At 67.3% G+C, this 225072-nt stretch carries 218 protein-coding genes, 5 tRNA genes and 1 pseudogene (2 of these 224 running past the window's edge); 87 read left to right on the top strand and 137 right to left on the bottom strand.

Annotation, left to right across the window (positions count from 1 at the left end):
- The 6 genes from EAX62_RS06510 to EAX62_RS06485 all read right to left on the bottom strand — a co-directional run.
- Nucleotides 1–923, bottom strand: the 5' portion of a protein-coding gene (locus EAX62_RS06510; RefSeq protein ID WP_199711137.1) for a sulfatase-like hydrolase/transferase. Its footprint begins 592 nt before the window's first position; 923 of the gene's 1515 nt are visible here — the first part of the coding sequence; it begins with the start codon at nt 921–923; its stop codon lies off the left edge, out of view.
- Nucleotides 920–1942: an aliphatic sulfonate ABC transporter substrate-binding protein gene (locus EAX62_RS06505; protein ID WP_121900760.1), complete on the bottom strand. Its 1023-nt coding sequence runs from the start codon at nt 1940–1942 to the stop codon at nt 920–922. The genes EAX62_RS06510 and EAX62_RS06505 overlap by 4 nt, the downstream gene beginning before the upstream one ends.
- Nucleotides 1939–2766 carry an ABC transporter ATP-binding protein gene (locus EAX62_RS06500; RefSeq protein WP_199711136.1) on the bottom strand — a complete coding sequence of 276 codons (828 nt, stop codon included), beginning with the start codon at nt 2764–2766 and terminating at the stop codon, nt 1939–1941. The genes EAX62_RS06505 and EAX62_RS06500 overlap by 4 nt, the downstream gene beginning before the upstream one ends.
- Complete coding sequence (locus EAX62_RS06495) at nt 2763–3569, bottom strand: ABC transporter permease (RefSeq protein WP_121900758.1); 807 nt, start codon at nt 3567–3569, stop codon at nt 2763–2765. The genes EAX62_RS06500 and EAX62_RS06495 overlap by 4 nt, the downstream gene beginning before the upstream one ends.
- A gap of 2 nt (nt 3570–3571) precedes the next feature.
- Nucleotides 3572–4786 carry an ROK family transcriptional regulator gene (locus tag EAX62_RS06490; protein WP_121900757.1) on the bottom strand — a complete coding sequence of 405 codons (1215 nt, stop codon included), beginning with the start codon at nt 4784–4786 and terminating at the stop codon, nt 3572–3574.
- A gap of 159 nt (nt 4787–4945) precedes the next feature.
- Entirely contained in the window at nt 4946–6958 is a 2013-nt protein-coding gene (locus tag EAX62_RS06485) for a thioredoxin domain-containing protein (protein ID WP_121900756.1), read from the bottom strand.
- Between the two features lie 59 nt (nt 6959–7017).
- Here EAX62_RS06485 and EAX62_RS06480 point away from each other — a divergent pair, with 59 nt between their 5' ends.
- Nucleotides 7018–7623, top strand: coding sequence for a rhomboid family intramembrane serine protease (locus EAX62_RS06480; protein ID WP_121900755.1), 606 nt, complete (start codon nt 7018–7020; stop codon nt 7621–7623).
- Here the strand turns inward: EAX62_RS06480 and mca are convergent.
- On the bottom strand, nt 7611–8519 hold the full coding sequence (gene mca / locus EAX62_RS06475; RefSeq protein ID WP_199711135.1) for a mycothiol conjugate amidase Mca: 909 nt from the start codon (nt 8517–8519) through the stop codon (nt 7611–7613). The two genes, EAX62_RS06480 and mca, sit on opposite strands and share 13 nt — an antisense overlap.
- Nucleotides 8520–8596: 77 nt before the next feature.
- Here mca and EAX62_RS06470 point away from each other — a divergent pair, with 77 nt between their 5' ends.
- Together EAX62_RS06470 and greA are read left to right on the top strand one after the other, a co-directional pair.
- Nucleotides 8597–9010 carry a DUF4307 domain-containing protein gene (locus EAX62_RS06470; RefSeq protein WP_158600576.1) on the top strand — a complete coding sequence of 138 codons (414 nt, stop codon included), beginning with the start codon at nt 8597–8599 and terminating at the stop codon, nt 9008–9010.
- A gap of 9 nt (nt 9011–9019) precedes the next feature.
- Nucleotides 9020–9520 carry a transcription elongation factor GreA gene (gene greA / locus EAX62_RS06465; protein WP_121900752.1) on the top strand — a complete coding sequence of 167 codons (501 nt, stop codon included), beginning with the start codon at nt 9020–9022 and terminating at the stop codon, nt 9518–9520.
- Between the two features lie 43 nt (nt 9521–9563).
- Here greA and EAX62_RS06460 read toward each other — a convergent pair whose 3' ends face one another.
- Together EAX62_RS06460 and EAX62_RS06455 are read right to left on the bottom strand one after the other, a co-directional pair.
- Nucleotides 9564–9995, bottom strand: coding sequence for a DUF2089 domain-containing protein (locus tag EAX62_RS06460; RefSeq protein ID WP_121900751.1), 432 nt, complete (start codon nt 9993–9995; stop codon nt 9564–9566).
- A 3-nt stretch (nt 9996–9998) separates the two neighbouring features.
- The gene (locus EAX62_RS06455) at nt 9999–10796 is read right to left on the bottom strand and encodes a hypothetical protein (RefSeq protein ID WP_121900750.1); all 798 of its coding nucleotides are present in this window, start codon (nt 10794–10796) and stop codon (nt 9999–10001) included.
- A gap of 93 nt (nt 10797–10889) precedes the next feature.
- Between EAX62_RS06455 and EAX62_RS06450 the strand changes: the two genes are divergently transcribed.
- Both EAX62_RS06450 and msrA read left to right on the top strand, forming a co-directional pair.
- Nucleotides 10890–11564 (top strand): uracil-DNA glycosylase, encoded by a 675-nt coding sequence (locus EAX62_RS06450; protein WP_121900749.1) that lies wholly within the window; start codon nt 10890–10892, stop codon nt 11562–11564.
- A 39-nt stretch (nt 11565–11603) separates the two neighbouring features.
- Entirely contained in the window at nt 11604–12257 is a 654-nt protein-coding gene (gene msrA / locus EAX62_RS06445; protein ID WP_121900748.1) for a peptide-methionine (S)-S-oxide reductase MsrA, read from the top strand.
- A gap of 19 nt (nt 12258–12276) precedes the next feature.
- Here msrA and EAX62_RS06440 read toward each other — a convergent pair whose 3' ends face one another.
- From EAX62_RS06440 to EAX62_RS06430, 3 genes are all read right to left on the bottom strand, one after another.
- The gene (locus EAX62_RS06440; protein WP_233557826.1) at nt 12277–13689 is read right to left on the bottom strand and encodes a multicopper oxidase family protein; all 1413 of its coding nucleotides are present in this window, start codon (nt 13687–13689) and stop codon (nt 12277–12279) included.
- A 124-nt stretch (nt 13690–13813) separates the two neighbouring features.
- Entirely contained in the window at nt 13814–14293 is a 480-nt protein-coding gene (locus EAX62_RS06435) for a hypothetical protein (RefSeq protein WP_199711134.1), read from the bottom strand.
- A gap of 85 nt (nt 14294–14378) precedes the next feature.
- Nucleotides 14379–17639 carry a BTAD domain-containing putative transcriptional regulator gene (locus EAX62_RS06430; RefSeq protein ID WP_121900747.1) on the bottom strand — a complete coding sequence of 1087 codons (3261 nt, stop codon included), beginning with the start codon at nt 17637–17639 and terminating at the stop codon, nt 14379–14381.
- Nucleotides 17640–17824: 185 nt separating this feature from the next.
- Between EAX62_RS06430 and EAX62_RS06425 the strand changes: the two genes are divergently transcribed.
- The gene (locus tag EAX62_RS06425; RefSeq protein ID WP_121900746.1) at nt 17825–19666 is read left to right on the top strand and encodes a cation:proton antiporter domain-containing protein; all 1842 of its coding nucleotides are present in this window, start codon (nt 17825–17827) and stop codon (nt 19664–19666) included.
- Here the strand turns inward: EAX62_RS06425 and EAX62_RS16675 are convergent.
- Entirely contained in the window at nt 19607–20206 is a 600-nt protein-coding gene (locus tag EAX62_RS16675; protein WP_233557825.1) for a hypothetical protein, read from the bottom strand. The genes EAX62_RS06425 and EAX62_RS16675 overlap by 60 nt on opposite strands.
- On the opposite strand from EAX62_RS16675, the gene EAX62_RS06420 reads away from it, so the two are divergent.
- The gene (locus tag EAX62_RS06420; protein WP_158600574.1) at nt 20205–21020 is read left to right on the top strand and encodes a hypothetical protein; all 816 of its coding nucleotides are present in this window, start codon (nt 20205–20207) and stop codon (nt 21018–21020) included. The genes EAX62_RS16675 and EAX62_RS06420 overlap by 2 nt on opposite strands.
- Nucleotides 21021–21044: 24 nt before the next feature.
- Here the strand turns inward: EAX62_RS06420 and ypfJ are convergent, their stop codons facing one another.
- Nucleotides 21045–21935 carry a KPN_02809 family neutral zinc metallopeptidase gene (gene ypfJ, locus EAX62_RS06415; protein WP_121900744.1) on the bottom strand — a complete coding sequence of 297 codons (891 nt, stop codon included), beginning with the start codon at nt 21933–21935 and terminating at the stop codon, nt 21045–21047.
- Nucleotides 21936–22032: 97 nt separating this feature from the next.
- Between ypfJ and EAX62_RS06410 the strand changes: the two genes are divergently transcribed.
- Nucleotides 22033–22731, top strand: coding sequence for an NUDIX hydrolase (locus EAX62_RS06410; protein WP_121900743.1), 699 nt, complete (start codon nt 22033–22035; stop codon nt 22729–22731).
- Here EAX62_RS06410 and EAX62_RS06405 read toward each other — a convergent pair.
- Entirely contained in the window at nt 22716–23552 is an 837-nt protein-coding gene (locus tag EAX62_RS06405) for a Bax inhibitor-1/YccA family protein (RefSeq protein ID WP_121900742.1), read from the bottom strand. The two genes, EAX62_RS06410 and EAX62_RS06405, sit on opposite strands and share 16 nt — an antisense overlap.
- A gap of 98 nt (nt 23553–23650) precedes the next feature.
- Nucleotides 23651–23725: transfer RNA gene (locus EAX62_RS06400), tRNA-Leu, on the bottom strand.
- 106 nt (nt 23726–23831) lie between these two features.
- Between EAX62_RS06400 and EAX62_RS06395 the strand changes: the two genes are divergently transcribed.
- Nucleotides 23832–24791, top strand: coding sequence for a CAP domain-containing protein (locus tag EAX62_RS06395; protein WP_121900741.1), 960 nt, complete (start codon nt 23832–23834; stop codon nt 24789–24791).
- Between the two features lie 147 nt (nt 24792–24938).
- Here the strand turns inward: EAX62_RS06395 and EAX62_RS06390 are convergent, their stop codons facing one another.
- The 10 genes from EAX62_RS06390 to EAX62_RS06345 all read right to left on the bottom strand — a co-directional run bounded on the left by EAX62_RS06390 (nt 24939) and on the right by EAX62_RS06345 (nt 34745).
- Nucleotides 24939–25850, bottom strand: a complete 912-nt coding sequence (locus EAX62_RS06390) for a Ppx/GppA phosphatase family protein (protein WP_121900740.1) — start codon at nt 25848–25850, stop codon at nt 24939–24941.
- Nucleotides 25847–26359, bottom strand: a complete 513-nt coding sequence (locus EAX62_RS06385; RefSeq protein WP_121900739.1) for a DUF501 domain-containing protein — start codon at nt 26357–26359, stop codon at nt 25847–25849. The genes EAX62_RS06390 and EAX62_RS06385 overlap by 4 nt, the downstream gene beginning before the upstream one ends.
- Nucleotides 26360–26389: 30 nt before the next feature.
- A complete protein-coding gene (locus tag EAX62_RS06380) occupies nt 26390–27019 on the bottom strand; it encodes an FtsB family cell division protein (RefSeq protein ID WP_121900738.1) in 630 nt (209 codons plus the stop codon).
- 30 nt (nt 27020–27049) lie between these two features.
- Entirely contained in the window at nt 27050–28327 is a 1278-nt protein-coding gene (gene eno / locus EAX62_RS06375) for a phosphopyruvate hydratase (RefSeq protein WP_121900737.1), read from the bottom strand.
- A 105-nt stretch (nt 28328–28432) separates the two neighbouring features.
- Nucleotides 28433–29053, bottom strand: coding sequence for a MazG family protein (locus tag EAX62_RS06370; protein ID WP_121900736.1), 621 nt, complete (start codon nt 29051–29053; stop codon nt 28433–28435).
- 12 nt (nt 29054–29065) lie between these two features.
- Entirely contained in the window at nt 29066–29557 is a 492-nt protein-coding gene (locus EAX62_RS06365) for a hypothetical protein (RefSeq protein ID WP_121900735.1), read from the bottom strand.
- 46 nt (nt 29558–29603) lie between these two features.
- Nucleotides 29604–33086: a transcription-repair coupling factor gene (mfd, locus tag EAX62_RS06360; protein ID WP_121900734.1), complete on the bottom strand. Its 3483-nt coding sequence runs from the start codon at nt 33084–33086 to the stop codon at nt 29604–29606.
- Between the two features lie 83 nt (nt 33087–33169).
- Nucleotides 33170–33496: a VIT1/CCC1 transporter family protein gene (locus EAX62_RS17490; RefSeq protein ID WP_121900733.1), complete on the bottom strand. Its 327-nt coding sequence runs from the start codon at nt 33494–33496 to the stop codon at nt 33170–33172.
- A 41-nt stretch (nt 33497–33537) separates the two neighbouring features.
- Nucleotides 33538–34131 (bottom strand): aminoacyl-tRNA hydrolase, encoded by a 594-nt coding sequence (pth, locus tag EAX62_RS06350; protein WP_121900732.1) that lies wholly within the window; start codon nt 34129–34131, stop codon nt 33538–33540.
- Nucleotides 34128–34745: a 50S ribosomal protein L25/general stress protein Ctc gene (locus EAX62_RS06345; protein ID WP_121900731.1), complete on the bottom strand. Its 618-nt coding sequence runs from the start codon at nt 34743–34745 to the stop codon at nt 34128–34130. The genes pth and EAX62_RS06345 overlap by 4 nt, the downstream gene beginning before the upstream one ends.
- A gap of 128 nt (nt 34746–34873) precedes the next feature.
- On the opposite strand from EAX62_RS06345, the gene EAX62_RS06340 reads away from it, so the two are divergent.
- The gene (locus tag EAX62_RS06340) at nt 34874–35983 is read left to right on the top strand and encodes a HEAT repeat domain-containing protein (RefSeq protein ID WP_121900730.1); all 1110 of its coding nucleotides are present in this window, start codon (nt 34874–34876) and stop codon (nt 35981–35983) included.
- Here EAX62_RS06340 and EAX62_RS06335 read toward each other — a convergent pair.
- From EAX62_RS06335 to glmU, 7 genes and pseudogenes are all read right to left on the bottom strand, one after another.
- Nucleotides 35967–36710, bottom strand: a complete 744-nt coding sequence (locus tag EAX62_RS06335; RefSeq protein ID WP_121900729.1) for a HEAT repeat domain-containing protein — start codon at nt 36708–36710, stop codon at nt 35967–35969. The genes EAX62_RS06340 and EAX62_RS06335 overlap by 17 nt on opposite strands.
- A 40-nt stretch (nt 36711–36750) precedes the next feature.
- Nucleotides 36751–37647 (bottom strand): GTP-binding protein LepA, encoded by an 897-nt coding sequence (locus EAX62_RS06330; RefSeq protein WP_233557824.1) that lies wholly within the window; start codon nt 37645–37647, stop codon nt 36751–36753.
- A 27-nt stretch (nt 37648–37674) separates the two neighbouring features.
- A pseudogene (locus tag EAX62_RS06325) lies at nt 37675–40023 on the bottom strand (ABC transporter permease); the annotation flags it as partial.
- Between the two features lie 59 nt (nt 40024–40082).
- Nucleotides 40083–40844 (bottom strand): ABC transporter ATP-binding protein, encoded by a 762-nt coding sequence (locus EAX62_RS06320; protein WP_121900726.1) that lies wholly within the window; start codon nt 40842–40844, stop codon nt 40083–40085.
- 146 nt (nt 40845–40990) lie between these two features.
- Nucleotides 40991–41941 (bottom strand): L-lactate dehydrogenase, encoded by a 951-nt coding sequence (locus EAX62_RS06315; RefSeq protein WP_121900725.1) that lies wholly within the window; start codon nt 41939–41941, stop codon nt 40991–40993.
- Nucleotide 41942: 1 nt separating this feature from the next.
- Nucleotides 41943–42917, bottom strand: a complete 975-nt coding sequence (locus EAX62_RS06310) for a ribose-phosphate diphosphokinase (protein ID WP_121900724.1) — start codon at nt 42915–42917, stop codon at nt 41943–41945.
- Nucleotides 42918–42925: 8 nt separating this feature from the next.
- Nucleotides 42926–44413 (bottom strand): bifunctional UDP-N-acetylglucosamine diphosphorylase/glucosamine-1-phosphate N-acetyltransferase GlmU, encoded by a 1488-nt coding sequence (gene glmU, locus EAX62_RS06305; protein ID WP_121900723.1) that lies wholly within the window; start codon nt 44411–44413, stop codon nt 42926–42928.
- A 117-nt stretch (nt 44414–44530) separates the two neighbouring features.
- Between glmU and ric the strand changes: the two genes are divergently transcribed.
- Nucleotides 44531–45232 carry an iron-sulfur cluster repair di-iron protein gene (ric, locus tag EAX62_RS06300; RefSeq protein ID WP_121900722.1) on the top strand — a complete coding sequence of 234 codons (702 nt, stop codon included), beginning with the start codon at nt 44531–44533 and terminating at the stop codon, nt 45230–45232.
- 33 nt (nt 45233–45265) lie between these two features.
- Here the strand turns inward: ric and udp are convergent, their stop codons facing one another.
- The gene (gene udp / locus EAX62_RS06295; protein ID WP_121900721.1) at nt 45266–46045 is read right to left on the bottom strand and encodes a uridine phosphorylase; all 780 of its coding nucleotides are present in this window, start codon (nt 46043–46045) and stop codon (nt 45266–45268) included.
- Nucleotides 46046–46163: 118 nt separating this feature from the next.
- Complete coding sequence (locus tag EAX62_RS06290; protein WP_121900720.1) at nt 46164–47252, bottom strand: type I restriction enzyme HsdR N-terminal domain-containing protein; 1089 nt, start codon at nt 47250–47252, stop codon at nt 46164–46166.
- A 541-nt stretch (nt 47253–47793) separates the two neighbouring features.
- Here EAX62_RS06290 and EAX62_RS06285 point away from each other — a divergent pair.
- Genes EAX62_RS06285 through EAX62_RS06270 form a run of 4 tightly spaced genes read left to right on the top strand, consistent with a single transcriptional unit; the run spans nt 47794 to nt 52623 of the window.
- A complete protein-coding gene (locus EAX62_RS06285; RefSeq protein WP_121900719.1) occupies nt 47794–48057 on the top strand; it encodes a hypothetical protein in 264 nt (87 codons plus the stop codon).
- Nucleotides 48054–49919: a sensor histidine kinase gene (locus tag EAX62_RS06280; protein ID WP_121900718.1), complete on the top strand. Its 1866-nt coding sequence runs from the start codon at nt 48054–48056 to the stop codon at nt 49917–49919. The genes EAX62_RS06285 and EAX62_RS06280 overlap by 4 nt, the downstream gene beginning before the upstream one ends.
- On the top strand, nt 49916–51544 hold the full coding sequence (locus tag EAX62_RS06275) for a hypothetical protein (RefSeq protein ID WP_121900717.1): 1629 nt from the start codon (nt 49916–49918) through the stop codon (nt 51542–51544). The genes EAX62_RS06280 and EAX62_RS06275 overlap by 4 nt, the downstream gene beginning before the upstream one ends.
- Entirely contained in the window at nt 51541–52623 is a 1083-nt protein-coding gene (locus EAX62_RS06270; protein ID WP_121900716.1) for a response regulator transcription factor, read from the top strand. The genes EAX62_RS06275 and EAX62_RS06270 overlap by 4 nt, the downstream gene beginning before the upstream one ends.
- Before the next feature lie 368 nt (nt 52624–52991).
- Here the strand turns inward: EAX62_RS06270 and EAX62_RS06265 are convergent, their stop codons facing one another.
- Nucleotides 52992–53327 (bottom strand): hypothetical protein, encoded by a 336-nt coding sequence (locus EAX62_RS06265; RefSeq protein ID WP_121900715.1) that lies wholly within the window; start codon nt 53325–53327, stop codon nt 52992–52994.
- A 120-nt stretch (nt 53328–53447) separates the two neighbouring features.
- On the opposite strand from EAX62_RS06265, the gene EAX62_RS06260 reads away from it, so the two are divergent.
- Nucleotides 53448–54383: an aldo/keto reductase gene (locus EAX62_RS06260; protein ID WP_121900714.1), complete on the top strand. Its 936-nt coding sequence runs from the start codon at nt 53448–53450 to the stop codon at nt 54381–54383.
- A gap of 314 nt (nt 54384–54697) precedes the next feature.
- Here the strand turns inward: EAX62_RS06260 and EAX62_RS06255 are convergent, their stop codons facing one another.
- A complete protein-coding gene (locus tag EAX62_RS06255; RefSeq protein ID WP_121900713.1) occupies nt 54698–55345 on the bottom strand; it encodes a response regulator in 648 nt (215 codons plus the stop codon).
- Nucleotides 55342–56487, bottom strand: coding sequence for a sensor histidine kinase (locus EAX62_RS06250; RefSeq protein WP_121901055.1), 1146 nt, complete (start codon nt 56485–56487; stop codon nt 55342–55344). Before EAX62_RS06250 ends, EAX62_RS06255 begins: the two co-directional genes overlap by 4 nt.
- Before the next feature lie 162 nt (nt 56488–56649).
- Here EAX62_RS06250 and EAX62_RS06245 point away from each other — a divergent pair, with 162 nt between their 5' ends.
- On the top strand, nt 56650–57204 hold the full coding sequence (locus tag EAX62_RS06245; protein WP_121900712.1) for a DUF6326 family protein: 555 nt from the start codon (nt 56650–56652) through the stop codon (nt 57202–57204).
- Between the two features lie 57 nt (nt 57205–57261).
- Here the strand turns inward: EAX62_RS06245 and EAX62_RS06240 are convergent, their stop codons facing one another.
- The 3 genes from EAX62_RS06240 to EAX62_RS06230 form a co-directional block, all read right to left on the bottom strand.
- On the bottom strand, nt 57262–58008 hold the full coding sequence (locus EAX62_RS06240) for a phosphotransferase (RefSeq protein WP_121900711.1): 747 nt from the start codon (nt 58006–58008) through the stop codon (nt 57262–57264).
- A 190-nt stretch (nt 58009–58198) separates the two neighbouring features.
- Nucleotides 58199–58435 (bottom strand): hypothetical protein, encoded by a 237-nt coding sequence (locus EAX62_RS06235; RefSeq protein ID WP_121900710.1) that lies wholly within the window; start codon nt 58433–58435, stop codon nt 58199–58201.
- Between the two features lie 378 nt (nt 58436–58813).
- Nucleotides 58814–59683: a class I SAM-dependent methyltransferase gene (locus tag EAX62_RS06230; protein WP_121901054.1), complete on the bottom strand. Its 870-nt coding sequence runs from the start codon at nt 59681–59683 to the stop codon at nt 58814–58816.
- Nucleotides 59684–59911: 228 nt separating this feature from the next.
- On the opposite strand from EAX62_RS06230, the gene EAX62_RS06225 reads away from it, so the two are divergent.
- Nucleotides 59912–60433, top strand: a complete 522-nt coding sequence (locus EAX62_RS06225) for a TIGR03086 family metal-binding protein (RefSeq protein ID WP_158600573.1) — start codon at nt 59912–59914, stop codon at nt 60431–60433.
- 55 nt (nt 60434–60488) lie between these two features.
- Here the strand turns inward: EAX62_RS06225 and EAX62_RS06220 are convergent, their stop codons facing one another.
- Nucleotides 60489–60947 (bottom strand): HIT family protein, encoded by a 459-nt coding sequence (locus EAX62_RS06220; protein WP_121900708.1) that lies wholly within the window; start codon nt 60945–60947, stop codon nt 60489–60491.
- Nucleotides 60948–61237: 290 nt separating this feature from the next.
- Here EAX62_RS06220 and EAX62_RS06215 point away from each other — a divergent pair, with 290 nt between their 5' ends.
- A complete protein-coding gene (locus tag EAX62_RS06215; RefSeq protein WP_121900707.1) occupies nt 61238–61444 on the top strand; it encodes a DUF4177 domain-containing protein in 207 nt (68 codons plus the stop codon).
- A gap of 268 nt (nt 61445–61712) precedes the next feature.
- Complete coding sequence (locus EAX62_RS06210; RefSeq protein WP_199711133.1) at nt 61713–62330, top strand: M23 family metallopeptidase; 618 nt, start codon at nt 61713–61715, stop codon at nt 62328–62330.
- Between the two features lie 62 nt (nt 62331–62392).
- On the opposite strand, the gene EAX62_RS16670 is transcribed toward EAX62_RS06210, so the two are convergent.
- Nucleotides 62393–62539 carry a hypothetical protein gene (locus tag EAX62_RS16670; RefSeq protein WP_158600572.1) on the bottom strand — a complete coding sequence of 49 codons (147 nt, stop codon included), beginning with the start codon at nt 62537–62539 and terminating at the stop codon, nt 62393–62395.
- Nucleotides 62540–62808: 269 nt separating this feature from the next.
- Complete coding sequence (locus EAX62_RS06205; protein WP_121901053.1) at nt 62809–63345, bottom strand: DinB family protein; 537 nt, start codon at nt 63343–63345, stop codon at nt 62809–62811.
- A gap of 252 nt (nt 63346–63597) precedes the next feature.
- Here EAX62_RS06205 and EAX62_RS06200 point away from each other — a divergent pair, with 252 nt between their 5' ends.
- Complete coding sequence (locus EAX62_RS06200) at nt 63598–63843, top strand: hypothetical protein (protein ID WP_121901052.1); 246 nt, start codon at nt 63598–63600, stop codon at nt 63841–63843.
- A gap of 448 nt (nt 63844–64291) precedes the next feature.
- Here EAX62_RS06200 and arr read toward each other — a convergent pair whose 3' ends face one another.
- The 3 genes from arr to EAX62_RS06190 form a co-directional block, all read right to left on the bottom strand.
- Entirely contained in the window at nt 64292–64729 is a 438-nt protein-coding gene (gene arr / locus EAX62_RS06195) for an NAD(+)--rifampin ADP-ribosyltransferase (protein WP_121900705.1), read from the bottom strand.
- Between the two features lie 472 nt (nt 64730–65201).
- Nucleotides 65202–65280: transfer RNA gene (locus tag EAX62_RS16665), tRNA-Gln, on the bottom strand.
- A gap of 100 nt (nt 65281–65380) precedes the next feature.
- On the bottom strand, nt 65381–65944 hold the full coding sequence (locus EAX62_RS06190; RefSeq protein ID WP_158600570.1) for a GNAT family N-acetyltransferase: 564 nt from the start codon (nt 65942–65944) through the stop codon (nt 65381–65383).
- Between the two features lie 180 nt (nt 65945–66124).
- Here EAX62_RS06190 and EAX62_RS06185 point away from each other — a divergent pair, with 180 nt between their 5' ends.
- The gene (locus tag EAX62_RS06185; protein WP_121900704.1) at nt 66125–66691 is read left to right on the top strand and encodes a DNA-3-methyladenine glycosylase I; all 567 of its coding nucleotides are present in this window, start codon (nt 66125–66127) and stop codon (nt 66689–66691) included.
- Nucleotides 66692–66740: 49 nt separating this feature from the next.
- Nucleotides 66741–68150, top strand: coding sequence for a hypothetical protein (locus EAX62_RS06180; protein WP_121900703.1), 1410 nt, complete (start codon nt 66741–66743; stop codon nt 68148–68150).
- A 581-nt stretch (nt 68151–68731) separates the two neighbouring features.
- On the opposite strand, the gene EAX62_RS17375 is transcribed toward EAX62_RS06180, so the two are convergent.
- Entirely contained in the window at nt 68732–69574 is an 843-nt protein-coding gene (locus tag EAX62_RS17375; protein ID WP_121900702.1) for a transglycosylase family protein, read from the bottom strand.
- A gap of 280 nt (nt 69575–69854) precedes the next feature.
- Here EAX62_RS17375 and EAX62_RS06170 point away from each other — a divergent pair, with 280 nt between their 5' ends.
- Nucleotides 69855–70499, top strand: coding sequence for a TetR/AcrR family transcriptional regulator (locus tag EAX62_RS06170; protein ID WP_121901050.1), 645 nt, complete (start codon nt 69855–69857; stop codon nt 70497–70499).
- Nucleotides 70500–70506: 7 nt separating this feature from the next.
- Here EAX62_RS06170 and EAX62_RS06165 read toward each other — a convergent pair whose 3' ends face one another.
- The 5 genes from EAX62_RS06165 to rsmI are packed head-to-tail and all read right to left on the bottom strand — an operon-like array spanning nt 70507 to nt 74511.
- The gene (locus tag EAX62_RS06165) at nt 70507–71016 is read right to left on the bottom strand and encodes a MarR family winged helix-turn-helix transcriptional regulator (RefSeq protein ID WP_121900701.1); all 510 of its coding nucleotides are present in this window, start codon (nt 71014–71016) and stop codon (nt 70507–70509) included.
- A complete protein-coding gene (locus EAX62_RS06160; RefSeq protein WP_121900700.1) occupies nt 71003–71938 on the bottom strand; it encodes a 4-(cytidine 5'-diphospho)-2-C-methyl-D-erythritol kinase in 936 nt (311 codons plus the stop codon). Before EAX62_RS06160 ends, EAX62_RS06165 begins: the two co-directional genes overlap by 14 nt.
- Nucleotides 71938–72801 carry a 16S rRNA (adenine(1518)-N(6)/adenine(1519)-N(6))-dimethyltransferase RsmA gene (gene rsmA / locus EAX62_RS06155; RefSeq protein ID WP_121900699.1) on the bottom strand — a complete coding sequence of 288 codons (864 nt, stop codon included), beginning with the start codon at nt 72799–72801 and terminating at the stop codon, nt 71938–71940. The genes EAX62_RS06160 and rsmA overlap by 1 nt, the downstream gene beginning before the upstream one ends.
- On the bottom strand, nt 72794–73663 hold the full coding sequence (locus EAX62_RS06150; protein WP_121900698.1) for a TatD family hydrolase: 870 nt from the start codon (nt 73661–73663) through the stop codon (nt 72794–72796). Before EAX62_RS06150 ends, rsmA begins: the two co-directional genes overlap by 8 nt.
- A complete protein-coding gene (rsmI, locus tag EAX62_RS06145; RefSeq protein WP_121900697.1) occupies nt 73660–74511 on the bottom strand; it encodes a 16S rRNA (cytidine(1402)-2'-O)-methyltransferase in 852 nt (283 codons plus the stop codon). Before rsmI ends, EAX62_RS06150 begins: the two co-directional genes overlap by 4 nt.
- Before the next feature lie 26 nt (nt 74512–74537).
- Between rsmI and EAX62_RS06140 the strand changes: the two genes are divergently transcribed.
- Nucleotides 74538–76094, top strand: a complete 1557-nt coding sequence (locus EAX62_RS06140; protein WP_121901049.1) for a dolichyl-phosphate-mannose--protein mannosyltransferase — start codon at nt 74538–74540, stop codon at nt 76092–76094.
- A 117-nt stretch (nt 76095–76211) separates the two neighbouring features.
- Entirely contained in the window at nt 76212–78383 is a 2172-nt protein-coding gene (locus tag EAX62_RS06135) for a sensor histidine kinase (RefSeq protein WP_121900696.1), read from the top strand.
- A gap of 19 nt (nt 78384–78402) precedes the next feature.
- Here the strand turns inward: EAX62_RS06135 and EAX62_RS06130 are convergent, their stop codons facing one another.
- Nucleotides 78403–79512: an FAD-dependent oxidoreductase gene (locus tag EAX62_RS06130; protein WP_158600568.1), complete on the bottom strand. Its 1110-nt coding sequence runs from the start codon at nt 79510–79512 to the stop codon at nt 78403–78405.
- A 100-nt stretch (nt 79513–79612) separates the two neighbouring features.
- Between EAX62_RS06130 and EAX62_RS06125 the strand changes: the two genes are divergently transcribed.
- From EAX62_RS06125 to trpB, 3 genes are read left to right on the top strand one after another with little or no spacing between them, the layout of a single operon-like run.
- On the top strand, nt 79613–81055 hold the full coding sequence (locus EAX62_RS06125) for a uracil-xanthine permease family protein (RefSeq protein WP_121900695.1): 1443 nt from the start codon (nt 79613–79615) through the stop codon (nt 81053–81055).
- Between the two features lie 35 nt (nt 81056–81090).
- Complete coding sequence (locus EAX62_RS06120) at nt 81091–81594, top strand: flavin reductase family protein (protein ID WP_199711132.1); 504 nt, start codon at nt 81091–81093, stop codon at nt 81592–81594.
- Nucleotides 81595–81637: 43 nt separating this feature from the next.
- The gene (gene trpB / locus EAX62_RS06115) at nt 81638–82843 is read left to right on the top strand and encodes a tryptophan synthase subunit beta (RefSeq protein ID WP_121900694.1); all 1206 of its coding nucleotides are present in this window, start codon (nt 81638–81640) and stop codon (nt 82841–82843) included.
- Between the two features lie 3 nt (nt 82844–82846).
- Here trpB and EAX62_RS06110 read toward each other — a convergent pair whose 3' ends face one another.
- The 6 genes from EAX62_RS06110 to EAX62_RS06085 all read right to left on the bottom strand — a co-directional run bounded on the left by EAX62_RS06110 (nt 82847) and on the right by EAX62_RS06085 (nt 91785).
- Nucleotides 82847–83563: an SDR family oxidoreductase gene (locus EAX62_RS06110; protein WP_121900693.1), complete on the bottom strand. Its 717-nt coding sequence runs from the start codon at nt 83561–83563 to the stop codon at nt 82847–82849.
- A gap of 137 nt (nt 83564–83700) precedes the next feature.
- The gene (locus EAX62_RS06105; RefSeq protein WP_158600566.1) at nt 83701–85164 is read right to left on the bottom strand and encodes a SpaH/EbpB family LPXTG-anchored major pilin; all 1464 of its coding nucleotides are present in this window, start codon (nt 85162–85164) and stop codon (nt 83701–83703) included.
- 75 nt (nt 85165–85239) lie between these two features.
- The gene (locus EAX62_RS06100) at nt 85240–89112 is read right to left on the bottom strand and encodes a CshA/CshB family fibrillar adhesin-related protein (RefSeq protein ID WP_147454033.1); all 3873 of its coding nucleotides are present in this window, start codon (nt 89110–89112) and stop codon (nt 85240–85242) included.
- A gap of 386 nt (nt 89113–89498) precedes the next feature.
- Nucleotides 89499–89574 (bottom strand) — tRNA-Ala (locus EAX62_RS06095).
- 68 nt (nt 89575–89642) lie between these two features.
- Nucleotides 89643–90404 carry a hypothetical protein gene (locus tag EAX62_RS06090; RefSeq protein ID WP_121900690.1) on the bottom strand — a complete coding sequence of 254 codons (762 nt, stop codon included), beginning with the start codon at nt 90402–90404 and terminating at the stop codon, nt 89643–89645.
- A gap of 88 nt (nt 90405–90492) precedes the next feature.
- Nucleotides 90493–91785 (bottom strand): molybdopterin molybdotransferase MoeA, encoded by a 1293-nt coding sequence (locus tag EAX62_RS06085; protein WP_121900689.1) that lies wholly within the window; start codon nt 91783–91785, stop codon nt 90493–90495.
- An 18-nt stretch (nt 91786–91803) separates the two neighbouring features.
- On the opposite strand from EAX62_RS06085, the gene EAX62_RS06080 reads away from it, so the two are divergent.
- From EAX62_RS06080 to EAX62_RS06070, 3 genes are read left to right on the top strand one after another with little or no spacing between them, the layout of a single operon-like run.
- Nucleotides 91804–92421 carry a 5-formyltetrahydrofolate cyclo-ligase gene (locus tag EAX62_RS06080; protein ID WP_199711131.1) on the top strand — a complete coding sequence of 206 codons (618 nt, stop codon included), beginning with the start codon at nt 91804–91806 and terminating at the stop codon, nt 92419–92421.
- Between the two features lie 31 nt (nt 92422–92452).
- Complete coding sequence (locus tag EAX62_RS06075; protein WP_121900687.1) at nt 92453–92776, top strand: FmdB family zinc ribbon protein; 324 nt, start codon at nt 92453–92455, stop codon at nt 92774–92776.
- A 60-nt stretch (nt 92777–92836) separates the two neighbouring features.
- Nucleotides 92837–93442 carry an SAF domain-containing protein gene (locus tag EAX62_RS06070; protein WP_158600564.1) on the top strand — a complete coding sequence of 202 codons (606 nt, stop codon included), beginning with the start codon at nt 92837–92839 and terminating at the stop codon, nt 93440–93442.
- An 11-nt stretch (nt 93443–93453) separates the two neighbouring features.
- Here EAX62_RS06070 and EAX62_RS06065 read toward each other — a convergent pair whose 3' ends face one another.
- The 10 genes from EAX62_RS06065 to EAX62_RS06020 form a co-directional block, all read right to left on the bottom strand.
- Nucleotides 93454–94566 carry a sugar kinase gene (locus EAX62_RS06065; protein WP_121900685.1) on the bottom strand — a complete coding sequence of 371 codons (1113 nt, stop codon included), beginning with the start codon at nt 94564–94566 and terminating at the stop codon, nt 93454–93456.
- Nucleotides 94567–94595: 29 nt separating this feature from the next.
- Nucleotides 94596–95222 carry a bifunctional 4-hydroxy-2-oxoglutarate aldolase/2-dehydro-3-deoxy-phosphogluconate aldolase gene (gene eda, locus EAX62_RS06060; RefSeq protein ID WP_121900684.1) on the bottom strand — a complete coding sequence of 209 codons (627 nt, stop codon included), beginning with the start codon at nt 95220–95222 and terminating at the stop codon, nt 94596–94598.
- A gap of 74 nt (nt 95223–95296) precedes the next feature.
- Nucleotides 95297–96052 (bottom strand): SDR family oxidoreductase, encoded by a 756-nt coding sequence (locus EAX62_RS06055; RefSeq protein ID WP_121900683.1) that lies wholly within the window; start codon nt 96050–96052, stop codon nt 95297–95299.
- Nucleotides 96049–97083 (bottom strand): zinc-dependent alcohol dehydrogenase, encoded by a 1035-nt coding sequence (locus tag EAX62_RS06050; protein ID WP_121900682.1) that lies wholly within the window; start codon nt 97081–97083, stop codon nt 96049–96051. The genes EAX62_RS06055 and EAX62_RS06050 overlap by 4 nt, the downstream gene beginning before the upstream one ends.
- 1 nt (nt 97084) lies before the next feature.
- Nucleotides 97085–98098, bottom strand: coding sequence for a C-terminal binding protein (locus EAX62_RS06045; RefSeq protein WP_121900681.1), 1014 nt, complete (start codon nt 98096–98098; stop codon nt 97085–97087).
- 39 nt (nt 98099–98137) lie between these two features.
- Nucleotides 98138–98959: an IclR family transcriptional regulator gene (locus EAX62_RS06040; protein ID WP_233557822.1), complete on the bottom strand. Its 822-nt coding sequence runs from the start codon at nt 98957–98959 to the stop codon at nt 98138–98140.
- A gap of 39 nt (nt 98960–98998) precedes the next feature.
- Nucleotides 98999–99838, bottom strand: coding sequence for a 5-dehydro-4-deoxy-D-glucuronate isomerase (kduI, locus tag EAX62_RS06035; RefSeq protein ID WP_121900680.1), 840 nt, complete (start codon nt 99836–99838; stop codon nt 98999–99001).
- A 42-nt stretch (nt 99839–99880) separates the two neighbouring features.
- The gene (locus EAX62_RS06030; RefSeq protein WP_121900679.1) at nt 99881–101191 is read right to left on the bottom strand and encodes a TRAP transporter large permease; all 1311 of its coding nucleotides are present in this window, start codon (nt 101189–101191) and stop codon (nt 99881–99883) included.
- A gap of 14 nt (nt 101192–101205) precedes the next feature.
- Nucleotides 101206–101709, bottom strand: coding sequence for a TRAP transporter small permease (locus EAX62_RS06025; protein WP_121900678.1), 504 nt, complete (start codon nt 101707–101709; stop codon nt 101206–101208).
- Nucleotides 101710–101737: 28 nt separating this feature from the next.
- Nucleotides 101738–102793: a TRAP transporter substrate-binding protein gene (locus EAX62_RS06020; RefSeq protein WP_121900677.1), complete on the bottom strand. Its 1056-nt coding sequence runs from the start codon at nt 102791–102793 to the stop codon at nt 101738–101740.
- Nucleotides 102794–103202: 409 nt separating this feature from the next.
- On the opposite strand from EAX62_RS06020, the gene EAX62_RS06015 reads away from it, so the two are divergent.
- A complete protein-coding gene (locus EAX62_RS06015; RefSeq protein WP_121900676.1) occupies nt 103203–104138 on the top strand; it encodes an NAD(P)-dependent oxidoreductase in 936 nt (311 codons plus the stop codon).
- Between the two features lie 18 nt (nt 104139–104156).
- On the opposite strand, the gene EAX62_RS06010 is transcribed toward EAX62_RS06015, so the two are convergent.
- The 6 genes from EAX62_RS06010 to EAX62_RS05985 all read right to left on the bottom strand — a co-directional run bounded on the left by EAX62_RS06010 (nt 104157) and on the right by EAX62_RS05985 (nt 110670).
- Complete coding sequence (locus EAX62_RS06010) at nt 104157–104501, bottom strand: hypothetical protein (RefSeq protein WP_121900675.1); 345 nt, start codon at nt 104499–104501, stop codon at nt 104157–104159.
- Nucleotides 104491–105870, bottom strand: coding sequence for a UTP--glucose-1-phosphate uridylyltransferase (locus EAX62_RS06005; protein ID WP_121900674.1), 1380 nt, complete (start codon nt 105868–105870; stop codon nt 104491–104493). The genes EAX62_RS06010 and EAX62_RS06005 overlap by 11 nt, the downstream gene beginning before the upstream one ends.
- Before the next feature lie 93 nt (nt 105871–105963).
- Complete coding sequence (locus EAX62_RS06000; RefSeq protein ID WP_121900673.1) at nt 105964–106659, bottom strand: TorD/DmsD family molecular chaperone; 696 nt, start codon at nt 106657–106659, stop codon at nt 105964–105966.
- Nucleotides 106656–107573: a dimethyl sulfoxide reductase anchor subunit family protein gene (locus EAX62_RS05995; RefSeq protein ID WP_121900672.1), complete on the bottom strand. Its 918-nt coding sequence runs from the start codon at nt 107571–107573 to the stop codon at nt 106656–106658. The genes EAX62_RS06000 and EAX62_RS05995 overlap by 4 nt, the downstream gene beginning before the upstream one ends.
- Nucleotide 107574: 1 nt before the next feature.
- Nucleotides 107575–108201 carry a DMSO/selenate family reductase complex B subunit gene (locus EAX62_RS05990; RefSeq protein WP_121900671.1) on the bottom strand — a complete coding sequence of 209 codons (627 nt, stop codon included), beginning with the start codon at nt 108199–108201 and terminating at the stop codon, nt 107575–107577.
- A 3-nt stretch (nt 108202–108204) separates the two neighbouring features.
- Nucleotides 108205–110670: a DMSO/selenate family reductase complex A subunit gene (locus EAX62_RS05985; RefSeq protein ID WP_121900670.1), complete on the bottom strand. Its 2466-nt coding sequence runs from the start codon at nt 110668–110670 to the stop codon at nt 108205–108207.
- 116 nt (nt 110671–110786) lie between these two features.
- Between EAX62_RS05985 and EAX62_RS05980 the strand changes: the two genes are divergently transcribed.
- From EAX62_RS05980 to moaA, 4 genes are read left to right on the top strand one after another with little or no spacing between them, the layout of a single operon-like run.
- Complete coding sequence (locus tag EAX62_RS05980; RefSeq protein ID WP_147454031.1) at nt 110787–111701, top strand: 4Fe-4S dicluster domain-containing protein; 915 nt, start codon at nt 110787–110789, stop codon at nt 111699–111701.
- A gap of 52 nt (nt 111702–111753) precedes the next feature.
- Complete coding sequence (locus tag EAX62_RS05975; RefSeq protein ID WP_199711130.1) at nt 111754–112236, top strand: MogA/MoaB family molybdenum cofactor biosynthesis protein; 483 nt, start codon at nt 111754–111756, stop codon at nt 112234–112236.
- Complete coding sequence (locus tag EAX62_RS05970; protein WP_121900668.1) at nt 112236–112679, top strand: molybdenum cofactor biosynthesis protein MoaE; 444 nt, start codon at nt 112236–112238, stop codon at nt 112677–112679. The genes EAX62_RS05975 and EAX62_RS05970 overlap by 1 nt, the downstream gene beginning before the upstream one ends.
- Nucleotides 112676–113662: a GTP 3',8-cyclase MoaA gene (gene moaA, locus EAX62_RS05965; RefSeq protein ID WP_121900667.1), complete on the top strand. Its 987-nt coding sequence runs from the start codon at nt 112676–112678 to the stop codon at nt 113660–113662. The genes EAX62_RS05970 and moaA overlap by 4 nt, the downstream gene beginning before the upstream one ends.
- A 6-nt stretch (nt 113663–113668) precedes the next feature.
- Here moaA and EAX62_RS05960 read toward each other — a convergent pair whose 3' ends face one another.
- From EAX62_RS05960 to EAX62_RS05945, 5 genes are read right to left on the bottom strand one after another with little or no spacing between them, the layout of a single operon-like run.
- On the bottom strand, nt 113669–114088 hold the full coding sequence (locus tag EAX62_RS05960) for a VOC family protein (protein WP_121900666.1): 420 nt from the start codon (nt 114086–114088) through the stop codon (nt 113669–113671).
- Nucleotides 114085–114273, bottom strand: a complete 189-nt coding sequence (locus EAX62_RS05955; RefSeq protein WP_199711128.1) for a hypothetical protein — start codon at nt 114271–114273, stop codon at nt 114085–114087. The genes EAX62_RS05960 and EAX62_RS05955 overlap by 4 nt, the downstream gene beginning before the upstream one ends.
- Nucleotides 114274–114332: 59 nt before the next feature.
- On the bottom strand, nt 114333–116936 hold the full coding sequence (locus tag EAX62_RS05950; protein WP_233557821.1) for a multicopper oxidase domain-containing protein: 2604 nt from the start codon (nt 116934–116936) through the stop codon (nt 114333–114335).
- Complete coding sequence (locus EAX62_RS16850; protein ID WP_233557820.1) at nt 116933–118039, bottom strand: hypothetical protein; 1107 nt, start codon at nt 118037–118039, stop codon at nt 116933–116935. Before EAX62_RS16850 ends, EAX62_RS05950 begins: the two co-directional genes overlap by 4 nt.
- Nucleotide 118040: 1 nt before the next feature.
- Entirely contained in the window at nt 118041–118325 is a 285-nt protein-coding gene (locus EAX62_RS05945) for a DUF2249 domain-containing protein (protein WP_121900664.1), read from the bottom strand.
- Between the two features lie 52 nt (nt 118326–118377).
- Between EAX62_RS05945 and EAX62_RS05940 the strand changes: the two genes are divergently transcribed.
- Entirely contained in the window at nt 118378–119085 is a 708-nt protein-coding gene (locus EAX62_RS05940) for a helix-turn-helix transcriptional regulator (protein ID WP_147454030.1), read from the top strand.
- A 29-nt stretch (nt 119086–119114) separates the two neighbouring features.
- Here the strand turns inward: EAX62_RS05940 and EAX62_RS05935 are convergent, their stop codons facing one another.
- From EAX62_RS05935 to EAX62_RS05910, 6 genes are read right to left on the bottom strand one after another with little or no spacing between them, the layout of a single operon-like run.
- On the bottom strand, nt 119115–119354 hold the full coding sequence (locus EAX62_RS05935; RefSeq protein ID WP_121900662.1) for a MoaD/ThiS family protein: 240 nt from the start codon (nt 119352–119354) through the stop codon (nt 119115–119117).
- Nucleotides 119351–120205, bottom strand: a complete 855-nt coding sequence (locus EAX62_RS05930; RefSeq protein WP_121900661.1) for an NTP transferase domain-containing protein — start codon at nt 120203–120205, stop codon at nt 119351–119353. Before EAX62_RS05930 ends, EAX62_RS05935 begins: the two co-directional genes overlap by 4 nt.
- Nucleotides 120198–120671 (bottom strand): cyclic pyranopterin monophosphate synthase MoaC, encoded by a 474-nt coding sequence (gene moaC, locus EAX62_RS05925; protein ID WP_121900660.1) that lies wholly within the window; start codon nt 120669–120671, stop codon nt 120198–120200. Before moaC ends, EAX62_RS05930 begins: the two co-directional genes overlap by 8 nt.
- Nucleotides 120668–121900, bottom strand: a complete 1233-nt coding sequence (locus EAX62_RS05920; RefSeq protein WP_199711127.1) for a molybdopterin molybdotransferase MoeA — start codon at nt 121898–121900, stop codon at nt 120668–120670. Before EAX62_RS05920 ends, moaC begins: the two co-directional genes overlap by 4 nt.
- Nucleotides 121897–122661, bottom strand: a complete 765-nt coding sequence (locus EAX62_RS05915) for a HesA/MoeB/ThiF family protein (protein ID WP_199711126.1) — start codon at nt 122659–122661, stop codon at nt 121897–121899. The genes EAX62_RS05920 and EAX62_RS05915 overlap by 4 nt, the downstream gene beginning before the upstream one ends.
- Nucleotides 122658–122909, bottom strand: coding sequence for a DUF6457 domain-containing protein (locus EAX62_RS05910; protein ID WP_121900659.1), 252 nt, complete (start codon nt 122907–122909; stop codon nt 122658–122660). Before EAX62_RS05910 ends, EAX62_RS05915 begins: the two co-directional genes overlap by 4 nt.
- Before the next feature lie 187 nt (nt 122910–123096).
- Here EAX62_RS05910 and EAX62_RS05905 point away from each other — a divergent pair, with 187 nt between their 5' ends.
- From EAX62_RS05905 to EAX62_RS05880, 6 genes are all read left to right on the top strand, one after another.
- The gene (locus tag EAX62_RS05905) at nt 123097–124416 is read left to right on the top strand and encodes an MFS transporter (protein ID WP_121900658.1); all 1320 of its coding nucleotides are present in this window, start codon (nt 123097–123099) and stop codon (nt 124414–124416) included.
- Nucleotides 124417–124425: 9 nt separating this feature from the next.
- Nucleotides 124426–125835, top strand: a complete 1410-nt coding sequence (gene fumC, locus EAX62_RS05900) for a class II fumarate hydratase (RefSeq protein ID WP_121900657.1) — start codon at nt 124426–124428, stop codon at nt 125833–125835.
- 137 nt (nt 125836–125972) lie between these two features.
- Entirely contained in the window at nt 125973–126251 is a 279-nt protein-coding gene (locus EAX62_RS05895) for a DUF7218 family protein (protein WP_121900656.1), read from the top strand.
- 303 nt (nt 126252–126554) lie between these two features.
- Entirely contained in the window at nt 126555–127562 is a 1008-nt protein-coding gene (locus tag EAX62_RS05890; protein WP_121900655.1) for a methionine ABC transporter ATP-binding protein, read from the top strand.
- Nucleotides 127562–128245: a methionine ABC transporter permease gene (locus EAX62_RS05885; RefSeq protein ID WP_121900654.1), complete on the top strand. Its 684-nt coding sequence runs from the start codon at nt 127562–127564 to the stop codon at nt 128243–128245. Before EAX62_RS05890 ends, EAX62_RS05885 begins: the two co-directional genes overlap by 1 nt.
- Nucleotides 128246–128291: 46 nt before the next feature.
- Entirely contained in the window at nt 128292–129125 is an 834-nt protein-coding gene (locus tag EAX62_RS05880) for a MetQ/NlpA family ABC transporter substrate-binding protein (protein WP_121900653.1), read from the top strand.
- Between the two features lie 88 nt (nt 129126–129213).
- Here EAX62_RS05880 and EAX62_RS05875 read toward each other — a convergent pair whose 3' ends face one another.
- Both EAX62_RS05875 and EAX62_RS05870 read right to left on the bottom strand, forming a co-directional pair.
- Nucleotides 129214–129852, bottom strand: a complete 639-nt coding sequence (locus EAX62_RS05875) for a hypothetical protein (protein ID WP_121900652.1) — start codon at nt 129850–129852, stop codon at nt 129214–129216.
- 61 nt (nt 129853–129913) lie between these two features.
- Nucleotides 129914–129989 (bottom strand) — tRNA-Arg (locus EAX62_RS05870).
- Between the two features lie 145 nt (nt 129990–130134).
- Here EAX62_RS05870 and EAX62_RS05865 point away from each other — a divergent pair.
- The gene (locus EAX62_RS05865; RefSeq protein WP_121900651.1) at nt 130135–130578 is read left to right on the top strand and encodes an Hsp20/alpha crystallin family protein; all 444 of its coding nucleotides are present in this window, start codon (nt 130135–130137) and stop codon (nt 130576–130578) included.
- A gap of 52 nt (nt 130579–130630) precedes the next feature.
- Here the strand turns inward: EAX62_RS05865 and EAX62_RS05860 are convergent, their stop codons facing one another.
- Genes EAX62_RS05860 through EAX62_RS05850 form a run of 3 tightly spaced genes read right to left on the bottom strand, consistent with a single transcriptional unit; the run spans nt 130631 to nt 136832 of the window.
- Complete coding sequence (locus EAX62_RS05860) at nt 130631–131647, bottom strand: dihydroorotate dehydrogenase-like protein (protein ID WP_121900650.1); 1017 nt, start codon at nt 131645–131647, stop codon at nt 130631–130633.
- Nucleotides 131644–135219 carry a pyruvate:ferredoxin (flavodoxin) oxidoreductase gene (nifJ, locus tag EAX62_RS05855; protein WP_121900649.1) on the bottom strand — a complete coding sequence of 1192 codons (3576 nt, stop codon included), beginning with the start codon at nt 135217–135219 and terminating at the stop codon, nt 131644–131646. Before nifJ ends, EAX62_RS05860 begins: the two co-directional genes overlap by 4 nt.
- Nucleotides 135216–136832 (bottom strand): NAD(P)-binding protein, encoded by a 1617-nt coding sequence (locus EAX62_RS05850; RefSeq protein ID WP_233557854.1) that lies wholly within the window; start codon nt 136830–136832, stop codon nt 135216–135218. Before EAX62_RS05850 ends, nifJ begins: the two co-directional genes overlap by 4 nt.
- Before the next feature lie 119 nt (nt 136833–136951).
- On the opposite strand from EAX62_RS05850, the gene modA reads away from it, so the two are divergent.
- Complete coding sequence (modA, locus tag EAX62_RS05845; RefSeq protein WP_121900647.1) at nt 136952–137707, top strand: molybdate ABC transporter substrate-binding protein; 756 nt, start codon at nt 136952–136954, stop codon at nt 137705–137707.
- Entirely contained in the window at nt 137700–139652 is a 1953-nt protein-coding gene (locus EAX62_RS05840) for an ABC transporter permease (protein WP_158600562.1), read from the top strand. Before modA ends, EAX62_RS05840 begins: the two co-directional genes overlap by 8 nt.
- Here EAX62_RS05840 and trxA (EAX62_RS05835) read toward each other — a convergent pair.
- The 4 genes from trxA (EAX62_RS05835) to nagA all read right to left on the bottom strand — a co-directional run bounded on the left by trxA (EAX62_RS05835) (nt 139630) and on the right by nagA (nt 142763).
- Entirely contained in the window at nt 139630–139986 is a 357-nt protein-coding gene (gene trxA / locus EAX62_RS05835; protein WP_121901042.1) for a thioredoxin, read from the bottom strand. The genes EAX62_RS05840 and trxA (EAX62_RS05835) overlap by 23 nt on opposite strands.
- A 74-nt stretch (nt 139987–140060) precedes the next feature.
- The gene (locus EAX62_RS05830) at nt 140061–140801 is read right to left on the bottom strand and encodes a class I SAM-dependent methyltransferase (protein ID WP_158600559.1); all 741 of its coding nucleotides are present in this window, start codon (nt 140799–140801) and stop codon (nt 140061–140063) included.
- Nucleotides 140798–141493: a metal-dependent transcriptional regulator gene (locus EAX62_RS05825; RefSeq protein WP_121900645.1), complete on the bottom strand. Its 696-nt coding sequence runs from the start codon at nt 141491–141493 to the stop codon at nt 140798–140800. The genes EAX62_RS05830 and EAX62_RS05825 overlap by 4 nt, the downstream gene beginning before the upstream one ends.
- Nucleotides 141494–141626: 133 nt before the next feature.
- Nucleotides 141627–142763 carry an N-acetylglucosamine-6-phosphate deacetylase gene (gene nagA, locus EAX62_RS05820; protein ID WP_121900644.1) on the bottom strand — a complete coding sequence of 379 codons (1137 nt, stop codon included), beginning with the start codon at nt 142761–142763 and terminating at the stop codon, nt 141627–141629.
- A gap of 35 nt (nt 142764–142798) precedes the next feature.
- Between nagA and serC the strand changes: the two genes are divergently transcribed.
- On the top strand, nt 142799–143902 hold the full coding sequence (serC, locus tag EAX62_RS05815) for a phosphoserine transaminase (protein WP_233557819.1): 1104 nt from the start codon (nt 142799–142801) through the stop codon (nt 143900–143902).
- Nucleotides 143903–143914: 12 nt separating this feature from the next.
- Here the strand turns inward: serC and EAX62_RS05810 are convergent, their stop codons facing one another.
- On the bottom strand, nt 143915–144883 hold the full coding sequence (locus EAX62_RS05810) for a hypothetical protein (protein ID WP_147454028.1): 969 nt from the start codon (nt 144881–144883) through the stop codon (nt 143915–143917).
- Between the two features lie 144 nt (nt 144884–145027).
- On the opposite strand from EAX62_RS05810, the gene EAX62_RS05805 reads away from it, so the two are divergent.
- Nucleotides 145028–145690, top strand: coding sequence for a hypothetical protein (locus tag EAX62_RS05805; protein ID WP_147454027.1), 663 nt, complete (start codon nt 145028–145030; stop codon nt 145688–145690).
- 13 nt (nt 145691–145703) lie between these two features.
- Here EAX62_RS05805 and EAX62_RS05800 read toward each other — a convergent pair whose 3' ends face one another.
- Both EAX62_RS05800 and EAX62_RS05795 read right to left on the bottom strand, forming a co-directional pair.
- Nucleotides 145704–149105: a pyruvate carboxylase gene (locus EAX62_RS05800; protein WP_121900640.1), complete on the bottom strand. Its 3402-nt coding sequence runs from the start codon at nt 149103–149105 to the stop codon at nt 145704–145706.
- Between the two features lie 169 nt (nt 149106–149274).
- On the bottom strand, nt 149275–150819 hold the full coding sequence (locus EAX62_RS05795; RefSeq protein ID WP_407703300.1) for an NCS2 family permease: 1545 nt from the start codon (nt 150817–150819) through the stop codon (nt 149275–149277).
- 131 nt (nt 150820–150950) lie between these two features.
- Here EAX62_RS05795 and EAX62_RS05790 point away from each other — a divergent pair, with 131 nt between their 5' ends.
- From EAX62_RS05790 to EAX62_RS05765, 6 genes are all read left to right on the top strand, one after another.
- Nucleotides 150951–151757 carry a hypothetical protein gene (locus EAX62_RS05790; protein ID WP_121900638.1) on the top strand — a complete coding sequence of 269 codons (807 nt, stop codon included), beginning with the start codon at nt 150951–150953 and terminating at the stop codon, nt 151755–151757.
- A gap of 252 nt (nt 151758–152009) precedes the next feature.
- Nucleotides 152010–152804, top strand: coding sequence for a hypothetical protein (locus EAX62_RS05785; RefSeq protein ID WP_121900637.1), 795 nt, complete (start codon nt 152010–152012; stop codon nt 152802–152804).
- Between the two features lie 9 nt (nt 152805–152813).
- Nucleotides 152814–153569, top strand: coding sequence for a class F sortase (locus EAX62_RS05780; protein ID WP_121900636.1), 756 nt, complete (start codon nt 152814–152816; stop codon nt 153567–153569).
- A gap of 58 nt (nt 153570–153627) precedes the next feature.
- A complete protein-coding gene (locus tag EAX62_RS05775) occupies nt 153628–154191 on the top strand; it encodes a sigma-70 family RNA polymerase sigma factor (protein WP_233557818.1) in 564 nt (187 codons plus the stop codon).
- Nucleotides 154188–154994, top strand: a complete 807-nt coding sequence (locus tag EAX62_RS05770) for an anti-sigma factor (RefSeq protein WP_121900634.1) — start codon at nt 154188–154190, stop codon at nt 154992–154994. The genes EAX62_RS05775 and EAX62_RS05770 overlap by 4 nt, the downstream gene beginning before the upstream one ends.
- A gap of 100 nt (nt 154995–155094) precedes the next feature.
- Complete coding sequence (locus tag EAX62_RS05765) at nt 155095–155622, top strand: lipoprotein LpqH (RefSeq protein WP_121900633.1); 528 nt, start codon at nt 155095–155097, stop codon at nt 155620–155622.
- 87 nt (nt 155623–155709) lie between these two features.
- On the opposite strand, the gene EAX62_RS05760 is transcribed toward EAX62_RS05765, so the two are convergent.
- The 3 genes from EAX62_RS05760 to nagB form a co-directional block, all read right to left on the bottom strand.
- The gene (locus EAX62_RS05760) at nt 155710–156480 is read right to left on the bottom strand and encodes a DUF3027 domain-containing protein (protein WP_121900632.1); all 771 of its coding nucleotides are present in this window, start codon (nt 156478–156480) and stop codon (nt 155710–155712) included.
- Nucleotides 156480–156863, bottom strand: coding sequence for a cold-shock protein (locus EAX62_RS05755; protein WP_121900631.1), 384 nt, complete (start codon nt 156861–156863; stop codon nt 156480–156482). Before EAX62_RS05755 ends, EAX62_RS05760 begins: the two co-directional genes overlap by 1 nt.
- A gap of 74 nt (nt 156864–156937) precedes the next feature.
- Nucleotides 156938–157708, bottom strand: a complete 771-nt coding sequence (gene nagB, locus EAX62_RS05750; protein ID WP_121900630.1) for a glucosamine-6-phosphate deaminase — start codon at nt 157706–157708, stop codon at nt 156938–156940.
- Nucleotides 157709–157890: 182 nt separating this feature from the next.
- On the opposite strand from nagB, the gene EAX62_RS05745 reads away from it, so the two are divergent.
- Nucleotides 157891–158589 carry an FUSC family protein gene (locus tag EAX62_RS05745; RefSeq protein ID WP_121900629.1) on the top strand — a complete coding sequence of 233 codons (699 nt, stop codon included), beginning with the start codon at nt 157891–157893 and terminating at the stop codon, nt 158587–158589.
- A gap of 11 nt (nt 158590–158600) precedes the next feature.
- Here the strand turns inward: EAX62_RS05745 and EAX62_RS05740 are convergent, their stop codons facing one another.
- The 3 genes from EAX62_RS05740 to groL all read right to left on the bottom strand — a co-directional run bounded on the left by EAX62_RS05740 (nt 158601) and on the right by groL (nt 161677).
- Entirely contained in the window at nt 158601–159101 is a 501-nt protein-coding gene (locus EAX62_RS05740; protein ID WP_121900628.1) for an NUDIX hydrolase, read from the bottom strand.
- Entirely contained in the window at nt 159098–159808 is a 711-nt protein-coding gene (locus tag EAX62_RS05735; RefSeq protein ID WP_121900627.1) for a copper homeostasis protein CutC, read from the bottom strand. Before EAX62_RS05735 ends, EAX62_RS05740 begins: the two co-directional genes overlap by 4 nt.
- Before the next feature lie 237 nt (nt 159809–160045).
- The gene (gene groL, locus EAX62_RS05730) at nt 160046–161677 is read right to left on the bottom strand and encodes a chaperonin GroEL (protein ID WP_121900626.1); all 1632 of its coding nucleotides are present in this window, start codon (nt 161675–161677) and stop codon (nt 160046–160048) included.
- A 224-nt stretch (nt 161678–161901) separates the two neighbouring features.
- Between groL and EAX62_RS05725 the strand changes: the two genes are divergently transcribed.
- Nucleotides 161902–162429: a hypothetical protein gene (locus tag EAX62_RS05725; protein WP_199711124.1), complete on the top strand. Its 528-nt coding sequence runs from the start codon at nt 161902–161904 to the stop codon at nt 162427–162429.
- Here EAX62_RS05725 and EAX62_RS05720 read toward each other — a convergent pair.
- Entirely contained in the window at nt 162362–162634 is a 273-nt protein-coding gene (locus tag EAX62_RS05720; protein ID WP_121901040.1) for a DUF3263 domain-containing protein, read from the bottom strand. The genes EAX62_RS05725 and EAX62_RS05720 overlap by 68 nt on opposite strands.
- Nucleotides 162635–162782: 148 nt before the next feature.
- Here EAX62_RS05720 and manA point away from each other — a divergent pair, with 148 nt between their 5' ends.
- From manA to EAX62_RS05705, 3 genes are all read left to right on the top strand, one after another.
- Complete coding sequence (gene manA / locus EAX62_RS05715; protein ID WP_121900625.1) at nt 162783–163961, top strand: mannose-6-phosphate isomerase, class I; 1179 nt, start codon at nt 162783–162785, stop codon at nt 163959–163961.
- Between the two features lie 47 nt (nt 163962–164008).
- Nucleotides 164009–164084 (top strand) — tRNA-Thr (locus EAX62_RS05710).
- A 37-nt stretch (nt 164085–164121) separates the two neighbouring features.
- Nucleotides 164122–164730 carry a class I SAM-dependent methyltransferase gene (locus EAX62_RS05705; protein WP_121901039.1) on the top strand — a complete coding sequence of 203 codons (609 nt, stop codon included), beginning with the start codon at nt 164122–164124 and terminating at the stop codon, nt 164728–164730.
- A 1-nt stretch (nt 164731) separates the two neighbouring features.
- Here the strand turns inward: EAX62_RS05705 and EAX62_RS05700 are convergent, their stop codons facing one another.
- The gene (locus EAX62_RS05700) at nt 164732–165487 is read right to left on the bottom strand and encodes a DedA family protein (protein WP_233557817.1); all 756 of its coding nucleotides are present in this window, start codon (nt 165485–165487) and stop codon (nt 164732–164734) included.
- A gap of 186 nt (nt 165488–165673) precedes the next feature.
- On the opposite strand from EAX62_RS05700, the gene EAX62_RS05695 reads away from it, so the two are divergent.
- The 5 genes from EAX62_RS05695 (at nt 165674) to rlmB (ending at nt 171914) form a co-directional block, all read left to right on the top strand.
- Nucleotides 165674–166780 carry an ABC transporter ATP-binding protein gene (locus EAX62_RS05695; RefSeq protein ID WP_121900624.1) on the top strand — a complete coding sequence of 369 codons (1107 nt, stop codon included), beginning with the start codon at nt 165674–165676 and terminating at the stop codon, nt 166778–166780.
- A gap of 121 nt (nt 166781–166901) precedes the next feature.
- Nucleotides 166902–168059 carry a cystathionine gamma-synthase gene (metB, locus tag EAX62_RS05690; RefSeq protein ID WP_121901037.1) on the top strand — a complete coding sequence of 386 codons (1158 nt, stop codon included), beginning with the start codon at nt 166902–166904 and terminating at the stop codon, nt 168057–168059.
- A 55-nt stretch (nt 168060–168114) separates the two neighbouring features.
- Nucleotides 168115–169491, top strand: a complete 1377-nt coding sequence (locus tag EAX62_RS05685; protein WP_121900623.1) for a DUF4032 domain-containing protein — start codon at nt 168115–168117, stop codon at nt 169489–169491.
- Nucleotides 169492–169509: 18 nt separating this feature from the next.
- Complete coding sequence (gene cysS, locus EAX62_RS05680) at nt 169510–170955, top strand: cysteine--tRNA ligase (RefSeq protein ID WP_121900622.1); 1446 nt, start codon at nt 169510–169512, stop codon at nt 170953–170955.
- Entirely contained in the window at nt 170955–171914 is a 960-nt protein-coding gene (rlmB, locus tag EAX62_RS05675) for a 23S rRNA (guanosine(2251)-2'-O)-methyltransferase RlmB (RefSeq protein WP_121900621.1), read from the top strand. The genes cysS and rlmB overlap by 1 nt, the downstream gene beginning before the upstream one ends.
- Here rlmB and EAX62_RS05670 read toward each other — a convergent pair.
- Nucleotides 171905–173047 (bottom strand): hypothetical protein, encoded by a 1143-nt coding sequence (locus EAX62_RS05670; RefSeq protein ID WP_147454026.1) that lies wholly within the window; start codon nt 173045–173047, stop codon nt 171905–171907. The two genes, rlmB and EAX62_RS05670, sit on opposite strands and share 10 nt — an antisense overlap.
- Before the next feature lie 176 nt (nt 173048–173223).
- Between EAX62_RS05670 and EAX62_RS05665 the strand changes: the two genes are divergently transcribed.
- From EAX62_RS05665 to EAX62_RS05645, 5 genes are all read left to right on the top strand, one after another.
- Complete coding sequence (locus tag EAX62_RS05665; protein WP_121900619.1) at nt 173224–174657, top strand: glycine hydroxymethyltransferase; 1434 nt, start codon at nt 173224–173226, stop codon at nt 174655–174657.
- Between the two features lie 142 nt (nt 174658–174799).
- Nucleotides 174800–175573, top strand: coding sequence for an amino acid ABC transporter ATP-binding protein (locus EAX62_RS05660; protein WP_121900618.1), 774 nt, complete (start codon nt 174800–174802; stop codon nt 175571–175573).
- 26 nt (nt 175574–175599) lie between these two features.
- Complete coding sequence (locus tag EAX62_RS05655) at nt 175600–176514, top strand: glutamate ABC transporter substrate-binding protein (RefSeq protein ID WP_121900617.1); 915 nt, start codon at nt 175600–175602, stop codon at nt 176512–176514.
- Nucleotides 176515–176609: 95 nt separating this feature from the next.
- The gene (locus EAX62_RS05650; RefSeq protein WP_121900616.1) at nt 176610–177260 is read left to right on the top strand and encodes an amino acid ABC transporter permease; all 651 of its coding nucleotides are present in this window, start codon (nt 176610–176612) and stop codon (nt 177258–177260) included.
- Nucleotides 177257–178165, top strand: a complete 909-nt coding sequence (locus EAX62_RS05645) for an amino acid ABC transporter permease (protein ID WP_121900615.1) — start codon at nt 177257–177259, stop codon at nt 178163–178165. Before EAX62_RS05650 ends, EAX62_RS05645 begins: the two co-directional genes overlap by 4 nt.
- A gap of 19 nt (nt 178166–178184) precedes the next feature.
- Here EAX62_RS05645 and EAX62_RS05640 read toward each other — a convergent pair whose 3' ends face one another.
- Nucleotides 178185–178832, bottom strand: coding sequence for a DUF1345 domain-containing protein (locus tag EAX62_RS05640; protein ID WP_158600557.1), 648 nt, complete (start codon nt 178830–178832; stop codon nt 178185–178187).
- An 83-nt stretch (nt 178833–178915) separates the two neighbouring features.
- The gene (locus EAX62_RS05635; RefSeq protein ID WP_121900613.1) at nt 178916–180619 is read right to left on the bottom strand and encodes a DUF2207 family protein; all 1704 of its coding nucleotides are present in this window, start codon (nt 180617–180619) and stop codon (nt 178916–178918) included.
- Nucleotides 180620–180730: 111 nt separating this feature from the next.
- On the opposite strand from EAX62_RS05635, the gene EAX62_RS05630 reads away from it, so the two are divergent.
- Nucleotides 180731–181948, top strand: coding sequence for a neutral zinc metallopeptidase (locus EAX62_RS05630; protein ID WP_121900612.1), 1218 nt, complete (start codon nt 180731–180733; stop codon nt 181946–181948).
- A 3-nt stretch (nt 181949–181951) separates the two neighbouring features.
- Here the strand turns inward: EAX62_RS05630 and ispF are convergent, their stop codons facing one another.
- The 3 genes from ispF to EAX62_RS05615 are packed head-to-tail and all read right to left on the bottom strand — an operon-like array spanning nt 181952 to nt 183611.
- Entirely contained in the window at nt 181952–182422 is a 471-nt protein-coding gene (gene ispF / locus EAX62_RS05625) for a 2-C-methyl-D-erythritol 2,4-cyclodiphosphate synthase (protein WP_121900611.1), read from the bottom strand.
- Complete coding sequence (gene ispD / locus EAX62_RS05620; RefSeq protein ID WP_267897965.1) at nt 182419–183087, bottom strand: 2-C-methyl-D-erythritol 4-phosphate cytidylyltransferase; 669 nt, start codon at nt 183085–183087, stop codon at nt 182419–182421. Before ispD ends, ispF begins: the two co-directional genes overlap by 4 nt.
- Nucleotides 183088–183125: 38 nt before the next feature.
- Nucleotides 183126–183611, bottom strand: coding sequence for a CarD family transcriptional regulator (locus tag EAX62_RS05615; protein ID WP_121900609.1), 486 nt, complete (start codon nt 183609–183611; stop codon nt 183126–183128).
- A gap of 165 nt (nt 183612–183776) precedes the next feature.
- Here EAX62_RS05615 and EAX62_RS05610 point away from each other — a divergent pair, with 165 nt between their 5' ends.
- A complete protein-coding gene (locus tag EAX62_RS05610) occupies nt 183777–184271 on the top strand; it encodes a hypothetical protein (RefSeq protein WP_121900608.1) in 495 nt (164 codons plus the stop codon).
- Nucleotides 184272–184274: 3 nt separating this feature from the next.
- On the opposite strand, the gene EAX62_RS05605 is transcribed toward EAX62_RS05610, so the two are convergent.
- Both EAX62_RS05605 and EAX62_RS05600 read right to left on the bottom strand, forming a co-directional pair.
- On the bottom strand, nt 184275–184952 hold the full coding sequence (locus EAX62_RS05605; protein WP_121900607.1) for a response regulator transcription factor: 678 nt from the start codon (nt 184950–184952) through the stop codon (nt 184275–184277).
- On the bottom strand, nt 184949–186094 hold the full coding sequence (locus EAX62_RS05600) for a sensor histidine kinase (RefSeq protein WP_121900606.1): 1146 nt from the start codon (nt 186092–186094) through the stop codon (nt 184949–184951). The genes EAX62_RS05605 and EAX62_RS05600 overlap by 4 nt, the downstream gene beginning before the upstream one ends.
- 155 nt (nt 186095–186249) lie before the next feature.
- Between EAX62_RS05600 and phoU the strand changes: the two genes are divergently transcribed.
- From phoU to EAX62_RS05575, 4 genes are all read left to right on the top strand, one after another.
- Entirely contained in the window at nt 186250–186915 is a 666-nt protein-coding gene (phoU, locus tag EAX62_RS05595; protein WP_121900605.1) for a phosphate signaling complex protein PhoU, read from the top strand.
- A gap of 18 nt (nt 186916–186933) precedes the next feature.
- Nucleotides 186934–187911, top strand: a complete 978-nt coding sequence (locus EAX62_RS05585; RefSeq protein ID WP_147454025.1) for a polysaccharide deacetylase family protein — start codon at nt 186934–186936, stop codon at nt 187909–187911.
- 32 nt (nt 187912–187943) lie between these two features.
- A complete protein-coding gene (locus tag EAX62_RS05580) occupies nt 187944–188693 on the top strand; it encodes a phosphoglyceromutase (protein ID WP_121900602.1) in 750 nt (249 codons plus the stop codon).
- 82 nt (nt 188694–188775) lie between these two features.
- Complete coding sequence (locus EAX62_RS05575; RefSeq protein WP_121900601.1) at nt 188776–189519, top strand: SDR family NAD(P)-dependent oxidoreductase; 744 nt, start codon at nt 188776–188778, stop codon at nt 189517–189519.
- Nucleotides 189520–189542: 23 nt separating this feature from the next.
- Here EAX62_RS05575 and EAX62_RS05570 read toward each other — a convergent pair whose 3' ends face one another.
- From EAX62_RS05570 to EAX62_RS05540, 7 genes are all read right to left on the bottom strand, one after another.
- The gene (locus EAX62_RS05570) at nt 189543–190682 is read right to left on the bottom strand and encodes an iron-containing alcohol dehydrogenase (protein ID WP_121900600.1); all 1140 of its coding nucleotides are present in this window, start codon (nt 190680–190682) and stop codon (nt 189543–189545) included.
- Nucleotides 190683–190777: 95 nt separating this feature from the next.
- The gene (locus EAX62_RS05565; protein ID WP_121900599.1) at nt 190778–191134 is read right to left on the bottom strand and encodes a biotin/lipoyl-containing protein; all 357 of its coding nucleotides are present in this window, start codon (nt 191132–191134) and stop codon (nt 190778–190780) included.
- Between the two features lie 19 nt (nt 191135–191153).
- A complete protein-coding gene (locus EAX62_RS05560) occupies nt 191154–191414 on the bottom strand; it encodes a hypothetical protein (RefSeq protein WP_121900598.1) in 261 nt (86 codons plus the stop codon).
- A gap of 17 nt (nt 191415–191431) precedes the next feature.
- Nucleotides 191432–192988 (bottom strand): acyl-CoA carboxylase subunit beta, encoded by a 1557-nt coding sequence (locus EAX62_RS05555; RefSeq protein WP_121900597.1) that lies wholly within the window; start codon nt 192986–192988, stop codon nt 191432–191434.
- Nucleotides 192989–193001: 13 nt separating this feature from the next.
- Complete coding sequence (locus EAX62_RS05550) at nt 193002–194495, bottom strand: methylmalonyl-CoA carboxytransferase subunit 5S (protein ID WP_121901036.1); 1494 nt, start codon at nt 194493–194495, stop codon at nt 193002–193004.
- A 113-nt stretch (nt 194496–194608) separates the two neighbouring features.
- A complete protein-coding gene (locus EAX62_RS05545; RefSeq protein ID WP_121900596.1) occupies nt 194609–195769 on the bottom strand; it encodes a hypothetical protein in 1161 nt (386 codons plus the stop codon).
- 28 nt (nt 195770–195797) lie between these two features.
- On the bottom strand, nt 195798–197210 hold the full coding sequence (locus EAX62_RS05540) for a nitronate monooxygenase (protein ID WP_233557816.1): 1413 nt from the start codon (nt 197208–197210) through the stop codon (nt 195798–195800).
- Nucleotides 197211–197605: 395 nt separating this feature from the next.
- Here EAX62_RS05540 and EAX62_RS05535 point away from each other — a divergent pair, with 395 nt between their 5' ends.
- Nucleotides 197606–198274, top strand: coding sequence for a TetR/AcrR family transcriptional regulator (locus tag EAX62_RS05535; RefSeq protein ID WP_121900595.1), 669 nt, complete (start codon nt 197606–197608; stop codon nt 198272–198274).
- Nucleotides 198275–198459: 185 nt separating this feature from the next.
- Here EAX62_RS05535 and EAX62_RS05530 read toward each other — a convergent pair whose 3' ends face one another.
- Together EAX62_RS05530 and trxA (EAX62_RS05525) are read right to left on the bottom strand one after the other, a co-directional pair.
- Nucleotides 198460–200124, bottom strand: a complete 1665-nt coding sequence (locus EAX62_RS05530; protein ID WP_121900594.1) for an FAD-dependent oxidoreductase — start codon at nt 200122–200124, stop codon at nt 198460–198462.
- On the bottom strand, nt 200121–200495 hold the full coding sequence (gene trxA, locus EAX62_RS05525) for a thioredoxin (protein WP_121900593.1): 375 nt from the start codon (nt 200493–200495) through the stop codon (nt 200121–200123). Before trxA (EAX62_RS05525) ends, EAX62_RS05530 begins: the two co-directional genes overlap by 4 nt.
- Before the next feature lie 72 nt (nt 200496–200567).
- Between trxA (EAX62_RS05525) and EAX62_RS05520 the strand changes: the two genes are divergently transcribed.
- Both EAX62_RS05520 and EAX62_RS05515 read left to right on the top strand, forming a co-directional pair.
- The gene (locus EAX62_RS05520; RefSeq protein WP_121901034.1) at nt 200568–200843 is read left to right on the top strand and encodes a metal-sensitive transcriptional regulator; all 276 of its coding nucleotides are present in this window, start codon (nt 200568–200570) and stop codon (nt 200841–200843) included.
- On the top strand, nt 200840–201397 hold the full coding sequence (locus EAX62_RS05515; protein WP_121900592.1) for a nucleoside/nucleotide kinase family protein: 558 nt from the start codon (nt 200840–200842) through the stop codon (nt 201395–201397). The genes EAX62_RS05520 and EAX62_RS05515 overlap by 4 nt, the downstream gene beginning before the upstream one ends.
- A gap of 64 nt (nt 201398–201461) precedes the next feature.
- On the opposite strand, the gene EAX62_RS05510 is transcribed toward EAX62_RS05515, so the two are convergent.
- From EAX62_RS05510 to EAX62_RS05475, 8 genes are all read right to left on the bottom strand, one after another.
- A complete protein-coding gene (locus EAX62_RS05510; RefSeq protein ID WP_121900591.1) occupies nt 201462–203435 on the bottom strand; it encodes a hypothetical protein in 1974 nt (657 codons plus the stop codon).
- Nucleotides 203432–203944: a SigE family RNA polymerase sigma factor gene (locus tag EAX62_RS05505; RefSeq protein ID WP_121900590.1), complete on the bottom strand. Its 513-nt coding sequence runs from the start codon at nt 203942–203944 to the stop codon at nt 203432–203434. Before EAX62_RS05505 ends, EAX62_RS05510 begins: the two co-directional genes overlap by 4 nt.
- Nucleotides 203945–204023: 79 nt before the next feature.
- Nucleotides 204024–206330, bottom strand: coding sequence for a hypothetical protein (locus EAX62_RS05500; RefSeq protein ID WP_121900589.1), 2307 nt, complete (start codon nt 206328–206330; stop codon nt 204024–204026).
- A complete protein-coding gene (locus EAX62_RS05495; RefSeq protein ID WP_121900588.1) occupies nt 206327–206842 on the bottom strand; it encodes a SigE family RNA polymerase sigma factor in 516 nt (171 codons plus the stop codon). The genes EAX62_RS05500 and EAX62_RS05495 overlap by 4 nt, the downstream gene beginning before the upstream one ends.
- 98 nt (nt 206843–206940) lie before the next feature.
- Nucleotides 206941–208005 carry a hypothetical protein gene (locus EAX62_RS05490; protein WP_121900587.1) on the bottom strand — a complete coding sequence of 355 codons (1065 nt, stop codon included), beginning with the start codon at nt 208003–208005 and terminating at the stop codon, nt 206941–206943.
- Nucleotides 208002–208514: a SigE family RNA polymerase sigma factor gene (locus EAX62_RS05485; RefSeq protein WP_121900586.1), complete on the bottom strand. Its 513-nt coding sequence runs from the start codon at nt 208512–208514 to the stop codon at nt 208002–208004. Before EAX62_RS05485 ends, EAX62_RS05490 begins: the two co-directional genes overlap by 4 nt.
- A 125-nt stretch (nt 208515–208639) precedes the next feature.
- Nucleotides 208640–209392 (bottom strand): ATP-binding cassette domain-containing protein, encoded by a 753-nt coding sequence (locus tag EAX62_RS05480; protein ID WP_121900585.1) that lies wholly within the window; start codon nt 209390–209392, stop codon nt 208640–208642.
- 4 nt (nt 209393–209396) lie between these two features.
- Entirely contained in the window at nt 209397–210542 is a 1146-nt protein-coding gene (locus EAX62_RS05475) for an ROK family transcriptional regulator (RefSeq protein ID WP_267897976.1), read from the bottom strand.
- Nucleotides 210543–210898: 356 nt separating this feature from the next.
- Here EAX62_RS05475 and mmsA point away from each other — a divergent pair, with 356 nt between their 5' ends.
- The 6 genes from mmsA (at nt 210899) to EAX62_RS05445 (ending at nt 217216) form a co-directional block, all read left to right on the top strand.
- Complete coding sequence (mmsA, locus tag EAX62_RS05470) at nt 210899–212464, top strand: multiple monosaccharide ABC transporter ATP-binding protein (protein ID WP_121900583.1); 1566 nt, start codon at nt 210899–210901, stop codon at nt 212462–212464.
- 17 nt (nt 212465–212481) lie between these two features.
- Nucleotides 212482–213810, top strand: a complete 1329-nt coding sequence (locus EAX62_RS05465) for a sugar ABC transporter permease (RefSeq protein ID WP_121900582.1) — start codon at nt 212482–212484, stop codon at nt 213808–213810.
- 119 nt (nt 213811–213929) lie between these two features.
- Entirely contained in the window at nt 213930–215039 is a 1110-nt protein-coding gene (locus tag EAX62_RS05460; protein WP_121900581.1) for a substrate-binding domain-containing protein, read from the top strand.
- A 109-nt stretch (nt 215040–215148) separates the two neighbouring features.
- Nucleotides 215149–215574, top strand: a complete 426-nt coding sequence (locus EAX62_RS05455; RefSeq protein WP_121900580.1) for a globin — start codon at nt 215149–215151, stop codon at nt 215572–215574.
- Between the two features lie 130 nt (nt 215575–215704).
- Complete coding sequence (locus EAX62_RS05450; RefSeq protein ID WP_121900579.1) at nt 215705–216754, top strand: lipoyl protein ligase domain-containing protein; 1050 nt, start codon at nt 215705–215707, stop codon at nt 216752–216754.
- A 78-nt stretch (nt 216755–216832) separates the two neighbouring features.
- Nucleotides 216833–217216 (top strand): hypothetical protein, encoded by a 384-nt coding sequence (locus EAX62_RS05445; protein ID WP_121900578.1) that lies wholly within the window; start codon nt 216833–216835, stop codon nt 217214–217216.
- A 19-nt stretch (nt 217217–217235) separates the two neighbouring features.
- On the opposite strand, the gene EAX62_RS05440 is transcribed toward EAX62_RS05445, so the two are convergent.
- From EAX62_RS05440 to EAX62_RS05420, 5 genes are read right to left on the bottom strand one after another with little or no spacing between them, the layout of a single operon-like run.
- Nucleotides 217236–219077: a glycoside hydrolase family 2 protein gene (locus tag EAX62_RS05440; protein ID WP_121900577.1), complete on the bottom strand. Its 1842-nt coding sequence runs from the start codon at nt 219075–219077 to the stop codon at nt 217236–217238.
- Nucleotides 219074–220123 carry a glycoside hydrolase family 43 protein gene (locus EAX62_RS05435; RefSeq protein ID WP_121900576.1) on the bottom strand — a complete coding sequence of 350 codons (1050 nt, stop codon included), beginning with the start codon at nt 220121–220123 and terminating at the stop codon, nt 219074–219076. Before EAX62_RS05435 ends, EAX62_RS05440 begins: the two co-directional genes overlap by 4 nt.
- Nucleotides 220120–220947: a carbohydrate ABC transporter permease gene (locus EAX62_RS05430; protein ID WP_121900575.1), complete on the bottom strand. Its 828-nt coding sequence runs from the start codon at nt 220945–220947 to the stop codon at nt 220120–220122. Before EAX62_RS05430 ends, EAX62_RS05435 begins: the two co-directional genes overlap by 4 nt.
- A complete protein-coding gene (locus EAX62_RS05425; RefSeq protein WP_121900574.1) occupies nt 220944–221915 on the bottom strand; it encodes a carbohydrate ABC transporter permease in 972 nt (323 codons plus the stop codon). Before EAX62_RS05425 ends, EAX62_RS05430 begins: the two co-directional genes overlap by 4 nt.
- 3 nt (nt 221916–221918) lie before the next feature.
- Nucleotides 221919–223268: an ABC transporter substrate-binding protein gene (locus EAX62_RS05420; protein WP_121900573.1), complete on the bottom strand. Its 1350-nt coding sequence runs from the start codon at nt 223266–223268 to the stop codon at nt 221919–221921.
- Between the two features lie 122 nt (nt 223269–223390).
- Between EAX62_RS05420 and EAX62_RS05415 the strand changes: the two genes are divergently transcribed.
- Together EAX62_RS05415 and EAX62_RS17370 are read left to right on the top strand one after the other, a co-directional pair.
- Nucleotides 223391–224395 carry a LacI family DNA-binding transcriptional regulator gene (locus EAX62_RS05415; RefSeq protein WP_121900572.1) on the top strand — a complete coding sequence of 335 codons (1005 nt, stop codon included), beginning with the start codon at nt 223391–223393 and terminating at the stop codon, nt 224393–224395.
- A 153-nt stretch (nt 224396–224548) separates the two neighbouring features.
- Nucleotides 224549–225072, top strand: partial view of a S8 family serine peptidase gene (locus tag EAX62_RS17370; RefSeq protein WP_147454024.1) — the 5' end (the start) only. 2617 nt of this gene lie beyond the right edge of the window; only the first 524 of its 3141 coding nucleotides appear in the window; its start codon is at nt 224549–224551; the stop codon falls past the right edge of the window.

Raw genomic sequence — 225072 nt, 5'->3', positions numbered from 1 at the left:
AAGAACAGTGCGGTTGAATCCATGAGTCCGAGTTCACGCGCCGTGTCGAGGACGCGGCCGATTTGCTCGTCGATGAGGGTGACATAACCCCAGTAGACCGCAATCACCTTTCTGCTCTCGGCCTCGGTCATCGTGTCAAATGCCCAGTGTTTCGAATAGTTCTCCTGGACCTGGGGCTTTCCCGCAAAGGTCTCGGAGGATGATTTGGGCAGCGAGATTGCATCCGGGTCGTACATGTCGAAGTACTCGTTCGGGACGATGTAGGGAAGGTGCGGCCCGAAGTAGTGCAGTGCCAGGAAGAAGGGTGTCGAATCCGTTTCCGCGGCGGCTGCGTAGCGTCGGAGCATTTCGATGGCGCGCTCTGCCATGTAGTACTCGAAAGTTGCCTCCAAGGGTTGATGGAGCCGGGCGGCCAGTAGATTGCCCGGCGCCCCGTTGGGCAGGACCCCCCGCATCTGGTCGGAGATCGCGTACGGTGCGAGGTCTCGCTCCCGGAGGTAGTCAAGGTAGTCCGGATGGTCAACAGGGTTGTGCCATCCCTCCATGGGCGGCCCCTCGAAACCGAAGTCGGCCGCCGCCTTTTTCGTCCCGGCGTGCCACTTCCCGATGAGGCCACAGTTGTACCCTGCGTCCTTCAACGCCTCCGGGAACGTCCACTGGTCATCGGCCAGATCCTCGAGGTAGCCCACGTTGCGCTCGTGGTTCGCGAGAAGCTTGTGCCTGAACGGCGCCGCCCCGGTGAGGAGGCTGGCGCGCGCCGGGGTGCAGATCGCGGTGGGGGTGTACCACCGGTCAAACCTGGTACCGGAGGCCGCGAGGGCATCCAGATTGTCCGTCCGCACCACCGTGTTCCCGTAGCAGCCCAGGGTGTCGGTGCGTTGCTGGTCAGTGAGAACGAAGATGACGTTCTTCAAAGAGGTCACTTGCCAGCCTCCACAAACGCCTCACCCGTGTAGAACTCGCTCGCGACGACGGGGGTCCCCTCGATCTTCCCGTTGTCGGCGAAGAAGCTACTCATGGCGTCGAACCACTTGGTGATGGTGCCGTCTTCACTCATGGCGTCAAGATCTGCTGACGAGTAGTACTCACCGTTGGAGGCATCCCCCTTGATCGCGTCCAGCTCCGCCTTGTTCATCGTCGCGACCATCTGGATCACCTCGTCCATGTTCTCCTTGCGGTAGTCCATGGCATCGCGCAGCACCTTGAGCACCCGATTCAGCGCTTCCGGGTTCTTCTCCGGGTAGTCCTGACCGGTAACGAATACGTTGGGAAAGGCCATGGTGTCGGCAAAATCAGAGTTCTTGGCCAGCTCGACCAAGTCGGGAACCTGCTCCTTGATGACGTCGATCATCGGGTACCAGATGCCTGCAGCGTCGACCTGCTTGGAGGCGAAGGCCGCCACGACGGTCGAGGGATCCATCGCGACCTTCTGGATGTCGTCAATGGTCATGCCTGCCTTCTCGAGGGCGAGCTGGACGATCATGTCTCCGGAGGTGCCCTCGGGAATGGCTACCTTCTTGCCCTTGAGGTCCTGGATCGATGTGATGCCGGCCTGTGCAATGACGCGGTCGGCCTGGCCAGTGCCGTTGATGGAGACGACCTTGGCCTTTCCTGAGGCGGGCAGCCACATCGCTCCCGGGCCGATGTAGCCGAAGTCGAGGTCCCCTGTACCCATCGCCTGGATCTGGAGCGGCCCATTCGTGAACGACTTGAGGCTGGCCTCGACGCCGTGCTTCTCCCACAACTTCTGGTCATTGGCGACGGCGAGGAGCGATGTCCCGTTGAAGTCCGGGATGTAGCCGAAGTTCACGGGGAAGATCTCCTGGGTGGGCTGGCCGCTGGCATCAACCCCGGTCTCCTTGTCGGATCCGCACGCAGCGATGACTGCAATGGCTGGAATGGTGGCGAGTCCCGCGAGGAGGCTACGTCGACGAATGTTCATGATTTCTCACTTTCCTGATTGGCGGTGATCGCATCAGTGCGATCAGATTTGGGGCTCTGGTGATACACGGCATGCCAGATCTCGTTGCGCAGATCGGCGAACTCCCGGCTGAGGCGCATCTCCTCGGTTCGGGGATAGGGCAGGTCAACGTTGACGATCTTCTGGATTCGACCAGGACGTGCTGCCATGACAACGACACGGTTGGCGAGGAATGCGGCCTCATCGACATCGTGGGTGATGAACATCACGGTGCGCTTCTCCTGCTCCCAGGTGTGCAGGAGATGCTCCTGCATTTTCACTCGAGTCAGTGCATCTAGGGCCCCGAATGGCTCATCCATCAGCAGGATGGAGGGGTTCATGGCGTAGGCCCGGGCGATGGCGCACCGTTGTTTCATGCCGCCGGACAGCATCTTCGGCAAGGCATCCGCGAACTGTGTCAGGCCCACCATCTCGATGAAATGCTCTGCCCGTTCATGACGCTCTGCGGCAGACACCCTGGCAGTCTTGAGACCAAACTCGACGTTCTTGCGGACCGTGAGCCAAGGAAAGAGTGCGTACTGCTGGAAGATCACACCTCGCTCAGGACTCGGCCCCTTGACCAGCTTGCCATCGACGCGTGCCGTCCCGCTGGTGGGTTCATCAAGGCCCGCAAGGATGTTCATCATGGTCGATTTCCCGCACCCGGATGGCCCCACAACTGTGACGAACTCGTTGTCGGCGAGCGTCAGGCTGACTCCACCAAGGGCGTAGAACTGTTCCTTGCCCAGTTCATAGACCTTCGTGATGTCATTGATCTCGATCTTTGGTCGCTCATCGGTGTTCATCGTCGTTCCTGCCATCCGGTCAACTTCTTCTCAACGAGCAGCAAAGCTCGGTCCATGATCAGTCCCAGGATTCCGATGACGATCAGCCCGACGAAGATCGTCGGGAGTTGGTAGTAAATCTGCGCTTGCTGCATTCGGTAGCCGAGTCCTTCTTGCGCAGCGATCAACTCGGCTGCGACCACCGTGGCCCATGCTGAGCCAAGTCCGACCCGCATGCCCACGAGGATGAATGGTGTCGAAGCGGGTACGACGACCTTGGCAAAGATGGTGCCATCCTTGGCACCAAGTACCCGTGCTGCGTTGATGAGGGTGCGATCCACTTGGACGACGCCTTGGAATGTCGAGATGACACAAGAAAGAAACGCCGCCAGGAAGATCACGAAGATCTTGGGCTGCTCCCCGATTCCCATGAGAACGATCGCCAGTGGGATGATGGCGAGCGGCGGGATCGTGCGAAAGAATTGCACCCACGGTTCGAGCAGTCCCCGAGCCCACGCGTACCAGCCCATGACGAAACCAACGGGAATTGCCAGGGCAGTTCCGAGCGCAAAGCCGGTGAGCACTCGCGTCAGGCTCGCCAACATGTCGTTCCAAAGTGTGCCGTCGGCGGCAAGCTTCACTGCTGCTGCCAGAACCTCTGGGGGGCTGGGGAGATTGATGCCGGTGGCCGATAACGCCCACCAGATACCAACCCCCAGAAACAGAGTCACAACATTGAGGATTCGCTGGGTTTGCTGCCGAGGGTCCTTGCGGCGGGTAAGAGGTGCGATCGTGGGGGTCACGGGAGGCGCGTCAACGGACATGCTCACCTTCCGTGCAATTCGGGGGACAGAGAGGACATGGCGAACTCCTTCGTTCGTTGCGCGGGATGAAAAGCAGTGGTGAGGGAGGCGACGGCACCCAACGCGCCCGCCTCATCGCCGAGGTGGGCCAAGCGAACAGGGATGGTGACCGATGGGAGGACTTCTCCGGCCAGCGCTTTCGCTACGCGGGCGGTGAAGTCCACCGAAAGTCGGGCGACCTCACCGGTCAGAACAATCTCAGCAGGGTCGAGGATGACAGCAGCGGTACCGAGTACCTGACCAACGACCCTGGCGACGTCGTTGACGACCTCGAGGGCCGCCGTGTGGTTGTCACGCACGGCCTCGGCGGCGGCATCGATGGTGTACACCCCCAACCCGAGTTCGCGGCATGATTGCAGGACGCCACCGACCGACGCCAGGGTTTCCAGACACCCTCGCCGTCCACACCGACAGTCCCTGGCTCGGTCGGACCGGTCCACGATCACGTGGCCGGCTTCGCCTCCAAGCTGGTGCTCTCCCCGTACCGGGAGGCCGCCAGTGACGATGGCCCCGCCGACTCCAAGTGAGAGTCTGAGGTAGAGAAGGTTGCCCTCCGCTGAGGCGTTGGGGTGCGTCGCCTCTCCCAGAGCGGCAAAGCGAATGTGATGATCCACCCACACTCCGACGCCGAATCGCTTCCCGAACAGTTCGCAGACGCGTGCGCCAACTTGCTGATACGGCTCAAGGGGGGCCGCCACAACACTGGAATCCCACAGGGCCGAATTGGGTCCCGGCAGGCCTATGGCTATGCCCTGCAGGAACCGGTAGTGCAGAAGATCAGACCTTGCGAAGTCCTCGGCCAAGGTGATGGCGATGGCGCAGCGAGCACCCCATCCCTGATCAGGGAGGTACGCGCGGCAATCCGTAGCGATGACGTGACCGGAGGCATTGGTCACGAGCACGAGCACGCGATTGTGCGCGAAGTCGATTCCCATGTAGCGGGCTGCGCTCGGGTCGAGGCTCAGTACCTCTGCCGGGCGACCGCGGCCCGGCATCCTCACGGAATCCGCGATCACCACTGCACCTTCGTCGCGAAGCCCGGACAGCACCTCGGAGACAGTCGAACGGGTCACACCCACCCGCTGGGAGATTTGGTTTCGCGTGAGGCGTCCGCCGTCATGGAGGACATCCAGCACGGCTTGGCGGTGCTGATCTGCGAGGCTGCGTTCGGCCTTCATGGGTTCAAGCTACGGGGGGTTGATTATTCCGTAAATACGACGACAGAAATCAAAAAGGTCACAGTTTGGTAACGGCCACGCCCGTTCAGCCCAGACCCACGGCTGGCTGAACGTAGGTACCGCGACCCAAGGCAACCCTTGACCGCAGCCATCCACTCGTCAGACACGGCTCCACAGCGGTGTCTTGAGGTTGTTGTAGTCGGTGACCGGATCGAAGCAGACGGTCCCGCGACACACGTAGGCGGCGCGCTCCCCCCGGCCCTCCAGCAGGGTCCCGAAGCCGTCGGCCTCCGGTCGGGCACCCAGCACAACCGATCCGGCTGGCGCCAGGCGCCAGGAGGCGCGGGTGAGCTCGTCGAACGGGTCCTCCGTGGTCACGACGGCCGTGGCAGGCTTCAGCCCACGGCGCGCCTCGTCGCTGATGAGGAGATCCGTCAGCGCCGACCCGGCGAAGCGCGGTGAGCTCGCGACGGCGCTCCACGTGGTTCGTGCGGCCACGTCGGCCCGCTCGAGGAAGTCCTGGCGCTCGGCCAGCAGCCCCACCACCCGGAGCGCCGCGACGAGGGCGGAGGTGCCGCTGGGCGTGACGTGGTCGGTGAGTGATCGGGGTCGGTCGAAGAGACCGGTGTCCGGCGCGTCGTAGAAGCCCCCGTCCTCATGGCCGAAGAGTGCCACGGCCCGCTCCAGAAGCGCCTCGGCACGCCGCAGCCAGGCGGCGTCGCCCGTGGCGCCCGCCAGGGTGGCGAACGCCTCGGCCACCGCACCGAAGTCCTCGGCGGCACCGACGGCGCCGCCCACCACACCCTCCAGGGAACTGCGGCGCAGGTCCCCGTCGACGAGGTGCACGTCCACGAGGTACTGCGCAGCGCCCACTGCCATCTCCAGCCAACTGGGCTCGTTGAACACCATGGCACCTGTGGTCAGCGAGGAGATGGTGAGCCCGTTCCAGGCGGCCACCACCATGCGATCCGTTGCGGGGCGGAACCGCTCCTCCCGCGACTGCAGAAGCCGGGCGCACACGTCGTCAAGTCGCTCGAAGTCCGGCCGTCCGCGCAGCTGCAGGACTGACAACCCGTCCTCGAAGGTGCCGCCTGCCGTGACGTGGAACGCGTTTGCGGCCCAGCGGCCGTCTGGTTCCCCGAGCACGTCGATGAGCAGCTCCTCGTTCCAGGCGTAGAAAATCCCCTCGAACACGGCGCCGCGGATGTCGCAGGAGTCGGCATCCAGGGCGGAAACGAACCCTCCCGACCCGAGGCGCATCTCGCGCGCCAGCCAGCCAACGATCTGGTAGGCGGTGCGCTGCATCAGGGCGCGGAGTCCGGCATCGTGGTCGGCCGTCCGACGCCACCCGCGCACGTAGGTTCCCAGCAGCAGAGCGTTGTCGTAGAGCATCTTCTCGAAGTGCGGCACCACCCAGCCGGCGTCGACGCTGTAGCGGTGGAAGCCGCCGCCCACCTGGTCGCAGATGCCGCCCCGGGCCATGGCCTCCAAGGTGCGCTGCGCAATCTCCAGGGAGCGTGGCTCACCTTTGACGAGCAGGGCGTCCAGCACGGTGGCGGGCGGGAACTTGGGCGATGTGCCGAAGCCGCCGTGAATCATGTCGAAGTCGTCCTCGATCGAGTCGAGAGCGGCGCGCAGGTCCGGGGCGGCGTCGTGCTGTTCCGGCTCGGAGGCCGACGTGAGGTACCCCACGATCTGCTCCGCGGATGCCGCCAGGTCGCCACGGCGCTCGCGCCAGGCCTCACCCATGGCCTCCAGTACCTGCCGGAACGACGGCATCCCCGGGCGCGGCTCCGGCGGGAAATAGGTGCCGGTGAAGAACGGCTTGCCCTCCGGTGTCAGGAACGCGGTCATGGGCCACCCACCGGAGCCGTGGTTCATGGCCTGCGTCGCGGCCATGTAGACGGCATCAACGTCGGGGTGCTGCTGCCGGTCCACCTTGATGGGGATGAAGTACTCGTTGATGAGGGCAGCGATCGTGGGGTCGTCGAACGACTCGTGGCTCATGACGTGGCACCAGTGACAGGACGCGTAGCCCACGGACAGCAGGATGGGCTTGTCCGTCAGGGCGGCGTGCGCGCTGGCCTCGTCCCCCCACTCCCACCAGTCCACGAGCTGGTGCGCGTGCTGCAGCAGGTAGTCGCTGGCGGAGGCGGCAAGACGATTCGGCATGGCCGTAAGGCTACCCACTGACTCCCTGTGGATTTTCCGGGGCTGACACACTTGGAGGCATGAGACACCCGGCGTCGACGACACAGCCCAACCCCTGGCTCCGCGCGGTCATCGTGGTGGGTGGCCTGCTGGCCGTCATGTGGTTGCTGGAGGCAGTCGACCAGTCCACGAACAACAGCCTGGACCAGTTCGGCATCATCCCCCGCGACGTGGATGCCGCCGGCCACATCGTGCTGGCGCCGTGGCTGCACTTCGGGTGGGCGCACCTGGTCGCCAACTCAGGCCCGTTCCTGGTGCTGGGGGTGCTGACCTACGTTGCCGGGTTCCTCCGGTGGCTCGCCACGACGGTGGTCTCCGTCGTCGTCTCCGGTGTCACGGTGTGGCTCACCGCGCCACCCGGGTCCATCACACTGGGCGTCTCGGGCCTCGTGTTCGGCTACCTCGCGTACTTGTTGATCCGCGGGTTCTTCACCCGGCGCCCGGGCCAGATCGCTCTGGCAGTGGTCATCCTGCTGGTCTACGGGGGCGTGCTCACTGGCCTGCTGCCGACAGCGTCGAGCGTGTCCTGGCAGGGCCACCTGGGCGGGGCCCTGGGTGGTGGCCTGGCCGCGTGGCTGCAGTTCGGCCGTGGCGCCACCCGTCGCCGTTCACCTCAGATGACGTAGTCGGACACCAGGGGCTCCCGCAGCCCGGCGAACAGGTCATCCTCCGGGATGATGGTGGGCACCTTGGAGATCTTCAACTGGTAGTCCTCCGTGGGCCATCCCGCCTGCTGTATGGCAAGCGGCACGGCGAACCAGGGGCCGTCCGGGTCCACCTGCGTGGCGTGGGCGACCAGCGCCGCGTTGCGGACCTCGAAGTACTCGGCGCAGTGGATGAACGTGGTGAGGCGCCCGTCGGAGTAGGGATCATCGTCGCGGATGGGCACGGGTTGCTTCGAGGCCATGCCATGCTGGTGCATCAATTCTTCCAGCGCCGCGTAGCGCCGCCTGTGGAAACTCATGTGGTAGTACAACTTGGCGGCCTGCCAGGCGGGACCGTGTTCCGGCCATCGCGCCGGGTCGGCGGCGGCGACGAACGCCTCCATGGTCACGTTGTGGCACTGGATGTGGTCGGGGTGGGGGTAGCCGCCGATCTCGTCGTAGGTGGTGACGACGTGTGGCTTGAACTCCCGCATGATCTGCACGAGGGGCCCGGCAGCCTCGACGGGGTCCTGCAGGGCGAAGCAGCCGTCCGGGAGCGGCGGCAGGGGATCACCCTCGGGGAAGCCCGAGTCCACGAAACCGAGCCAGCGCTGCTCCACCCCGAGGATCTCCCGTGCGGCGGCCATCTCGGCCCGCCGGATCTCGGCGATGTTGTGCAGGACAGTCTCGTCGTGGGCCAGTTTCGGGTTGAGCACGGACCCGCGCTCACCGCCGGTGCAGGTGGCCACCATCACTTCCACACCTTCGGCGACGTACTTGGCCGTGGTGGCTGCACCCTTGCTCGATTCGTCGTCGGGGTGCGCATGGACGTGGAGGAGCCGCAGCCCGGAGCCGCCAACAGAAGTCATGCGCCACATTGTGTCGCGATCGCGTCCAGCACTGTCAAAAGGTGCCCGAAAGGCGGATACCGGGGCGACGCGGCACAATGGGGTCCGTGATCAGACCCATGAGCGATGAGGACCGGGGACGTATCGCCGCCCGCTACCCGCGGCGCAAGCCCGTCGACATCCTGGTGGCCGTGGTGGCGGTGGCAGCGCTGGTCGCCGCCATCTCCGTTGTCGTGGTGGCGGGCGTGCAACGCTCCAACCCGCCCGTGGCGGCCATGGTGCGCCAGTTCGACGTCACGTCGCCGCAGGAGATTGCGGTCACCATCGTGGTGCAACGCACCGATCCGGGCCAGGCCGCGACGTGCTCCCTCTTCGCCCAGGCGGTGAGCTACGAGTATGTCGGCGAGCTCGACGTTGAGGTGCCCCCGGGCACCGAGACCCTGACGACCGTCAGCCTCACGATGAAGACACTCAAGCAAGCCACGTCCGTGTCGGTGGAAAGGTGTCTCATCAACGGATAGGGTGGCGCAATGTCCGACATCACCCCCGACGTTGTGTGGTTGACACAGGAGGCCTACGACAAGCTCGAGGCTGAACTGGACCACTTCAAGAACATTGGCCGCCCCGAAGTGAGCAGCCGCATCCAGGCTGCCCGCGAGGAGGGTGACCTCAGCGAGAACGGCGGCTACCACGCTGCCAAAGAGGAACAGGGCCAGATGGAGAGCCGCATCCGCCAGCTGGAGCACCTTCTGGAGACGGCCCACGTCGGCGAACCGGAAGGCGACCCCGACGATGTCACCCCCGGCAAGGTCGTGACGGTCGCCTACGACGGCGACCCCGACGACACGGAGACGTTCCTGCTCGGTAGCCGCGAGGTGCTGGGAACCGACGAGTCCATTGAACAGGCCGTCTCGCCCCAGTCACCCCTGGGCGCCGCAGTCGTGGGTAGGCGGGTGGGCGACAAGGCCTCCTACGATGCCCCCAACGGCAAGACCATCCACGTGACCATCACCGCGGCCCGCCCGCTCTGACGGACTTCCCGACCTACTCGACAACGACCCTGGTGGCCGGCCTTCAGAGGCTGGCCAGCAGGGTCGCTGCGATGTCGGCGCTGATCTCACCAGCGGCGACGCGTGCCAGCACCTGCTCCTGGGGTGACATCGGCTCCTCCGCGGGCTCGCCGGTCACCGGGTCGCTCGGGTCGGACTGGCTGTCCGCAGCGTCGCCGGTCGGGGTGAATCCCAGCTTGTCGATGACGGCGTCGAGCCGAGCGCGGGCCGTCGGGTAGGACACCTGGAGGTGCTTCTCCACCTCCCGGAGATTGCCGCGCGATGTCAGGAAAACGCGCAGCAGGTCAAGTTCGCTCGTCTCGAGTCCACAGTAGGCGCAGCTGGTGAACTCGCCTGCCAGTTCGGTGCCGCAGGTGCGGCAGCCCTTGCGGGTGACGATGAGGTCATCCCCGCAGACGGGGCAGTCCGCCGGTGCGTGGTACAGGTGATGTGTCATGTGTCAGTCCTCCACCTTGATGGTTGCCATGCCCATGACGACGGAGACGTCGAGGCGTGCCGATCCATTGCCGACGATGAACTCGTCGACTTCGGCGTTGTCGTCCGGCCAGGTGATGCGGCCCAGTCGGGCCTCGCCGCGGACGGTGACGTTGGCGCCGTGCGTCAGCAGGATGCTGAGGCTGCCGGACTCCACCTTCACCCGGGAGCGTCCCGTGCTGATCGGTCCTTCGAGTGTGACGCCGCCAGCCTGGGCCAGGAGGTCGCCGACCTCGTCAACGCCCTCGAGCGTGCAGCCGCCCGCGGTCACACGGATACGGCCGAGGCGGGGCACCCCAGTGGTCTTCAGCCCTCCCGTGGTCACCTCCACGTCCACGACCAGGTTCGGGTTCACACGCACCAGCAGTTCCTTGCCCAGCCCGATGTCGCGGAAGTCGTCGAGGCTGCGGGGTGGGCGGATCAGCGAGAAGCCCTGGAAGCTCGGCCCGAACTCGCCCGTGCTGCTGACCTCCATGACGGTGCCGTTGCGGCGCAGGACGTGGCGGCCCTCCACGACCAGCGTCGACACCGAGGGGTCACCCTCGACGCGGACGCGGCGCCCCACGGACGTGATGGCCACTTTCGTCAAACCACCGGTGCGGGGGCCCTGATCCCGGGAGGCCTTGGCCCTCTTCGGGCTGTCGGCATCCTGCTCGCCGGTCTGCCGCGATTTCAGTTCATCGATTCTGCGACTGGCCTCGGCGGCGTCGATGCGCCCCGCTGCCAAGTCGTCCAGAATCGGACCCAGATCAACATTGCTCATTGCACGATTGTAAACTCCACCTCGATAATTGGCAAGCTGTTTTTCCATTCCTTGAACTCCAAATCTGGCCGCGCGCTGTGGCACGCTGAGTGCATGCCTCGACCGCTGACCGAACTGCTCGCCGATGACTGGGCTGAGGCTCTTTCGGATGTGGAACCGACCATCCACCAGATGGGCGACTTCCTGCGCGTCGAACTGGCTGAGGGCCGGGGATACCTGCCAGCCGCTGAGAACGTCCTGCGCGCGTTCACGCGTCCCATGGCTGACGTCCGGGTCCTCATCCTGGGACAGGATCCGTACCCCACCCCCGGGCACTCCGTCGGTTTGGCGTTCTCCGTGGCCCGTGACGTCTCCCCCCTGCCCCGCAGCCTCACGAACATCTACGCCGAGATGGAGTCCGACCTCGGTACCCCCCCGGCCAGCCACGGCGACCTCAGCGCCTGGTTCACCCAGGGCGTGTTGCCTCTGAACCGTGTCCTCACGGTGCAGCCGGGTGTCACGGGCTCGCACAGGCGAAGGGGCTGGGAGGGCGTCACCGGCGCCGCCATCAGCGCGCTCGCCGCGCGCGGCGGCCCGCTGGTGGCCATCCTGTGGGGTCGGGACGCGCAGACGTGTCTGCCGCTGCTGGGCGACGTGCCCGCCATCTGCAGCCCTCACCCCTCCCCCTTGTCTGCGCGCCACGGCTTCTTCGGATCCCGACCCTTCAGCAGGGCCAACGCCGCACTTGTGCAACAGGGCGCCGACCCCATCGACTGGCGCATCAGCTGACACTGGGGCGGGGTTGCGGGGCGACCTAGACTTTCCACCATGGATATCGACGTCATGGGCTGGATCAAGAAATCCCTCAAGCCGCAGATGGTGGGCGAGGACGATGCGCTGCAGGGGCGCGACACCGCAGTGCTCAACCCCATTCCCCGACACACCGTGCTGGGGCTCCCGCTGGACGAGGTGCCAGAGGGCTGCGACGTGGCCTACTTCGCCATGGGCTGTTACTGGGGAGAGGAGCGCCTGTTCTGGCGCACCGATGGCGTGGTGAACACCGCCGTCGGCTTCATGGGCGGTTTCACGCCCAACCCCACGTACAGGGAGTCCTGCACGGGTCGCACCGGGCACGCCGAGACCGTCCGGGTGGTGTTCGACCCCTCGAAGGTCAGCTACGACGAGCTCCTGCAGATCTTCTGGGAGAACCACGACCCGACGCAGGGTGCCCGCCAGGGCAACGACGTCGGCACGGAGTACCGCTCCGCCATCTTCCCCGTCAGCGACGAGCAGTTTGCGACGGCAACACGGTCCCGCGACTCCTACCAGCTGCGGATGACGGAGGCTGGCTACGGTGAGATCACCACGGAGATCACTCCCGACCTGCCGTTCTACTACGCCGAGGACGAGCACCAGCAGTACCTCGACAAGAACCCTGGCGGCTACTGCCCTGTGCATGCGACGGGTGTGGCCTGCGGCTGACCACCGACACCCCGCAGTCCTACTCGGGCTGGTTGCCCGCCTGACCGCCGACCACGAACGACGTGGTGACACCGGCGTACATCAGGTGGGCGATCATGCCCATGGCTGCGTGCTTCAGGTTGTGGCAGTGGTCCATCCAGATTCCCGGGTTGTCGGCCAGGAAGGCGATGTCATACGTCTCGCCATCCAGCACGTTCAAGGAATCCACCCACCACGGCGATCCGGTGCTGGCGACGCCATTGCGCGACAACACGACTGCATGGTGCCCGTGCAGGTGCATCGGGTGGACCTCACCGCTGTGGTTGGCGATTCGCATGACTGCGACGTCCCCCTCCTCCACCACGAACATCGGAACGTCCGGGTATAGGTGGCCATTGATCGACCAGTACATCCCGGGCCTGCCCCGGTAAAACCCCGGTTGACGGCCGATGGAGTACTTAAACACCCGGTCCGGCCGGCCCGGATCGAACCCGATGGACGTTCTGGTGCCGTAGTGCAGCATGTCGAGCGCAGAGGTCGGGTGCGCTACTGGCGGCGCGGCGCCGTGGCCCAGAATGACCGCGGTGCTCTGGCTCAGCTGGACCCGGACGGCGGTTCCGTCCCGCGGCGTCCTCACTTCGAGGTCGGCGCGCCCACCTGCGGTCACGACCAGGCTGTGATGTGCCACGGGTGTCGGGCCGTGCAGCTCCCGGCCGTCCACGGCCAACACCGTGTACGACGTCCCGACCCAGACGTCCATGGGGCCGTTGTCGGTATTGATGATTCGGACGCGTACCCGCTCTCCGGGGCGAACCTCCACCGGTTGGTCACCCGTGCGGCCATTCAGCGTACGGTTGCCCCCGTACACATGTGCCACGGCGATGACCTCAGCCATGTCCGAAGCCGGACTCGATGGACGAACCACCAGCGGACCAAACAGTCCTTTCGACACCTGTTCGTTGGACGCCTGGTGCGAGTGGTACCAGTAGGTGCCCTCGTCCTCGGCCACGAACCGGTAGGTGAACTCTTCACCGACCCCCACGTCGTCCTGCGTCACACCTGCCACCCCGTCCATCGCGTTCGGGACGTCGAGGCCGTGCCAGTGCAGGCTGACACCGGCTGCCACGGATTGGTTCCACAGGTGGACCTCGATCAACTGCCCGACGACAGCACTGATCATCGGGCCCGGCGTCCGGCCGTTGAGCGTGTACCCGGGCATGGCCCTCCCGCCGATCGTCACCTCCTGCTCCCGGGCCACCAGGTCGAACGTGACGTCGGCCACCCGTCCGGGATCAGCCACGAAGTCAGTCACGCTCCGGCTCGGCATCGTGTGCTCTCCATGATCCATCACCGATGGGCCGCCACCGTGGTCCGGGTATCCCATGTCCAGTACGGAGTAGGCGGCCGGCATCAGACTGCTCGCCCACAGCCAGCACACAGGCCCGAGTGTCACGACGAGAAAGGCGACAGGCGCCACCAGCCGAAGCCGGTGGCGCCTCGCCCCACGGGGGCGTGACTCCCCCCTGTGCCCGCCCCCACGTCTGACAGCCATCGTGTGCTCCCCGTCCATCATCAGCTCAGCTGATGTCCGCGTTGGCTTTGACGGGTTGTGTCGTGATCGTGGCAGCGGTCACATTTCTCGACACCATCCGACGTCCAGCGACGACCGCGCAGGCCAGCAGGATGAAAGCGAACAGGCCGTGCAGAGCACCCAGCCAGTAAATTTCATGGGCGAATATCCCCAGAAGGACCTGACAGATGATGCTGGCCACCACCAGCAACGCCCATCGGGTTGCCCCGGTCATCTTTGTGAAGAAGGAGACGACCAGCAGTACGAGGCCGACGACGGGGACCACCGACATTCCGAACGTGCCGTGGAGTTCGAAGCCGCCAACCCCTGCGAAGTCCGTGGTGTTGGACTCCATGGCTGCCTTGTCCAGGACGCTGCCGCCCTGGATCCAGGCGAAGAGACCGAAGACGCCCAGGGCCATGACCGCCGCCTGCACCGCCACCAGTGCCGCGATCAGATAGGCCAGGACTCGATAGATGGTTCTCATTGCAGTTCCTCCTTTGAAGGACGTTGATGAGACCAGCCTCCTCAGGTCGGTTCGCGTGGCCTTCGGGTTTTCTTCAGGAGGGCTTTCAGTGGTGACGGGAGAAGGTCTGGGGTTCCAGACCCCACTCACTCATCCACTGCACATAGCGGTGGTAGGCACGCCGGGCCTCGCCATGGCGTCCCAGCGTGGTCAACGTGGAGACCAGGTTGAGCGAGGCCGGCTCGTCGTAGGGGTCGTGGCGGAGGAGCCGGAGCAGCAGCCGGGAAGATGCCTCATGGTCGCCGGAGGCGGCCGCGTTCTGGGCGAGCGCCCGACACACCGAGACGTAGGCCAGGCGAGCATCGTCGCGGTCCTGGCTGGACCAATCGCTGTAAGGCTCGTCGGAGAGCAATTCGCCGGTATAGGCCGCCTCCGCCCTGGCGAGCAAGCGCACCGCGGCCGGGTCGCCCGAGGCCCACAATCTCAGACCGGTCGTGGCGTCGGAGCTGAACTGGCGGTGATCAGCATCCACGTGGGCCCAGTCCAACCAGATGCACTCACCCGTGGCAACGACAAAGAAGTCGGCGGGATGGCCGTGCTCAGGATCCAGAACGGAGCGCAGAGTGGACAGCGTCACTGACAGTCGCCCGGCGGCCTGGATTGCATCCTCGGGCCAGAGCAGCTCAAGCAACACCCCACGCGGCACGGGGCAGCCCCGGACCACCAGGATCTTGAGCAACTCACGCGCCCGCTTGGACTGCCACGCCGATCCAGGGATGCGGCACCCCTGCACGCTCACGTCGAACGCCCCGAGGACACAGACGTGAACCAACCGCCGACTGCTGGCCTCCACCCAATCCTGCGCCCGCGCCACCGCATCATGCAATCGACGTGCACCCGTACGCCCGGCCACACCGTCGGCGATCCCCAACAGTTCCTCGGACAGGGAATCGACGCTCATCCCCGCACGGATCACCTGGTTGAATCCGTGACCGATGGGGTCGCCGACGGTCTGCCACAATGCCTCGGCCTGGTCCAGCAGCCGGGAGGACTGTTCGGCATCCCCACTGCACACGGCCAGAATTTCCAGCGCTTCCGCCAGGTGACTGCGGTCGCGACGGGCACCAGCGAGCGCCTCGGCCTCCCTCGCGAACGCCCGGGCGCGCTCCCGATCACCGCACGCGAGCGCAACTCTCCCGGCGACCACAAGGGCACGGGCACGCCCAGGAGCGCTGCGCAGCGCCACGGCCTGTGCTGCGAGACGACCCGCCAGTTCGGGTTGCTCGTCGAGGACGACGAGAGCCAACCCGGTCAGAGCCGGCACCAGGCCCTGGACATCGTTGGCCGCCCTGCTGACCGTGACCGCTTCCTCGAAGCAGGCTTTGGCGAGCAGGGACAATCCCTGCAGGTGATAGACGTCTCCGAGGTACGCCAGCGCATACCCGCCGATCACCGAGCCTGCGCTCTGGGCGTCATCACGTGCCGTCTGCAGGTCGTCGACGGCCTCATCGAGCCGGCCCAGATGACTCAGGGCCTGGCCGCGGTTCGTCAGTACCAGCCGCCGATACGGTGAACCGCCCGCCATGTCACAGATCTGCAGCGCCTCGTCCAGCATCTGAATGGCCGCCGGGTAGGCATCCTCGTCGCAGAGCGCCGAGGCACGATTGGCCCGGATCCGAACCAGCATCAGGGGGTCGCCCGCTCGCTCGGCACAGTCCAGTGCGCGCAAGTAGTGGGCCGCGTTGGCCCTCCGGTCCCCATCCAGGGCGGCCAACATAGCGGCCGCCGTCTCCGCGACAGCCTGAGCCTGCGGGTCCCAACAGGCCTGCGCCAGCCGTGTGGCCTCCGCGACCAGTTCGCGGCACCGGGGCACCTCACCGCGCACCCAGTGAACGGCCGCGGCCCACCCCGCCAGCAGTGCGCGGGTGCGGTCGTCGGGCTCAGCGGCCAAACCGGTTCTGTAGTGGGCGAGGGCGGACTCTATGGACCCGTCGAGGTGGTGGATGAGGCCAGCGGTCAGCGCCGCTCGCGCATCACGCGCGGCGAGGGATTCCAGCCGTCGCAGGGCCCCGTCCCAGTCGCCTGAGCCGTAGCGAGCCAGACCCTCCAACAGATCAAGCTCGGGAGTTCGTTCCTGGTCGGCCACGGTCGGGGTCCAGCTCAGCACAGTGTCGCGGGCGGCTGCCAGAAGCGCATACGGATCGACGGCCGCAATGAGTCTGAGCGCACCCGGGGTGTCCTGCGCAGCGACAAACATCTGCAGCGCCTCAGCGAACCGCCCGCCGCGCTCCAAGTCAACGGCGATCCGTCGGCGGATGCTGCGGGGATCCTCCAAAGAGGCGGAGGCGACGTCCGTCAGCGCATCAGCCACCACCTGAACCACCCGAGCCTGTTCGGAGAGCTCATCTGCAACCAGCAGTCCCTTGCTCAGCAGATGACGGATGGCCGGGGCGGCGTTCAGAACGCCGAGGACGCTCGCCGTGTCGGCCGAGATGTGTCCGAGGGTGACGGCAAGCTCCAACACGCGCCGCTCGACGTCATCCAGTCTCGGGAGAACATCCTCCACGAGCAGGCTCTGCACGGGACCGCTGCGATCGCCAACGCGCCCCAGCGCCGACAACCGGTCCGACTCCGGCACATCCAACAGCGCATCGACGGCGATGGCCACCGCAGCAGGCCAGCCGGAGGTGAGCTTGTGGATGCGCTCCGCCAACGCGGTCGACTTCCCCAGCCGGGAGGCAACGACCGTCGCCGTCTCCTCCCGGGTGAAAGCCATGCGCGGCGAGTCGAGCGCAAGCACCTCTCCCTGGGCCCGGAGCCGGCCCAGCCGGATCGGCGGCATGATGCGTGCGATCAGGACCAGGTGCAGCCTGGCGGGGGCCTGTCTGATCAGGGCGTCAAGCAGCTGGGATCCCGGCGAACCACCGGAGAGCTCGTCCACCTCGTCCACCACCAGGGCGATGTCGGTCGTTGCCGTCTCGGCGATCGCGGCAGCCAGCTCCCCCGCGAGAACATCGGCGTGCGCGGTGACGGCGCCGCTCGCCCCTGGACCGAGCTCGCCACTGAAGGGCGCCTCACCCACTCCGAAGTCGAGCGCTGGCAGTTGCACCCGTAGTGCAGCGACCAGCGCGAAGGTGAGCCGGACCACGTCCTGGTCACCGGCGTCAAGCGTGAGCCAGGCAGGGTCATGCTCAATCGCCCACGAAGCGAGCAAGGTGGTTTTGCCATAACCCGAGCCGGCGACAACAGTGGTCACCCGTCGACTCATCACCGCACCGAGGAAGTCAAGCAGCCGCTCACGAGGCACGATGAGCGGAGATGGTGAGGGCGCAAGGATCTTGGCGATACTCGTCTGCCGACGGACCATCACGTACTCCTGACCCCGGACGCACGATGTGTTCGGTGGCCCCACACTCCGGGACACGGTGCGTGGACCTCCAAAGAACGACCCGGGCAGTGTACAACTGATACGCACGTGACGGGGTGCCACGGGTACCGCAAGAATGCTTCCCGGGAAGCACGACGCCTCCCACTCCTGCAGAACGGACGCACATGGAGCTGCTGATCAGCGGCACGATTTTCGTGCTCGCCATGCTCGTTGTCTCGAGGCTGGCGCAGTGGCTGCACGTCTCCGCCCCCCTGCTACTCATGCTGGTGGGGCTGGGGGCGTCCTTCCTGCCGTTCATTGAAGTGCCCCGACTGCAGCCTGAGTTCATCCTGCTGTGGATTCTTCCGCCACTCCTGCACGCCGCCGCACTCAACACCTCGCTCATCGATTTCCGACGCAACATCGCGGCCATCGGGTGGTTGTCCATCGGACTCGTCATCGCCACGGCGCTGGCCGTGGGCGTGGTCGCGTCGGCGCTGCTGGGACTGCCGCTGCCGGTCGGGATCGCACTGGGTGCCGTTGTGGCCCCGCCCGACGCGGTGGCGGCCACCGCCGTGGCCAAACGCGTCGGCCTACCCCGGCAGGTCACCATCCTGCTCGAGGGCGAGTCGCTCGTGAACGACGCCACGGCGCTCGTGCTGTTGCGGACCTCCATCGGCGCTCTGGGCATGGCCATCGGTGGGTGGCAGGTGGCCGGCGACTTCGTCTGGGCGGCCCTCAGCGCCGTCATCATCGGCTACGTCGCCGCCCGCCTCGTGGGGTTCGCGTTCCACTTCTTCGAGGCCCCGCAGCTCCGGACCGCACTGTCCCTGCTGGTGCCGTTCGCCGTGTACGTGCCCGTCGAGGAGGTGGGTGGCTCCGGCGTGCTGGCGGTGGTGGTGGCCGGCCTCGTCCTGAACCACCGCGCGCAGGAGGAGCAGGATGCCCAGTCGCGCGTGGCGCAGCGGGTCAACTGGAGCACCATCTCCTGGCTGCTGGAGCACACGGTGTTCCTCCTGGTGGGACTGCAGACCAAGTCAATCTTCGCTGACGCCGCCTCCTCCGCGTGGCAATGGCCCATCATCCTGCTGGTGTCAGTGGTCACCCTCGTCACGGCCGTGGTGCTGAGGATCCTGTGGACCCTGGGCTCCGTCGTCGTCTCCCGGAAACTCAACAGGGCGTCGGTGCCCGGCGCACTCGTGGTGGGGTGGGCCGGCATGCGCGGTGTGGTGACGCTCGCCGCGGCGCTGACGCTGCCCTTCGACTTCCCGGCCCGCGAAGTGCTGGTGTTCGTGGCGCTGTTCGTGACGGTCTGCACCCTGCTGGGCCAGGGCCTCACACTGCCGGCGCTGGCCAAGCGGCTCGGCACCAACGGGCCTGACGCCCGTGAGGACGCCGTTGAGGAGGTCATCGTCACGCACCGCGCCAGCGTCCGCGCACTCCACGACCTGGGTGAGACCATCGAGACCGAGGATGAGCAGGCCGCCTACCGGGAGATCGTGCGCAGCAACACCCAGCGGCTGAGGTCCCTGTGGGATCGTCTCGACCGCCAGGGCACCGAGACTCCGGAGGCCACGCAACGCCAACTCAACCTGGAGATGCTGCAGGCCCAGCGACAGGCAGTGCTGGAGTTCCGCACCACCCACAATGTGGAGCAGGCTCTCATCGCCGACCTGCTGTCCTCGCTCGACATCCAGGAGGCAGGCCTCCAGCGGCACGCGGACAAGTCGGAGTCCATTGAGAACGCCCCGCCGGTGGCGGGACCCGATGACGCACCGTGCCGGGATCTGGCGGACGCACCCCTGCACATCAAGCCCGCCAGCATGACGAGTTGCACGCAGTGCGAGGCCGAGGGGCGCCGCCCCGAGGATCTGGCACTGTGCCTCACGTGCGGGCACATCGGTTGCGTGGAGGGGCTGCACCACGCGCAACAACACTTCGAGGACACGGGCCATCCGGTGCTGCGGTCATTCACCCCTGGCGAGTCGTGGCGGCGCTGCCTCGTCCACCACGTCGGCACTGACTGAGTCGGGGCGGAGGCTTCCGCGTTCCCGCAGCTCGATCCACTCCGAGTCACAGCCCGGGCACCGGTACACAGGCGCACCTTCCACCACCTGGTCCGTCATCACTTCGCAGCAGGCGTCCTCGCAGGGGTGGGACACCAGGAACCGCGCCGCCATGCCATCACCCCTCTCGGTGGTCTCGTGGTTTCCGAGCCTACCGGCGACCCACGTCCGCGCCCCGGGTTGATCGCCACACCACCCACCTGAGGTGCGTCCACGGTGTGCGTTCGTTGCTGAGCGTGGCGCCAAGTAGCCTTGGCGGGTGAACCATGCCCGCAGGACAGCCGCCGTTGCCCTCGTGGTGATGGTGGCCGGCTGCGTGCCGCCCGGCCCGAGCCCGGTTTCGCCCTCCCCCACACCGATCGTCAGCGCCGCCCCCACGCCTTCACCGTCGCCACCCCCTGCGTCGCTGTCGCCCAGCCCCTCGCGCACGGTGGACCCGAGTCCCAGTCGTAGCGAAACCCGGCGGTCGGCCTCCCCGGAGGCGACGCCGTCGCTACCCATGCCGTTCCGCATCAGGGAGTCGTTGCTGGACGGCGGTGCGGCCCTGGCCGTGAAGGAACTGCACGAGGTGTCGGGCCTGCGGCCAGCCCTCAAGCTGGACGTCTCCGCCAACGAGGTGACCCTGACCGTCCTGGGCATGGATCTGCAGGCCGTCAGCTACCGCTGGCGGGACGGGACCATCGACGTGGCGCAGACTGACGTTCAGTACCTGCGCCAGACCACCTTCTGGCCCACCGACTTCGCCATGGACAACGTCCGCCGCATCTTCGACGTCGCCGCCCTGCTGGGAACGTCCTCGAACGGTCAGGTGCTGCAGGTGGTGGAATACAGCCCGGGTCACGTCTACATGAGTGTCACAACCACCCCGGAGAGCAACACCATTTTCTTCCGGAAGGACGCCACGGTCTTCCGCAGCCTCGACACCCGCAGCGTCGCCGACATCCGGGAGGGCATTGACGCCGTGACTCCCGGCCGGGGACCCGTCCTGTCCATCGGATTCGATGCCTCACGGGGTTACTACGCCGAGATGCCCGGACCCGACAACACCATCGTTCGCCGCGCACGCATGCAGAACCGGCCCACCTTCTCGTCGAAACGGACGGGGGTTTCCCCGCTGACCCCCTTCGAGGCAAGCGTCGTCGATCCGGCAGCGCTGGCGCGGACCATCTCCCTGCACGACGAGTCGGGCAAGGGATGCACCGTGGAGATCGACAACCGCTTCAACCGCGTGCAGCCCGTGGCCACCTACCAGTGCGACGGCACAACCTTCCACTCCGACATGGGAGGCATCGACCTCACCGACCAACTGCGCTGAGGCCCCCGCCACCCGTAGGAGCCGTCAGAGATCCTTGGCGGAGAAGGTGTCGCAGGCGTTCGGGTCACCGGAGTCGAACCCCTTGGTCACCCACCGCTGGCGCATCTCCGACGAGCCGTGCGTCCAGCTCTCCGGTACCACGCGTCCGCCTCCCTGCTCCTGGATGTGGTCGTCGCCCACGGCGCTGGCGGCATCGGCCACCCGGGCCAGGTCATCACGCGTGACCTTCTGGATGGGTGAGTTCGCGTCCTTCACCGTGTTGGCGAAGAAGACGCCGGCGTAGCAGTCGGCCTGCAGCTCCAGCCGCACCTGGTTGGACTTGGGCCCCGTGTCGTTGCCACCGGCGCGGGACTTCTCCATCTGCCCCGTCAGGTTCGAGATGTGGTGACCGAATTCGTGAGCCACCACGTAGGCCTCGGCGGCGTCGCCGCCCGTGGCCCCCAACTGGGTGAGGAGCTTCTCCGTGAACTGCGTGTCGACGTAGACCGTGGCATCGCCGGGGCAGTAGAACGGCCCCATCTCCGAGGAGCCGGTGCCGCACGCGGTGGAGATCTGGCCGCTGAAGATCTGCATGGGGGCAGGCTCGAAGCCGTCGACGGCCGTTGACCAGTACCCCTGGATGGCGCTGGCGTAGGCATCCCACCGGCACTCGGGGTTGGCCTCGAGGTCGCTGCCCTTCAGGCCCGTGCACGAGATCTCGGACTGCCCGTTCCCGGGGTCCTGGCCGGTGTCGCCGGTACCCATGACGTCCTCGAGGTTGATGCCCAGGTTGTTGCCGAACAGCAGGACCAGGACGAGGACGACGACGCCACCCACTCCGCCACCGATGGCCATGCGTCCGCCGCCGCGTCGACCGGACCCGCCACCACGACGAACCTCGGCCGTGTCGATCCGGGCGTCATCCCTGTACTCCATCTGGTCCCCCTCGAGTTCCTGTTGGCCGGATCAGCGTAGCCGAGGGGGTGGCCACGCACGCCCTGATGGCTCCACGGGTAGCCGATAGACTGGCCGGATGCGTGTCGTTGGAGTCCTCTCACCCGTGGGCTCCCAGAGGGTCAACGTGACCATCCGACACGGCGAACATCCCGCCGAAGCGCTGTTCGCCCGCGGTTTCGTCCCAGTGCGGCCGCTGGCAGCCAACCTTGTTGAGGACGAGATCGTCTTTACCTACCTCGTCCGCGACGTGTCATCCGGGGACCGGCGCCCACGCCGGCGCCACGTGGTGCACGAGGAGCCGAGCGCAGCACAGCAACCCGTGGTGCACCAGAGGATCGGCGCCTACGCCGTGGTGCTGTCCGAGCGCGGCCTGCTGGGCACGGTCAATTCCTCCCTCACGGGCGCACCCGGCACCTGGACCCTGCCCGGAGGTGGCATCGACCCGGGTGAGTCCCCGTCACAGGCCGTCCTGCGGGAGGTGTTCGAGGAGGCGGGACAGGAGATCCGGATCGTGCGGGTGCTGGCGCTGGAGTCGGACCACTGGATCGGCCGTTCGACCACCGGCGTCCTGGAGGACTTCCACGCCCTGCGCATCGTCTACGGCGCAACAAGCGAGGCACCCAGCGACCCCGTTGTCCACGATCTCGGAGGATCGACGGAACGGGCTGACTGGGTGCCTCTGCGCACGTGGCGCGCGTTGCACTGGACGATCAGCTCACGGACGCTGCTGGCGCGCCATCTTCGCTCGCTGAGCGGACATCAGTTCCTGAAGTAGGACAGGATGCGGAGGATCTCGACGTAGAGCCACACCATGGTGACCGTGACACCGAAGGCCGCACGCCAGGATTCGCTGGCCGGGGCCTGCGAGGCGACGCCGCGCTCGATGAAGTCGAAGTCGATGATGAGGTTGAACACTGCAAGGCCGACGGCCAGCACGGACACCGCAATGGACAGCAGGCCGGCGCCGCTCCCGAATCCGACGAGGCCGGTGTTGACGCCCGCCAGGGAGAGGAAGAGGTTGACCAGCATGACGCCGGCCAGTGACGCGGTGGCGATGAACACGAACTTGCGGAACTTCTGGGTCACGCGGATGTTGAAGAACTTGTACGCCGCCAGGGTTGCGCCTGCCGCGATGAAGGTGGCCAGCACGGCCGAGCCGACGATGCCGGGGTACATCGTCTCGAAGAACTTCGAGATGGCACCGACGAAGACACCCTCCACTGCTGCATAGAACAGCACGCCACCGACGGGCACCTTGCGGCGACCTGCCACGACGAACACCGTCACGAGCCCCACGAGGGCCGAACCGATGAGTGCAGGGAACATGAAGTCGGTGGGCAGGAACATGAACGTCAGGGCGGCGGACAGGAACACCACCAGCAAGGTGGCGGCAGTCTTGGCGATCACGTCATCCAGCGTCATCACACCACCGGTGGGCTGCGGCTGCTGGTAACCCTGCGGCTGGCCCTGCTGCGGGTATCCCTGGAAGCCATTCTGCTGCTGGCCCCATTGTCCGGGTGCCTGCTGGTAGGGGGCCTGCGGCTGCGCAGCACGACCGTTGAAGGTGTCACTGTTCCTGAAGATGGGGTTTGCCATGGTGCAACTTTCTGGTTGATGGAGCTACCCTCCATGGTACCGGCCACCGGCGCAAGTGGTAGTGGGCAGCTTCATCGCCGCCGCGGGACGCCACGCAGTGCCCCCGACGGGATTCGAACCCGCACCTGTGGCGGGTTTAAGCCGCCTGCCTCTGCCAGTTGGGCTACGAGGGCCTGCTCCGCGGAGCAGTCTAGGCGTTTGTTCATGTTTCAGGTTCAGGGGTGAGCGCTGTTAGCATCAAATAGCCGGTGGGGACCGTCATATGGAAGGACTCCACCCATGCGAGGACGATTCATCGTCGCGCTCATCGCCGCCACCACTCTTCTTCTCGGGCTTGTCGCAGCACCCGCCCATGCCGCCACGGGCGCCTCGTCGCAGAAGGACCACGCCCAGCAGGTCGCCGACCTCGTGGACCGCCACAACGCGATCCGGAAGAGCAACGGGCTCACGCCCCTGAAATTCGCGCCGACGATCGCGCAGCAGATCTCCCAACCGTGGTCCATGCAGATGGCCAACAGCAACAACCTGTCGCACAACTCGAACTTCGGGTGGTCGGGTGCCAACCGGTGGGCTGAGAACGTCGCCTACACCTCCAACGATGAGGACACGGTGCACCTCATGCAGATGTGGATGGACTCCGCCGGGCACCGCAAGAACATCCTCAACCCCGCCTACACGGTGATCTCCGTCGGGCTCGTCCGCAAGAACGGCCTGTCCTGGGCCACCGCCAACTTCTACGCCGGCTCACTGCGCACCCCCGGCACGCTCTACGCCTCAGGAGCGTCATGGCTGTCCGCCTCCGGGTCGAACGGCTCCGGCTCCACCGGCTCGCCCCTCGACGTCTACACGACGCCCGGGACGCACCACGTCAACGGCCGCGACTGGCGGACCTCCTGTGCCCCCTACTCCCAGACGAAGCGGTGCACCACGGAGATCTGGGCCACGCAGGTGAGCCACAACAAGGGCCGCTACGTCTCCACCAACGGCTGGGTGTTCAACAACCTGACCTACCTGCCGTCGGCGAGGTCGCTGTGGAAGACCAACAACCTGGGCCGCGATGCGTCATGGAGCGCCAACGGTCGCAACTGGCGCACCGAGTGCGACACCGCCGCGACGGGCCGCAACGGCTGCCGCAGCTACATCTGGACCTCCGTGGTGGTCTCCACGCCGACGTCCGCCGGATACCGCTATTCGTTGAAGAACCAGTGGGTGTTCAACAACACTGTGAAGTTCAGCTGACATCCCCGCAGACGAAGTACTCCGCAACCGTCCTCGTCAACGTCACACGTGGCGTGCGCGAGGGCGCGGGGTTCACCCACGTTCGCACGGTCGGCACGAACATGCGTGATGACAGGGGTGGTGAGGCCCGCCTGAGCAGGCAGTGCCTCACCCGAGGAGTTCGTGGGCGATGCCGTCGAGGATGTCGGTCTCGCTGACCAACACGCACCCGCCCGGCACCCTCGCGGAGATTTCGTCGAGGATGAGTGAGCCGCCACCGATGACACCGGCGCGCAACGGGTGCATGCACGGCTCCGATTCGATGTCGGCCACCTTCGTGGTCGTCCAGTGGGCGCAGGCCGCGGCGATGTCGTCGCGGCTCAGCCGTGCGCCGTGCACCGCATCCCGGGAATACTTGTCCAGTCCCAGCGTCGCGGCGGCCACCGACGTGACCGTGCCAGCGACGCCCACAGCGGTTGCGATGGCGCCGAAGTCGACGCCAGAGCCGTCCAGCAGGCCCCCGATGAACTCCCGTGCTGCCTGCTGCTCCCCGGTGGTGGGCGGGTCGGTGTGCAGGAACCGTTCCCGGACACGTACGGCCCCCACGTTGAGACTGATGGACAAGACGACGTCGTCGCCCTCCACCACCACGAGTTCTGTGGAGCCGCCGCCGATGTCGAGGACCAGGGCGGGCTGAGGTGCTTCGATGCCGCTGCGCACGCCCTCGGCTGACAATCTGGCCTCCTCGTCGCCGGTGATGACGTCAACGTCCACGCCGAGTCGCCCGCGGACGCCGTCGAAGAACACGTCGCGGTTGGTGACGTCGCGCGCCGCGGAGGTGGCCACGAACCGCAGCCTGTCCACCCCGAGATCGGCCACGATGCCGGCGAACTCGTCACACACCACGAAGGCGCGCGCCAGTGCGTCGGCGTGGAATTCGCCGGTGGCGTCCACACCCTGCCCCAGCCGGGCGAGCCTCACCTCGCGGCACAGCTCGGTGGTGCCGCCGTCGGACCGCCCGCGCAACACCAGGAGCCGGATGGAGTTGGTGCCGCAGTCGATGGCCGCGACGGTCGTCACTGCTCGCCCTCCGCGTCGCTCTGCCCCACCTGGCACGGGTTCAGCCAGAACTCACCGATGGCCTCCAGCGCTTCGTCGCCGAGCGGGTTGACGCCGGGTCCCGCGGCCAGGGCATGACCCACGAGCACGTGGATGCACTTGACCCGCGTCGGCATGCCACCCGCAGAGATGCCCTCGATCTCCGGGACATGCCCGAGCGCCTCACGGTCCTGCAGGTACGCATCGTGGGCGGCGCGGTACCGGGCAGCCAGTTCTTCGTCCTCACGTAGCCGCTGGGTCATCTCCGCCATGACGCCATTGGCCTCCAGCGTGGAGCACCCCGCGACGGCACGCTGACACGTCAGGTAGTAGGTGGTCGGGAACGGGGTGCCGTTGTCGAGGCGCGGCAAGGTCTGCACCACGCCGGGTTTGCCGCAGGGGCATCGCCAGGCCACGGCGGCAACGCCACGGGGTGCGCGGCCCAGCTGAGCCTCGACGGCGGCGAGGTCCTCGGGTGTTGGTGTGCTCATGGGTCCCATCTCGAATGGCTCCGACATTGGCTAGGAGGTTGGGCTGGGTGTTGGCGACGGCACGGTGGAAGGGTCGGGCACCGGTGTGGCTGGCGCTTCCTCCTCGACGGGCTGGTCGGCGACCACCACCGAACCCCAGACGCGCTCCCACCACAGCCCGGTGGGTTCGTCGGGGGCCAGGACAGCGGAGTCGCCGCCAATGGGTTCACCGTCGGCCCCGATGACGCGGTAGCCCACCTCACCGGGCATGACCCAGCCCAGGCGGGAGCGGGCCTCGGCGCGGACGAAGTCCGGGTCCTTCCAGCGGGCGATCTGGTCCTCGAGCTCAGCGATGTCGTCGCGTTTGTCCTGGATCTCGGAGCGGTACTGGGCGATCTCCTGGCGCTGGGCGAAGTAGACGCGCAGGCTCTGGGCCAGCGTCACGGCGATGGCGGCCACCACCACACCCAAGATGATGAGCCGCCAGGTGACGCCCAGCGCACGCCCGCCACGCATACCCGGGGTCGGCTCGGGCGGCTGGGCTGCATCCACATCGTCAATCGCCACGGAGCGGGAGGTGACGTCGCGTGACGCACGCTCCCCCGGACGCGCAGCAGTCCGGGTACGCGGCGAACCGCGACCCGGACCGGTGCTCTTCTTCTTGCTTGCTGGCCTACCCATTCATCCAGTGTGACGGGTATGCCACCAGACTCAGCCCTTGAAACGCGGGAATGCCGAACGTCCTGCGTAAACAGCGGCGTCGTCGAGGTCCTGCTCGATGCGCAGCAGCTGGTTGTACTTGGCGACGCGGTCCGTACGGGCCGGTGCGCCGGACTTGATCTGGCCACAGCCGAGGGCCACGGCCAGGTCGGCGATGGTGGTGTCCTCGGTCTCGCCGGAACGGTGGCTCATCATGGTGCGGTACCCGTTGCGGTGTGCCAGGTCGACGGCGTCGATGGTCTCGCTGAGGGTGCCGATCTGGTTGACCTTGACGAGCAGCGAGTTGGCCGTGGCCGTGTCGATGCCGCGCTGCAGGCGCTCCACGTTGGTGACGAACAGGTCGTCGCCGACGATCTGGACGTCGGCGCCCATACGGTCGGTCATGGCCTTCCAGCCGTCCCAGTCCTCTTCGTCCAGTGGGTCCTCAATGGAGACCAGCGGGTAGTCGGCCACGAGGCCGGCGTAGTAGTCCACCATCTCCTCGGAGGTCTTCTGAGCCCCCTCGAATGCGTAGGTGCCGTCCTTGAAGAATTCGCTGGCGGCGACGTCAAGGGCGAGGGCCACCTGGGTGCCAGCCTCGTAGCCGGCGGCCTTGATGGCCACCAGGATCAGGTCGAGGGCTGCACGGTTGCTCTCCAGGTTCGGCGCGAAGCCGCCCTCGTCACCCAGGCCGGTGGACAGGCCACGGTCCTTCAGAACCTTCTTGAGTGCGTGGTAGACGGCCGCACCCATCTCGACGGCCTCGGCGAAGCTCTCGGCGCCGATCGGGGCGATCATGAACTCCTGGATGTCGACGTTGGAGTCGGCATGCGATCCACCGTTGAGGATGTTCATCATGGGAACGGGCAGGATGTGCGCGTTGGGGCCACCGACGTAGCGGTACAGCGGCAGCTCAGCCTCTTCGGCGGCAGCGTGGGCCACGGCCAGGGAGACGCCGAGGATGGCGTTGGCGCCCAGCTTGGCCTTGTTGGGGGTGCCGTCCAGCTCCAGCATGGCGTGGTCGATGAGGCGCTGCTCGGAGGCCTCGAAACCGAGGACCTCTTCGCCGATGACGTCGACGACGTTCTTGAGGGCGGTCAGAACGCCCTTGCCGCCATAGCGGGAGCCGCCGTCACGCAGTTCAACGGCCTCGAAGGCGCCGGTGGATGCACCGGAGGGAACCGCGGCACGGCCACCCGCGCCGGAGTCGAGCTGCACTTCAACCTCAATCGTGGGGTTGCCCCGCGAGTCGAGGATTTCGCGCGCTTCGATGTATTCAATGGATGCCATAAAAAGATGCCTTTCCAGGATGGACCTAACGGACCCAGCCTATCGCCAACCCGCATCGGCGGGGCGAGCACCCCCATCCCTACGCGCAACCTCGATGCCGCAGCGTCAGTGCCGCGACGCCTCTTCGGCAGCCGTGATGTCGGCCTCGAGTGTGCGCAGGGCGCCCCGGATGGCAGCGTCGGCATCCACACCACTGGCCTGGGCGCGCGCCACGAGGTTCATGACCTCGCGACCCACCTCGTCCGCGGTGACGGGCTCTTCGGGCAGTGCGACGGGTACGCCGTGGGAGCGAGTGCGGGAGATGACCTTCTGGGCACGGGCCACGGAGCTCATCGACTGCGCAATCCCCTGCAACGACGAGGTCCGGCCCTTCTCGACGCGCTTGCGGGCTTCCCAGCTGACACGGATGTCGTCAGGCGCTTCCTCGCCGGCGAAGACGTGCGGGTGGCGGCGAACCAGCTTGTCGCTGACGCCCCGAGCCACGTCATCAAGGGCGAACCGGCCCTCGTCTTCTGCGATGCGCGCGTGGAAGTACACCTGCAGCAGCAGGTCCCCCAGTTCCTCACAGAGTTCGTCGTCGTCGCCGGACTCCACAGCATCCACCACCTCGCAGGTCTCCTCCACGAGGTGCGTCAGCAGTGACGCATGCGTCTGTCGCGCGTCCCACGGGCAGCGGAGCCGCAGCTCCGCCGTCACGTCGCGCAGTCGCTCCAGTTCGGATGCCACGGGCGGGACGGCTCAGCCCTGGGTGACGGGTGTGGACAGGGAACCGGAGCCCTCGATGCCCAGCTTCTCCGTGGACCACGTGCCGTAGCGGGGGTTCACCTCCACCTGGACCTGCGCGAGCGCGGCGTCCAGTTGGGCGGGTTCACCCTTGGCCCCCAGCACCGTGGAAGCGGCCTGCGCGAGGAGCAGGTCGGTGCAGTCGGGCTCCTGCGTCAGGAACGGTCCGAAGTTCTCGTCGGCCAGCAGGATGGAGCGCAACTCTTTGTCGTCGAGCTTGATGCTGGTGATGTCAGCCACCTCGCGGAAGATCTCCGCGTGGATGAGCGTCTGCAGCGCCAGCGAGTCCGTGACCTGGGTGGTGCCCACCGCGGGGCAGGCCGCCACGATGTCGGCGACCCTGGCCGTGGTGATGGTGGTGTCGCCCACCTGGGCGGCCACCGTGGGGCTGGGGCTGCACCCGACGAGGGCGACAACAAGCAGGGGTGCCAGACGGGCAGGCTTCATGAGGGTGTCCTTCTTCCACTTCGACGCGAGGCCGATCCTACAGCGATCACCCGAAGACCTGCTCCACCAGGGTCGTCGCCCACTGGAGGGCGTCGCCGTCGGGCTTGGGCACCAGGATCAGTTCGGCGACGTTCTTGACGACGGCACCGGGGTAGAGCCGTGCCAGGCGCATCTGCCGCGACTCCGGAAGGTTCACAGGAGAGAAGCGAACGTTCTTCCCCTGCACCACCACCTCCTCGATGCCGTACTCGCGGCAGTGGTTGCGCAACCTGGCCACCGTGAGGAGGTCCTGCACAGGCTGCGGCGGGTCACCGAACCGGTCGGCAAGTTCGGCACCGGCGGCCTCGATGTCGGCCTCTGTCCGGATCTCCGCGATCTGCTTGTACATCTGCAGGCGCAGCCGTTCGGAGGTGATGTAGTCCGACGGCAGGTGCGCCTCGATGGGCAGTTCGATGCGCATCGTCGGTTCGGGGGTCGTGTCCACGCCGCGGTAGTTGGCGACGGCCTCCCCCACGAGCCGCAGGTACATGTCGAAGCCCACGTCGGCGATGTGGCCGGACTGCTCACCACCCAGCAGGTTGCCGGCGCCCCGCAGCTCCAGGTCCTTCATGGCGATCGACATGCCCGCGCCGAGGTCGGTGTGCGAGGCCATGGTGGCCAACCGCTCGTGGGACGCCTCCGTGAGGGGCTTGTCGCCGGGATAGAGGAGGTAGGCGTAGCCGCGTTCCCGGGAGCGCCCCACCCTCCCCCGCAGCTGGTGGAGCTGGGACAGCCCGAGCTGGTCGGAGCGCTCGATGATGAGGGTGTTGGCCGTGGAGATGTCGATACCCGCCTCCACGATGGTGGTGCACACCAGCACGTCGGCGCGACGCTCGAAGAAGTCCTGCATGACGGCTTCGAGGCGGCTCTCCCCCATCTGGCCGTGGGCGGTCACGATGCGGGCCTCGGGCACCAGTTCCCGCAATTGCGCCGCGGACTTCTCGATGGTGTTGACGCGGTTGTGCACCACGAAGACCTGCCCCTCCCGTGCCAGTTCACGCCGGATGGCCGCCTTGACCTGCGCGGTGTCGTAGGGGCCCGCGAACGTCAGCACCGGGTGGCGCTCCTCCGGTGGGGTGGCGATGACGCTCATCTCCCGGATGCCGGTGATGGCGGTCTCCAGGGTGCGTGGGATGGGCGTGGCGCTCATCGACAGGACGTCGACGTTGACACGCATCTCCTTGAGCCGTTCCTTGTGCTCGACGCCGAAGCGTTGTTCCTCGTCGACGATGACCAGGCCGAGGTCCTTGAACTGGATCTCCTTGCTGAGGAGGCGGTGGGTGCCGATGACCACGTCCACCTTGCCCTTCGCGAGGCCGTCGATGACGACCCTTGCCTCGGCGTCACTCTGGAACCGGGACAGCTGCGCCAGGTGCACGGGGAACCCCGCGAACCGCGAGGCGAACGTGGCGTGGTGCTGCGTGACGAGCAGCGTCGTGGGAACCAGTACCGCCACCTGCTTGCCATCCTGCACGGCCTTGAAGGCGGCCCTCACAGCGATTTCGGTCTTGCCGTAGCCGACGTCGCCGCAGATCAGGCGGTCCATGGGGACCAGCTTCTCCATGTCGGCCTTGACCTCGATGATGGCGCCCAGCTGGTCAGGGGTCTCCACATAGCTGAAAGCGTCCTCGAGCTCCCGCTGCCAGGGCGTGTCGGGGCTGAACGCGTGGCCCTTGGTGGCCTGCCTGGCCGCGTACAGCTTGATGAGCTCGGCGGAGATCTCCTTCACGGCCTTGCGCGCCTTGGACTTGCGCTTGTTCCACTCTGCGCCGCCCATCTTGTCCAGTGCCGGGGACTCGGAGCCGACATAGCGGGTCAGTTGGTCGAGCTGGTCCATGGGGACGAAGAGCCGGTCGCCGGGGTGGCCGCGCTTGCTGGGTGCATATTCCAGCACCAGGTAGTCCCGCACTGCACCCTGGACGGTGCGCTGCATCATCTCGACGAACCGGCCCACCCCGTGGGTCTCATGGACGACGGGATCACCGGTCTTCAGTTCCAGCGGCTCAATGGTGTTGCGTCGACGGCTCGGGAGTTTCTGCTGGCTGCGATCCGTGGCCTGCTGGCCGGAGAGTTCGGTGGCAGTGATGAAATCGATGCGGCTGGGCTCGGCCCGCCAGCCCTGGCTGAAGCAGCCCAGCACGATGCCCACCACGCCGGTGCGTGGCTCATCCGCGAGGTCCGTCACCTCAGCGGTGAGTCCCTGTTCGCCCAGCAACTCCACCATGCGCGTGGCGAGGCCCCTGCCCTCCACGCCGATGAGGACGCGCCAGCCATTCTTCACGGCGGTGCGGATGTGCTGCTGCGCCGCCTCGTAGTCGCCGTGGAAGCCGTCGGGGTGGGTGACGTCGAGGGTGCGGGAGTGCACGGAGGAGGCGTCGTAGGCCTCGCTCGCCTCGCCCGCGGCGAACGGTGACAGGCTCCACCATTTGTGGCCGATCTCCATGGCGTGCGCGCGGACGTCGGCCAGGCTCCAGTACGACGAGGCGCCGAGGTCGATGGGCGACTGGCCGCCCCCGGCCGCCGCCGCCCAACTGGCCTCGAGGAACTCCTGGCTGGTGGACACCAGTTCGGCGGCACGGGTGCGCACCAGTTCCGGGGAGGTGGTGATGACGATGGAGTGGGCCGGCAGCACGTCCACGAGTAGTTCGAGGCCGTCCACCAGCGCGGGGATCAGCGCCTCCATGCCCTCGATGGCATGTCCCTCGGCGATGCGACCGAGCATGTCGGAAAGTTCTGGATGCTGCATGACCAGTTTCCTGGCACGGTGCCGGACGGCGTCGGTCAGCAGGAGCTCGCGGCACGGCATGACGGTGACGGCCGGGAGGGTCTCCCCTGTGGAGCGCTGGTCGGCCACAGCAAAGGGGCGGATCTCCTCCACGTCGTCGCCGAAGAAGTCGATGCGGACAGGGTGTTCCATGGTGGGCGCGAACACGTCGACGATGCCGCCGCGGACGGCGAACTCCCCGCGGCGCTCCACGAGGTCCACCCGGTTGTAGGCGGCCGCCACCAGGTCGGCCAACAGGGTGGAGAGTTCGTATTCCTGGCCCGCCGTGACGGTGACGGGCTGCATGGCTGAGAGCCCTCGCACCTGAGGCTGCAGCACGGAGCGGACGGGGGCCACCACCACCCTGGGTACCTCCGCCCCCTCGCCGCGCAGCCGCCGCAGCACGGCCAGCCGACGGCCGACGGTGTCGGGTCGCGGCGAGAGGCGCTCGTGCGGGAGCGTTTCCCAGGCCGGGTAGTAGCAGACGGCTTCCTCGCCGAGCAGGCTGCCGAGTTCGGTGGTCAGCTGCTCAGCCTCGCGGTACGTGGAGGTGACCAGCAGGACAGTGCGGCCGGACTGGGCGGCGACGCTGGCCGCAGCCATGGGGAAGAAGGCGGGGACGACCGTCACGTCGAGGGCGTTGACGCCGGCCGAACGTGCGTCGGTGGCGGTGGCCTGGATCGCGGGGTCGGATTCGAGTGCGCTGATGAGGCCGGGAAACTTCACCGGATCAACTTACCCGCTCAGTCCGCGGGGGCATGCCCGGATCCGCTCAGGGCGGAGCATCTGCCCCTCCGCAACGACTGCGTCTAACCGACTCCAGAGGTTCCGAGAATGAGACCGATCGCGAACGTGGCCCCGAGCGCCACGGTTCCACCGACCAGCACACGCACCGTGGCCCTCCCCGTCGGACTGCCGCCCAGCTTCGCGCCGAGCGCACCCGTGAGGCCCGGTCCCGATGTCGATGTGGCTCCGGCGACGCCAACGACGATCGCGGCGACGGAGACGATGCCGTCATGGGAGCCCAGAACTGCGGCTCGGAGCCAGCTCAGCCGCTGGGCATTCCCGCCCCCTGCGTGCGGCTCGTCATCGTGCTGGTGGGGCGGATTCCCCGGCGCTGGCCTGGTGTCTGACACTTTCCCAGTGAACCACTGCCGATCCGGCCGCTCACGTCGGATCAGTTGTTGAAACGGTTCTGGGCTGCTTCCAGTCCGTCGCGCACCAGACACTCGACGGCGTCCGAGGCGATGGCTGCGTCCACGCGCATCGAGTCGGCGTCGGAGGGCTTCAGCTTCGCGAGCACCCAGTCGGCGGCCGCCTGCCTGCCCGGGGGGCGCCCGATGCCCACGCGGACACGGTGGAAATCCCCGGTACCCAGGTGGGCGCGCATGGACTTCAGCCCGTTGTGTCCGTTGTCACCGCCGCCGAACTTGAGGCGCAACTGACCCGCATTGAGGTCAAGTTCGTCATGGACGGCGACGACGTGCCCGGGCTCGATCTTGTGGAACTGGGCGACGGCCTGGACAGCACGTCCCGACTCGTTCATGTAGGTGGTGGGCTTGACAAGCACCAGCCTCACGGCGTCCACGCCAGGCGACGCAGGCAGCACGACGGAGGCCACCTCGGCGCGGTGGCGCGAGGACAGCGTGAAACGCGCCCCGTACCGGTCCGCCAGGTCGTCGACGGCCCAGAAACCCACGTTGTGCCGGGTGAACGCGTAGGTCGGGCCCGGATTCCCGAGCCCGACCACGAGGTGAGTGCCTGTTGTCACTCGCTGTCTTCGGAGTCCTGTTCGCCTTCAACGGCAGTGGACTCGTCGGCAACGCTGGGCGCGGGCTCGGCGACGGGCTGGGGAGCAACGTTGAGGACCATGGCCTCGGGGTCGTGCTCGTAGACGACACCCTCGGGCAGCTTCACGTCGCCGGCCAGGATCTGGTCGCCAATGACGAGTCCCTCGATGGAGACCTCGATCTCGGCGGGGATGTTGGTGGCCGGAGCCAGGACCAGCAGCGATGTGAGGTCGATGTTGACGAGTGAATTGCGCTCGGCTTCGCCGACGACCGTCAACGGCACTTCGACGCTGACCTTCTCACCCTTCTTCACGATGAGCAGGTCGATGTGGTCGACGAACGAGGTGATGGGGTCGCGCTGGACCTGCTTGGGCAGGGCCATGATGCGCTCCTTCTGGCCCTCGACGGTGATCTCCATCAGCACGTTGGCGTGACGGAGCATGAGGAACGTCTCCTTGCCCGGCAGCGCGATGTGCTGCGGGTCGGTGCCGTGACCGTAGAGGACGGCCGGGACCTCGCCTGCGCGGCGGAGGCGGCGTGATGCGCCCTTGCCGAACTCGGTGCGGGTGGTTGCTGTGATCTGGAACTCAGCCACTGTCTCTCCTGACAAGATGTGTCGAACACGAACGGCGCCGGCGAGAGAGGGCTTGTCGATTACGGACCAGTCGTGGTCCCTCGCCATGCAGCCTGCCGAGCTTATCGCACGGCGGCTACGGTTGCGCAATGCAGCCTTCGCAGGACGACTTGTGGTTGACCGTCGGCGAGGTGGCGCGGCACGCCGGCCTGTCGGTGCGGACGCTGCACCACTATGACCAACGCGGCCTCCTCGTCCCGAGCGGCAGGTCCGCCAGTGACTACCGCCTGTACTCCCCGGAAGACCTGCAGCGACTCCTGCAGATCCAGCACCTGAAATCGCTGGGGTTGGGTCTCGACGAGGTGTCCGCCGCCCTGGACGCCGACGACTTCGACGCCCGTGAGGTGCTGGAGGAGCACATCGCCGCCGTCGAGCAGCGGTTGGCGGACGAGACCCGGATGTTGCGCACCCTGCGCGGGCTGCGGCAGAGCGCCTCCACGGGGTGGCAGGAGGTTCTCTCGGCGGTGGCGCAGAGTGAAAGGCTTCGCCATCCCGAGGCCCACGTCCGCTTCCGGGCGGCCCTGGACTCCACATCGGGGTTGCCCCTGGAGGCGCTCGTGGCCCAACTGGTGGAGGATCCGGCGCCCGGTGTGCGCGAGGTGCTGACGTGGGCCATTGCACGACACGGCCACGCCGCCCGCGATGCCCTGATTCCTCTGCTCACCCATCCCGACCCGGTGGTGCGGGCACAGGCGGCCCACGCCCTGTCCAAGGTCGGGGACGCCTCCGTGGCGCCATTCGTGGTCCCGCTGCTGCGTGACGACGACGTCGTGGTGGCAAGCAAGGCTGCGCAGGTCCTGGGCAGGTTCGGAGGACATGCGGCTCTGACGGCGCTCGTCGGCATCCTGGGCGATGGCCCCGACGTCGTGGGCGACGCCGTCGTCGCAGCCCTCGAGGAGGTGGGCCCCTCTGCGGTTGCCCCTCTGGTGGCTCGGCTGGGCGACCCGGCTGCTCTCGTGAGATCCCGCGCCGCGGAGGCGCTGGGACTCGTCGGCGTGGCCGACGCAGCCGAGCACCTGGCCCCGTTGGTCCACGACGATGACCCCTCGGTCCGGTTCGAGGCCATCGTCGCGCTGGGGCAACTTGCCGGGGATGCCGCAGAGGCGGCCATCGAGGGAGCCCAGGGCTCCCCCGATGACCGCCTCCGCCACATTGCCGCGCGGTTGTTGCGCGACAGGAGGGCTACGCCGCAGCGTTGACGAGCCGCCGGGCCACGGCAGCCAGCGGCTGGTGCCCCGCCGACACCACGTCGCCCAGGACAGCGGCCGCGTCGTCCCCGCCGACCGCCCCCAGCGCCATCACGGCGGCCAGGGCGACGTCGGCATCCTCGTCAGCCACGCGCCCGGCAAGTGCGGTGGTGGCCGCACGGGCGTCCTCGCCAATCTGGGCGAGCGCTTCCGCCGCGTGCAACCGCACCGTGGCGTCACCGTCACCCAGGGCCTCGACGAGCGCGCCGACGCCGAGTTCCCCCAGCTGCTGCATGGCGTTGCTGAGCGCGTCGCGCTGCCCGGCATCGCCGTCGCCGAGCCGTGCCACCAGGGGGTGCACCACGTCGGGGCTGCCGGTGCTGGCCGCCGCGCGATACGCCTTGATGGCCACGTCCGGGTCCGCGTCCGCCACCACGGGCAGCAGGTGCGGCACGTGGGAGGGGTCGCCGATCTTCGACAGCACGTGGGCGGCTTGACGCCGCTCCAGCGGGTTCTCGGAGCGGAGCAGGGCAAGCACTGCGGGAACCGCGACGTCGCCGTGCTGCACGAGCGCCCAGGTCAGGTTCTCGCGGACACGCGCGTCGTCCTCCACGCCCAGGCGGGCAACGAGTGCCGCCGTCACGTGCGGGTCGTGCAGGGTTCCGGCGTCCATGGCTGCGCGCAGGCGGACGTCCCGGTCGGGATGGGTGATGAGTGTGGTGAATTGCGTCGTATCCATGCCACAGACGCTAGAGCCTGACGCGGCGTCAGGGTCAAATTCAGATCATGAACCGGTTGTTCACGGGCGCGTCGAAGTTGCCTTGGCCCTTGTACATGTCCACCGACTCCTGCAGAGACTTCAGGAAGTACGGCGGGAAGTCCATGCCCTTGTCCTTGGCCCAGAGCAGTTTCGCCTCGAGCCGCCCGATCTCCTTGGCGTAGACCTCCATCTCCTGGTCCATGCCCAGTTCGGTCAGCACGCCCCCAAGGTCCTGCTGGTACTTCTTCACGTAGTCCACGCCCACGAGGGTGAAGGCCTGCGAGCGCAGCAGCCGCGTCACGAACAGCTGCCAGGGCTGCAGGTCCCCGTCCTGCATCATTTTCTCGGCCGACATCTTGTAGAAGGTGTAGTGGCCGGGTTCCTGCTGCTTGATGGGGTGAATGATCGTCTCCGCGATGGCATCCTCCCCCATGAGTTTCAGTTCACGGATGAGGATGCTGTAGGCCACCACAGCCTGGCGCTCCGTCGAGGCACCCGTCAGGTAGTAGAGCATGCGGGAGATGTCGTGGATGGGGTCCCAGTGGGCCAGCGCCCCCAACAGTTTCATGCGCAGGGGCACGGTCATGAAGGGGTCCGCCGGCTCCATGCCGAGATCCACCTGCAGTTGGTCGAGGAGGTAGCCGTGGGCCATCTCCTGGTCGTACCAGACGTCCTGGTAGAAGATCTTGTCGACCTCGCTGACGTTCGGCAGAAGAGTCAACAGCTCCAGGACGTTGCGGTCCACCTCGAGTTCCACGCGGGCAAGGTAGTCGATGGTCCCGGCGAACCGGCGCCTCACGGCCCCGGGGTCGTGGATGGTCCGGTCCGCCGAACCCAGAGCGATGGGAGGATGCTTGTCGCCCAGCTTGAGCGTGAACGCCTTCAGAGAGGCATCGGTGATCTTGGGTGCAAACACCCGGCCCATCCTAGGGGTGCGCGCCGATTACTCCACCGCCAGCGCCTCCGTGGGGGTGGCGTTGGCCGCCCGCCGGCCCGGCAGCACCGACGCCAGGCACGCTGCCGCCAGACAGACAGCGACCAGCAGTGCCGTGAGTCCGACGTCGACGCTGAAGTACAGCGGGGTGCGTGACGTCGCTGGCATCATCATCACGGCCGAGCTCACCCCCAGCCAGCCAAAGAACGCACCCGCGGCGATGCCCACGACCGTGCCAACGAGTGCCAGCATCAGCGCCTCCACCAGGAGCATCAGACGCAGACCGGCGCGTTGCATGCCCAGTGCGCGGAGCAGGGCCGACTCCCGTTGGCGTTCGATGACGGAGAGCCCCAGCGTGTTGCCCACCCCGACGAGCGCGATGACGACCGCGACGCCCAGCAGGGCCGTCAGGACGATGAGGACCACGTCCAGGACCTGCTGCAGGATGCCCGCGAAGAACGCGCCGCCCTCCACCTGGATATCCCCCTCTGCCTGGGTTGCGGCGGTGCTGACCTGGTTCAGCGCCGTGGCCGAGGTGCGGTCCGTGAGCTTGACCCACAGCTCGGTCACGACGGGGTTGCCCGCCAGCTTCTCGAAGGTCGCCTCGGACACCGCCGCGACCCCGAAGTTCAGGTTCTCCGACGTCTTCACCTGCAAGGTGACGGGGCCGGCGACACCCGGCAGCTCCAGCTCGGCGGGGAAGCCGTAGTCGCCGATGATGATGGTGCCGTCGGACACCCCCAAGTCCGCCGGCAGGTCCAGCTCCGCACGGGCGGGGTTGACGCTGCGGATGGCCCACTGCGGGTAGTCGTTGATCTCCGCGTTCTTGCTGGAGACCTCCACCGCCGTGGCGACGTCCGCGATGCCACGGATCTTGGCGGTGAAGCCGACGGGGAGGGCCTGCTGCGAGGTCAGGGTCAGGTCGATGGGGAAGCGCTGGTTGATGGCCTCCACGCCCGTTGTCCGCACCGTGGAGACCGCCACCTGGATGGTCACGACGAGCCCGACGGCCAGCATGAGAGCCACGGCGGTGGCGGCCGCCCGCTGCGGGTTGCGGGCGGCATTGGTGGCGGCCAGCCGCGTCGTGGGGCCGGTGAACCCGAGGACACGCCCCAGCAGCCGCAGCAGCGCAGGGATGTAGAAGGGTGCCGCACCGAGGATGGCGATGCTGAGGAGGAAACCCGCACCCATGGCCCACACCAGGGCCCAGTTGGTGTTCAGGCGGCTCATCACGACGAGCGCCACGCCACCTGCCCCGAACAGGGCACAGACGACGGCGCGGGTGATGGACAGCCGACGGGCGCGGGACGCCGACGGCACCGCCTGCAGCGCCTCCACTGGCGAGACCCGGGTGGCCACGAAGGAGGGCCCCACCACGGACAGCAGGGTCGCGATGACCCCGACGGCGAGCGCCGCGAGCAGTTCAACGGGGCGCAGCACGAGGCCCCAGAAGATGGAGCCCGTGATGCTCGCCCCCAGTGCGGCCACCCCGACGCCAACCCCGATGCCGAGCAGTGAGCCCACGACGCCGAGCAGCAGCGCCTCCCACACGAGCCGGCCGCGCACCTGCCCCGTGGAGGCCCCGACGGCGCGCAGCAGGCCGATCTGTCGTCGCCTCTGCGCCACCAGGATGGTGAAGGTGTTGGAGATGGTGATGATGCCCACCACGAGCGCCACCCCGGCGAAGCCGAGCAGCAGGCTGCGGAAGACGTCGAAGTTCCCTGTCAGGTCGTTGAGGGCGGCGGCGCGGGCGTCGTCACCCGTGCTGACGTCCACCTCGCCCCCCGGCATCGGATCGGGCAGCGCGGCGCTGACGGCCGGCAGGAGAGCGGCCGGGTCACCGGCGGTGCGCAGCACCCAGGGGCCGCCCGTGTCGGCGGACTTCTCGGCGGGGGCGGTGTAGCCCGTGACGCCGAACCACGCCTTGGGGTCGTTGGTCCTGCCCACGATGGTGGCTGGCTGGTCCTGACCCTCCAGCCGCACCGTGTCCCCCACCGACAGCCGCAACTGCTTGAGGCCGTCGGAGGACATGGCCACCTCATCGCTGCTGGCCGGCCATCGGCCCTCTGCGATGGATGCCCACCGGAACTCCTCCCGGGGAACCGGGACGAACGTGACGAACACGGTCTTGTCCTCGTGGGTGAGCATGGACACGGTGCTGCTCGCGGCGGCGACCGCTGTCACGCCGTCGACGCCCTCCAGCGCGGACTGGACAGCGGAGGGGTCGTCGAAGTCGCCGCTGACGACGATGTCGGCCTTCGACACCGGTAGCTGCGTGAAGCGGGCCATGGACTGCTGTTCGGTGCCCACCAGCGTGGAGATGGCCGCGATGAAGGCCACGCTGATGGCGATGGAGAGCAGGGTGGCGATGAAACGGCCCGGGTGGAGCCGGATCTCGTTGGTGGCGTCGCGGAGCATCAGGCGCCCAACCGTCCGAAGGTGGCCATCATCATCTCCGCGGTGGGGCTGGCCACGTCGTCGACGATGCGCCCGTCGAGCAGGACCAGCGCACGGTCGGCGTAGGCCGCAGCCTTGGGGTCGTGGGTGACCATGATGATGGTCTGCCCCTGTTCCCGGCTGCAGCGGCGCAGGTACTCGAGCAGGGCCGTGCCCGTCTTCGAGTCCAGGGCACCCGTCGGTTCGTCGGCGAACACCACCTGCGGGCGGGTCATGAGGGCCCGGGCGATGGCGACGCGCTGCTGCTGCCCACCCGAGAGCTGGCTGGGGCGGTGCGTGAGCCGGTCCTGGAGCGACAGGGACTCGATGATGGAGGCGAAGTGCTCCTTGTCCACCTTCTTGCCCGCGAGGTCCAGGGGAAGGACGATGTTCTGCTGCGCCGTGAGCGTCGGCAGCAGGTTGAACGACTGGAACACGAATCCCACCTTGTCGCGGCGGATCCTCGTGACCTGCTTCTCCGGGAGTTGCGACAGGTTGTCCTGCCCCATCCACGCGTCGCCGGAGGTGGCGCGGTCGAGCCCTGCCATGCAGTGCATGAGGGTCGATTTGCCGGACCCGGAGGGCCCCATGATGGCCGTGAACGATCCCGGGGCGATGGTCACGGAGACGTCGTCGAGGGCCACCACCTGCCGGTCGGACCCGACGCCGTACACCTTGGTGAGGTGGTCGGTGCTGCAGGCGGATGCCGTCGTCGGGGGCGTGGCGTAGTGCAGGTGGGACATGGGGATGCCTTTCGTGGGTGCATTCCCAGCCTAGGAAACAATGCCAGACTGCGGATCAGACCACGGTGGCCGTCCTGCGGGCGCACGCATGGCACCGTGGGGGGATGCGACCCTACCCACGGGGGGTGCCGAGGGGGTGGAACCCCCTAGAAACCGATGCGCCTCAGGGTGGAGCGGATGACCTCCGCAGAGTCGTGCATGCACCCCAGTTCGCCGTCCTGCAACGGCATTTCCAGGGTCATGCCGACGCCGAGCCGATCCACGATGGTGGGGACGGACATGCACACGTCGGAGATGCCGTGCCACCCTTCGAGGAGGCTGGAGACGGGCAGCACGCGGTGCTCGTCGTTGAACATGGCCTCGATGATTCGGGTGCCGGAGACGCCGATGCCGTAGTTGGTGGCGCCCTTGCCGGCGATCACTTCGTAGGCGGCGTTGACGACACGGTCGGCCATGTCGTCGCGCACGGATTCGCCGAGTCGACCGGTCTGCAACTCCCACTTCAGGAGCGGGACCCCGCCGATGGTGGCGCTCGACCAGAGGGGGATTTCGGAGTCGCCGTGCTCGCCGCAGATGTAGGCGTGGACGTTGCCGATCGCCACACCGCAGTGCTGCGCCACGAGCACCCGCAACCGTGCAGAATCGAGCACGGTGCCGGAGCCGAACAACTGGTTGCGCGGCAGTCCGCTGATCTTCAGGGCTGCGTACGTGGTGACGTCGACAGGGTTGGTGACCATGAGGAACAGCGCCTCGGGTGAGCGTTCCACCATCGGCGGGATGACCTTCTTCATCAGCTCCACCGTGGACGCGGCCAGGTCCATGCGTGACTCGCCGGGCTTCTGCTTGGCCCCGGCAGTGATGACCACCACGTCGGAATTTCGGGTGATCTCAGGATCGTTGGAGCCCTCCACACGCGCCGTCGGCATGAACTCGCTGCCGTGTTCCAGGTCGAGGGCCTCGGCCCGCGCCTTCGACCCGTTCACGTCGTAGAGAACAACGTTGCGCGCCACCCCACGCATCAGTGCCGCGTAGGCAAGGGAGGACCCGACGGCGCCTGCGCCGACGATGGTCAGTTTGTTACGCCGCCGGGCCTCCATATCAGGCCTGACCGCCGAACAAGGAGGTGACCGAGCCTTCCATGAACACGGCGTTGATGGCCTTGGCCAGCAGCGGCGCGATCGAGAGGACCGTGAGGTTCTCGATGGTCTCGGCGGTGCGGAGCGGCAGCGTGTTGGTGACGATGATCTCCTCGAGGTCCGAGGCATTCAGCCGCTCGGCAGCCGGGCCGGAGAACACACCGTGCGTGGCTGCCGCGATGACACGCTTGGCGCCCCGCTCGCGCAGCGCCGCGGCAGCCTGGGCGATGGTGCCGGCGGTGTCGATCATGTCGTCGACGAGGATGCAGGTCTTGCCCTGCACATCACCCACCACCTCGTGGACGGCGACGGTGTTGGCCAGGTCATGGTCGCGACGCTTGTGCACGATGGCGAGCGGGCAGTTGAGCTGGTCGGTCCACATGTCAGCGAGACGCACCCGTCCCGCGTCCGGGGAGACGACGCACATCTCGTCCTGGTCGTACTTCTCCTTGACGTACTCGCTGAGCACGGGCAGGCCCCACAGGTGATCGACGGGGCCGTCGAAGAAGCCCTGGATCTGGGAGGCGTGGAGGTCAACGGACATGATGCGGTCTGCTCCAGCGGCCTTGTAGAGGTCGGCGATGAGGCGGGCGGAGATGGGTTCGCGGCCGAGGTGTTTCTTGTCCTGGCGGGCGTAGGGGTAGAACGGCGACACCACGGTGATCCGCTTGGCGGACGCGCGCTTCAGGGCGTCCACCATGATCAGCTGCTCCATGATCCATTCGTTCACCGGGGCGGTGTGGGACTGGATGACGAAGGCGTCACACCCGCGGACCGACTCCTCGAACCTCACATAGATCTCGGAGTTGGCGTAGGCGAAGGACTTCGTGGGGACGAGGTCGGTCCCCATGAGCGTGGCCACTTCTTCGGCCAGCTCCGGGAAGCCGCGGCCCGCGAAGAGCATCAGGTGCTTGGTGTTCGCGGTGCTGTTGGTCATAAAAGTGTTCAGCCCTTCTGTTGTGAACGCGATTCCGCGACTGCCGGGTGGATGGAGCCGTCATGGGCCCCGGCGGCCGTGTCAGCCTTCGAACCCGGGCGGCGCTTGGCCACCCAGCCCTCGACGGTGTGCTGCCTTCCCCGTGCGATGGCGAGGCCACCGGCGGGAACATCCTCGGTCACCGCCGACCCGGCAGCCACGAAGGCGCCGGGGGCGATGTCGACCGGCGCGACCAGCACCGAGTTGGAACCCACGAAGGCGCCCTTGCCCACATGCGTTGGTGACTTGTTGACCCCGTCGTAGTTGGCGAAGATGGTCCCCGCCCCGATGTTGACGCCGTCGTCGAGGATGGCGTCGCCGCAGTAGGTCAGGTGCGGGACCTTGGAGCCCTCACCGATGACGGCGTTCTTCGTCTCGACGAACGCCCCGATCTTGCCGTTGCGGCCGAGTTGAGTGCCGGGCCGCAGGTAGGAGAACGGACCCACGTGCGCACCGTCCCCGATGATGGCGAGGGAGCCGTGCGTGCGCACCACTTCGGCACCGGCGCCCACCTCCACGTCCCGCAGGCTCGTGTCGGGGCCGATGGTGGCGCCCTCGCGGATCGTGGTGGCCCCTTGCAGGATGGTGCCGGGCAGCAGGACGACGTCGCGGGACAGGTCCACGTCCACGTCGATGAAGGTGGATCCGGGGTCGATGATGGTGACGCCGGCGAGCATCCAGGAGTCCAGGATGCGACGGTTCATCTCGGCGTTGATCCGGGCCAACTGGATCCGGTCGTTGACACCCTCGGTCTGCCAGATGTCGTCCGTGACGAGAGCACCCACACGATCGCCGCGCTGGTGCGCGGACTCCACCACGTCGGTCAGGTACTGCTCGCCCTGCGCGTTGTCCGTGCCCAGTCCGGCGAGCCCTGCCCGGAGCGTCTCGACGTCGAAGACATAGATGCCGGAGTTGATCTCGTTGATGTCGCGCTGCTCCGGGTTGGCGTCTCGGTGTTCGACGATGCCGACCACACGGTCGCCGTCGCGCACGATGCGTCCGTAGCCGGTGGGGTCCTCCACGTGGGCCGTCAGGACGGTGGCGCAGTTCCGGTTGGCGCGGTGGACGGCAACGAGCCGTCGAAGGGTGTCGCCCGTGAGCATGGGGACGTCGCCGTAGGTGACCACCACCTCGCCGCTCAGTTCGCCCAGCTGCGCGAGCCCGCACAGAACGGCGTGCCCGGTGCCGAGCTGCTCCTCCTGCAGGGCCGTGGTCACTGACGTCGACAGCTGACCGAGGTGTTCGATGACCTGCTCGCGGTACTTGCCCACCACAACGACGAGGTGGTCAGGGTTCAGAGCTGCTCCGGCGGACACGGCGTAGTGCAGCATCGTCTTGCCGGAGATTTCGTGCAGTAACTTCGATTTCGCGGACTTCATGCGGGATCCCCCGCCAGCCGCCAGCACGATTACCGCTGACACGGGACCAAGGTCGTTCTCGAGATTTTCCGCTGTCATCGTTCTCCCGGGAAGAGTGCGAGCTACGCCGTCCTCGAGACTATCAGCCGAGTGCCCGGGTGCGCCCGAGGGGCAGAAGAGGATTTATCCACACACGCCTGTAGATATGATGGGCTCATGACCGTCGATGTGAACGTGCCCTTGGGTGACCTCGTCACCGCCGACCCCCGCCGCTCGCGGGTCCTCGAGGGATTTGGGCTGGACTACTGCTGCAACGGTCACCGCACCCTCACAGAGGCGACGAGAAACGCGGGCCTCGACGTAGCGGAGGTGGCGGCGGCGCTGGAGCTTCCGGCCGCAGCACCCGTGGAGGAGCCCGGCCAGGTGCGCGCGAACTCCGCTCTGGCGCACGACATCGTCGACTCCCACCACGCCTACATGTGGGAGGAGATGCCGAGGCTGCAGGCGCTGGTCGACAAGGTCCACGGGGTTCACGGCGACCTCCACCCCGAACTCGCCCAGGTGAAGGAGACCTATGCCGCGGCCGTCGCCGCGCTCGATCCCCACATGACGCAGGAGGAACGCGTCGTCTTCCCCGCCATCAGCCGCATGGAGAAGTCGGGGGCACCGATGGCGGCCGGATCCCTGGCTGAGCCGATCCAGCAACTGCGCGACGAGCACCAAGTGGTCGGAAATCTGTTCCGCCAGATACGCACCATGACCGACGGCTACGCCGTGCCGGAGGGTGCGTGCACCTCCTACCGCATGATGTTGAGCGGGCTCGAGGAGATGGAACTCGACCTGCACGAGCACATACACAAGGAGAACAACGTCCTGTTCCCGCGTGCACTCCAGATGGAGGCCCAGCTCCCCCTCTGACCCGGAGGTGCGCGAAGCACCCCCGGGATCCGTTCAGCCCTTGCTGGCCTTGTCGGCTGCGATCACCTGGCGCATGCCGTCGATGGCCACGGGGATGAGGTTGCCAATCTGCGAGGCATCCTTCTCCTGCTGCGTCATCGGCGCGAAGTCATGATGACCCATGACCATCATCACGCCACCAGCGCGGACACGGCGCGTCGATGCCACCAGGTAGAGGGCTGCACACTCCATCTCCGACACCAGGCAGCCGCCCTTCACCCAGGCATCCCACCGCTGCCTCAACTGTGGGCCCACCGGCATGGAGTCCGGGCTGTGCTGGCCGTAGAAGGAGTCCTTGGACTGCGAGATGCCGACGTGGTGGCGAAGCCCCAAGTTCTGGGCCGCGGAGACCAGACCGTTGATGAGGTCCTGGTGCGCGACCGCCGGGAACTCCATGGGCAGGTAGTGCAGACCCGTGCCCTCGTCGCGGATGGCCGCGTTGACGATGGCGATGTCACCCGGCTGGGTCTCCGGCTGCATGGCTCCGGCCGTGCCCACCCGCATGAAGGTGTCGGCTCCGACGTGGATGAGTTCCTCGACGGCGATGGCCGCACTTGGCCCACCCATGCCGGTCGACGTCACCGCGACCGGCTCACCGTCGAGCTCCCCCGCCCAGGTGGTGTGCTCCCTGTTGGACGCGACAAAGCGCGGGTTGTCGAAGTGCTGGGCGATGACCTCGCACCTGCCGGGGTCCCCCGGCAGGAATACGTAGCGCCCGATATCGCCCTGGCTGAGGTGGATGTGGTACTCGTAGCCTTCCGAGTAGGTGGCCATGTGTCGCTCCTTGGTTGACGAGTCCCCCACGCTATCGGGATGCGGCTCCGAGGTGGCAGCGAATGGGGCAACACTCGTGGTCTCCCGTGACACCGCACGCTGACGGTGACTGACCGTATTAGAGGTACCTGCCCACGGTCGCCCGCAAAGCCTCCGCATGGTGATAGAGGTCTTCGACCCTCTCAATGGCCTCCCTTCGCTCCACTTTCTCCTCATCGAAGAGGCCCACGTACTTCTGCTTCCTGTTGAAATGCAGGCGACAGACCGGCTTGCGGTTGTTGTCGTCGATGAGTACTCCGAAGTACGACTTGGTATCGCGTGAAACCACGCGGTCGTACGGAACCTCACTGGCCACGATCGCGCGAATGATGTGGAACCCTTCGAGTTCGTCCAATGTGGTCTCGATGTCGCTGTCCGACGTCGCGACGTCGTCGAGTTCCTCCGCTGTGTTGGCCTGTGCAACCTCCGGAGCGGCTGGGACTATTGGGGCGGACCCACGGAGTGCTGATTTCAGTCGCCCGTTGACTTGATCATTGACAAACTGCTGGAGCGCCGTAGCTGTCAACCGAGAAAAGAGGTCACGAACCTTGGCCGTGAAAGGTCCACCGTACACACGACTCGTTAGCAGACGGACAAAATCGTCAGAGGGAGATTCGAACTGCTCCCGCAGAGCCCTCTTCAAGGAACTGACGTACTTGAGTTCCTCAGCGGCAAGCAGAACGGAGTCGAGGTCGAATGCAACCTTGGTCAACTTCTTGAGTTCGGGCAGCGTGTAAGGGTCAATGTCCATCAGATCCAAGCGAAGGAATGGCTTGTCGTCCATCCTGTTCGGCTTGTCCAAATCAGTGAAGAAGTGCCAGTGTTGACCGTTGGTGAGGACTGCAACTCGCGCGCTGGAAACATGAAAATAGCGAACAAGTTGGTTTGCGTTCTCGAGCGTCAGCGGCGCTCCGATGGCCTTGGCCTCAATGAGGATCTGGATTTCTCCGTCCCTCATAATTGCGAAGTCAACCTTCTCGCCCTTCTTCATGCCGACGTCCGCGATGTATTCCGGGATGACCTCCGACGGATTGAATACGTCATAACCAAGGACGCGACTGATGAACGGCATGACCACCGCCGTCTTCGTCGCTTCCTCGGTCTTCAACTCGGCTCGGTATTGCTCCACTTGGGCCGCCACGCCAGCCAACGCTTCTTCAAAAGCCATATTCGCCACCCTCCTCTATTGAGTCCTTCGCCGAAGTATGGCAGCGACATCGTCGGGATGCGCGGCCTTGGCCTGATCGGCCAGGGTGCGTCGTGGCCCCCGGCCTACAACGCCTTTCTGGCGGGTGCTCCTGACCGACGTCTGAGGGCAGTTGGGTATTTCTCCCCGCTCACCATCCCCAGGTGCAGCCATCCCACCGCGTCCGGTCTCGCGGGGCGTGGACCGGCCTTCCTCGTTCTCACAAGGGGTGAGGCGATGCAGTGTGCGGAATCGTTCGCTGAGGCCCTGTGCCACCCAACTTTGTTCGGACCACCGAGCACGAAAAGCAGGGCGTCAATGTATGTTCCGAATATGAGGGTTTTCCCGATTACTACGGGCTCGCCCGTCGATGTGGCGCCTTCGTGTACGCGCCTCTCCTCGAAGCCCCTGGACCGCGATGCGGGCACGAGTCAGTGCCAACCCCGTCGCTCCGACGGATTCTGGAAATTTTTCAGTGCCAGCGCTCAAGTTCACTGCTCGACGCGTCTCTAGCGTGGTTCGTATGTCAACGACACTGCAGCGAATCGCCATCATCAGCGCGGGTCTCGTCTTCGTGGGATCCCTGACAGGTTGCGGGGCCGGGCTGCACGAGCCGACCGCCGTTCCCCTGCCGGCGCCAACTCCCGGGGCCATGCCATTGCCAGCACCCACGGACCTCAGCCCACAGGCTGGCAGCCCCGCGTCAGCCGGGCTCCCGGGCCACTACGTCCTCAAGACCAACGGCGCAGTTTCCGTTGCCGTCGCCACACCCAGGGCCACCCCGTGACCGCGCCAGTCGATGCCACCGGTGGCGTGACGATCCGCACGACGCCCGATGCGGGAAGGGGCATCGGTATGGGCCGAATCGGCGTGACCCGCCCGGAACGTTGGTTACTCCCAGCCCTGGCCGTCGTCGGAGTGGCTCTCGCCGCGGCCGGTGGCACCCTTGCGGAGCGGAACTGGATGCATGGCGCCGCTTGGGACGGCTACACCGCCGCCCTCGTCATCGTGAGCTGCCTTGGCGGGGCTCTCGGGCTCGGCGTCGGCTGGTGGTGGTGGTGGCGCGCTCCCGCCAATCCGACGGGCTGCATGCTCTACCTCGCGGCCGCGTCGGAGTGGCTGTGGACCATCGCCTACTGCTGGCCGGGATCGCGGTGGGTCAGCGAGCTCACATGGGTGGAGGTGTTCACAGAGCCTCTCCTCGCCATCATCGTTATGAGTTGGCCAACCGGGCGTCCGAGCCGGCGCCTCGTCCGCACTGTGACCTGGTGGACCGTGACGGGAGCGGTACTCGTCTTCGTGGGACAAGTATTCAGCCGCCGGCCAGATCCCTCAACGATCTGGCCGGAGCCGTTCGAGGCCGTGTTCGACGTCCCGGCCGTGTTCCGCGTCATCGACCCAATCCAGGCACTGGCAACCCAGGCTCTGCCGGCCGCCATCGTCCTGGTCGTCCTGGTGCGCCGTCGTCGAGCTGTGCCGCCCGCCGTCCGGCCGCTCATCACACCCATCACCACCTCCGGCGTGCTCGTCTGCGGATCGCTGCTCATCGTGCACATCGGCTGGCAGGTCTTCGGCAGCCTGATCTTCGGCAGCGGCCCATCAACCACGCTCTGGACATTCCTCTCACTTGTCGGCATCTACTTCGAGGTCGGATTCGTTGCGCTCGGGGTGTTGGTCGGTGGGCGCCGCCGTCGGCGAGCCGTCTCCATGGGGGGTCAACACCGCGAGGTTGACCTTCGCTCCGCGCCGGCGGTCCTCACTCCGTCCGCGGCCGCAGTGGCCACGACCGGCGACCCGACGGCGCTGGTCCGCTACCGGCGTTCGAACGGCACCTGGATCGACGCGGCAGGCGCGCCACTGCCCGAGGTCACGGCGGACCGCCGGCTGCTGCCCGTCCTGGACGAATCGGGTTCCACCACGGCCGCGCTGGAGATCGACTCGTCGACGGCGCTCTCGCCACTCCTCGCCGATCTCGCGATCACCATGATCGCCGCGCGATCGGCCAACGAACGGGCCACCGCAGTCGCGGACGCCCGGCGGGCCGATGTGCGTTCCCGGTCACGTGAGCTTGTTGCGGCAACAGACAGCGGCAGACGCCAACTGGAACGCGACCTCCACGACGGGGCCCAGCAACTACTGGTGGGACTTGCCCTGGTGGCGGGGCTGTCGGCGCGACGCGGAGCGCCCGGGGCAGACGCCATCATCGACCAGATCGGTGAGGTCCGACGCGAGATCCTCGCGCTCGTCGACCACGCCACGCCCGCGGCACTGGCCCATGGGCTGGCAGGCGCGCTGCGCGCCCTCGCCGCAGTGTGCCCGATCCCCGTCCTCGTCGAAGCCGGGGGTGATCTGGCGGCCGATGATCCGCTCGCGCTCACCCTCTACCTCGCCTCCGGCGAGGCGATCACGAACGCAGTCAAACATTCCGGCGCGAACCTGATCCGGGTGCACCTGGTCATCCAGGCCGCGGAGGTACACCTGCGCGTCAGCGATGACGGCATCGGCGACGTCGCGGAAGTGCCGCCCAGTATCGCCAGTCGGTTGTCCGGGGTCGACGGCTCCGTCCACATGACGAGCCCGCCCGAACGCGGCACCGTGCTCGACATCCACGTGCCCCGGCCGGCCGTCACTGTGGCGGCGACATCATGATCCGCGTGCGTCACGACGTGGCGGCGCTGTGGGTCATCACCGTCATCGCGGTCAGCGCTGGCTGGACCGGGATCGTCACGCGGGTCGGCATCGACCAGGTCAACAGCGGCCAAGCAGTTTTCCTGTCCCTGTGCGCCCTCGCCGCCCCAGTCCTCGCCACGCTCATGGTGGCCCGGCATCCCCAAGAGCGCTTCGGGCCACTTCTCGGCTTCACCGTCCTCGCCGCAATGCTCGCCGCCTGCCGCGCAACGGACCTCGGGCCCGTGGCGCCGATAGCCGGCATCACCGCCCTACTGACGGCACCGTTGCCTGCGTTCGTCGTCTCCCGCTACTCCGCTCTGACGTTTCCCCCGCGTGCCGTGCGCCTGGTTTCCTACTCCTTCTGGGCGGCGGCAGCGCTGGGCGTCGTACTCGTCCTCGTTCTCACCCTGGGTGGGTCCGTCCCGCCGGCACTGTGGTTCACGGCAGCGCCCGGTCGCGTCGCAGGCCCGGCCATGGTCCTGCTCGTGGTGCACTCGGCACTCGTGTGCACCGGCCCGCTCGGGCTCGCCGGAACCTCCGTGATCCGCCGGATGCCACGAGCGTCGCGGATCGCGGCGCGCCCCATCCTGTGGCCTGTCGCCTGCTGGGCACTCGCGCTCACCGCCAGCGAGATCTGGGCGGTCGCCTCCGCCGTGGGTCCACCCGCACCCAACCTGTCCAACGCCGATGCAACACTCTTTGTCATCCTGCCTGCCTTCCTGGCCGGGGCCATCGCCGCAGGCATCGGTTGGATCGACATGACCGTTCGCATACCGACGTCGCCGTCGGGAACTCCCCTTCCCCGCACGAGGACCATCGATGTAGAGCGGTACCTCTCACGTGCGCTGGCCGACCCGTCGATCAGAGTCCTCTATCCGGTCGATGGTGCGCCGGGCTGGGTGAACGCCGCGGGCAGGAGCACCTCTCCCGAGACCGGGGCAGCCGACCGCGCCACCACGGTCATCGTCCGCGGGTCGGGTGTCATAGGACTCATCGACCAGGACTCAGCCACCACCGCCTACCCCGACGCCGTCGAACTCGTCGCCACCGGCGCGGGCCTCATCATGGAGACCGAGCGCCTGCGGGCATCCGCCGCCCTCGATCTGGAACAGGCCCGACTGCTGGCGCAGCGGCTGCTCGTCGCCTCGGACGAACCGCGATCTGCCCTGCGCACGACACTCGTGGACGGCCCGCTGGCAGAGCTCGCCTCCATCGCCCATGCCCTGGCAGGTGGGACACCAGTCGTGGACGTCGTGGCCCGCATCAACGCTGTGGCCGCCGATGTACGCACCATCTCCCACGGGGTCTTTTCTGCGTCCCTGACTGTTGGTGGGCTGCGCGCCGCGCTCGGCAGCCATCTGGTGCCGGATCGTCGGTACCCTCCGATCATCGAGATGACCACCTATCTGGCGGCGAAAGCTGACCCGGCCGCGACCATCGAGGAGACAATGGGCGAAGACGGACCGTGCCTGGTTGTCCACACCGGCCCCGCCCCCGCATTCGACGTCCGCGACCGCGTGACGGCCCTCGGAGGCACTGTGTCGAACCAGGACGGTGGATGGATCATCACTGTGCCCACCGCTGCCGGGCAGGACCACGGATGACGACCACCACCCTGCTGGCCTGGCCACCCGAAGCCTCCGGTCCGACGCATGCTGTGCGCGCACGGGTTGAGGATCGCGGTGGTCGATTTCCGCACCGGGCCGGGCTGGCCCTGTTCACCGGGACCGCGGATGCCGTTGCGGCGGCCATCGAGTGGCAGCAGGCCGAGCAGGACCAGCCCGCGACATCCCTCGCGCTCCACGTGGCCGATGTGACGTACCGGGCCGACGCCCCCGAACCCGCTGCCGTCGCGCTGGTTCGCGAACTTGCCGAGCGTGGCCACCCCGGGGACATCCTCGCCACCGAGGTCGTCCGGCTGCTCCTGCCCGCGCCGACCCCCGCCCACTGGTCGGACGGGCTTGCCACGTCGGTCGGTGAGCCCGCGCAACTGGTGCACGCCATCCTGTGGCCGCGGAGTGCCAGCGCGGCACCCATCACGGTCGTCGTCGCCGAGGACGTCGCCCTCATCCGTGCCGGACTCGTCAGCCTGCTACGGGAGGACGGCTTCGACGTCGTCGGTGAGGCGGGCAGCTACGACTCGGTACTGGCCACCGTGCGGGCGATGCGACCGCACCTGCTCATCACCGACGTACGCATGCCACCCGAGCAGGGCGACGAGGGACTGCTTGCCGCCTCCCTTCTACGCGCCGAGCAACCAGGGCTGGCCGTGCTCGTGCTCAGCCAGTCGGTGCGGGCCAGCGCGGCCGCCAACCTGCTGACCGAACAGACGTCCGGTCTGGGGTACCTCCTCAAGGAGCGGGTCACCGCCCTTGACGAATTTCTCGACGCCGCCCGTGCGGTGGCCGCTGGCGGCACTGTCATCGATCCCCTCATCACCGACGAGCTCCTGGCCCGGCACCGCAACCGCGACCAACTCGCTGCGCTCGCCGAGCGGGAACGCTCCGTCCTGGAACTCATGGCGCAGGGGCTGTCCAACAGCGCAATCGCCGACCGTCTCACCCTGTCAGCACGCACGGTGGAGTCCCACGTCCGCTCCATCATGACCAAGCTCGACCTCTGGGAGGACCCGGCCGGCAATCGCCGCGTCCAGGCGGTCATCCGTTGGCTCGACCAGTCCTGAGCGCTTGCACCTTGCACACCGGATTCCGTGCGCACAACCCGCATTCCACCGTGTCCACGCTTCGCCCCTGGGCGGATCCCCTCCATCACGCGGGAACACGTCGAACCACCTGATTCCCGACCGATCGGTGGGGGCCCCTTCGAGAATTGAGGTGCTGGAGGGCAACGGTGGAGAGAGACGTCGAGCGGGCACGAAACATGTCCAAGGCGTGGAACCAGCACGCGTCCCCGTAACCGATTCTCACGAGATATGGGCCCTGTGGTGCACGTCAGAACCTGTGGCTGAATTCCCCGGTGGTGGAACGCCCAACTCCCGACGCAGACTCATCGCTACCCGACGGGTCGGTCGGGCCATGGGGCGTTCTTCTTTCATGGCGACGGCGGCCGCGGGGTGAGTGTGGATCTGACCATGATGCTTGCAAACACCACCAAGATCGCGAGCACGACCGAGAATGATGCGATCGCGATGCCGAGTCCGGCTTGCGGGTGCACGTAGCAGTCGAAGTTGGTCGCTCCCTCCGGAAAGTACGTACCCTCCGGGCAGTTGGCCAACTCCCGTGTGAACAACATCCATAGACCGTCGATCAGGGCGATCAGGGCGAGGACGAGCCCGATCCCGGTTGCCCAGGAGACGAGTCTTGCGTTCCGGATGGCAAGTAGCGAAGGATCTTGTTGTAAAGGCGACTGGCTCGCATCCTGACTCATGAATCGACACACTAGGGGAAGGGCGCGCTCCGCGCTCACGCAGATCCGCGATTTCGCTCGTCTCGGCGCAACGACGAGAAAGCGCCGCTCCCGCAGGCCCACTAGAACGAAGGAATGACAATGAAGACATTCACGATGCCAGGCACCGACCTGACCGTGCCCGCGGTGGTCACTGGGGTGATGCGGATCCAGGAGAAGAGCGACGCCGAAGTCCGGGCGCTGTTCGACGCGTCTCTGGCTGCCGGGATCACCTTCTTCGACCACGCCGACATCTACGGGGCTGGGGCTGCACACGGCTGCGAGACCCGGTTCGCTGAGGCGTTGCAGCTGACCTCCGCGCAGCGGGACGAGATCGTTCTTCAGACCAAGGCCGGCATCGTGAAGGACGGACCCTACTTCGACTTCTCATACGAGCACATCATCGAAGCAGTTAACGGGTCCCTGGCCGCGTTGCGCACGGACCACATCGACATCCTGTTGCTGCACCGTCCCGACGCGCTCGTCGAGCCGGAGGAAGTGGCCCGCGCCTTCGACGAGCTGTCATCGGCTGGCAAGGTGCGGCATTTTGGGGTTTCCAACCACACCCCGAACCAGATTGAGTTACTGAAGCGCTACGTCAGCCAGCCGCTGGTGGCCAACCAAGTGCAGTTGTCGATCACGCATGCACCGATCATCGCCCAGGGCGTTGCCATGAACATGGTGGGGCTCGAGCAGTCGATCAGCCGCGATCTCGGCATCCTTGACTACTGCCGTGTGCACGACATCACCGTGCAGGCGTGGTCTCCGTTCCAGGCCGGCTTCTTCACCGGCGTATTCCTCAGGAACCCCGACTACCCGGAGTTGAACGCTGTCATCGACCGGCTCGCCTCCAAGTACAGCGTGGAGGCAGAAGCGATCGCCACCGCGTGGATCACCAGGCACCCGGCGCAGCTACAGGTGGTTCTGGGCACAACGAACCCTGCGAGGATCGCAGCGGCAGCGAAGGGCGCAGACATCGTGCTGACAAGGCCGGAATGGTACGAGCTCTACCGGGCCGCAGGTCACCTCGTCCCCTAGCCGTCATCACTGCCTGAACGAGGCGCACGACGAGTGGCGCGCGGAAACTCACTGCGGACGTGTGGGGATTCAGGATTGCCGTCCGTTTCAGGATTGCAGTAGACCCGGGTCCCCCGAGTCTGGTGGGCCGCGATCACCTTTCGAGGCGGATCAGTGATCCTGGCTGCAGCGGATCCATGGATGCTGGCGTTGGTCTTTCAGCGGGCTGAGGTGCCATCACCCGGTGCGCCGACGCAGTGTCGCGCACAACGGTAGACGCCCAATTGTCACGCTGTGGGCCGCCGCCGTGACGCGGTTGATTGCCTTGTGCGGTCTCAGATGCGGCCGGTCTCGTGGGCCCACATGGCGACCTCGACGCGGTTTCGGGCGCCGAGTTTGCGCATGAGGCTGGCGAGGTGGGCCTTGACGGTGCTTGGGGTGATGTACAGCTCGCTGGCGATCTCGTTGTTGGTGCGGCCTTGGGCGACAGGCACGAGGACTTCCTCCTCGCGGGCGGTGAGGGGTTCCAACGGCTGCCTCGGTGTTGAGGTCTGTGCGTGGGCGAATGCTGCGAGCAGTCGGACAGTCACGCTGGGTGCGATCAGTGCGTCTCCGGCAGCCGCTGCATGGATGGCTTGGGTCAGCAGGGCGGGTCCGGCGTCCTTGAGCAGGAACCCGCGGGCACCGGCTTTGAGTGCTCCGTGGACATACTCGTCGAGGTCGAAGGTGGTGATGACCACGATCGGCAGGGGGTCGGGGACGTCGGGCCCAGCAAGACGTCGGGTGGCTTCGATGCCGTCCATGAGCGGCATCCGGATGTCGAACAGGCCGACGTCAGGGCGCAGTTCAAGCGCGAGACGAACCGCCTCGCGCCCGTCGGCGGCTGCGCCGATGACGTCGATGCCGGGTTGGGCGTCGAGGAGCATCGTCAGTCCGGTGCGCACGATGAGCTGGTCGTCGGCGATGAGGACTCTGATGCTCATCGTGGCCCGCTTCGGGGCAGGATGGCTTCGACTCGCCAGCCCCGCTCGGCGGTGGGGCCGGCGTGGAACGTGCCGCCGAGGAGTGTGGCGCGCTCGCGCATGCCCACCAGTCCGTAGCCGGCCGGGGCGCGACCGCCAGCCGCGGAGGAGCCGTCGTCGTCGACGGTCAGCCGTACCTGGTCAGTGTCTCCTGTCACGGCCACAGTGACGCGAGTGGCGTGGCGAGCGTGGCGTCGAGCGTTGGTGATGGACTCCTGGGCGAGGCGGTAGATCGCGGCCCTGACCGCGGGGCTGAGGTCGTGAAGTTCGCCGGTGAGGGTCACCTCGACGCAGGGGTGCGTTGGTCCATCAGTGGCGAGCTGCTCGACCTCGGCCATGCCGGGTTGCGGCGCGAACTCGGTGTGCTGCGGGGCACGCAGGACGCCGACGATGGCGCGCAACTCGGTGAGGGTGCGGGTCGCTGCATCCTCGATGATGGACAGGGCCTCGATGGCACGCTCGGGATGGGAGGCTGCGACCGCACGGCCTGCTTGAGCCTGAATGGCGATACCCGACACGTGATGGGCGACGGTGTCGTGAAGCTCGCGTGCCAGCTGTTCGCGTTCTCGTGCCTTGGCTTCGTCGATGTCGCGGATGCGGTTCCTTGAGCGATAGCGGGTCGCGGTTCCAAGCGCGGCGGCGCACAAAAAGAACGCGTAGCCAGCAGCTACCTCCGCCGGGCCAGCCGGGTTGGCGACGAGGGTGACGGTCAGCCAGACAAGGATGACACCGAAGCCGCTTGCTGCTTCCCGACCCGAGCCCCACCGGAACAGGGCGTACGTCAGGATCAGGGTGGCCGAGACACTTGAGGGCAGAGCGCCTGAGGTGCCGGTCAGGATTCTGACGACGTCGACCAGGGTCAACGTTCCGAAGGCGACCGCGACCGCGACAAGCGGACGCTCGCGTCTCCACAGAAGGGGACCGAGGACCGCGAGGACCGCGATTAACTGCAGTGAGCGCGGCGCCAGATCCGCACCGAGCACCGCTTCCACCGCGGACCAACCGATCAGTACCGCGACCAGGGCCCAGTCCCGATGCCCCCTGCCCGGGGGGCCCGCAGGTCGGGGTTCGGCCCACAGCGAACGGAGTGCGTCAGTGGCCATCTGATCAGAATATGCAGTGCCGCGTAATCGGCGTAAGAGCCGAAAGTACGAGAGGACGACTGTGCCAACGGCCAGGTCGAAACAGGCTCCGGGGCGGATGTGCCCGCCGCCGGCATCGGTGAAGGTGGAAACACCCATCCCACCAAGGCAAGGAGCAATCTGATGAGAACACCTCACTCAACCACCGCACAGGAGAATCCGCCGTCCCGGAGCACGCTGGAAGGTCTGCGAATGCCCGTGGAGGCCAAGATCGCGGCAGCCTGGACCAGCTTGATGTTCTTCGTCATCTACATCGACTACTTCCATCTCTACCAACCCGGCGTCATCGACCAGGTCCGGGGTGGCGGCATCTTCGAGTTCGACATCACCCCGACGTTGATGACCATATTCGTCGTGGTCATAGGGATCCCGGCACTGATGGTGATGCTCTCCATGACGCTGCCCGCCCGTGTGAATCGGGCCACGAACCTCATCGTGGCATCGCTGTACATCCCCGTCATGGTGTTCAACGCGGCAGGTGCATCCCGGGACTGGGCCTTCTACTACAGCCTCACCATCGGACTCGAGGTGCTCCTTCTCGCCTTCATCCTGCGCTCCGCCTGGACTTGGCCACGCCGCACCGCATCTCCGGCGACCCTGGCAACCAGTCTCGACAGCGAGCCACACCGCGCGCGGGTGTCCGGACTATCTGTCGGATCGACCATCGCGTCACGATGATCATCATCAAGGACCGTGCAGACGCCGCCACCCCAGCCACCACGGCATGCGCGAAGGTCATTCCTGGGCGGCCCCAACCCATATTCCGTGATGCTCAGAGATGAAACGGGAGGTCATGAGCCAGTGATCGCCATGACCTTCGACGTACATCGATCCCCAGGGCTCGACGCCGGCCTCGTGCGAGGTCCGCAGTAGCTCGTACATGGCGAGCGAACGCTCGACCAGGACATCGGGCAGGGCGCGCCGGAGTTCAGGACTCGCGTCGTAGCCGTTCAGGAAGGCCGCGAGGCGCATGGCGCAATCCTGCACCACCGCGTCGGGGAACAAGTGAGCGAAGGAGATGGCCGCGTAAGCGAGGTCCCACACTCGGCTGCTCGGACCGGCTCCATCCCAGTCGATGAATACCAGCCGGTCATCGTCAATGACGAGGTTCCACGTGGCGAGATCGTTGTGGCAGACGAGATCCGGGTGCGCAGCCGGAAGGGTGACGTCCCAGTCACGAGGAACGGAGACCCGACGACTCGCATTATGAATGTCTCTCACCACAGCCCCGACGCGCTGAACGAGTTCAACTGACAGTGGCGCCATCTCGATCCCCAAGGTGCCCGGGACGAAGTCGAGGACGAGTCTGCCGTGCTCGTCTCGCCCGTAGGTGCGCGGGACATCGATCCCCTGCTCGCGGAGAGCGTCCATGTATGCCACCACCCTCGGCGTCGAGGACAGCCAGCGTTTGCGCACCGTCGAACCAACCCGCACTACATCCCCCGATGTGTTGCCGCCCACAAGAGTCTGCTCCGGATCCATGGGTTCGACGCTACAGGCACGCTCCTTCGCCCCTCATACGAGCCAGTCGCCTGTCGCGGAAAAATCGGTCACAGGCATCTCACTGAAGAAAGCGGCGGCATATCGGCAGGCTCGACCGCGAAGCCGACCCGCTGGTAACCGCATCGCACTCGCCCATAGCGGCAGATCTGGGTGTTCAGTTGCGACCGTCTTATCGACGCCTCGGCGTCTCCCCGTTGGCGACCTCCTCGATCCAGGCGACCGCCTCGTCCGAGAGGTCCAGCCCAGCGGGTCCGCTCTGACCGAGCCACCAAGCATCCGGGGTGATCACACCGCCGGCGCCGGTGATCTCCTGAACGAGTTTCGGCGGCACCACATCACCGTTGTTGGCGATCAGGTAGTCGCGGGACTCCGATCGCAACTTCGGCCACCACTCTTCGATGCTCATGCCACAGTGTGAACCCCTTCAGGCCCGGTGCACCAGCCCCATGAAGTGGAGACCTGCACCCTTCGTTCGAGTCCGATTGAACCGCAGGACGTGCGCGCATCAAGTTGGAGGCCGGCGAAATCCACATAAATCCGTCTCGTGAAGAGGTCTACGTGGAGATCGCACTCCTCCAGTTGGCGCCAGGACCGGAAGACTCCGCGCCTCGTGAATGGATGTGCTGGCGGCCCGGCGAAGAGTCGTTCGAGCACTTGACCTAGCAGACGGCGGCAGATCCGATCGTCTGCTAGTACCGCCGGGGCCGTGAGCCTCAGCTCCTGCGGATCACAGCAGGGCTCCCCGAGGCTATTGAGTCGGGTTTGAAACCAGTCGACCTGGAGCTCACGGTTTGCAAGCTAGCAAGGTGAAGCTCGCCGGGAGCCGTTGCGGTCGCTGCGCAAGCCGGTGCTCCCCCGCCTCGTCTTGCACCATGAGCCCTGGCAGTGCGTCCCACGGGACGGAGTCATGTTCCTGCAGAAGCTCCAGGGTGAGCCCGGCGTCAAGCACTGCCATGACGATCTCGCTGAGCGCGTGATTCCATTCCCTCGACACGGGCGAGAGGACCGGCGCCTGCCCTGTGTAGGAGACCTCGTCCGACCACGTCAGACCTTCCTCATTCTCCCAGTAAGGCAGTTCCAAGGCGGGTGTGGCGACACCTGGTCCGGAGATGTCGGGCTGCTGGTCTCGGTCCGGGTGGTGGTCCCGCACGACCAGCCCGATGACGCTATTGAGGACGGGGTGTGCGTCGCGGACACAGAGGCGACCGCCCGGCCGTAGCAACCGCGCCACGGTCTGGCCCCACTTACGAATATCCGGCAACCAGCACAGGGCACCAATACCGGTATAGACGAGGTCAAAGGTGCGCCCACCCAACGCCTCGGGCGCGGAATAGACGTCGGCCTGCACATAGTCGATCTGCGCGCCCGCCCGTTCAGCCAGGACACGTGCATACTCCAGGGACCGGCTCGACAGATCCACCCCCGTCAGGCGCGCGCCCAAACGAGAAAGGCCGATCGTGTCCGTACCCACATGGCACTGCAGATGCAGGGCGTCGAGACCGCGAACGTCCCCGAGCCGGGGTAGGTCAAAACGGACGACCGAAGACAGCCACGCCGGATCATCCAGCACATCCACGTTGTAGCCGCCAGGCCCCATGTGCACCTCCGCCCGCGCATCCCAGTTGGCGGCGTTCACTCCCAGATAATCACTCATGACTGTGATCTTGCCAGCCCTGGCCAGGCCGGTTCCGCGTCTCAGCTTCCCTATACGCTCACTGCGGCACATGAGTGCTTTTGCTCTTGGCGGCTCAGTGACGGGAACGGGGTCGGATGTGCCCGCAAGCGGATCGGTAAACGGCACGCGCTATTCAGCGTTGCATCGGACATACTGGACGTCATGTCGACACCAGCAAGCGAGGCTCCGACGGACCGCTACCGACGCTTGGCCGAACGTTTTACGACGACAGTCGAGGCAGTACCCACCGGAGCGTGGAACAACGCCTCGCCGTGCGAGGGGTGGACTGCCGCCGATGTGCTGGCTCACGTGATCGAAAGCGAGGCAGGCCTGCTGAAGAAGACGGGCAGGGTCGTGTCGGCCGGATCCATGGACCCGGCTGATCCGTTGGGCTCTTGGGTGCATGCTCGGGATGCGGCGCAGGCCGCGCTGGAGGTTCCGAGCTGTTCTGGCTTCGAATACGAGGCCTTTGGCGTGCGCACCACCGTCGGTGCAACCTTCGGCTCCTTCATAAGCGTGGACCTGGTCGTGCACCGTTGGGACATCGCCCACGCCGCCGGGATTGAGGAGACCATCGCAGTCGAGGACATGGCCTTCGTGCGCGCCTTCACTGAAAACATGGGTGACATCGCGCAGACTTCCGGTGCGTTCGGCCCGCGCCTGTCCGTCCCCGAAGACGCCGACGAGCAAACGAAGTTCTTGGCGCTGCTCGGTCGGTCCGCCTGCTGACGCCGCAGGCTTCTGCCTACGGTGGGATCACCGGCAGTCGTGGTGAACGGGTGTATCAACAGCTACCTGCATGCGGGATGGCGTTCCTGATTTCATGCGCGTCGCTTTCAAGAAGCGCCCGCCCGCGTTCCTGCGTCTCGGGATTGATGGTCCAACCGTCTCCTGCGAAACGGGGGATGACATGCAGATGGAAGTGAAAGACGGTCTGGAACGCGACCTCGCCATCACAGACCAGGATATTGATCCCTTCACAGTCCAAACGTGAGCGCCGCAGGGCACGTGCCATCTTATGGCCCACCGACCAAACCTGAGCACTCGTAGCTCCGTCGAGGTCTTCGAGTCCAACGACGTGCTGGCGTGGCACGACGAGGACGTGGCCGGGCGTGACGGGGTATCGGTCCATGAAGGCCACGACGATCTCGTCCTCATAGACCACACTGGCCTCGTGCTGACGGGCCGATATGGCGCAAAAGATACACGTCTGCGCGGCCGGTGACGTCGTGTTTTCACTCATTCCGCAATGATCACAGCTCACCAACACGCGTGTGCCCGATTTTCGCGGTCGGCCAGAGTCTGCGCCTCGAGAATGGATGTACTGGCGGCCCAGCCAAGAGTCGTTCGAGCACTTGGCTTAGCGGACGGGCAGATGCGTATGCCGTCGGCTTCGGGAGGCCTCCACCTTTGAGTGTTGCCATGGACCACGGTGGCAACAGAATCGCGACCTTCGAAACAACGGTACGTGGACCTGACATAGAGTCCGGAGGGGCCTCCGACGCGACGCCCCGCGGAGGCGAGGAGGCCGGAATGGAATACGTGGTAATTCAGGTGACGCTCAAGGAGAAGTTCCTCGGAACAGGTTCGGGAAACCTCTCCGAACTCGAGGGCGTGCTCAACAAGCAGGCCGCGCAGGGGTACCGCCTGCACACGATCTCCACCGCGTCCGCGAAGAGCGGCGGATTCGCTGGTGGTGACCGGATCCAGGCGACGATGGTCTTCGAGAAACTGAGATGAGACGCCGGCCATAATGCGGTTGTTGTGCCGCAGTGTCCTCGACGACTCAACTCGAGAGCGCACTAAATACGGACGTCCAGGCGCCTTGGATGCGGCATAAGAGTGAGTCCAGTGCGATAGGCGGCGACCAACCGCGTCTGCCAAGTGGACCCGCCCCCCTACAGGACCGAGCCCTCCCGAACGTGGCTGGATCGATGAACGGGTGGCCCTCGGGACCGGATAACAGGCCACCATGGGTTGGTCGCGAACCTGGCTTGGAGCCGCTCCCGTGCCCATCACGCTCAACTTGGCCTATCCCTTCAACGGTCGATGGTTGACTCAAAACAGCCCTGCGAACCGGGTCCCGAGCCACGGCACGACGTTGTACGCCTCGACCTTCGCGATTGACTTCGTACCGGTGGACGATTCCGGTCGCACCGCGCCACTCACATTGGCCTCGCTCGTGTATCCCGAACCCGCGGCACGCTTTCCGGGCTTTGGGCGGTCCGTCCTGGCGCCGGTGGACGGCATCATCGTCGCGCTGCACGATTCCGAACCCGATCATGCAGCTTTCCGCGGCTTGCCATCGATCCGCTACGCACTCACCCAGGCACGCCGGGCTGCGGCCGGCTGGCTGGCGCTCGCTGGTAACCACGTGATGATCAGGACCCACAACGGCTCAGTGGTTGCCTTGTGCCACCTCCAGCACCACAGCGTCCGCGTGAGAACCGGTCAACGTGTCGACGCGGGTCAACTGCTCGCGGGCTGCGGCAATACGGGCAACAGTACGGAACCGCACCTTCACCTGCAGGCCATCAGCGGTGTCGACGTGATGAGCGCAAGTGCTCTGTCGATCACCTTTCCCGGCGGCCTGCCGCGGAACGGAACCATCATCGACGCACAATGAACCTCAGCCCATGTGAGAGATGCACCACCCCGCCTGCGGCATGAGCGCGCGTTCGTCGCCCGCTATTCGGGTGCGGGCTGGCTGGTTGGGGTGTTGTTGCGCCAGCTTTCGATGATGGCGGTCGCTGCGGTGTCGATCTGCTCGCTGGTGAGGGATTTGCCCAAGGTGAGTCGCAGAGCGCCGAGGGTGCGGAGGGGATCGATGCCCATGGCGGGCAGGGTGGCAGCCGGGGTGTGGGTGCCGGAGTGACACGCGCTTCCGGTAGAGGCCGCGATCGCGGGTGTGGTGTCGAGGAGGTTCTCCCGAGCCGGTCGGGCAGCGCAATCATGAGGGTGTTGGGCAGACGCCTGGGCCCTCCTCACCCGCACCAGCCCTGGGATGACGTCGGCGAGTTGTCGCCATAGCGCCTCGCGCAGTGCTTGCTGCCGGGCCGGTTCGGCTCGGCATCTCAGATTGAAGTCAGTCGCTCCGCAAGCGGTTACTCACCGACAGCACCATCGATGGCCTCGCGGAGCAGGTCGGCGTGCCCGTTGTGACGCGCGTACTCCTCGATCATGTGCAACAGTATCCAGCGCAGACTAAACGCCTGCCCTGCCTCACGTCGGCTGGTCATGACGGACAGCGTGTCAAGACCGTTCTTTGTCAGCGCGTGGTCAATCGCCGTGTCAGCGGCAGCGCGGGCCGCGCCGAAGATGCGTCTCAGCTCGTCGGGGTCATCCATCGCAGCTGAGGTCAGCTCCCAGTCGTCGTCATGGTCGAAGGCGCCGTCGGGAATCCAGTCGGGCTGGGAGTCGCGTCCTGCTAGGACCCTCGCAAACCACCAATCTTCATTGAAGGCGGCGTGCTTCAGCAACCCGCCGAGCGTCAGGGTTGAGGGCAGGTGGCGACGCGCAAGCTGCTCAGGGTCGAGCCCGTCGGTCTTCACCAGGAGAGTGTCCCGGTGATAGTCGAGGTAGCGGCGCAGTGTATCCGCCTCGGAGCCTGCGAGCGGAGGGTCAATGCGAAGGGCGGACATGTCCCGCACTTTATCGACGATGAGGTTCGGCGTCACCCGTTTTCCCTCCGTCCAGGACACCGCTCAACCCGAGCCGGTGGCGGCTGAGAACAGCTACGGCCACCGGGTGGGGAGCTGCGCGAAAGCCGAAGCGCGACGTCAGGCAGACTCCGGCGGCTTCTAGAACGGCGACGCTCTCATCCGTGCCGGGGCGGTTGAGCGCGTAGATTGCGGCAGTTGCGGACGTTGGCGATTGCTGGCAGGTTCACCCACATGGAGACGACGGTCGTGGATCCTCGTGATCAACGTTGGGAGATCGGGCAACCGACCTACCGCGTGTACTTGCACGCTGTCAACGGCTCGTCAGACGAGCGCGAGCTGACAGGCGGCGATGTTGACGAAGTGATGGCGTGGGCCGAAGTCAACGCAGCCGGGCGCACGTTCGTTCTCTACGCCTGTGTGCCTCATGACGGCGTGGGTTTGGTACGCCTGATGGGCAACGATCCCCACGAGACCTGAGCTCACGTCCCAGTTCTGACGCCCGATCCGCGGCATTCGCGTGCGTTTTGTACTTGAGACCCCATTAGCAGGCAATGCTGGGTACAACAGAACCACAGACGACTGGAGATCCATGCCATCGATTCAGAGCCAACCACCCGCGCTCGAGAGGGCCCTTGCCGCAGCAAGCGGGCTCAAGTCCGGCTCGTGGGAGAGTGTCGAGGCTCTTGCACTGCTTTCACTGGAGTCCAAGGGAACGCAGGAGGCGGTCTCGCTGTTGGAGGCTGCCAGTGGGGCCGCGTCGCGGCTCAAGTCGGGTACTTGGGAGAGCGTTCGTGCTTTGGCGTGGCTCGCTCGTGCTGAGCGCGAGGTCGGTGGACGATAGGGCAGTAGGTATCGCCCGAAGGCCACCGTCCGCACACCCGTCGGCGGAGTCGACGTTCGTCGAACTCATGGCGCTGATGTCGGTTTAGTCCTCGATGACGTCGAGGCCCTGCTCGCCGAGCTGTGCCAAGTGGTCCAGCATGCTTTTCAGTACTTCGGGGGCGTGGCCCTGCCAAGTCTCAAGCTCAGCGAGGACCCGCAGCGAGTGGCGCGTTCGGTAGGACATCGTCGGGTTGCCCGGGAACCGTTTGTTGGTGACGTTCGGGTCGTCCTCGAACGCGCCCAGGGGCTCAACGACGTAGATGCGCCCCCGATCCCCGCTGTTTCCCAACGCGGATGCCAGTTCGGCTCCCCACGCGGCCGTTTCCACGAGCGCGGTGAAGTAGATGTGATTCGACACGCGGCCCCTCTGGAAATTGGAGCCGTACCCGGGAACGAGTTCACAACCGGTCTCCAGCACGGACTTCGTACCGTGATAGAACGGGCCCTCGACGTGGACGCAGTTGTCGTAGGTGACCGCTATGTGGGCGGTGCTGGAGTTCTCGTCGATGGGGGTCGCTCCTTAACAAACATGTCACTTGCAAGTGGCTGACGGCGGCGGGCCCCATGCCCGAACGCACCGCCGCCAACCCATCATGACCCAGGGGGCGAGTCGCGAACCGCAAAGCGCCTGAATCTGTGGCCACCGCCCCAACGGCGGCATGAGAGTGCGGAAAATCTGTACGGCACAACAGAAGTGACCAAGACTTCGACCAACCTGCTCCCTGCTACGCAACTCTCCCGGAGGCCGTTGAGTACTGCCGGAGTTCCCGGCGCTCGCTGGAGCGAAGAATCGCGGAGGGCAAGCTCCCATGCTTCCATCACGGATTCCGCGTGCTCGTCGACTTGAACGAGGTCGACGTCATGCTGCGAGGTGAGCGTCACTGACACGCCTGACAGTGGCACGTATGTTGCACGAAACATCAATGAATTCGTGAAACGCCTAGTCAGAGCGGCTCCCCGGGTAGGAGTCGAACCTACTTCGCTAATCCTGATTCAAAGTCAGGCGGGCCCTGCCGAAAGACCAACCGGGGAACGGTCCGAGCCGGACCTCCGATCAGCTTAGTGCCTTGCTGCGGCGCAGGCCACCGGGGGAAGCCGCGGACCCATGGGACGTGGTCGTGGTGCGCCGATGTCATCCTCGCGGAAGGGCTGCGGCACTGAGGACGTACCGGTCGAGCGGCTCCGACCCCTCCACGACGCACCCTACGTAGGAGAATCCGAGCCGTCGCGCCACCGCAGCCGAGCTGCTGTTCACCGGCGAGCACCGAATGAGGAAAGCCGTCACCGGCTCTTGATCGACAGCGAGGCGCATCGCGAGGCTCACCGCCGCTGTGGCGAAACCTCGCCCGCGCTGGCCACCGTAGAGCGCATACGTCAGGTTCACCTCGCCCGGATCCAGGTAGGGGAGCCCACGTTGAACACCAACGACGCCGACATGCTCACCGGTGTCACACAGCTCAATGGCAAGGTCCACAACCGGCCCGCCATCTCGCCAGGCGCGGGCATTCCGGTTCAACCACGCAAGGTGCTCCTCCACTGTGCTGACTCGTCCCCCGTTGGTCCACTGGTTGACCACGCTGTCGCAGCCGTTGGCATGGGCCGTGAGATCGCCTGGTCGAAGCGGACGGAGACGGACCGTTCCGTCGCCCAGAATCTCATTCGACCCTTTGCCTTCGCCAGAAGACTCTTCGCTCATCGCATCAGCGTAGGAGCCGCGACTGCCGCGCACTCCTCCACAGCAGTGAATAGAGCCATTTTTCCCTTTCCACCGCGGGGATCGGTTTTCCACCATCGTGACTGTGCATGGCGATGGGGGTCCCGGTCGGACCACAATGAGGGTGAACTTGGAGGTCCTATGGGAACTGGTGGAGGTGTGATGACGCGCAATAGGTGCTTCGGCACGGGAGACCCGCTGTACGAGCGCTACCACGATGAGGAGTGGGGCCATCCGGTTGAGGACGCACCGGACGAGCGCGAGTTGTTCGAACGGCTCGCACTGGAGGGATTCCAGGCGGGGCTGAGCTGGATCACCATCCTGAGGAAACGTGAAGCGTTCCGCAAGGCATTCAAGGGGTTCGTGCCAGACAAGGTGGCGAAATTCACGGACGCCGACGTGGAACGTCTCATGGCTGACGAGTCGATCGTCCGCAACCGAGCCAAGATCCTGGCGGCCATCGGCAACGCCCGCGCCCTCGTGGTCATGCACGAGCAGGGGACCCGGCTCGAAGACTTGTTCGCTGAGTACGCTCCCCCACCCACCGACCCGGGAGAACACAGCCCAACGGCACCCGGCAACACCCCCGAATCGACGGCTCTCTCAAAGAGACTAAAAGGTTTGGGCTTCCGTTTCGTGGGCCCCACCACAATGCAGGCCACCATGCAGGCCCTCGGTATTGCCGACGGCCATGCCCCCGGATGCTGGTTAGCTTCCCCTCCGAAATAGGCACGAGGACGGATCATAAAATGTCAGTGCTGGACCGTAGTGTTGACACATGAACAAGGAATTGTGCATTGAGGCAACGACATTGTTGCTGAACGCCGTGACGCAAGAGAAACAAGCACAAGCCGACCAACTGCGTGCCATTGTCTCCCTCGCCCAGAACTACACCGCCACCACCGATTCCATCATCAATGATGAACTCCTGAACGAACTCGTCGAACAAACAACACCGGGCGGGTCCCCCGGAACCGCACCCATCTCCGAATTCGCCGCCATGGAACTCGGACCCCTCCTCGGATGCAGCCCCGCCCGGGCCCGCACCGTCCTGTTTGAGACGTTGAACCTGTACCACCGCCACCCCAGCCTCTGGGCAGCGGTGCAGGACCTCACCCTGGAAGCCCACCGCGCCCGCAAAGCCGCCGGCAAATTCGGTGTCGTGGACCAGGAAGTAGCCGACCGTGTGGGTATGCAGTGGGCGGCCAGGCAGCACCGTCTTTCATGGCAGGGAGCCATCGACTTGTGCGACAAGCTCATCATCGCCGCCGATCCCGTCATCGCCGCAAAGCGTGAGTCTCGGCAGTTGCAGGACCGCAACGCGCGTCTGTGGGAGCCACATGAGGCGACGGTGAACCTGACTGCAAAGCTGGATCTGTTGGATGGGAAGTACGTCAACGCCACGATCACCCAGTTGGCGGTGATTCTCCACGCGAAGCCGGAGTACAGCCGGGTTGCCCTTGATGTGCTGCGGTCGAAGGCGCTGGGGATCATGGCCCACCCGGCCGTGGCTCTGGCCATGCTCCAAGCCGCGTTGCAGCCAGCTATGTTCGGTACAACGGAGTACGACCACACCCACCCCGCCCCCCATGAGGGCAGTGAAGACGATGGGCCCGCAATGGCCTCGGGCCTGCCGGTTGCTCCGGAGACGGGGAGGGTGACATCCGACCCTGCACACTGCACGGGTCATACGTGCGGGACCATCACCATCGACCCCGCCAGGCTGCAGCCCAAGGTGCAGATCTACATCCACCTCCACCCCGACGGCACAGCCACCATCGAGAACACCGCCAGCGTGGCGGTGAAAACGTTGCGGGAATTGCTGGACGGGAAACAGATCCGGGTCACGCCGGTCCTTGATCTGAACTCGATCGCCCCGGAGCACCAGTACCGCCCCTCCCGCAGGATGCGGGAAGCCGCGTGTCTGGTGTTCCCCAAGGAGGCGTTCCCTTTCAGTAACCGCACCAGCCGCGGACTGGACCTCGATCACACCACCGCCTACCAGGCGGCCTGCAGGGACCCGCAAACCCGGATCGGAAACCTCGGCCCGTTCAGCCGGCGACCCCACCGCGGTAAAACCGCCGGATTCTGGACATGTCAACAACCCTGCCCCGGTCAACTCATCTGGACCAGCCCACTGGGATTCCGCTACACCGTCGACAAAAACGGAACTCACCGAATCCAATAACGCGTCGCTGCGCCATTTATCAGCAGCCCGCGTTTCCCGAATGAAGCGCGGGGGATTCAACGAGCAGCAGCTCGCTTTCCTCCTTGGCTACTGCTCAATGAGCACTGCCATGTCCACATTGACCACGTTCCCGCCCAGGGTCTACCCAGTCAATTAGTGTGCCATTTTCGACATACAGTACTCTCTTTCGCGAGGCGCCTATCCTCTCCTCGAAGCGACATACAGGATAACGCGTTCTTCGGCGACCAATTCTCAGCAGCACGACTATTTCGCAGCACGGACGACCGCGTTGGAACGCCGCTGATGATCTCCTCGTAAACCCGCGGGTGAACCACCCTTAGGGAACCCGGTACGGCGCAGGACTCGGGGGCCTCTCACCTCGGGGTTGCGCGGAGTTCGGTGCACACCACCAGTCCCCATCGAACGAGCCATGCTCAGCCCGCCACGACGGAATCCGACCAGTCAGCCTTACGTGGTGGCTGGCGGCCATCCTGGGGCGGGTGCGTGCAGCATGTCGACACGCAGACATGCAGACGGCCCCGCCGAATGGATCGACGGGGCCGGTAAGTGACGCTGCTTGGTCAGGCACAGCTCCAGGGCTGGGTGCCTCGCTTGGCGTAGAGGCGGTTGGCCACCGTGATCTGTTCGGCGCGGCTGGCCTGGTGCGGGTAGGCCGCGAAGTCAGTGCCGCCGACGGAGCGCCACGTCTGCAGGTTGAACTGCAGTCCTCCGTAGTGACCGTTGCCGGTGTTGATGCTCCAGTTGTTGGTGGACTCGCAGCGGGCGATGCGGTCCCACATGGCCTCGCGGGCCAGGTTGAGGGAACCGCTGGAGGCGCGGGCGGCGACGGGCGCCCTGAAGGGCTTCTCCACGGGGACGCCCTTCAGTGCTGGTGCCTTCGGCAGGATTTTCGTCTGCGCAGGCAGGGTGGAGGTGCTGAACTGCACGATGTTGTTGAAGACCCAGGCGCTCTGCGACACGAACTTGCCGCCGGTGCTGACCACGTTGCGGGACAAGACGTAGGAGCGGCAGCCGTTCTTGCCGGTGGCGGCGGTGCCGCACTCGGTCTTCCACTGGTGCCCGTCCTTGGCGGTCCACCGGCCATCCGGGGTGGCCAGAGGGTTGCCCTTCCACGCGCTACGGCTGGAGGGCAGGTACGTCAGGTTGTTGAACACCCAACCGTTGTGGTTGTAGTAGGCGCCGTTGGCCTTGACCACCTTTGTGGCCCAGATTTCCGTGCGGCAGCGCACCACTGATGTGGAATACATCTCGCACGAGGTCTTCCAGTACCGACCATTGACGAGGTGATCGCCCGGCTGGTTGTACACCGTTGGCTCGAGCGCACTGGCGCCCTGCGTCGACACGACACCGAAAACGGCACCGAACAACGCCACGAACATCACTTGCAGCGAACGCTTCAACATCGTCAACCCCCTGGTTCTGGAACGACAAGCAAACTAACATCCAACCCTGTGAAATCCAAAGGATTCCTTCAGCTTCGCTTGAGGGTTGAACCGAGGCTCTGAGCTGGCCAGAAGGCATTTGCAGGACCCGAACCGACGCCGGCCAGACGGGCAACGCTTGCGTACCTCTCAGGATCGCCGCGTCCGGGGACCTCGACGGCGGGTCAGTTCGTGCGTGCATGACAGACTGGGTCCTGTGACGAGCCCTTCCCCATCGCGAGCGCGCCGCAGCAGAGTGCGGATGACGTCTGCCGAGCGACGGGAACAACTTCTGGTGACCTCGCGCGAACTGTTTGCCGAACGCGGATTCGAGGGCGCCTCCGTGGAGGAGATCGCGGCGCGCGCCGGCGTCAGCAAGCCCGTGGTCTACGAACACTTCGGCGGCAAGGAAGGCGCGTACGCCGTGGTGGTGGACCGTGAGGTGCGGACGCTGCACGACTCCATACGCGTCGCCCTGACCACCCCGGGTGCCGGATCGCGCGAACTACTGGAACGTGGCGCGCTGGCGCTGCTGGACTACATCGACCAGTGCCCCGACGGGTTCCGCATTTTGGCACGGGACTCCTCCCTGCAGGGCCCCGGTGGTTCGTTCGCCTCGATCCTCAGCGACATTGCCGTGCAGGTGGAGGACATTCTGGGCACCGAATTCTCGAGGCTGGGCCACGACCCGCAGTTCGCGGGCCTCTATGCCCAGGCGCTCGTGGGACTGGTGGCCATGACCGGTCAACAGTGGCTGGAGAACCGCGAGCCCGACCGGCTGGTGGTGGCGCGCCACCTCATCAACCTCGCCTGGAACGGCATGGCGCACCTGAAGCCGGAACCCCGGCTCATCATCGAGGTGCTCGACAGCCGCAAGAACCACACCGAGGACGCAGCGACCGCCTAGGTCCCACTCATGCGCGGGCCGGTTCCTTCGCCACTGCGTCGGTGAGCAGGCGTCGCAGAAGATCCGCCAGAGCTTCGCGGTCCCCCGGCGACCACTCCCCCAACAACGACTCCTCCAGGGCGATGAGTGCGCCGATGGCGTCGTCCACCAACTCCCTGCCGGCCACCGTCAACTCCACGAGTGCCCCGCGACCGTCCTGCGGATTGCGCAGCCTGGTGACGAGCCCTCGGGCGCGGAGGCGGTCGATCCGGTGCGTCATGGTCCCGGAGGTGACGTGTGTCTCGGCCAGCAACCTGCCCGGTGACAGGCGGTGCGGTTCGCCCACTCGACGCAGCGCGGCCAGGACGTCAAACTCCCACGCCTCGAGCCCGCGGTCCGAGAAGCACTGCTTCCGGTGGGTGTCCAGCAGCGCGGAGAGCCGGTGGATGCGCGACCACACGTGCATGGAGTCAACGGCGAGGTCGGGGCGCTGCGAACGCCACGCCTCCACCACCTGGTCCACCTCATCGTGCGGCATGGTCCTCCCACAGGGCGGCTCCGGTGACGGGGCCCAGAGCGCTGCGGACCGCCCGCACACCCGAGAACACGCCGAGGGCCTCCGCCACCAGCGCTGCGGACTCAGCACTGTCGGAGAGGAAGGCGCAGGTGGGCCCGGACCCGCTGACCACCCCACCCAGAGCGCCGGCATCGAGCCCGATCTGCAAAGTGCTGCCCAGCGTGGGCTGCAGGCGGATGGCGGCATCGGCGAGGTGGTTGACCAGGTTGCGACCCACGGCGGGGACGTCACCGGCGGCCAGGGCGTCGAGGAGCTCCTGGGGGATCCTCGGGGCCGTGGGCTCCGCCACCCGGTCGAACTCCCTGAACACAGCCGGCGTGGACAGGCCGGTGTGGGACAGCGCCAACGTCCAGTGGTAGGTCCCCCTCGACTCGACGGGGTCGATGATGTCCCCGCGCCCGGTACCAATCGCGGTGCCGCCCGTGAGGAGGAACGGCACGTCGGCGCCCAGCTGCGCGGCCAGGTCCCGCAAGTCCGAGGCTGGGGCTGGGCTGCCCCACAGATGGTTGCAGGCCACCAGCACGGCCGCGGCGTCTGCAGACCCACCCGCCATGCCGCCGGCCACCGGAATCCGCTTGCGGACGAGCATGATGCAGCCGGCATCCGCCACGTGGCAGTGCTCAGCCAGCATCTTGGCAGCGCGGATGGCGAGGTTCGTGTCGTCGGTGGGGAGGAAGGCTGCTCCCTCGCCACGAAAGGCCACCTTGAAGACGCCGGGCGGCGCCGGCTCCACGGTCAGTTCGTCCCACAGCGACAGCGCTTGGAACACGGTGCCGAGCTCGTGATACCCCGTGTCGTCGGCCGCGCCGACGCACAGAGCAAGATTCACCTTTGCGGGAACGCGCACCCGCACCACCTGGGCCACGTGCTGAACGTAGCCCATCACGGCGTCGAGCCCACCCAGGCGGATGCGATGGCGGCGAACTGGGTGATGTCCAGAACCTCTCCCCTGGCCTGTGGGTCCACCCCGGCAGCCTCGATCACCCGCGCCGTGTCGGCAGCCGAACCGATCAGGGGTGCCAGGGCCGCGCGAAGCATCTTGCGTCGCTGTCCGAAGGCTGCATCAATGACGGCAAACACCTTTTCCCGCGGGACGTCGGTGACGGGTGGGTCGCGTCGCTCGATGCGCACCAGTCCGGACTCGACGTTGGGGACGGGCCAGAAAACCTTGGGCGGGACGGTCCCCACACGGGTGGCGGACGCGTACCAGGCCATCTTGGCGCTGGGTACCCCGTATGTCTTGTTGCCGGGTGGCGCCACCAGGCGGTCCGCCACCTCGAGCTGCACCATCACGAGGCCTTTGCTCCAGCCGGGAAACCTGGCCAGCAGGTGCAGCAGGACCGGGACGGACACGTTGTAGGGAAGGTTCGCCACGACGGCGGTGGGATCCTCGCCGGGGAGCTCCATCACACGCATGGCGTCGGCGGTGACTACCGCGAGCCGGTCGGCAGCGTCCTGTCCAAGCCGCTCGGCGACGGTCTGCCCGAGACGTTGCGCCAACCGTTCCTCAATCTCGACGACGGTGACGGCGCGGGCCACATCGAGGAGCCCCAGCGTAAGTGACCCCAGACCGGGGCCGATCTCCAGCACGACGTCGTCGGCGGTGACACCGGAGAGGGACACGATCCGCCGCACCGTGTTGGGGTCGATGACAAAGTTCTGGCCGCGCTGCTTGGTGGGGCGCAGCTCCAGTTCTGCGGCGATGCGACGCACCGCCCTGGGGCCCAGCAGGCCTGTCTCAGACATCCTGACCCCAGGGACCGCCATAGGCGTCGAAGGTGTTGCGGACCAACTGTTCACACAGGGCGCCGAGCTCCACGCCGAGCAGATCCGCCATGAAGCGCACGGTGTGCGGCAGCAGGTACGGCGCGTTGGGTTTGCCGCGCTCCGGCTTGGGCGTCAGGTAGGGGGCGTCGGTCTCGACGAGCAACTTCTCCAGCGGAACCTCCGCCGCGGCCAGCCGCAGGGACTCGGCGCTGCCAAAGGTCAACACGCCCGGCATCGAGAGCCAGTACCCCCGGGAGACGCATTCCCGCGCGAAGGCGGCGTCCCCGGAGAAGCAGTGCATGACCACTCGCGCCGGCGGCGTCGTGTCGTCGAGGACGTCCAGGATCTGCTGGTGGGCCTCGCGGTCGTGGATCATGAGCGTCAGGTCCAGCTCACGGGCAACCGCGATGTGGGCGCGGAAGGAGTGCACCTGCGCCAGGCGTCCTTCCTCGCTGCGTGTGCGGAAGTGGTCCAGGCCCGTCTCGCCGATGGAGCGGACCCGTGTGAACCGTGCCAGGGCGGGGAGCTGCGCCAGCTGGGCATCGAGCGCCTCCTGTCCCTGCTGCTCGAAGATGTGGGCGGCGTCGTTGGGGTGCAACGCCACGGCCGCCACGACGCGGGGATCGGACTGGGCCAGGGCGATGGCGTCGCGGGAGGACTCGAGGTCATAACCGACGTCGATGACCCGGGTGACGCCGACCCGGCTGGCCAGATCCAGGGAGTCGGCCGGCTGCAGGCCCGAGAACTCGCGGGTTGAGCCGAAATGGGTGTGGTTGTCGACCACGGGAGAAGGCAACGCCTCCGGCAGCGGCGGAAGCCTGAGCTCGTCGATGACGTTCACGCGTTGTCCTTCCTCGCCGCGAGAGCGGCCTCGTACAACTCCTTGCGGTTGGCTCCCGTCACGTCGGCGACGGATCGCACCGCAGAGGACAGCTTCTCACCATCCGCGATGCGCGCGGCCACCAACTCCAGCGCGTCGTCCACACCGGCCACCAGTTCCTCGGCACCGCCCACCACCAGGGTGACCTCGCCGCGCACCCCGTCCGCCGCCCATTGCCTCAGGGAAGCCAGGGTGCCGCGGATGACTTCCTCATACGGCTTCGTCAGTTCGCGACAGACCACGGCGGCCCGCTCGGGGCCGAGGACGTCGGACGCGTCGGCCAGAAAATCAGCCAGGCGGTGTGGGGCCTCGAAGAACACCATGGTGCGGGTCTCCGCCGCCACACCGGTCAGCCGGGCGCGCCGCTCACCGGACTTGCGCGGCAGGAAACCCTCGAAGCAGAACCGATCCGTGGGTAGCCCGGACACGGCCAACGCCGTCAGCACGGCCGAGGGACCCGGCATGGCCGTCACCCGCAAACCCTTCTCGATGCAAGCCCTCACGATGCGGTATCCCGGATCACTGACCGAGGGCATGCCCGCGTCGGTGACGAGCGCCACGGTCTGCCCTGCCGCGATGGCGTCGAGCAGTTCGCCGGTCCTGGCCTCCTCGTTGCCCTCGTAGAAGGAGACGATCCGCCCGCCGGCAACCACCTGCAGACGGCGCAGCAACATGCCGAACTTGCGGGTGTCCTCGGCGGCCACAACGTCGGCGTCGGCGAGCAGGGTACGCAACGATTCGCTCGCGTCCCGGTGGGATCCGATGGGTGTAGCGGCGAGCACCAGTGCGCCGGTTGGCTGGTCAGTCATGCCATCAGCCTAGAATGCTCCACGTGCTGTCAACTGTGGAGGCGCTCGACGAGGCGCGCATGCGGGATCGTCGGGCTAGTTGGCTCGTCACCATCGGGATCACTGTCATGGCCTTTGTGCTGCGCGTGATCAACCTGGGATTCCCGCACAAGGTCATTTTCGACGAGACCTATTACGCCAAGGATGCGTGGGCGATCCTGGTCTCCGGCTTTGAGCGGAAGTGGCCGGACCCGCAGGACGAACGCAACGCCGAGGTGCTGTCGGGCAACCTGTCGGGGATGCTCGACGAGCCGTCCTACATCGTGCACCCGCCGCTGGGGAAGCTCCTCATCGGCTGGGGCGAGCAGGTTTTCGGCATGAACCCGTTCGGCTGGCGGATCGCCGCCTGCATCTTCGGCGCCCTCATGGTGTTCCTCGTGATCCGGCTGGCGCGCAGACTGTCCCGCTCCACGCTGGTGGGTGCCATCGCCGGTCTGCTCGTCACCTTCGACGGGTTGGCCTTCGTCATGAGCCGGATAGCGCTGCTCGACATCTTCCAGGCCACCTTTGCCGTGGCCGCCATCGCAGCGCTGGTCGCGGACCGGGACTGGTTCCGCCAGAAACTGGCGGCCCACCTGCGGAAGAACAACCTCCTGGACCTCGGGGGACGCTACGGTCCTCTGCTGCTGTGGCGGCCGTGGCGCATCGTCGCCGGCATCATGTTCGGCGCCTCGATCGCCGTGAAATGGAACACCATCTACATGGTGGCGGTCTTCGGTGTGGTGACGGTGATCTGGGACCTCGGTGCACGCCGCCTCGCCGGCGCCGGCAACAAGTCGCTGTTCTCACTACTGGGTGATGGCATCGCCGCCTTCATCCAACTCGTTGTGGTGGCCGTGCCCGTTTACCTGGCCAGTTGGTACAAGTGGCTCAGCACCAGCGGCGGCTGGGACCGGCAGTGGGGCGCAGAGAACCCTGAGGACCCCATCGTCATGCGGTTCGGGAACGCCCTGGGGTCGCTGTGGCACTACCACGTGGCCATGTACGACTTCCACACCGGCGACGGCATGAAGCAGGCCACGCACCCCTACGAGGCACACCCCGCCGGCTGGCTGTTCATGGTGCGCCCCATAGGTATCGACGCCGAGAACGGCATCGAGTCCGGGCAGCAGGGCTGCGAGGCAGTCGGCACCACCTGCCTCCGTGTCATCTCCGCGATGGGCACACCCCTGCTGTGGTGGCTCGCAGCGTTCGCACTCGTGGCCGCCCTCTGGTTCTGGCTGGGCAGGAGGGACTGGCGCTTCGCCGTCCCGGTGCTGGCCGTGGCCGCCGTCTGGCTGCCATGGTTCCAGTACGCAGACCGCCCGCTGTTCTTCTTCTACGCCATCATGATCATTCCCTTCTCCGCCATCGCACTGGCCATGGTGATGGGGAAGTTGATGGGGCCCGCCAACGGTCCACGACGCCGCATCCGGGCCATGGGTGTGGGAATCACGGTGGCACTGATCATTCTGAACTTCGCCTACATCCTCCCCGTTCTGACCGACCAGATGATGACCCGCACCGCTTGGCTGGCCCGCATGTGGTTCGGCACCTGGATCTGAGGACCGCATCCGGCAGGGCGGACTGCGCACGCCGTTCGAGGACTTCTTGGACTGTCTGCGCGCCTGTGATAGCCATGGTCCATGACGTGGCGCAGTGCAGCGCGGACGATCGCTGGAATGCGACTACCCCGCCTCTCCCAGCACGCCTTCCAACGGCCCTTTGAACTGGGCCTGGCAGGCGTGGCGCTGCTCGCCGTCCCACGCCTGGCCTCCGACATCACGGCCGACGAACCCCTGCTCGTCCTCCTGGGTCTGCTTGTCCTCGTGGCGTCCCAGATCCTGTTGATTCTCCAGTGCCTGCGTCCGAGCCGCCTCACGTGGCTGATCACCATTCTCGCGGCGCTGGGCACCATCCTGGTTGTCGTCGGCGAACTCCTCGACGTCACCAACGGATCGGTCCTGTGGCGCGTGGACGCCTGGCTGGGTGTGACGTTGGCCTACCTGGCGCTGCTCCACCCGCGCGGACGACAACTCCCCACCCTCCTGTTCGCCATGCTCGCGTGCTTCACCGCCGTGGCGCTGGCCGGCGCTGTGGACTGGCGTTCCCAGCTCCTCGAAATGCTCTTCACGGCCGCGCCCATCGCACTGCTGGCGCTGGCACGCCTCATGGTGGTCGCCATGATCGATGAAGGCATCGCACACCGGTGCGCCCGCGAGGTCAACGCGAGCGTCACTGACATCACCCGCGACGCCCTGGACGTCTCCGCGGTACTTCGTCGCGAGACGCACGACTCGCTGCTCCACTGCCTGCAACTGATCGGCGCCCCATGGAGCACCCTCGATGTCGGGGAAATGCGCCAGCTGTGCGAGCGGGCCCTGCAGAAGCTGTCCGAGGCTCCACCAGAGCTCGGAACGCCCACGGAGACGTCCATGGATGCGGCGCTGAGAACCGCTCTGGCCGATGAGCGATGCCACATCATCTGGGACGTGGATCAGGGAAGCGTGCCTCCGCCGGTGGCCGAGGCCATGGGCGGCGCCGCCAGGGAGGCCGTGCGCAACGTCATGAAGCACTGCCCGGGCGAGGAAGCCACGGTGCACGCGCGCAGCAGGACGGACGCGATCCTCGTGGAGATCAGCGACAGCGGCCCGGGCTTCGACGTCGCCTCACATTCCCGGGGCCGGTGGGGGCTGCGCAACTCCATCGCCACGAGAATGGAGAGTGTGGGTGGCGCAGCCTCCGTCGTCTCCAGCCCCGAGGGCACGACGGTCACCCTCGCATGGCCAGCCTCCGTGCCACCCTCCCGCCACACCATGGGCCCCAACGCACGGGCCTGGTTGGCGTGGACCCCTGCACCCCTCATGATCGCCAGCATCGCCAACGCCACCGCCGCGCATTCCGGACTCAGCACCACGGCAACGGCAGTCGTGTGGAGCGTGCTGGCTTCCGTCGTCGCGCTGGCTGCCTACCGCGTTCGCACGAAGGGGTTGACCGAGCCACAGGCCTGGGGATTGTGTGTCCTGGCGTTGCTGTCCATCATCGCCAACGACCTGTGGATCGACCCCCTGACCACCAACGGTTGGGACCTCTGGGTGCCATCGCTGGCCGGCTGCATGATCATCCTGGCCCTGCCCGGACGCCGGGTCCGGGTGGCGCTGGCCATGGCCACTCTCGTGCTCGGGGGCGCCTTCGCGGGGAGTCTCCTCACGCTCGGGCAGCACGCGACGTTCGTCACCCACTACGGCGCCATCATGGCGGTTGCAACACAGGTGCTCATGACCCTGGTCCTGGTCTTCGGCGCAGCAGGCATCTCGGGCTATGTCCATCGCACGCGCCAGATGGACGCGGCGCTGCTCCGGCGCTCCCGCCTCGCCGCCGAGAGCGAGAAGCTCTGGCACCAGTGGCTGCTGAGGGCGCGCCAGGTGACGGGCGACTTCCTGTCACAGGTGGCGTCCCATCAACTCGACCCCACGGATCAGGCGACCCGGCAGGAGGCGTGCCGGCTCGACGCACGCATCAGGGATGAGCTGCAGCTCTGGCCGGGCGACGCACACGTGGCAGCGGTTCTCGACCGCATGCGTCGCGAGGGCTGGGACGCTCGACTCGACGTGGAGGACCCGGATCCCCTCACCCGTCTGAACCTCATCGAGATCCTCGAGGCCCTTCCCCCGGGGGGAGCCGGGCAGATCCTGACGGCGTCGGCCAGGGATGGGGCCTCCATCCTCACCTTCACCGGCGACCCGCTCACGGCAGAGCAGCAGGCCGCCATCCAGCCGTGGATGGTCCTCGTGGACCCCGACTTCACGCAGGCACGCAACCCCGCCACGCCTGTGCTGCAGCGCGCAACCTAGCGGGTGGCCCGCTGGCGGTTCACCGGCGACGGAGGCGGTGGCCCACAGAACGGGCCTGTGCCCGCATTCGTGAGGACAGTGGCAGCGCCACATCGTGCTGCCCGCTCCCGATGAGGAGGGACGCCAGCCAGGTTCCGCTGGCGGTGCCGTTCATCAGTTCACCGCGGCCATTGCCGCGGGCGTAGAAACCACCCGGGATGGCGGAAGCACCGGCGGCCGGCCGGCCATGGTCACTGGGATCGATCACCATGTGGGCCTCGCGCATCTCACTGGCCCCCAGCGACGCCGTCGCCCACCGACGCAGTTCCTCTGCGGCGCCGGGGTACGCCTCCGGGCTCGTCTTGACTCCGAGGAGTATGACCTCGTCACCGTCGGGCCGGATCATCCAGACAGGGGGCCCCGCCAGCAACGTCACTGCGTTGATGGGCTCCGCGGTGCGGCAGCGGATCACCGGCACCCACTGCGACGGCGCCACCTCGGCGATGCGACCCCACGGGCTGATCCCCAGGGTGTCGACCACGGCTGCCGCCCGGGTGACGTCGAGTTCACGGGCCCAGGCGAGGTTGTTGCGGTGTGACACCAGCGAGACCCCGTCGCGGCGCTGGAGGTGCGTGACCGTGGTGTCGTAGCGGATGACGGCTCCCGCGGTGGCCGCCTGCGACGCCAGCGCGGCCCCGTAGACCGCGGGATCCAGCGCGACGGCCTGCGACGACAACCAGGCACCGGAGCGGTGGTTGTCGCTGATCTCCAGCAACTCCACCTCGGCACCGGAGTCGGTGATCAGGGCTGCGACGTCGCGCAGTTCGCGGGCGAGTGCGAAACCCAGCGAATGGTCCTGCAGCGTCACCTCACTGTGCGCCACCCCCCCGGAGGCGATGACGCGACGGATCTCGGCCATGCCTGCAAGGTTGCGGCGGACGTGTTCGTGGGCGGACGTGGGCCCGTAGGCGGCGGCCATGTTGGCGACGGTGCTGGCATGGGCGCAGGCGGAGACGCCGTGCCCGATCCCCACGGAGGCGCCCTCGGGATTGGGGTCCAGAACCGTGACGCCGAAGCCCTCGGAGGCAAGGCGTCTCGCGGCGGTCAGACCTGCCACCGTTGCACCGATCACCACGACGTCGCGTGCCATGCCCACAACCCTAGCGGCACCGCCGGAGTCCCATTGCGGCAACCCGCGTCCGGGGGCCCGCCCGGTTTCCCGTAGCATGCGCCAGACGAAAGGAAGACCCATGCAGGGCTGGAGCCTCCACAACAACGGACACCTTCTACCGGGGGCGGTGGTGATGCCCCACGAGCGACTCGGGTGGGGCAAGACGATTGGTCTCGGCGCGCAACACGTCGTGGCCATGTTCGGTGCCACGTTCGTCTTCCCGCTGCTGATGGGCCTGAACCCGCAGCTCGCCGTCATGATGAGCGGCGTCGCGACCCTGATCTTCCTGTTCGCCGTCAAGCACAAGGTGCCCAGCTACCTGGGCTCCAGTGCCTCCTTCGTGGGCGTCTCGACGGCCATCTACGCTGCCGGCGGCAACCCCGCCGACGTGACCGGCGCCCTGTTCGTGGTGGGTGTCCTGCTGTTCATGGTGGGCCTCATCATCCACTTCGCGGGCGCCCGTGTGATCCACAAGGCTCTGCCGCCCGTGGTCACCGGCGCGGTGGTCATGCTCATCGGCTTCAACCTGGCACCCGTGGTGGCTGGCGTGTACTGGCCCGTGGACCCGTGGCTGGCCTTCACCGTGATGCTCGTGGTGATCGGGCTCAGCGTCGGGCTGCGAGGCTTCCTGGGCCGCATCGCCATCTTCTTGTCGCTGGTCATCGGCTACGTGCTGAGCTTCCTGTTCGATCTGGTGCTCGGCCCCCTGAAGGGTGTCGCCGCCGACGGCACTGCCACGTCCGCCCTGCGCGTCAACTGGTCCGGCGTGGCCTCCGCCGACTGGCTGGGTCTCCCGCCGGTCACGGATCTCGCAAACTGGGTCTGGAAGAGCCCTGACAACGTCGTGGGCCTCCACCTGCCCCACTTCAACCTCGCCCTCATCATCATCGCGCTGCCCGTGGTCATCGCCCTCATCGCCGAGAACACCGGGCACGTGAAGGCTGTGGCCGAAATGACCGGCGAGAACCTGGACCCCTACATGGGGCGCGCCATCGCCGCCGACGGCGCCGGCTCCATGATCGCCACGTTCGTGGGTGCCGGACCCACCACCACCTACGCCGAGAACATCGGTGTCATGGCCTCCACTCGGGTCTACTCCACGGCCGCGTACGTGGTGGCCGCCATCGTCGCCATCGGTTTCGGCTTCTCCCCCAAGTTCGGGGCCGTGATCTCCGCCACCCCCAGCGCCGTGCTGGGCGGCATCACCGTGGTCCTCTACGGCATGATCGGCCTGCTCGGCGCCAAGATCTGGAAGGAGAACAACGTCGATTTCGGCAACCCCATCAACCTGATCCCGGCAGCGGCCGGCATCATCATCGGCATCGGCGACGTCCAGCTGAGCGCGGGCAGCTTCACCCTCGGAGGCATTGCACTGGGCACCATCGTGACGGTGGCCGTCTACCACCTGGCCCACGCCATCGCCCCCAAGGAACTCCGGGAGGCCGCCGACGGCGCATCGCTGATCTACAACGCACCGGGCATCTACACCGAGAGCGGCGATGAGCCCGCCGAGAACAAGTAGGGGCGGGTTTCACACTCTGGGCTAGCGTGGAGCCCGTGTACGAGCAGCTCGAGACCGACTTCCGCGAAGCCATGGCACACGTGTCGGCGCCGGTGACGGTGATCACCACGATGGTCGACGGCGTCCCCTTCGGCTCCACCGTCTCCGCGTTCGCGTCGCTGTCCGTGAATCCGCCCATGGTGCTACTTGCGCTGGACAACCGGGGAGCGCTCATCCAGCAGGTCCGCTCGGCCGGCAGGATCGGCGTGAGCGTGCTCTCCAGCGCGCAGGCAGACCTCGCCATCCGTTTCGCCACGCGTGGTCTGCCGGACCGGTTCGCGGGCGTTGACTGGGGCATCGATCACGGACTGCCCCGCATCGAGGGAGCCACCGCCTGGCTGCGCTGCGACGTCGTGACCTTCGAGCCGGGCGGCGACCACACCGTCCTGCTGGGCACCGTCAGTGCCGCGGAAGCCACGGGGGTGGATGGCCTCACCTACTACCAGCGCCGATTCGGGTCCGCCACGGCTGCCACGTCGGCGCCCGGCATGCTCTCCTGAACAGTGCGACACCGGCCCCCTCGAGGGCCACTAGTATCCACCCATGACTTCACTCGTACACGCCGATGAGGCCGGCTTTTTCGGGGCCCACGGCGGCCGTTTCCTGCCCCCGCACCTTGAGGCGCCGATCGCCGAGGTGGCCGCCGCCTACGCCGAGGCCCGCAACGACCCCGAGTTCGCCGCGCAGTACGAGGCCCTCCTGACGGACTACGTGGGCCGACCCTCGCCGCTGTTCCTCGCGGAGCGACTGACCGCCCACTTCGGCGGCGCCAGAATCTACCTGAAGCGGGAGGACCTGAACCACACGGGCGCCCACAAGATCAACCACTGCCTCGGGGAGGCGCTGCTCGCCAAGCGCATGGGCAAGAAGAAGCTGCTCGCCGAAACCGGTGCGGGGCAGCACGGTGTGGCGCTGGCCACCGCCGCGGCGCTGCTGGGCCTCGAGTGCGAGATCCACATGGGTGCCATCGACGTGGAGAAGCAGCACCCCAACGTGGTGCGAATGGAACTGCTCGGCGCCACGATCGTCTCCGTCACCGACGGCGGGCAGTGCCTCAAGGACGCCGTCGATTCCGCCTTCGGGAAGTTCGCCTCCGACTGGGAGGACACGTTCTTCGCCATCGGCTCCGTCGTGGGGCCTGACCCCTATCCCACCATCGTGCGGGACTTCCAGGCCATCGTCGGCCGTGAGGCCCGCAAGCAGATCCTCGCCAAGGAGGGCCGCCTGCCCGACGCGCTCATCGCCTGCGTCGGCGGCGGATCCAACGCTCTCGGACTCTTCACCGCGTTCCTGGAGGACGAGTCCGTGAAGATGTTCGGCGTCGAGCCGAGCGGCAGGAACCTGGACGTGGTGGGCCAGCACGCCGCCACCATGACCCTGGGGTCCCCGGGCATGCTGCACGGCATGAAGACCATGCTGCTCCAGGACGCCGACGGCGCCCCCAACCCGGTGCACTCCATCGCCTCCGGCCTCGACTACCCGGGCGTCGGGCCCCAGCATGCGCATCTCAAGGATGTGGGGCGCGTTGAGTACGTGGCGGCATCCGACGACGAAACACTCGAGGCGTTCCAGCTCCTGTGCCGCACCGAGGGCATCATCCCGGCTCTGGAGAGCGCGCACGCCCTGGTGCATGCCGCCAAACTGGCACCCGGCATGGGCGAGGACGGGGTGATCGTGGTGAACCTGTCCGGTCGCGGCGACAAGGACATCGACTACGTCGCCGACAAGATCCGTGGCATGCAGGCCTGAGCCTCAGCGGTCCTTCCGGAGCGCCAGTTCTATCCGGGGTCGCACCGCGACGTCGGTGAGCTGCGCATCCGGTGGGGCATCGACCACGTAGCGCACTGCCGCCGCGATGGTGGCGGGCCGGATGTAGTGGTCGGCCTCGTAGCCGTCTTCCGTCTTTGCCTGCATGGCCCGCAGCATCCCGCTGTCGGTGGGCCCCGGCGCAATGGTGCTGACGCGCACACCGGTGGTGGCCTCGTCGATGCGCAGCGTGTCGGCCATGCCCTGGAGCGCGTGCTTGCTGGCCGTGTAGACGGCGTTGCCGGGCGCAGGCTTGGTGCTGGCACCGGAGCCGATGAAGATCACGGTGCCCTGCGACTCGCGCAACAGCGGCAACCCCAGACGCGTCAGCTCTGCGGGCGCGAACACGTTGGTCTCGAAGTGCTCCCGCCACTGTTGTGGGGTGGCGTCGGCGACGGTGTGGGGCACGGAGATCGCGGCCACGTGCAGCAGCACGTCGAGACGCCCCAGCGCCCCCACGACGCCAGCCAGGGCCGTGTCGTCGGTGATGTCGACTGCATGGGCGACGACACCGTCCAGCTGTTCCAACTCGGCGAGCACGTCAGCGTTGCGACCCAGGGCCACCACGTCGTGGGTGGCGGCCAGATCAGCGACGATGCATCGCCCCATGCCACCCGTGGAGCCGGTGACGAGAGCGACGGGACGGCCGGATGTCGAAGTCATGCGCAAAACCTACAGGCACTCGGTGGCGCAGCAACGACAACAGTGGGGCGCGGGTGATCTCGTGAAAGATCACCCGCGCCCCACTGTTGTCATTTCTCCGGTCACTGGTCAGCGCGGAGGAACGCCTTTGCCTGTGCTCAGACCTGGGCCCGATGCTTGCGACGGCTCACGACGACGGCCGTGGTGCCGAGGACGAGCAACAGCAGGCCCGCGCCCATGATGAGCGTGGTGGCGCCGCTGGCACCGGTGAGCGGCAGCTGGAAGCCGGCGTTCTTCGGCACGTTGAGGACCTGCTTGGTGACCACGGTGGTGGAGACGTTGTCGACAACCACTTCGATGGGCTGAGTGAGCAACTCGAAGCCGACGGGGGCCTTGATCTCGGAGATCCAGTAGGTCCTGTATCCGTCTTCGGGGGTTGTCACTTCCTTGCCATCTGCCCAGCCGCTGTAGCGCAGCCCCTCGATGACGACCCTGCCGTCCACACCCGTGCTGGTGAAGGTGGAGACACCGTTGATGCTGATGGCGGCGGACGCGGTCTTGGCCTTGGCTGCCTCTTCGGTCAGGAACACCTGGAACTCGGCACCCTGCAGCTTGGCATCGGTGTTCTTGGCGTTGGCCTTCTCCAGGACGATGGTCCCCCACTTCGTGAGGACCGGGGTGGTGGTCCTTCCGAAGCTCCGGATGTTCGGGTAGATGGTGGCCGCGTTGGTGATCTCGCCGGCTTCCAGCACCTTGGTTGTGACGAGGACCTTCACCCGTGCTGCGGGGTCGACCCTCCATGCGCTTGCCAGCTTGAGAAGACCCGCCGGGGTGAACGTCACCGTCAGGGTGTTGTCCGCCGTGGTGACGTCGTAGTCAGCGGGGGCCAGGACCACACCGGAGGCGCCGGTGAGGGACACCACATCACTGACGAATTGCAGCTTGGGGTCCAGGACGTCGACGATCACGTACTTGTCAATGATCTGGGACTTCGGGACGTCGGACAAAATGGTCCACTCGGCGTTGTCACCAATTTTGACGGCACCGGCGTCGACGACCGACTTGGTGGCCTCAGTGGTGGCGTTCTTGGGGTAGACGTGGACGTCATAGATCCACGTGTTGAGTTCCGTGGGGTGCGTCATCGGAATGGTCACCAGGAACGGCGACACCGGTGTGACGTTGTTGGGGAAGGTGGTTTCCTTCACGTAGTACAGGCCCACGGGAAGGGCGGCGATGGTCGCCAGGCCGTCCACGTCGGTGGCGTTGCTCCGGTACGTGGCAGCGGCGAGATCTCCCGCGGCAGCGTCAACCGTCAGCGCGGCGGCGGCTTCCCAGCCGGCGTTCGTGGTGAGGTCAATGCCATTCACGCGCTGGGCGGAGAACACGATGCCCGACAGCGGGGTCAGGCCGACAGTCGCGCCCGGGTTCGGAAGGCCATTGCCCTCGTCGCCGACCGTGACGGGCTGCTCAAACTTGTGGAGAATGATCGAGCCCGTTGCCGCCGGGTCGATGACGGGGCCATCGGCCTGGGCGGGTGCGGCGCTGAAGACGATTGTCAGCGCGGTGGCGGCGGCGACAAGGCCAGCCAGTAGCCCCCGCTTTCGCCTTGGGTTGGTGTTCATGACTGCATTCCTTCCGAAAGGCTGGGGGGCCTCTTGTGTGTTGGTCAAACGGGGGGTCTGGGTGGGGGCCATGGTTCAGCCCGTGGGGAGGGGTCGCTGGGGAAGCTGGCGACGGATGAGCACCACGCCGAAGGCGCCGATGCCGAGCATTACCATCAGGAGGACGACGAAGTTGACTGCTCCGCCGCCGGACAGGGGCAGGGGGAGGGCGGCCACGTCGGAGATGCGGATGGTCCGGTTCTGGGGATCGTCGGGATCGAGTCTGGCCAGCCGGGTGCCCGCCGCGAGCGCCAGGGTCCCGTCGCTCGCGATCGTGAAGGCGACCGGCTTGGCCAACAGCGTGTACCCGCCGGGGGCACGCGTCTCCACGAGCCAGTAGTTCCCGGGTGTGAACGCGGATGCTTCAAGGCGGCCGACCCGGCCCACGACGGGGACCACCGTGCCTGCCACCGCTCCGGGCGCACCCTGCGCGTCGATGCGGACCTCGAAAGCGGAACCGTCCAGGGGCCCCCTGGCGCCGTCGCTGCCCACACCCCACTTGCTGATGAACACGTGCGCCTTGACGGGATGAAGCGTGGAGCAGCCGGGGGCGCCGTGACCGGCGAAGCAGGCCGACGGCGGGAACGGCGTGCCCGCATTGCTGGCCGAACCGGCGATCACGTTGCGAAGTTCCCCGGACCAGGCGTTGTTGGTCACCGTGACCCGGTAGGTGAGGACCGCTGTCCTGCCGGCCGGGATGGTGAACGGGCCGACGCTCAGGACATTGCCCACGGGACCGGGCACCGCGGTGGCGGCGCCGCCGTCGATCACCAGGGTCGCGGAGCCCGCGACGAATGTTGCGTTGTCGAGCACACCGGTCAGGTCATCCACCACCACGGCGTTCGCGATGGTGCCCTGGGTACTGCTCGCTGTCACGCGGTAGCTGACCACATCCCCGGGGGTCACGTACTGACCGGTCGCGGGGGTGGCACTTTTGGCCAGCGACCAGGAGCTGACCGGGTTGTCCGTGCAGACCACGAGACCCACCCCGCAGACGGGATTCACGGCGCCTGTGGGGGCGAGCCTGTTCCCCACGAAGTCCTTCCGCAGGCCCGCCGTCGGGACACTGGGGCGCTGACTGTCCGGTTTCACCTTGACGGGGTAGGTGAGGGTCACGCTCTGGGCGGCGTTCAGGGAACCGGTGATGCGCACGAGGCCACCCGGCGACCTGACGGCGGTGAGGACGCCCGCGGGGGTGGCGGTGATCGCACCCACTGTGGCATCGTCCAGCACGTCGGTGAGATCATCCGTGAAGTCGACGCTGCCGGTGGCCTTCCCGCTGTTGGTGATGACCAGCGTGTAGGCGAGGTCCGCTCCGCCGATGACGGCGACACCGGAGGCAGGGTTCACGGACTTGGCGGCCTTCACGTTCGGCAGGCGCGTCGAGGTGCAGTTCGTATCGGCGGGCAGGCACGAGTTGGGGGGTGGGGCTCCGGTCGCAACGAGGAAGTTACTCGCGAGGTCGTCGCCCCGTTCGCGCTCCGGCTTCACGGTTGCCTTGTACGTGACGGTCCGGATTCCGTTGACGGGGACGGACCCGGTGATCCTGATGCGGTCGCCCTCCCGGCTGGCGATGAGGCCCGAGGCGGCCGTCGGGGTGGCAACGGTGGCGTCATCGAGCACCCCTGTGAGGATGTCGTCGTGCTCGATCGTCGCGGGCGACTTGCCGGTGTTCTCGAACCGGAGCGTGTAGGTGAGGACCGATCCTGCCTTCACGGGGTTGTCGGGGGTCGTCACGGTCTTCGAGGTACCCAGGTTCGCACCCAGAATCTCGACGCTGGCGCATCCGTTCAGGCCACCCTGCAACCGCTCCAGCACCGGCACGCACACGCTGTTCACCAACGATTGGTCACCAGCAGAGGTGTAGGTGACGGTGTAGGTGATGATCGCCGACGCGCCGGATGGCAGGGCGCCCGACCATGACAGCTTGGATCCCGCATATGTCACCACACCCACGGTGGCGACGGCATTGTTGTCATAAGTGGCCGCATCAAGAACGTTGACCAAGTCATCGAGCGCTGTGGCTGGGGCTGTTGCCGTGTAGGCACCGGGGCCGCTGTTGGTGACGGTCACGGTGTAGGTGACCTTGGTTCCCTTCTTCGGCAGGGTGCTCTGGTTTGCCGTCTTCGTGACGGACAGCTTCGGTAGCCGCACCGCCCACTCAACGCAGGACTCGCCAGAGGCGGCATCGATGCCACCCACCGGTGCATTGCATGCCGGTGTTGGCTGGTTCGTCGCGCTGTTCGGCTCCCACGCCACGTTGCGCAGGGTGCCGTCACCTCCGGCCTTGAGGGTGGTGCTGTAGGTCAGCTCCACTGTTTCGTTGACGGCCAGGACGCCGGTCCACGAGATGCGCGGCGAGCTGTAGGACGGGGCGCCACCCTTCGTGACCGCCGCATTGTTGCCATAGGTGGCATCGTCCAGAACACCCGTGAGGTCGTCCACCAGCCTCGCCGGGAAGGCCGCCGTGAAACCGTTCTTGCCCACATTGGTGGCGCGGACGGTCCAGATGATCGTGTCGCCGGGGCGGGAGTTCGCCGTGGCGTTCGACGTCTTGGTGATGGAGAGGGTTGGAAGGGCGATGTTCAGCTTGTGGTCCTCCACCTCGCCGGACGTACTCATGCCTGTGGGAGAGGATGCCTGGGCCGAGTCCCGGGCGATGCGCAACCGCAGGAAGGAGAGGTTTTTGCCGATTGACCTGACGGTGTCAGTGGGAACGCTCCAGTCGAGGTTCACCGATGCGCCGGTGCAGGACACCGTGGCGGAGCGCTCCCCCGCGTCGAATACGCCGTTGCGGTTCCAGTCGATCCATCCCGCGACGAACCCGGGTCCCTTGCATGTCACGTTCTTCAGCGAATAGCTGCCACCCGCCCTCACATCGATGGTGCCCAGCAGCCCGACCGCGTCCTCGTCATTGACCGGGTTTTCGGCCGGAGTACCGAAGTCGTCGTCGCCCGTGGCGTCTGCGCTGTGCAGCTGGGCGCCCTCAGCGTCGACAATCGCGCCGAGCCGGGGCACGGACTGCGACTCCGTGGCGAGTACAAAACTCTCGGCAGAGACCTTGTTGTTACCGCTGGCAAGGGCGCCACCCTGCCACGTGGTCTCCAGCAGCGCCCCCGCCTCGCCGTAGCTGGCCGGTGCGTCACCGTAGTCGTTGGACGACAGCATGACGCCCAGTGCGATGGCGCTCCTGCCTGCACCCTTCAGGCCGACCTTGGCACTTGTGGCACCCTCCATGAAGCCGACGGCCACGGGGCCGGCGTCACAGGCCGTCGTGATGTCGTTCCCCCACAGCCGCAGAGTGTTGCCCGTCAGTCTCGCCGTCGTCTGCTGCGTGCATCCGATGTTGCGGTACCGGTCGATGATCCGCCAGACGGCCCCGCTCTGGTCGGGCGTGGCCTCGACGTACTCCTGGTTGTCGCTCTGCTCGGCGTCCGCCACCACCAGTCCCTGGAGCGGGACGGAGACGCCGTCGAGCGTCACACCACAGCTGAAATTGAAGGTTACGGTGGAGCCCTCGGTCGCGTTGGCCAGCCCGGAAATCAGCCTGTTGGTGGTGCCCGTGCCACCCACGTTGTAGAGGTCGTCCAGTCCGTCACCCTTCCACGCTCCAGGCCGATACGCCCTGAGGCCTCCAGCGCCGCTGATGCTGGAGATCCTGCAGGTGGTCGCTACTGTTCTCCCCGCGATGGTGCGGGTGTTCACCTTGGTGAGCCCATTCGAGGGAATGGCGGCGTCAGCTGCTCCCCATTCGAACCAGTCAATGGAGCCCCGGTGCAGCCCGTTCCCGCCTGTCGCATACGTGGCCTCGGCCAGATGTGGCGTCAGCACCGCGCCGTAGCCCTGGAAGAGCCCGGCGAGCAGGGCACAGGCAATGAGCAACGCCAAGGGCTTGCGGCGCTTCCTCATGCGTGCCACGCGGGGGGACGGGGTCTTCACTACTTCTGTTCTCCAACTATCAGTCGCACGAACGTGTCTCAGTCGGGGGGCGACCACGTCGTGCGGCAGGGGGGGGTACAAGCCCCCACCGTTGGGAGGATGGACCTGTGCCCGCGATGCTAGGCCACGACGCAGGAGACTTCGCAATCGTTATTCTCACCGCACACGAAACCGGAAAAATGCTTGTGGAATGCCCGCGACTCCGCTCTCGATCGCCGAGAAGATCTGGATAGGCGGCGTGGTCTCGTCGATGCAAGCGGCGTGTGCGCATCGCGGGGTGACGGGCACCCCTGGGCCTGCCGGGGCACAGAAAACTCCCGTCCGGCCGGAGCCTGGACGGGAGTGCATCCGCTACATGGTGGAGCTAAGGGGATTCGAACCCCTGACCTTCTCATTGCGAACGAGACGCGCTACCAACTGCGCCATAGCCCCATGCTTGAACAGCGTGACGATGCTACCACCGGGCTGCGGTGCACGTCGATTCGGGAACCCCGGACCCGTCACTCGCCGACGGCGCGGGGCTGCATCCGGTACAGGTTGCTGCGCTGGGTGTCCTCGAGTTCCAGTTCCTCCACGTCCCTGTCCGGATGATCCGCGGTGGGTACCACAGCGCTGACGGCCACCACGGGGGCGGAGAGGTCGATGGTGCGCACGGTGCGAGGCACGAGCGGCTTGGAGACGTAGGTGGGCGCGGTGACGGGGATCGGGTCCCACAGGGCGCCGGGACGATGTGGGGCGCTGAGGTCCACGGAGATCTCGATGGACTCCTCGTCCTGTCCCAGGTCGATGATCCCGGTGTCCTCGTCCCCGTAGCCTTCGCCCACGTTCTGGGCGCGAGCATCCAGTGACCTCTGCATGGCGCGCACGCTGAACCGCGCGATTCCCAGGAACACAATCAGGAGGCCGGCGGGGATCGCCGGGGCCCAGGGCGCCAGGACGCCGGCCATCGACAGTGCTCCCAGCACGAGGGAGATCACGGCGAGCCCCACGGCAATGTGTCGTCGGCGCCGGGCGGCACCTGCAGCGTGCAGGCGCAGCTCCGTCAGCTCGGCGCGGCGGGTCAGGGGTGTTGACACCTCGACGACGTCGTCGGACTCGGCCTGCACCACCACCTCGCGGTGCATGATCCGCATGGAACCGGAGAACCGCTGCGACGGGTCCCCGTCGATGGTGTCAGGCACGTGGCGATGCGCGGAGAGCCAGGGCAGCCCGAAAGCCAGACCTGCCACGACGAGGACGAAGATGACGATTCCGGCTAACACGCCCCTACTTAAACATCATGCGTGTCATTTGGCCACGCCGCCACCCCGACCAGCACCAAACGGGTGCGCAATTCGACGAACTTCCAGCTCAGATCTCGTCCAGGGGCCAACACATGACGTGTTCGCCGGCGGCAACGGACTCCACGTCCTCACCCATCACGAGCAACGCATTGCAGCGGGACAGCTCCGCCATGGCATGGGGGTCGGAGATGCGGGAGACGGTCGGGACGCTGGAGCTGGTGTCGAGCCGGCCGCGAAGCAACTGGGTGCGTCCGCGCACCGAACTCAGAGGAGTCGTGGAGATCGCCCGCAGTACCGTGCGGTGCTCGCTCGCCCCGGCGAGGCGGCGGATGAGCGGCCACACGAACGCCTGGAAGGACACGTAGGCACTGACAGGGTTCCCCGGCAGCATCACCATGGGGACCTGCTCGGCCCCGATGAGCCCAAACGTCTGCGTACGGCCCGGGGACATGGCCACGTCCACGGAATCGGTCAGCCCCAGCTCGGACATGGCCTGTGAGACGGCCTCGTAGTCCTCGCGTCGGCCGGAGGTGGTGGAGATGAGAAGGTCGGCGCGGATCAACTGGTCGGTGATGGTCCTCCGGAGCGCCGCAGGGTCGCTGGAATGGACCGCCACACGGAAGACGGTGGCACCGGCCGCGCGCGCCGCTGCGGCAATCATGAAGGAGTTGGAGTCGGTGCTCTCGCCGTGTCGGAGCTGGCTGCCCGGCTCGACGAGCTCGTCGCCGGAACTGACCACCACCACCCGTGGGCGGGGCCGCACCAGGACGCGGTCGATGCCGGCGCTGGCCATCATGCCGATCGCCCGGTCGTTGAGGACGTCGCCCTCACTGAGCAGCCTGGTGCCGATGGCGAGGTGCTCGCCGGCTGCGCGGACGTACTCCCCCTCCCCCACGGCGTCGATGATGCGGAGCCGCCCGTCACTTCGGCTACCGAAGGCCGTTGGCAACACCGCCGTTGCCCCGCGCGGCAGAATGTCACCGGCGTGGACCGGGACGGCGGTGTGGGGGGCCAGGCGGTCGCTGGCCCCGACGAGCTCCACGCTCTCGACGTCCCCGCCGATGTCCGCCACCCGGACTGCGTAGCCGTCCACCTTGGAGGTGTTGCTGGGCGGAACGTTGATCATGGAGTCAATGTCCTCACACATCACCTGGTTCCAGGCCTCCAGCAGCCCCATGCCGAACGGTTTGAGGGGCGACACCAGGCTGAGCAGATACGACACGTGGTCCGCGACACCCCGCATGCCGTTGGCATCAAGAGGGGGCGCCTCCGGCAGCGTGGGGGATGCGACGTCGACCTGCTCCTCCTCCCCCACCTCGGGGACAAGGGACACAGACTTCTTGCGACCGAACAGAGCCATGGACCCTACGATATGCCCATGCTGCCCACGGCCCCGAAGGACGCGCTGCGGCGCGGCATCCTGCTCCAGCGCACACGGGTGGCGGATTCCACGTGGGCCAGCGAGGACGCGGCCCGGACTGCGTGGCTGTTGGGAGCACTCGGGAAAGGGCCCGCAACCGTGGCGCTCTACGCGTCCCGACCGGGTGAGCCCGGAACGCGCACGGCCATCACCACACTGCACGACGCCGGGTGGCTGGTACTCCTGCCCCGCCTGGGCAGGCGACCCGACTGGGCAATCTTCGGAGGCTGGGAACAGATGGGCCCGGGATGGGGTGGCATCCCCGAGCCGACGACGCCCCCGCTCGGTGCGGCCGCGCTGGCACGGGCGGACGTGGTGGTGGCAGCATGTCTGGCCGTCGCGCAGGACGGCACCCGCGTCGGCACCGGGGGCGGCTGGTACGACCGCGCGCTGCCACACCGGCGGCCGGGGACGCCGGTGTGGGTCCTCGCGCGGACCCAGGAACTGTTCCGCCGGGCACCCCACGCGCCCCACGACATACCCGTGGACGGCGCGCTCACCCAGGACGGATTCTTCGCCTGTGGTGAAGGCGCCCTGTCCCACATTGGGAAGCCGTGGCCTCCCGAACTATCATGAGCGACGTCCCAGATGGAGGTCAACCACACACATGCCCACCTACCAGTACCGCTGCACCTCGTGCGGCGAGGAACTCGAAGCGGTCCAGAAGTTCACTGACCCTGCCTTGACGACGTGTCCTACGTGCGCAGGTGACCTGCGGAAGGTCTTCAGCGCCGTCGGCGTCGTGTTCAAGGGCTCCGGGTTCTACGCCACGGACTCCCGCAAGGCCGCCTCGAGCAGCAAGGCCGCATCCGAGCGGAAGTCAGCATCGACGGCGGCTTCGTCCAGCGCCTCGGAGTCGTCCAGCTCGTCGGGCTCGTCCAGCTCGTCCGAGTCCTCGAAGCCGTCCTCCACCCCCAGCACGGCCGCCTGAGCAGGGCACGGGCCTGTGGAGAACGGGTGATCGCCGGCGGTGGCGACCACCATGGTGGGCATGGCATGGCTCCGTCGCACCATCAGTTGGCACCGGCGCAAGCTCGCCGCCCTCCTCACCGCGCTGGGCATGTTCGCCCTGGTGTCGCACCTTTCCGGCGCCTCCAGCGCAGCTGAGGCCAGCGGGCAGGTGGTGGTGACCACCGCCCACCTGGCGGCCGGCGCACCCATCACGTCCTCGGACGTCTCCCTCCACTCGCTCCCGGCATCCGCCATCCCAGCCGACGCGCTCACCTTGATGGAGGAGGTGGTGGGGCACAGCGCGGCCGTGGAACTGTCACCACACACCACCCTGCAAGCCGGACTGCTCGTCTCAGGCGCACCTGCCGCAGCGGGGCGGTCGCTCGTGCCCATCACCGTGCACGACTCCCAACTGCGGGAGATCCTCTCCCCAGGGCTCAGGATCGCCCTGGTGTCGGCGGGACCTGACGTGCCCGGCATCCTGACGGACGACGCCGTGGTCCACACGCTGCCCAGCCCGGTGGAGACGTCGTTCGTGTCATCCACCCAGGCTGCGCTGGTACTCGTCGACGTCCCCGCCGACCTGGCGGCGGAGGTGGCGGTGCTGGGACAGTCAGGCCAACTCAGCGTCTTCCTCACGGGCTGAGCGCCGGAACCTCAGCGGTCCACGCGTGCACCGCCGCCGGCAGCCAGCTTGAGTACCTCAGCCTTGGTCACCATGGTCGTGTCACCCGGGGTGGTCATCGCCAGCGCCCCGTGGGCGGCGCCGTACTCCACGGCTGTGGACAGCGGCTGCCCATCCAGCAGGCCGTAGATGAGGCCGGAGGCGAACGAGTCGCCGCCCCCGACGCGGTCCATGATCTCGAGTCGCTCCCGATGGGTGGCCTGCACGACGCCCGTGTCGCGCGACCAGGCAATGGCGCCCCAGTCGTTGGTGCTCGCGCTGTGCACGGTGCGCATCGTGGTGCCAATCACCGCGAAGTTCGGGAAGGCCGCTGCTGCCTTCTCGATCATGGCGGCAAAGTTGTCGACCTCGAGGGCCGACAGGTTCTCGTCGACACCCTCGATCTCGAAACCGAGGCTCGCCGTGAAGTCCTCCTCGTTGCCGATCATGACGTCGATGCTCTTGGCGATCTCCCTGTTGACCTCCTGCGCCTTGGCGAGGCCACCGATCGACTTCCACAGGCTGGGTCGGTAGTTGAGGTCGTAGGAGACCACCGTGCCGTGCCGCTTGGCGGCCGTGACGGCCTCGATGACGGTTTCGGCCGCCGTGTCGCTCAACGCCGCGAAAATCCCGCCCGTGTGGAGCCACCGGACGCCCAGGTCGCCGAAGAGGTGGTCCCAGTCGACGTCGCCGGGGGCGAGCTGTGACGCGGCCGTGTGACCCCGGTCCGAGACGCCGACTGCTCCGCGGACGCCGAAACCCCGCTCCGTGAAGTTCAGACCGTTGCGTGCCTCGCGGCCAATGCCGTCATAGGGCACCCAGGAGATGAACTGCGTGTCCAGGCCCCCGGTGAGGATGAAGTCCTCCACCAGTCGCCCGATCTCGTTGTCGGCCAGGGCCGTCACGATTGCGGCGCGCAGTCCGAAGGCGCGGCGCAGGCCACGAGCGACGTTGTACTCGCCCCCGCCCTCCCACGCCCGGAACGAGCGCGCCGTGCGTATGCGGCCCTCGCCGGGGTCCAGGCGCAGCATGACTTCGCCCAGGGATACGACGTCGTAGCGGCACTCGGCGGCCGGACGGATGGTGAGTGTGTTCTCGGTGTTCATGGTGGTCCTTTTCTCAGGTGTGAGTGTGGTCAGAGGCCCGCTGCGAGGGCCACGGCCTCAGCCGTGAGGGTCAGGATCCCGGCAAAGTCGCCGGCCCTGACGCGGTCCCGTGGCACCATCCAGGAGCCGCCAACCGCCGCCACAGCCGGGATGCTGAGGTAGTCGCCCAGGTTCTTGGGGCCGACGCCACCCGTGGGCACGAACGACACCCCGACGAAGGGGGCCGACAGTGCCGCGATGGCGGCGGCGCCACCGGAGGTACCAGCCGGGAAGAACTTGACGGTGGTGAGACCCATTTCCAGCGCCGCCTGGATCTCGGTGGCGGTCACCGCGCCCGGCAACGCCAGCACCCCGTGCTCGTGGCACCGTTCGACAACTGCCCTGCTCAGGCCCGGCGAGACGACGTAGGAGGCCCCGGCGGCGACCGCCTGATCCACCTGGGCGGCCGTCAGGACTGTGCCGGCACCGACGAGGATGTCGCCGCGGGCCGCCATGATCCGGATCGATTCCTCCGCCGCTGCGGTGCGGAATGTGACTTCGGCGATGGGGAGCCCACCACCCACCAGTGCGCCGGCCAGCGCGTCGGCGTCGCTGGCATCATCCAGTACGACGACAGGGACGAGCCGTGCAGCCTTCAGGGTTGACAAGGTATCCATGTGATTCCAATCCGTGGGTGTGAGGGGCAGTGGGTGTGTTGTGGGGGGAGTTCGGGTCGGCGGGGGCAGAGGACCTAGCGGGCCATCCACCCACCGTCGACGGCCAGGACCTGGCCGTGGACGTATCCGGCCGCCTCTGATGCGAGGAAGACCACGACGTTGCCGATGTCCTGGGGTTCCCCCCACCGGCCCGCGGGGATGCGCACCGAGAGTTGTTCGAGGCGCACCGGATCCGCCAGGAGAGCGCTGTTCATCTCGGTTGCCATGTAGCCCGGTGCGATGGCGTTGACGTTGACGCCCCGGCCGGACCACTCGTTGCAGAGTGCCTTGGTCAGTTGGGCGACCGCGCCCTTGCTGGCCGCGTAGGCGGGCACCGTGACACCACCCTGGAAGGACAGGAGCGAGCCGAAGTTCACGACCTTGCCCTCGCCGCGTTCCAGCATGGGCCGTCCAAAGATCTGGCACAGCTGGAAGACGGCGCGAAGGTTGATGCCGATCACGGCGTCCCAGGCCTCGAGTGGGAAGTCCACGGCCGGGTAGCGATCCTGGGTTCCAGCGTTGTTGACGAGTATGTCGATCCTGTGCTCGGCCAGGACCTGCGCCGACGTGGCGGCGATGGCATCGCTGTCGGCGAGGTCAAGGGCGTGGAAGTACACGCTGCGGCCCAGCTCGCCGGCCCGTTCCATCAGTTCGTCCGGCACGCCACTGCGGCCGAGGACGACCACATCGGCGCCTGCCTCGATGAGCGCCATCGAGATGCCGAGGCCGAGGCCGCGACCTCCGCCGGTGACCACGGCCGTGCGGCCCGTCAGGTCGAAGGGGTTGCTCATGGCTGCACCTCGTCGTCCATCGGGGTGAGAAGTACCTTGAGGCAGTCCTGCCCCGATGTGGCTGCCGCCATGGCCAGGGCCACGTCGGCGAGGGGGAACACCTTGGTGGGGAACCTGTCGAGGCCCAGTGCGTCACTGGCGATGAGCTCGATGGCCCGTGCCATGTCCTTCGAGGTGTAGACGCGCACCCCCACGAGGCTCTGCTCCTTGAAGCACACGGCCTGCAGGTCGATGGCCACCGGCTGCTTGTAGACGCCGACGACCACGATCCTGCCCAGAACCCTGGTTGCCCTCGTCAATTCGGCGGCGACGCTCGGATGGGCGGCGGTGTCGAACGTCGTGTCCGCACCCTCGCCGTCGGTGAGCCCCATGAGGGTCTCCACCATCGACGACCCGTCGGCCACGACGTTGAAACCCAGCCCCTCGGCCACCTGCCGACGCCACGGACTGGGCTCGGTGATGACGACGGTCCCGGCGCCCTCGTGTCGGGCGACCATGGCGGTCAACACACCGATGGGGCCCGCCCCGTACACGGCGACCGTGTCGCCGGGCTCCATGCCGGACAGGTTCACGGCATGGACGGCCACGGCCAGTGGCTCCGCCAGCGTCGCCGTCAGGGGGTCAACGCCGTCCGGGACCGCGTGCACAACGTGGGGAGGCAGTGCGACGTACTGCGCCATGGCGCCCGGGGCGTCGATGCCGTAGAGGCCGAGGTTGCGGCACACGTGCTGGTGACCGTCGCGGCATGCCTTGCACTGGCCGCACGTGATGAGCGGCTCCACAGTGACGAGCGAGCCGACGGGCGGACTGCCGGGGCAGGCAACCTCCACCCAGCCGGACATCTCGTGACCCATGATGAGGGGGGCACTGGCCCGCGGGTGCTTGCCGTGGAAGATCGAGAGGTCGGTTCCGCACACGCCGTTGTAGGCAACCCTGATGAGCGCCCATCCCTCGGGCACCTCAGGCCTGTCCACCGTGATCATCCCCACCTCGTCGGGGCCGGTCCAGAGTGCTGCCGTCATGGTGTCCATCTCATGCTCCCTTGTGGGTGGCCACGGCGGCGCGGTCGGCATTGCGACCGGGGGCACCGAGGACCTGCGGATTGATGATGTTGCGTGGGGTCCGTCCCGCGCACACGTCCACCACGTTGGCGACGGTTCGGCGCTTGAGTTCCTCGTAGGACTCCTCGCTGTACCAGGCCAGGTGGGGTGTCAGCACGACGGAGTCGAAGTCCATGAGCGGATGCCCCGGCTGCAGTGGCTCCGATGCGTGCACGTCGATGGCCGCGCCCTGGATGGCCCCGGTGGCCAGTGCATCGACGAGCGCGTCCGAGTCCACCACTGCCCCGCGGCTGGTGTTGACGAGGATGGCGTCAGTGCGCATGGTGGCGAACTCGGCGGCGCCGATCATTCCGCGGGTGATCTCGTTGAGGGGCGTGTGCAGCGAGACGACGTGGGACTGCCCCAGCAGCTCCTCAAAGCTCACCATCGGCACCCCGTCGGGTCCGGTGGTGCCCGGCTCGGCGGCGACGTCGTGACCGATGACCCGGTAGCCGAGACCGGCGGCCTTGCGCGCGGTGGCGGTCCCGATGAGCCCCATCCCGATTACCCCGAACACCCTGCCCGCGATCTGGTGCAGGGGCCGTACAGCGACGAGGTCGAAGGAACCGTTGCGCAGTCCCCTGTCGAGTCGCGCGACGCCCCGGGCCGCGGCGAGCGTCAGCCCGATGGCGTGGTCTGACACCGATTCGGTGCCGTAGTCCGGCACGTTGCAGACGGCGATGCCCCGCTTCGTGGCGGCCTGAACGTCGACGGAGTCAACCCCGACGCCGTAGCGGCCAATGACCCGAAGGCTCGGCAACGCGTCCATGATCTCTGCCGTGATGGATGCGTACTGGACGACGATGCCCTCGGCCCCGGCAGCATTGGCCACCAGCTCCGCAGCCGAACGGGATTGTGTCAGCACCAGAGTGGCGCCGCCGGCGCGGGCGACCTCGTTCTCGAGTTCGAAGGAGTCATGGTCGCACTCGGTGATGACGATCTTCATGGCTGGGGGTCTCTTTCCTCGGCAGTGGTGGTGGGTCGGTCAGGTGAGATGACCGAGGGCAGCGGAGATCTTGTCCGCCGTGGCGATGGCCAGGACGGACATGGCCTCCACCTGTTCCATCGTGTGCTCGACGGTGATGGTGGAGATGCTCAGGCCGTACTTGATGGTTCCGGTGTGATCCCGCACGGGGGCGGCGACACAACCCACACCCATCACGTTCTCCTCGTTGTCCAGGGCGTAGCCCTTGCGACGGACGGTGACGAGCTCGTCCCTGAGCCCCTGGATGCTCGTGATGGTGTGGTCGGTTCGCCGCGGCAGACCGGCTCGCGCCACGAAGCGTTCGAGTTCGTCATCGGTGTAGCCGCTCAGGACCACCTTCCCGATGCCCGATGAGTGCATCGGGATGGAGTGACCCACCCGCGAGGGCATCTGGTAGGGCTTGTCGGAGTCGCTGCGGATCAGGTAGATGATCTCCTCCCCGTTGGCGACGCCGACGTGGACCGTGCAGTGGACCTTCTGGACGAGCGCGTCCACGAAGGGCTGCGCGATGGCCGAGATGTCGATCCGGGCCAGGGCGCGGCCCGCCATTGACAGGATCTTCGGGCCCGGGAGGTAGCTGCCGTCGGCTGCGACGGCGACAAATCGTGACTCCACGAGGGTGGCGAGGATCCTGTGGGTGGTGGCCTTGGCAAGCCCCGTGGCCTCCACCACGTCCGTGAAGCGGGCATGGTTCAGGGCGGCTTCGAGGACGAGCAACGTCTTCTCGCTGGCGTTCGCGCTGGGCGCGACGCGGAAGGGGGCCCCCTGCATGTCGCGGTCACCCGGAGGGGCGGGCGAACGGGTGGTGGGTTCGTTGGTCATGTCATTCCTCGCATCACGATGGACGGGTGTTCTCAGGCGTCAGCGCATGTCAGCGATGGCGAAGCCGTCCATGTCGTCGAAGGACTGGTTCTCCCCCGCCATCGCCCAGACGAAGCTGTAGCTCGCCGTGCCGACGCCGGAGTGCACCGACCAGCTCGGGGAGATCACCGCCTGGTGGTCTGCCACGACGAGGTGGCGGGTCTCCTGGGGTTCTCCCATGATGTGGATGATCCTCGCGTCGGCGGGGAGGTCGAAGTACAGGTACGCCTCCATGCGCCGATCGTGCGTGTGGGCGGGCATCGTGTTCCACATGCTCCCCGGGTGCAGCGTGGTCACACCCATGACCACCTGGCAGCTGCGGATGCCCCCCTCGTGGATGTACTGGTTGATCGTGCGACGGTTGGAGGTCAGCGCGTCCCCGAGTTCACGGATGTTGCCCTTCCCTGCCTCGACGAACGTCGTGGGGTGGGCTGTGTGGGCGGGGGCCGACACGATGTAGAAACGCGCCGGTGCTGAGTCCTCGCCGTCCATCACGGAGGCAAAGACCACCGATTCGGCACCCCTGCCCACGTACAGGCAGGAGCCGTGTCCCATCTCGAAGGTCTCGCCGTCAACGACCACGCTGCCGGGCCCGCCGACGTTGATGATCCCGCCCTCACGGTGCTCGAAGAACGTCTCGCTGCGAATCTCGGGGAAACTCGGCAGGGTGACACGTGAGGTGACCGGCTGGACACCCACCAGGACGACCCGGTCGTGGTGGGTGTAGACCGCGTTGGCCTGGTCGTCGGCGAAGAGGTCGGCCACCAGGAAGCGGGCCCTCAGTTCGGCCGTCCCCATTCCGGCGACGTGTTCGGGGCTCGTGGCGTAACGCTGTTCCATGTGAGGACCTTCCAGAGATGGTGTGGGTGGGGGATGCGACGGTCAGGACTTGATGAGTCCCAGTTGGGTGGGCAGCCACATGGACAACGACGGTGTGAAAATGACGATGATCAGCAGCAGGATCAGCGCCCCGAAGAAGGGCAGGAGGTGTTTGATGACCTCCTCGATCCTCAGGCCGGACACCTTGGCGCCGACGAAGAGGATGGGGCCCACGGGCGGCGTGATGGTTCCCACCGACAACGCGAAGACCATCATGATCCCGAAGTGGACGGGGTGGATTCCGAAGGCCGTCACGATGGGCAGCAGGATCGGGGTGAAGATCAGGACCGCCGGCGTGGGGTCCATGAACAGTCCGACGATGAGCAGTACCAGCGCGATGAGCAGCAGCAGCACCACCGGGTTGGAACTGATGGCAAACATCGCCTGGGAGACCATCGCCGGGATCTTGGCGAAGGACATCACGAAACCCATGATCGAGGACACGCCGACGAGGAACATGACCACGGCTGTGGTGCGGGTGGCGTCCATGAGGATCCGCGGGATGTCCTTGATCTTGATGGACCTGTAGATGGCCGAGAGGACCAGGGAGTAGACGACCGCGATGTTGGAGGCCTCGGTGGCGGTGAAGATGCCGCCCAGGATGCCGCCGATCACGACGACGATGAGGAACAGCGCCGGCAGCGCCACGACGATGGTGCGGAGCCCTTGGGAGAACCCCACCTTCTCTGTGATCTTGAGCTCAGGCCGTTTGCGGGCGTAGAGATAGACGATCAGCATGCAGGCTGCCGCCCAGAGGATCCCGGGGATGTAGCCGGCCACGAACAGCGCTGCGATGGAGGCGCTCGAGACCAGGGAGTAGACGATCATGAGGTTGCTGGGAGGGATGAGCATCCCGGCGGGTGCGGAGGCGATGTTGGTGGCCGCGGAGAACCCACGGTCGTAGCCCTCCTTGGCCTGCAGCGGACCCATGGTGGATCCGATGGCCGCAGCCGCCGCGACGCCGGAGCCACTGACAGCGCCGAACATGGCGTTGGCGGCGACGTTGGTCTGGGCCAGGGAGCCCGGTGCCCGCCCGACCAGGACCTTGGCCGCGTTGATGAGCCGCAGCGCAATGCCCCCGTTGTTCATGATCACACCAGCCAGCACGAAGAACGGGATGGCCAGCAATGGGAAGGAGTTGATGCCCCGGAACACCTGTTGGGCAGACGTCAGGACGCCGTTCTCCATGCCGAGGAGGACGAACAGGGCGAACATCGACGACAAGCCGACGCCGATGCTGATCGGTGCACCGATCAGTAGGAAAATGGCGATGCCCGCCAAGAGGATGAGTGCGGCAAAAAGTGCTGGATCCATGGGTCAGTCCTCCTTCACAGGATTTCGAGTTCGGCGTCCTCGATCGGGTTTTCAGCGCCCGTGAGGATCCGTACCAGGTGGTAGATGGTGTAGAAGGCAATGAGGACGCCCGCGATCGGCAGCGCCAGGTACAGGGGCCCGACGTTGACCGGCAGGCCCGTGAGGTTCTGGTTCCAGGCCAGCGTGACCACCCGGAACCCGCCCCAGAGCAGGACGAGCGCCGTGAACGCCAGGATGGCCAACTGGACGACGACGGCGAGGATGATCTGCCCCGTCCTCGGAAGCTTCTTGACGGCGAAGTCAACGGCGATGTGGCCGCGCTCGCCGAAGACGAGCGCCGACCCGAAGAGGCCCAGCCAGATGAACAGGTACTTGGCCAGCTCCTCGGACCAGCCGCTCGGCTGGTTGAGGACCTGGCGGGCGAAAACCTGCCAGCTGACATCGAGGACCAGTGCTGCGAACAGCACCACACATGCCCACGTCAGGACGACGTCGAGCGCTTTCTTGAACGTGGTCATGGTTTCGAGCCTCTCCGGGTCGCGACGATCACTTGCCCGCTGCGCGGACCTGGTCGTAGATCTTCTTGGTGACGTCGGTCGTCAGCTTCTTCTCGGTGAGGGGCTTGATGGCCGCGGCGAATGCCTCGGAGTCAACCTCGTTGAACGTGGCCCCGGCAGCCTCGGCTGCGGTGACGGCGTCGCCCACCTGTTCCTTCCACAGCTCGGCCTCGTGGACACGGGCCTCGGCGAGGAGGTCGCTGAAGACGCCCTGGTCCTCTTCGGACATGGCGTTGTACACGGTCGGGTTGATGATCAGGTAGTCAGGGAACATCAGGTGGCGCGTGTAGCTGTAGTACTTCGCCACTTCGGCATGCTTGAGGTTCGAGTAGATGAGCTCGTTGTTCTCCGCACCCTCGAGGATGCCCGACTGGATGGCCGTGTAGACCTCTCCCTGGCCCATCGGCGTGCCGGTGCCCCCCATGAGGGACATCATCTCGATGTTGGTGTCGGACTCGATGACGCGGATCTTCATCCCCTTGAGGTCAGCGGGGGTGTTGATGGGCTTGACCGAGTTGTAGACCGAGCGCACGCCGCCGTGGAAGGCCGAGATGACCTTGATGCCCTGGTCCTCCAGGGAGGAGTACAGGTCGCCGACAATCTCGGGATCGTTGGTCACCTTGCTCTGCTGCTCGGGTGAGTCGAACGCGAAGGGGAGGTTGAAGACCACGAAGTCGGGGTTGAAGTTCTCGAGCAGCGGTCCGGCCACGTAGGCCATCTCGAGGGTGCCGGCCTGGACGAGTTCGATGGTCTCGCGCTGGGCGCCGAGCGTCTCGTTGGGGTAGACCTCGACGTCGTAGCGCCCGTCGGTGGCTTCCTTGAGCTTGTCACCGAGTTCATCCATGACGATGTACTGCGGGTGGGTCTCGGGTTGGTTGAACGCCACCTTCATGACCAGGGTGTCACCCGATGCGGCGGTCTCGCCGCCTCCGGTGCTGGTGGTGGTCTCACCGGGGGTCGGGGTGGTGCCGGCGCTGCACGCACTCAGCGCGAGCATCGACATCCCGATCAGGGCGGTGATCGAAACAGCCTTGTTTCGCCTCATGTGGAACTCCTCGTTTGGCTCATCCGTGTGAGCGCCTGGATGGGTACGGCAGGGGGGACCGTGCTGTCATTGCTCGAAGGTCCCACCTCGCTGGGTACCGGCTGCCGACATCCACGTCAGCGTGTGCAGTTATGAAACTGCGTTCCGGTAGACGGAACTCTACGGAATGGTCGCCCACATGTCAACGGGGATCGGTCGCTTCCGCGGGTCACGATTGGGTCACGGTCTCGTGACCAGCGACAGCGCGGCGCGGCTGTGCATCAGGACAGGTCCGCGAGAGCCACCAGGTTGAGCAGCTTCTGCCCCCTCAGGAGCAGGCGAGCGTTGTCCATGGAGTCGTGTCCTTTTCCTCAGTGCGGCGCACACCGCGCCCACCAGCCACCACACGCCGCTGGCCTAGTGTTGGTGCATGACCACATCACAGCACGCGGGTGTGCCCGCCGCTCCCGGGGATCCGCGACCGGCAGGCATCGGCGTCATAGGGCTGGGTGTCATGGGGGCACCCATGGCCGGCCACATCCTGCGAGCGGGTTTCCCGGTGCACGTGAGCGCCCGACGCCACGCCTCCGCGGAGCAACTGATCGCGGCGGGGGCCCTCTGGGAGCCGAGCCCGCGATCGTTGGCCGCCACGTGCGGTGTGGTGGTCCTCATGGTCCCTGACCTCCCCGACGTCGAAGCGGTGCTGGATGGCCCCGACGGACTACTGGCAGGCGCCACGGCGCCGATGCTGGTGATCATCTCCTCGACCGTCTCCCCCGAGCACCTCCGCAGGCTGGACGCGCGCGTCCGCTTCGCCACGGACGACCGCGTGCACCTCGTCGACGCCCCGGTCTCGGGAGGACAGGAGGGCGCGGAGGCGGGCACGCTCGCCGTCATGCTCGGGGGTCCCGAGGCGGACGCAGCACTCGCACGGCCGGTGCTGGAGGCCACGGGGACGGTCGCGCACCTGGGACCACTCGGAGCGGGCCAGGTGGCCAAGGCCTGCAACCAGATGATCGTCGCCGCCACCGTCATGGCGCTCGGGGAGGCCGCCGTGGTTGCTGAGAGGGCGGGCCTCGACGTGGCCGCCATGTTCGACCTGCTGGGACAGGGCTACGCCGGGAGCCAGATCCTCGAGGTGAAGAAGGCGCGCTTCGCGCAGCACGACCACAGCCCGTCGGGGGCGGCCCGGTTCATGGTCAAGGATCTGGGCTTTGCGAGGCAGGAGGCGGCCCTGTCCAGGACGGTCACGCCCCAGCTCGACGTCCTGCAGACCTGTTTCACCGATCTCACGGCGCAGGGATTCGGCGACCAGGACACCTCCGTGGTCCAGGCCTGGATCGAGAGCCTGGGCTCCACCGGCTGAGCGGCCGGGGAGAAACGCTCAGCCCCAGTGGGGCGGGCGGTCAGCAGCAAGGCGCCGCTCCGCCTCCGTCCAGGGGCGCACTGACCGGGTGGCGGCCAGCTGCCCACTGAGTCCCAGCAGCGCCCGCAGGTCGGCCAGCCGGGCGTCGAAGCGGGCGAAACCCAGATCGCGACGTGCCTCGATGGGCACGGGGAACGGCCACGGTTGCCGCATGACCTGACGCTGGTGGCGCAGGTCCGTGAGCCGTGACGCGTCCCAGCCCACCGTCGCCAGCTCGGCGGCCAGGGCGGCGACGTCAGTGGCCGCCAGCGGCAGCTCCTCCCCCGTCAGTGCCCGGCCGAGCTCGACCGGTTCACTGGCCAAGCGTCGTGCCGTCCTCGATGCGACCGGGCTCCCCCGTGTCGTCCAGTTCAACGGCGCCCCTGACGCGGACGTCCACGCCGAAACTCCAGTCGCCCCTGACCTTCAGCCGGGTGGCGTTCCGCAGCGACGGGGCCTGCGGGATGCGTGATGAGAACCCGTCCACCTTCTTGTAGTACCGGGGGTCGAGGTCGATCTCGGGGGAGGAGTCGCCCGTGGCCACGAGCCTGCCGTCGTCACCGAGGTCGTACACGTCGGAGCGCAGCAGCAGCAACTCGTTGGTGGTCTTGACGGGCTGGAACCGCTCACGCTCCACGCAGATGGCCGTGGCACCCTCGAACACTTCGATGGCGGCACCCATGGCGCTCTCGATCTGGATGACGGGGGTGGAGGCGCTGTCAGCGGGATCCACTGTTTTCTCGTTGCGAATCATCGGCAACCCCAGCACGGATTCCCGCTCCACCAGGGTGTCGCGCAGCTTCACCAGGTCGAACCACAGGTTGTTGGTGTGGAAGAACGGGTGCCGGTGCTCGTCGGTGAAGTAGTCCATCTCCTCCGGCGCCGTCTGGGCGGTGTCGCGCAGGATGAGCTGGCCGTCGGCCTTGCGGACCGCCAGGTGGCCGCCCTTCTTGTCGTTGATGGTGCGACGGCACACCTCGGCCGCATACGGCGCCCCCGAGGCCGCAAACCAGCCCGCGATGGTGGCGTTGGGTGCGGCACCCAGGTTGTCGCCGTTGGAGACGCACGCGTAGCGGAACCCGGCGTCGATGAGCTGGTCCAGCACACCCGAACCCTCAAGGGCCGTGTAGAGGTCGCCGTGTCCGGGCGGGCACCACTCCAGCGTGGGGTCGGCGTCCCACGTCACGGGGGTGAGGTCGTCGGCGCGGAGCTTGGGTTCCTGGTTCTGCATGAATGACAGGGGCACGCCGTCGACGGCCAGGTCCTCGTACTGGGCAAGGTGTCCGAGCGTGTCGGCCTCTGTGCGGAAGGAGTTCATGAACAACAGCGGCACGCGGGCATCCCACGTCGTGCGCGCAGCCCGCACCTGGCGGACGATCAGGTCCAGGAAGTTGAGCCCGTCGCGCACCTCCAGCAACGTCTTGGCCTTGTCGAGGCCCATGGACGTCCCGAGGCCACCGTTGAGCTTGATGACCACCGTCTTGCCGAGGGCGTCGCGGGCAGCGTCGTCGCTGACATGGACGTCCGAGAGCAGGGGGACGTCGACCATCGGTGAGATCGAGTCCTCGCGGATCACGCCGGTCTCACCGGACTCCAGCAGTGTGTAGTAGTGGGAGAACACCTCGATGGCGGGCGCGGCCACGCCGGCAGCCCTCATCTTCTCGCGTGCTGCTTCCAGACCTGCCTCGGACATACCCGTCTCCATTCGTCCTCGCCTTGCTTCTTCACCGGTGCCCCCGATCCTAGTGAACCGGGGCCGCGCACCTCCACGCGGCGTCCGCGCGGGTCAGCCCTGGCGCTGTGCGGCCTCCAGCAGCGCCAAGTTGTCCCCCGGCAGCCGGGGGAACTCTGCGATGAGGCCGAGCAGGAGATGCCCGACGGCACGGTAGAAGTCCGTCTGTGCGTGCTCGATGACCCGCGTGCAGAAGTCGGGCCCCCACACACCGAGGTGCTGTCCCACGAACAGCCTGGCCGAGGACATGAACTGGGATGCGCGACCCGGGTCGCCGTCCTCGATGGCATTGAGGGCGGCCAGGCAGAGCTGGCCCACGAAGGCCACCTCCAGTCCGACGTGGTCGTCGGGTTCCTTGTTGAAGGCGGGTGCCTGCAGGCCGTGGTCGGCGTAGAAGCGCCGCACCTGCATGGTCTCCGCCTCGAACGTCAACCCCTCCAGGCTGCGGTACACCGACTCGAAGGGGCAGGCGTGCATGCTGCCCGGCCCCACGAAGAGTGCGTCGAAGTCGGCCTTGAGCGTGGCGTCGTCGGCAGGCTCCGCGACGGCCTGCTCCAGCAGCCGGGCGCCCGCACGGTGCGCATCCCCGGTCAGGGGCCAGGAGTGGGCCAGCCCGGTGGAGGCAAGCTCGGCCACCATGGAGCCTGCGGCGTCGCGTCGCAGCAACGCGTGGCTGAGGAACGTGGCGGCGGCCGCGAGCTCGTCGAGTCGTTCCGGAGTGTGCACAGCGTCGACGTCAGCCCCCGTCATATGCCGATCCTGACCATCGTGGCGTAGAACAGCAGGCGTCCGATGAACTCGCCGCTGAGCACCAGCACGAAGGCAGCCACGGTGACCACCGGCAGCAGCCGGCTCACACCCCGGCTGCGGGCCATGCGGAACAGCAGGAACCCCAGACCGACGACGCCGGCAAAGATGAGGATGTTCTGGGCCGCGGAGAGCCACATGTACTTGCCGTTGAGGAGCTCGAGCGTCGCCTGGGCGGCAGCGGAACCCTCCGTCCCCAGGTAGGAGAGGTAGGCGGGTTGGCCTATGAACTTCAGCCCCAGGGCCAGGATGCCGCCGAAGGCGATGCCCTGCACCGTCCGGGTGATGAGCGCCCTGGCCTCGGGGTCCGGCTCACCGCCGCGACGGCGGCGCACGTAGGAGGCCACCACCAGGGCTGCCGCCACGGCGACGCCACCCAGCAGGAACGTGGTGATGTAGAACCGCAGCGGCGTGGCGTAGGTGGCCCATGCGGGGATGGTGCGCAGCGAATACACCTGGGAGATGGCATACACCAACGTCAGGCCCAGGACGGCGGTGATGAGCGCGAGCGCCTGACGGAGGCGGTGTGGCCCCCACCGGAACCACTGCAGCACGGCGAACAGGGCGCCGGAACCGGCGAACAGCATGCCCAGCAGGATCTCCCGTGAGAGCCACGACGACTGCAGATGCAGCAACGCGTTGGCGGCCCGCATGGGGGAACCGAGGTGCAGGGTGGAGGCCGCCAGGCCGAACACCAGGAGGGGGCCGATGGCGTACAGGGCCGGCATCGTCACCTTGTCAAGGGTGCGCTGGGGGGTGTTCCAGTTGACGAGCTGGATGATGCCCAGCACCACGAAGGAGCCCACGGACATCTGTGCGGCGATGGTGAAAATGACCAGCGGAAGTTCGTGCCACATGTCAGATGTCCTCAAGGTTGGCGATGTGACCGTTGCGTGACCCGCTGGGCTCAGCCATGGCGTGCGGCGTCACCACCAGGTTCGGCTGCGTGACCGAGGCGTCCGGCAGCGGGGCGATGGACGCCTGGTCGCCGTATCGGGCGCGGAGATCCTCGATCTCACCGAAGTCGAGGGCACGGCTGGGGCAGGATGCGACGCAGGCGGGGGTGCCTCCCACCTCGATCCTGTCGGCGCAGAAGTTGCACTTGGTCATGACCCCCTTGTCCGGGTTGAACTGAGGGGCGCCGTAGGGGCAGGCCATTTCGCAGTAGCGGCAGCCGATGCAGATGTCGGGGTCCACCGACACGATGCCGTTGGCGCCCTTGTGCATCGCCTGGGTGGGGCACACCGTCGCGCAGATGGGGTCTTCGCAGTGGTTGCAGGAAATGGAGGTGTAGTAGGTGAACACCGTGTTGGTGGCAGTGTCGGTGCTCTCGTCCACGAGCCACGACCCACCGGAGTACTCGGGGACCCGACGCCAGTTCACCCCCACGGGCAGGTCGTGCTTGTCCTTGCAGGCGATCGAGCAGGCTTTGCACCCGGTGCAGAGCGTCTGGTCGAAGTAGAAACCCAACTGCTTGTATTCCATGGCTCATGCCCTCTCGATCTGGACCAGTGCCGAGTGCTGCCCGTTGCCCTTGGCGTAGGCAGTGGTCTGGTGGCTCGTCAGCGTGTTGACCGAGCCGCCCACATCCACACCGCCCGGCTTCTCCGGTGTGTACCAGGCACCCTGGGGCACCGAGGAGACGCCCGGCAGGATCCGGTTCGTCACGTAGGCGGGGAGGCGGAGCTCCCCGAAGTCGTTGTACACGCGTGTGAGGTCGCCCTCCTTGATGCCGCGCTTGTCGGCGTCGAGGGTGTTGATCCACACCCGCTGCGGGTGGGCCTCCTTCAGCCAGGGGCTGTTGCCGTACGAACTGTGGGTGCGCTGCTTGAAGTGGTGGCCGATCACCTGGATGGGGTACTTCGCCTGCAGGGGGTCGCCGTGCAGTTCCCGCGTCCGGCGATAGATGGGCAGGGGGTCGATCCACTGGTCATCGTCGTAGTTCCAGTCAAGGCTCATCTTGTGCAGGTTGGAACTCCAGATCTCGATCTTTCCCGACGGCGTCCCCAACGGGTTCGCCACGGGGTCGTCGCGGAAGTCCTTCAGAGCGATGACGGGGTCGAGCTTCTTCCGGAAGACACCCATCTCCCTGAACTCGTCGTAGGCGGGGAGGTCGGGCACATTCTTCCGGCTCTCCTCCAGAAGCCAGCGCACCCAGTCGTCCTGCGTGCGACCCTCGGTGAACTTGTCCTTGACGCCCAGCTTCTCGGCGATACCGGTCAGCTGCTCGTAGACGGGCATCGACTCGTAGAGGGGCTCGATGGCCTTCTCCGTGAAGATGGCGTAACCCATGTTGCCGGCGCTGCCCTGGTTGGACAGGTCCACCTGCTCGGCCGTGGACGCATCGGGCAGGACGATGTCGGCATAGCGTGCCGAGACCGACATGGTGGTGTCGATGACCACGATCATCTCCACGAGCGACTCGTCCGAGAGCAGCTTGATGGTCTTGTTGATGTCGCCGTGCTGGTTGACAAGGGCGTTGGAGCCGTAGTTCCAGATGAACTTGATGTTGGAGTTCAGCGTCACGTCGTTGGTGACGTTGGCGTTGGAGTTGAGGTCCTTGAGGTCCCTGACGCCGTCCTTGTACGTCCAGCCCTTCCCGTTCACGATGGCTTCGGGCCACTGGTAGTAGGAGATGACGGGGCGGACGGGGTTCTCGAGCACGGGGAAGCCTGCCATGGGCAGGCTCGCGGAGCCCTCCCGGGCGCCGGTGCCGCCGCCGGGGATTCCCACCTGGCCGATCATGTTGGACAAGAGCATGGGCGCCCGCGACTGGCTCTCGCCGTTGCTGTGCCTCTGGATGCCCCAGCCGGCATTGATGGCGCACGGCTTGGTGGTGGCTATTTCCCGGGCCAGGGAACGGATCCGGGAGGCGGGCAGGCCGGTGATGGAGGCCGCCCATTCGGGAGTCTTCTCGACGCCGTCCTCCCCCAGGCCGAGAATGTAGCTCGCGTAGGAGGAGTTGGCGGGGGCGCCCTCGGGCATGTGGTCCTCGTCGAAGCCGCTGCAGTAGGTGTCCAGGAACTCCTGGTCCTGCAGGCCCTCCTCGATCATCACGTGCGCCATGCCCGCCACCAGGGCCAGGTCGGTGCCCGGACGGATCGGCACCCACTCGTCGGCGAGGTTCATGACGGTCTCGCTCTGCCGCGGGTCGATGACGATCACCTTGTGGCCTGACTGCTTCTTTGCCTGCTGCGTGACGAACACTTCGCCGCCGCCACTCATGCGGGTCTCGTGCGGGTTGTTCCCGAACATGACCACGAGCTTGGCATTGCGGGTGTCGTCGTTGCTGTTCGACGTGACGTAGCTGCCGTAGTGGAAGTCGCAGGCGGCCTCGATGTTCCCGGCGCTGTAGTCGTTGTAGTGGTCGAGGTAGCCGCCGATGCAGTTCATGAGCCGGGACACGGCCGTGGCGCGGGGCGGCCAACTCTTGGCCACGGTCGCGCCGATGACACCCGTGCCGTAGTTCAGGTAAATGGACTCGTTGCCGTGCTCAGCGATGAGGTCGGTCAACTTGTCGGCGATGAGGGTGAACGCTTCGTCCCACTCGATCTCCGCCCACTTGCCCTCGCCTCGCGCGCCCACACGCTTCAGCGGCTTCTTCAGTCGCTCCGGAGAATAGATGCGTTGCCGGATGGAGCGACCACGGACACAGGCCCGGACCTGCTGGTCGCCGATCTCGTTGCTGCCCCGGTTGTCGGGGTCCACACGAACGATCTGCCCGCCCGCCACCACCAGTTGCAGTGGGCAGCGGGAACCGCAGTTCACGTTGCAGGCACTCCAGACACTCTTGTCGCCCACCGCCTCCGGGGTCTTCTCGTCCTGGGGCTGCAGGCCACAAGCCCCGAGGCCCATCACGCCCGTGGTGCCGCCGGCGACGGCGCTCCACTGCATGAAACGTCGCCGCGTCACGGGCGTGGTCGCGACGTCTGTGATGGCAGTGGGAACTCCCATGGTGCAGTCCTCTCAAGGGGGCGACAAGCGGTGCAACCATGCTACGACGTGACGTAGGAGACTGATCGCCCGGGGTGGTATACCGAGACAGTCCTCCCGCGCGTAGGTTGGTGACCATGACCACGCCGCCCGTCACCCCACGGCAGCGCGACGACCATTTCTTCCTGGCCGCCCAGCGCTGGCTCGCCCGCAACGACGTGCGTCTCGTCCTGCTGACCTGCCACGGCGAAGTCGGTGCACCGCTCGGCACGAAGCGCCAGCCCGCCGTGGAGGTCCCCGGTTGCGTGCGGGATCTCCCCCTCCACCGGTTCGTGGATCTGTCCCTGGCCGGCGTGCGGGACGTGGCGTTGACGCCGTGTTCCTGCTGCACGCCGGAAGATCTGGCCACGGTGGTTGAACAGTGGCGGGCCGCGCTCGGGACGCTCCTGCGCTTCGTGATCACCGAGACCACCCCCGTTCGCGCCTGGTCCTGGTCCCTGTCCCCCACCCGTGTCCCCGTGGAGCGTCGCGGCCTGCTGGGTCTGCGCACAGCTGAGCAGGCCTGGCCGACGCACGCCCCGGAGGCCGACGACCACGCGCGTCTCCTGACGAGCCTGCGCGCCGCCGGGGTGACGTCGCTGGCGCAGCAAGCTCCGGGCGTGGCTCTCCTGGCGTCCGGCTGCACCGCCTGTGGCGTGTGCGTGGCCGCCTGCCCCCATGACGCCCTCACCCTCACCCTGGCCGGGGACCAGACATCACTGCTGCAGGCCCCCGATGCCTGCAGGGGCGAGCAGCAGTGCGTGGCACTGTGCCCGGTCACTGCCCTCAGCGTCTCCGGCCCGCTGCCGTGGAGTGATGTCCTGGAAGCCGCCCCCCGGGTGCTGGCCACCTTGAGCATGGCCGTCTGCCAACGGTGCCAGGCCCGCTTCCCCGCCGACTCCGGTTCGACGTGGTGCGAGCCGTGCCGCCTCCGTCGCAACGACCCGTTCGGCTCCCACCTTCCCCCCGCAGCCATCGCACTGCTGCGTGCCCGCGGCCACGAGAGCAGGTGATGGCGACTGTGCACCCGGTTTCGCACACAGCATGCATGGGTAGTCTGAACCCATGCCCAGCCTGAGCCAGCCCGCCCATGTCATCACGGTCTCCGACCGCGTGGCCGCCGGCGAGCGCCCCGACGCCTCGGGTCCCCTTGCCGTCTCCCTGTTGACCGCGGCCGGTTACGACACGGCCGCGTCCTGCGTGGCTGATGGCATCGACGGTGTGGCAGACGAACTGCGCCGGGTCCTGACCTCCGGAGCGCGCCTCATTGTGACCACGGGAGGCACGGGGGTGTCCCCCCGCGACCACACCCCGGAGGCCACCGCCACCGTGCTGGAGCGCGAGTTGCCCGGCATCCCGGAGATGTTCCGGAGCGAGGGCCGCAAGAAGTCCGCACACGCGGCCCTGACCCGCGGGCTGGTCGGCGTGACGGGGCGTGCGCTGCTGGTCAACCTGCCGGGGAGCCCCAACGCGGTCTCGGAGTCCCTGGAGGTGTTGCTGCCGCTGGTGCCGCACATCCTCGACCAACTCGACGGAGGCGACCACTGATGCCCCTGATCCGCTCCGGCGTCACCACCGACGCCCTGGACGTCAACGACCTGCGCTCCGCGGTCGAGTCCCCCACGGCAGGGGCCGTGACCTGTTTCATCGGCCAGATCCGCGACCACGACCCCGAGGCCGACGGCGTCGTCACCGGGATCGACTACACCCACCACCCCGACGCGGACGCCCTGATGGGCCCCATCGTCACCCGTGTGCTGGAGCGTCTCGACCCTGACGGCGGGGCGCGGGTCTCGGCCGTGCACCGCGTCGGCCACCTCGACGTCGGAGAACTCGCGCTCGTGGTGTGCGTGGCGACGGCGCACCGCCGCCAGGCCTTCGACGTCTGCGAGGCAGTCGTCGAGGCCATCAAGTCAGAGCTGCCCATCTGGAAACAGCAATTTGAAGCAACGGGCCGCCAGGTGTGGTCCAACCTGGGAGTGAACTCGTGAGCAATCTCATTGACGGCTTCGGCAGGGTTCACCGCGACCTGCGGATCTCGCTGACCGACCACTGCAACCTGCGGTGCACGTACTGCATGCCGTCGGAGGGGGTGCCGTGGCTGCCCCGCAACACGTTGCTGTCCCCCGTCGAACTCATGCGCATCGTGGAGGTGGCGGTGGCGGAAGGCATCACGGAGGTGCGGCTGACCGGCGGGGAGCCACTGCTGCGCCCCGACGTCGTCGACGTGGTCGCGGCCATCCACAGCATCGAGAACGCGCCGGAGATCTCGATCACCACCAACGGCATCGCCCTGCCGAGGCTGGCGCAGAAGCTGGCTGACGCGGGCCTGGCACGGGTGAACGTCTCCATCGACACGCTCGACAAGCTCCGGTTCAAGGTCATCACCCGCCGCGACAGGCTCGACGACGTCCTGGAGGGCATCGACGCCGCCAAGGCTGCCGGGCTGGCGCCCGTGAAGATCAACAGTGTCCTGATGCGCGGCATCAACGACGACGAGGCCCCCGCCCTGCTGCGCTGGGCCATCGCCAATGATCTGGAGTTGCGCTTCATCGAGCAGATGCCGCTGGATGCCGGGCACACATGGAGCCGCGAGGGCATGATCACGGCCGCGGAGATCCTGGCGTCGCTGCGCACCGAGTACCACCTGGAGGCGGTCCCGGGCCGCGGCGCCGCCCCCGCTGAGCGCTTCCTCGTCGACGGCGGCCCCCACACCGTGGGGATCATCGCCTCGGTGACCATGCCGTTCTGCGGCGCCTGCGACAGGTTGCGCCTGACCGCCGACGGCCAGCTCCGTTCCTGCCTGTTCTCCACCACCGAGTCCGACCTCCGCGAGCCGTTGCGCTCCGGCGCCAGCGACGAGGAGGTGGCCGCCATCCTGCACCGCTGCCTGGGAGGCAAGCTGGCTGGTCACGGCATCAACGAGCCCGGTTTCCTGCAGCCGCCGCGCCCCATGAGCGCCATCGGCGGCTGAGCGGGCTCAGGCGCCGCGGTAGGTTCCGACGCTCCAGAGGTTGCCGTCGGCGTCACGGATGGCGAACTCGTGCGAGCCGTAGTCGGTGTCGTGGACGTCCTTCAGGATCTCGACACCCGGCAGCACCCGCACCCGCTCGAGGGCCGCATCAACACCTGCGTCATCGGCTGCCACGACATAGACGCCCTGCGGCCCCAGACTTCCCCAGTCGCCCGGCTTGCCGCGGGAGCCGAACATGACACCGCCACCCTCTGGCCAACGGGCCTCCCCGTGCTCCACGACCCCCTCCGCAGTGCGGTACTCGGCGGTGATGACGAACCCCAGCCCCTCGACCAGCAGGCGGATGCCGGCATCGGCGTCCATGAAAGTCAGGCTCGGCCACACGGAGGGAGGGGGCGGGGCGGGCAATTCGATCGCTGTAGTCATGCCAATGATTCTGCCGCCTGCACCAGCGGGCTGTCTTGAAGCAACGGGAGCTCCTCACGCAACCAGGTGCCCATGGTGCAACCCGCCAGCGCCCGCCACTCCCGGGCCATGTGCGACTGGTCCGCATACCCGCAACGGTCCGCGACGCTGGCCAGCAACGGTGTCCGTGCATCCAGAAGCCCCATCCGGTGAGCTTGTCACACCATGGACCACCGCCACCAGAGTCCGCGTCCCCCTCGTGGCCTCAGTCGGTGACCTCCACCACCCCGTGGGCGCCACGTTCGGCGTCAACCATGACGTGGCTCACCACCGGGTAGTGGCCCGCCTCGGGGAACTCGAGCTCCACGAACCCGCCCTGGGCCACGTGCAGCCCCAGCACCTGCGAACCCCCGCCGGTGGTGCCGAACGCATCGACGCCGTCCTTCAGCTGGTAGCCGCCCTCGAAGTAGACGGTGTCGAACTGGCCGCCCACGATGTGGAAGGCACTGGGCCGGTTCGGTCCGGCGTCCAGCACCCAGAACCGGACACGTTCCCCCACCTTCGCCTGGAACATTTTCTGGTCGTACTGGTTGGCCACGCCGTTGAACACCACCTTGTCCGGTTGCTCCGCGGTGACCGCGTCGGCGTCCACCTCGGTGGCATCCTCCGGGGACGCGCCGCCCTCGCCGAGGTACACCTCGGACTGCACCAGAACGTACTCGCGGTCCACCTCCGGGAGCCCCTCGGGGTCGATGATGACGGCGCCGTGCATGCCGGCCGCGATGTGGGCGCTCATGGGCATGGTGGAGCAGTGGTACATCCAGATGCCGGCCCTCTCCGCCGTGAACGTGTACACCAGCGACTCGCCGGGCGCGATGGTGCGCATGGGCACATCCGGCGCCAGGGTCCCCGCGTGGAAGTCGACGGAGTGGCCGATGGTGCCGTCGTTGACGAGCGTGACCTCGAACACATCCCCCACGCGGCCCCGCAGCGTCGGGCCCACACTCTGTCCGTTGTAGGTCCACCGCTGCTGCCAGACCCCGGGCGCCACTTCCAGCACCTCGTCGGTGGCACGCAACTCCACCTTGTGCACGCGTTCGTTGGTGGCCGGCGCCAGCACGGGGTCCACCACACCGGTGATGGGCTCGGGCTCGGGGACCTCCCCGTGGTGGTGCGTCATGGGGGCCGTGGGTTCGGCAGAGGGCTCGCCCGCCGGCTCCTGGGAGCCGCGGACGACGACGTCGAAGACCATGCCCATCTGGCGGTGCCCCACCACGGTGCACCAGCCCTGGATGGAGGACTGGACTGGACCGAGGTCGAGTTCCGCGTGCTCCCCGGTCTTCAGCCGGGACGTCCGCTGGTCGCCGATGGAGAGGTCGTGCACGGTGGTGGTGTCCTCGTTGACGAGGTCGATGACGAGCCGGTCGCCCTGGTCCACCTCGACGCGGTGGGGCGTGAAAACCATCCCATCAGCCACTACCTGCACCCTGACGGTGTTGCCCGTGATGACGGCCTCGCCGCTGCTGGACGTACTCGTCGCGAGACCCACGGCGCCGGGATCGACCCCCACACCGATGCTGACGGCCAGCACCAACGCCGCCACACCGGCCATCAGACCGGTTCCAGTGAAGGCGCCCGGCCGCTCCGAGGGGCCGGCTGGTTCGCCGGCCTGGGCGCGGCGCTTCTCCATCACTGACGCCCGGATACCACCCACCAGGAGGGGCAGGAAGGAGGCCATGGCCAGCAGGACCAGCGACGAGACACTGACCCGCACCCAGCTGGGTGTGGGGAGCAGCCACAGGAGCAGTCCGCCGTTGATGACCACGAGCCGCGCGGTGGCGAAGCGGTCGAACCATGCGGCCCCGGCCCGCACCACGCGGGGGCCACCGCCCACCACGGAGGGCAGAAGGTAGGACAGTGCGCCGGTGACCAGCTGCACGAGGAAGCCGGCCACCCAGATCGACGCCACCACCGGGTAGCCGGAGGCCACCTCGATGTCGGAGGAGACAAGGACGTGCACGGCCGTGGCCACGAGGGCGACGACAGCCCACACGCAGGCGGCAAGGATTGATGCGGAGGCGAACTCCTTGGGCGGTCGCTTCCGCAGCGGCGCCACGAGGCAGCGACCCCACCACACCAGCGCCAGCGCGTAGCCGGCAATACCGATGACCGCGACGGGTCGCAGGGCGAAGAGGGAACCAGCCACCACCACGGCAAGGGAGCCGAGCAGGACCGGTAGTGCCTGCCGGGCCAGCTTCTCGGCGCGATCATCCATGCGCGTGCGCAGGACCGTGGGCCAGAACGTGACGAGCGTGCCCACCACCGTCAGGCCGATCCAGCCCAGCAGGTTGGTCATGGTGTGGGCGACCAGCAGATTGGCGTGCCAGGTGTCGTCGAGGCCGAACGCCAGTGCGACGCCGAAACCGGCCCCCACGGGCAGGCAGCAGGCGGCGGCCACGTAGTAGCGGATGCAGATCCGGAAGCGGCCGGGCAGCGCGCGGCGCAGGTCGGACACCAACTGGATGGCATGCCACACCACGGCCACGGACACGATCGTGGCGCCGGCGACCACGAGCCACCACATCGTGGTGGGGACCCCGACGAACACGAGCAGCGATCCCACACCCAGCAGCGCCAGCCGCCACGTGGCCCGCCGCCGGGTGGCGTCGTCGTCGCGTGTCTTCAGCAGCGCCGCGGTGAAGTGCGCGCTCCACACCATGACGGCGTGCGTCATCGCACCGAGCGCGATGAGGTGCACCAGCAGCCAGGTGGCCTCCGGCACCCACCGGTGGATCAGCGCCACGGTGACCGCAGCGACGAGCCACACCACCAGGGGGAAGTCCCGTAGCGGCTGCGTCCCGCGCCTCACGGGCGGATCACGGCATGTGCCGCCACGAGGATGAACAACAGGATGGATGCCACGTTCACGATGCCGCCAGTCCTCCAGAGAAGGTCGATTCCTGCCAGGTCCCCCACGACGCGGAGGGCCAGGCTGGCGTGCAGTGCCACGAGTGGCACCCAGAACGCCCGTGTGTAGGGTAGCGGCCGCCCGATGACGGCCGGAAAGATGATGGGCGCGTGCGCCATGACCATGGAGATCCCGAAGCCGAGGAATGTCCCATGGATGACGATGTCGTAGGCCCATCGGCCGTCGGGCTGGCCCACCACCAGCCAGACCAGGCCGGCGAGGGCGAGCCACACGTTGCCCGCCATCAACGCGGCCGCGTTGAAGCGTCGAAGGCCCGAGGTCCGCACCATGCGGCGACCCACGTCGTCGCGCAGCAGCCAGAACGCCACCAGAGTGGCACCCAACCCGAGGATGCGCAGCCCCACAGCGGGGGCAACGACGGCCGTGATCGCACCCAAGGACAGGAGGCAGACCAGCGTCAGGAGCGTGGGGACGGCGCGCGCACCCATGGTGAGCTGCGCCAACTCGGCCCGCTCGCTCGCGATCGTGATGATGAGGAACACAGCCAGCAAGGGGAGAATGGTGGCCACGTCGAGACGCATCCACAGCCCCGCGGCGAGTGCCGCGAAGAACGCTCCGAGTGCCTGGGCCGCCACCAGCGGCACCGGCGCACGCACCCACAACGCCACGAGCACGGCCGTGAAGGCAAGGGCTCCGTCGAAGAGGAGCAGCTGCCCGAGCAGCACCGGCCCACCGGCCACCAGCACCACGGCCCCCACGCCCAGGAGGGCGGGCGCCACGTGGGCCAGCGGGTTGCGCAGCGCCTGCGCCCGCTCCAGGGAGATCAGGGTCCCCAGGAAACCCAGCACCATGACGGGACCGTGGAGGTCGCCGACTCGCTCCGAGGCCACCGGCGCCCACACCCCGAGCCGGACCAGAGCGGCATCGAGACCCGCCAGCAGGCACAGGCCCCCTACGCCGAGAAGCAGAACACGCCCCACGGGGGTGCGGGTGCCCTGCGTCCCCGTCCGGGTGGCGGGCGGGGTGAGGGACGGGGCGGTCATGTCAGACGCGCTCGAGCTTCAACTTCCACGCCTGTGGGCCGCGCTGCACGTACTCGACGGTGATGTCGGAGCCGTGACGCTGCTCGATCTGGGCCAGCAGCGGCAGGGGGTCGTGCGGCGCGACCAGGATGACGGCTGCGCCGGGCGCGAGGGCGTCCACCACACCGTGGATGGCCGCGTGGCGCACCGCATGCGGGATCTGGCGGGCGTCGAGTTCGGGCAGTGCGTCGTGGGCCGCGCCACAGCCGCAGGAGGATGTCTTCTCGGTGATGTTGAGCTCTGTCATGCCGCGGACATTACTACAGGCCGGAATGGATAAATGAGCTAGACTCGAGGACGTGATGCACGCGAATGGACCCCGCCCCCTGACCACGCCGCCGCCTCTGACACCGCCGCGGCGCCGGGTGCTGCAGGCCGTCCTCGACCTCGACGGCACGCAGGTGACCATCAACAACGTGGCCCAACACCTCGGCGGGCACGCGAACTCGGCCCGGCAGCACCTGGACGCGCTCACCGCACTGAAGCTCCTCACGGTCAGCGACGTCGCCTCCGATCGCCCCGGTCGCCGTCCACGCGGCTACACCCTCACGGCGATGGGCCGTCAGAGCCTCGGCGCGGGGCGCGTTGACGAGACCCGTGAACTGGCCGACGTCTTCGCCTCCTACCTGGTGGCCACCGGCAACGGACCCCGGGAAGCGCAGGAGATCGGACGGGCGTGGGGCACCAAACGAGCCGACGAACTCACGCGAGACCACGCGGAGCAGCCACTGGACGCCGTGATCGAGGTCCTCGACATCCTCGGATTCGACCCGAGCACAGTCCACACCGAGCAGGGTGACGCCGTGATTCTGCGGACCTGCCCTCTCCTGGACATGGCGCACGGCTCACCCGAGTTCATCTGCAACATCCACCAGGGCCTGATCGACGGCGTGCTGCGGCGCATCGGGGCACGCGAGGGCGTGCAACTGCTTCCGTTCTCGGAGCCCGACGGCTGCCGGATGACGCTGAAGACGCCTGTGGACCAGCCGAAGAATCGCGCCAGCTGAGCCCTTCGGGCCGAACGCCCTCCTCGATGTCAGCCCCCGGCGAATGGAGGCAGGATGTCGATGATCTGGGCCCCCGCCAGCGACTCGGCCGGGTCGGTGACGGCTCGGCCGTCCACCAGCACGGAGCAGCGGTCCAGCACTGCAGCGAACTGCTCGCCATGACGCTGCTGCAGTTCCTCCACCAGGGCGCCCAGCGTGTCGCAGGAAACGTCCTCGGTGGCAGTGCCGGCCGCATCAGCTGCGGCGGCAAAGAGGCGAACCTGGATCATGATTTCTCCTTCTTCGGCACGGGCGCCGCGGTGGCGACGTCCTCGATGACCCGGCGCAGGCGCTCCGGGTCGGCGTCGGCATCCATCCCCATGGCCAGCCCCAGCAGGTACGCGCTGACGGGCGCCATCGGGCGCGCACCGGCGTGCGCCACCTCACGGGTCATGTCCAGCACGGCACTGATGTCCACCAGTGCGGGGTCCACGCCCACGGCCTCACACGCCTGACGGACGAAACGTCCCCAGCCCTCGTGCTCTGTCTCCATCCTCATCCTCCAGCGCTTGTCCCAGGCCTCGTAGTCGCCCCACGTGTCCACGTCCTTGCCGTCGCCCTCGGCGTCGGCGATCACGGCGAGGCGCAGCGGCGCCAGCAGACCCCGCACCGAACGTTGCCTCGGGTCGCCATAGTCGGCGGCGGCCCGGCGCAGCGCGTCGCTGCGGTGAATGCCCAACAGCCACTGGGGGGTGCCGTCGCCGGAGCCGAGGCAGTGGCCGTCGGCGTCTCCGCCAGCCATGGCGGCCTCCAGCAGTCGCGGCACGGCCTGCTCCGCCCCGGGCAGGTCGCATGCCAGCACCAGGGTCCATGCGGATGGGTCGTCGAGGGCGTCCAACCCGGCCACGAGTCCGGCCGCGGGTCCGGACCCGGGCGGGTCCTCCACCACCTGCCGCACACCTTCGGGCACGTCGACGAGTCCCACAACAACGCGTTGCCGCGCATGGCGGGCCGCGGCCAGGACCCGGTCAAGCAGGCGCTCGCCGCCCACCTGCAGGTCAGCCTTGACCACACCACCGAGCCGGGAACCACGTCCGCCCGCGACGATGACGGCGTCGAAGTCCAGCGGCACCTCAGGCATCCCGCCTCCAGGAGCCGGACCGGCCGCCCTCCTTCGCCAGGACACGCACGTCACCGAACCAGGCGGTGCGATCGGTGCCCTTGACCATGTCGACGACCGCGAGGGCGGCGACGGCCACGCAGGTGAGCGCCTCCATCTCCACGCCGGTGCGATCCGCCGTGCGGACCGTGGCGGTGATGTCGATGCCCCCCTCCACCAACTCCAGGTCGCAGACCACGCCGTGGACGCCGATCACGTGGGCCAGCGGCAACAGATCCGGCGTGCGCTTTGCCGCCTGGATACCGGCGATGCGTGCCACCGCCAGCACGTCACCCTTGGGCACCGTCCCGGACCTCAGCATGTCCATCACCGCGGCGGAGCAGTGCACCGAGGCGGCGGCGGTGGCGCTTCGCACAGTGGGTTGCTTGGCGGTGACGTCGACCATGCGGGCGTGCCCGGCATCGTCGAGATGGGTGAAACTGCTCATCGGTACCTCCTGAACGAAACGGTGTCACCTGCGTGGACGCGTTCGACGTCGGCCTCCACCATGGCCAGGCCGTCGGCCTGGGCGGCCGCGGACACCATGTGCGAGGCGGAGCCGCGACGGTGCACGGGGGTGACCCGCTGACAACCCTGCGCGTCGACCTCCACCACCACGGGCACGAACTGGCGGCGACGAACGGGCGGCACCCAGTCGATACCGGCCACCGCCACCTGCCAACCCTGACTGGCCCGTCCCAACAGTCGGTCGAGCACGGCCGTGACGAACAATTCGAAGCTCACCATGGTGGACAGCGGGTTGCCGGGCAGCGCCACCAGCGGCACCATGCGTCCCGCGGCGGTCTTCCAGAGCGCCCAGCCCTGGGGCTTGCCGGGCTGCATGAGGACGTGCCGGAACGCGGACGTGGCCCGGGCCTGCAGGACGATGCGCACCACGTCATGGTCGCCGACGCTGACGCCGCCACTGAGGACCACGAGGTCGGCCGCGGACGCCGCCGATTCGAGTCCTGCTGCGAACTCGTCATCGTCGTCGGGCAGCGTGAGCGCCGCCACGACGTCGGCCCCTGCAGCCGCCAGTGCGGTGGCCAGGAACAATCCGTTGGACTCGTAAATCTGTCCCCGCTCCAGCCGCGCACCGGGCGGGCGCAACTCGTCCCCGGTGGCCACCACGGCGACGCGGGGGCGACGCACCACCGTGACCTCGGCCACCCCTGCACCGGAGACCAGCCCCAGCTCGCGTGCCCCCAGGGCAATCCCGGCAGGCAGCACCTCCACCCCGCGGGTGAAGTCCTCCCCCGCGCCCCGGACATGGGCTCCGCGGGCGGGGACCTCCCGCACTGTGATGCGTTGCCGGTCGGCGGACTGGTCCACCAGTTCCACGGGCACGATGGTGTCCGCATCGGAGGGCACGCATGCACCCGTCATGATGCGGCAGCACTGCCCTGCCACGAGCGCCGGGTCCAGGGGGCTGCCGGCGGGAACGTCGGCCACCACCTGCAAAATGGCACCCATCGACAGGTCGGCGGCCCGCACGGCGAACCCGTCCATGGCGGAGTTGGCCATGACGGGAACGTCCGCGGTGGCCACGATGGGAAGGGCCAGGGTTCGTCCCACGGCCTGTGCCACGGGCACGACGTCGACCTCCCCCAGCGGGGTCACCAGGTCCAGCACCTCGGCCAGGTATTCCTCAACGCTCAGCATCACGCGCTCAGTCACTGGGGTCCACGTCCCTTCAACGGCAGTTCCGACACCCTCGCACCGAGGGTGTCGATGTACATCACTCGGCCCACGAGCGGCTCACCGATCCCCATGATGACCTTCAGGCACTCCGTGGCCATGACGGAGCCCACCCACCCCGTCATGGGTCCGAGCACCCCCACGTCGTCAAGCCTCGGCATCTCGGCGGGCGGACGGGGGAAGAGGTCCCGCAGCCCCAGTCCGAGCCGCTCCCAGAAGACCGAGACCTGCCCGTTGACGGACTGCACGGCCCCCCACACGAACGGCAGGTCCAGAGCCTGGCAGGCGTCGGCCGTCACGAGACGGGTGGGAAGGTTGTCAACGGCGTCCACCACGAGGTCGTGGCCGGCGAAGATGTCCGCGGCCGACTCGGCCGTCACGCGCCGGCTGACGGCCGACAGGGTGATGAGATCATTGAGGTCCCGCAGGCGCGCCACTGCTGCGTCCGCCTTCTTGTGGCCGATGCTCGCGTGACCGTAGAGGGTCTGGCGTTGCAGGTTGCGCACCTCGACGACGTCGTCGTCGACCACCGTGATGTGGCCCACGCCGGCACCCACCAGGTACTGCAGGACGGGTCCACCCAGGCCGCCGGCACCCACCACGCAGACCCGCGCGGACTTGAGCCGACGCTGCCCCTGCGTGCCGACTCCCGACAGGGAGATGGTGCGCGCGTACCGCGCGATCTCGTGGGGGGCGAGCGTGGCGGTCGGCGCCACCAGCGGCCCGGGCCAGCTTGTCACTGCTGCTCGGCAGCGTCGATGATGGCCCGGCGCAGGACGTCGGGGTCGACCTGTGGATGCATACCCCTCGCCAGGCCCCAGATGTGGGCGGCCACGGGGCCCATGGGTCGTGTCCGCGAGTGCGACACCGCACTGGTGACCTCATGGATGGCGGGGATGGACACGGCCAGGGGATCAATGCCCACGCTGGCCGCCACGGCGCTCACCCACGGCTGCCATGCCTGTTCGTCGACTGGTTTGCGTTGCACGCCCTTCATCATGCCAGTCCGGCGGACTCCCCGGCGGGGCGTCCCGGGGCGCCAGGCACCACCGGACACCCAAAGGGACCCCACCGCGCAGGTGGAGAAACGCCGGTCCTACCATCAGGAATCCCGACGGTGAGCCGGCCACTGCCGAAGTGGTCGACCACGCCCGATCAGCCCCAGCGGAGGACAGATGAGCACCACCGAGACGACGCGCACCACGAGCCCCACCAGCGTCGGCGCCAACCGCGTCCTGACGCTGTCCACCATCGCCTTCACCCTGATGTTCGCCGTGTGGCTGATGTTCGGCATCCTGGGCAAGCCCATCCAGGCCGAGTTCGGCCTCAGCAACCTCCAGTTGTCGTGGATCAGCGCCGTCGCGGTGCTCAACGGTTCTTTGTGGCGGCTGCCCGCCGGCATCCTGGCGGACCGGTTCGGCGGCAAGAAGATCATGGTGATCCTCCTGCTGGCCGGGGCAGTGTTCTCCTACCTCGTGTCGCTGGCCGCCAGCTACGAGATGCTGCTGGTCCTGGCGTTCCTCGTCGGCTTCGTCGGCAACAGCTTCTCCAGCGGCATCGCCTGGAACTCCGCCTGGTTCCCGGCGGAGCGCAAGGGCTTCGCGCTGGGCGTCTTCGGGGCCGGCAACGTGGGCGCCTCCGTCACCAAGTTCATCGGCCCGCCCGTGATAGCCGCCACCGCCGGCACCACCGTCTTCTTCGGACTGCAGGGTGGCTGGCGACTCATCCCGACGTTCTACGCCGTGCTGCTTCTGGTGTGCGCTGCACTCGTGTGGTGGCTCGCACCCGCCCAGGACCGGATGCCGGGCAGGTCGCAACCGCTGGGCGCGATGCTGCGCCCCCTGTCCGACATCAGGGTGTGGCGCTTCAGCCTCTACTACGTGATCGCGTTCGGCGCCTACGTCGCCTACGCCGCGATCCTGCCGGGCCACTACATGGACAGCTTCGGCCTGGACCTGACCACCGCCGGCCTCCTGACGGCCACCTTCATCTTCCCCGCGTCACTTCTGCGCCCCCTGGGCGGATGGCTCTCCGACGTCTGGGGTGCACGGGTGGCCATGTATGCCACCTTCTTCACCATGATCGTGGCGCTGGCCGTGCTGTCGACCCCCAGCGGTCGCGGCAAGTCCGGCCCCTACGGACTGCCCCTGTGGCTGGTGGTGGCCCTGATCTTCGTGGTGGGCTGTGCCATGGGCGTGGCCAAGGCCGCCGTCTTCAAGCACATCCCCACGTACTTCCCCGACAACGTGGGCTCCGTGGGCGGCCTCGTCGGCATGCTCGGCGGCCTGGGCGGCTTCTTCCTCCCCCCGTTGTTCGCCTACCTGACCGTGATCACCGGGGTCGCGTCGACACCCTTCTTCGTGCTGTTGGCGTTGACCATCGTGGCGCTGATCTGGATGCACATGGTCATCACGCACATGGACGAGAAGCTCCCCGGACGGCCCGACCTGGTGGAAGTGCCACCCGAGGTCCGCGGCTCCAGGTCCGGGTCATAGGGTTGGGCCATGTCTGAGACACGCAACGAGACCGACAGCATGGGCGCCCTCGAGGTCGCCGCCGGCAGCTACTGGGGCGCACAGACCCAGCGCAGCATCGGCAACTTCCCGATCGGACGCGACACCTTCGTCTGGGGTCGCTCCATGATCCGGGCACTGGGCATCCTGAAGAAGGCTGCAGCCCAGGCGAACGCCGAGCTCGGCGAACTGCCCTTGGAGAAGGAGCAGGTGGACGCGCTCGTCGCGGCCGCCGACGAGGTCATCCGGGGCGACCTCGACGCCCACTTCCCGCTCGTGGTCTTCCAGACCGGGAGCGGCACCCAGTCGAACATGAACTCCAACGAGGTCATCTCCAACCGCGCCATCGAACTCCTGGGCGGCGTGATGGGCAGCAAGTCGCCGGTCCATCCCAACGACCACGTCAACCGTGGCCAGTCCAGCAACGACACCTTCCCCACGGCCATGCACATCGCCATCGTCTGGGACCTCCACGCACTGCTGTACGACCGGGTCAGCCGTCTGCGGGATGTTCTGGCGGGCAAGGCGGTCGCGTTCGCGGACATCGTCAAGGTGGGCCGCACGCACCTTCAGGACGCCACCCCGATCACCCTCGGCCAGGAGATCTCCGGCTGGGTGGCGCAGCTCGACTTCGCGCTGGAGCAGGTCCGCCACAGCGAACTGGGCCTCCAGGAGCTGGCCATCGGCGGCACCGCCGTCGGAACCGGCCTCAACGCCCACCCCCGCTTCGGCGAGTTGTGTGCGGAGAAGATCGCGGAGGAGACCGGCTTCACGTTCCGCCAGGCCGACAACCTGTTCGCCGCCCTCTCCGCCCACGACGCCCTCGTGGCGGTCTCCGGGTCGCTGCGCGTGCTGGCGATGGCGCTCATGAAGATCGCCAACGACGTCCGCTGGCTTGCCTCGGGCCCCCGCAACGGCATCGGTGAGATCACCATCCCGGAGAATGAACCCGGCAGCTCGATCATGCCCGGCAAGGTCAACCCCACCCAGTGCGAGGCCATGACCATGGTGGCCACCCGCGTGTTCGGCAACGACGCGACCGTCGGTTTCGCCGGCAGCCAGGGCAACTTCCAGCTCAACGTGTACAAGCCGGTCATGGCACACGCCGTGTTGGAGAGCATCCGCCTCATCGGCGACACCTGCGAGGCGTTCACCGACCACTGCGCCGTCGGCATCGAACCCAACATCGAACGGATCCAGGACAATCTGGACCGCAACCTCATGCAGGTCACGGCCCTGAACCCCCACATCGGTTACGACAAGGCCGCCAAGATCGCCAAGAAGGCCCATGCCGACGGCAGCTCACTGCGCGAGGCTGCCCTCGACCTCGGCTACCTGAGCGAGGAACAGTTCACCCAGTGGGTGGTCCCCATCGACATGACCCACCCCACGGCCATCTGAGCCAGGCACGAAGCGCACAGGCGCCGACACCGCCCCCACGGTGTCGGCGCCTGTGCGCGTTCACCACCCGGTGACCCCACACATGGTGTGGACTGGTGCGCACTGCTGCACACCACACTCAGTGAGGAGGAATTGGCATGGCCACGACAGATGGGCAGGATCCCGGACCGAGCGTGAAGGACCCGGAAATGTATGAGGCGCTGCGCCACGACGGCGCCAGCAAGGGGAAGGCTGCCCGCATCTCCAACGCCGCCGCCGCCACGTCGCGCTCCGAAGTGGGCGCCAAGGGTGGCGAGTCCGGCAGCTACGAGGACTGGAGTGTCGGCGACCTGCACAAGCGGGCCGCCGAGATCGGCATCGATGGCCGCTCCACCATGAACAAGGCCGCCCTCATCGGGGCACTGCGCAGCCACTGACGCGCGGGTGGCGGCCTTTGTGATCCTGAGGGTTTGGTGGGGGCGTGGCTTGACTGCTAAATTCGGGGTCGTGTTCACCTGCACCCTTCGTCCTGCCCGCCTGCTGCCCGCAGTCCCGGCCATGATGATGCGCGTGCGAATGTGCTGTCGCTGACCGGCGTCTGAGACCCGCGACCACGCCCACTCCTCGGACAACCGAGTTGATGTGGGACGTGAGCTCGCACACCCAGGGCGTTCATCACAGGCCAGTCTGTGTCCGCCACCACCAGCGATTGAGCTCCGGCACCCCCGAGAGGGTCACCAGTGATTGCAGTCAAGGACCTGAAAAAGGTCTACCACCAGGCCAACCGTGAGATCCGTGCGCTCGACGGCGTCACCCTCGAGGTGCCCGACGACTCAGTGCACGGCGTCATCGGCCAGTCCGGCGCCGGGAAGTCGACGCTCGTGCGGTGCCTCGCGCTGCTCGACCGCCCCACCTCCGGCACCGTCGAGATCAACGGCGTCGACCTGGCGCACGTCCGCTCCAGTGACCTGCGCAGAGCACGACGCCGCCTCGGGGTGGTCTTCCAACACGCCAACCTCTTCGACTCCCGCACCATCGCGGACAACGTCGCCTACCCGCTGGAGCTTGCCGGTGTGGAGCGTCGCGAGCGGGCGGCGAAGGTGACGGAGCTCCTCGGTCTGGTGGGTCTCGGCGACGCCGCCGCCGCCCATCCTGCGCAGCTCTCCGGGGGGCAGCGCCAGCGCGTGGGGATCGCCCGGGCACTGGCCACCGACCCCGACGTCCTGCTGTGCGACGAGCCGACCAGCGCACTGGACCCTCGCACCACCGACGAGATCCTCGACCTCATCGCCGACATCAAGGCCCGCCTCGGCCTGGCCGTCCTGGTGATCACGCACGAGATGCATGTGGTCAAGCGCATCTGCGACTCGGTCTCCCTCCTGGAGGCAGGCCTCGTGGTGGAGTCCGGGCCGCTGGCTGGGGTGGTGGGCCGCCTCGGAGGACGGCTCAGCGAGATGCTGCTGCAGCTCCCGCCGGCCGCGCCCCTGCCCGCCACCCTCGGAGCGACCCTGGAGGTGCTGGACACCACGCAGCCGGGGGACACTGCGGCCCTGACTGCTGCCGAGCGCCACTTCGACGCGGACCTGCCTGTCCTGGCCGGAACCGTAGAACACCTCGACGGAACCACCTTCTCCCGCATGCGCGTGCTGGTGCCACCCTCCCTGGACCCGGCCGTGGTGGTCAGCCACCTCAAGGGGCTCGGTGCCGAGAGCACCATCTCCGCCCCGAGCATCGACGAGGTGGCCTGATGCCCGGATTCCTCGACGACCTCCTGTCCAACCCGGCCCTGACCACTGCCCTGTGGCCTGCGCTCGTGGAGACCCTCCTCATGGTGGGCATCGCAGGTGTCGCGACGGTGGTGATCGGTCTCCCGCTGGGGGTGGTGTTGTTCGTCACCCAGCCGGGTGGCATGGCAGCGAACCGCGCCGTGAGCGTGGTGCTGTCCGGGATCATCGTCAACATCACCCGCTCGGTGCCCTACGCCATCCTCATGGTCTCCCTCATGCCGTTCACCCGGTTCATCGTGGGCACGTCCATCGGCCCGCTGGCGGCGTCGGTGTCGCTGACCATCGCCTGCGTGCCGTTCTTCGCCCGGCTCGTCGAGTCGGGGTTGCGCGACGTGCAGCCCGGCAAGGTCGATGCCGCGCACGCCATGGGCTCCACCCGCGCCCAGACGGTGTGGAAGGTCATGCTGCCCGAGGCCATGCCCTCATTGGTGGCCAGCGTCACCACCACCCTGGTCACGCTCATCGGCTACTCCGCCATGGCCGGACTCATCGGTGGCGGCGGGCTCGGCCGTCTCGCCTACAACTACGGCTACCAGCGGTTCCAGCCCGAGGTGATGCTCGTCGTCCTCGTGATCCTCGTCCTGTTCGTCCAGGTCGTCCAACTGGTGGGTGAGGCGGTCGTGCGCCGCGTCGACCACCGCTGAGCCCTCGCTCACTCCCCCGTCCCATCAAGCAAGAAGAGGTACACCCATGTCCACCATTCGGAAAGTTTCGGCCGCACTGGCCATCTCCACAGCGCTGCTCCTGAGCGCCTGCGGCGGGGGCACCACCCCGGCCGCCGACGGCGACGCCGGCTCCCTGGTCACAGTCAAGGTGGGCGCCAGCCCGGCCCCCCACGCCAAGATCCTGGAGTTCGTCCAGAAGGAGCTTGCCGCGGACGCCGGCATCAAGTTGGAGATTGTGGAGTTCGACGACTTCGTGCTGCCCAACGAGGCACTGGCCTCCGGTGAGATCGACGCCAACTACTTCCAGCACCTCCCCTACCTCGAGGACCAGATCAAGGAGAAGGGCTACGAGTTCGACCACGGCGAGGGCATCCACATCGAGCCCTACGCCGCGTTCTCCAGCAAGTACGACTCCCTGGCCGACGTGCCCGACGGCGCCACCATCGCCATCACCAACGACGCCGCCAACCAGATCCGTGGCCTGCGGGTGCTGGAGGCCGAGGGCCAGCTGAAGGACGTGGCCGATGACAGCAACGTGCTCAGCCTGACGCCCGAGCAGAACCCCCGCGGGTTCAAGTTTGCCGAGAACCAGCCCGAGGTGATCGTGCAGCAGCTCGAGGACCCGGCCATCGACGTCGCGTTCGTCAACGGCAACTTCATCCTCACCGCCGGCCTCAACACCGACGACGCCATCGCCAAGGAGGCCGTCGAGGGCAACCCCAACGCCAACCTGCTGGCGTGGCGCAGCAACAACACCAACGAGGGCGTGGCGAAGCTCGACGAGCTCCTGCACTCCGACGAGGTGGCCGCCTTCATCAAGGAGACGTGGCCCTCCGGCGACGTCATCGCCGGCAACTGACCGGCTGCACCCATGAGTGCACAGGACCCGCGGCCCACCCCCATGGTGGCCGCGGGTCCTGTGCGTTGTGGCAGCCTGGGATCCCGGCTCAGGGCGTCCCGGGGTTGAGGATGTGCGCCTCGATCCAGCCGTCGTCAAGATCGACGGCTCTGACGGCGTCGAGGACCACGTCCGCCTTGAGCTGGTTGCCCTTGACCACAGCGGCGCAGGCGACGATGACGCCACGCTCGTCACACACCCGGATGATGGGAAGGAAGTGCTCCGACATGTAGGGCGTCAACTCGCCGACGGGGCGGCCGTCGATCCGCACCTGGACGCGCTCCTTCGTGGAGCGTCGCGTGAGCGGGGCCATGCGGTGCAGCGTGGCGGCAATGTGGCGATTCCCCGCCTCGGCGAGAGCCACCCCCATGTGCTCGAGGTGATGCTCCTCCTTGGTCACCTGAACCTTCTGCCCACGCGGGAGCATGAGATGGGGGCTGGCCGGCAGGAACAACGGCGGTGGCGGCGCGACATCGGCCCTGCCCCGTGGCCCCTCGATCCGGGACCTGGCCCGTCCGGGCTCAAGGTCCTTGACGGCGGCGGCACTGTTCAGGTGCCACACGAGGCCGGAGACCAGGGCTGACGTGTAGAAGAGTGAACTCACCGGCAGGATGATTCCCAGCACGACGGCGACGGCGATGAGACTGATCCAGAAGCCGACCGGATGGGTCGTGGTCCATCTCTGCATTCCGTACACCGACCCGTGCCCTCCTGTCCGGGGCCTGGTCGCCCTCGACACGCTGCAGCGTTGGCGACCCCGGGAGGATTCGAACCTCCGACACCCGCTTTAGGAGAGCGGTGCTCTATCCCCTGAGCTACGGGGCCAACCCCGACAGCGTAGCGGGATCACTGCTGGACGGCGAAGCCGAGCGAGTTGAGCGGAGGCCGCTCAATGGCTAGAATGGGGGCATGAGCCGATGGGACTCAACCTGTTGGCACCTGTTCCGTCACGATTTCCAAGGAGGACCACATGACACTCACATTCGACCCGATTCGCGAGATGGACCGTGTCTTCTCGGCCATGCGCACCCCCGCCCCGGTGGGCATGCCCATGGACCTGTTCCGAGCGGACGACCACTTCATCGCGCGTATCGATCTGCCCGGCGTCGACCCCCAGACGATCGACATCGACGTGGAGGACCGCACTCTGACGGTCCGCGCGGACCGCATGGCGCAGAGCGACGATGACATCGCGTGGCTCGTGCACGAGCGCCCCACCGGCACGTTCGCGCGGCAACTGACGCTGGGCTACGGCGTGGCCGCAGACCGGATCGAGGCCGACTATGCCGACGGCGTGCTCACGCTGAGCATCCCCGTGGCGGAGGAGGCGAAGTCCCGCAAGATCCAGGTCAGCCACTCCGCAGGCTCCCAGATGATCACCGGGAGCGTCTCGGAGGACCCAGAGAAGTCCTGAGAAGCACCCAGAAACACAAGGGCCGCCCTTCGGGGCGGCCCTTGTTGCTCACTCAGCGCAGGGCGCCGTAGGTGCTCTTGGCCTTCTCCAAGGCGGACACGTAGCCGGTGCGGGCGTACCCCGCGGGGTCCGCATCCCGTGGAACGGCCAGCATGCCGCGGGCCCGCTCCAGGGTGAGTTCCTTGCGGGTCAGCCAGGCCTCGAGCCCCTCCAGGAGCTTCCCGGCGTGCGGGGCACCGTGGCGGACCAGCGAGGAGGTGGTCATGACGATGTCGGCGCCGGCGAGAAGATACTTCACCACGTCGGAGGGCGTCTCCACCCCGGAGCTGGCCGCGAGGCTGGCCTTCACCTTGCCGCGCAGGACGGCGATCCACGTGCGGGGCAGGCGCGCGTCGTCGCGGGAGGACAGTGTCACACCGGGGGTGACCTCCAGCCGGTCGATGTCGATGTCGGGCTGCAGGAACCGGTTGAACAGGACGAGTCCGTCGGCCCCGGCGTGGTCGAGTGCGACGCACATGTTGCCCACCGAGGAGAAGTAGGGGCTCATCTTGACGGCCACGGGCACCGAGACGGACTCCCGGACGGCCTGCAGTATCTCGATGTGGCGGTGCTCCACCTCGGAGCCCGTCACCGTGACGTCGCCGGGCACGAGGTAGATGTTCAGCTCGATGGCGGACGCGCCGGCGTCGGCGAGACGGCTGGCGTTCTTGACCCACCCTCCCAGGGTGGCGCCGTTCAGCGACGCGATGAGGGGGACGTCGATGGCGTCGGCCGCCGACTCCACGAGCCTCAGGTACGAGGTGACGGCCGTGCCGTCCGAGGAGTACGGCACGTTGGGGAAGTAGGACAGCGCCTCCGGGAACGAGTCCTCGTGCGCCTCCTCCAACTCGGCCATCTTCTCTGCCTCGCGGCGCATCTGCTCCTCGAACAGGGAGTACATGACGACGGCGCCCACACCGGCGTCGGCAAGTGCCCGCACTCCGTTGACGGTCTGCGAGAGCGGACCGGCCGAGGCCACCAGAGGGTTGCGCAGGCGCAATCCCATGTAGTTGGTCGTGAGATCCATCATTGGCTCCTCGTGTCTGCTGCGAAGTGCTCGGCACCGCGCATGGCCAGTTCCTCGTACTCGCCCCACCGCCTGTTGACGGCCGCTTGCGCCAATCCCACCAGACGATCGGCTTCTTCGGGGTTGGCGGCCCGCAACACCTTGTAGCGCAGCTCCCTGTCCTGGTACTCCCGCAGGGTCAAGCGTGGCCGCGGGGAGTCGAGCAGGAAGGGGTTGCCGCCGGCCTCCCGGATGACGGGGTTGTAGCGCATCAGCGGCCAGTGCCCCGAGTGGACGGCCTTGTACTGCTGCTCCAAACCCTTGCGGATGTCGTAGCCGTGCGCGATGCAGTGGCTGTAGGCGATGATCAGGCTGGGTCCGTCGAACGCCTCGGCCTCGCGGAACGCCTTGAGCGTCTGCTGCGGGTCGGCGCCCATGGCCACGCGCGCCACGTACACGGAGCCGTACGCCATGGCCTGCATGGCCATGTCCTTCTTGTTCGTCTGCTTGCCGGCCGTGGCGAACTTGGCGACGGCGCCCAGAGGGGTGGACTTCGACGACTGGCCACCGGTGTTGGAGTACACCTCGGTGTCCAGCACCAGAATGTTGACGTTGCGTCCGCTGGCCAGCACGTGGTCGACGCCGGAGGAACCGATGTCGTAGGCCCACCCGTCGCCGCCGACGATCCACACGGAGCGTCGCAGCAGGTGGTCGGCCACGCTGCGCAGATCAGTGGCCCTGTGTCCCGGTACGCCCTCGAGCTTCTCGAGCAGCAACTTCACACGCTCGGACTGCAGAAGGAGGTCGCTCTCATGACGCTGCGGTGCCGCGAGCAGGGCATCGACGAGTTCGTCATCCCCGATCTCGGTGCGGAGTTCCTGCAGGCGGGCACGCGCCAGGTCCTCGTGCAGGTCCGCGGCCAGCCGCAGCCCCAGACCGAACTCGGCGTTGTCCTCGAACAGCGAGTTGGACCAGGCGGGCCCGCGGCCCGCCGCATTCTTGGCCCACGGGGTGGTGGGCAGGTTGCCGCCGTAGATCGACGAGCAGCCCGTGGCGTTGGCCACCGTGGTGCGGTCCCCGAACAGCTGCGACAGCAGCTTCAGGTAGGGGGTCTCACCGCAGCCCGCGCAGGCGCCGGAGAACTCGAAGAGGGGCTGCAGGTACTGCGTGCCGCGCACCGTGCCGAAGTCGAGGCGTGCCCGGTTGTTCTGGGGCAGCTCCTCGAAGTAGGTGACGGCCGCCTTCTCCTTCTCACGCTCGACGACGGGCTCGAGGTTGATGGCACGGCGGGACGGCTGGCCGATGGGCTTGACGGGGCAGGCCTCGACGCACAGGCCGCAGCCGGTGCAGTCCTCCACGTAGACCTGCAGCGTGTAACGGCTGTCCGGCAGTCCGGCCGAGTTCAGGGGCGCACTGAGGAATCCCTCGGGTGCGTCCTCGAGCCTCGCGGTGGGGTAGTGCTTGGCGCGCAGCACGGAGTGCGGGCACACGAACGAGCAGTTGCCGCACTGGATGCATGCCTCCGGGTCCCACACCGCGACGATCTCGCTGACGTTGCGCTTCTCGTACTGGGTGGTGCCGGAGGGGTAGGTGCCGTCCACCGGCAGCGCGGAGACGGGCAGGTCGTCGCCGTGCCCGCTCATCATGGTGGCGGTGACGGTGCGGACGAACTCCGGGGCACTCGCGGGTACGGGGTTCGCCAGGAGTTTGCTGGACGTGGCCGTCGCGGGGACCTCGACGCGGTGGAGGTGCGACAGGGACGCGTCGACCGCCTCGTGGTTCTTCCGGACGATCTCCATCGACTTGCGGGCGTAGGTCTTGGTGATGGAGGTCTTGACCTTCTCGATGGCCACATCGCGGGGCAAAACCCCTGAGATGGCGAAGAAGCAGGTCTGCAGGATGGTGTTGGTGCGGCTCCCCAGCCCAGCGGCGCGCGCGACGGCGCTGGCGTCGATGCAGTAGAGGTCGATGCCGAGTTCGATGATCCGGTCCTGCACCGGCCGGGGCAACTGGCCCCACAGCTCCTCGGGTGCGTGGGGCGAGTTCAGCAGCAGCGTGGTGCCCGGCTGCGCCAGCTCCAGGATGTCCACCTGCTCCAGGATCGACCAGTGGTGGCAGCCGATGAAGTTCGCCTTGTTCACCAGGTACGGGGCCCGGATGGGGTTGGGACCGAAACGCAGGTGGCTGACGGTGCGGGAGCCCGACTTCTTGGAGTCGTAGACGAAGTAGCCCTGCGCGAACATGTCCTCGCCGGAGCCAAGGATCTTGATGGTGTTCTTGTTGGCGCCGACGGTGCCGTCCGAGCCCAGGCCGTAGAACACTGCCCGGAGCGTCTCGGGGTCGTTGAGGTCGAAGCTGGCGTCCACGTCCAGGGACAGGTGCGTGACGTCGTCGTTGATGCCGACGGTGAACCTGGGCTTGGGCACGGGCCGGGCCAGCTCATCGACGATGGCCTTGACCATCGCCGGGGTGAACTCCTTGCTGGAAAGCCCGTAGCGCCCGCCGCTCACGTGCGGCATGGTGGCGCGACGGCCGGAGGCGTAGGCCTCCCCCAACGCCGACGTGACGTCCAGGAACAGCGGCTCACCGCCGGACCCGGGCTCCTTGGTGCGGTCCAGGACGGCGATGCGATTCGCCGACGCCGGAAGTGCGGCCAACAGGCTCTCGACGGGGAATGGACGGTACAGGCGTATGAACAGCACCCCGGTGCGGGCATCGGCCGTGGCGTTGAGGTGCTCCACCACGGGCACGATGGTCTCGATGCCGGAGCCCATCACCACCAGCACGCGCTCGGCCAGGGGATCGCCGTGGTACTCCACAGCGGAGTAGGTGCGGCCGGAGATGGCGGCGAACTCGTCGAAGACGTCCTGCAGCAGCGCGGGGACGCGGTCGTAGAACGAGTTCACGGTCTCCCTGGACTGGAAGTAGGTGTCCGGGTTCTGCGCGGTGCCGCGGATGAACGGGTTGGCGGGGCTCAACGCCCGGGCGCGGTGCTCCAGCACCAGCTCACGGGGTACGAGCTCGCGCAGCTGGTCGTCGCTGAGACGGTGCATGGTGTTCAGCTCGTGGGAGGTGCGGAAGCCGTCGAAGAAGTGCACGAACGGCAACCGGGTGCGCAGGGTCGCCAGATGGGCGACGGCGGCCATGTCGTGGGCCTCCTGCACCGAGGCGGAGTTCAGCAGACAAAACCCTGTCTGGCGAACGGCCATGACGTCCTGATGGTCGCCGAAGATGGACAGCCCCTGCGTGGCAAGAGAACGCGCCGCGACGTGGAAAACGGTGGAGGTGAGCTCGCCGGCGATCTTGTACATGTTGGGAATCATGAGCAGCAGGCCCTGCGACGCCGTGAACGTCGTGGACAGCGCACCGCCCTGGAGGGCCCCGTGCATGGTGCCTGCGGCCCCGCCCTCCGACTGCAACTGGATGACGGTGGGCACCTGCCCCCACACGTTGGGACGCCCATGGGCAGACCACTCGTCGGCGAGTTCGGCCATGGTGGAACTGGGGGTGATGGGGTAGATCGAGCACAGCTCGCTCAGCCGGAACGCGACATCCGCCGCGGCTTCGTTGCCATCGATGATCAAACGCTCACTCATCGTCCATCCTCCGGAATCATCGTGATGGCGTGCACGGGGCACTGCTCGTAGCACGTGGCGCAGCCCGTGCACTTCTCATAGTCGAACGCGTAGCGGTGGCCGGGACCGAGCTTGATGATGGCGTCCTCGGGGCAGGACCCGAAGCATCCGTCGCACTCGAAGCAGTTGCCGCAGGAGAGGCAGCGACGCGCCTCGTACTCCGCCTCCTGGCCGGTGAGTCCGGAGTCGATCTCGTCGAATCCCCGCACGCGCTCCTTGCCCGTGGCCAGCACACTTTCCCGCCTGTCGTGCTCGCCGAAGTACCAGAGGTCCATCTGGTCAAGGGTGACCACCGGCTTCTTCGGGGGTCGTGGGGTGGAATCGCGGTTGAGCCACTTGTCGATGCAGCGGGCCGCCTTCTTGCCGTGGCCCACGCCGACGGTGACGGTGCGGTCAGAGGGGACGGCGTCGCCACCGGCGAAGATGCCGGGCACATCCGTCATGAGGGTGGCGGAGTCCACCTGCACCACGTCGTCGTCGAAGCGCATGCCGGGGATGGAGTGGAGGAAGCCGGTGTCGGCCTCCTGCCCGACTGCCAGGATGACGGTGTCGGCCTCGAGCTCCTCGAACTCCCCGGTCCCCACGGCGCGCCCGTCGGCGTCGAGTTCCATGATCTCCACGGTGATCCGGGCGCTGTCCATGGACGTGATGGTCCGCAGCCAGTTCATCTTCACGCCCTCCTGCTCGGCGCCCTCCCGCTCGTCGGCATGCGCGGGCATCTGCTCGGCGGTGCGCCGGTAGACGATGACGGACTCCTCGGCCCCGAGGCGGCGTGCCACCCGTGCCGCATCCATGGCGGTGTTCCCGCCACCGTAGATGGCGACGCGGCGACCGATCTTGGGCCGCCCGCCGGAGGCGACGTCCCGCAGGAAGCTCACGGCGTCCACCATCTTCGAGGCGTCCATGCTGGGGATGTTCACGCGCTTGGACAGGTGTGCCCCGACCGCCACGAACACGGCGTCAAAGCCGCCGTCACGCTGGGTGGTCTCCAGGTCCTTCACGGGCGAGTTCTGCCGGAAGACCACGCCGATGTCCTGGAGCCTGGCCAGTTCGGCGTCCAGCACGCCGCGGGGCAGCCGGTACTCCGGGATGCCGTAGCGCATCATGCCGCCGGGGGCCTCCGAGGCGTCATGGATCTCCACGGTGTGGCCGAGGCGACGCAGGTGGTAGGCCGCGGACAGACCGGAGGGGCCGGAGCCCACCACCAGCACCCTGCGGCCGGAGTCACGCCGCGGCGGGTTGAACGTCCAGCCCTGCTCGATGGCCATGTCGCCGAGGTAGCGCTCCACGGAGCGGATGGACACGCTGGAGTCGAGGTCCCCGCGGTTGCAGACCGCTTCGCACGGGTGGTAGCAGACGCGTCCGTGGATCGCCGGGAAGGGGTTGTCGGCCGTCAACTGTCGCCAGGCATTCTCGTGCTGACCCGCCTTGATGAGGCGCAACCACTCCTGGATGTTCTCCCCCGCCGGACACCCCGCATTGCAGGGCGGCAGCATGTCGAGGTAGATGGGCTTGCGGGATCTGACGGGGGCCACCCTGCCCTCGGTGCGCGCCAGATCCGGCAGCAGTGTCATGTCCCTGTGTTCGCTCACGGCGATCCTCCCATTGACTCCTACCCATCGTAGGAGTTGGGGATCGCCCACATCCCGCCGGGGTCGTGGAGCGAGCATTTTCCGCTGCTACTGTCACACCCATGCGCCGCACACTGAAGCCGATCGCCCTCGCCTGCGGGGCCCTCCTTGCCGCCACGTCACTGTCCGCCTGCAGCGGGGAACCCGAGCAGCAGGTGCTGACAGTCTTCGCGGCCGCCTCCCTGAGTGAGGTCTTCGTGGACATCGCCAAGGACTTCGAGGCTGACCACGAAGGCGTCGAGGTGAAATTCTCCTTCGCCGGCTCCTCCGACCTCGTCTCCCAACTGGAGTCCGGCGCCCCCGCCAATGTGTTCGCCTCCGCCAACGAGAAGCAGATGGAGCGCGCGAAGGAACAAGACGTTGTCAAGGGCGTCGACGTCCTGTTTGCCTCCAACACCCTCACACTCGTCACGCCGGCCGACAACCCGGCGGGCATCACGTCCCTGGCAGATGCCGCCGACTCCTCGCTGGTCATCTGCGCCCCGCAGGTTCCGTGTGGCGCAGCCACCGAGGAGATGGCGGAGGAGGCCGGCATCACGCTGAAGCCCGTGAGCGAGGAGAACTCGGTCACAGACGTGCTCGGGAAGGTCACCTCCGGTCAGGCCGACGCCGGTCTCGTCTACGTCACCGACGCCATCCGTGCAGGTGACGACGTCAAGGTCATCGACATCCCCGAGGCCGACTCCGTGGTGAACTTCTACCCCGTCGCCGCCGTCAGGAGCGATGACACACTGGCACAGGAGTTCGTCGACTTCATCATGTCCGAGCCGTCGCAGGCGAAGCTGCGCGCCACGGGGTTCGGTTCGCCGGTTGAGTGATTCGCCAGCGGGGAGGGTACCCGGCTGGGCGATCATCCCGGCCGCGCTCGGCGCCCTCCTGGTCCTGGTGCCCATCGTTTCCATGGCGGCCCGCGTCGACTGGCCGGGGCTCCCGGCGCTCCTGACGTCGGAGAACGCCGTCACGGCGCTGCTCCTGAGCCTGCGCACGGCGGTGGCAAGCACGCTCGTGTGCCTCGTGCTGGGGATACCGCTGGCACTGGTCCTGGCGCGCGCCCACCACACGGGCATCCGCTGGCTTCGTGCCCTGGTGCTGCTGCCTCTGGTGCTGCCCCCGGTCGTCGGCGGGCTGGCACTCCTGGCGGCTTTCGGACGCACCGGACTGGTGGGCCACTACCTCGAGGCCGGGGGCATTCGCATCGCCTTCACCACGGTCGCCGTCGTGATGGCCCAGGTCTTCGTGTCGCTGCCGTTCCTCGTGGTTGGGCTGGAGGGTGCCCTGCGCAGCGTGGGGACCGAGTACGAGAAGGTGGCCACCACGCACGGCGCCTCCCCCACGCGGACCCTGCTGTGGGTGACGTTGCCACTGGTGGCGCCCGGCCTCATTTCCGGCACCGTCCTGGCCTTCGCGCGCGCGCTCGGCGAGTTCGGGGCCACCCTCACCTTCGCCGGTTCGCTGCAGGGCACGACGCGCACGCTCCCGCTGGAAATCTATCTGCAACGGGAGGTGGACCCCGACCAGGCGCTGGCCCTGTCCCTCCTCCTCATCGTGGTTGCCCTGGCCGTGGTGGCGCTCGTCCACAACAGCCCCCGTTCCGGCCGGGCGCGGAGGCACTCCACGCGCCGACGTCAGGCACCCGGGGTTGATACTGCGCCCCGGCCCCGCGTGCACGCCGGCACGCTCACCTGGCGGGGGACCCTCCGGGACCGGGGGCACGAGACGGAACTGGTGGTGGAGCCCGGGCAGACGGTCGCCGTCGTCGGCGCCAACGGCGCGGGGAAGAGCACACTCATGGGCCTCCTGGCCGGCTTGCTGAACCCGGACGAGGGCCGGTTGACCGTCGGCGATGATGTCCTGACCGACACCACCACTGGTACCCACGTGCCGCCCCACCAGAGACGCGTCGTCCTGCTGGGCCAGCGCCCTCTGCTGTTTCCCCACCTGGACGTGCAGGGCAACGCCGAGTTCGGCCCACGCAGCAGCGGCGAGAAGCATCCCGCCGCCATCGCCCGGCGCGCCCTCGACGACGCCGGTGCCCTGCAGTGGGCAGGGGAACACGCCACATCCCTGTCCGGTGGTCAGGCGTCACGCGTGGCGCTGGCGCGCGCGTTGGCGTGCAACCCACGGGCACTGCTCCTGGACGAACCGTTCGCCGCGCTGGACGTCGCCAGCGCACCGTCAGCCCGCACGGCACTGGCACAGGCCGTGCGGCAGACGGGCTGCCCCACCGTGCTGGTGACACACGACCTGCTGGATGTCCTGGCCCTGGCGGACCGGATCGTGGTGCTGGAGGGCGGCCGGATCGTCGAGAGCGGGACCGTCACCGAGGTGCTGTCCGCTCCCGCGAGCTCCTTCGCCGCCGAACTGGCCGGCGTCAATGTGGCCCACGGCGTGCTGGAGGCCGACGGGGTACTCCACCTCGACGGCGGCGTCGCCGTGCACGGACGACAAAAGGCCGCCGCACCCATGGGTGCGACGGCCTTTGCAGTGTTCCCGCCGAGCAGTGTTGCCGTGTACCTGGAGCCGCCGCACGGCAGCCCCCGCAACGTGTGGCCCGCAGAGGTGGCAACCCTGACCGATCAGGGCGGCGCCATCCGGGTCACCCTTGTGGTGGAGAACGGCACCCGTCTCAGCGCCGACCTCACGGCGGCGGCGGTTGCGGAAATGGGGCTGCGTCCAGGACGCCAGGCCTGGGCCGTCGTGAAGGCCCAGGAAGTCGCCATCCACCCCTCATCGGGACGGCTCAGGACGACGCCTGCTCCTTGAGCAGCGCGTCGATGTCCAGTTCCTTGATCTGCTTGATCAGGTCGTCGAGCTGCTTGCCGTTCAGGAGGCCGGACTGGCGGAACACGAGGTTGCCGCGGCGAAAGGCCATGATGGTGGGGATCGACTGGATCTCCAGCGCACCAGCGAGATCCTGGTTCGCCTCGGTGTCCACCTTCGCGAAGGTGACGTCCTGGTTGCGGGTGGCAGCCTCCTCATAGATCGGGGAGAACCGCTTGCAGGGGCCACACCATTCGGCCCAGAAGTCGATGAGGACAACCTCGTTGTCCTCGACGGTGCTGGCGAAGTTGTCCTTGTTCAGTTCAGTGGTCGACACGTTGCGCATCCTTCACAGTTGGGTCGTGGTTCGACTATGCACAACCACGCAGGACGCCCTTCTATTCCCGCGCCTCACTTGATGGCGACGATGCGGCGCATGGGCAGGGGCACCCGCACGGGCGCGTTCTCGGCCCGTGAGGTGAGGAAGTCGATGGCGCTGCTGGCTCTCGCCCTGTCACCGGCCTGGCGCAGACCACCCACGAGGATTTCTGCGTCGGCGCGGTTGCGCACCTCGAAGTGGTGGCGGCCGCGGGCATCCTCCATCTTGGTGAGACCGACGGCGGCGAGCATGGTCTTGGCCCGGAACTCCACGGTCCCGGCAAGGTGGGGGCTGGCCCTCAGGTAGGCGCCCAACTGGCTGGCGACGCGGAGATCCTCCATGTTCATGGGGCGCAGCGACGGTGTCAGGCCCGCGAAGACGCCGCCCGGACGCAACACGCGGGACACCTCGGCCAGGAACTGCATGCGGTCCTCCGTGAGGCCGAGCCCGAGGCTGGTCACGACGGCGTCGAAGGCGTTGTCGGCAAACGGGAGGTGGGAGGGGTCCGCCTGCACGAGGGGGCGGCTGTCGTCGGCGGGTTCGAGACAGCCCAGGGTTTCGTCCACGGTGATGACAGTGCGCCCGGGGGCGCCGAGGCGCCCCCCGAGCCCGCTGGCGCCGCACGACAGGTCGAGGACCAGCTTCGCCGAGCCCGCGACGGCGCGCGCCAGCCATTCATACGGTGTGTGGTCACCCCCGAAGGTGCGCTGAAGAACCTTGTCCACGGCCTGCGGACGGCCGGGCCCGAACCAGTCGACATCGGCCACACTCACTGGGATTCGTCCTCCACGAACAGCAGTTCGGCCACGGCGTCGTCGATGAGGCAGGTGCCTGAATCGGTGCGCACATCCAGGCCGTGCGGCACGAGCCGCGCCTGGAACCGGGCGCCGGGTTTGAGCTCGAGGTTGGCCATGACCTCGATCAGCTCGGAGTTGGCCTGCACGTTCTCGCTCATGCGCACCAGCGTCGCCGTGATGCTCTCTCCGGATTTCACGAGGCTGGCCAGCGACACCACACCATCGGTGAAGGGGGTGTCGTCGACGTCGATGCCGAGCTCCCGCAGCCCGGGAATGGGGTTGCCGTACGGGGATCGCGTCGGGGAGTGGAGGATCTCGACGAGTCGGCGCTCGACGTCGGTGGAGATCACGTGCTCCCACCTGCAGGCCTCGTCGTGGACCTTGTCCCACTCGAGGCCGATGACCTCGGTGAGCAGACATTCGGCCAACCGGTGCTTGCGCATGACCCCCATGGCCAGGCCGCCGCCCTTCTGCGTGAGGCTGATGGTGCGATCCGGCTCCACCACGAGCAGCCCGTCACGCTCCATCCGTGCCACGGTCTGGGAGACGGTGGGACCGGACTGGTGGAGCCGTTCCGCGATGCGTGCCCGCAGCGGCGGCACCCCCTCCTCGATAAGTTCGTACACGGTCCGCAGATACATCTCCGTGGTATCGATCAGATCACTCATGCGCCCTCGCCTCCTGACGAGGCCATACTAGGCGGTGGATGACCCCGATGACGTCAAACCCGTGCCGGGTGGGGACAAGGTGTCCCTTCCGGTGAGGCTTCCCGAGGTTGACGCCTCCGTCGTGGACAATCGCTCAGAGGATCGTGCTCCCCCGGCGGATCACCTCGTGCAGCACGCCGTCGTCGTCGACGAGGCACAGGTCGGCCCAGCGGCCCACCGCGATCTGGCCCACGTCCAGGAGGTCGTGCCATCGCGCCGGGGTGGTGGACGTCATGACGGCCGCCTCCTCGATGGTGCAACCCACCTCGGCCACCAGGAAGCGGAACGCCTTGGCCATCGTGAGCGTGGACCCGGCGATGGCGCCCTGTGAGCCGTCGGTGGTGACGAGCCGTGCGGTGCCGTCGATGACGTCGACCTCCAGTTCCCCGAGGACGTAGCTCCCGTCCCCCTTGCCTGTGGCGCTCATGGCGTCGGTGACCATGCCAACGCGGTCGATGCCGGCGGCGTCGATGGACATGCGCGCCACCACGGGGGCGTGGTGGACACCGTCGCAGATCAGCTCCACCATGCAGCGATCATCAGTGAGCAGTACGGGTACCGGGCCGGGCTTGCGGTGATGGATGGGGTTCATGGCGCTGAACAGGTGGGTGACGATGCACACGCCCCAGTCCAGCGACTCGCGCGTGACGGCCTCGTCCGCATTCGAGTGGCCGAAGGCGACCTTGACGCCGGCCTCGGTGAAACGTCGGGCCGCGGCCTCGCTGCCCGTGCGCTCCACAGCCATGGTGATCATCTTCAGTGCGGGACCGCCGGCGGCGATGAGCCTCTCCACGGACTCCACGTCCGGGTCCCGCAGCAGCGCCGGATCGTGGGCGCCCTTCTTCTCCTCGGCCAGGAATGGGCCCTCCAGGTGGATACCCGCCAACTCGTCGGCCTCCACGAGGGTGCGCAGGACGGCGAGCTGCCTCTCCAGCTTGTCGATCGGCTCGGTGACGGTGCTCGCGAACATGGTGGTGGAGCCCTGGGTGCGGTGGTAGTCGATGGCCCGCTGGTTGGCGGCCACGTCGGGGTCGCCGAAGGACACGCCCACAGCGCCGTGGGTGTGCGTGTCCACGAAGCCCGGCACCGCCCACAGCCCCGCCCGATCACCCCCGGCGGGGGCGCCCGCCTCGACCGAGACGATACGGCCGTCCTCGATGCTGATGACTGCGTCCTGCAGGACACCGTCCGGGGTGACTGCGCGGCCGACTCTGATCTGCGAACTCTGCATGACCTCATCCAACCACTCGTGAAAGACTGCTGACCGTGCAGATCGACATACCGCAGAACCTCCGTCCCGCCGATGGCCGCTTCGGGTCCGGACCCGCAAAGGTGCGCCGGGAGGCCCTCGAGTACCTCCTGGCCCGCGCCGACGTGATGGGCACATCCCACCGGCAGGCCCCCGTGCGCGGGCTCGTGCAGGAACTGCAGGAGGCTCTCTCGGACCTCTACCGACTTCCTGAGGGCTACGAGGTGACCCTCGGCAACGGTGGTGCCACAGCCTTCTGGGACGTCGCGGTCTTCTCCCTCATCGCCGAGCGCTCCGCCCACGGCGTCTTCGGCGAGTTCAGCCGGAAGTTCTCCACAGCGAGCGCGAAGGCGCCGTTCCTGGGCGACCCACGGGTTTTCGAGGCTCCGCCCGGGTCGGTGGCGTTGCCGAAGGACTGCGACGCCGACACTTACTGCTGGGCGCAGAACGAGACCTCCACGGGCGCCTCGGCACCGGTTCGCCGCATCGGCGACGGCCTCGTGCTCGTGGACGCCACGTCGGCGGCAGGCGGGATCGACGCCGACATCGCCAGCACGGACGCCTACTACTTCGCCCCACAGAAGAACTTCTCCTCCGACGGCGGCATGTGGTTCGCGTTCCTGTCCCCCGCCGCGGTCGAGCGCGCCGAGAGCATCGCGGCGGGCGGCCGCTGGATTCCGGACTTCCTGGACCTCAGCTCCGCCATCAAGAACTCGCGTCAGCACCAGAGTGTCAACACCCCTGCCATCGCGACGCTGCTCATGATGGCGGACCAGGTCCGCTGGATGCAGTCGCTCGGGGGCATGCCGGCCGTGGCGGCCCGTTGCGCCAGCTCCACCTCCATCGTCTACGACTGGGCCGAGCAGCGCGACTGGGCCACACCGTTCGTGGCCAATCCGGAGCACCGCTCCCCCGTGGTTGCCACCATCGACCTGGACGACACCGTCGACGCCAAGCAGGTATCGGCAATCCTGCGTGAGAACGGCATCGTCGACGTCGATCCGTACCGGGCGTTGAACCGCAACCAGCTGCGCATCGGCTGCTACGCCGCGGTCGACCCGTCGGACGTGGAGAAACTGGTGGCCTGCATCGACCACGTGGTGGAGCGTCTCGCGCCCTGATCCGCCGCCGGGTCAGCGACGGACGACGAACACCGCGACACCCGCCAGGACGGCGACCACGCCTGCCGCCACCAGCGCGAGGATCGTGCCGCGGCGGGACACCGTTGGCGTCTGTGAGCTACCCGGCTCCGCCGTGGCCGTGGCCGTGGTCTCGGGCGAGTCGGTGGCGTCGGCGCTCTGCGACGGCGACGGCGACGTGGTGGGCACGGGGGTGGCAGTGGTCCTGCCGTCGGGCAGCGGCTCGTCACGCAGCGGAGAGGCACCCCCCACCAGCATGCGGCGTTCCCCGAACGTCGTGATCGACTCGTCTGCGGGGGCGTCGACGTACGTCGTGGAGGCAGTCACCTCCCAGGTGAAGGCATCGACAAGGTCCACACCGGTGGCGGTGCGCAGCATGAGGGTGGACCCGTCGTCGAGGAACACTGCATCGGTGACGCCCTGGGGCGCGTCGGCGGAGCGCACCAACTCGTTGACGTCTGTGCGCGACGGATTCAGGCCGGCGCGGTAGATCCCGGGGTCGTCCCCGCCTGTGACGACGTAGACCCGGCCCTTGCCGGAAACGGCCAGCGCCTTGGCGTCCTGGGGCCCCTCCGGGTAGGAGAAGTCCCAGGCGCGGTAGTTGGTGGTCCCCTCCTGAGGGCCCACGCGGAAAACGGTCACGAAGTCACGGGCAGCGGCCTCGTCGCCGATGTCGCCGATGTAGAGCATTCCGTCGAACATCGACAGGGCCTGCACGGACTCGACGCTGCCCGAGAACGTCACGTCCCGCTCGTCATCACCGGAGGTCGACCAGGCGGTGATGCTGCCCTTGTCGTCGGTGAGAATCACCTCCCCGGCCCCCTCATCCCAGGCAAGGCCCGTGATGGCGGTGGGGGCGGAGTCCCCCAGGTTGATGTCGTCGGCGAAGGCCGGGCCGGCAGCCACAAGCCCGCCGAGCCCGAGCGCGCACATGGCAGCGGCTGGGCGGCGGAAGGAGTTCATGGTGTGTGGCAGCTTACTGCGATTCCGCCCCACAGGCCGACCCGGCGTCACCCGCCGAGGCCCATGAGAGCGCCGACGATGACAACACCCACCACCAGTGCCAGCACTGTGGTCACAATCAGGCGGCGCGTTCGAGGATTCACGGTGCCGATGGTACGCGGCCGCTACGGTGATGGCATGCAGGAGCTGCGGCTGTTTGCCATCGGCATCAACGACGTGCGCGACATCTTCGGCGCCGACGCACCTCTGGCTGCCCGGTTGAGGGACTCAGCGGCCAGACATTTCGCGGCGCCGCCCCACCCGAGATCCCTGCTGTCAAAGCTCGGTCCCGTGTTCTCACGGCACCCCCAGAGTGAGGTGGATCCGCAGAATCCTCTGCGCAGCGACGTCGACGCTCTCCTTGCCGGCGGCCACATCCCCGTCGAACGACTGGTGCAGTGCTGGCAGGTCCTGCTGGCGTGGCTGGGTGATCTTTCGGCCCAGTCGTTGGACATCACACTGGACGGGCTGGAGGCCCTCGAGTTCGACCTTGCCCTGGCGGGACTGCCCAGCGACTTCTCGGTGCGCCGTCTTGCCTCGCGCGAACTGGGGACGCCGCTTCGTCCGCTGCCACACCAGGTGGTGGGCTACAGCAAGCACCAGCATGTGGTGGAGACCTACACCGAGCTTCGGCAGGTGCACGACGACGCGGGCCCCGGTTTCGCGACCACCATGCACGCCATCGAGCCCCTGATGGGGTTGTTGGGCGGCATCGCGGCGCGTCCGGCCGCCATGCTGGACCTCGTGGTGGTCCAGATCCCCGGCTGACCCTGCCCCCGCGTCAGCGGGGCACGATGACCAGCACCAGGTCCCCACCATCGAGCTGCGTGGTCCCGGGAGCCGCGATGCGCGTCACTGCCCCAGCCACTGTCGCGTTGATGGAGGCCTCCATCTTCATGGCCTCGATCGTGGCCACCCCGTCTCCGACGACGACGGCGTCCCCCACGTCGACGGTGACGGTGACCGCACCGGCAAACGGGGCCGCCACGTGGCCCGGGTTGGCCGGGTCAGCCTTCTCCGTGGCAGCAACCTCGGAGGCCAGCGAGAAGTCACGGACCCGCACGGGCCGGATCTGGCCGTTCAGAAGACACATCACGGTCCGCTTGGCGCGCTTGTCGGGCTCGCTGATGGCCTCGAGGCCGTAGATGAGGTCCACGCCCTTCTCCAGCCTGATGCCGTACTCCCTGCCGGGCTCCATGCCGTAGAGGAAGGAGATGGTGGAGAGTGCGGACAGGTCCCCGAAGTCCTCGCGCATCTGCTCGAACTCGCGGTTGGGCGCCGGGAACAGCAGACGGTTGAGCGTCTCCTGCCGGATGCGCCCCGTCTGCGCGAGCAGCGCGAGGTCATCCCTGGCCACGTCGGTGACCCGAACGGGTGTGCGACGGCCCACCATGGCCTTGGTGCGGAACGGCTCCGGCCATCCCCCGGCAGGCATGCCCAGTTCCCCGTTGAGGAACCCGATGACGGAGTCGGGAATGTCGAACTTCTGCGGGTCCTCGGCGAACTCCTCGGGGTCGGCACCCACGGCCACCAGGTGCAGGGCGAGGTCGCCCACCACCTTCGACGACGGAGTGACCTTGACGGGACGCCCCAGGATCTTGTCGGCGGCGCTGTACATGGCCTCGATGGCCTCGAACTTCTCCCCAAGCCCCAGCGCGATGGCCTGCTGACGGAGGTTGGACAGCTGGCCGCCCGGGATCTCGTGGTCGTAGACACGCCCGGTGGGGGCGGGCAGACCGGACTCGAACGGCCGGTACAGCTTGCGAACAGCTTCCCAGTACGGCTCCAGGTCGAGCACGGCCTGCGAGTCGATGTCCGGCGCGCGTTCCCCGTCCTCCAGCGCCATCAGCAGCGCCGACATCGGCGGCTGCGACGTGGTGGAGGACAGTGCGGAACTCGCGACGTCGACGGCGTCCACACCCGCATCGATGGCCGCCATGAGCGTCGCCATCTGTCCACCGGTGGTGTCGTGGGTGTGCAGGTGCACGGGCAGGTCGAAGCGCTTCCGCAGTGCAGTGACCAGCTTGGCGGCCGCATGGGGCCGTAGCAGGCCGGCCATGTCCTTGATGGCGATGATGTGAGCGCCGGCGTCGACGATCTGCTCGGCGAGGCGCAGGTAGTAGTCGAGGGTGTAGATGGTTTCGCGCGGATCCAGGAGGTTGGAGGTGTAGCAGAGCGCTACCTCCGCCACCGACGGGGTGGAGCGGACGGCCTCGATGGCCGGGCGCATCTGCTCGACGTCGTTCAGCGCGTCGAAGATCCGGAAGATGTCCACGCCCACCTCGGCCGCCTCCGCCACGAAGGCGTCTGTCACCTGGGTGGGGTACGGCGTGTAGCCGACGGTGTTGCGGCCGCGCAGCAGCATCTGCAGGTTCTGGTTGGGCATGGCCTCGCGCAGCTTGGCCAGACGCTCCCACGGGTCCTCCGCGAGGAAACGCAGTGCCACGTCGTAGGTGGCCCCGCCCCAGCACTCCACGGAGAACATGTTCGGCAGCATGCGTGCCTGGTAGGGCGCCACCGCCACCAGGTCACGGGTGCGGACCCGCGTGGCCAGCAGCGACTGGTGCGCGTCCCGGTACGTGGTGTCGGTGATGCCCACCGCCTTCTGGTTGCGAAGGTCGCGGGCGAATCCTTCGGCCCCGAGCGACAGCAGGCGCTGGCGGGAGCCCTGCGGCGCCTCCGATGCCAACGAGATGGGGGGCAGCTTGACGCTGGGCTCAAGCTGGGTGGGCGCATCGCCGTGGGGCTTGTTGACGGTGGTCTCGGCGACGTAGCGCAGCAACTTGGTCCCGCGGTCGGCCGGGGTACGGGCCGAGAGCAGGTAGGGCCGCTCGTCGATGAACGACGTGGTGATCCGGCCGGCCTCGAAGTCGGGGTCCTCGAGCACGGAGCGCAGGAAGGGGATGTTGGTGGACACGCCGCGAACCCGGAACTCGGCCAGGGCGCGCTTGGCGCGGGCGATCGCCATGGGCAGGTCCCTGCCGCGGGCCGTCAGCTTCACCAGCAAGGAGTCGAAGTGGGGGCTGATGTCGACGCCTGTGCCGGTGGTGCCGCCGTCGAGGCGGATGCCGGCTCCGGAGGCGGAGCGGTAGGCCTGGATGGTTCCGGTGTCCGGGCGGAAGGAGTTGAGGGGATCCTCTGTGGTGATGCGGCACTGGAGAGCGGCGCCGCGGATGGCGAGCTCGTCCTGACGGATGCCGATGTCCTCCAGCGACTCCCCTGAGGCGATGCGCATCTGCGCCTGCACGAGGTCGACGTCGGTGATCTCCTCGGTGACGGTGTGCTCCACCTGGATGCGGGGGTTCATCTCGATGAACACGTGCCGACCGGCGCGCTCCCCCGTGGTCTCCACGAGGAACTCGACGGTCCCGGCGCACGTGTAGTTGATGGCGCGCGCGAACTTCACGGCGTCGCTGGTGAGCGCCTCGCGCAGTTCCTCGGTGATGTTGGGTGCCGGGGCGATTTCCACGACCTTCTGGTGGCGTCGCTGGATGGAGCAGTCGCGCTCGAACAGGTGGACGGTGTTGCCCTGCGAGTCGGCGAGGATCTGCACCTCGATGTGTCGGGGGGCGGCGACGGCCTGCTCCACGAAGACGGTGGCGTCGCCGAAGGCACCCTCGGCCTCGCGCATGGCGGCGCCCAACTCCTCGACGAACTTCGACGGCGTCTCGACACGGCGCATGCCGCGGCCGCCTCCGCCTGCCACGGCCTTGATGAACACGGGGAAGCCGACCTTCTCCGCGCCGGCGATCAACTCGTCCACGTCGGTGGACGGCGGCGTCGACGCGAGCGTGGGGACCCCTGCCCTGCGCGCATGCTCCAGCGCCCGCACCTTGTTGCCGGCCATCTCCAGCACCTCGGCGGATGGGCCGATGAAGGTGATGCCGTTGACGGCGCAGGCAGCGGCCAGGTCCGGGTTCTCCGACAGGAAGCCGTAGCCCGGGTACACGGCGTCGGAGCCTGATTCCTTGGCCACCCGAATGATTTCGTCGATGTCGAGGTACGCCCGGACGGGGTGCCCCCTTTCACCGATGAGGTAGGACTCGCTCGCCTTGATGCGGTGGTCCGCATTCCGGTCCTCGTAGGGGAACACGGCGACGGTCTTGCACCCCAGTTCGTATGCGGCACGGAACGCGCGGACAGCAATTTCGCCACGATTGGCTACAAGGACCTTGGAGAACATGGGCTCAGCGTAGCGAAACGACGCCACATTCCCATGTGCGTGCCCGCGGACGGGGGCGCCCACACGCGGGGAGCTGATGCGCCTGTGCCCAGCATGTGGACAAATGACAGCGGCCCGGCCGCCACGCGAGGGGTGGGACCGGGCCGCTGGGCGGACGGGGATCAGGTGATCAGGAGATCAGGCCTATGAGGGGACCCTGGACGAAGTAGATGACGAACATGGCCGCCACCAGCCACATGAGGGGATGCACGTCGCGGGCCTTCCCCGCCACGGCGCGGATGAACACGAACGCCAGGAAGCCCACGCCGATGCCCGTGGTGATGGAGTAGCTGAACGGCATCAGCGTCAGGGTCAGGAACGCCGGAATGCCGAGTGATGCGTCGGTCCAGTCGATGTCGACCACCTGGGAGATCATCAGGAACCCGACGAACACCAGGACGGGCGAGGCCGCCTCGGACGGCACCATGTTGATCACGGGTGACAGGAAGATGGCCAGCAGGAACGCCGCACCGGTGACCACGGAGGCCAGTCCGGTCCGTGCGCCCTCGCCGACGCCAGCCGTTGACTCCACGTAGCAGGTGTTGGAGGACACCGAGCCGACACCGCCGGCCACGGCGGCGAGCGAGTCCACCATGAGGATGGCTGTGGTGCGCGGCGGCATGCCGTGCTCGTCGAGGAGGTTCGCCTCGCTGCCCACGGCCACGACGGTGCCCATGGTGTCGAAGAAGTCCGCCAGCAACAGGGAGAACACCAGCACGGCCAGCGTGATGAAGTGCGCCAGGGAGAAGGTGCCGTCGGGGAAGAAGGCACCCAGCATGTCGATCCGCCCGAACAGGCTGAGGTCCGGCCAGCCGAAGCTGCCGAGCTGCGGCACGTTCAGTGCCCACCCCGTGGGGTTGTCTGCCCCGACGTTGGCGCCGATCCCTGCGACTGCCTCGAGGATGACGGCCAGCACAGTGGCCACCACGATGGAGATCAGCATGGCCCCCTTGACCTTGCGGACGTAGAGCGCGACGAGCAGCATGAGCCCCACCACGAACACGAGGACGGGCCAGCCGGCGAGCGAGCCGTTGATCCCCAACTCCACGGGCGGTGCACCCGCAGGCTTGCGGATGACGCCGGCGTTGATGAGACCCACGAACGCGATGAAGAGGCCGATGCCGACGCTGATGGCGGTGCGCAGGGTCCGTGGGACGGCCTTGAACACGGCGGTACGGAACCCGGTCATCACGAGGATGGCGATGATGATGCCCTCCCACACCACCAGACCCATGGCCTGGGGCCACGTCATCTGGGGGGCGATGACGTAGGCCACGAGGGCGTTGAGGCCCAGTCCCGTGGCCAGGCCGATGGGGAACCTGCCGATGACGCCCATGAGAATGGTCATGATGCCGGCGATGAGGGCCGTGCCGGCCGCGACCATGCCGATGGAGGCGCCGACGGCGACCGTGTCCACCTCGGTCATGGCCGCGTCAAGGAACTTGGGCGCCCCGGAGATCAGGAGTCCGCCCTTGTCGGTGGCGGTGCCGATGATCAGCGGGTTCAGGGCGATGATGTAGGCCATCGCGAAGAAGGTGACGAGGCCGCCACGCACTTCATGGCCGATGCTGGAGCCCCGACGGGTGATGTCGAAGAAGCGGTCCAGTGATGTCGATTGCTGGAGGGGGGCGGTTGTCTCGGGCCGTCTGTTAGCCCGCGGGGATTTGGTGACCACGGCCGACATGATATCCGCGTCGAGCGTGGACGGCCCTGTCGGGTCATCTGGCAAACAATTTTTGTGACGGACCAATCCAGTGGCGAGGCGGCTCCGAATGGTGGGTGAGACCCCGACGAAAGGAACTCATCATGAACCGCACCTGGAAGTCACTCGCCGCCTCGGCAGCCATCAGCATGGCCGTGGCAGCACCGCTGGCCATGTCCACCACCTTTGCCAGTGCACACAACGGGGAGGACCACGACAGCGCAGTGACGTTCCGCCTCGACTCGATGAAGGGCACCAACGCCACCGGCGATGCCACCCTGACCCCCACCGACTCCGGCGGCCTCGTCGTCGAGATCAGGGCCAAGGACATGGTCCCCAACTCCCCGCACGCCCAGCACATCCACGGCGACACCTCCGGTGCAATGAAGCACTGCCCGGCACCCTCCGCCGACAAGGACGGCAACGGCTTCATCAGCATCGAAGAGGGTTTCCCGGACTACGGCGACATCCACATCTCGCTGACCACCACCGGCGACACCACCAAGGCCAGCGGCCTGGCCGTGGACCGCATGCCCATGGCCGACGCGCAGGGCAACCTCAGCTACAAGCGCACCCTGACCGCCGCGGAGCTCCCCAAGGGCACCCTGGAGAACCTCGCCAACCTGCACGTCGTGCAGCACGGCGTGGACGCCAACGACAACGGCAAGTACGACATGGAGGGCCTCGGTGAATCCACATTCGCCAAGTCACTCGGTGTCGACGGCATCCCGGCCGAAGCCACCGACTCCGCCACCTGCGGCATGATCATGCCCGCCGGTGGCGTCGCCACCGGCGGAGAGGCGCCCACCGCACCCAACAGCGGACTTCTCGCTGCCGGAGGCGTCCTTCTTGCCGGCGGCGCCGCAGTCGCCATCAGCCGTCGTCGCTCAGCCGCCGTCACCGGAGCCTGACCGACGATCATGGCCAGCACCACGTCACCGCTGCAGTGACTGGTGCTCTCCCGGGGGGGTGAAGGAAAGGCCGGGGTGTGCGCCATGGGCGCCGCCCCGGCCTTTCCTGTGTGGCGTCACGAAGGCGCACACCAACAAGCGACCTCCGTTGGCCTCCAGACATGGCTCCGCGAAAGTTTTTTTCACCGTCGACCAATCCGTTGTGTCAGCAGCTCCGAATCATCAGTGAGACCCCAACGAAAGGAACTCATCATGAACCGCACCTGGAAGTCACTCTCCCTCTCGGCCGTCGCCGCACTCGCGGTCACCGCGCCGATGGCACTGGCCGTCAGCCCTGCACACGCCGACGAGGGCAGTGCAGTGACGTTCCGCCTCGACTCGATGAAGGGCACCAACGCCACCGGCGATGCCACCCTGACCCCCACCGCCGATGGTGGACTGGTCGTCGAGATCAGGGCCAAGGACATGGTCCCCAACTCCCCGCACGCCCAGCACATCCACGGCGACACCTCCGGTGCAATGAAGCACTGCCCGGCACCCTCCGCCGACAAGGACGGCAACGGCTTCATCAGCATCGAAGAGGGTTTCCCGGACTACGGCGACATCCACATCTCGCTGACCACCACCGGCGACACCACCAAGGCCAGCGGCCTGGCCGTGGACCGCATGCCCATGGCCGACGCGCAGGGCAACCTCAGCTACAAGCGCACCCTGACCGCCGCGGAGCTCCCCAAGGGCACCCTGGAGAACCTCGCCAACCTGCACGTCGTGCAGCACGGCGTGGACGCCAACGACAACGGCAAGTACGACATGGAGGGCCTCGGTGAATCCACATTCGCCAAGTCACTCGGTGTCGACGGCATCCCGGCCGAAGCCACCGACTCCGCCACCTGCGGCATGATCATGCCCGCCGGTGGCGTCGCCACCGGCGGAGAGGCGCCCACCGCACCCAACAGCGGACTTCTCGCTGCCGGAGGCGTCCTTCTTGCCGGCGGCGCCGCAGTCGCCATCAGCCGTCGTCGCTCAGCCGCCGTCACCGGAGCCTGACCGACGATCATGGCCAGCACCAAGTCACCGCTGCAGTGGCGGGTGTTGATGGGGGGGGCAGCAGGAGTGGTTGGGGTTGGCGTCATTGGCGCCGCCCTGGCCTTCCCCTCCGTCACCGCCCCCGCGGCACTGCCCGCTCCATCATCCGTGTCGACTCCCACCACCTCAACGAGTGGTGCGGCAGCCAGCACCCCGGCGGGAACGCCCTCGGCCAGCACGCCGGCGGCCTCCCCCGCCCCGTCCGCCTCCGTCATCCCCCTCAACCAAACATCACCCAGCACCGTCCCCAGCTCCACGCCCCCACCGGCGGTGGCTGCGCTGGCCGAGTCGGCACCCACCAGGGTGAAGATCCCCAGCATCGGTGTCGACGCAGGCACCGTCTCGCTGGGTCTGGACGGCAATGAGCTCGAGACACCCGCCGACCCGGACGTGGTGGGCTGGTTCACCGGCGCACACACGCCCGGGGCACCCGGCAGGGCGGTCCTGGCAGGTCACCTGACCTGGAACGGTCGTCACACGGTGTTCGCCCGCCTCCCACAACTCGCCGTCGGCGCCATCGTCGAGGTGGACCGGGAGGACGGCACGACCGCCAAGTTCGAGGTCACCAAGGTGTCCACGTTCCCGAAGGACGCCTTCCCCACGGACGAGGTATACGCTTCCACCGATGACCCATCGCTGGTCCTCATCACCTGTGGCGGTGAATACAGCAAAACTCAGCACTACTACGACTCCAACGTCATCGCCTTCGCCAGTGCTCTTGATTGAGTGAGGAAGGACGTGGTCACCCCAGATGACCGACGACGTGGGGCCCCCGGCTCGCAGGGTGGCCGACACGGCCGCCAACGAGGTGTTGGCGGCCGTGTTCGCACGGGTCTGCGAAGGCAGTGAAGAAGCCTTCGCGGAGCTGTACGACATCACCAGCGCCCGATTGCACGGCCTCATCCTCAGCGTTGTCCGCGCCCCCGATCTGGCCGCGGAAATCACCCAGGAGGTCTACGTGGAGGTCTGGCGACAGGCGGCCCGCTGGTCCGCCGACAAGGGAAGCGTCCGGGCATGGATGCACACCATTGCCCACCGCAGGGCAGTCGACCGTGTGCGATCCGTCCAGCGGGAGACCGAACGTGAAGTCCGCTGGGCGGGAACAACCCGCGAGAGCGAGCCCGACCACACCTGGGAGGGCGTGGAACAGCGGCTCGAGGTGGAAGGGGTCCGAGCGGCCCTGGAAGAGTTGAGCACATTGCAGAAAGAGGCCGTTTCACTGGCCTATTACGGTGGTTACAGTCATCGGGAAGTTGCCGAGATCCTCGGCCTTCCCTTGGGAACCGTGAAGACCCGCATTCGTGACGGGCTGCTCGGATTGCGAAGCGTGATGGGAGCCGGAACATGAGTGACATGCACTCCATGGTGGGTTCCTACGTCGCCGACGCACTCGACGACGGTGAGCGCGAGGAATTTGACCAGCACCTTGCGTCCTGCGCCGCGTGCCGCGCCGAGGTGTACAGCCTCCGTGAGGCACTCGTCGAGGTCGGAGCTTTCCATGAGGCGGCGCCCCCACCCATGCTGCGCGCCTCCATCCTCGGTGCCATCTCCGGCATCTCGCAGCTCCCGGCCCAGGAGCCCCGGCCCGCACGCAGCGAGACAGCACAGCCCTCACCCGCCGTGCAGCACCCGTCGGCCGTGCAGCCCCCGCCCGAGTCGCCGGCCCCCTCCAACGTCATCGCGCCCGCCCACGGGTTCGGCAGGCCCCGGCGCCCCGTGTCCACATGGCTGGCCGCCGCGGCCGCCGTTCTGGCCGTCGCGCTGGGCGGAGTCACCGTGTGGCAGCAGTCGGAACTCCGCTCCGTCCAGGCCGCCGACGCGCAACGCGCCGATCTGCTGGCCGCGCCGGATCTGGTCGTGGCCCCGGGCACCCTGGATGGTGGCAGGCTCACCTACCTCGTGTCGAAGGAACGGGGAGAGGCGCTCGTCACCTCCTCCGACCTCCCCGACCCGGGCCCCGAACGCTCCTGGCAGGTATGGGTGATGAAGGACGGTGTGCCACGCTCCGGCGCCCTGCTCGACAGCGGCGGGCGTGTCCAGGCGTGGATCGACGGCGTGTCCGGCGGTCAGGCCCTGGCGATCACCAACGAGCCGCGGGGCGGCTCGCCTGCACCCACGACCGACGAGATCCAGGCGATCATCGAGTTCTGACGGACGCCGGGTCTGCCCGCTGCGCAGCCCGGGACGTCGGGGCTTCGGTCACGGCTGCCACCTGTGTAGATTCACTGATGACGAAAGGGACCCCCATCTCATGAACAGACTTGTGACCTCCACCATTTCCGCCGTCGCGGTCGTTGCTCTGGCCGGGCTGTCGGCGTGCGTCGACCCCGGATCCAACGTGCCGCAACCGGGACAGGGCACGGGCGCACCCAACGCCAGTCAGCCCGTCAATGAGGCATCCGTGGGCACCGTGGAAACCGCCGCACCCGAAGGCGGCGCTGCCGCCCGCATCGGAGATGCGGAGGAGACCATCAGTGCAGTGGCCTGCACAGTCCTGAACGGGCAGTGGACCGTGAGCGGCGGCGACGACGAGGGCGCCAAGGTGGCCGTCACGGCGTCCGAGGACCGCGCCACAGTCGCCTCCGCCAGCGTGGTCCTCAGCGACGGGACCGTCGCCACCATGACGGCCGACGCAGGTGGGGCCACCATCGCATGGGCCGGGGAGACGTTCACGGTCTCGGGACGCGGACCCGTCATGAACCTCAATGATGACCCCGGTGACGGCGGGGAACAGCAGGACGAGGCGGACTTCGTCATCACCGCCACCTGCCAGGCCTGATACCCACCCGGGCCAGCCCGTGGACAGACACAGGGTGCCCCACCAAAGCGGTGGGGCACCCTGTGTCTGTCCACGGGTTAGCAGGCCTCAGTCGAAGAGGCTCTCGTCGATGCTGATGGTGTCGAATGACGGGGACGGCAGCGCGTGCTCGAGCTCCGTGGCGACGACGTCGGAGTGACCGCCGCAGCCGTGATCGAGGCTCACCACCTGTCCGTCCGACGGTGAGTACTCGTTGGCGCAGGCGCCGAACAAGACGCCCAACGACCCGCGCAGAGGCACGAAGTACCCACAGGTGTGGCACGGCGAGGGCGCCTGACGGGACAGTTCGTTGTCGGGCCCGGGCGGTCCCTCGAGCCAGCGGACGGCGGCATCGTCGCGGCCCCACCGGGACAGAACGCGCTCACGCCCAAGACCCAGCTCGGCCACGATGGAGCGCAGTTGCGCCCAGTCGGACGGGTCGGCGTCGACGGGCAGGTCACCCGTGGAGAACCCGGGCTCCAGCCGCGGGTCGTCGTCCGGGGTGGGCATCAGCATGCCGGCGACGATGTCCCCGGCGCCGATGCGGTCCTCCCAGGGCACCCACGCGGGGGCCAGAAGGGCACCCGCCATGGGGAGGAGCACCACCTCGTTGACGGTGCAGACCTTGGCCCGTGCCGCCCTGACGAGCGTCACGGCCCAGCGCCACTGGTCGTAGCCGGGCAGCAGGCATTCGAACGAGTGGGTGACCACGCGCTCGCCCTCTTCGGCGACGACTCCGAGGTGCTCACCGACGGCGTCCTCGCCGGCCTGCTCCTCGGCGGTGACACGGGCAAGGTCCACGGCGGCCGCAGCCGCGGCGTCGAGTTTGGGCGCAGCCATCACATCTCCAGTTCGTCGGCGACCCGGCGCAACAACTGCGCCGTCGTCGAGGCGGTCTTCTCGTCGGGGTGACGGTTCCTGCGGTACTCGTTCCCGATGCCGTCCAGAAGGTTGATGAGGTCCTCGACGATCGGGGCCATCACGTCGGGCTTCTTGCGAAGGTTCTTGGACAACGACGGTGGGGCCTCCAGCAGCTCCAGCGACAGCGCTTGCTCGCCGCGCCGGGAATCCATGACCCCGAATTCGACCCGCTGCCCCGTCTTCAGTGCGGTGACACCGGCCGGGAGAACATTGGAGCGCACGAAGACATCGCCGCCGCCATCTTTGGTGATGAAACCAAAGCCCTTGTCAGCGTCGAAGAAACGTACTTTTCCGGTGGGCACGACGGACCTCGCTATCGAATGTGGTGTGGAGACGTCCGAGTCTATCGCGAGGCACGTCGGGCCGGGCAAGTGGCTCAGTGGCGCCGGTGGGCCGCCACGTGGCGGAAGTAGTCGGCGTACTGCAACTTCGAGGCGGCTGCCTCGTCGATGATCACGAAGGCCCTGCGGTGGAACTGCAGGATCGACGCCGGGCACATGGCGGACACGGGGCCCTCGATCATTGCGGCGACGATGTCGGCCTTTGCCTCACCGGAGGCGACCATGACCAGGTTGTGCGCGTCCATGATCGTGCCGAGGCCCTGGGTGACGCAGTGCGTGGGGACGGTCTCCCCCTCCTCGAAGAAGCGTGCATTGTCGTCGCGGGTCTGCTGCGTCAGCGTCTTCACGCGGGTGCGGGAGGCAAAGGACGACGTGGGCTCGTTGAAGCCGATGTGACCGTTGCTCCCGATCCCGAGGATCTGCACGTCGACGCCACCGGCTTCACGCATGGCATCCTCGTACTCCTCGGCAGCGCTCTGCAGATCTGCCGCGAAACCGTTGGGGACGCGGACCCGTGCCGCGTTCATACCCAGGGGCTTGACCACCGTGCGGAGAATTGTCTGCCGGTAGCTCAGGGGGTGCTCGGGGTCCAGCCCGACGTACTCGTCCAGCGCGAACCCGAGGGCGTGGGAGAAGTCCACGTCTCCGGCGGCGGCGCGGCGCTGCAGCTCGGAGTACAGGTTCAGCGGGGAACTGCCGGTGGCGAGCCCCAGGACGGGGGTCTGCTTGCCCTCCAGCTGTGCGATGACGCGGTCAGCGGCAACCGCTCCCACCTGCGCCTCGTCCGGGCAGATCACAACTTCCATGGCAGACTCCTTGGGTCCTCGGTGCGCCTCGCGCATGTGCGCAGGCCCTGCTCATTGTGAACCTGAACATATCGTGCAACGCTCACGATGACCCTGCGGGGGTACTGACGATCACGCAAATGATCAGGGAGCCTGAGCAGGCGTCCGCGTGTGCATCCCCCACGACCCCCTAGGATTGGCGCATGGCTTCCTGGACCGATGGTGCGGCGTATGCACCGATCGAGCGCCCCGACGGGTTCGCGACCCCCGAGGCAGAGCCCCTGGAAGTTGCGGTCCCGCAGACCGCCCAGACCCCCGGCCCCATGCCGACCCCCACGGGTTTCGCGCCGACGGGTCCCTCTGTGCCGCTCGGGGGTATCCGCACCAGCGAAGCGCCGAGCCGTAACCCGTCCGAGCCCTTCAGCACCACGGGTGGCCTCATGACCACGTCGCCGGAGCACGAACAGGGGCGCGACCCCCGACTGCCCTTCGCTGCCTACGGTGACCCCGTCCCCAGCAGCGGAGTGGACACTCTGCCCCCGCCCACGGGGGATCCACTCCCCTCGCCCATGCAGGTCCCGATGGCTGCCCGCGGCGTGTCGCCGCAGCAACAGTCCACCCAACGCACCCTTGTGTTCCTGGCCGTCGCCAGCAGCCTGATCGGGCTCACGATCCCGGCCGTGGGGCAGTGGATGCTCTTCGTGGCGGGGCTGCTGACCTTCCGCACGGTGCCCCTCACCGGCCGGACGGGCCATGCCGCCATGGGCGTCGGCCTGACGCTCCTGGTGATCGGCGGCGTCGCAGGAGAGACATTCTCGGACGTCATGGCAAGGCTCGCGTGCCTGGCCTTCGGTTCCCTCTTCGCCTGGCTCGCGGTCCGGCGTTCGCGACCCCAGCGCTGACCCTCCCCCCGTTACCGGCCTGTGCGCACAGGGACCGTCGACTCCTCGACGTCCCCCAGATCCTCGAACTCACCCGGAGGCAGAGCGGCCAGACGAGCCAGTTGCGCCGGCCACACGTCACCGGGGAGGCTGTCCAGACGGTGCCAGGCGTGGCCCTGCAGCCGTTCCCGCTCCCCTGCCGTGAGCGCCGCCGGCTCCGCACGGAACTTCTCCACCTCGACGCGAAAAAACCACTCCTCCTGGACCCGGACCCGATCCGAGTAGCCATGCGTCACCACCCGCCGGGCGACGGGACCGAGGAGGGCATCGGCCTCCACCAGCAGGCCCGTCTCCTCATGCAGTTCGCGACGGGCCGCGGCACGCAGGTCCTCCCCGTCGTCAACGCCTCCGCCCGGTGTCACCCACCAGCGCGACCCGGGCACACCCGGGTCCGAGTCGGCCAGCAACAGGACCTCCGGACCGCTCGTGCAGATCACCCGGGCGCCGGTGCGGTGGCCCCATGGCCTGCTCATGCGGGACGGTCCCTCTCGTGGCGGATGGTGTCGTCCACGAGAGCACGCCAGGTCCGCACCAGATCGGGGTCCACGTAGGCCTTCCAGGACCCACCGGGGCGGGCCGGGGACCCGATGTGGAAGGCGCGGACACCAGAGCGGACCAGCCACGGGACGTGCTCCGCCTTGAGTCCGCCACCCACCATCATCAATTGAGCGATCCGCGCATCCGATTTTGCGCGAATGAGCAAATCGTCCAGTCCCTGCTCCACACCTCGTGCCGAGCCCGCCGTGAGCACCTGGTCGAGCCGCGGTAGCTCAAGCAGACAGGCCCACGCCCGGTCCTGGTCCAGGCAATGGTCAATGGCCCGGTGGAAGGTCCACGGCCAGTCGCCCGCACCCACCAGTTCGCTCACCACTTCCACGTCCACCCCGGCATGCCCGTTCAGGAACCCCAGCACCACGCCGTCGGCGCCCGCGTCGAAGTAACTGGAGATCAGCCCCCTCAGCCGGGTCGCCTCACCGCCGTCGGTGCCGAACCCCTCCCGCAGCCGCACCATGGGGCGCACCTGGATGCTGGTGGCCCGGCGAACCTTGTCCACCATGGCCGGCTCGGGCGACAGCCCGCCCTCGTCCATGGATCCCACCAGCTCGACGCGATCCGCGCCCCCAGCCTCTGCGCGTTCCGCATCGGCCGCATGCAGCGCGATGACCTCCAGCATGTTCATGCTCCCCATCCTGCCAACAGAAGCGGTGCGCAGGGTGCGGGGCGCGCTCGAGACCCCCGTACCTCCAGGGGGCCACATGGTGCATCGGGCACCAGTTCCCTCCCCACCTCGGCCAGAACGTCGGCGGCCCTGCCCGCAACTCGTTGGGCTTGCCATCGATCGCGGTCATCAGAGAAAAATCAGGGCGGCCCGGAGAACCGGACCGCCCTGAAGATGTGTTGCTGGGTGTTGCTGGGCTCAGAAGCCCATTCCGCCCATGCCACCCATGTCGTCGCCACCGCCGCCCATCGCGGGAGCCTTTTCGGGCTTGTCCGCGATGACCGCTTCGGTGGTGAGGAACAGGGCCGCGATGGAAGCGGCGTTCTGCAGTGCAGAGCGCGTCACCTTGGCGGGGTCGATGATGCCGGCGGCAACCATGTCGACGTATTCGCCGGTGGCAGCGTTCAGGCCCTGACCCGCTTCGAGGTGCGAGACCTTCTCCACAACGACGCCGCCCTCGAGGCCGGCGTTGATGGCGATCTGACGCAGCGGGGCGGAGGAGGCCGACAGCACGATCTGTGCACCGATCTTCTCGTCGCCGGTCAGCTCGTCCAGCTTGACGGCCTTGGCCGCCTGCAGCAGCGCGACGCCACCTCCGGGGACGATGCCCTCTTCGATGGCAGCCTTCGCGTTGCGGACAGCGTCCTCAATGCGGTGCTTGCGCTCCTTCAGCTCGACCTCGGTGGCTGCGCCGACCTTGATGACTGCAACGCCACCGGCCAGCTTGGCCAGACGCTCCTGCAGCTTCTCGCGGTCGTAGTCGGAGTCCGAGTTCTCGATCTCGCGACGGATCTGCGCAACGCGGCCCTCGATCTGGGCGGAGTCGCCGCCACCCTCGATGATCGTGGTCTCGTCCTTGGTGATGAGGACCGAGCGTGCCCGGCCCAGCATCTCGAGCTCGACGGTGTCGAGCGACAGGCCGACTTCTTCGCTGATGACCTGGCCACCCGTGAGGATGGCGATGTCGTTCAGCATGGCCTTGCGGCGGTCGCCGAAGCCCGGGGCCTTGACGGCGACGGACTTGAACGTGCCGCGGATCTTGTTGACGATGAGGCCGGCGAGGGCCTCGCCGTCGACGTCCTCAGCGATGACCAGCAGCGGCTTGCCGGACTGCATGACCTTCTCGAGCACGGGCAGCAGGTCCTTCAGCGAAGAGACCTTGCTGCTGACGATCAGGACGTAGGGGTCGTCGAGCGTGGCTTCCATGCGCTCGGCGTCGGTGACGAAGTAGGGCGAGATGTAGCCCTTGTCGAAGCGCATACCCTCGGTCAGTTCCAGGTCCAGCCCGAAGGTGTTGGACTCCTCGACCGTGATGACGCCTTCCTTGCCGACCTTGTCCATCGCCTCGGCGATGATCTCGCCGACCGTGGTGTCAGCGGCGGAGATCGATGCGGTGGCCGCAATCCGCTCCTTGGTCTCGACGTCGATGGCCATCGCGGAGAGCTGCTCGACGATCGCTGCGACAGCGGTCTCGATGCCCTTCTTGAGGCCCATCGGGTTGGCCCCGGCGGTGACGTTGCGCAGGCCCTCGCGGACCATTGCCTGGGCCACGACGGTGGCGGTGGTGGTGCCGTCGCCAGCGACGTCGTCGGTCTTCTTGGCGACTTCCTTGACGAGCTCGGCGCCGATCCGCTCAAAGGGATCCTCCAGCTCGATCTCCTTGGCGATGGACACGCCGTCGTTGGTGATGGTGGGTGCGCCCCACTTCTTTTCCAGCACGACGTTGCGGCCCTTGGGGCCGAGTGTGACCTTCACCGCGTCGGCCAGGGTGTTCATGCCCCGCTCGAGTCCGCGGCGGGCCTCTTCGTTGAATTCAATGAGCTTTGCCATGGTATTTCGGGAGTCCTCCCGTCCTGTGGGGCCTTCACGGCCCCGTGATGGTCGTTCTTGGGTTGTTCAGGACCGACGATGCCCGCGACGGACGGCCACTGGGGCCTCACCGCTGGTCCAGGTGGCACTCTCAACAGCCGAGTGCCAAGTCAATTATTAGCACTCGGCACCCGAGAGTGCAAAGGATAGGCTGGGAAGAACCCGACTTCCCGCCCAGGAGTGCCATGGATTCCACCGTTGTTCTCCGCAACATCGGCAACGTCGCGAACTTGTCCACCCCGCTCGGTCTGCTCGTGGCGATCGGCGGACGGGGCCGTTTCACCGTGGTGGATGGTCTCCTCGTGGCCGAGAGCGTGACCCTGCGGGGCGTCACCGCATCAGCCATGACCATCGGGAGCGTGGTGCTGGTACCCCGGCAGACACTGGCGGAGGCCAGAGCCCGTATCCCCGGCCTGCTGGAGCACGAGGGCCGTCACGCCCACCAGTGGGCCTACTGCCTGGGCCTGCCGTTCATCGCGGCCTACGGTGTTGCGACGGGCTGGTCCTGGCTCCGCAGCGGCGACAGGGCCACCGTGAACGTGTTCGAGATGCAGGCAGGTCTCGCACTGGGCGGTTACCCGTCCCGGGAGACCCGACCGCTGGGCGAGGGCGTCCGCGCCCTCGTGGCCGCGGCAGGCGCGCTCGTCAGCGGCGCAGGCGCTCGGCGGAGCGGGCGGCCTGCCGCTGCGAGCGCAGCCGACGCAGGCGTTTGACCAGCAGCGGCTTGTACTCCAACGCAGCGGGAGTGTCGATGAGCATGTTCAGCCGCTGGTAGTACCGGGTGGCGGAGGTGCCGAAGCGCTCCATGACCGCCTGCTCCTTGGGTACAGCGGAGACGAACCAGTTCTCCTCGAAGTCCAGGATCGCGGCGTCGTCGTCGGCGAGCACCGGTGGCTCGAAGGATGCGGCGTGGGACATGGCCCACATCATACGCCCCGGGAATCACAACCATGTCATTCCACAGCGCCCCACCCCCAGGGGCGCTTGAACCGGGCCCCGAGACAGGGTTGACTGGCCCCATGACCATCCCGAGCGCCCGCAGCCACCCCGCCACCGGCGCGTCGCGATGCTGAGAATCACCGGATCGCGACAGTCCTACGCGTGGGGAACCACGGACTCGATCCCCGCCATCCTCCACCGGCCCTGCGACGACCTACCGTTCGCCGAGTACTGGCTGGGCACCCATCCCCTCGGCGACGCGCACGTGGACGGCGGGGGTTCCCTGTCCGCGACACTCACGCAACAGCCCGAACTCCTCGGCCAGGCAACGGTGGAAGCGTTCGGCGGCAGGTTGCCGTTCCTCATGAAGCTGCTGTCCGCGGGGTCACCGCTCAGCCTGCAGGCTCACCCGTCGCGCACCCAGGCGGAGGAGGGTTACGCCCACGAGTCTCTCCTGGGCATTCCGTTGTCCTCACCGGAGCGGTCCTTCAAGGACGACTGGCCCAAGCCGGAGGCCATCATCGCGCTGGAGCCGTTCGAGGGGCTCGTCGGTTTCCGGGACCCGCTGGCCACGGCCGAGTTGTTCGAGGCATTGGGCCTGGGTGAGGCGTTGTCGTCGGTGATCGGGCCGCTGCGGGACCGCACCACCACTCCTGCCCTGCAGGAGGTGTTCCTCGACGTGCTGTCGCTCGGCGAGCGTCGTCACCTCGTCGACGAGGTGCTGGGGGCAGCCGTGCGGCACCTGGACGCGCCCGGCGAGTTGGGGATTTTTGCCCGCACCGCCGTCGAGCTGGACGAGCACTTCCCGGGCGACCCGAGCATCCTGGCGGCCCTGTTGCTCAATCGGTTCGTGCTGCAGGCCGGTGAGGCCATCACGCTGGGAGCCGGCGTGATGCATGCCTACCTGCGCGGGACCGGGGTGGAGGTGATGGCCAACTCTGACAACGTGCTGCGCGGCGGCCTGACCCGCAAACACATCGACGTGGACGCGTTGCTGCACGTGGTGCGGTTCGAACCCACCCGGGTCCGTGTGCTGCTGCCGGAGGGTTCCGACGGCATCTACTGCTACCCCACCACCGTCGCCGAGTTCGAGGTCTGGCTCGTCCAGCCCACCAGTGCCGACGTCATCGACCTCCCCCGCACCGACGCCGGCCGCATCTGCCTCGTGACGTCAGGGTCGTTCACCCTGTCGGACGACGACGGTCCCCTGGAAATGGCGCAGGGGCAGGCCGTGTTCGTGGGGGCGGGCGAGCACGTGCACGTCGCCGGCCACGGCAGGATGTTCATGGCCACGTCCGGCGCCTAGACGCACGTTGTTGTTTTCCGGCCGTATTCGGCACAATGTGTGCCAATGCCTCCGTAGCTCAGCGGCCAGAGCACTCGCCTTGTAAGCGAGCGGTCGAGGGTTCGACTCCCTCCGGGGGCTCCATGCGGGGCTCGGATACTCATGGTGGACAATGGCCACCATGAGTTTCGAACCCAGCAAGTGGACCCAGATCATCAGCGCAGACCCCGGTCACTCGCGCCGCTACATCGAACGTTTCGAGATGATGGCCGCAGCGGGGCACGACCTGCTGGGCGAGGCGCGCACCGTGGATGCCATGGTGCCGCGCAATGCCCGCATCCTCGACGCCGGGTGTGGCCCCGGCCGACACGGCGGCCACCTGATGTCGCTGGGCCACACGGTGGTGGGTGTGGACGGCGACCCCACGCTCATCAAGACCGCACAGGCCATGCACCCGGGGGCCACCTGGGTCGTGAGTGACCTGGCCGAGCTTGACCTTGCTTCCCGGGGCATCGCCGCCGACTTCGACGCCATCCTGTGCGCCGGCAACGTCATGGGCTTCCTCGCCCCCAGCACGCGGGTCACGGTGCTGGAGCGCTTCCGCCAGCACCTCGCCGACGACGGACGGGCAGTCATCGGATTCGGTGCGGGACGCGGCTACGAGTTCGACGACTTCTTCGGGGACCTGGACGCGGCCGGGCTGTCGCTCGACCTGGCCCTGTCCACCTGGGACCTGCGCCCCTACAGGGCCGGGGACGGCTTCCTCGTGGCACTCTGCGGCCGGGGCTGACTCACGGCGCGGGCGCGGCCGCCGGCTTCTTCCGGAACACCGTGGTGACGACGATCACCACGAGCAGGCCGATGGCGACGTATCCCGCGTACCGGGCGTAGACGTCGAGGATCGCCACGGCCGGCTCCCCGAGACGCCAACCCAGGGCGAAGAATCCGACGAGCCACACGGTGCTGGCGATGTAGTCGTAGATGAGGAACCGCTTCAGGCTCATGTTCGTGGCACCGGAAAGCACGAACACCACCTGCATCAGCGGCAGGGGGATGGGGACGTAGGCCACGAGGAACCCGACGGGTCCCAGTTTCTTGGCCCACCGCTCGGCGACGGCGTAGGTCTTCGCCGCCCGTTTGCTGCGCCCCGCCCAGATCTCGATCATCCCGCGGCCCCACAGCTTCCCGGCCCACCAGTAGATCCAGTCGAACTTCAGGCTCAGCAGCGAAGCCACGAACAGCACGACGGGCCAGTGCCCCATCTGGCCCACGCTGGCCAGAGCACCGCTGGCCGTGACGGCGGTGCGGCCACCGGTGATCATGGCGAGGATGTCGGGCGCCACCGCCAGGAGCCACGCCCGCGTGGGGATCAGGATGAGACTGAACACCCCCACCACACCGAACCAGGCGAGGCAGGCGATGTCGGCGCGCCCCGGCTCCTTTTTCCATGGCATGCCCTCGGCCTCCCACCACTGTGGTTCCTGCTGGTTCGCGGCAGGCGTGGCGGGAGTGGGGATGTCGCTGGAGGATTCAGGCTCGGAAGGCACACGCGAAGCGTACGCGAGCGTCGCGGGCCGGTCCACGGCTCAACCGTCCTGCAACGATTCGATCACGATGAGTGCCCCCCGGTGGCACCGTGCTCACGTGTCCGTGTACTGTCCCAAAGAGGAAGTCCTGAGCTTCCGTCCACTCGGATCGTCGGGCACGTACCTGCCCGTGGAAAGGAATGTGGCATGGCCACCGTTAGTTATCGCGAGGCATCTCGTGTGTACCCCGGCTCTGATCGCGCCGCCGTCAACAAGTTGGACCTGGAGATCGCCGATGGCGAGTTCATGGTCCTGGTCGGCCCCTCCGGCTGTGGCAAGTCCACGTCGCTTCGCATGCTCGCAGGCCTCGAAGAGGTCAACTCCGGCAATATTTTCATTGGCGACCGTGACGTCACTGACCTGCCCCCGAAGGATCGCGACATCGCGATGGTCTTCCAGAACTACGCCCTGTACCCCCACATGACCGTGGCGGACAACATGGGTTTCGCACTGAAGATGCAGAACGTCCCGAAGGCCGACCGCCAGAAGCGCGTCCAGGAAGCTGCACGCCTGCTGGGTCTCGAGGACTTCCTCAACCGTAAGCCGAAGGCACTCTCCGGTGGCCAGCGTCAGCGCGTCGCCATGGGCCGCGCCATCGTCCGCCAGCCGCAGGTGTTCCTCATGGATGAGCCCCTGTCGAACCTGGACGCCAAGCTCCGAGTCTCCACCCGCACCCAGATCGCTGCCCTGCAGCGTCGTCTCGGTGTCACCACCGTCTACGTGACGCACGACCAGACCGAAGCCATGACCATGGGTGACCGCGTGGCGGTCATGAAGGACGGCGTCCTCCAGCAGGTCGACTCCCCGCTGGCCCTCTACGACCACCCGAACAACCTGTTCGTGGCCGGCTTCATCGGCTCCCCGGCCATGAACCTGCTCGAGGGCGTCATCGTCGATGGCGGCGTCAAGGTGGGCGACTACACCGTTCCCGTACCGCGCGACATCCTTGCGCGTGCCAACGGTGAGAAGAACCTCACCGTGGGTATTCGCCCCGAGAACTTCGTGGTCTCCGACAGCAACGAGGGCATCGCGCTCGACGTGGCTCTCGTCGAAGAGCTTGGTGCCGACTCCTACCTGTACGGCACACTCGCCGGGCTGTCGGAGGACGAACTCGTCGACGCCCAGCAGATCATCGTCCGCATGGAGGCCCGCAAGGCACCGAAGAAGGGCGACGTCGTCCGTCTCCAGTCCTCGAACCCCCACGGCGTCCACGTCTTCAGCAACACCACGGAGCAGCGCCTCAACGACCTCTGAGTCGCGCACCGCACGCAATGGTTCCGCCAGTGGGCGCCCGCATCATGCGGGCGCCCACTGCGTTGTCCGGGAAGCACCACCCTGCTCAGGGGCCCGCGGCTCCTGCACTACGGTGATGGCCATGGCAGAACTCGGCAGGTGGACCACTGCAATGCGAACCGGGCTGGGATCGGACACCTCGTACGGTGCTGTGGTGCCGCCCATGCACCTGTCCAGCAACTACACCTTCGAGGCACCGGACACACCGCGCGAGTACGACTACTCCCGCTCAGGCAACCCCACCCGTGACCTATTGAACGTCGCCCTCGCCGAACTGGAGGGGGGCGCCGGGGCCACGACGCTTGCCACGGGCCTGGCGGGGTTCACCCTGCTCGCGGAGGCGTTGGTTCCGGCCGGCGGTCGGGTCATGGTGCAGCACGATGCCTACGGAGGCACGTGGCGCCTGTTCAGCTTCCTCGCATCGCAGGGGAAACTGGCCGTGGATTTCGTCGACTTCAACGACGCCGACGCCTTCGCCAAGGCCCTGGAACGCGGCCCCCACCTCGTCATGGTGGAGACCCCGTCGAACCCGCTGCTGCGGATCACCGACATCCGCGCCACCGCTGGGGCCGCCCGCGCCGCCGGGGCGCTGAGTGTGGTGGACAACACCTTCTGTTCCCCGCTCCTGCAACGACCGCTCGACCTGGGCGCCGACCTGGTGATGCACTCCACCACCAAGTTCATCAACGGCCACTCCGACGTGGTGGGCGGCGCCGTCATCGCCCGCGACCCCGCCCTGCACGAGAAGCTGCGGCTGTGGGCCAACGCGCTCGGCCTGACCTCCAGCGCCTTCGACGCGTACCTCACCCTGCGTGGACTGCGCACCCTCGATGCACGGCTGCGTGTCCACCAGGAGAACGCCGACGCCATCCTGGCCGCCATCGACGGGCACCCGGCGCTGAAGGCACTGCACCACCCGGGGCTGCCCGGGCATCCGCAGCATGCGCTGGCCGCGAGCCAGCAGAGCGGGTTCGGCTCCCTCATGAGCCTGGAACTGGCGGGTGGCTGGGACGCCGTCGGGCGGTTCCTCGACGGGCTGCAGATTTTCCACCTGGCGGAGTCACTGGGTGGCGTGGAGTCGCTGGTGTGCCATCCGGAGACCATGACGCACGCCGGGATGAGTGAGCACGCGCGGGCAGAAGCCGGCATCACCTCGGGGCTGCTGCGGCTCAGCGTCGGCATCGAGGCACGCGACGACCTCGTGGCCGTGGTGATGGAGGCCCTGGACCGCGCACTCTGACGCGCACGTGCCGCCAGCGACTGGCTGTTTCCGGCGCGAGCACTAAGCTGACGCCATGCCCAGGTTCCTCGCCGCCAAACCGGATGCCAATCTCATCCGGCTTCCGTGGAACGTCCCCCTGGAGGAATGGCCGGCCGTTCACCTCGTGGCGTTGCCGCGAGGCATATCCCGCCACGTCGTGCGTTTCATCCAGGTGGGCGACGACATCCTCGCCGCCAAGGAGATCCTGGAGGAGGTGGCCGTGCACGAGTACCGCCAGCTCACCGAGCTGCGCCGCCTCAACGTCCCCTCCGTGGAACCTGTGGGTGTGGTGCTCGGCCGCACCGACGACGAGGGCGGCCCGCTGGACCCCATCCTCCTGACCCGGCACCTGCCGTTCTCACTGCCGTACCGGGCGCTGTTCTACTCGGGCGTCAAGCTCGACACGGTCAACCGACTGCTGGACGCCATGGTGGCACTCTTCGCCCGGCTGCACCTGACCGGTTTCTACTGGGGCGATGTGTCCCTGTCCAACATTTTGTTCCGGCGCGACGCCGGCGAGTTCGCCGCCTACCTCGTGGACGCCGAGACCGGGGAACTGCACGACAAGCTGACGGCGGGCCAGCGCGCACACGACCTGCAGATCGCCCGCGTGAATCTGTTCGGTGAGTTCTGTGACCTCGAGGCCGGCGGCATGCTGGACGCATCCCTGGACCCGCAATGGCTCGTGGACACCATCGAGGACCGCTACCAGAGCCTCTGGAACGAGCTGACCGGCGCCGAGGAGTTCTCTGAATCCGAGCTGTACAGGCTCGAGGGTCGAGTGCGCCGCCTCAACGCACTGGGCTTCGACGTCGCGGAGATCGATGTCACCACCTCGGCGGACGGCCGCAACATCCGCATGCAGCCCAAGGTGGTGGAGGCTGGGCACCACGCCCGGCGCCTCATGCGCCTCACGGGTCTCGACGCGGAGGAGCACCAGGCGCGCCGCCTCCTGAACGACATGGACACCTACCGCACCAAACTCCCCCCGTCGATGAGTGAGAGCGTGGTGGCCCACAAGTGGCTCATGGAGGTGTTCGAGCCGGCCGTCACCCGCATCCCCGAGCACCTGCAGGGCAAGCGGGACCCCGCCCAGTTCTTCCACGAACTGCTGGACTACCGCTGGTACCAGTCGCAGCGGGAGAGCCGCGAGGTCTCCATCACCGACGCCGCCGCCGGCTACATCGCCGACGTCCTCGCCACCCTCCCCGACGAGCACATGAGCAATGTGCAACAGGTCGGCCAGGAGCTGGAGAACAAGTACGACCCGTCCATGGGGTTCGTCGACGAGGACTACGAAGCCCCCTACGATCCGTGGGAGGACACCGACGACGACGACGAGCCCGCCCCCTCGTTCGGCTTCGACATCGACGCCCTGCGCGCCCGCGCCGCGGAGCGCGACGGTTCTTGACGCCCTAGACTCTCTCACGTGAGCCTGCACCTGTATGACACCGCGACGCGCGCCGTGCGCCCGTTCGTCCCCCTTGAGGACGGCAAGGTGTCCATCTACCACTGCGGCCTGACCGTGCAGGCGTCGCCCCACGTGGGCCACATCCGCAAGGAGGTCGTCTTCGATGTCCTCCGCCGTTGGCTGGAACACCAGGGCCTCGAGGTCACGGTGGTGGCCAACGTCACCGACATCGACGACAAGATCCTCTCCAAGTCCGCGGAGAACGGCGAACAGTGGTGGGCGCTGGCCTACAGGTTTGAGCGGGAACTGCATGAGGCGTACGCGTCGCTGGGGTGCATCCCGCCCACCTATGAACCACGGGCCACGGGCCACATCCCCGAGATGGTCGAGCTCATGACCCAACTCGTGGACTCGGACCACGCCTACGTGGCCGACGACGGTTCCGGCGACGTGTACTTCGACGTCCGCAACTGGGCGCGCTACGGGGAGCTCTCGGGGATGAAGATCGACGAGATGGAGGCCGCCGCCGACGCCGACCCGCGCGGCAAGCGCGACCCCCGCGACTTCGCCCTCTGGAAGGGGCACAAACCGGGCGAACCCGAATCCGCCTCGTGGGCGACGCCGTGGGGCCGGGGCCGACCGGGCTGGCACCTCGAGTGCTCCGCCATGGCCGGCAAGTACCTGGGCGATACCTTCGACATCCACGGCGGCGGCATCGACCTGCGCTTTCCCCACCACGAGAACGAGTTGGCGCAATCTGCTGCAGCGGGAAAGGGTTTCGCGCGCTACTGGATGCACAATGCCTGGGTGACCATGGCCGGCGAGAAGATGAGCAAGTCGCTGGGCAACACCGCGCTCGTGTCCGAGGTGACGAAACTCCATGCCCCCCGGGCGGTCCGCTACTTCCTGCTGGCACCGCACTACCGCTCCACCATCGAGTTCTCCCCCTCCGACGCCGACACGCTGGGTTCGCTGGCCGAGGCGGAGAAGGCCATCCAGCGCATCGACTCGTTCGTGGAGCGGGCCCGTGAACACACCGGCGACTTCTGGCAAGCGTGGGCCCCGCTCTCATTCCCACAGTGGAACGACTTCGCCGCGGCGATGGACGACGACCTCGGCACCCCGGGTGCCATCGCGGCGCTGTTCGACACCATCCGCTCCGGCAATCAAGCACTGGCCGGTGGTGATGAGGAGAGCATTCGCACCCACGTCCTCGCAGTCCACGCGATGCTCGACGTACTGGGTCTCAACCCCAACGCCCCCGAATGGGCCCGCGCCTCCTCGTCCGAGGACCTCACCCCCGTCGTGGACGGGCTCGTCGCGCACTTGCTGGAGCAGCGCACGGCTGCCCGGGCCGCCAAGGACTGGGCGGCGGCCGACGCCATCCGCGACACACTGGCCACCCTCGGCCTCACCATCGAAGACACACCGAGCGGACCCCGCTGGAATCTGGAGAAGAACTAATGGCAGGCAACTCGACGCGCCGCGGCGCGACCACCAAGGGCAAGAACAAGACAGCAGGCTCCGGCGGACGCGTCCGCCGCGGCCTGCAGGGTCGCGGCCCCACCCCCAAGGCGGAGGACCGTACGTACCACAAGGCCCACAAGGCCAAGAACTCGGCGGACAAGCGCAGCCAGAGCCCCCGGAAGAAGACCACCGCGACGGCCGTGGGCGCCGACTGGGTCGTGGGCCGCAACCCCGTGTTCGAGGCGCTGCAGGCCGGCCTGCCCGTCAAGAAAGCCTACGTGGCCGAGGGTGCGGAGCGCGACGACAGGCTCCGCGACATCTTCAAGTTCGCGGCCGACAACTCCATTCCACTGCTGCAGGTCACCCGCGTCGAACTGGACCGTGTGACCGGTGACCTCGTGCACCAGGGCGTGGCGCTGCAACTGCCGCCCTTCGAGTACGCCGACCCCGAGGACGTTTTCGCCGACGCCTTCGAGGCGGGCGGCAACGGGCTCGTCGTGGCCCTCGACGGCGTCACGGACCCCCGTAACCTCGGTGCCATCGTGCGCTCCGCAGCGGCCTTCGGAGCCCAGGGCGTCATCATCCCGTCCCGTCGGTCCGCCTCCATGACGGCGGCGGCGTGGAAGAGTTCCGCCGGGGCGGCCGCCAGGATTCCGGTGGCCATGGCCACCAACCTGAACCGGGCCATCACCCAGGCCTCCAAAATGGGCTTCACCGTGGTGGGCCTGGCCGGGGAGGGTGACGTCGCCGTCTCGGCCCTGCCGGGTTCGGAGGGTCCCCTGCTCGTGGTGGTGGGCTCCGAGGGCGAGGGGCTTGCCCGGCTGACGCGGGACCACTGCGACGCGCTGCTGTCCATCCCCATCTCCGGCGCCGTGGAGTCCCTGAACGCCTCCGTGGCTGCATCCATCGCGTTGTACGAGGTGACGCAGCTGCGTGGCGGTGCCTCTCAGCGCTGACTGGGACTGGTCGTCAGGACGAACTCCAGGGCCGTGGCGGGTGTGCTGAACTGTGCAGGCACCCCCACGGTCTCGGCATAGTCCACGGACATGTCCCCCACGGCGTTGAAGCTGAAACTGCTGGTGCCTGCACGGGCGATGACGGGCCACACCACCAGCAACTCCGCCTGACCCGTGACGAGGGCATCGGTGGTCACGGACTGCGGATGGGTCGCCGCCACCTGTACTCCGGAGGCGTCCGTGTGGAGGAACGACTTCGGCACTGAGAGGGTGAACAGTGGCACCACCCCGCCCTCCCACTGCACGCGGGCACCCATCCCCACGGCCAGCCACTGCGTGCCCGTGGGTGCCCAGCCCTGCGACGGCGTCCAGGGTCGCAGACCGCCGCCCACGTCCGGTCTGAACCCGATGTTGAATCTCCCGCTCTCGGGCTCCGTCCCGGCCGGGGGGACGGTGGTGAAGTCCCTCGTGAACACACCCTTCTCGGGGTCACACGTGATGTCCCAGCGCTCACGGAAACCCGTGGTCGCCCTCCACCCGTCATTGTCCTGCGGCAGACCGGTGCGCAGATCCACCGCGACGGTGGTGTCCTCGTCCGTGACCTCCAGTGCGACGTCGCTGCCGGTGGGCACGCACAGGACGAACATCTCCCACAGGGTCAGGTAGACGCCGGCCTGGGTGCTGAATTCGTTGAACAGGTTGGCAACGGGTATTCGACGATCCCCCACCCGCAGCACAACGACGGGTTCGTGACCCGCCCCGGAGATGAAGGTGGGGACTCCTCCCCTGAGGGTGAATGCGGCCAGCTCGTAGCCCTGCGGCGCCCTGACCGGGGTGTCCACCCCCACCTGGAGCACCGTCGTCTGTGACAGGGACTCACCGACGACGAATTCCGCCAGCACGCCGTCGAGGTGCGGTGTGGAGAATCGCTGCCCGCTGGCCACGCCTTCCGGCAGGAGCTTCGGGGTGCCGTCGGTGGCGCGTGCCAGGAACTCCGGGTCCATGATGACAGTGGGATCGACGCTGGCCGACGGTGAGGGCGTCGCGGACTCCGGTGAGAAGTTCACGGGGGGCAACGAGCACCCCGACACCGCACCCAGACCCAGAAGTGCCACCCGCCTCGTCACACGCACACCAAGCAGGGTAGACGATCGCGGCGTCGCCCCCCAGCGTGTCGAATGGGTGCGTGCCGCGCAGTGCGAACCGACCACGATCATCGACCATGAGCGCATCCACGGTGAGCGGTGGAATGGGAGCTTGGCGCGACCGGCCCTAGAATTGGCAACGAACCCCCTGACGAAGGAGAAACGTGACAGTCGAAGCCCTCAGCAGCGCCTACCAGACCCTGCTCAGCGCCATCGAGGCCGTGGAGCCCCGGATCGCAGCTGCCACCCGCGCGGAGCTCGCCGACCAGCGCTCGTCCCTGAAGCTGATCGCCTCGGAGAACTACGCCAGTCTCCCGGTGCTCGCCACCATGGGGACCTGGCTCAGCGACAAGTACGCCGAGGGCACCGTGGGCCACCGTTTCTACGCCGGCTGCCAGAACCTTGACACCGTCGAGTCCGTCGCTGCCGAGCACGCCCGCGAGCTGTTCGGCGCCGACTACGCCTACGTGCAGCCGCACTCCGGTATCGACGCCAACCTCGTCGCCTTCTGGTCCATCCTGGCCCACCACGTCGAGACCCCGGCGCTGGCCGAGCATGGCGTCAAGGGTGTCAACGACCTGTCCGACGCCGACTGGGAGGTCCTGCGCCGCCGCTTCGGCGACCAGCGCCTGCTGGGCATGAGTCTGGACGCCGGTGGCCACCTGACCCACGGGTTCCGCCCCAACGTGTCCGGCAAGATGTTCCACCAGCGTTCCTACGGCACCGACCCCGAGACGCAGCTGCTGGACTACGACGCAGTCGCCGCCTCCGCCCGCGAGTTCAAGCCCCTGATCCTGGTGGCCGGCTACTCCGCCTACCCGCGTCGCGTGAACTTCGCCAAGATGCGCGAGATCGCCGACGAGGTGGGCGCCGTCCTCATGGTCGACATGGCCCACTTCGCCGGTCTCGTGGCCGGGAAGGTGTTCACGGGCGACGAGGATCCCGTCCCGCACGCGCACCTGGTCACCACGACCACCCACAAGTCGCTGCGCGGGCCCCGCGGTGGCATGGTGCTGGCCACGAAGGAGTACGCCGCCGATGTGGATCGGGGCTGCCCCATGGTGCTCGGCGGGCCGCTCGGCAACGTGATGGCCGCGAAGGCCGTGGCGCTGGCCGAGGCGCGCACCCCCGCCTTCCAGGACTACGCCCAGGCCGTCGTGGACAACGCCCAGGCACTGGCCGATGGTCTCCTGCGTCGCGGCGCCACCCTCGTCACGGGCGGCACCGACAACCACCTCGTCCTCATCGACGTCCGCAACTTCGGTCTCACGGGCCGCCAGGCCGAGGCAGCCCTGTTGGATGCCGGGATCGTCACCAACCGCAACGCCGTTCCGGGCGACCCGAACGGCGCCTGGTACACCACCGGCGTTCGCCTCGGCACCCCGGCACTGACGTCACGGGGCTTCACCACCTCCGACATGGGCGCAGTCTCCGACATGATCGCCGACGTCCTGACGTCAGCGACGGCGCGCCCCACCAAGGAGGGCAAGCCTGGCAAAGCACGCTACGACCTGTCTGCCGACGTGGTGGAGACCACTCGCGCCGCGGCAGCGGAACTGCTGGGCACCCGGCCGCTGTACCCGGGCTTCACCCTCTGAGGCATGCATCACGAACCGCGCGGGGATGATCCCCGCGCGGTTCGTTGTTTCCCTCTCCGGGATCCGCATCGCTCCATAACGGATTGGCGACAAAATCACTGTCCCCCGTGCACAGGACCCCGATGCCCGGTACCTTCCGCATATGGGTGAAGAATTGGTGCGCTCCGACAACGAGCCAGGACGTCCCCTCGTCGTCCTCGACGGGGTCGACAAGCACTTCGGCAGTCTGCACGTCCTGAAGGACATCAACCTCACCGTGCACGCCGGTGAGGTGGTGGTGGTGATCGGGCCGTCGGGCTCCGGCAAGTCGACGCTGTGTCGCGTCATCAACCGCCTCGAGACCATCGACTCCGGCTCCATCACCCTCGACGGGCAGGAACTCCCCAAGGAGGGCCGTGACCTGGCGCGCCTGCGCGCTGACGTCGGCATGGTGTTCCAGTCATTCAATCTTTTCGCCCACAAGACGATCCTGGAAAACATCACCCTCGGCCCCACCCGCGTACGAAAGGTCGACGCCAAGAGGGCCCGGCAGGAAGCCATGGCCCTGCTGGAAAGGGTGGGGGTCGCAGCCCAGGCGGAGAAGTACCCGGCACAACTCTCGGGCGGTCAGCAGCAGCGGGTCGCGATTGCCCGGGCGCTGGCCATGAACCCCAAGGTCATGCTGTTCGACGAACCCACCTCCGCGCTGGACCCCGAGATGATCAACGAGGTGCTCGACGTCATGACGGGGCTGGCGAGGGACGGCATGACGATGGTGGTGGTGACCCACGAGATGGGCTTCGCCCGCCGCGCCGCCAACCGCGTCGTCTTCATGGCCGACGGTGAGATCGTCGAGGAGAACGCGCCGGAACACTTCTTCACCAACCCACAGAGCCACCGCGCCCAGGACTTCCTGTCCAAGATCCTCACGAACTGATGCAACCCACAAGAAAGGCACGACCCATGCGAAGCAAGACACTGATCGCGCTGCTGGCCGCGGGCACCATTGCCCTGGCCGGCTGCGGGGGCACCACGCCCACCGAGAGCACCACCGAACCCATGACCTCCGACGCTGCCAGCGAGCCGATGGCCAGCACCGATACACCGACGTTCGAGGCGGGCACCACGATGGCGAAGCTCGCCGACGCCGGCAAGATGAAGGTGGGCACCAAGTTCGACCAGCCGGGCTTCGGCCTCAAGGGTCTCTCCGGAGGTCCGGAGGGCTTCGACGTGGAGGTGGCCAAGATCATCGCCGGCGCCATGGGCATCACCGCGGACAACATCGAGTGGGTGGAGACGCCGTCGAAGGTCCGCGAGGAGGTCATCGAGCAGGGCAAGGTCGACATGGTGGTGGCCACCTACACCATCAACGACAAGCGCAAGGAGCGCATCACCTTCGCCGGCCCGTACTACGTGGCCGGCCAGCAGTTGATGGTGGCCGCCGATGACGACTCGATCATCGGGCCCGAATCGCTCAAGGAGCAGAAGGACAAGAAGGTCTGCTCGGTGACCGGTTCCACCCCGGCGGAGAACATCAAGGAGTACCTGGCCTCCGACAGCCAGCTCGTGCTCTTCGACGTCTACGACAAGTGCGCTGATGCGCTGCGCACCGGCCAGGTGCAGGCCGTGACCACCGACAACGTGATCCTGCTCGGCTTCGTCTCCGAATCCGACGGCAAGTTCAAGCTCGTGGGCGAACAGTTCACCGAGGAGCCCTACGGCATCGGCATCACGAAGGGCGACGTCGCCTTCTGCGAGTTCATCAATACGACGCTGAAAGACAACGAGGACGCCTACAACAAGGCCTGGGACTCGACGGCCGGCGCTGTGGAAGGCGCCTCACCGGCCAAGCTTCCTGCCGCTGAGCCCTGCTCCTGAGCGAGCCGATGGGGGGTGTTCCCCGGTCCTGACACGACCGGGGGCCACCCCCATCGCCCACCTGCACCACCAACCGCATCCCGGAGGGGAGGACCATGGACGCCATCACCGACAACCTTGACCTGTTCGTCAGCGGATACTGGACCTCGCTGAAGATCTGCCTCATCGCCCTCGTCGGGTCGCTCGTGCTCGGCACCATCATCGCCGCGTGTCGTGTCTCCCCCGTGGCGCCGCTGCGCTGGATCGGCGCCACGTGGGTGAACATGATCCGCAACGCGCCGCTGACGGTGCTGCTGTTCTTCTTCGCCTTCGGGCTCCCCGAGATCGGTGTGCTGGGCAGCTACTGGGTTTTCGGCGTCTCGGCCCTCATCATCTACACCTCGGCCTTCGTGTGCGAGGCCCTGCGCGCCGGCATCAACTCGGTGTCGAGTGGCCAGGCGGAAGCGGCGCGAGCCATCGGGCTGCCCTTCGGTGCCACCCTGCGCGAGGTGATCCTGCCCCAGGCCTTCCGCACCTCCATCCCACCGCTGGGAAGTGTGCTCATCGCCATGTTCAAGAACAGTGCCGTGCTCGGCGCCTTCGGTGTGGGCGGGGACCTTTTCAGCGTCTCCGACACCCTGACGAGCGCACGCGGCTACGCAGCCACACCCGTGCTGCTGGGGGTGGCCGTCGGCTACCTGCTCATCACCCTCCCGGCCGGGGCCCTGCTGGCCCTGCTGGAGCGCAAGACGGCGATCCTGCGATGAGCGGCGGACTGGTGCTCTACGACGTCCCCGGACCACGGGCGCGACGTCGCCAGGTCATCCTGGCCATCGTGGTCGGTCTCGCCGCCGCCGGGCTCATCGCCCTCGTGCTCCACAGGCTGAACGCGCAGGGGCAGTTCGAGGCCAAGCTGTGGGATCCGCTCGTGAACCCGTCAGACAAGAACTTCGCGGCGGTGTGGGGCCTCATCGGCGACGGCTTCGTCAACACCATGAAGGCTGCGGCCCTGGCCATCGCCTTCTCCTTGTCCCTGGGCACCGTCATTGGCGTCGCACGCCTGATGCTGGGCAGGTGGACCCGTATCCCACTCGTGGGGTTCATTGAACTGTTCCGCGGTCTGCCCGTTGTCATCTCCATCTTCTTCGCCTCACGCGTGCTGCCCGACCTGGGTGTGGACCTGTCCGGCTGGCCCGGAGGTGAGGGCCTCTGGTTCGTGGTGATCGGTCTCACGGCCTACAACTCCGTGATCCTCGCGGAGATCCTGCGCTCGGGCGTCAACGCCCTACCCAAGGGGCAGAGCGAGGCTGCCGTCGCCATCGGACTGAGCCGCCTGCAGACCATGGGGATCATTCTGCTGCCCCAGGCCGTGCGCATCATGTTGCCGGCGCTGATCTCGCAACTCGTCGTGATCCTGAAGGACACCTCCCTGGCGGCAGTGCTGGGTGTCTATCCCGAGATGCTGAACGCAGCCAAGTACATTTACCTGAACCTCGACAACCCCATCCAGGCGCTGTTCGTGGTGGGAACCATCTTCGTGGTGATCAACTTTGCACTGTCGAAGCTGGCCGGCTGGGTGGAGCGCAGGTTGTCCCGCAGCAAGCGCTCGCCGGGCCAGGACACCGACGACGAGGTGCGCTACATCACCGACACGGCCGAACTCGCCCAGTGACGTCGCCGCCGGCAGCGGATCAGCCCGATACGAGGGTGATGATGCCGGAGACCAGCAGGGCCACGACCACGGTGTTGAAGGTCATGGCGCTGATGGACATCGCGGTGAGAGCCCGTCGGCTCCGCGGCGATGTGGCAGCGACGTCGGACACGGCGAACGTGGTGAAAATGGTGGTGGAGACGTAGAAGTAGTCCATGAAGGTTCGGGGTGCCTCGTCCGGGAATCCAAGGGCATCGCGGTGCAGATCCAGCCGCAGCAGGTGAACGGAGCCCGAGACGCTCATGAGCGTCCACGACAGCACCACGAGCAGGGCGGCACCAGCCAGCGCCCACGGATCCTGTCGCAGGGAGCCATGCATGACCGTGACGGCGACGAGGATGAGAGCAAAGCCCGCACCCGTCAGCATCCAGGACAGCTGGTCCACTGCCAACCACCGCTCCAGGCGTGGGTTGCGCCTGGCCTCGGAGTCGCGGATGGTGGCCGTCAGCTCGTCGGGCCCCAGCCGCGCGAACGCCGTCAACGTCAGGGCGACGTACCACGTGAACAGCACCACGGTGAACACGATCATGAACTTCACCACCCCAGCCACGCTCCGCAGGCCCTGCAGCAGTTCGGGCACCAGGGCCACGATGACGCCCGTGAGCACGAATGCCGCGACGATCGCCATGAGGGCACGCGTGGTGTCCGAGGAAAGGGTGAACCGCGGCGAGACCCGGGACGGGTGCTGCTGAGGTCGGTGACTCGCTCCGGTCATCGGCCGAACAACACGCCTTGAACCGTGCTGATGAACTGCGTCAGGGAGACGGGCAGGTCCTGCAGGTGCCAGGTGTCGGGCGCGTGGTACCAGTCGATGGTGGTGGGGTCAGGGGCGTTGACGTCGTCGTCGGCGAGCACCATGGCCTGGAGCCAGCGGTCCTTGCCACCCAGCACCACGGCATAGGGAAGCACACGCGAGATCTCGGCGATCTCCCTGCCCTTCGGCATTTCACCCATCGGGTGCGTGGCGAGCAGCGACGACAGGGCGGCGAGGCCGCCCATGAGGCGTGAGCCTCGCGCGGTGCGTCGCGGCATGCGGTCGGCCACCCACAGCAACCCTGCCGCCAGGAGCAGCAGGACCAGCGCGAGCAGTCCCAGGCGTGTGAACGCGACGAGGGCGACCGCCGCAACGACGGCGACGACGATGCCTGCGATGCCACGGGTGCGCCACTGCCCACGCGTGGCGTCGGGGCGGGCCTCGAACCATCCACGGGAGACGACCTCGTCGTACAGGGAGTCCTGCACGTCGGCGATCACGGGTGCCAGCGTCGCAGGCAACTGGGACACCGTCGTGCTGCCCCCGACCGGGGCGATGGCCTCAAGGATCCGGTGCTCGAACGGCAACAGTTGGTCCTCGTTGCGTTGGGTGCGCGTGAGTGACCAGTCCAGCAGTCCGTGCTCGGCGCGCGGGAGTTCAGTGATCAGCAGGTGGCCCCGCACTGCGAGGTCCAGGAGCGTGGAGGTGACGTCGACGGGGTCCACGCGTTCGGTGGCGACAGTCCCCACCAGCCCGGGACGCAGGTCGTCGGCCACGGTGAAGACGGATTCGCCGGCCGCGACGGGTGTGAAGGTGGCAATGGGGGCGTCGGCGCTGGCGGCGTCGTCGACGCCGATGCGGCGGTACAGCTGCCAGATGAGGGCACCACCCAGCAGCAGAGCGCCGAGGGCGATCGCGGCAGTCAGCGGTGTGAGAGTGAACGCCCGGTCCAGGCTCCACTCGTCGACGATGGTGGCGGTGGGCGCCACGGCGGCGGCCGCAACGCCGACGGTGAAGGTGACCTGTTCACCCGGGCCGCGGGCTGAGGTCTGGAAGTTCGGCTGTGGCGACGCCGTGGTGCCGGCAGCGTAGAGAGCGCACTTGTCCACGGTGCCGGGCGGTCCGGCCGTGCAGTCCACGAGTTCCGGCACGCCGGGCACACGCACGGTGCCGCTGACCGCGTCGACCTCCACCGACAGGCCCTGCAACACACGCCACGACAGCACGGTGAGGTCGCCCGTGGAACTCTTCTCGGTGCGGGTGGCGCCCTGCACGGCGTAGCTGATGGTGACGTCCTTGCCGTCAGCCGCGGACGTGTCGAGCGTGACCACGACGTAGTCGCCGTCCGTTGTGACCCTGGCATCCGCGTCAGCACCGTCAAGGTCGGCGCGGACGTCCGTCACGTCGTAGGTGTAGTAGCTGTTGTCGTCCACGCGCTGTTTCGTGGCGATTCGCTGGACCAACTCGTCCGGGGCGGCGTCGTCGAACGCGATGGTCTGCGTCACTGCCAGTGTTCCGTCAGCGGCCAGCACCCCGTCGAACGTGAACGCGGAGGCCACTCCCGGGTCGGCGGAGGCCACGGGGGCGGCGAGCAGCACCAGTCCGCCTGCCGCCAGGGACATCAGGAGGGCACGTGCCACGCGCGAGGGATGCTTGGACAAGGCTTCGGCTCCTGGGGGGAATGTGCGGATGGTGACCCAAACGGTATCGCAGACCCGGTCCTCGCCCCCAGAACGTGCGGCCCCGGTCCACCAGCGGGCTAGCCTTCTCCCATGACGCAGCCCGGATTCACGCCACGGCCCGGTTTCCCTCCGGCGCCCGGACCCGCCCCGCAGGGATGGGGTCCTCCACAGCGCCCCGCGCAGCAGGGCTTCGGACAGCAGGGCGGCTTCGGACAGCAGCAGGGCTTCGGGCAGCAGGGCGCCCACGGTCAACAACAGGGGTTCACCCAGCACCAGAACTTTGGCCAGTGGGGCGGCCAGCCACCCTGGGGCGGGCCCCCACCCCAGCTGCAGCAGAACCGCCCGGGGCAGTGGGGGACGTCCGCGCCCGCCCCCCGCAAGCGGCGCGGACCGTTGCCGTTGCTCCTGGTGGCCGCGGTCGTCCTCCTCGGGCTGCTGGGCTACGCCGCACTGTCGCGTCCCGGCACCGACACGGTCGAATCCGACTACAGGAACGAGGACTACGTGGTGCCCAGCACCAGCGATCCCGTCTCAGACATCCCGATCCCGGAATACGAGTCCGACATTGCCGCGTGGCTGAATGACAATCCGCTGTACCAGCAGCAACTCGCCTCACCCGTGCGGTGTGACGTCGGGCCCCTGGAGGACCCGGCGTCGATCGGCGACGACGCGCTCCAGACCAGGATGCGCGGCTTCGTCGAATGCCTGACCCGGGTGTGGGGTCCCGCGCTGGAGACATCCGGCTTCGAGGCCTACCAGCCCACCCTGTACGTGTACCCCGCCGGGACCGAGGTCAGCACAAGTTGCGGGACGCAACCCTCCCTGAACGCCTTCTACTGCGCCGCCGACCAGAACCTCTATCTGGCCGCCGACATCCTGCGGATCCTTCCGGTCGCGCAGGGCAAGGACCCTGTCGCCTTTGATCTCATCATCGCCCACGAGTACGGCCACGCCATCCAGGGACGCACCGGAGTGTTTGCGGCATCGCACTACCTTGTCTCCCAGACCACCGGATCCGAATCCCTCGAGGTCAGCCGCCGGATCGAGCTCCAGGCGGACTGTTTCGCCGGTGATGGTCTGCACTCACTGTCCGAGAGCATGTCGCTGGGACAGACGCAGCAGGATGCGTTCAAGGAAATCAGCTACGAGATCGGCGACGATCGACTCGCGCAACGCTTCGACGTCGAGATGGAAGAGGGTGACCACGGTCTCGGCGAGAACCGGCAGCTGTGGGCAGCCCGCGGGCTCACGGGTGATGCGCTGTCGGTCTGCAACACGTTCGTGGCGCCCAGCTCAGAGGTTCGCTGACCCTCAGGTGTGCAGCAGTGCGACGGCGGTGGCGGCGACGCCCTCGCCGCGCCCTGTCAGTCCCAGCCCATCGGTGGTGGTGGCGGCCACGGAGACGGGGGCGCCAAGAGCTGCGGACAGCACGGCTTCCGCCTCCGCGCGCCTGCCGGAGAGCCGGGGGCGGTTGCCGATGACCTGGATGGCCACGTTGTCCACCTGGAAGCCGGCCGCCCGCACGCGGCGGGCCGTCTCCTCCAGAAAAGCGACACCGCTGGCACCGGCCCACTGTGGTGCGGAGGTGCCGAAGTTGCTTCCCAGATCCCCCAACCCGGCAGCACCCAGCAGGGCGTCACAGGCAGCGTGGGCGGCCACGTCACCGTCGGAGTGGCCGGCAAGCCCGGACTGCTCATCCGGGAAGTGCAGGCCGGCCACCCACATGGCGATGCCGGGGCTCAGAGCGTGGACGTCGGTGCCCATTCCCACTCGGTGACTCATGGTGTTCCTTCCGCGGCGAGGATGGCCGCCGCCAGCAGCATGTCGACGGGTTCGGTGATCTTGAGCGCGTGGCGGTGTCCCTCGACGAGGACGACAGGCAGGCCGAGCGCTTCGCACGCCGCGGCGTCGTCGGTCACCTCGAGGCCCGCCAGTTCGATGTGGGTGTGACCACGCACCAGTTCGTCCAGCCGGAATCCCTGGGGCGTCTGGACCGCCCGCAGGCGCGACCTGTCCACGACGCTCGAGGTGCCGGCAGCGGACCGGCGGATGGAGTCCACCACGGGGAGGGTCGGGACCACGGCGACGGCACCGTCGCGCAACGCCTGGAGGACCCGGCCCACGACAACTGCCGGCACAAGCGGGCGCGCGGCATCATGGACCAGCACGAGGGTGGTCCCGGGCAGATGACCCAGGGCGCGCAGTCCGAGCCGGACGGAGTCCTGTCGTCGGCCTCCGCCGACGACGCACGTCACCTGGGTGTCGGCGCCCTGCAGTGCGCCGGCGAAGTCATCCTCGAAGCCTGCAGGGATGGTGACCACCACCCGCTCGACACCTGCCTCGGCGAGGTTGTCCACGCAGCGCCGCACCAGTGCCACCCCGTCGAGGAGCACCAACGCCTTGGGGACCGACGCACCCAGACGCGAACCAGAACCGGCCGCCACCACAATGGCGACGACCGGTTCCGTGTGTTGTGCTGAGGCGCTCAGGAGGCCAGTACCTCTTCGAGCAGGACCTCGGCGCGATCCTGTTCCACGTCCTCAGCGAGCGCGAGCTCGGCGACGAGGATGGAGCGGGCCTTGGCGAGCATGCGCTTCTCTCCGGCGGAGAGACCCTTGTCGCGGTCACGACGCCACAGGTCGCGGACGACCTCGGAGACCTTGATCACGTTGCCGGAGTGCAGCTTCTCCAGGTTGGCCTTGTATCGCCGGGACCAGTTGGTCGGCTCCTCGGTGTGTTCGGCACGCAGGACGGAGAACACCCGTTCCAGGCCTTCCGCATCCACCACGTCCCTCACACCCACGAGGTCGAGGTTGTGCGCGGGCACCCTCACCACCAAGTCATTCTGTCCGAGGATTCGCAATACCAAGTAGAGCTTGTCCTCCCCTTTTATCTGCCGAGTTTCAATGTCTTCGATGAGTGCGGCCCCATGATTGGGGTACACCACCGTTTCACCGACCGAGAAAGTCATATATTTGGCCCCTTTCCACAGGCAATTCTAGCACGACACGCCGTCACAGTGTGGCCTTGAAGCCGTTGAAGGCGTAGTGTGCCCGTTTTCCACCTCGGCCTGCTGCAAGCACACCCGGGGACCTGCGGTTAGGATTGCCCCACCGACCACCTGAAGAGGACTTCCATGACCCTGCCCATCCGCCGCCGCGTCGGCACCTGTCTCGCCGCCCTCGCCCTGGTCGTGGGGCTCTCCACCGGCTGCACCGCGGGAGACTGGCGCTACGAGGCACCTCCGGCCGCTGGGGTGCAGGCCGATGCGGGTCCCGTGAAGGTGCGCAACCTGATGGTGCTGGCCGACGCCGAGGGCCAGGGCCTCCTCCTGGGTTCCATCTTCACCACCGAGGCTGTGAAGCTGACGGCAGTGGGCGTATCGGCCGAGCAACAGGACGGAACCTTCGGCGCCCCCACGCCCGTGGCGCTGACGGGCGACGTGCCGATCAACGGTGGCCTCGTCCTGGGCGGCGACGACTCACGCGTGGAGAAGGCCGGGCTCCAGGAAGGCCTCCTGGCCAAGGTGATGATGCAGTTCAGCGACGGCACGACCGCCGCGGTGGAGGCGCCGGTCCTGTCGTCGGACAACGCCGACTACAAGGCGGCCTGGGACAAGATCAACGGCTGAGACTCAGGCCTCGAACTTGTACCCCAGCCCCCGCACGGTGATGAGTCGCCGGGGGGAGGCGGGGTCCTCCTCGATCTTGGCCCGCAGACGCTTGACGTGGACGTCGAGGGTCTTGGTGTCCCCCACGTAGTCGCTGCCCCAGATCCGGTCGATCAGTTGCCCTCGCGTCAGGACCCTTCCGGCGTTGCGCAGCAGCAGTTCCAGCAGCTCGAACTCCCTCAGGGCGAGCCGCACGTCCACCCCGTCGACGCTCACCCGGTGGCGGTCCACGTCCAGGCGGACGCCGTCCACCTCCACGACGCCGGGCAGCAACGCCTGGTCCTGCCCGCGCCGCAGCACTGCCCGGATGCGTGCCACGAGTTCGCGGTGACTGAAGGGCTTCGTGACGTAGTCGTCGGCCCCCAGTTCCAGACCCACCACCTTGTCCACTTCGGCGTCGCGGGCGCTCACCATCACGATGGCGACATTGCCCCGGGCGCGCAACTGGCGGCACACCTCGGTGCCGGGCATGCCCGGCATCATGAGGTCCAGCAGGACAAGGTCGGCACCGCCACGGTCGAATTCGACCAGCCCGGACGCACCGTCGGCGGCTGACGCCACGTCAAAGCCCTCCCGCCCCAGCATGAAGGACAGCGCCTCCCGGTACGATTCCTCGTCCTCGATGATGAGGATGCGCGTCATGAGTTTCCCTCTTTCGTGTGCGACGGGAGCCGCAGGGTGAACGTGGAGCCCTGCCGGGGCCGCGACCACACACTGATGGTCCCTCCGTGAGAACTGGCGATGTGGCGGACGATGGCCAGTCCCAGCCCCGTGCCTCCACTTTCCCTGCTGCGGCCGTAGTCCACGCGGTAGAAGCGTTCGAAGATGCGTTCCTGCTCGTCCGGGGCAATCCCGATGCCGTTGTCGGACACCTTGATGTCCACGAACTCGTCGTCGCCCGTCGTCACGCTGGAGACGCTCACGGAGACACGGGCCTGATGGCCGGAGTAGGAGATGGCGTTCTGCACCAGGTTGGCGACGGCGTCGGTCAGCTGCCACTGGTCGCCCAGTACCTGCGCGGGCTGCGCCTGTGTGCGCGTCAGCACCACGCTGCGCTTGTGCGCCGCTTCCCGTGATCGCCCCAGCGCCTCGTCGATGACGTCCTCGATGTCCACCACATCAAGGGTCAGCGACGGGTCGGCAGCCTGCAGTCGGGACAGCTCGATGATCTGGCCCACGAGTTCCGCGAGCCGGGCGGACTCCACCTGCAACCTCGAGGCGAAGCGGGACACAGCCTCCGGGTCATCGCTGGCGGCCTCCACCGCCTCGGCCAGGATGCCGATGGCACCGACGGGCGTCTTCAGTTCGTGGGAGACATTGGCCACGAAGTCCCGGCGCACGGCCTCGACGCGCTGCGTGGCGGACTCGTCCTCCGTGATGACCAGGACCACACCGTCCTCCAGAGGCACCACGCGGCCGGTCAGCTGCACCGCCTCGGAACCTGGTTCCCGTTCACGCTCGATGTGGCCCCGGAAGATCTCGCCGCTGATCCGGGCCCGGCGCACCAGTTCCAGAAGCTCGGGGAACCCCACCCGGGTGCCGCGGGCCAACCCCATGGCCAGCGCTGTCTGGTTGGTGGTCAGCACCTCGTCATGCGAGCCCACCAGCATCGTTCCGGCACGCAGCGCACCCACCACCCGCGACATGTCGGTGGAGGCGATGCTGCCGGCCCGGGGTGCCGTCAGTTGTTGGCGCGACGCGACGGTGCGCCGGATCGTCAGCACGAGCACCACCAGCAACAGGGTCGTGGCGGCCCCGATGAGACCCGCGAACACAGGCGGCATGCTGGCCATCCTAGGGGCATGGTGCAGGGCCACCCGCGGGGCCGAGCGTCGCTGCCCCCCATCGTTCACACACCGTTCATCCCGACTGGAGTGTGGTTCGGTATCAGGCCACATAGGATCATCAGCGACGGATGACGACTGAGGAAGGGCGGACGATGCGTTCCAACTACCATGAGGAACTCAGCAGTGTGCTGGACCGGCTCCACGAGATGGCGGGGTTGGTGGAGGTCGCCATGGTGGAGGCCTCGTCATCGCTGCTGCACCCGGATCTGGACCAGGCCGAACGAGTGATCTCCAGCGACGCGCGGCTTGACGAACTGCACGAGGAACTGGAATTCAAGTGCCTCTCCCTGCTGGCGCTCCAGGCGCCGGTGGCGGGTGAGTTGCGCACCATCGTCTCCACCATCCGCGTCGTTTTCGAACTGGCCCGCATGGGCGACCTGTCGGCGCACGTCGCCAAGATCGCCCGGCTGCGATACCCGGACCACGCCGTTGTCAGTGACCTGGAACCCAACTTCAAGCGCATGGCCGAGGTGTGCATCGAGATGATCGACCTGGCCGCCGCGAGCCTGCGCGACCGGGACGCCAAGTCCGCTCTCCGGATGGCGCAGATTGACACGGAGATGGACACGCTGCGCAGCGAACACTTCGACGTCATCCTCGCGGGCGGCTGGCAGGGCACCACCGAGCAGGCCGTCGACGCAGCACTGCTCGGCCGCTACTTCGAGCGCTTCGCCGACCACGCCGTCGCCGTGGCCCGGCGCGTCATCTACATCATCACCGGCGACACACCGGAGGGCATTGACTGGCCCAACGCCTGAGAGCCTATGGTGGGTTCAATGACGTGGATGAAGATGTCGGTGTGTACGGCCGTGGTGGCGGTCACCCTCGTGGCGTGCTCACCGGGTCCGCCGCCCTCCGCGGGACCCTCTGCCGACCCCAGCAGCGCGGTTGCGCAGGCCCCACCGCCTGCACCGGCCGCCACCACTCCCCCTGCGGCGAAGCCCACACGCACCACCCCCGTGACGCCGGAGCAGTCGGCCACGCAGTCGCCAAGCCCTGAAATGACCACCCCGGAGCCGCCGACGACGCCGCCGACGACGCCGACGACGCCGCCGGCGGTCGACACCGTGGCGCCGGGAGCCTCAGGTGTCTACACCGCGGCTCAGGTGCACGCCTGGGTGAAGGATCCCACCGCGGCACCCGGCAAACTTCTGTTCCTCACTTTCGATGACGGGCCCAGCAACCTCATCACCCCCAAGGTCCTCGACGCCCTCAAAGCCGCCCAGGTGCACGCGACATTCTTCATCGTGGGACAGGAGGTGCCCAAGGCCCCCGAGATACTGAAGCGCGAGGTCGCCGAAGGCAACAGCATCGCCCTGCACAGCCTCACCCACGACTACAAGAAGTTGTACCCGGGCCGATCCGCCAATGCGGAGCGCGTTGCCTCGGAATTCGACAAGACCCTGGCCGCGGTGCGGGAAGTACTCGGACCCGACTTCTCCACCACCGCCTGGCGCTACCCCGGCGGGCACATGTCGTGGAAGCACATGGCAGCCGCCGACGCCGCGCTGGAGGCCAGGGGTGCCACCTGGATCGACTGGAACGCCATGACCGGGGACGCCGAGCCCAAGAAGCGTCGACCCACCACGGTGCCGGCCATGGTGGCGATGGCCACCCAGCCCATCACCGACGGCGAGCAGGTGGTGATCCTGCTGGCCCACGACTCCCGTGGCAAGGACCTCACAGTTGCATCGCTGCCACAGATCATCGACGCCTACAAGGCTGCCGGGTACGGGTTCGGCACCCTGTCCTGAAGGGGTGCGCGGCTGCCGGTAGGGTGAACCCCATGACTGGAAAGCTCATCCTGCTCCGCCACGGCGAGAGCGAATGGAATGCCAAGAACCTGTTCACCGGTTGGGTGGACGTCGACATCAACGCCAAGGGCGAGACAGAGGCAAGGCGCGCAGCCGAGCTGCTGAAGGACGAAGGTCTGCTGCCCGACGTCCTGCACACCTCCCTGATGCGTCGCGCCATCCACACCGCCAACCTGACGCTGGATGGCTGCGATCGCCACTGGATCCCCGTGCGCCGCAGCTGGCGCCTCAATGAGCGCCACTACGGCGCGCTCCAGGGGCTGGACAAGACCCAGACGCGTGACAAGTACGGCGAAGAGCAGTTCATGAAGTGGCGCCGCAGCTACGACACCCCGCCGCCGCCCATCGAGCAGGACAGCGAGTACAGCCAGTTCCACGACCCGCGCTACGCCGACATTCCTGCTGCTGAGCGCCCGCTCACGGAATGCCTCAAGGACGTCGTGAAGCGGATGCTGCCGTACTGGAGCTCCGACATCATCCCCGACCTCGAAGCCGGCAAGACCGTCCTGGTGGCCGCGCACGGCAACTCGCTGCGCGCACTCGTGAAGCACCTCGACAACGTCTCCGACGAGGACATCGCCGGCCTGAACATCCCCACGGGTGTGCCGCTGTACTACGAACTGAACGACCAGCACATGCCCGTCACCGTCGGTGGCCGCTACCTCGACCCCGAGGCCGCAGCCGCGTCCATCGAGGCCGTGAAGAACCAGGGAAAGAAGTAACACCCCGCCAACCATCCATCGACCCGACCGGCACTCCGGTCGGGTCGTTGCTTTCCCGGGCCACCGCACTAGGTTGGGACGCATGAGCGTTCAGACTGCTGTTGTGACAGGGGCATCGTCCGGGATTGGAGCCGCCACCGCCCGCCGGTTGGCTGCCGAGGGATTCCACGTCATCTGCGCCGCCCGCCGGGCCGAGCGCATCGAGGACCTGGCCAGGGAGATCGGCGGGCGCGCCGTGACCTGTGACATCACCTCGGATGCGGATGTCGCGCGACTGGTGGACGCGGTCGGTGATCGGCTGGACGTGCTGGTCAACAACGCTGGCGGAGCCTTCGGGATGGAGCCGGTGTCCGAGGCGGACCTCACGGCATGGTCGCAGATGTTCGAGTTGAACGTCGTGGGCACGACCCGGGTCACCAAGGCCCTCCTGCCTGCCCTGGTGGCGGCCGAGGGTGTGGCCGTGTTCGTCACCTCCACCGCTGCGGAGGCCGTGTACGCCGGGGGCGCCGGTTATTGCGGAGCGAAGGCCGCCGAGAAGTTCGTCAAGGACGCCCTCCGGGTGGAACTCGTGGACCAGCCCGTCCGGTTCTGCGAGGTGGCACCGGGCATGGTGCGCACCGACGAGTTCTCCCTCACGCGGTTCGGCGGTGACGAGAAGCGCGCCGACGCTGTCTACGAGGGCGTGGCCGAGCCGCTCGTGGCCGACGACGTCGCCGACGTCATCGTCTGGGTGGCCACGCGCCCGCCGCACGTCAACATCGACTCGGTGGTGGTGCGTCCGCGCGCGCAGGCGAACCAACAGACCGTGCACCGCACCCGCGTCTGATCGCGGGGTCCGGCGGTCGCGGCTCAGCTGCTCATCTGCAGGACGTGCAGTAGTTCGTCGGCGGACAGGTCAACGGGGTTGCCCTGCATGGAGCTGGACTGCATCGCGACGTCGACGACTCCCCCGTGGTCCTCGGCTCGCACGCCCAACGCGGCCAGACCGGCAATCCCCAACCGGTTCTGAACTGCCCTGAGCCAGGCGTCGAGGGCAGGGAGTCCAGGTTCTCCAGTGAGTGCCTCCGCCGCCCTGGCGTAGGCATCCAGCGCAGGGTTACGGGGGTCGCGTTCCTGCAGCGCCGCAATATTGGCGGCCGTCGTGCTCCGCAGGAGCGCCGCGCAGATCGCCCCGTGCGGAGCCCCCGTGACTCCACCCAGTACCCCGGCCAGGCCGTGCACCGCCCCCAGCTTCGCGTTGGCCAGCGACAGCCCGCCCATGAGCGAACACAACGCCATGTCTGTGCGCGCCTCCAGGTCGTCGCCGTTCTCCACGGCCCGCACCATGGCACGTCCCCCCGCGCGCAGTCCCGCCGTGGACAGTGCGTCGACCATGGGGTTGGCGAACCGCGAGGTCAGGGGCTCCAGGCACTGCGTGATGGCATCCATCCCGGAATGGGCCGTCACGAGCGGCGGGCAACTCAGCGCCAGTTGCGGGTCGACGAGGGCCACGTCGGCCAGCATCGCGGGCGACCGGAGCGACACCTTCACACGATGCTCCACGGACGTCAGCACCGCGTTCGCGGTCACCTCGGACCCGGTGCCCGCCGTCGTGGGGACCGCGATGAACGGCAACGCCCGCCCGGGGAGGGGCCGGCCCGCTCCGATCACCTCCGCGTGCTCCATGGGGTCCGCATCGGAGAGAACGAGGATGGCCACCGCCTTCGCCAGATCCAGCACTGCTCCCCCGCCGATCCCGATGACGTTGTCCGCCCCCGCTGCCCTCGCCGCTGCCACCGCATCACGGGCGTCCTCGAACGTGGGCTCACCGGGGAGCGCGTACGTGCCCACCACTGGCAGCGACGCGGTGAACTGCGCCGTCCGGTCCGGCGACCCACCGGTGATCAGGAACGCGCGGCCCCCCAGCCGTCGGCTGTGCGCGTCCAGCTGCGCCACCACACCCGCACCGAAGGCAATCGTGGTGGCCGTGGCAAAGGTGAATGCGTTCATGGGCGACACTGTGCCATCAATGGGTCACCCGTGCCTGCCCCATGAGAACGCCCCACCGACAGGTGTCGGCGGGGCGTTTGTGGCTACGGTGTGGATCAGAGCTCGATGAGCGCCTGACCACCCTGTACCGGGTCGCCGGGCTCCACCAGGACGGCGGACACCTTTCCGGCGGACGGTGCCGTGATCTCGGTCTCCATCTTCATGGCCTCGAGAACGAGCAGGACCTGGCCGGCCGTGATCTCGTCACCCTCCGCCACGTTGATGCGCGCCACGGAGCCCGCCAGCGGCGCCACGACGGCGTTGGAGCTGACAGCACTCACGGACGCGGTGGTGGGTACGGCATGGCTACCGGTCCCGCCGATGATGATGGGGCCGAGGTTCTGTCGTTCCTCCTCCTCCACCTCCACGTCGATCTCGTATTCCGTCTGGTTGACGGTCACCTTCAGCTTCATGGGATTCTCCTTGCGTCGATCAGCGTGAATGGGGGACGGTGCGGTCGTGGACCCTACCGCGGCTGGCGGCGGCCCAGCGTGCCTGGGACCCGTACCGGATGGCCCGCACCTTGGCCTTGTGGCCGAAGTAGGCGGCCACTGCAGCCCCGATGAGCACGAGGTCTGCCTCAGGTACCCTCTCGTGGCCCTCCAGCGTGGTGACCCGTTCCTGCAGCGCCTGCATCTGTTGTGTCAGCGACGCAATGGTTGCCCTGAGTTCCTCAGGGGACATGTCGTTCATCGTTTTCACCTTTTCGATCAGGCCGGGCCGAGGCCGTGCTTCTTCGCCGGGCGAATCTCACGCTTCCCGACGAGCAGTTCCAGGGCCATGGCAATCTCGCGACGGGTGTCGGCGGGATCGATGATGTCGTCCACGAGCCCACGGCTTGCGGCCATGTAGGGCGTCGAGAAGGTTTCGCGGTACTCCTCCACCAGTTCGTTGCGCTTGGCGTCCTTGTCCTCGGCCGCCTCGATCTCGCGACGGAAGACAACGCCCGCCGCACCCTCGGCACCCATGACGGCGATCTCCGCGGTGGGCCATGCGAACACCTTGTCGGCCCCGAGGTCCTTGGAGCACATCGCCAGGTAGGCGCCGCCGTAGGCCTTGCGGAGCACGACGGTGATCTTCGGGACGGTCGCGGCGGAGTAGGCGTAGAGCATCTTCGCGCCGTGGCGGATAATGCCGCTGTGTTCCTGCGCCACGCCGGGCAGGAAGCCCGGCACGTCGACGAGCGTGACCAGCGGGATGTTGAAGGCGTTGCAGAACCGGACGAACTTGCTGGCCTTGTCCGAGGAGTCGATGTCCAGGGACCCGGACATCACCGAGGGCTGGTTGGCGATGATGCCCACCGTGCGGCCCACGACGCGGCCGAAGCCCACGACGATGTTCATGGCCCAGCCGGCCTGCACCTCCAGGAAGTCCTGGTGGTCGACGATCTCGGCGATGACCTTGCGGACGTCGTAGCCCTTGCGGCTTTCCACGGGGATGATGTCCCGCAGCTTCGGGTTGGACTCCACCACATCGTCGGGGTTGACGATGGGGGCGTCCTCGGTGTTGTTCTGCGGCAGGAAGCTCAGGAGCTTCTGAGCGATGAGGATGGCCTGCTCGTCGTCGTCGGCCACGAAGTGGACAACGCCGGAGCGTGACATGTGCGCGTCGGCACCGCCGAGCTGGTCCTGCGTGACCTCCTCGCCCGTGACCTGCTTGATGACGCTCGGGCCCGTGATGAACATGTGGGCCTTGCGGGTCTGGATGATGAAGTCGGTCAGAGCCGGGGAGTACGCGGCGCCACCTGCGCAGGGGCCGGCGATGATCGAGATCTGCGGCACGGCGCCCGAGAGCAGCACGTTGGCGTAGAAGACCTTGCCGTAGCCGGAGAGGGAGTCGATGCCCTCCTGGACGCGGGCGCCACCGGAGTCGTTGATGAAGACGAACGGCGTACCGGTCATCAGCGACGACTTGAGCGCCTCGGTGACCTTGATGGAGTGGGCCTCACCGGCGGATCCACCCATGACGGTGAAGTCCTGGCTGGCCAGGTGGACGGGGCGTCCCATCACGTACGCGGATCCGGTGACCACACCGTCGGCAGGCATGTCCGCCTTGTCCATCCCGAACGTGGTGGTCCGGTTGCGGCGGAATGCACCGGTCTCCTGGAAGGACCCCTCGTCGATCAGGGAGGCGATGCGATCGCGGGCGGTCATTTTGCCCTTGGCGCGCTGCTTCTCCAGTTTGTCCTGCCCGCCGCCGGCCTCTACCTCGGCGCGACGATCGTGCAGCTGCTCGAGGCGCTCAGCCATCGTGTGTTGCTTGCTCATCTAGTGACACTCCTCAGACTGGCTCGACGGAGACGCTGTGTGAGCGACCCCCGACGGTGACGTTGTACTTGGCGGGACCCTGGATGCCCTTGGACTTGGCGTTGGCTGCCACCTTCTCGGTATTCAGCTGCTCCGCCGTCTTGCCGACGTTCTTCGGACCCTCGGGACGCTCCTTGAAGAACTTGGGCGCCACGCCGGGGAACATGGCGTTGGTGAGAACGTCCTCCTCGGTGCCGTTGTAACCCTCGAGGCCCTCGGCCTGGCTGACGAGCTCATCCCATTCGGGCTTCAGCAGGTCGCCGGGACGCACCGTGATGGGGTCCTTCTTGGTCTGCTTCCTGGCCATTTCGACGACCTCGGGGTTCGGGTCTCCGAGGCATTTGCCGTAGTAGCCGAGCATGAGGTCGGCGAACTCGCCGGTCATGACCTTGTAGCGGCCCATGAGCACGTTGAACACGGCCTGGGTGCCCACGATCTGGGAGGACGGGGTGACCAGCGGCGGGTGGCCTGCGTCAGCCTTGACCCGCGGGACCTCCTCCATGACCTCACGGATGCGGTCGCCGGCACCTTGGGCCTTCAACTGGCCCTCCATGTTGGAGAGCATGCCGCCGGGGATCTGGCTGGAGAAGATGTCGGTGTCCACCAGCGTGGCGGACTCGAACTCGGAGTACTTGGGGCGGACCTTGGCGAAGTGGTCGCGGATCGACAGCAGACGGTCCATGTCGAGGCCGGTGGTGTAGTCGGTGCCCTCAAGCATCGCCACGAGGGACTCTGTGGGGTTGTGCCCCGGGCCGAGCGACATCGAGGAGATGGCGGTGTCGACGACGTCGGCGCCGGCCTCGATGGCCTTCATGAGGCTGACGAGCGTCACCCCGGTGGTCGAGTGGCAGTGGACGTTGATCTGCACGTCACCGTAGGTGTCCTTGATGCCCTTGACGATGTCGTAGGCCTGCTGCGGCTGCAGCAGGGCGGCCATGTCCTTCAGTGCGATGGACTCGGCGCCCATGTCGAGCAGACGTCCGGCGGACTTGATGAAGCCCTCAACGGTGTGGACCGGGGACATGGTGTAGCAGATGGTGCCCTGGGCGTGCTTGCCAACCTTCTTGACGGCAGCCATGGCCTGGGCCATGTTGCGGGGGTCGTTCAGCGCGTCGAACACGCGGAAGACGTCCATGCCGTTTTCGGCGGACTTCTCGACGAACTCGTCGACAACCATGTCTTCGTAGTGGCGGTAGCCCAGCAGGTTCTGTCCGCGCAGCAGCATCTGCAGGCGCGAGTTGGGCATCAGCTTGCGGAAGGTGCGCAGCCGTTCCCAGGGGTCTTCGTTGAGGAATCGGATGCAGGCGTCGAACGTCGCCCCGCCCCAGCACTCGACTGACCAGTAACCGGCCTTGTCGATGTCCTCGCAGGCTTCGACCATGTCTTCCATGGCCATGCGGGTGGCCATCAGGCTCTGGTGGGCGTCACGGAGAGCCAGCTCGGTGACACCGATCTTTCGTGGACTCATGGTCACCATCCAACCATGGGCCACCCTCCGTCACTGAGGCGCCCCCACCTAAATCGATGCCCGGAAACGACGGTGCTGCCGGCCCCCATGGAGGACCGGCAGCACGGTTGTGGTCACCTGGCGGATTCGAACAACACGATGTTGTTGAAGACCTCCCTGGTCACCAGTCTGTAGGTGGTGCCGCGGCCCGACCTGACAGCCTCCACCACGGTGGTGGTGATGAAGCTGCGGCAGCCGTTGCCGCCGGTGGCGGGCGTGTCGCACTCGGTGCGCCACTTCCGGCCGTTGAGTGCGTAGGTTCCCTTGTTCCCCAGCGGGTTGCCCTTCCACAGGGAGCGCGCGGACTCCTTGTACGTGAGGTTGTTGAACGCCCAGCCCGTGCGCTGGACGATCGTGCCCGCCTTGTTCTCCAGGGTCGTGGCCCAGATCTCGGTGCGGCACCGGGCCGTCTGGGAGTAGGGCTCGCACGTGGTGCGCCACCTGCGACCGTTCTTGAGGTGCTCACCCTCGGTGACGTAGATGTTCTTCTCGATGGTGAGCACACCCTGGTCGATGGACGTGGTGCTGAGGTCGTAGATGCCCCTGGTGCGGTTGAACACCCGCACCTCGTAGTCTCCGTCGGCGAAACCCGACACGTCGGCGTACACGTCTGCGTAGCCGTCCTCGAACACGATGCCGTTGAAGGGGATCCGCATGTCGGTGATGTCGCGCCACTCTCCGCTGCTGAGTGCCGCGATCTGGACACCATAGATGTCGCCCGTGAGGCCCCCGGCCACCCGCATGTCGAGCAGGCCATCGGTGACGGTCTGGGAGTAGGTGGCGTCGCCGCCGCGGGCTGACCGGACGCGGGTGAAGTCGGGAAGACCGTCGCCGTTCTCAGCGTCAATGGCATGGTTCTGGATCGAGGCCAGTGTGGCGCCCGTGAGCTGGAACGCGACGCGGGTGGCGGCCGTGTCCGGGGCCTTCAACAAAGAGATCGCCACCTTGACGGTCGCGGTTCCTGCACCATTCGTGGTGAATGACACCGGTGAGCCGTAGGCACGGACGCTGCCCAACAGCCCGGGGAACTGCGACAGTTCAACGGTGTACATCTGCAGGGTGCTGGTGACCCCCGGCTTGCCCTTCACCTGCACGGTCGCCTTGTCCTTGGCCTCGACGAGGGTGAACGGCTTGTCGGCGATGGTGATCGAGCAGTCGTCGGACGCCCCACACAGAGCCGTCCTGTCCGAGGTGTAGTCAGGGCCACTTTCCAGCACTGTAGCCGAGGGAAGCATGCAGGGGAAGGACTGCGGCCCCTCCTTGTCAGGCCGGGAGAAGCCAGTCCACGGCCTGCCGGGCAGTCCATCCACCGGGGTGGAGGCTCTGGAGCTGTTCCGCGCCCGCGAGGTCCTGGCCGAGCGTGACGGCGGGCTCCTCCTCATAACCGCCCCGGCGCAGTTGGCCCAGACCCACGTTGGCCATCAGTGCGTTGCAGAGGCACTGGCGACCCACGGTGTCCTCCAGGCTGCCGCCCTTGCGGATGTACATGTGGGTGGGTTCCGACGGGCAGCGGTAGGCCACCGTTTTGTCGGCGCGCTCCACGGGCACGCGGAGATACCCGAGGTCGCAGATCCGCTCCCTGGGCTTCGCGTCCTCCTGTGTGGGCTGCAGTTCGGCCACCTTGAACGGGAACCCCGTGGGCGAGGCCCGGGGGTCGTTGCGGACGACGAGTGACCCGTCGGCCAGTTGGGACACCAGCGTCTTCCGGAGGGTTGGGGTCAGTCCGGACTCCTCGGCCATGGCGAACAGGGTGCCCGTCTGCACGCCGGCGGCTCCCGCAGCCAGTGCCTGCGCCACCTTCTCGGGCGTCGCATAGCCTCCGGCAAGCCAGAACGGCAACCCGACGGCGGCCACCCTGGTGAGGTCGGCCTCGTCCCTGGAGCCGTACACGGGTTCGCCAATGTCGTCGAGTACCAGCCTGCCCCGGGGCGGAGAGCTGTGGCCACCGGCGCGGGGACCCTCGACGATGAACCCGTCGGGTCGGATCTCCGGGTCGCGGTTGAGGTAGTCGGCCAGGACGTGGAGCGACACGATGGCCAGGAAGTGTGGGCGGCGCAGCGCCGGAAGATCCGGGCCAAGGTGGTCGACGGGGTCGAGGCTCGCGCGGTGCACGGTGGCGGAGCCTGCCACGTCGATGGTGAGGTGCCCGGTGTGGCCGGCAGCGAAGTCGGTGAGCAGTCGGGGAATCTCCCGGGGCACTCCGGCGCCCATGATCACGTAGTCGACGTCGGCGATCATGGCACCGAGGATGGCGGAGGTGTTGGCCGTCTGGACCTTCTCCAGCATGTTGATGCCGACCTCGCCGGCATGACCCTCCTTGGCCAGCCAGACCTCGGAGAAGTTCCCCAGCAGGCTCAGTTCGATGGCGTCGCGGGCAGGCGCGATGGTCAGGGTGGGGTGCGGACGGTACGGCTGTCCCGGCGGACGGCCCCCCTCGAGGAAGTACCGGTCGAGCACGCGCTGCGCCATGTCGGGCGACGGGAAGTGGGACAAGGCGCGGCGGCGGTGACCACCTTGGTCCCCGTCCTGCAGTACGCGGGCGAGCACGCCGTCGAGCGCCGTGCCGGAGACCACGCCGAGCTGGCCGCAGAGCGACACCTCGCGGGCCAGTTGCCAGGCTGACACGGCGATGCCCATGCCGCCCTGGATCACCACGGGGGGATGTGTGATTGCCACGGAGGAACTCCCAGTCGAAGAATGAACGAATCGAATCCCTACGCTAACGTAACCTACGGTGGCGTAGGTCAGCGCCCCCTTCGAACACCAGAGAAGGTCGCGGCCATGCTCGCCGGGATCGCGGAGCACCGTCGAGGAGATCCCCGGGATCCACGAGGGATGAGCGGTTCCTCTGCACGTTGTGTGTCCGCCCCCCGGCCAGCGCTTTTCGCCACCCTGTCCGCCCCTGAATTCCGGACGAATAAAGCCCCCCGTTTATATCCTCCGAACTCAGTCGGTAATCCACTTCGGGAGACAGTGAACAAAAGGCGCGATCAGGGCCGTCTGCATTGTGTCGAATATGTGTTGGCCGTCTATAGTTTGCTCCTGAACCCCCATTCACGAGCGGAGCAATCATGGCAGGCAGACCCCCGGGCGATAGCGCGGACGGCAAGAAGCGTCTACTGGATGCCTGCTGGCAACTGCTCGTGGAGACGCCGCAGGGTGAGCGCCTGACGATCGCCGCCGTCTGCGAGAAGGCTCGATGCACTCCCCCCACCCTCTACCACCACTTCGGCGACCTCGCGTCCCTGGAGAGGGCCGCCAGTAGGCGCGCCTACATCGCCTGGTCAGAGGAAGTTGAAGCCTCCTGTGCACCCATCGCTTCCCCCCGGGAACGGTTGATGGAGCGTGGCCGCGCCTACCTTGCCTGGGCACAGGAGAACCCCGACGCCTACACCGTCTTGTTCAGCCAGCCCCGCAAAGCCGATGACCCCAACGCCTCAACGCTCCACGGAACAGGATTCCAGTCGCTGTTGCAGGACCTCGGGGAGATCCACGGCGCGCACGCCTCGGATCCCTCAGTCCTGCCCCTGGCGTTCGCCTACTGGGCGGGCATCCATGGGCTGGCAAGCCTGTCGATCGCCGTGCCCTACTTCCCCCAGGATGTCCAGGAGTCGACGTTGGACATCCTGACGGAGTCCTTCGTCCAGCACGGCCCCGTCGCACCGCCTGCATGGGCTACGGGCATGTCCGCCATCGGGCAGGCCGGCGACAGCGACAGCGATTTGCGGAAGGCCTCGTAGCCTCGGCTCAGCCGAGGATCCTGGACCAGAATCCGACTCTGGGCTCTGCGGCATGCCCCTGACAGCGGTTGGCTCTGGGCACATTGCGCAGAACCTGCTCCACGTGCTGACCGCACCCGGCCCACGTCGTCTTTCCACACTTTCGGCAATTGACTGCACGACACATTGTTTGTTCCTCTTTCGTTTCAGTTCGTTGTGATGAGTTGTGATGCCCGTGCGCCGAGCCCGGCGATCAGAGTGAGCATGCCTCCGGAGAGGTTGGCGGCGTCGAACCCTGCGTGCACGAGCTGACGCTGCGCCAGGTACGAGCGGACGCCCGAGGCACACAGCACGCGCACCGGCCTGCCGTCCGCGGCCTCACGAACCTCGCCCATCCTGTCGCGGAGTTCAGTGTGGGGGATGTTGAGGACACCCGGCAGGGAACCTTCCGCCACCTCCGCAGCGCTGCGCACGTCGAGGACGAGTGCCGTGGCCAGCACATCGTCGATGTCGGAGGCGTGCCAGAGCGTGAGGGTGCCATCCAGCACGTTGCACGCCATCATGCCCGCCATGTTGACGGGGTCCTTGGCTGACCCGTAGGGCGGCGAGTAGGCGAGGTCGAGGTCCACGAGGTCCCGCACGGTGAACCCTGCCTTGATCGCGACCGAGAGAACGTCAATGCGCTTGTCCACGCCGTCGTTCCCGATGGCCTGCGCCCCCAGAACACGCCCGTCGCTGCCGAAATGGAGCAGAAGGTGGATCTGCGAGGCGCCCGGGAAGTAGCCGGCATGGTTGAGGGGGTGCAGGTGCACCGTGTGGTACTCAAGGCCCGCATCGTCGAGTGCGCGACGATTCGCCCCCGTCAGTGCGACGGTGAGCTCCCCCACACGGACGATGGCAGTCCCCGCCAGGCTCGGCAACGCATGCCCGCGGCGGCCCATGATGGCATCTGCCACCAGCCGACCCGCACGGTTGGCGGGACCCGCCAGCGCCACCGGTCTGCGGGCGCCGGTCACGAGGTCGGCGCTCGCGGTGGCGTCGCCGACGGCCCAGATGCCCTCCACCGATGTGTGGCCCATCTCGTCGGTGAGGATGGCCCCGCGTTCGCAGGAGACACCCGCCTGCTCCCACAGCAACGTGTCGGGGCGGACGCCCACGGACAAGACGATGATGTCGGCGCTGATCCTGGTGCCGTCGGAGAGTATGACCACGTCGTTCTGCGCGCCCTTCTCCACTGAGGTGGCCGAGACGCCATCGCGCACGTCGATACCGAGCCTGAGGAGTTCGTCGCGGACCAACTGGGCCATCTCCGCCTCCAACGGCGGCAGGACGTGCGGCGCGAGCTCCACCACGGACGTCCTGATACCGCGGGCCTGCAACGCCTCGGCCGCCTCAAGGCCGATGAAGCCGGCACCGAGCACCACGGCCGTAGCGGCACCCCGCGTCGCGGCCTTCAGTGCGACGGCGTCGGGCACCGTACGCAGCGTGTGGACGCGGGGCGAGTCCAGCCCGGCCAGTGGCGGCCGGATGGCCGAGGCGCCCGGGGACAGAATGAGGTGGTCGTAGGTGAGCTGCGATCGACCGTTCTCGTCGGAGATGGTGAGCGTCCGGGCGCTCGGGTCGAGGGCCACCACGTCGGTGTTGACGCGAACGTCAATGCCGAGACTGGCCCTGAGACCGGCGGGGGTCTGGACGAGCAACTGCGCCTCATCCTGGATCTCGCCCCCCACGAAGTACGGCAGGCCACAATTGGCAAAGGACACCTCTCCCCCACGTTCCAAAACGATGATGTCGGCATCCTCGGAGAGCCGACGGGCCCGGGCCGCCGCGCTCATGCCGCCGGCGACACCGCCGACCACCACGAGCCTCACTTGGCGTCAGCCTGCTTCTCGGCCTCGTCGAGCTGGCGACGCACGTCGTCCATGTCCACCTCACGAATCTTGCCGATCAGCTCCTCCAGAGACTTCTTCGGCAGGGCACCCGGCTGCGAGTACAGCAGGATGCCGTCGCGGAAGGCCATCAGCGTCGGGATGCTCATGATCCCCAGCGAGCCGGAGAGTTCCTGGTTGGCCTCGGTGTCCACCTTCGCGAAGGTGATGTCAGTGTGCGTCTCCGACGATGCCTCGAAGACCGGGCCGAAGGTTCGGCACGGGCCGCACCATGAGGCCCAGAAGTCGACCAGGACAGTGCCCTGGGAAGTGGTCTGCTTGAAGGTATCGCTGTTCACAGTAATGGTTGCCATGGCAAAACTATACCCCTGGGGGTATGCTCGTGCAAACCCGGTAGGGTATTGCCGATACGGGAGGAGATGGTCATGGACCCCACCGACGCCGCGACGATCGAGGCGCAGCGCAAGATTCTGAACAGGCTCAAGCGTGCCCGCGGGCAGCTGAACGCGGTCATCGAGAAGGTCGAGTCCGGCGCACCCTGCCGCGACGTCGTCACCCAACTCTCTGCCGTCTCCTCCGCCCTGGACAAGGCCGGCTACTCCATCATCTCCAGCGCGATGCGCAACTGCCTCGTGGGCGATGGCCCCGACGCCGACATGACCCCCGATGAGCTGGAGAAGCTCTTCCTGACACTCTCGTGACGGGTCTGCTCGACCTGCTCCTGGCGCAGGCCCTCTCCACTGCCCCACCCGCCGGCGCCCCGCGTGTCGTCGCCATCGACGGACCCTCCGGCTCGGGCAAGACCACCCTGTCCCAGCACGTCGCCGACGAACTCGCCGCGCGCACCGGCACCCGCCCGCACGTGGTCCACATGGACGACATCTTCCCCGGCTGGGACGGCCTTGCCGAGGCCGTGGAACTCGTGAGCGGCCTCGTGCTGGAACAGCTGGCGCGTGGAGTTGATGGCGGCTTCCACCGCTGGGACTGGCTGGCGGGAGAGCGTGCGGAATGGGTCGAGGTGCCCGTCGCCGAGTGGGTGGTGGTGGAGGGCGTGGGGTGCGGGTCGCGGCGTTGTCGCCCCCACCTGTCGGCCCTGGCCTGGGTCGAGGCTGACCGGGATGTGCGGATGGCCCGCGGCCTCGAGCGCGACGGCGAGTCCTTCCGCCCCCACTGGGAACGGTGGGCGTTGCAGGAGGACGAACTCTTCAAAGCCGAGGACACCCGCGCACACGCCGACGTGATCCTCAACACCTGAACTGTCCCGACGAGGCGCGCCCACTGGGCGCGCCTCGTCGTCAGCTCATGCTCGGCTTCTCCGCTCACTTCCCGAACAGTGGCGTCAGCACCTCTGCCGTACCGGCCATCGGGGTCCAGAGCCTCGCATACTCACCTTCGCTCCAGTAGAACGTCCCGTCTTCGAGGCGGTACAGGACGAACGGGTCCCCGGCCTTGGTCAGGAGGACGATGCTGTCGCCGTCGGGTGCCACCGCCGGCACCCCCAGTGGCGCGCTGGCAATTCCGGTGTTGATCTGTGCCAGAAGCTCCGCCGGGATGGCCGCTTCGTGGGCGGCGGTACTGGAGTCATTGCCGGCACCGGTCGCGACACACGTCACACCGGAGGTAGCTGTCACATTCTCCGAGAGGAGGGAAAACACCGAACCGGTCAGCGGGCACAAAGGCCCGGGGCGGGTCTGCGCCGTGTCGAGGTCCGCGCGCTGCTGGCGCCACAGCTCCAGGAGCTTCTCCTTGTAGAGCTCGCTGTTGCCCTTGACTGTTGCTCCCCCAATCACCAGATGGCAGCCATACTCCTGCAGTTCGACGGCGTGGCGCGTGCCGTCGGCATACTCGTGGACCACCAGGTAGGCGGGGCCGAGTTCCATGGTGCAGGCCTGGTCCTCAGGCACAGGCGAGAGGTCGTTGAAGGCTGCGGCGGCCTGGGAGACCAGGCCGGCTTCCTCCAGGGGTTCCAGTGGCGGCGCCGGGGATCCCACCTGCATCTCGCCGCTGGCGCACAACCAGACGCGCTCGGCATCCTCAGGCAGCGCGCCATCGGGCAGTTCAGTGGACGCCAGATCGCCGGAGGCTGCGTCCTTGCACCCCTCGGCGACGTAGGGCTGGGGAGCGTCACTGGTGTGGCCGGGATCCGTCGTCGGCTCAGGTGCAGCACTGGACCCCGGACCCACTGGCTGACCCGCAGGGGGAACGTCGGTGGGACCGGCCTCCTCGAGGGCCGCATCCAGCTTCGCTGACAGCGCCTCCGACGGCTTCCAGAACCACTCCTGGCCCTCCCCGTCGCGGGCGCGGTACAAGCCGTCCTCGTGCCGCACCAGGCTCAGGTAGTCCGTGAACTTGTTGGACAGCGTCAACCAGATGCGCTGCTCCGGCGCGGACGACGTCGGTTGCGGTGTGTTCTCTTCCGGTGGCTCGAGCGAGGCCCGCATGGATTTCGTCACCTCGGCGACGAGGGCGTCGCTGAGGTACGTGGCTGATCGCGAACCGTCGGTGCCCTCACCGCACAGGGACCCCTGGACGGCATCCCACGGATTCATCTCGATGAGCGACAGCGGTCCGGGGCAGATGTTGGGCACCACCCAGTCGCCGGTGTCGCTCTGACGCTGCTTCACCCAGGCGTTGTACAGCGCCCCGTAGAACTCGTCCGCGCCAGCCCGGGCGACGCCACCGTCGTAGGTGGTGCGACAACCGTGGCGATCGCCCCCAATGATGCGACGGGAGCCGTCGGGGTACTCGAAGACGGCATTGAAGGACAGGTTGTAGTCGGCCAGGCAACTCGTGACGGTGAGGTCGATGACGTCGGCGGCCTGGACATCCGCGATGAGGGTGTCCAGCCCGGACGTCAGCGGTTCGATGGGGCCGACGAACCCTATGCCGGTCTCGGGCGAGTAGTCGCCGCAGAACCAGGCCTTCACTGCCCCGGGCTCCGCTGGACCGGTCTGGACCTGGGACCAACTGATCGGTGTGCCGTCGTCGTTGTAGCAGGCACGGGCGCCCGGGAGGCTGGGCACTCCGCCCGGTTCCTCGCCCTGCCGCACGTCCGGAGTCTGCGACGTTGTGGTCGCGGGCTGGGCGACGGTGGGCCCGTCCGCCGGAAGGTTGAGGGCCACGGGCACGGCGACGGCCACCAGCGCCAGAGCCGCGAGGGCCCCCACCACGCCATTGCGCCTGGCGCGCTTCCGGCGTGCGCCGTCGACCAGGCGTGCGGGCGACAGGTCGTCGGGGACGATGCGGCGCAGGTTGTCGGAGATATCAGGATCGTGGATTTCGGGGTCGTTCATGGTGTCACCTCTTGTCCGGCGAGATGGACCGAGCCGCGCAGTGCTGCGCAACCGCGGTGGGAGTGGGATTTGACCGTGCCTTCCGGTATCCCGAGGACGTGGGCCACCTCAGCGGTGGGCATGTCGTCGACGAACCGGAGGGTGAGGACTGCACGCTGCATGCGCGGCAACCCGTCGAGGGCCCGGAGCAGGTCGACGCGCAGCGCGTCAGCGCCGCCAGCGGCTTCCGTGTCGGGTACGTCATCGTGGGGCCGCTCCGAGCGCCAGCTCATCCGTCGCCACCACGACACGTACGTGCGGTAGATGGTCGTGCGGACGTAGGCCTCGAACTTGTGGTCGTTGGACATGGCGGCGTAGCGCCCCCACGTCTTGGCGAGCGCGGTCTGCACGAGGTCCTCGGCGTGATGATGGTCACCGGTCAGCAGCCATGCGGCGCGCAGCAGCCCGCGGCCGCGTTCGGCCACGAACTGCTCGAAGCCCACGGCCTCGTCCACCAGTGATTCCGTCATCGGTCACCACCTCCTACCCACCACGACGCGGTGAACGCCGTGATCGGTTGCAGTGTTCCAGCAAGAGGCGTTGAGCCGATCATTCCGGTGTGAAGTCGAAGCCGTAGCGTTCCAGTTCTCGCTGCACATCCCCCGGGATCGGCCATGAGCGTTCGCTCATCTCGTCGACGAGGTGGGCAGGATTCCGGCCGTTCCAGTAGAGGCGTGTGCTCTTGCCGTCGGCATCGGTCAGCACCAAGAAGTTGGCGGTGTTCCAGCCGTTCAACGTGGCCTTGGTGGACTCCGCCGCGAACCTTCGGGCCAGCTCTGTCGCAAAAGCCGGCTCAAGATCCGGACCCTTCGCCGGCACCGCAAACTGCCCGAGGCAGGTAAGTCCCCCAACGACGCGGGAGAGGTCACCCGTGAGAGTGGCGGGGTCATAGCCACCACACTCCGGAGGGGCGACGTAGAACGGCGTCGTCCGCAGCCCTGACAGGGCCTCCTGCCACTCATCCGCGAGAGGCCCGGACGGCATCCACGCCCCGCCCTCCTCCCCCAGGTACACGACCCCGCCCTCGCCGACAGCCAGCACGAGAGGGTCGCCAAACGCATTCAGCAAAACAATCGACGGCAGGCCGGCGGTGAGGCGCATGTCCTCCGGCGCGCCCGGTGTGGGCGTCGCCTCGGCGATGGCCGTGACCAGGGCGGGTGGGAGCCAGCGCTGCACGACATCGCCGTCGAAGTCCGTCGAGTCCGACGGCAGCCCGCAGAGCGCTCCGCTGGTGGCTTCCGCTCGGTCAACCGGGAGGAACGTGTGGGGATAGCGGGGTTCACCGGTGTCGCTTCGCGGGTATCCGTCGCACAGCCGCGGCTCACCCAGGTCGGACGAGAGGTGGGTGGCCCGCTGCTCGGTCCACATCGGCGCGATGGCCTCCAGCAGCGCGTCGCCGCCGACTCTGCCACCCCAGCCCCCCACCCACCGGCAGTTGACAGTCTCTGCCGAGATGACGCGCCGGCGGCCGTCCGGGTAGTCGATGGCAAGGTGGTACGTCACTCCGCCGACCTCCGTGCAACCATCCCCCTCCCGAGCCGGCATGGGCTCAAGTTGGTTGATGGCGTCGACGACCCGGTCCGGGTCCACCACGAGTGGCTCCCGCAGGCCGAGCTGCCCACCGAAACGGGCGTTGAGGTCGCCGCACAGCCACACCCGCTCCGCGCCGACGGGCAGCCTGTCTCCGGCCGGCAGTTGGTCGGGCGCGAGCGTGCCGTCCCGGATGTCGGCGCACACCTTGGGTGTCAGGCCGCCCGTGTCCTCCGGGCCGAGTGTGGGTTCCGGCTCCGCGTCGGGGTTTCGCCGCAGTTGCGCGAAGTAGTCGTCCAGGCGTTGCGCCTGTGCGGCGTCGGGGTACCAGACCCGTCGCTCGGGGTTGTTCCACATCAGACCGGCGGCCCTGCCCCACGTCCCCCAGGACAGGGTGACGGGGTCGTTGTGGGGGCTGAGCAGGACGATCTGCTCATCTGAACTGAACGCCCCGAACCGGCTCAGCGGCTCACCACCCGACGACACCTTGTCCCGGACCAGTGTCAACAGGTCCGCAGGGAGGTCATCGCTCCTCATGGTGGCGCCGGCGCCGCCGGCGGTGGTCTTCCTCTGGAGGACGCATCCGTGGCCATGCCCGAGATCGGCGGGGTCCATGCTGAACAGCGAGGTGTACCCGGGGCACATGGTGACGTCGAGTTGCACAGGGTCAGTGGACTCGCGCTGCGCTTCCCACAGATCCTGCAGGGTCGCCACATAGCCGTCGGCCCCTTCCACGATGCCGCTCGACATCCTGAAGTGCTGGCAGCCATCGGGTGCGAAGTTCCCCTCGAGGGTTTGCGTCTTCTGGTCGGGATACTCGACGAGGAGGTGGTACACCTCGCCACTGGACGCGCAGTCGATCGCCGCTCCCTCCTGCCAGGTCAGGTCGTTGAAGGCGCTCACCGCCTCGTCGACGCCCACAGTGAGGGCCTCCTGAGGCCCGATGAACGCCAACTGCCCCCCGTAGGGAAGCCTCGGGTAGGCCTCGCCGCAGAGCCATAGTTTCGTCGCTCCTTCCGGGAGCTTGCCGTCGACCGGGTCGGTCCCCTCGAAGTTCTTGTCCGCAGCTTCCTGACAGGGAGTGGGCATGCCCTCCCGCTCCGGTTGTGGCGTGGCAGTGGGGGCCGGGGTGGTCATCACCTGCGGTCCGGCACCCAGATGCAGCCCCATCGGGATGGCGAAGGCGACGACGACCGCGACCGCGGCAGCCCCGACCATTCGGCGGCGATGCTGGCTCCGGCGTCGGGCCCTGCCTGCCCAACCCCCGGCGGACGGCTGCTCGGGGAGGATGCGCTGGAAGGCGTCGCTGAGTTCGTGTCCGTTCATGAGTCGACCTCCGTGTCACTCAGGTGGGTGGAGAGCCGCATTGCTTTGAGGCCACGGCTGGCGTGTGAGGTGACGGTGCCGACGGGTATCCCCAGCATCTGCGCGACCTCCTGGGCGGGTCGGTCCTCGAAGTACCGCAGCACCAGGACGGCCCGCTGCATGCGGGGCAGTGTCGCCAGTGCGCGGAGCAGGTCCTCCCGCAGTGCCGGGTCGTCGTCGACGACGCCGATGGCGTCCGGGTGCACCTCGGTGGGGACCTCGGAACGCCAAGCCTTCCGTCTCCACCAGGAGACGAACGTCCGGTAGATGGTGGTGCGGACCTGAGCCTCGAAGTGTCGATCATTCTCGCAGGAGGCGTAGCGGCCGTACATCTTGGTGAGCGCCGTCTGGACGAGATCCTCGGCGTGGTGGGCGTCGCCCGTCAGCAGCCACGCAGCCCACCAGAGCGCACCGCCCCGGTCCGACACGAACTCGTCGAACCCGGCGGCCGCCTCGATGCGACGCTCCGTCATGACTGCCTCCACACCCCTACAGACGCGGTGGGGGTGGTGTTCCACTGCAGCGGGGTTGCAGACATCATGGCGGAGCGGTCGGCGCCGCGCTCCAACGCTCAGCTGTGCGTCGGCTGCGGCGAGGGTCGGCCCTCGTCGAGGGCCTTGTTGAGTCGTGCCGCAAGTTCCGGGGTCGGTGTCCATTCCCAGCCCTTGTCACCCTGCTGCCAGAACCACTTGTCAGTGGCCGTCTGCATGAGGGGCAGCCGGTCGCCGTAGTCGTCCACCAGCATGATGGTGTCCCCGTCCCAGTGGACAGCCGGGTTGGGTTCCAGGTCAGTGCGCACCCACGCCACGCTTGCGCTCTGCGCCTCCCTTCGGGCCTCAGTAACCAACTGTTGCGGCGCGGGGACCCTGACGCCCTCCACGACTCCGGCCTCGTTCCGAATGACTGTGCACAGCGCGCCGTCCACGTCGTAGCGGTCCATGGGCCGACCCAGGGAGGGACCCATGTTGTCGCACACCCCGACCCGTGGGGCCAGCGGCGGGTTCTGCGGATTCTCGTCGCGCTGCCGCCTCCACAACTGATCCAGACCGTAGAACCATTCCGGGCTTCCGTAGCGGACGTGCTGCTGCTCACTGCCCCAGAGGACCTGCCCCGAGCTGTAGAGATCGATCTGCACCACGTAGCGCTGGCCGTCGGCGTACGTGAAGACGAGGTAGCCCTTGTTGGGCGACAGGGAGCGCTGCTTGCCCTCGACCGGCGTGGTGGAGAGTTCGCGGAAGCTGTCGACCAACCGCTGTGTCGCCTGCGTACCCACGAGCGGTTCGAAGGGCGCGCGGGAAACCACACCGCTGCAGAACCACACCGCTGATGGGCCGTCCGGGAGCGTGTCGCCGGGGAGCTCACTGGTGGCCATGCGGCCTTCGGCGTCCACCCTGCACTGCTCGTCATAGGACGCTGTGCTGATCGCGGTGGGCTGCGGCGTGGCCACCTGCTGGCCGGAGCTGCCCATGGTCAGGGCCAGGGGAACGGCCAGGGCTGCGACCAGTGCCGCGGCCGCTGTTCCCGTGAGGGTGCGGGTCCGGCGGCGACGGCGTCGCGCACCCGCCAGCAGGCCCTCGGGGAGTTCCCGGTGCGGCACCACCTTGTCGAGCGTCTCGGAGATCTCGTCCTCGTTCATCGGCTTGCCTCCTCATCAGTCAGGTGCACCGACCCCTGCAGGGTCACGCACCCACGGTGGGCGTACTTCTTGACCGTCCCCTCACCGATACCGAGGATCGACGCCACCTCCGCGATGGGCCGATCCTCGAGGTATCGCAGGGACAGAACCGCCCGTTGCATGCGCGGCAGGGTGTCCAGTGCGCGCAGCACGTCCAGTCGCAACGCGACGGGTACGTCGTCGTCGGCCCGCTCCGGCACCTGTTGCGTGACGGTCTCGGAGTTCCAACTCTTGCGCCGCCACCACGACACGAACGTGCGGTAGATGGTGGTCCTCAGGTAGGCCTCGAACTTGTAGTCGTTGGCCAGCGCGTCGTACTTGCCCAACGACTTGGCCAGCGCGCTCTGGAGCAGGTCCTCCGCGTGGTGGTCGTCGCCCGTCAGCAGCCACGCGGCACGCAGGAGGCCGCTTCCGCGGTCGGCGAGGAAACCCTCAATGCCGTGTGCTGCGGCATCTGTTGCATCCTCCATGGTGACCTCCTACCCCTCACGACGCTGTGACCCGCCCGGAAGGTTGTCACTCTGCCGTGATCAACCTGTAAAGACCTTGTCCAGAGCCTCGGCGAGCGTGCCGGTGGGGGTGAGTGACCAGTGCGTCAGCGACGGGGCGCGGAGCGTGTGGCACCCGTGATGGCAGCGAGGATTTCCTCGTAGGTGGCCTCCGATGCGGAGAAGGACCCGTTGTTGCGTCCGTGCCTCAGTACTTCGACGCGATCGGCCACGGCGCGCACGTCCGTGAGGTTGTGGCTGATGAGGATGACACCCAACCCCATGTCGCGCAGACCGTCGACGTAGGTGAGTACCTCAGCCGTCTGGCTGACGGACAGCGAAGCCGTTGGCTCGTCCAGGACCACGAGCCGCGGATTGGCCACGAGGGTGCGGGCAATGGCCACGCACTGACGCTGTCCGGCCGACAAGGTGTACAGCGGGGCCCGCAGGTCCGGGATGCGGCTGTGCAAACGGTTCAGGTAGCTGCGGGCCAGGTCGTCCATGGCGTCCACGTCGAGGAGTCCCCGCACGGAGTGTTCCCGACCCAGGAAAATGTTGGAGGTCACGTCCAGGTTCTCGGGCAGGGCCAACTCCTGGAACACCGGGGCGATGCCGTGCGAGAACGCTGCCTGGGCGTTGGGGATCGTGACCGGCTCACCATCGATGAGGATGGTGCCGGAGTCCGGCCTGTGGATGCCGGCGACGATGCGGGCGAGCGTGGACTTGCCGGCCGCGTTGTCGCCGACCAGCGCCACCACTTCACCGCGGTGCACATCCAGGTCGACATCCATCAGGGCCTCCACTCCACCAAAGTGCTTGGAGATGGCACGAAGGCTCAACAGCGGGATGGGGCGTTCCATGGCGTCACACTTCCTGGGTCATCAGCGAGGGGCTCACGGCATCGTGGGCCAGAGCGAGAGCTCCCCGAGCCTCGGGGTCCTGGCATTCAGACTCTCTCACGACGATGGCGCGGCTGAGGAGGGGGCGCGAGGCCAGAGCCTCCCGGATGGGGTCGCAGAACACGTCCCCCGCTGCCGCGAGTTCTCCTGCGATGGTGACGCACTCCGGCCCGAGCAGCATGGCCGCGTCCGCCACCACTCCCCCGACGACCGCTGCGGCATCGGCCACCACCTGCCGACAGCCGGGGTCGCCGGCCCGTGCCGCGGCGACGATGGCCCGCAGGCCCATGGGCCCATGACTCACCCGCAGGTCCTCCGCCATGGCGTCGCTCGTGACGACAGTGTTGAGGCAGCCGCGCGCACCACACCGGCAGATGGGCCCGGAAGCGTCCACCCGGACGTGACCCAGCGCCCCTGCAATACCGCCGACACCCCGGTGCGGTAGGCCCTCCAGCAGGATGCAGCCGTCCACGTTGTGCGAGGCGCGCACCAGAAGTCCCGTGGTGACGCCGCGAAGGCTGCCGTACCGGGACTCGGCGACGGCGGCCGCCTCAGCCTCCGATGTGACCAGGATTCCTCTGCGAAGCCGCCGCTCCAGCACTGCCTCCACCCGGACGTCCTCCCAGCCGGGCAGTCCAGCAGCGGCGGGCAGGCCGGTCCGCGCCGGCAGAGCGACCCCCACCGCATCGACGTCGTCCAGGGAGGCACCCAGCTGCTCGGTCAGTTCGGCCACCAGTAGGGCGATCCGGTCCAGGGTGGTGTCGTGACGATGATCGGCGGGCAGCGGGAAGGACTGGCGCGCGTTGACGGAATACGACGCGTCCGCGACGATCACTTCCGCGGCCCTGCGTCCGATGTGGACGCCGACGGAGAGTTCCGAGGAGCGCACCAGTGACACCTGCTGGGCCCTGCGCCCGGACCTCGTGGTGATGCTCGTCTGGACGATGCCAGCGGCCAGTAGTTGCTTCACGATGTTGGACACGGTGGCTGGCGAGAGTCCCGTGGCGGCGGCAAGCTCCACCTGGGTGATCTTGCCGTATAGCTTCACTGCTTCAACGATTCGACCACTGTTGGCTTCGCGCAAGGACGCCTGCGAACCAGGTGCCCCCATGCCGATGCTCACGCTGCTAACGCTAGCAGTCAGACCCAAGAGTGACAGGCGAGCGCTTACAGCGTGCCTTGACTTCTTACCTTGAATTCAGTGGTGCAACTCAGGAGCCAGCTCGGGAGAGGGAGCATCCAGCGACTCCCGACGCTCAAACCACAGGATGGAACCAGACTATAAGGCGTTGTGGGAGCGGCAAGTAACCGCTCCCCCCGGCCATGAACCCAAGAGCCCCGCAGAAAAATTGAATTTAAGGCTTGACGCCAATGGGGTGGAGGCTTTACCGTTTCCTCATCACCGAGCACCGCCGCTCCCGAGCAATCACCGCAGGCGCTCACCCAGCCAGTCGAAGGAGACCAGGCATGACAGCAAGCCACGTTCTGCTCGAGATGCGACGCATCACGAAGGAGTTCCCCGGCGTCCGCGCCTTGGACGAGGTCACCATGCAGGTTCGTCGGGGCGACATCCACGCCATCTGCGGCGAGAACGGTGCCGGCAAGTCCACGCTCATGAAAGTGCTTTCCGGCGTGTACCCCCACGGCACCTACGAGGGCCAGATCATGTTCGAGGGCTCGGAGATGAACTTCTCCACCATCAAGTCCTCCGAGGAGAAGGGCATCGTGATCATCCATCAGGAACTGGCCCTGATCCCCGAGCTGTCGGTGGCCGAGAACATCTTCCTGGGCTCCGAGATCATGCGCGGTCGGCTCATCGACTGGGAGGCCTCACGACTCCGTGCCATGGACCTCCTGGCTCGCGTCGGTCTGGACATCGACCCTGACACCGCCATCAAGTCCCTGGGGGTCGGGCAGCAGCAGCTCGTCGAGATCGCCAAGGCGCTGTCCAAGGACGTGAAACTGCTCATCCTCGACGAGCCGACGTCCGCCCTCAACGAGGACGACTCCGCCAACCTGCTGGACCTGATGCGCGGACTCAAGGCCAAGGGGATCACCTGCATCATGATTTCCCACAAACTGAACGAGATCGCCGCGGTCTCCGACGCCGTCACCGTCATTCGTGACGGCAGGACGGTGGAGACCTACGAAGTGGTCGCCGGACACGTCGACGAGGACCGCATCATCCGCGCCATGGTGGGCCGTTCCATTGAGAACCGCTACCCGAGCCGCGAGCCGCACATCGGCGACGAGCTCATGGAGGTGCGGGGATGGAACGTGGAGCACCCGAGCATCCCGGGGCGACTCATCGTCAATGACGCACACTTCACGCTTCGCCGAGGCGAGGTCGTCGGCTTCGCAGGCCTCATGGGCGCGGGACGCACCGAACTGGCCCGCTCCATCTTCGGGCGCTCATATGGCACATGGCTCAGCGGACAACTCATCCTGGATGGCGAGGAGATCGCGCCGAAGAACGTGGAACAGGCGATCGCCGCAGGCATCGCCTACGTCACCGAGGACCGCAAGACACTGGGCCTCAACCTGATCGACTCCATCAAGAAGACCATCGTCTCGGCAAACCTCCGCGACATCGTCACCCGCGGTCTCCTGCAGCCACGCAAGGAGAACAAGGTGGCGGAGAAGTACCGCAAAGAACTGCGCATCAAGGCGCCGAGCGTCGACGTCGGTGTCTCCACCCTCTCCGGCGGCAACCAGCAGAAGGTTGTCCTGGCCAAGTGGATGTACCCGGCACCGAAGGTGCTCATCCTCGACGAGCCCACACGAGGCATCGACGTCGGTGCCAAGTACGAGATCTACAAGCTCATCCACTCCCTTGCCAACGACGGCAAGGCCGTCATGGTGATCAGCTCCGAGTTGCCTGAACTCCTCGGCATCTGTGACCGCATCTACACCATCTGCGAAGGCCGTATCACCGGCGAACTCGCGGCCAGCGACGCCGACCAGGAAACCCTGATGCGCCGCATGACCACCACATCAGCAACCGCGCCGGCGGCCCCGGCACTGATCGCCTGAGCCCGGACAGGACAGCAATGAAGCACCTGAAGCAGATTTTCGGAGGCAGCCTCCAGCAGTACACGATGGGGCTCGCCCTCATCCTCCTCGTCGTCGTCTTCAACCTCGTCTCCGGCGGTCGGATGCTGACGTCCTCGAACTTCCAGAACCTCATCTCCGGCAACGCCTACGTCCTGATACTGGCGATCGGGATGGTGATGGTCATCGTCATCGGGCAGATCGACCTGTCGGTCGGTTCCGTCGCCGGCTTCGTCGGCATGGTCACAGCCCTCAGCATCGCCCAGTACGGATTCCCCTGGTGGGCGGGCATGCTGCTCGGTCTCGTCGCCGGCATCGTCGTTGGCGCCTGGCAAGGATTCTGGCTCGCCAAGATCGGTATCCCCGGATTCATCACCACGCTGGCAGGCATGATGATCTTCCGCGGCCTCGTGATCTGGATGTCGAAATCCATCTCGGTGCCAGTGCCCAAGCAGTTCCAGTTCCTGGGCGCCGGTTACCTCCCCGAATGGGGTCCCGCCTGGACCGGCATGAACAACTCGACCCTGCTGCTCGGACTGATCGGGGCTGCCTGGTTCGTCCGCAGCGAGATGAACCGCCGCAGGCACCTCATGGAACGCGGACAGGAAGTTCCACTGTGGGCCTCGCTGGTACGCATCGTCCTCCTCGTCACCGTCATCGGCTACGTCACCTACCTCTTCGGTAGCGGCCGCCCCGGCACATCGTTCCCCATCCCCGGCGTCATCCTCGTCATCCTCGTGATCATCTACCACGTCCTCACCCATCGGACCCGCTTCGGCCGCCACATCTACGCAGTGGGTGGCAACAAGGCAGCCGCCGCCCTCTCCGGTGTCAACACGCAACGCACCTACTTCCTCGTCATGATGAACATGTCATTCCTGGCAGCCATCGCAGGCATCCTGTTCATCGGTCGCGCCACCGCCGCCGGACCCTCCGACGGCACCATGTGGGAGCTCGACGCCATCGCCGCAGTGTTCATCGGCGGCGCCGCGGTCTCCGGAGGCATCGGCACCGTGATCGGCTCCATCATCGGTGGCCTCGTCATGGCCGTACTCAACAGCGGGCTCATGCTCATGGGTGTGGGCGCGGACCAGACACAGGTCATCAAGGGTCTTGTCCTGCTGGCGGCTGTCGCCTTCGACGTCTACAACAAGCAGCAGGGACGCTCCTCCATCATCGGTCACCTGATGCGCAACTTCGGATCAGGTGGGGACAACGAAGCCGGCTCCACGACAGCCGGGTCCATCACCGGGCAAGCCGAGCTTCCCTCCGCCGGGGGCCCCGTCGTCGACGCCATCGACACGATGCCCGAGCCCGCTCAGCGTTGACCCGGGACGGCCGCCGGCCACCCGTCAAACCAGCCCCCACCACGTGTGAAACCCACATCGTCTGGGCATGCCATGCCCAAAGACCAGCCCGGGACCCCGGGCCCTCGAAAGGAACAACCATGAAGTTCAGAGTCGCATCAGCCCTGGCTGCAGTCCTCATCACCTCGCTGAGCCTCACCGCCTGTGGCGGCGGTCGCGAAGGAACCACCTCCGACCCCGCCGCCACCGGATCCAGCGAGACCGCCGCCGGATTCGCCGCCGACGCCACCGTCGGTGTGGCGCTGCCCTGGCTCGGCACCCAGAACTGGAAGGAGGCCGAGGTCTTGTTCAAGGACCAGCTGAAGGCCGCCGGTCTCACCCCGCTGGTGCAGAGCGCTGACCAGAAGGTGCCGCAACAGCAGCAGCAGATCGAGGCCATGATCGAGCAGGGCGCCAAGGTCATCGTCGTCGGGCCCGTCGACGGCACGCAGCTGGGCTCCGTGCTGGAGAAGGCCCACGACGCGGGTATTGCCATCATCGGCTACGACCGGCTCATCGAAAACACCACCGGCGTCGACGCCGTCGTGCAGTTCGGCTCCATCCGCACCGGTGAGCTGCAGGGCCAGTCCCTCCTCGACGGCCTGGCCGAACGCGCCGGGGATGCCCCGTACAACATTGAGCTGTTCGGCGGCGGACCGGCTGACCCGAACGCCCCGAGCTTCTTCGAAGGAGCCATGAAGGTCCTCCAGCCGAAGATCGACGACGGCACCCTCGTGGTCGTCTCCGGACAGAAGGACTTCACGCAGGTCGCCACCCAGGACTGGGACAACGCCAAGGCGCAGGCCCGCATGGACTCGCTGCTCTCCGGCTTCTACGCCGACAAGACCATCGACGGCGTCCTGTCCCCCAACGACGGCATCGGGCGCGCCATCCTGACCTCCGTCGCCCAGGCCGGCCAGGAACTCCCGGTCGTGACCGGGCTCGACGCTGAGAACGAGTCCATCATTTCCATCAACGACGGCAAGCAGTACTCCACCGTCGCCAAGCCCACCGACGCACTGGTGGCCAAGACCATCGAGCTCATCTCCGCGCTGCAGAAGGGTGAGGCCATGCCCTCCACCGACGCCAAGGAGAACAACGGCAGCATCGACGTCCCGATCTTCCAGCTGGACCCGGTGGTCGTGACCAAGGCGAACCTCAAGGAGGTCTTCGCCAATGACCCCGAGCGCCTGAAGCTCATCGAGGGCTGACCGACTCCATCACGACGAGGCGTGGGCAGGATGTTCCTGCCCACGCCTCGTCGCGTCCAGCGGCAGCAGTGCAGCTGCCCAGTACCCGTGGCTCTGGAAGACTTGCCCCGTGAGCGAGCAGACCGGAACCTTGTACGAACGCGTCGGAGGACGTGAGACCTTCGCGAAGCTGATTCGCGTCTTCTATGAAGGCGTCGCCGAGGACCCGCCGCTGCGCGCGCTGTATCCCGAGGAGAACCTCGCGCCTGCCGAGGAGCGGCTGCTGCTGTTCATGGAGCAGTACTGGGGCGGCCCCAAGACCTACAGCGAGACCCGCGGCCACCCCCGTCTGCGCATGCGTCACGCACCCTTCGCTGTCACACCCACGCAGCGCGACCGCTGGCTGCACCACATGCACGCTGCCATCGACGCCGTCGACCTGGACCCGTCGGACGAAGCAGAACTGCGGGACTACGTCACCCGGGCCGCACAGTTCATGGTCAACGCCGACGAGGAGTCGGCCGGCAGCACCCCGATGCACCTGCCCCTGGCCTGACCGACGCGGTGCGCCCCGTTCCCTGAGTGCCGCCGTGAGGAACGACGTCGGTGTATCGAATTCCCCGTGAGGTCGATGTGGGACCCTCCTTCGTCGCGCGGCAGCGTGGGGGCGCGCTAGGGTCGAGCGCATGCGTGGTGAGTACAAGGTTCCAGGCGGCAAGCTTGTCGCAATCGACATCGAGGCCGAGGAGGGGCGGATCACCCGGGCGGCGTTGTCCGGCGATTTCTTCCTCGAACCCGACGAGGCCCTCGACGACATCAACGGCGCCCTCATGGGCATGCCCGACGATGCGTCCGTGGACGACCTCGCCGCCGCCATCTCGTCACGCCTCCCCGACGGCGCCAGGCTCATGGGCTTCACCCCCGAGGCCGTGGGCATCGCCGTGCGCCGCGCGCTCGGCCACGCCACCGACTGGTCTGACCACACCTTCGACGTCATCGGCCCCGTCACCATGGATCCCCGGATGCATGTGGCCCTCGACGAGGTCATGGCCAGAGAACTGGCCGCCGGCACGATCAACCCCTGCCTGCGGATCTGGGACTGGGACCGGCCGCTGGTGGTCATCGGCTCCTTCCAGTCCTACAGGAACGAGATCGACGACGAGGGCCGGCAACGCCACGGCATCAACGTCGTGCGCCGCATCACCGGTGGCGGTGCCATGTTCATGGAGCAGGGCAACTGCGTGACCTACTCACTCATCGCCCCCACGTCACTGGTGGAGGGCCTCAGTTTCGAGCGCAGTTACGCGTTCCTCGACGAGTGGGTCATGGGTGCGCTGGCGGAGCTGGGAGTCAACGCCCGCTACGTCCCCCTCAACGACATCGCCTCTGACAAGGGCAAGATTGCCGGAGCGGCGCAGCGTCGCCTCGCCGGTGGCGTGGTGCTGCACCACGTGACCATGGCCTACGACATCGACGCCGACAAAATGCTCGAAGTGCTGCGCATCGGGCGCGAGAAGATGTCCGACAAGGGCACCAAGTCGGCCAACAAGCGCGTCGACCCGCTTCGTTCGCAGACGCACATGCCCCGCGACGAGATCATCGCTGCCTTCCTGCATCACTTCGAGGGCCGCTACGAGACGATGCGCCGTGACTACAGCGAATCCGAGCTGTCGGAGGCCCAGCACCTGGTCGACACCAAGTTCTCCTCAGACGAGTGGACCAAACGCGTCCCGTGATCCCCGGTGCAACCCGGGACTGTGGGACGATTGGTCACCACTGACAAGCAGTGATACCGACAAGCTGTGGAGCACACCATGACCAGCACTTCCTCGTCGCAGACCCGCGAACCCCGAGCCTTCGGGTGGTCGTCGGTGATCATCATCATCGGCACCATCGTGCTCGCGGCCCTCATGTTGCTGCTCATCCAGATTCCGACGTTCCAGAAGGCGACACCACTCGTGGTCCTCGGCACGGCCATGATCGCGCTGGGCTTCGGCGGGCGCGTCGTGATGCTGGTCGGTCAGCTCAAGGCCTCCACCGAGGCGGTGGTCATCGGCCTCTGCTACTCCATCGTGGTGCTGGGCACCCAGTGCTTCGAGCCGCTTTCGACCCGGGTCATCGTCGCCGGTGTCGCGTTGCTTGTCCTGCTCGTGATCGACGCCATCGACTCCCGCATCCTCACCTCGCGTCGCCGCTGACCGCCCAGTACCAGCCCTGTCACTCCGCGCCTGCAGGGTGCGACTCGTAGGAAGCCGGGTGGGCAAAGTTGGCGCGGACCCGCTCCATGTCGAACTTTTCCGACCGGTCGAAGGCGTAGATCCCGTTCTTCTCCTGGAACACGTCAGTGAGCTGGGTGTAGCAGTAGCCGAACATCAACGGGTTCTGGTCGAGGACCCGGGTGAGCCCCTCCATGCGGGCATACACCTCGTCCTCGGTGGCCGGCCGTTGGCCGTAGCCCCACGAGTTGTCATCCCCCTCGCGGGCCGCCTCCGGCACCCACCAGACGCCGCCGTACTCACTGCAGAAGTACGGCTGCCCTGCGTAGGGCAGTGAATAGGTCGGGGCCCCGTCAGCTGCAGACCCCGTGTTCTCCCCGGTGTTGGCGAATGGCTCCCCTCGCTCCAGACCCGACATCTTCTTCCCGAACTCCACCGGGTCCTGCTCGTAGTCGTGGCTGTCCCAGACATCAGTGGCCGCCACCCTGTGGCTGTAGCCGGAGGCGTCGATGACCGGGCGCGTGCGATCCATCCCCTTGGTGGCCCAGTACATGGCGGCCGTGACGTCGTCGAGGACGGTGAAGCGGTCGTGGAGGTACTGGTGGGTCTCGTTGAGCGGGCACCACCCGATGATGGAGGGATGGGAATAGTCGCGCTCCACCACCTCCACCCACTGGGCCACGAACGTCGGCGTCTGGCCCTGGTTGTGCCCGGCCGGCCCCTGCCCTGATGCGCCCCAGTCCGCGAACTCTCCCCAGAGCAGATAGCCGAGGCGGTCACAGTGGTGGAGGAAGCGTTCCTCTGCCACCTTCTGGTGGAGGCGGGCGCCGTTGAATCCCGCTGCCAGGCCGAGCTCGATGTCGCGCACCAGCGCTGCATCCGAGGGCGCCGTCATGAGGCCGTCCGGCCAGTACTGCTGGTCCAGCACGAGTCGCTGGAAGACGGGCTCACCGTTGAGCAGGATCCTCTGGCCGTCGATGCTGACGGAGCGCAGCCCCGCATAGGAGGCAAGGCTGTCGATGACAGTGCCGTCCTCGCCCAGCAGCGTGAACTCCAGGTCATACAGGTGGGGGTCCTCGGGGCACCACAGTCGACGGCGGTCCTGCGGCAGCACAAGCCGCAGGGACGGGACCATGGTCATGCCGACGACGGCCTCGTCGCGGGCCACCTCCCCGTCGCCGTCGCTGAGGACGGCGCGCACCCTCTGGCCGGGTCGGCCGTGGGCCACGGCTGCGTCCAGGTCGAACGTTGCGCGACCGGCGTCCGGCGTGATCCGTGGGCGCACCAGGTGGGAGGTGGGCACGGATTCCAACCAGACGCTCTGCCAGATGCCGGTGGTCCTCGTGTAGTTGCAGTGCGTGTTGCCGAACCACGTGGCCTGCTTACCGCGGGGCAACACCTCATGACGCGGGTCCCGCGCACGAATGACCAGGTCGGCCTCGCGTCGTCCGTCGAGAGCCGACGTGACGTCCAGGGTGAACGACGAGTGCCCACCGCGGTGGCGGCCTACCTCCACGCCATCCAGCCACACCGTGGCGTCGTGGTCGATGGCCTGGCAGTGCAGCAACACGCGGTCGCCCGCGGGCCAGTCCTCGGGCACGGCGATACGGCGCCGGTACCAGACCGCCTCGTGGAAGTCCGTGTCCCCGATGCCCGAGAGCTCCGACTCGGGCGCGAAGGGCACCAGGATCTCGTCGCGCAGGGTGCGCGCCAGGAGGCCACGCTCCAGCCCGGAGTCACCGGGATCCCTCTCGAACTCCCACACCCCGTTCAGCGTGAGCCAGCGGTCGCGCAGGAACTGTGGGCGGGGATGCTCGGCGCGTGGGATCTGCTGCACGGTCATGATGCCTTCTTCGGTGCTTCGGGATTCTCGACCAGCGGCGGTTCCACCTCGACGCCGCCGTCGTCGGTGAACGAGACACGCGAGAGCCACATCTGGCGCCCGGTGGCCTCGTCACCGACGGCGCCCGGCTCCCACGCGTGGTACACCATCCACAGCTGGTCCCCCACCTCGATGAGCGAGTTGTGGCCGGGCCCGGCAGCGACGTCGTTGGTCGTCAGGACGGGTTCCGGGTCCTTGGTGAAGGGTCCCGTCGGGGAGTCGCCGACGGCGTGGCCCACCGCGTACTTGTCGGTCCAGTACCCGTTGCCGGAGTAGAACATGTGGAACTTGCCGTCGTGTTCCCAGACGTTGGGGCCCTCGACGAGCATGTCCTCCCATGGGAGGTCCTGCTGCAGAACGTCCGTGGTCTCGCCCTCGGTGGACATCCCGTCAGCGGAGAGCCGGGCGACGCGGATGAAAGTGTCCACCCCGATGTGGTTGCCGTCGTTCTTCCAGTAGAGCCACGCCGTGCCGTCGGAGGCGATGAACGGCGAACTGTCGATGGAGCCGCCTTCGTCCTTCTCGCAGACCACGGGGGCTGTGGAGTCATCCACGTAGGGCCCCGCCGCGGTGTCGGAGGTCGCCACCGACAGGCACTGCCTGTCCTGACCCACCACCATGGTCGTGTAGTACATCCGGTAGGTTCCGTCCGTCCACTTGATGGTTTCCGGCGCCCACACCTTGCCGGGCGAACTCCACACCGGAAGCACAGGCAGGGCGTCACTTCCCTGTTGCCACGTGACCATGTCGTCACTGGTGGCCGTTTGGACGTTCATGGTGTTGCCGTTGGTGGCGAAGGCAATGAAGCCGTCCCCGTCGGCCAGGATGTGCGGATCGGCAAAGTTGGTGGCGTACACGGGGTTGGTGAAGCCCTCGGTCATCGAGGATTCCTCCTTCGTGGGGTTGGGAGAGGTGCTGGGGCTCGTGGGCGTGCCGGAGCATCCCACCAGGCCTGCCACCAGCAGGAGAGGGGCCAGGAGCTGGGTGAGCCCTCGCGTCGACGTCATCCCTTCACCCCGCCGCTGGCCACACCCTCGATGACGTAGCGCTGCACGAAGATGTAGAGGATCAACACCGGCAGCGAAGCGATGACGGCTCCGGCCATGATGACGGGGTAGTCGATGGTGTAGGCACCCTGCAGTTTCGTGAGGCCGACCGGCAGTGTGAGTCGCGCGTCGCTGAACAAGACGTACAGCGGCCAGATGAAGTCGTTCCAGTTGGCGAGGAAGGCCAGCACCAGCAGCGTCACCATGGCGGGCATGGCGTTGGGCAGCATGATGCGCAGGAACGTCGTGAACGGCCCGGCGCCGTCGATGCGCGCGCTCTCCTCGAATTCCTTCGGGAGTCCCAGGAAGAACTGACGCATGAAGAAGACACCGAACGCACCGGCCGCCCCCGGAATGATGATGGCCAGGAGCGTGTCAAGCCAGCCGAACGCGTCCAGGAGGAGGAAGTTCGGCATGAGGAAGATGAAGCCCGGGACGAACAGTGTGGAGATGATGAGGCCGAAGATGATGTTGCGGCCCGCGAACTCCATGCGCGCCAGCGCGTATCCCGCCAGGGATGCGGTGACGACCACCAGGAGGGCGTGCAGGGTGGCTGCCACCATCGAGTTGGCGAACCAGAGGAAGATCGGGTTGTCAGCGGCGCTGAGCAGGATGTCATAGGCACGCAACGTCGGCGCCTGTGGCCACAGCGTGGGAGGAACGGACTGGGACTCACCGGCCGTCTTCAGCGACGTGAAGAACATGATGAGCAGGGGCCCCAGGAAGATGATGGACAGGATCGCCAGGAGTATCCAGAGCAGAGGGTTCCGCGCGACTCGCTTCATGCCGAGGCCCCCGCACGCCGCGTCTCATCTATTTCCCGGCGCTCCGCCTTGAGTTCGCGCCGCTCCTTCGCGGCTTCCCTGTCCCGCAGCAACCAGAAGTTGGCGATGGACACCAGCGCGAGGAACGCGGCCAGCACGTAACTCTCTGCCGCCGCGGCACCCATCTGGTAGCGACGCAGGCCCAGTTCCGTGATGGTCATGATGGCCGTCTTCGTGGACTCCGTCGGCCCTCCGTTGGTGATGATGTAGGACTGGCCGAACATGTTGGCGCTCGCCAGAATCGTGGTGATCATGATGAAAATGAGGACGGGCCGAAGGCCGGGGAGGGTGACGTAGACGAACTTGTTCCACCATCCCGCACCATCCAGCGCGGCAGCCTCGTACTGCTCTGCAGGAATGTCCCCCAGGCCGGCGAGGTAGATGATGGCGTTGAACCCCATCGTCCACCACACCGTGACCCCCACCAGGGCCACCCAGGCCCACGGCTGGTCCGTGGTCCACTGGATGTCGGTGCGAAAAATTGAGTTGATGATCCCGAAGTTGCCATCCAGCAGGTAGCGCCACATGAGGCCGATGACAGCCACGCCCAGCACGTAGGGGGCGAAGAACATCGCCCGGAAGAACGTGCGCCCGGGGAACCTGACGTTCAGCAACATCGCCAGCAACAGCGGGATGACGATCAGGAACGGCACGCTGGCCACCGTGAAGATCAGGGTGTTCTTCATGCCGTTCCAGAATTCGGGGTACGGCAGGGAGGTCTCATCCAGCAGGTCCGCGTAGTTCCGAAGTCCCAGGAAGATCTGGGAGTCCAGCATGTAGTCCCAGTCGTGCAGGCTGATCCAGATGCCGAACACCGCCGGGATGACCACGAACGTGACGAAGATGGCCAGGTAGGGGGTCAGGAACAGGTAGGGGGTCAGGGGCGAGCCGGACCTTCGGCTCGCCCGTCCCTTCAATGTGGCCGCCATGGCTCAGCGGTTGTACTTCTTGGCATTGTCCTCGAGGATCTTCTGGGCGCGCTTGGCGGAGTCCTCCAGCGCCTTGGCCGGATCCGTCCCGGAGAGCAGCACGGCGTTGAAGGCCTTCTCGAACTCAGCGAAGCAGTCGCCGATGCCGGGGATGGTCGGCGGGAAGTGCAGGTCATCGATCTGTGTGGCCAACTCGGCCTGCTCCTTCAGAGCCTTGAACTCCGCCGATTCGCGAACAGAGTTGCGGGCGGGCACCTGGCCGGCTTCGGCCCAGGCCAGTGACTGCTCGCTGATCCAGTTGATGAAGACACGCGATGCCACAGCCTTGTTGTCATCCGGGGTCTTCTGGACCGGCAGCACGAACTGGTGCGAACCCGCCCACGCGGCTTTGGTGCCGCCAATGTTGGGTAGCGCGGCAACGCCCCAGTTGATCTTGGTCTGCTTCAGATCGTTGACCTGCCAGATCCCGTTCCAGTTGAAGGCGTTTTCACCATTCTTGAAGGCGATGTAGTCAGCGTCCTGGGCGACCTTGGCCGGGGAGTACCCCTTCTTGATGAGGTCTGCGTACCAGGTGAGGGCTGTGACGCCGGGTTCCTCGGCCCACAGCACCTTGGTGCCCGCCTCGTCGAACAGTTGTCCGCCAAACTGCCAGATGAGGCTCTGAATGGTCATGCTGCCCGTGAACGGGAACGGCGTGGCCCAGTGACCCTGCACACCAGCCTTCTTCAACTCTTCCAGCGCAGCCAGGTATTCGTCGTTGGTGGTCGGCGGCTTCTCGGGGTCGAGGCCCGCCTTCTCCATGACGTCCTTGTTGTAGTAGAACCCCAGCGGGTGGACGTCGAGCGGGATGGAGTAGCGCTTGTCGGCGTAGATCCCCGCCTTCCACGGCACGGGCGCGAAATCGCTCTCCTTCAGATCCAGCGCCTTGGCCACGTCATCCAGGGGCTGGATGACGTTGCGGGCCGCGTTCGTGGCCACGGAGTCCACGTGCATGATGCCGATGTCGGGGCCCTTGCCAGCGGTGACTGCCGTGGGCAGCTTGGCGTAGTAGTCGGCCCACTGCATGGTGGTCATGGTGACGGCGATGTTCTCATGTTCCGAGGAGAACTGGTCCACCAGTTTCTTCATCATGGGGCCGTCGCCGCCCGTGAAGCCGTTCCAGAAGGCCAGCTTCACTGCCGGCCCGTCGTAGCCGGCCTTCCCTCCATCCCCGGACGGGGCGGCGGTGGGGGCGAGCGTGTCACGGGGGGATGAGCCACCCCCGCAGGCCGCCAGGGCGGCGGCTGAGCCGCCGATGGCGGCGAGGGACATGAAGCGCCGGCGGTTCAGCGCAGAAAAGTGTGGAGCAACCATGGGGTGAGGTCCTTCCTCGGTGAAGGTGGTTTACAACGGATAACCGTTTGACCAGTTTGCACCGTTGTAAACGCTTTGTCCAGCGCTTTCGCAAGATCATCCGCACGCCCTACGATGAGCCCATGGCCACCACCCTCAAGGATGTAGCCGAACACGCAGGCGTGTCGGTGAAGACCGTCTCCAACGTGGTCAACGCGCGCCCCAACATCAGCGCGACGATGCGCTCGCGCGTACAGGCCTCACTGGACGCGCTCGGCTACCGTCCCAATCTGGCGGCGCGCCAACTCAAACACGGGCGCGGTGGGTTCATCGCACTGGCCGTGCCACAACTGGACTCGCCCTACTTCTCCGAGTTGGCGTCCCACCTCGCTGCGCAGGCCACGCGACGCGGCTACATCCTGCTCATGGACATCACGGGGGCGGACAAGGAACAGGAAAGGCTCGCCCTCTCCGGCATGAGCGGTCAGATGGTGGACGGTGTCATCCTCTCGCCCCTGGGCCTCACGGCGGCCGAGATCGACGCACGCCACAGTTCCGTGCCACTGGTGCTCCTCGGCGAACGGGCCGTGCCGAGCGGTGTGGACCACATTTCGGTGGACTCGGTGGCGGCGTCCCGCGCCGTCGGGGAGTTCCTGCTCGCATCCGGTCGTCGGCGGTTGGCCGCCATCGGACGTGAGCCCATCCAGGGCACCTCGTCGGTCAGGCTGGAGGGGTTCCAGTCGGCCGTCGAGGACGCCGGCCTTCGGCTCCCCGGCAAGAGGATCGTCCGCGTCCGACAGTTCGACCGCGAGCACGGCTACTCCGCCATGCAACAACTCCTGGACTTGCCGGAGCAGGAACGGCCCGACGCAGTCTTCGCCTTCAACGACCTCCTTGCCATCGGGGCGATGCGCGCCTGCCTCGAACGAGGGGTTCGCATCCCGGAGGACATCGCCGTGGTGGGATTCGACGACATCCCCGAGGGTCGATTCCACACCCCATCCCTCACCACGGTGGCCCCGGACCTGGCAGCGTTGGCCAGCATCGCCATCGACCGCCTCATCCTGACCATCGAGGGAGGCTCACAGGGCCCTGAGCGCATCTTCGTCCCATGGGAGCTACGGTTCCGGGAAAGCACAGCCACCTGAGCCGCGCGGGACCCGGCTGGGCGTGACAACCCGCCCCCCGTAGTGCAATGCGGTAACAATCGGGGACAGTTTCCCCATTCGCCCGGGATATGGCCGGGCCCGCCGTTACAGTCAGGCCCAACCCCGTCTGTGACAAGCGAAAGAGACTCTAGGATGACGCGAAGATTCCCCTGGCGCCGCGCCGTGGGCCTGGGAGCAGCAATGGTGCTGCTCACGCCCACCACCATGGCCACCGCCGACCCCCAGGACGGCTCGCTCGGCAACGCCAGCGATTACGTCACCGCCCCCGACATGACCACCCGTTTCGCCACCACCGGCCAGTGGTTCGTGGAACTGAAGAGCAACCCCACCTCGGTGGGGGGCTCCCAGCGCACCATCCAGGTGCAGCAGGACAAGTTCATCAGCGACGCACGCGCAGAGGGCCTTCCCGCCCAGGTGTCGCGCACCTACACCTCGCTGTTCAACGGTTTCTCCGTGGATGCCTCCGCACAGACGGCCGCCACCTACGCCGAGCTGCCGAGCGTGAAGGCCGTCTACCCCGTGGTGCCCGTCGCGATCCCGAAGACGCAGGCCATCAGCCCACAGGACTACTCAGCCATCGCCATGACCGGCGCCGATGTCGCCCAGAGCCAGCTGGGCTTCACCGGCCAGGGCGTCAAGGTCGGCATCATCGACAC

Origin of the sequence: Tessaracoccus antarcticus (genome assembly GCF_003688855.1) — a bacterium.
In the GTDB taxonomy this organism is placed as follows: domain Bacteria; phylum Actinomycetota; class Actinomycetes; order Propionibacteriales; family Propionibacteriaceae; genus Arachnia; species Arachnia antarctica.
This window is presented reverse-complemented; position numbering and strand designations above follow the sequence as displayed.

Excerpts from the sequence above, each read along its gene's own strand:
- EAX62_RS06505 (WP_121900760.1), bottom strand. The coding sequence starts at position 1,942 with ATGAACATTCGTCGACGTAGCCTCCTCGCGGGACTCGCCACCATTCCA.
- EAX62_RS06500 (WP_199711136.1), bottom strand. The coding sequence starts at position 2,766 with ATGAACACCGATGAGCGACCAAAGATCGAGATCAATGACATCACGAAG.
- EAX62_RS06495 (WP_121900758.1), bottom strand. The coding sequence starts at position 3,569 with ATGTCCGTTGACGCGCCTCCCGTGACCCCCACGATCGCACCTCTTACC.
- EAX62_RS06490 (WP_121900757.1), bottom strand. The coding sequence starts at position 4,786 with ATGAAGGCCGAACGCAGCCTCGCAGATCAGCACCGCCAAGCCGTGCTG.
- EAX62_RS06485 (WP_121900756.1), bottom strand. The coding sequence starts at position 6,958 with ATGCCGAATCGTCTTGCCGCCTCCGCCAGCGACTACCTGCTGCAGCAC.
- EAX62_RS06480 (WP_121900755.1), top strand. The coding sequence starts at position 7,018 with ATGAGACACCCGGCGTCGACGACACAGCCCAACCCCTGGCTCCGCGCG.
- mca (WP_199711135.1), bottom strand. The coding sequence starts at position 8,519 with ATGTGGCGCATGACTTCTGTTGGCGGCTCCGGGCTGCGGCTCCTCCAC.
- greA (WP_121900752.1), top strand. The coding sequence starts at position 9,020 with ATGTCCGACATCACCCCCGACGTTGTGTGGTTGACACAGGAGGCCTAC.
- EAX62_RS06460 (WP_121900751.1), bottom strand. The coding sequence starts at position 9,995 with ATGACACATCACCTGTACCACGCACCGGCGGACTGCCCCGTCTGCGGG.
- EAX62_RS06455 (WP_121900750.1), bottom strand. The coding sequence starts at position 10,796 with ATGAGCAATGTTGATCTGGGTCCGATTCTGGACGACTTGGCAGCGGGG.
- EAX62_RS06450 (WP_121900749.1), top strand. The coding sequence starts at position 10,890 with ATGCCTCGACCGCTGACCGAACTGCTCGCCGATGACTGGGCTGAGGCT.
- msrA (WP_121900748.1), top strand. The coding sequence starts at position 11,604 with ATGGATATCGACGTCATGGGCTGGATCAAGAAATCCCTCAAGCCGCAG.
- EAX62_RS06435 (WP_199711134.1), bottom strand. The coding sequence starts at position 14,293 with ATGAGAACCATCTATCGAGTCCTGGCCTATCTGATCGCGGCACTGGTG.
- EAX62_RS06430 (WP_121900747.1), bottom strand. The coding sequence starts at position 17,639 with ATGGTCCGTCGGCAGACGAGTATCGCCAAGATCCTTGCGCCCTCACCA.
- EAX62_RS06425 (WP_121900746.1), top strand. The coding sequence starts at position 17,825 with ATGGAGCTGCTGATCAGCGGCACGATTTTCGTGCTCGCCATGCTCGTT.
- EAX62_RS06420 (WP_158600574.1), top strand. The coding sequence starts at position 20,205 with ATGCCGTTCCGCATCAGGGAGTCGTTGCTGGACGGCGGTGCGGCCCTG.
- EAX62_RS16675 (WP_233557825.1), bottom strand. The coding sequence starts at position 20,206 with ATGGGTAGCGACGGCGTCGCCTCCGGGGAGGCCGACCGCCGGGTTTCG.
- ypfJ (WP_121900744.1), bottom strand. The coding sequence starts at position 21,935 with ATGGAGTACAGGGATGACGCCCGGATCGACACGGCCGAGGTTCGTCGT.
- EAX62_RS06410 (WP_121900743.1), top strand. The coding sequence starts at position 22,033 with ATGCGTGTCGTTGGAGTCCTCTCACCCGTGGGCTCCCAGAGGGTCAAC.
- EAX62_RS06405 (WP_121900742.1), bottom strand. The coding sequence starts at position 23,552 with ATGGCAAACCCCATCTTCAGGAACAGTGACACCTTCAACGGTCGTGCT.
- EAX62_RS06395 (WP_121900741.1), top strand. The coding sequence starts at position 23,832 with ATGCGAGGACGATTCATCGTCGCGCTCATCGCCGCCACCACTCTTCTT.
- EAX62_RS06385 (WP_121900739.1), bottom strand. The coding sequence starts at position 26,359 with ATGAGCACACCAACACCCGAGGACCTCGCCGCCGTCGAGGCTCAGCTG.
- EAX62_RS06380 (WP_121900738.1), bottom strand. The coding sequence starts at position 27,019 with ATGGGTAGGCCAGCAAGCAAGAAGAAGAGCACCGGTCCGGGTCGCGGT.
- eno (WP_121900737.1), bottom strand. The coding sequence starts at position 28,327 with ATGGCATCCATTGAATACATCGAAGCGCGCGAAATCCTCGACTCGCGG.
- EAX62_RS06365 (WP_121900735.1), bottom strand. The coding sequence starts at position 29,557 with ATGAAGCCTGCCCGTCTGGCACCCCTGCTTGTTGTCGCCCTCGTCGGG.
- EAX62_RS06340 (WP_121900730.1), top strand. The coding sequence starts at position 34,874 with ATGCAGCCTTCGCAGGACGACTTGTGGTTGACCGTCGGCGAGGTGGCG.
- EAX62_RS06335 (WP_121900729.1), bottom strand. The coding sequence starts at position 36,710 with ATGGATACGACGCAATTCACCACACTCATCACCCATCCCGACCGGGAC.
- EAX62_RS06320 (WP_121900726.1), bottom strand. The coding sequence starts at position 40,844 with ATGTCCCACCTGCACTACGCCACGCCCCCGACGACGGCATCCGCCTGC.
- EAX62_RS06315 (WP_121900725.1), bottom strand. The coding sequence starts at position 41,941 with ATGGAGGCCCGGCGGCGTAACAAACTGACCATCGTCGGCGCAGGCGCC.
- EAX62_RS06310 (WP_121900724.1), bottom strand. The coding sequence starts at position 42,917 with ATGACCAACAGCACCGCGAACACCAAGCACCTGATGCTCTTCGCGGGC.
- glmU (WP_121900723.1), bottom strand. The coding sequence starts at position 44,413 with ATGACAGCGGAAAATCTCGAGAACGACCTTGGTCCCGTGTCAGCGGTA.
- ric (WP_121900722.1), top strand. The coding sequence starts at position 44,531 with ATGACCGTCGATGTGAACGTGCCCTTGGGTGACCTCGTCACCGCCGAC.
- udp (WP_121900721.1), bottom strand. The coding sequence starts at position 46,045 with ATGGCCACCTACTCGGAAGGCTACGAGTACCACATCCACCTCAGCCAG.
- EAX62_RS06290 (WP_121900720.1), bottom strand. The coding sequence starts at position 47,252 with ATGGCTTTTGAAGAAGCGTTGGCTGGCGTGGCGGCCCAAGTGGAGCAA.
- EAX62_RS06285 (WP_121900719.1), top strand. The coding sequence starts at position 47,794 with ATGTCAACGACACTGCAGCGAATCGCCATCATCAGCGCGGGTCTCGTC.
- EAX62_RS06275 (WP_121900717.1), top strand. The coding sequence starts at position 49,916 with ATGATCCGCGTGCGTCACGACGTGGCGGCGCTGTGGGTCATCACCGTC.
- EAX62_RS06270 (WP_121900716.1), top strand. The coding sequence starts at position 51,541 with ATGACGACCACCACCCTGCTGGCCTGGCCACCCGAAGCCTCCGGTCCG.
- EAX62_RS06265 (WP_121900715.1), bottom strand. The coding sequence starts at position 53,327 with ATGAGTCAGGATGCGAGCCAGTCGCCTTTACAACAAGATCCTTCGCTA.
- EAX62_RS06260 (WP_121900714.1), top strand. The coding sequence starts at position 53,448 with ATGAAGACATTCACGATGCCAGGCACCGACCTGACCGTGCCCGCGGTG.
- EAX62_RS06255 (WP_121900713.1), bottom strand. The coding sequence starts at position 55,345 with ATGAGCATCAGAGTCCTCATCGCCGACGACCAGCTCATCGTGCGCACC.
- EAX62_RS06250 (WP_121901055.1), bottom strand. The coding sequence starts at position 56,487 with ATGGCCACTGACGCACTCCGTTCGCTGTGGGCCGAACCCCGACCTGCG.
- EAX62_RS06245 (WP_121900712.1), top strand. The coding sequence starts at position 56,650 with ATGAGAACACCTCACTCAACCACCGCACAGGAGAATCCGCCGTCCCGG.
- EAX62_RS06240 (WP_121900711.1), bottom strand. The coding sequence starts at position 58,008 with ATGGATCCGGAGCAGACTCTTGTGGGCGGCAACACATCGGGGGATGTA.
- EAX62_RS06235 (WP_121900710.1), bottom strand. The coding sequence starts at position 58,435 with ATGAGCATCGAAGAGTGGTGGCCGAAGTTGCGATCGGAGTCCCGCGAC.
- EAX62_RS06230 (WP_121901054.1), bottom strand. The coding sequence starts at position 59,683 with ATGAGTGATTATCTGGGAGTGAACGCCGCCAACTGGGATGCGCGGGCG.
- EAX62_RS06220 (WP_121900708.1), bottom strand. The coding sequence starts at position 60,947 with ATGAGTGAAAACACGACGTCACCGGCCGCGCAGACGTGTATCTTTTGC.
- EAX62_RS06215 (WP_121900707.1), top strand. The coding sequence starts at position 61,238 with ATGGAATACGTGGTAATTCAGGTGACGCTCAAGGAGAAGTTCCTCGGA.
- EAX62_RS16670 (WP_158600572.1), bottom strand. The coding sequence starts at position 62,539 with ATGGGCATCGATCCCCTCCGCACCCTCGGCGCTCTGCGACTCACCTTG.
- EAX62_RS06205 (WP_121901053.1), bottom strand. The coding sequence starts at position 63,345 with ATGTCCGCCCTTCGCATTGACCCTCCGCTCGCAGGCTCCGAGGCGGAT.
- EAX62_RS06200 (WP_121901052.1), top strand. The coding sequence starts at position 63,598 with ATGGAGACGACGGTCGTGGATCCTCGTGATCAACGTTGGGAGATCGGG.
- EAX62_RS06190 (WP_158600570.1), bottom strand. The coding sequence starts at position 65,944 with ATGAGCGAAGAGTCTTCTGGCGAAGGCAAAGGGTCGAATGAGATTCTG.
- EAX62_RS06185 (WP_121900704.1), top strand. The coding sequence starts at position 66,125 with ATGACGCGCAATAGGTGCTTCGGCACGGGAGACCCGCTGTACGAGCGC.
- EAX62_RS06180 (WP_121900703.1), top strand. The coding sequence starts at position 66,741 with ATGAACAAGGAATTGTGCATTGAGGCAACGACATTGTTGCTGAACGCC.
- EAX62_RS17375 (WP_121900702.1), bottom strand. The coding sequence starts at position 69,574 with ATGTTGAAGCGTTCGCTGCAAGTGATGTTCGTGGCGTTGTTCGGTGCC.
- EAX62_RS06170 (WP_121901050.1), top strand. The coding sequence starts at position 69,855 with ATGACGTCTGCCGAGCGACGGGAACAACTTCTGGTGACCTCGCGCGAA.
- EAX62_RS06165 (WP_121900701.1), bottom strand. The coding sequence starts at position 71,016 with ATGCCGCACGATGAGGTGGACCAGGTGGTGGAGGCGTGGCGTTCGCAG.
- EAX62_RS06160 (WP_121900700.1), bottom strand. The coding sequence starts at position 71,938 with ATGGGCTACGTTCAGCACGTGGCCCAGGTGGTGCGGGTGCGCGTTCCC.
- rsmA (WP_121900699.1), bottom strand. The coding sequence starts at position 72,801 with ATGTCTGAGACAGGCCTGCTGGGCCCCAGGGCGGTGCGTCGCATCGCC.
- rsmI (WP_121900697.1), bottom strand. The coding sequence starts at position 74,511 with ATGACTGACCAGCCAACCGGCGCACTGGTGCTCGCCGCTACACCCATC.
- EAX62_RS06135 (WP_121900696.1), top strand. The coding sequence starts at position 76,212 with ATGCGACTACCCCGCCTCTCCCAGCACGCCTTCCAACGGCCCTTTGAA.
- EAX62_RS06130 (WP_158600568.1), bottom strand. The coding sequence starts at position 79,512 with ATGGCACGCGACGTCGTGGTGATCGGTGCAACGGTGGCAGGTCTGACC.
- EAX62_RS06125 (WP_121900695.1), top strand. The coding sequence starts at position 79,613 with ATGCAGGGCTGGAGCCTCCACAACAACGGACACCTTCTACCGGGGGCG.
- trpB (WP_121900694.1), top strand. The coding sequence starts at position 81,638 with ATGACTTCACTCGTACACGCCGATGAGGCCGGCTTTTTCGGGGCCCAC.
- EAX62_RS06110 (WP_121900693.1), bottom strand. The coding sequence starts at position 83,563 with ATGACTTCGACATCCGGCCGTCCCGTCGCTCTCGTCACCGGCTCCACG.
- EAX62_RS06105 (WP_158600566.1), bottom strand. The coding sequence starts at position 85,164 with ATGAACACCAACCCAAGGCGAAAGCGGGGGCTACTGGCTGGCCTTGTC.
- EAX62_RS06100 (WP_147454033.1), bottom strand. The coding sequence starts at position 89,112 with ATGAGGAAGCGCCGCAAGCCCTTGGCGTTGCTCATTGCCTGTGCCCTG.
- EAX62_RS06085 (WP_121900689.1), bottom strand. The coding sequence starts at position 91,785 with ATGGCTCTGTTCGGTCGCAAGAAGTCTGTGTCCCTTGTCCCCGAGGTG.
- EAX62_RS06080 (WP_199711131.1), top strand. The coding sequence starts at position 91,804 with ATGCTGCCCACGGCCCCGAAGGACGCGCTGCGGCGCGGCATCCTGCTC.
- EAX62_RS06075 (WP_121900687.1), top strand. The coding sequence starts at position 92,453 with ATGCCCACCTACCAGTACCGCTGCACCTCGTGCGGCGAGGAACTCGAA.
- EAX62_RS06070 (WP_158600564.1), top strand. The coding sequence starts at position 92,837 with ATGGCATGGCTCCGTCGCACCATCAGTTGGCACCGGCGCAAGCTCGCC.
- EAX62_RS06065 (WP_121900685.1), bottom strand. The coding sequence starts at position 94,566 with ATGAACACCGAGAACACACTCACCATCCGTCCGGCCGCCGAGTGCCGC.
- eda (WP_121900684.1), bottom strand. The coding sequence starts at position 95,222 with ATGGATACCTTGTCAACCCTGAAGGCTGCACGGCTCGTCCCTGTCGTC.
- EAX62_RS06055 (WP_121900683.1), bottom strand. The coding sequence starts at position 96,052 with ATGAGCAACCCCTTCGACCTGACGGGCCGCACGGCCGTGGTCACCGGC.
- EAX62_RS06050 (WP_121900682.1), bottom strand. The coding sequence starts at position 97,083 with ATGGACACCATGACGGCAGCACTCTGGACCGGCCCCGACGAGGTGGGG.
- EAX62_RS06045 (WP_121900681.1), bottom strand. The coding sequence starts at position 98,098 with ATGAAGATCGTCATCACCGAGTGCGACCATGACTCCTTCGAACTCGAG.
- EAX62_RS06040 (WP_233557822.1), bottom strand. The coding sequence starts at position 98,959 with ATGACCAACGAACCCACCACCCGTTCGCCCGCCCCTCCGGGTGACCGC.
- kduI (WP_121900680.1), bottom strand. The coding sequence starts at position 99,838 with ATGGAACAGCGTTACGCCACGAGCCCCGAACACGTCGCCGGAATGGGG.
- EAX62_RS06030 (WP_121900679.1), bottom strand. The coding sequence starts at position 101,191 with ATGGATCCAGCACTTTTTGCCGCACTCATCCTCTTGGCGGGCATCGCC.
- EAX62_RS06025 (WP_121900678.1), bottom strand. The coding sequence starts at position 101,709 with ATGACCACGTTCAAGAAAGCGCTCGACGTCGTCCTGACGTGGGCATGT.
- EAX62_RS06020 (WP_121900677.1), bottom strand. The coding sequence starts at position 102,793 with ATGAGGCGAAACAAGGCTGTTTCGATCACCGCCCTGATCGGGATGTCG.
- EAX62_RS06015 (WP_121900676.1), top strand. The coding sequence starts at position 103,203 with ATGACCACATCACAGCACGCGGGTGTGCCCGCCGCTCCCGGGGATCCG.
- EAX62_RS06005 (WP_121900674.1), bottom strand. The coding sequence starts at position 105,870 with ATGTCCGAGGCAGGTCTGGAAGCAGCACGCGAGAAGATGAGGGCTGCC.
- EAX62_RS06000 (WP_121900673.1), bottom strand. The coding sequence starts at position 106,659 with ATGACGGGGGCTGACGTCGACGCTGTGCACACTCCGGAACGACTCGAC.
- EAX62_RS05995 (WP_121900672.1), bottom strand. The coding sequence starts at position 107,573 with ATGTGGCACGAACTTCCGCTGGTCATTTTCACCATCGCCGCACAGATG.
- EAX62_RS05990 (WP_121900671.1), bottom strand. The coding sequence starts at position 108,201 with ATGGAATACAAGCAGTTGGGTTTCTACTTCGACCAGACGCTCTGCACC.
- EAX62_RS05985 (WP_121900670.1), bottom strand. The coding sequence starts at position 110,670 with ATGGGAGTTCCCACTGCCATCACAGACGTCGCGACCACGCCCGTGACG.
- EAX62_RS05980 (WP_147454031.1), top strand. The coding sequence starts at position 110,787 with ATGACCACGCCGCCCGTCACCCCACGGCAGCGCGACGACCATTTCTTC.
- EAX62_RS05975 (WP_199711130.1), top strand. The coding sequence starts at position 111,754 with ATGCCCAGCCTGAGCCAGCCCGCCCATGTCATCACGGTCTCCGACCGC.
- EAX62_RS05970 (WP_121900668.1), top strand. The coding sequence starts at position 112,236 with ATGCCCCTGATCCGCTCCGGCGTCACCACCGACGCCCTGGACGTCAAC.
- EAX62_RS05960 (WP_121900666.1), bottom strand. The coding sequence starts at position 114,088 with ATGACTACAGCGATCGAATTGCCCGCCCCGCCCCCTCCCTCCGTGTGG.
- EAX62_RS05955 (WP_199711128.1), bottom strand. The coding sequence starts at position 114,273 with ATGGGGCTTCTGGATGCACGGACACCGTTGCTGGCCAGCGTCGCGGAC.
- EAX62_RS16850 (WP_233557820.1), bottom strand. The coding sequence starts at position 118,039 with ATGACCGCCCCGTCCCTCACCCCGCCCGCCACCCGGACGGGGACGCAG.
- EAX62_RS05945 (WP_121900664.1), bottom strand. The coding sequence starts at position 118,325 with ATGACAGAGCTCAACATCACCGAGAAGACATCCTCCTGCGGCTGTGGC.
- EAX62_RS05935 (WP_121900662.1), bottom strand. The coding sequence starts at position 119,354 with ATGATCCAGGTTCGCCTCTTTGCCGCCGCAGCTGATGCGGCCGGCACT.
- EAX62_RS05930 (WP_121900661.1), bottom strand. The coding sequence starts at position 120,205 with ATGCCTGAGGTGCCGCTGGACTTCGACGCCGTCATCGTCGCGGGCGGA.
- moaC (WP_121900660.1), bottom strand. The coding sequence starts at position 120,671 with ATGAGCAGTTTCACCCATCTCGACGATGCCGGGCACGCCCGCATGGTC.
- EAX62_RS05905 (WP_121900658.1), top strand. The coding sequence starts at position 123,097 with ATGAGCACCACCGAGACGACGCGCACCACGAGCCCCACCAGCGTCGGC.
- fumC (WP_121900657.1), top strand. The coding sequence starts at position 124,426 with ATGTCTGAGACACGCAACGAGACCGACAGCATGGGCGCCCTCGAGGTC.
- EAX62_RS05895 (WP_121900656.1), top strand. The coding sequence starts at position 125,973 with ATGGCCACGACAGATGGGCAGGATCCCGGACCGAGCGTGAAGGACCCG.
- EAX62_RS05885 (WP_121900654.1), top strand. The coding sequence starts at position 127,562 with ATGCCCGGATTCCTCGACGACCTCCTGTCCAACCCGGCCCTGACCACT.
- EAX62_RS05880 (WP_121900653.1), top strand. The coding sequence starts at position 128,292 with ATGTCCACCATTCGGAAAGTTTCGGCCGCACTGGCCATCTCCACAGCG.
- EAX62_RS05875 (WP_121900652.1), bottom strand. The coding sequence starts at position 129,852 with ATGCAGAGATGGACCACGACCCATCCGGTCGGCTTCTGGATCAGTCTC.
- EAX62_RS05865 (WP_121900651.1), top strand. The coding sequence starts at position 130,135 with ATGACACTCACATTCGACCCGATTCGCGAGATGGACCGTGTCTTCTCG.
- EAX62_RS05860 (WP_121900650.1), bottom strand. The coding sequence starts at position 131,647 with ATGATGGATCTCACGACCAACTACATGGGATTGCGCCTGCGCAACCCT.
- nifJ (WP_121900649.1), bottom strand. The coding sequence starts at position 135,219 with ATGAGTGAGCGTTTGATCATCGATGGCAACGAAGCCGCGGCGGATGTC.
- EAX62_RS05850 (WP_233557854.1), bottom strand. The coding sequence starts at position 136,832 with ATGACACTGCTGCCGGATCTGGCGCGCACCGAGGGCAGGGTGGCCCCC.
- modA (WP_121900647.1), top strand. The coding sequence starts at position 136,952 with ATGCGCCGCACACTGAAGCCGATCGCCCTCGCCTGCGGGGCCCTCCTT.
- EAX62_RS05825 (WP_121900645.1), bottom strand. The coding sequence starts at position 141,493 with ATGAGTGATCTGATCGATACCACGGAGATGTATCTGCGGACCGTGTAC.
- nagA (WP_121900644.1), bottom strand. The coding sequence starts at position 142,763 with ATGCAGAGTTCGCAGATCAGAGTCGGCCGCGCAGTCACCCCGGACGGT.
- EAX62_RS05810 (WP_147454028.1), bottom strand. The coding sequence starts at position 144,883 with ATGAACTCCTTCCGCCGCCCAGCCGCTGCCATGTGCGCGCTCGGGCTC.
- EAX62_RS05800 (WP_121900640.1), bottom strand. The coding sequence starts at position 149,105 with ATGTTCTCCAAGGTCCTTGTAGCCAATCGTGGCGAAATTGCTGTCCGC.
- EAX62_RS05790 (WP_121900638.1), top strand. The coding sequence starts at position 150,951 with ATGAACCGCACCTGGAAGTCACTCGCCGCCTCGGCAGCCATCAGCATG.
- EAX62_RS05785 (WP_121900637.1), top strand. The coding sequence starts at position 152,010 with ATGAACCGCACCTGGAAGTCACTCTCCCTCTCGGCCGTCGCCGCACTC.
- EAX62_RS05780 (WP_121900636.1), top strand. The coding sequence starts at position 152,814 with ATGGCCAGCACCAAGTCACCGCTGCAGTGGCGGGTGTTGATGGGGGGG.
- EAX62_RS05770 (WP_121900634.1), top strand. The coding sequence starts at position 154,188 with ATGAGTGACATGCACTCCATGGTGGGTTCCTACGTCGCCGACGCACTC.
- EAX62_RS05765 (WP_121900633.1), top strand. The coding sequence starts at position 155,095 with ATGAACAGACTTGTGACCTCCACCATTTCCGCCGTCGCGGTCGTTGCT.
- EAX62_RS05760 (WP_121900632.1), bottom strand. The coding sequence starts at position 156,480 with ATGGCTGCGCCCAAACTCGACGCCGCGGCTGCGGCCGCCGTGGACCTT.
- nagB (WP_121900630.1), bottom strand. The coding sequence starts at position 157,708 with ATGGAAGTTGTGATCTGCCCGGACGAGGCGCAGGTGGGAGCGGTTGCC.
- EAX62_RS05745 (WP_121900629.1), top strand. The coding sequence starts at position 157,891 with ATGGCTTCCTGGACCGATGGTGCGGCGTATGCACCGATCGAGCGCCCC.
- EAX62_RS05740 (WP_121900628.1), bottom strand. The coding sequence starts at position 159,101 with ATGAGCAGGCCATGGGGCCACCGCACCGGCGCCCGGGTGATCTGCACG.
- EAX62_RS05735 (WP_121900627.1), bottom strand. The coding sequence starts at position 159,808 with ATGAACATGCTGGAGGTCATCGCGCTGCATGCGGCCGATGCGGAACGC.
- groL (WP_121900626.1), bottom strand. The coding sequence starts at position 161,677 with ATGGCAAAGCTCATTGAATTCAACGAAGAGGCCCGCCGCGGACTCGAG.
- EAX62_RS05725 (WP_199711124.1), top strand. The coding sequence starts at position 161,902 with ATGGATTCCACCGTTGTTCTCCGCAACATCGGCAACGTCGCGAACTTG.
- EAX62_RS05720 (WP_121901040.1), bottom strand. The coding sequence starts at position 162,634 with ATGTCCCACGCCGCATCCTTCGAGCCACCGGTGCTCGCCGACGACGAC.
- manA (WP_121900625.1), top strand. The coding sequence starts at position 162,783 with ATGCTGAGAATCACCGGATCGCGACAGTCCTACGCGTGGGGAACCACG.
- EAX62_RS05705 (WP_121901039.1), top strand. The coding sequence starts at position 164,122 with ATGAGTTTCGAACCCAGCAAGTGGACCCAGATCATCAGCGCAGACCCC.
- EAX62_RS05695 (WP_121900624.1), top strand. The coding sequence starts at position 165,674 with ATGGCCACCGTTAGTTATCGCGAGGCATCTCGTGTGTACCCCGGCTCT.
- metB (WP_121901037.1), top strand. The coding sequence starts at position 166,902 with ATGGCAGAACTCGGCAGGTGGACCACTGCAATGCGAACCGGGCTGGGA.
- EAX62_RS05685 (WP_121900623.1), top strand. The coding sequence starts at position 168,115 with ATGCCCAGGTTCCTCGCCGCCAAACCGGATGCCAATCTCATCCGGCTT.
- rlmB (WP_121900621.1), top strand. The coding sequence starts at position 170,955 with ATGGCAGGCAACTCGACGCGCCGCGGCGCGACCACCAAGGGCAAGAAC.
- EAX62_RS05660 (WP_121900618.1), top strand. The coding sequence starts at position 174,800 with ATGGGTGAAGAATTGGTGCGCTCCGACAACGAGCCAGGACGTCCCCTC.
- EAX62_RS05655 (WP_121900617.1), top strand. The coding sequence starts at position 175,600 with ATGCGAAGCAAGACACTGATCGCGCTGCTGGCCGCGGGCACCATTGCC.
- EAX62_RS05650 (WP_121900616.1), top strand. The coding sequence starts at position 176,610 with ATGGACGCCATCACCGACAACCTTGACCTGTTCGTCAGCGGATACTGG.
- EAX62_RS05645 (WP_121900615.1), top strand. The coding sequence starts at position 177,257 with ATGAGCGGCGGACTGGTGCTCTACGACGTCCCCGGACCACGGGCGCGA.
- EAX62_RS05640 (WP_158600557.1), bottom strand. The coding sequence starts at position 178,832 with ATGGCGATCGTCGCGGCATTCGTGCTCACGGGCGTCATCGTGGCCCTG.
- EAX62_RS05630 (WP_121900612.1), top strand. The coding sequence starts at position 180,731 with ATGACGCAGCCCGGATTCACGCCACGGCCCGGTTTCCCTCCGGCGCCC.
- ispF (WP_121900611.1), bottom strand. The coding sequence starts at position 182,422 with ATGAGTCACCGAGTGGGAATGGGCACCGACGTCCACGCTCTGAGCCCC.
- EAX62_RS05615 (WP_121900609.1), bottom strand. The coding sequence starts at position 183,611 with ATGACTTTCTCGGTCGGTGAAACGGTGGTGTACCCCAATCATGGGGCC.
- EAX62_RS05610 (WP_121900608.1), top strand. The coding sequence starts at position 183,777 with ATGACCCTGCCCATCCGCCGCCGCGTCGGCACCTGTCTCGCCGCCCTC.
- EAX62_RS05605 (WP_121900607.1), bottom strand. The coding sequence starts at position 184,952 with ATGACGCGCATCCTCATCATCGAGGACGAGGAATCGTACCGGGAGGCG.
- EAX62_RS05600 (WP_121900606.1), bottom strand. The coding sequence starts at position 186,094 with ATGCCGCCTGTGTTCGCGGGTCTCATCGGGGCCGCCACGACCCTGTTG.
- phoU (WP_121900605.1), top strand. The coding sequence starts at position 186,250 with ATGCGTTCCAACTACCATGAGGAACTCAGCAGTGTGCTGGACCGGCTC.
- EAX62_RS05585 (WP_147454025.1), top strand. The coding sequence starts at position 186,934 with ATGACGTGGATGAAGATGTCGGTGTGTACGGCCGTGGTGGCGGTCACC.
- EAX62_RS05580 (WP_121900602.1), top strand. The coding sequence starts at position 187,944 with ATGACTGGAAAGCTCATCCTGCTCCGCCACGGCGAGAGCGAATGGAAT.
- EAX62_RS05575 (WP_121900601.1), top strand. The coding sequence starts at position 188,776 with ATGAGCGTTCAGACTGCTGTTGTGACAGGGGCATCGTCCGGGATTGGA.
- EAX62_RS05570 (WP_121900600.1), bottom strand. The coding sequence starts at position 190,682 with ATGAACGCATTCACCTTTGCCACGGCCACCACGATTGCCTTCGGTGCG.
- EAX62_RS05565 (WP_121900599.1), bottom strand. The coding sequence starts at position 191,134 with ATGAAGCTGAAGGTGACCGTCAACCAGACGGAATACGAGATCGACGTG.
- EAX62_RS05560 (WP_121900598.1), bottom strand. The coding sequence starts at position 191,414 with ATGAACGACATGTCCCCTGAGGAACTCAGGGCAACCATTGCGTCGCTG.
- EAX62_RS05555 (WP_121900597.1), bottom strand. The coding sequence starts at position 192,988 with ATGAGCAAGCAACACACGATGGCTGAGCGCCTCGAGCAGCTGCACGAT.
- EAX62_RS05550 (WP_121901036.1), bottom strand. The coding sequence starts at position 194,495 with ATGAGTCCACGAAAGATCGGTGTCACCGAGCTGGCTCTCCGTGACGCC.
- EAX62_RS05545 (WP_121900596.1), bottom strand. The coding sequence starts at position 195,769 with ATGCTTCCCTCGGCTACAGTGCTGGAAAGTGGCCCTGACTACACCTCG.
- EAX62_RS05535 (WP_121900595.1), top strand. The coding sequence starts at position 197,606 with ATGGCAGGCAGACCCCCGGGCGATAGCGCGGACGGCAAGAAGCGTCTA.
- trxA (WP_121900593.1), bottom strand. The coding sequence starts at position 200,495 with ATGGCAACCATTACTGTGAACAGCGATACCTTCAAGCAGACCACTTCC.
- EAX62_RS05520 (WP_121901034.1), top strand. The coding sequence starts at position 200,568 with ATGGACCCCACCGACGCCGCGACGATCGAGGCGCAGCGCAAGATTCTG.
- EAX62_RS05510 (WP_121900591.1), bottom strand. The coding sequence starts at position 203,435 with ATGAACGACCCCGAAATCCACGATCCTGATATCTCCGACAACCTGCGC.
- EAX62_RS05505 (WP_121900590.1), bottom strand. The coding sequence starts at position 203,944 with ATGACGGAATCACTGGTGGACGAGGCCGTGGGCTTCGAGCAGTTCGTG.
- EAX62_RS05500 (WP_121900589.1), bottom strand. The coding sequence starts at position 206,330 with ATGAACGGACACGAACTCAGCGACGCCTTCCAGCGCATCCTCCCCGAG.
- EAX62_RS05495 (WP_121900588.1), bottom strand. The coding sequence starts at position 206,842 with ATGACGGAGCGTCGCATCGAGGCGGCCGCCGGGTTCGACGAGTTCGTG.
- EAX62_RS05490 (WP_121900587.1), bottom strand. The coding sequence starts at position 208,005 with ATGAACGAGGACGAGATCTCCGAGACGCTCGACAAGGTGGTGCCGCAC.
- EAX62_RS05485 (WP_121900586.1), bottom strand. The coding sequence starts at position 208,514 with ATGGAGGATGCAACAGATGCCGCAGCACACGGCATTGAGGGTTTCCTC.
- EAX62_RS05480 (WP_121900585.1), bottom strand. The coding sequence starts at position 209,392 with ATGGAACGCCCCATCCCGCTGTTGAGCCTTCGTGCCATCTCCAAGCAC.
- EAX62_RS05475 (WP_267897976.1), bottom strand. The coding sequence starts at position 210,542 with ATGGGGGCACCTGGTTCGCAGGCGTCCTTGCGCGAAGCCAACAGTGGT.
- mmsA (WP_121900583.1), top strand. The coding sequence starts at position 210,899 with ATGACAGCAAGCCACGTTCTGCTCGAGATGCGACGCATCACGAAGGAG.
- EAX62_RS05465 (WP_121900582.1), top strand. The coding sequence starts at position 212,482 with ATGAAGCACCTGAAGCAGATTTTCGGAGGCAGCCTCCAGCAGTACACG.
- EAX62_RS05460 (WP_121900581.1), top strand. The coding sequence starts at position 213,930 with ATGAAGTTCAGAGTCGCATCAGCCCTGGCTGCAGTCCTCATCACCTCG.
- EAX62_RS05450 (WP_121900579.1), top strand. The coding sequence starts at position 215,705 with ATGCGTGGTGAGTACAAGGTTCCAGGCGGCAAGCTTGTCGCAATCGAC.
- EAX62_RS05445 (WP_121900578.1), top strand. The coding sequence starts at position 216,833 with ATGACCAGCACTTCCTCGTCGCAGACCCGCGAACCCCGAGCCTTCGGG.
- EAX62_RS05440 (WP_121900577.1), bottom strand. The coding sequence starts at position 219,077 with ATGACCGTGCAGCAGATCCCACGCGCCGAGCATCCCCGCCCACAGTTC.
- EAX62_RS05435 (WP_121900576.1), bottom strand. The coding sequence starts at position 220,123 with ATGACGTCGACGCGAGGGCTCACCCAGCTCCTGGCCCCTCTCCTGCTG.
- EAX62_RS05430 (WP_121900575.1), bottom strand. The coding sequence starts at position 220,947 with ATGAAGCGAGTCGCGCGGAACCCTCTGCTCTGGATACTCCTGGCGATC.
- EAX62_RS05425 (WP_121900574.1), bottom strand. The coding sequence starts at position 221,915 with ATGGCGGCCACATTGAAGGGACGGGCGAGCCGAAGGTCCGGCTCGCCC.
- EAX62_RS05420 (WP_121900573.1), bottom strand. The coding sequence starts at position 223,268 with ATGGTTGCTCCACACTTTTCTGCGCTGAACCGCCGGCGCTTCATGTCC.
- EAX62_RS05415 (WP_121900572.1), top strand. The coding sequence starts at position 223,391 with ATGGCCACCACCCTCAAGGATGTAGCCGAACACGCAGGCGTGTCGGTG.